Below are 228,628 nucleotides of genomic sequence, written 5' to 3' on the forward strand. Positions count from 1 at the left end.
ACCGCCCCTTCATCGACGAGGTCACCTTCGCGTGCCCCCAGTGCGAGAAGACGGCCACGCGCGTGCCCGAGGTCATCGACGCCTGGTACGACTCGGGCTCGATGCCGTTCGCGCAGTGGGGCTACCCGTACAAGAACAAGGAGCTCTTCGAGAGCCGGTACCCGGCGCAGTTCATCTCGGAGGCCATCGACCAGACCCGCGGGTGGTTCTACACCCTCATGGCGGTCGGCACGCTCGTCTTCGACAAGTCGTCCTACGAGAACGTCGTGTGCCTCGGCCACATCCTCGCCGAGGACGGCCGCAAGATGTCCAAGCACCTGGGGAACACCCTCCAGCCGATCCCGCTGATGGACCAGCACGGCGCTGACGCCGTGCGCTGGTTCATGGCCGCCGGCGGCTCCCCCTGGGCCGCGCGCCGCGTCGGCCACGGCACGATCCAGGAAGTGGTCCGCAAGACCCTCCTGACGTACTGGAACACGGTCGCCTTCCAGGCCCTGTACGCCCGGACGTCGGACTGGTCCCCCAGTGAGGCCGACCCGGCCCCCGCCGACCGCACCGTGCTCGACCGCTGGCTGCTCTCCGAGCTGCACGCGCTCACCGACCAGGTGACGCAGGCCCTGGAGGCGTACGACACCCAGCGCGCCGGCAAGCTGCTCTCCTCGTTCGTCGACGACCTGTCGAACTGGTACGTGCGCCGCTCGCGCCGTCGCTTCTGGCAGGGCGACAAGGGGGCCCTGCGCACCCTGCACGAGGTCATCGAGACGGTCACACATCTGATGGCGCCCCTGACGCCGTTCATCACGGAGCGGGTCTGGCAGGACCTGGTGGTCCCGGTCACGCCGGACGCCCCCGAGTCGGTCCACCTGTCCACCTGGCCGGAGGCGGACCTCTCCGCCATCGACCCGGACCTGTCGCGGCAGATGGTCCTCGTCCGCCGCCTCGTCGAGCTGGGCCGCGCCACGCGCGCGGAGTCGGGCGTCAAGACCCGTCAGCCGCTGTCCCGCGCGCTGGTCGCGGCCGCGGGCTTCGAGACGCTCAACCCGGAGCTGCACGCCCAGATCACCGAGGAGCTCAACGTCTCCTCGCTGGCGTCGCTCTCCGAGGTCGGCGGCTCCCTGGTCGACACGACCGCCAAGGCGAACTTCCGCGCCCTGGGCAAGCGGTTCGGCAAGGGCGTCCAGGCGGTCGCGAAGGCGGTCGCAGAAGCGGACGCCGCCGCGCTCTCGCTCGGCCTGCGCGAAGGCACGACGTCGGTCGAGGTCGACGGCGAGACGATCACGCTGGCCCCCGACGAGGTCATCATCACGGAGACCCCGCGCGAGGGCTGGTCCGTCGCCTCGGACTCCGGCGCGACGGTGGCGCTCGACCTGGAGATCACGGAGGAGCTGCGTCAGGCGGGCCTGGCCCGTGACGCGATCCGCCTGATCCAGGAGGCCCGTAAGAACAGCGGCCTGGACGTCGCGGACCGGATCGCCCTGCGGTGGACGTCCACGGAGCCCGCGGTCGTCTCGGCCCTGTCCGAGCACGCCACGCTGATCGCGGACGAGGTGCTCGCCACGGACTTCGCCCAGGGCGAGGCCGACGACACCTACGGCGAGGCGTTCACGGACGAGCCGCTCGCCCTCACGTTCCGCCTGCGCAAGGCGTAACCCACGACCGAAGGCCCGGTCCCGCCAAAGATCTTGGCGGGACCGGGCCTTCGGCGTTTCGTCCTCACGCACAGATGAACGTCTCTGCACCTCGCCGGCGCACCGTGGATACGGCAAAGGGCCGGGCCCCCGGAAATCCGGGGGCCCGGCCCTTGAACGCTGCCGACGCCTAAGGCGTGGTCACGCCCGTCAGTTGTCGTCCTCGTCGATGAGGAAACCGCGCATCGGCGACGGAGCCTGCTGCATCGGCGCGGGACCCTGCGGCCGCACCGGCGCCATCGGCTGGGTCATCGCCGGCGACATCTGCTGCTGGCCACCGTAGGACGGACCGGCCGGAGGCTGGTTGCCGCCCATGGTCTGGTTGCCGCCGTAGGACGGGGCACCCGCACCGGCCGACGCCATGGAAGGCGCGGGCGACGGCGGCAGCGACGCGGTTGCCGGCGTCCGCGGGGGAGCCAGCGAGTCGTCGGCCTGGGTCTCCAGCTGACGCAGCTGCGACTCGAGGTAGGACTTCAGACGCGTGCGGTACTCGCGCTCGAAGCCACGCAGGTCCTCGACCTTGCGCTCCAGCGTGGCGCGGGCGGACTCCAGGGAGCCCATCGCGACGCGGTGCTTCTCCTGCGCGTCCCGCTCCAGGGCGTCGGCCTTGGCACGGGCGTCACGCTCGAGACCCTCGGCGCGGCTGCGGGCCTCGCCGACGATCTTGTTGGCCTCGGAACGGGCCTCCGCGATCGCCTGGTCGGCGGTCTGCTGCGCAAGGGAGAGGACACGGGCGGCGCTGTCGCCACCGGGGCCCTGACCGGGCTGCGGCATCTGCGGACCGTGACCGCCCATGGGGCCACCCATCGGACCGCCCATGGGACCGCCCATCGGGCCGCCCATCTGCTGCTGCAGCTGGCCCTGGCCCATCTGGCCCTGGCCCATCTGCCCCTGACCGAGCTGGTTCTGGCCGGGGTGACCCTGGCCGGGGTGGCCCTGACCCATCGGGCCGGGACCCTGCGGACCGCCCTGCGGACCGTGTCCACCGGGGCCTGCGGGCAGCTGCGGCGCACCGCTGGGCAGCTGGGGCGGGCCGCCCATGGGGCCACCCATCTGCTGCTGCGGCTGCACCGGCTGCGGACCCGATATTGCGGCGGGCACCGGCGCACCGGGACCGCGCTGGTCCTGCGGTTCCGGAGGCTTGCGCATACCGCCCTGCTGCTGGTTCTGCGCAGCGGCGCGGGTGGCTGCGGCGAGCTTCGCGCGCAGGTCCTCGTTCTCTCGGAGAAGGCGAGTCAGTTCGCCTTCGACCTCGTCGAGGAAGGCATCGACCTCGTCCTCGTCATAGCCTTCTCGGAGGCGGACGGTCGTGAACTGCTTGTTCCGCACGTCCTCGGGGGTCAACGGCATCTCTTCACCTCAACGTAGTCGTCGGCATTCGGCAAGACCGTATCGTTCACAGCCGGCTCACGACGGAGATCAGGATGTAGACGATGATCATCAGTACGAAGAAGGACAGGTCGAGCGCCACGCCCCCGAGACGCAGCGGCGGAATGAACCGCCGCAGAAGCTTGAGCGGTGGATCAGTGACAGTGTAGGTGGCCTCAAGTACGACCACCATCGCCTTGCCGGGTTGCCACGAGCGGGCGAACTGGAAGACGTAGTCCATGACCAGCCGGAAGATCAGCACGATGAGGAAACACATCAGCGCGATGTAGACAACATCCAAAACCACGCTCATGTCTGCGGTTCCCTCTCCCCTGTGTCTCGTGCCTCGTTGCCAGTACTGCACCGGCACTTCACCGGTGCTGCGTCTCAGCTCTGGTTGAAGAACCCGCCCTCTGCGATGCGGGCCTTGTCCTCTGCCGTGACATCGACGTTAGCAGGCGACAACAGGAACACCTTCTGCGTCACCCGCTCAATGCTGCCGTGCAGACCGAAGACAAGGCCGGCGGCAAAGTCGACAAGTCGCTTCGCGTCGGTGTCGTCCATCTCCGTCAGATTCATGATCACAGGAGTGCCCTCACGGAAGTGTTCCCCGATGGTACGGGCCTCGTTGTACGTCCGGGGGTGCAGCGTCGTGATGCGGTAGGGCTCCCGCTCGGACACAACCTTGGGCATGATCACCGGTGCGTTCTTCTCCAGGCTCTGGCGTTCAGGTGTGATGGATGCCACGGGGGCGATTCGCGCCGGACGTCCGGATTCCGCGGGCAGCGGGGCCGGTTCGCGCTGGGCGGGAGGCTGCACCACTCGTACCGATTCGTCCCGTTGGGACTGGTGTGGCTGATGAGTGTTGTGCGACTGATGCGAGGGTTCGTGCCGCCTGCGGTCCCGCTCGGGTTCGGGGTCCAGCTCGGGCTCGAAGTCGTCGTCGGGGTCGAAGCCCCGGCCGTCGTACCCATCGTCCTCCACGAGGCCGAGGTAGACCGCCATCTTGCGCATCGCGCCGGCCATTGCTCTGAGTCCTCCGCTCTGTGGTGGATCGGCTGACGTCAACCGAAGTGCCTGCGATCCACGCGATCTCCCCGCCCATCAGCGAGAATGACCATATTTTCTGCTGTGGTCCGACTTCTTGGCGACGTTACCCGAGCCTGGGTCGGACTCCGAGTACCGCCGTACCGACGCGCACATGTGTCGCTCCGGCCGCCACGGCCTGTTCGAGGTCCGCACTCATCCCTGCTGACACCATGTTCGCAGCCGGATGAGCCCGGCGCAGGTCAGTCGACAAATCCATCAGCCGCTCGAACGCGGCCTGTTGGCGGTCCGCGTACGGGCCGGTCAGCGGTGCGACCGTCATCAGACCGTCGAGGCGCAAACCGGGAGCGTCCGCCACAAGTGCCGCCAACTCCCCGATTCCGCCCGGCCCCACGCCACCGCGCTCACCCCGCCCGTTCTCCCCGGCGTCGAGCGCGACCTGGATCAGGCAGCCGAGTTCGCGCTCCGCACGCACGGCCGCCGTCGACAGCGACGTGACGAGCTTCGAGCGGTCGACGGACTGCACGACATCGGCATAACCGACCACGGAGCGAACCTTGTTGGTCTGCAGCTGACCGACAAAGTGCCACCGGAGCGGCAGGTCCGCGCATTCCGCTGCCTTGGGTGCCGCGTCCTGGTCGCGGTTCTCGGCGACATCGCGCACACCGAGTTCCGACAAGATCCGCACATCGCTCGCGGGGTACGTCTTGGTGACCACGATCAGGGTCACTTCCTCGCGCTTACGGCCTGCGGCGACGCACGCCGAAGCGATGCGCTCCTCCACCTGCGCCAGATTTGCTGCGAGTTGAGCCTTACGGTCCGTCATGTCCCATCAGTCCAGCCAGACATAGCCAGCGAGCCGACCGGTGGTGCGGTCGCGGCGGTACGAGAAGTGGTCGTGCGACTCCAGGGTGCACACCGGCGACTGCTGCCGGTCACGCACCCCGAGCCGCTCCAGCTGGGCATGCACTCCGGCGGTCACATCGACGGCGGGGGTGCCCCAGCTGGTTTCGGCGTACGCCGCGGGTTCCACGGCGGCCACCTCGGCGCGCATCCCGTCCGGGACTTCGTAGCACTTCCCGCAGACGGCGGGGCCGGTGCGGGCCACGATGCGGGCGGGTTCGGCGCCGAGTTCCACCATCGCCGCGACCGCCGCGGGGACGACTCCGGCGACCATGCCGGGGCGTCCGGCGTGGGCGGCGGCGGCGATTCCCGCGACGGGGTCGGCGAGCAGGACCGGGGTGCAGTCCGCGGTGAGCACGGCGAGAGCGAGTCCGCGCCGTGCGGTGACGATCGCGTCGACGGACGGGATGTCGGCGGCCGTACCCCACGGCCCGTCGACCACCGCGACGTCCGGGCCGTGCACCTGGTTCATCCAGACCACGTGCGCCGGGTCGAAGCCGAGCGACTGCGCCGCGCTCTTGCGGTTGGCGTGGACGGCGGCCGGGTCGTCGCCGACCGCGCCGCCGAGGTTGAGCTCCTCGTACGGAGCGGCGCTCACCCCGCCCCACCGGTCGGTGAAGGCGAAGTGGGCGCCGCTCGCGTGGTCGCGCTGTCCTATCACTTCAGGAGATCACTTCTGCAGTTCACGTGTGCCGGTCACTTCAGGAAGTCCGGCACGTCCAGCTCTTCGGCCTGGCTGTCCTGGTAGGGACGGGCCGGCGGAATCTGCGGCGCGACCGGGGCGGACGGCAACTCGTTCGCCGGGGCGGCCTCGACGGGCTCCGGAGCCTTCGGTTCGTCGCGCGGGGTGACGCTGCCGAGGCTGCCGAAGGACGGGCGGGCCTCGGTGGCTCGCGGTGCCGGCTCCTCGCGCTTGGCGGACGCGCCGCCGATCACGTTGTCCCGCTTGGACGGCGGCTGTCCGCCGTCGAAGCCGGCCGCGATGACCGTGACCCGCACCTCGTCGCCCAGGGCGTCGTCGATGACGGCGCCGAAGATGATGTTGGCCTCGGGGTGTGCGGCCTCACTGACCAGCTGCGCCGCCTCGTTGATCTCGAAGAGACCGAGGTCGGAGCCGCCGGAGATGGAGAGCAGCACGCCGCGGGCGCCGTCGATGGACGCTTCGAGGAGCGGCGAGGAGATCGCCATCTCCGCGGCGGCCACCGCGCGGTCGTCGCCGCGGGCGGAGCCGATGCCCATGAGCGCCGAACCGGCCTCGGACATGACCGACTTGACGTCGGCGAAGTCGAGGTTGATCAGGCCGGGCGTGGTGATCAGGTCGGTGATGCCCTGGACACCGGACAGCAGGACCTGGTCGGCCGACTTGAAGGCGTCGAGGACGGAGACCTGCCGGTCCGAGATGGACAGGAGACGGTCGTTGGGGATGACGATGAGGGTGTCGACCTCTTCGCGGAGCTCGGCGATGCCGTCCTCCGCCTGGTTCGCCCGGCGCCGGCCCTCGAAGGTGAACGGCCGGGTGACCACACCGATCGTCAGGGCGCCCAGCGAGCGTGCGATGTTGGCGACGACAGGTGCGCCGCCAGTGCCGGTGCCACCGCCTTCGCCGGCGGTGACGAAGACCATGTCGGCCCCCTTGAGGACCTCCTCGATCTCCTCGCGGTGATCCTCGGCCGCCTTGCGCCCGACGGCCGGATTGGCTCCGGCGCCGAGTCCGCGGGTGAGTTCACGGCCGACGTCGAGCTTGACGTCCGCGTCGCTCATCAACAGGGCTTGCGCGTCGGTGTTGATGGCGATGAACTCGACGCCCTTGAGACCGACCTCGATCATCCGGTTGATGGCATTGACACCACCGCCGCCGACACCGATGACTTTGATGACTGCGAGGTAGTTCTGCGGTGCTGCCACGTCGAAGGCCTCTCGCCTCGAGTTACGTGTCGCCGCCTCGCATTGGTACGTTGCGACGACTGATGCCGAATTGGGGCGGCCCGGACTGCTTGGTCTGCCGACCCGAACCCTAACGCTGAAGTTTAGGGTTACCAGTGTGTCTGTTCCCTGGACTCTTCCGAACAGGACACTAAGTCGACAAGTGGCGCACGTTCAACGAACACGCCGAACCTCCCGTTTTTCTTTTCACCCTATGTGATCAGCCGTAGCAGTGCCCAACCAGGGTGCTGGCCTGCGCTGATGTGCGTCAACTCCCCGATGACGCAGGGGCGGTGGGGACACTTACGTCGAAGTGCCGCGCCTTCGGGGCCGCTTTCATGAGGGCGGTGAGCGTGGTCGCCTTGGTGTCGCCCTTCTCACCACTTCCCCATGCGACGGTGCGGCCGCCGCTCAGTTCCACGGACACATCGTCGTACGAACGGACCCTGACCGCACGGGTGTCACGGGCCACGGCCGGGGGCAGATCGCCCGCGACGCGGACCGCCTCACGCACCAGACGGTCGGGCCCGAAGCGCCGAAGGCTTGCCGCGGCGCCCGACTGATCCGGCGTCAATTCCAGTCGGGGAACGCCCCGGGGTGCCTTCTGTACGGTCGCGAAACGGACACCCTTGGCGTCAATTTCGACGAACTTGCCCGCGTTGGTGCCCCCTTCGCGATTTCCGCCCTTACCGCCGTTTTTACCGTTTTCGGCAATCAGGACCGGCTTGCGCTCGGTCACTTTCAATCCGATTCCGTGCGGCCAGGAACGCGTGACCTCAACCGAGTCGATCCGGGGCAATTTCCGGCGAAGACGGTCCTCAATGGCACCCGTATCGACGGAAATCAGCGGGGCGCCGACCGGAACGGCTGCGGCCGCGCGCACTTGAGCGGACGTCAGGACTTCGGTCCCCGAGGTCGTCACGCGCTCCACCCTCAGCCACTGAGAGCCGTACAGGAGCCAGATGGCGCCGGCGCCGAGCAGGAGAAGCGCGACCCCCGTCACGATCAGGAGGCGCGGGCGCGGCAGACGCAGGCGGCCCCGAGGGGGCCGGGGCGGGCCGGACTTCGGCTTGTGCCGCTCGCCGCGGTCTGCGGTCGTCGGTCCGGCCACGCGCACGCTCCCCTTCTCCTGGCTCCGTTCGCCTCCGGGGCACCTCAGCCGGTGTTGAGAGCCCGACCGTGCTCAGCCCTTCGGGCCTCCGCGCTCCCCCACTCTCGAATTTACTCGAGCGGGGGGACCCCCATGACCTCTCGACACCGGCGCGCCCCTTCGGCTCACTCGCCGATTTGTCACTGGCGGTGGCGTGAGGCGATCGCCTCACGCACCATGCCGACGAGCAGCTCGTCGGCGTCCCGGCGGCCGAACTCGGAGGCGGCGCGGGACATCTCGTACAGCCGGTGCGGGTCGCCGAGCACGGGCAGGACGTTGCCCATGATCCACTCGGGCGTCAGTTCCGCGTCGTCGACAAGCAGTCCGCCGCCGGCCTTGACCACCGGCTGGGCGTTGAGTCGCTGTTCGCCGTTGCCGATGGGCAGCGGGACGTAGGCGGCGGGGAGCCCGACGGCGGAGAGTTCGGCGACGGTCATCGCGCCCGCGCGGCAGAGCATCATGTCGGCCGCGGCGTACGCGAGGTCCATCCGGTCCACGTACGGTACCGGGATGTACGGGGGCATCCCCGGCATCTGCTGGACGTGCGGCAGTTCGTTCTTCGGGCCGACGACGTGCAGGATCTGGATGCCGGACTGCTGGAGCAGCGGAGCGACCCGCTGGACGACCTCGTTGAGGCGACGGGCGCCCTGGGAGCCGCCGGAGACGAGGAGCGTCGGCAGGTTCGGGTCGAGGCCGAAGGCGGCGCGCGCCTCGGGCCGTACGCGCGCCCGGTCGAGCGTGGCGATGGTGCGGCGCAGCGGGATGCCGATGTAGCGGGAGCCGCGCAGCTTGCTGTCGGGCGTCGAGACCGCGACGCCCGCGGCGTAGCGGGAACCGATCTTGTTGGCGAGGCCGGGGCGGGCGTTGGCCTCGTGCACGACGATCGGCACACCGAGGCGCTTGGCCGCGAGGTAGCCGGGCAGGGCGACATAGCCGCCGAAGCCGACGACGCAGTCCGCCTTGGTGCGCTCCAGGATCTGCTCGGCCGCCTTGATCGTGCCGCGCAGCCGGCCCGGGACGGTGATCAGTTCAGGGGTTGGCTTGCGCGGCAGCGGTACGGCGGGGATCAGCGCGAGTTCGTATCCGCGCTCGGGTACGAGCCGCGTCTCGAGCCCCTTCTCCGTACCGAGGGCCGTGATGCCCACGGTCGGGTCCTGCCTGCGCAGGGCGTCCGCGAGGGCGAGCGCGGGCTCGATGTGGCCGGCGGTCCCCCCGCCGGCGAGTACGACATGCACCGAAATTCACCGCTCTCCGGACGTACGCGCCGTGGCGCGCCGTCGCATCGTGTTCCATCTCATCCGAGGCTGCCGCATGGCCAGGGCCGCCCGCGCCGCGGGTTCCTGCCGCGCGAACGCGATCAGAAGTCCTACGGCGAACATGGTCGGCAGCAGAGCTGACCCCCCGTACGAGAACAGCGGGAGCGGGACACCGGCGATCGGCAGGAGACCGAGCACCGCACCGAGGTTGACCACGGCCTGAGCCGTGATCCAGGTGGTCACGCCACCCGCGGCGTACCTCACGAAGGGGTCCTCCGTGCGTCCGGCCACGCGGATACCCGCATAGCCTAGAGCCGCGTACAGGGCGAGCACCGACAGCGTCCCCGCAAGGCCCAGTTCCTCACCGGTGATGGCGAAGATGAAGTCGGTGTGCGCTTCGGGGAGTTGGCCCCATTTTTCCACACTCGCACCGAGCCCGGATCCGAAGAATCCGCCCGAAGCGAGGGCGTAGATGCCGTGCAGTCCCTGCCAGCAGATGTCGTCGGGGCCCGCGTCCGTGGAGCCGAGGCAGGACAGGCGTGCCATGCGGTTCGGGCTGGTCCTGATGAGGAAGACGCCGATGGCGGCCGCGACGGAGAGCACACCGACGAACAGACGGGTGGGCGCCCCGGCCAGCCAGAGCAGTCCGAAGAGGATGGCGGTGAGCAGGATCGCCGTGCCCATGTCGCCGCCGAGCATGATCAGTCCGAGCAGCAGGAAGGCCACCGGGACGAGCGGCACCAGCATGTGTTTCCACTGGCTGAGCAGCCGCTTGTCGTGCTTGCGCGCCATGAGGTCCGCGCCCCACAGGACGAGGGCCAGCTTCCCGAACTCGCTGGGCTGGAGCATGAAGGGGCCGCCCAGCGAGATCCAGTTCTGGTTGCCCCCGATGGAGACTCCTATCCCCGGCACCTGCACGAGGACCATCAGGAAGACGCTGCCGGCGAGCAGCGGGTAGGCCAGCGCGCGGTGCAGCTTCACCGGCATCCGCATGGCGGCGAACAGCAGGGCCCCGCCGATCACCGCCGCGAGGAACTGCTTGCGGAAGTAGTACGAGCTGGGCAGCCCGTTCTGCAGGGCCGTGATCATCGAGGCCGAGTAGACCATCACCAGGCCGAGCACGGTGATCAGGAGGCTGGAGCCTAGGATCAGGTAGTACGCGGTGAGGGGGCGGTCCCAGGCGCGGCGGGCCTGGGTGCAGAGGCGCCGTACGGGGCTGACGCGGGCCGGCCCGGCCGGTTTCTTCGGGGGTCGCGCCGCCGGGGACCGCCGGGCCGCCCGCGCGCTGCTGCCGGGCATCAGCTCACCCCACCGCTGTACGACGATGACGCTGCCACGATCCCCTCCCGAGGGTGCCCGGCGTCACCGGGCACCCGAAGGCCCCGTCAGACGCTCGTGGAGCCGAGTTCGCGGACCGCTTCCGCGAACGCGTCGCCACGCTTGTTGTAGTTGGTGAACATGTCCATCGACGCGCAGGCCGGGGCCATCAGCACGGTGTCCCCCGGCCGGGCGAGCCGCGCGGCCTCCTGGACCGCCTGCGACATCGCACCAGTGTCGGTCCGGTCGAGGTCGACCACCGGGACGTGAGGGGCGTGTCGCGCGAGGGCTTCCCGGATCAGCGCGCGGTCCTGGCCGATCAGGACGACCCCGCGCAGCCGCTTCGCCGACCTGGTGACGAGCTCGTCGAAGGTCGCGCCCTTGGCGAGCCCGCCCGCGATCCACACGATCGACTCGTACGCGGCCAAAGAGGCTTCCGCGGCATGGGTGTTGGTCGCCTTGGAGTCGTCGATGTAGGCGACCGAGTCGACGTCGGCGACGTGCGCGATGCGGTGCGCGTCCGGCGTGAAGGCGCGCAGTCCGTCGCGTACGGCGGCGGGCTCGACGCCGAAGGCGCGTGCGAGGGCGGCTGCCGCGAGGGCGTTCGCGATGTTGTGCGGGGCGGGCGGGTCGACGTCCGCGACCTCGGCGAGCTCCTGGGCGTTCTTGTGCCGGTTGTCGACGAAGGCCCGGTCGACCAGGATGCCGTCCACGACGCCGAGTTGGGAGGGGCCCGGCGTGCCGAGGGTGAAGCCGATCGCGCGACAGCCCTCCTCGACGTCGGCCTCGCGGACCAGGTCCTCGGTCGACGGCTTGTCGGTGGCGTCGACGTTGTAGACGCAGGCGACCTGATTGCCCTCGTAGATACGGCCCTTGTCGGCGGCGTACGCCTCCATGGAGCCGTGCCAGTCGAGGTGGTCGGGCGCGAGGTTGAGGACCACCCCGGAGTGGGCGCGCAGCGAGGGCGCCCAGTGCAGCTGGTACGAGGAGAGCTCGACGGCGAACACGTCGTACGCGTCGTCGCCTTCGAGTACGACGTCGATGATCGGCGTGCCGATGTTGCCGACGGCGGCCGTGCTCAGGCCCGCCGCTTCCAGGATCGACGCGAGCATCTGCGTCGTGGTGGTCTTGCCGTTGGTGCCCGTGACGGCGAGCCAGGGAGCGGCGCCGGGGCCGCGCAGGCGCCAGGCGATCTCCACGTCCCCGACGACGTCCACGCCGGCCTGCGCCGCCGCCGCGAAGAGCGGGGACGAGGGCTTCCAGCCCGGTGACGTGACGACGAGTTCGGTGCCTTCGGGGAGCGTCTCGGCGTCCCCGAGCCGGGCCGCGACGCCGAGCTGCGCGAGCTCGGCCGCCCTGGCGCGGTGCGCCTCGCTGTCGCCGCCGTCCACGACCGTGACCGACGCGCCGAGGCCGGCCAGGGCGCGGGCGGCGCTGATGCCGCTCACGCCGAGACCGGCGACGGTGACTCGCTTGTTCTGCCAGTCGGACCCAGTGGTCACTTGTCGGCTGCCCATCCCGCGTAGAAGAGGCCGAGTCCGACGATCACGCACATGCCCTGGATGATCCAGAAGCGGACCACCACAAGGACTTCGGACCAGCCCTTGAGTTCGAAGTGGTGTTGCAGTGGCGCCATGCGGAAGACGCGCTTGCCGGTGAGCCGGAAGGAGCCGACCTGGATGACCACGGACATGGTGATCAGGACGAACAGGCCGCCGAGCAGAGCGAGCAGGAACTCCGTGCGGGAGCAGATGGCCAGACCCGCGAGGGCGCCGCCGAGCGCGAGGGAGCCGGTGTCACCCATGAAGATCTTCGCGGGCGAGGTGTTCCACCACAGGAAGCCGAAGCAGGCGCCCATCAGGGCGGATGCGACGACGGCCAGGTCGAGTGGGTCTCTGACTTCGAAACAGGCGGCGGGGTTGGTGAGGGTCTGCGCGTTGGCGCAGGACTCCTGGAACTGCCAGACACCGATGAAGGTGTACGCGCCGAAGACCATCACGGAGGCGCCGGTGGCGAGGCCGTCGAGGCCGTCCGTGAGGTTCACGCCGTTCGACATCGCGAGGATCATGAACAGCGCCCAGACCACGAACAGGACCGGGCCGATCGTCCAGCCGAAGTCCTGCACGAAGGAGAGCTTCGTGGAGGCCGGGGTGTTGCCGCGGTTGTCGGCGAACTGGAGCGAGAGCACCGCGAAGGCGATGCCGACGGTCAGCTGTCCGGCCATCTTCGCCTTGGCCCGCAGGCCGAGCGAGCGGCGCTTGACGATCTTGATGTAGTCGTCGAGGAAACCGACCAGGCCCATGCCGCCCATCAGGCCGAGCACCAGCAGGCCCGACAGGGTCGGCGCGGCGCCGGTGATGATCTTGCTCATGAAGTACGCGATGAACGTCGCCAGGATGAAGGCGATACCACCCATCGTCGGCGTACCGCGCTTGGCATGGTGCTCGCGCGGGCCGTCGTCACGGATGTACTGGCCATAGCCCTTGCGCGCAAGGAGCTTGATCAGCAGGGGCGTCCCGATCAGGGTCAGGAAGAGCCCGATCACACCCGCGAAGAGGATCTGCTTCATCATCGGGCAGCAACCTCGCCCACGTTGTCGCCGTCGACGGCGAGCAGCGCCTGCGCGACGCTCTCCAGGCCCACCGACCTGGAGGCCTTCACGAGCACGACGTCACCCGGGCGCAGCTCGCTGCGCAACAGGTCGACAGCCGCCTGTGCGTCGGACACGTGCACCGACTCCTCACCCCACGAACCCTCGTTATAGGCGCCCAGTTGCAGCCAGGACGCTTCCCTGCCCCCGACTGCCACGAGCTTGCTGACGTTGAGCCGGACGGCAAGCCGTCCGACCGCGTCGTGCTCGGCCAGCGCCTCGTCCCCGAGCTCGGCCATATGACCGAGCACCGCCCATGTACGACCCCCCTTTGCCCGCCGGGTCTTGCCCATCGCTGCGAGCGCTCGCAGAGCGGCTCGCATGGACTCGGGGTTCGCGTTGTAGGCGTCGTTGACGACTGTCACGCCGTCCGGGCGCTCGGTGACCTCCATACGCCAGCGGGACAGTGTGCCCGCCTCGGAGAGCGCGAGGGCGATCTCCTCCACGGACATGCCAAGGTCATGGGCGACGGCGGCCGCGGCGAGCGCGTTCGACACGTGGTGCTCACCGTACAGGCGCAAGGTCACGTCGCTGCACCCGGAGGGTGTGCGAAGGCTGAAGGAAGGCTGTCCGTTCTCCGTGAGCCGGACATTCTCGGCGCGTACGTCGGCGTCGGCGCCCTCTCCGAAGAGCAGCACCTTCGCCTTCGTGCGGGAGGCCATCGCGCGGACCAGCGGGTCGTCGGCGTTGAGGATCGCGGTGCCGTCGGCCGGCAGGCTCTCGACGAGCTCGCCCTTGGCCTCGGCGATCTGCTCACGGCCGCCGAACTCGCCGATGTGCGCGGTGCCGACGTTGAGGACGACGCCGATCCTCGGCGGGGTCAGACCGGTGAGGTACCGGATGTGGCCCTTGCCGCGCGCACCCATCTCCAGGACGAGGTAGCGGGTGTCGTCGGTGGCGCTCAGCGCGGTCAGCGGCAGGCCGATCTCGTTGTTGAGCGAGCCCGGCGTGAAGACCGTGGGCGCCTTGCGGCGCAGGACCTGGGCGATCAGGTCCTTGGTGCTGGTCTTGCCGGCGGAACCGGTGAGCGCGACGAGGGTGGCGCCGAGCCGTTCGACGACGGTGCGCGCCAGCGCGCCGAGGGCGGCCTGCACGTCGTCGACAACGATGGCGGGCACCCCGACCGGGCGCGAGGCGAGCACGGCGGCCGCTCCGGCGTCCACCACGGCGGCCGCGTAGTCGTGGCCGTCGACGCGCTCGCCGACGAAGGCGACGAAGAGGCTGCCGGGCTCCACTTCACGGGAGTCCCTGACGACCGGTCCGGTGACCTGGACGGACAGATCCGGTATGTCGTACGTCTGCCCGCCGACGACTGTGGCGATCTCGGCGAGGGAGAGGGCGATCACAACTTCATCCCTGGGTTTGCTGGATAGCTTCGCGAAGCACCAGGCGGTCGTCGAAGGGACGCACCACCCCGGCGATGTCCTGGCCCTGCTCGTGGCCCTTGCCCGCGATCAGGACGGTGTCGCCCGGCTGTGCGCGGGCGACCACGGCGGCGATGGCCGCCGCCCTGTCCTCGAAGACCTGGACCTCGCCGCGCTCGTGGGCCGGCACCTCGGCGGCTCCGGCGAGCATCGTGGCGAGGATCGCGAGGGGGTCCTCGGAGCGGGGGTTGTCCGATGTCAGTACGGCGGTGTCGGCGAGCCGGGCGGCGGCGGCGCCCATCGGCATCCGCTTGGTGATGTCACGGTCGCCGCCGCAGCCGAGCACGATGTGCAGCTTGTTCTCGGTGACCTTGCGCAGCGCGCGCAGCACGGACTCGACGGCGTCGGTCTTGTGCGCGTAGTCGACGACCGCGAGGTAGGCCTGGCCGGCGTCGACGCGCTCCAGGCGGCCGGGGACACCCGGCACGGCGGCGACGCCGTCCGCGGCCTGCTGCGGGTCGATGCCCGCGACGGCGAGCGCGACGATCGCGGCGAGCGCGTTGGCCACGTTGAACGGCCCGGCGAGCGGGGACTTGGCGGTGATCCGCTCGCCCTTGGGGCCGACGGCCACGAAGGCGGAGTCGAACGGGCCGACCTCGACGTCCTCGGCGCGCCAGTCGGCGTCCGGATGGCCCTCGGCGGAAAAGGTCACGACGGGCACTTCGGCCTCGCCGACCAGGCGGCGGCCGTACTCGTCGTCGAAGTTCACGACGCCCTGTTTGCTGCGTGCCCGCGTGAACAGCTGCGCCTTGGCCCGGAAGTAGTCCTCCATGTCGGAGTGGAACTCCATGTGTTCCGGGCTGAGGTTGTTGAAGACCGCCACGTCGAAGACGCAGCCGTCGACGCGGCCGAGCACGAGGGCGTGGCTGGAGACCTCCATGGCGACCGCGTCCACGCCGCGCTCGCGCATCACCGCGAACAGCGCCTGGAGGTCGGTGGCCTCGGGGGTGGTGCGCTCCGACTTGATGCGCTCGTCGCCGATGCGCATCTCGACGGTGCCGATGAGTCCGGTGCTGCGCATCTGGCGCAGGCCGCCCTCGATGAGGTAGGCCGTCGTGGTCTTGCCGGAGGTGCCGGTGATCCCGATCTGGAGCAGATCGCGGCCGGGGTGGCCGTAGATCGTGGCCGCCAGCTCGCCCATCCGCCCGCGCGGGTTCTCCACGACGAGGGCCGGCAGACCGGCCGCCTCGACGCGCTCGGCGCCCGACGGGTCCGTGAGGGCGGCGACGGCGCCGAGGCTCGCGGCCTGGGCGGCGAAGTCGGCGCCGTGGAAGCGGGCGCCGGGCAGGGCCGCGTAGATGTCGCCGGGGCGCACGGCGCGCGAGTCGTGCGTGATGCCGGTGCTCCCCGTCGACGCCGTGGGTTCTTCGGGCGCGGGGACACCCAGCTGATCTGCGAGATCGGCAAGTCGCGTCGCGGTGACCTGCACCGGTCGCGGCGGTCCCGGATATGTCACGGGAGCGCCCTTCTGGGTGGTTTGGGACTGATCAGCGTGTGGCACGGCGGTGAGCGTACCGGGCGCACCGCCCATGGAGCGAAGCGAGGGGCGTGGCGCGGGCTGGTTCCCGGGGTCCGGGGTGATCGTTGTCACGGGCTGTACCTGGTCACTCTCGGGGCTCGGATCAGGGCTGGAAGCTGACGGGCAGCCGGGCGGGCTCGGCGCCGGTGGGCGGGACCTGGAGCGTCTTGAGGGCGAACTCCATGACCTGCTTGTAGATGGGGCCGCAGATCTGGCCACCGAAGTAGCTGCCCTTGGTGGCGTTCTGGATCGCGCAGTAGACGGTGACGCGGGGCTGGTCGGCGGGGGCGAAACCGGCGAAGGACGAGGTGTAGCCCTTGTATCTGCCGGTGGCCGGATCTACTCGGTTGGCGGTGCCGGTCTTTCCGGCGACGCGGTAGCCGGGGATGCGCGCCTTGGCGCCGGTGCCCTCCTCGTCGTCCACGACGGACTCGAGCATCTGCGCGACCGTCTTGGCCGTTTTCGCGCTGACGACCCGGTTCTCCTTGGGCTTCGGGGCCGGAGTGAACCTGCCGTCGGGTCCCTTGGTGCCGCGTACGAGGGTGGGCTCCACGCGTACGCCGCCGTTGGCGATGGTCGAGTAGACGGAGGCCGCCTGCATCGCGTTGATGGAGAAACCCTGGCCGAAAGGGATCGTGTACTGCTGCGAGGTCGACCACTCGTCGGCGGGGGCCAGGATGCCCGGGGTCTCGCCCGGGAAGTCGAGCCCGGTGGGGCGGCCGATGCCGAACTTGCGCAGGTACGACGAGAGGACCTGGTTGGCCTGGTGCTGGGTCTTGCCGAGCTGGCCCGCGGCCAGGATGGTGCCGATGTTGCTGGACTTGGCGAGCACGCCGTTCAGCGTGAGGTGCCAGGTGGGGTGGTCGATGTCGTCCTGGAAGAGCCGGTCGCCGCGGTGCAGCCGGTTGGGCACCGTGACATGTGTGTCCGGGGTGGCCGCTTTCTCCTCGAGCACGGCGGCCATCGACATGACCTTCGCGGTGGAGCCGGGCTCGTACGCGTCCTGGAGCGCGGCGTTGCCCAGGGCGGTGGAGTTGGCCTGCGAGAGGTCGTTGGGGTCAAAGCCGGGCGCGTTGGCCATCGCCAGGACCTCGCCGGTCCGGGTGTCCTGCACCATCACGTAGCCGCGGTCCGCGCCGGACTTCTTCACCTGGTCGGTGATCGCCTCCTGGGCGGCCCACTGGATGTCGCGGTCGATGGTGAGCTCGATCTCCGAACCGGGCACGGCGGGCTGCTCGTTGCTGCCGGCCGTGGGCACCTGGCGGCCGCCGGACTGGGCGTACTTGATCTTGCCGGGCTTGCCCGCAAGATCTTTGTTCAGCTGCTGCTCGACACCGCCGCCGCCCTTGCCGTCGGCGTTGACCCAGCCCAGTATCCCGGCGGCCAGATCGCCGTTCGGGTACACGCGCTTGCTGCTGGGGTCGGCGAAGACTCCGGCGATGACGCTCGCCGACTTCTCCCGGTCCGCCTTCTCCGCGAGCGTGCTCTTGAGGTCCTTGATCTGCTTCCAGACCTGGGGGGTCTGGCGGCGGGCCAGCAGGACGTAGCGCGTCCTGGGGGTCCGCAGCTTCTTCGCGACCACGTCGGCGTCCATGCCGAGGATCGGGGCGAGGAGCGCCGCGGCCTGCTCGGGCGCGTCCTTCGGCACCGCCGGGGGCGGGGTGTTCTTGCCGGCCACGGTGTCCGCCGGCCGGAACATCGTGGGGTCGGCGGTGATGTCGTACGCGTCCACGCTGGTGGCGAGCGCGACGCCACTGCGGTCCGTGATCCCGCCGCGCTCGGCCGCGAGGACGTGCTCGACGTACCGGTGCTGTTCGGCCTTGGCCGCGTACGCGCTGGCGTCGACGGCCTGCACCTGGAGCAGGCGTACGACGAAGGCGATGAGGACGAGGGTCAGGCCGAGGCTGACCATGCGCAGCCGGGGCCGCGGGCTGCCGAGGCGCAGGGCGACGGGCGCCTTGACGGGGGCCGGCCGCGGGCGCCGCGCGCCGGGGCCGGGGCGCCGGGGGGCTGGGCGGCCGTTCCTCGCGGGCGCTGGGACCCGGCGTCGCGGGGGCTCCCTGTCGGTCATTCCGTCACCTGCCGGAGGTCGAGGGCGCGGGTTTCACCTGCGAGGACGTGGGGTTCGGTGTGGCCTTGGGGGTCGCTGACGGGGTTGGCGTGGCCATGGGGGTCGCTGACGGGGTCGGCGAGGAGCTCGGAGTCCTGCCCACGACCTCGGGCGGGGGCGGCGCGGGGCGCCACAGCGCAGAGGGGGCCGCCGCGCCGGGGACGCCGCGCACGGTGCCGTCGGGGTTGAGGAAGGCCGGGTCGCCGCCGGGGACCATACCCAGCTCGCGGGCGCGGCGCTGCAGGGAGTCGGGGGCCGCGTAGGCGTCGACGTCGCGCTGGAGCGCCTGCTCGTCCTCGGTGAGGTCGGTCGTCTGCTTCTTGATGTCGTTCAGCCTGAACGACCCTTCGTTGAGCGCCGAGTTCAGCATCAGGAGCGTGATCAGCCCGCCGCCGAGCAGGAGCACGACGAGGAGCACGAACGGTGTGCGGGCGGCCTGGCTGCCACCCGCGGGCCCCGAGGGCAGCAGCCGCGCGAGTCGCGCGGCCCTCCCCCGCAGTTCGCCCCTCGGACTCATCGACCCCTCCTCGCGCGCCCGGAACTCACCCGGCGACCTCCTCGCGGATGCGCTGCGCACCCCGCAGCCGCGCCGGGGCCGCCCGGCGGTTCTCGGCGACCTCTTCCTCCGTGGGGAGCTCGGCGCCGCGCGTGAGCAGCTTGAGCCGCGGCTGATAGCGCTCGGGGACGACCGGGAGCCCGGGCGGCGCGGTGTTGGCGGCGCCGGCCGCGAACACCTGCTTCACGAGCCGGTCCTCGAGCGAGTGGTACGACAGGACCGCGATACGTCCCCCGACGGCGAGCGCCTGCACGGCGGCCGGAATCGCCCGCTCCAGGACGCTGAGCTCGCCGTTCACCTCGATGCGCAGGGCCTGGAAGGTGCGCTTGGCGGGGTTGCCGCCGGTGCGCTTGGCGGCCTGCGGCAGCGCGTCGCGGATCAGTTCCACGAGCCGGGCGCTGTTGCTGAACGGCTCCTTCTCGCGCTCGCGCACGACCGCCGAGACGATCCGCTTGGCCTGCTTCTCCTCGCCGTACGCGCGCAGGATCCGCACCAGCTCGCCCGGGGGGTACGTGTTGAGGACCTCGGCGGCGCTCATTCCGGTCGTCTGGTCCATGCGCATGTCGAGCGGCGCGTCCTGCGCGTAGGCGAAGCCGCGCTCGGCCTCGTCGAGTTGCATGGAGGAGACGCCCAGGTCGAAGAGGACGCCCTGCACGCGCGGGACGCCGAGCCGGCCGAGGACCTCGGGCAGCTCGTCGTAGACGGCGTGTACGAGGGTGGCGCGGTCGCCGAACGGGGCGAGGCGCTCACCGGAGAGGCGCAGGGCCTCCTTGTCGCGGTCGAGACCGACGAGGCGGCAGGAGGGGAACGTGGAGAGGAGGGCCTCGCTGTGTCCGCCGAGGCCGAGCGTGCAGTCGACGACGACCGCGCCCGGCTCGGCGAGGGCCGGGGCCAACAGGTCCAGGCAGCGCTGGAGCATCACCGGGACATGTCGGGACTGGCTCAAGGGGCCCTCTCAGTTCCGGCGCGGCGCCCACGCACCGCCGGGGTGCCCGTCGCGCACGTGGTGAAGAGTCCGGTGAAGTGCCGGGATCTTCGGTGTTTCCTGGGGTTTCCGCGTCACTTTAGTCCACGGTGTCGCCCGGTCAATCAACCGGCCTGCGCGTCGCGCGCCGCCTCTTCGCGATGCCACGGGTCAGCAGAAATCACCCGTACGGGCGAGTCGGCGCTGCCTCTGTGGGTTACCTCACAACAAGCCGCGAAGGCGTTCTTTGTCCCCTCTCACAGCGGGCTTGTCCCAGCAGTGACCATTACCGTCATAGCTATGACGACTTCCGCATCCCTCCCTGCCGAGTCCGAAGGCGCCATACCCGTCGACGGCACCGTGACCGACCGTCTCGTCGAGGCGAACCAGCGCTACGCGGCGGCGTTCGCCGACCCCGGCATGGACGCCCGGCCCGTCCTGAAGGTGGCCGTCGTGGCGTGCATGGACGCCCGGCTCGACCTGCACGACGCCCTGGGTCTCGAACTGGGCGACTGCCACACCATCCGCAATGCGGGCGGCGTCGTCACCGATGACGTCATCCGGTCGCTCACCATCAGCCAGCGGGCGCTCGGCACCCGCAGTGTGGTCCTCATCCACCACACCGGCTGCGGCCTGGAGAGCCTCACGGAGGAGTTCCGCCACGAGCTGGAGATGGAGGTCGGCCAGCGTCCGGCCTGGGCCGTCGAGGCGTTCCGCGATGTCGACCAGGACGTGCGCCAGTCGATGCAGCGCGTGCGGACGTCCCCGTTCCTGGTGGACACCGGCAATGTGCGCGGATTCGTCTTCGATGTGAAGACGGGTCTCCTCCGGGAGATTGATCCCGCGTAACAAAAGGCCGCAAGCCCCGACATATCGCTGGCAGTTATCCACAGGCGGATGACACGAACCGGTAACGGCAACAAGAATGCGGAGTGGCACCCCGTGCGAGGAGATGGAACTCGTCGCGCGTGGTGTCCGTGTTTCGGGGTGGGCCGGGCCGCAGCCAAGAGCGTCGGCCCGGAAAGTACGGGCCGAGGAGGGCCGGGTGACGACCTATGACGATCGAGCGAGCCTCACTGATCTGACCACCACTGTGGAGCGGGTGCGCAGGTCGGTGGAGGGTGTGATCGAGGGCAAGCCGGAGGTCGTACGGCTTTCGCTGACGGTGCTCCTGGCCGAGGGGCACCTGCTCATCGAGGATGTACCGGGCGTCGGCAAGACCATGCTGGCGAAGGCGCTCGCCAAGTCCATCGACTGCTCGGTGCGTCGCATCCAGTTCACGCCCGACCTGCTGCCGTCGGACATCACCGGTGTGTCCATCTGGGACCAGCAGCGCAGGGACTTCGAGTTCAAGCCCGGTGCGATCTTCGCGCAGATCGTGATCGGCGACGAGATCAACCGCGCGTCCCCGAAGACACAGTCGGCGCTCCTGGAGTCCATGGAGGAGCGCCAGGTCACCATCGACGGGCAGACGTACGAGCTGCCCAGCCCCTTCATGGTGGTGGCCACGCAGAACCCGGTCGAGATGGAGGGCACGTACCCGCTGCCCGAGGCGCAGCGCGACCGTTTCATGGCCCGGGTGTCGATCGGCTATCCGAGCCCGGAGGCCGAGCTGCAGATGCTCGACATCCATGGCGGGGCCTCCCCGCTGGACGACCTCCAGCCGGTGGCGCACGCGCACGACATCGTGAAGCTCGTCGACGCCGTCCGCTCGGTCCACGTGGCCGACTCGGTGCGGCGGTACGCGGTCGACCTGGTCGCTGCCACGCGCAGCCACCCCGACCTCAGACTCGGCGCCTCGCCGCGCGCCACGCTTCATCTGCTGCGGGCGGCGAAGGCATCCGCGGCGCTGAGCGGGCGTGAGTACGCACTGCCCGACGACGTGCAAGCGCTCGCCGTACAGGTCCTCGCGCACCGCCTGCTGCCCACCGCCCAGGCCCAGTTGAACCGGCGCACGTCCGAGCAGGTCGTCCTGGAGATCATCCAGCACACGGCGGTCCCGGCCGCCTCGGGCCACGGATCCCCGATGTACGGCCAGCAGCCGCCCGGCGCCCGGAGGCTGTGATGGCCGACGGGGGAGGCTCCGAGGGTGACGCCGACAAGAGCGGCCTCCGGGTCGCGCTCTCGGGGCTGACCACCAGGGGCCGTTCGTTCCTGGCCGCCGGGATCGCGGCGGCGATCTGCGCGTATGTCCTGGGGCAGGCCGATCTGCTCCGGGTCGGGCTGCTGCTCGCCGTGCTGCCGCTGGTCTGCGCGTTCGTGCTCTACCGCACGCGCTACCGGGTCTCGAGCAGCCGACGCCTGTCCCCCGCGCGCGTGCCCGCAGGCAGCGAGGCCCGCGTCCATCTCCGGATGGACAACGTCTCGCGGCTGCCCACCGGTCTGCTGATGCTCCAGGACCGGGTGCCGTACGTGCTCGGGCCGCGTCCCCGTTTCGTCCTGGACCGGGTGGAGGCGGGCGGCCGCCGCGAGGTGTCGTACCGCGTGCGCTCGGACCTGCGGGGCCGCTATCCGCTCGGCCCGCTCCAGCTGCGCCTGACGGACCCGTTCGGCCTGTGCGAACTGTCCCGTTCCTTCTCCACGTACGACACCCTCACGGTCATCCCGCGCGTGGAGCCGCTGCCCGCGGTGCGGCTGACCGGAGAGGCCAAGGGGTACGGCGACGGGCGCAACCGCTCGCTGGCCCTGGCCGGCGAGGACGACGTGATCCCGCGCGGTTACCGCTACGGAGACGACCTGCGCCGCGTGCACTGGCGCTCGACCGCGCGATACGGCGAGCTGATGGTGCGCCGCGAGGAGCAGCCGCAGCGGGCCCGCTGCACGGTGCTCCTCGACACCCGGCGCCTCGCCTTCCAGGGCGCGGGCCCCGACTCGGCCTTCGAGTGGGCGGTGTCCGGTACGGCGTCGACACTGTTCCACATGCTCGAACGGGGCTTCTCCGTACGCCTGTTGACCGATACGGGCACTTCGGTGCCGAGCGAGGGGTCCGACGGGTTCGCGGGCGCCAGCCAGGAGTCGGCGGACGCTGCCGGACTGATGATGGACACGCTCGCCGTCGTCGACCACTCGGACGGCTCGGGGCTCTCGCGCGCCTACGAGATGCTGCGTGGGGGGAACGAGGGGCTGCTGGTGGCCTTCTTCGGCGATCTCGACGAAGAACAGACGGCGGTCGCCGCCAAGATGCGGCAGCGCAGCGGCGGCGCCGTCGCCTTCGTCCTGGACAGCGGGGCCTGGACGCGCGGCGCCCCTTCGGAGCGCTGCGAGGAGCGGCTGCGGATGCTGCGCGAGGCGGGCTGGTCCGCCCACGCGGTCCCGCCCGGCACGTCCTTGACCGAGCTGTGGCGGGACGCCGACCGGCACCGGGCGGCCACGGGCGCGCAGAGCGGACCGGCGGTGTCCGGGTGGGGTTCTTGATCACGCGTGATGTCTCAGGGGGAAAGGCGCGGTCATGAGTGGAGGCGCTCGGCTGGCGCTGTGTGCGACGACGGCCACGTTCCTGGCGGCGTGCGCGCTGCTGCCGCTGGTCGATCTGGCGACCTGGATCTTCCAGGCCGCGTTCCTGCTGGTCGTCCAGGCCGGGGTGGGGGCACTGACCCGGCGGGTGCCTCTCGCGCGGCCGTTCACGGTGGCCGTGCAGGCGCTCGTGACGCTGCTGCTGCTGACTCTGCTGTTCGCGAACGCCCAGGCGATCGGCGGGGTGCTGCCGGGGCCGGAGGCGTTCCGTCACTTCGGGGAGCTGCTCCAGGCGGGCGGCGACGACGTGGGGCGGTTCGCGATCCCCGCGCCGCTGTCCGACGGGATCCGGCTGATGCTCGTGGGCGGCGTCCTGGTGATCGGCCTCGCGGTGGACGCGCTCGCGGTGACGTTCCGCAGCGCGGCGCCCGCCGGGCTGCCGCTGCTCGCCCTCTACTCGGTCGCCGCGGGCCTCTCCCAGGGCTCCACCGACTGGCTGTGGTTCCTGCTCGCCGCCGGTGGCTATCTGCTGCTGCTCCTCGCCGAGGGCCGGGACCGGCTCTCGCAGTGGGGGCGCGTCTTCGGCGGTACGGCCCGCTCACCGGGCCGCGCGGGCGGCGCGTTGGAGAGCACGGCCGACGCAGTGGCCCCGATTCGTACGGGCCGCCGCATCGGCGCGCTCGCGCTCGGCATCGCCCTGGTGGTGCCTCTCGCGCTGCCCGCGCTCGACGGCGGTCTGCTCGGCCCGTCGGGTAGGGGGACGGGTGTGGGCTCCGGAGGCGGCGGCACCATCTCCGCCGTGAACCCCCTGGTCTCCCTTCAGAACAGCCTGAACCAGCCCGAGGACCGGGAGGTGATGTCGTACCGCACGAACTCGAAGAACACCCAGGACCTGTATCTGCGGATCGTCTCCCTCGACGAGTTCGACGGGACGACCTGGCGGCCCGCCAAGCGCAGCGTCATCGACGTGCCCTCGCCGTTCCCGAGCCCGCGCGGCCTCGGCGCGGACGTCCGCAGGACGGAGATCCGCACGAACATCGCGGCGGCCGGCTGGTACGCCCAGGACTGGCTGCCGCTCCCCTACCCGGCGACGAAGGTCGACATCTCGGGACGCTGGCGGTACGAGCCGGTGGGCCGGACCCTCGTCGGCGATCACAACCAGACCACGCGCGGCAAGAAGTACGGCGTAGAGAGCCTGATCGTGCAGCCGACCGCCGAGCAGCTGGCGAACGCTCCCGCGGCGCCCAGCGAGCTGCGCCGGGAGTTCACCAAGGTGCCGTCCTCGCTGCCGGCGATCGTCGAGGAGACGGCGCTGCGCGTCACCGAGGGCGCGACGAACGACTACCAGCGGGCCGTGAAGCTCCAGGACTACTTCGCCGTGAGCGGCGGCTTCACGTACAACACGGAGGTCCGGGCGGGCAGCGGCTCCTCGGCCATCGCCCGTTTCCTGAAGGACAAGGAAGGCTTCTGCGTCCACTTCTCCTTCTCGATGGCCGCGATGGCCAGAACGCTGGGGATTCCGGCGCGGGTGGCGGTGGGCTTCACGCCGGGCTCTCCGCAGGCGGACGGCCGGATGTCGGTTGGCCTGCGGGACGCTCACGCGTGGCCTGAGCTGTACTTCGAGGGCGTGGGCTGGACCCGCTTCGAGCCGACGCCGAACCGCGGCACGGCGCCCGAGTACACGCGTGACGACACCGCGGCGGGCAGCCCGAGCAACCCGGCGGCGCCCAGCGAGGCCGCTTCGTCGGAGCCGTCGGCGGGGCAGCCCTCCGCGTCGGACAACTGCCCGGCGGCCGAGCGGAAGCTGGGCGGCTGCTCGAACACGGCTCCCGCGGTGATCGGCGTGTCCGGCGGCGACGGCCCGCCTTTCGGCACGATCGCCCTCATCGCGCTCGGCGTACTGCTGGTGGTGCTCGTGCCGCTGCTCCCGATGCTGTGGCGGCGGCGGGTACGGGCGGTGCGGCTCGGCTCGCCCGGCCGCACGGACGGGGACGCGGCGGCACGCGCCCTCGCGGCGTGGCTGGAAGTGACCGATACGGCGTGGGACCACGGCATCGCACCGGACGAGTCGCAGACGCCGCGGAAGGCGGCTGCGCGGATCGTCCGCGTCGGACAGCTCGACCAGGTGGCGGCGGACTCCGTGCATCGGGTGGCGGCCGCGGTGGAGCAGGTCCTCTACGCGCCGAGGCCGCAGCCGACGGCGGGTCTCGGGGACGACGTGCGCCGCCTTGAGCAGGGCCTGCACGCCAAGTCGAGCCGCTCGGCCCGGCTGCGGGCGACGCTCGCACCCCGCTCGACTGTTCGAGTGGCGTGGAGCCTTTCGCAGCGCTGGGCGGCGCTGGGCTCCCGCTGGACGGCGCGGAAGTCGACGCTCCTGCGGCGTCCGCGGCGGCCTTCCGGCCAGGAGAGCTGAGAGGGCGGCCGCTCGTGCGCAAGCGGCCACGCTGAGGCGCCGGCGCGCGGATACGCCTGAGGGGTGACCACCCGTGAGTGGTCACCCCTCAGCTACGTCTGTTCCTGTGAAGCTACGTCTGTTCCTGTGAGGACTGTTGATCCCGTGAGGACTTCGTCCGGCGGGGGCTCAGTGGCCGCCCTGTTCGTCTCGGCGGCGCTGCCAGCGCTGCTCGATCCGGTTCATCATCGAGCGGCGCTGCTTGCCCTGACGCCGCGCGGCCGGCGGCGCTCCTGGCGCTGCTCCGGCAGCCGGCTGTTCACCGGGCTTGGGCGCTTTGCGCCATCCGGTCACGGCAAGCACCGCGCAGCCCAGCATGACGAGGAACCCCACCACGCTGATCCAGATCTGCTGTGCGACCATTCCGGCCATGAGGAGCGCGATACCCACCAGGAAGCCGGCGACTGCCTGGTAGACCCGACGTCGGGTGTACGTACGCAGCCCGCTTCCCTCAAGCGCTGTCGCGAACTTGGGATCTTCGGCGTACAGCGCTCGCTCCATCTGCTCGAGCATTCGCTGCTCGTGCTCCGAGAGCGGCACGGAGTCCTCCTCATCGTGCAGTCGCCGGGGCGACCGGGGGTCCCCTTCAGGATAGGCAGGGAATCGCCCCCGTGAAACCCGCCCCTCTACGCCAACTTCGCCAACCAGGACCACCACTCCGCTCCGGCTCGCTGAGGCCTTAATGCCCCGGCGGCCGTCCCGTCATGCCGGACCGGCTCCCTCGATCATACGGCGCCCGGCGCCGAAGCGGGGGGCCTGTGGCGTACTCCATCCGCCGCTGCGCCGCTGATCAGCGGCGCGTCACCGGGGGCAGTCAGGCCTCCGGGGTCCCCTGCTTCTCGCCGAGGACGTGCAGTTGCGTGGCGACGGAGTGGAAGGCGGGCACCTCGGCGGCGGCGGCCTCCAGCTTGAGGAGCTCCTGGAGGGCTCCCGGTTCGGTGTCCACGAGGACGCCCGGCACGAGGTCGGCGAAGACCCGTACGCCGTGCACCGCGCCGACCTCGACGCCCGCGGATCCGACGAGCTGGGTGAGCTGCTCGGCGCTGAAGCGGCGCGGCACGGGGTCGCCGTCGCCCCAGCGGCCCGCCGGGTCGCCGAGGGCCTGCCTGGCCTCCTTGAAGTGCCCGGCGAGTGCCCGGGCGAGCACGGCGCCGCCGAGTCCCGCGGCGAGCAGGCTGAGGACGCCGGAGGAGCGGAGGGCGCCCACCGCGTTGCGTACGCCCTCGGCCGGGTCGTCGACGTACTCCAGGACGCCGTGGCACAGGACCACGTCGTATCCGTCGCGCTCGACGACGTCGAAGAGACCGGAGACGTCGCCCTGCACCCCGCGTACGCGGTCGGCCACGCCGGCCTCGGCCGCGCGGCGCTCGAGTGCGAAGAGCGCGTTCGGGCTGGGGTCGACGACGGTGACGCGGTGACCGAGGCCGGCTACGGGCACCGCGAAGTTGCCGCTGCCGCCTCCGGTGTCGAGCACGTCGAGCGACTCGCGCCCCGTGGCCTTGACGCGACGGTCGAGGGCGTCCTTGAGAACGTCCCAGACCACGGCGGTACGGAGAGAAGCGCGGGGGCGCATCGGGTCCGACACGACAGGTGACTCCTCGGCGCGGCTCCGGCTCATGGGCTGCGGAGCGATGGGGATTCCTCCCCCACCGGCACGGCGATGGGTGGAGGCTTCGGGCGCCTCCACCCTATTGCCTCGTGAGTACTGTCCGGTCACCCCACGTCGGGCACCTCCCGGCCCGCCGCCGGGCCCTCGTCCTGCGCCCTGGGCTGGGGCAGTAACGGCTGGAGGACCAGCATCCGCTCGACGAGGCGCAGGAACATCGCGACGTCGCGGAGCAGGTCGTCCGCGTCGCGGATGCTGGCCGCTCCCTGGATGCCCGCTTCGGCGCGTGCCCTGCGGGTGGCGCCGGAGGCGAACAGGGCGCTCCACTCGGTCAGTTCGGGTGCGATCTCGGGGAGCACTTCCCAGGCGCTCCGTATCCGGGCGCGGCGTCGGGGTGTGGGTTCGGGGCGGCCGCGGGCGGCGAGTACGGCGGCCGCGGTGCGCAGCGCGGCGAGATGGGCCGTGGCGTACCGCTCGTTGGGCGTTTCGAGGAGGGCCGCCTCGTCGAGGCCCGTGCGCGCCTGGGCGAGCAGGTCAAGAGCGGCGGGAGGGGCAGTTGTCCGGCGGAGTACGGGGTGGACGTCGGCGGCGGGTCCGGTCAGCGAGGGTGCAGGGCCTGTGGCGCGGGGCCGGCGTGCGGCTGCTGCTGAATGTCCAGCCATGACGAACCTCCTGTCGTCTGCGTGACGGCTCAGTGGCCGTATGTGCCCATCGTGGAGTACGCCACTGACAATCGGCCCTGACCTGCACTTTTGCTTCGAGCGACAGTTCGGGCTAGCTTTTGCACTGACCAGTCAGTTCAAACAAATGGGGGCCTGACCATGGACGGTCCGAACGCGGTCGCCGTCAGCGCCGAGGGGTTCGGGCTCAAGGGCCCGCGCGGCTGGGCGTTCCGCGGGGTGGACATCGACGCGGAGCCCGGGGCGCTCGTCGCCGTCGAAGGGCCGTCCGGGTCGGGCCGCACCTGCCTGCTGCTCGCCCTCACCGGACGTATGCGGCCCACCGAGGGCGCCGCGTCCGTCGGCCCCTTCCGGCTGCCGAAGCAGTTGTCCGCGGTCCGGCGGATCAGCGCTCTCGCCCATGTGCCCGGGGTCACCGACCTCGATCCCGCGCTGACGGTCGAGGAGCATCTGTGCGAACGGGCGCTGCTGCAGCGGCGGTTCGACGGTTCCCTGCGGACGCTGCTGCGGCCAAGGGCCGAGCGTGCGGCCGCCTCGCGGCTGCGGATCGACACCGCGCTGGCCGCCGCGGGCCTCGACCGCGAGGCGCTGCCGAAGGGCACCCGCACCGCCGTGCGCGACCTCGAGCGGATCGAGGCGCTCCGGCTGTCGGTGGCCCTCGCACTGATCGGGCGGCCGCCGCTGCTCGGCGTCGACGACACAGACCTGAAGCTCTCCGACGCCGAACGGGCGCAGGTCTGGGACCTGTTGAGGTCCGTCGCCGAGTCCGGCACGACGGTCGTGGCGGTGTGCAGCGAGGCGCCGAAGGGCGCGGTCGTCGTATCGACGGCGCCCCGCGACGAAGCGGACGAGCAGAGCCCCGATAATCCCGGGACCGACAAGAAGGAGACGGCGGATGCGCTCGCCGAAGCTGGCCGCGCTTGAGCTCAGGCGCTTCGGCAGGGGGAAGCTGCCGCGCGCCGCGCTCGCCGCGCTCCTGCTGCTGCCCCTGCTGTACGGCGCCCTGTACCTGTGGTCGTTCTGGGACCCGTACGGGCGTCTCGACAGGATTCCCGTAGCGCTCGTCAACGACGACAGGGGGGCGCGGGCCGCCGGCCAGAAGATCGTGGCCGGCGACGACATCACCGAGGGGCTGCGCGACAGCAAGACCTTCGAGTGGCATGAGGTGAGCGCGGCGCAGGCCCGCAAGGGCGTCGAGGACGGGACGTACTACCTGTCGCTGACGATGCCCGCGGACTTCAGCGAGCGCATCGCGTCCAGCTCCGGGGACACCCCGGAGACGGGCGCTCTTCAGGTGCGGACGAACGACGCCAACAACTACATCGTCGGGCAGATCTCGCGGACGGTGTTCTCCGAGGTGCGTTCGGCGGCGTCCACCAACGCGTCGCGCTCGTTCCTCGACCGGATCTTCATCTCGTTCTCCGACATCCACGACGCGACCAAGAAGGCCGCGAAGGGGGCCGACCAGCTCAAGGGCGGCATCGGCAAGGCGAAGAAGGGGTCCAAGGACCTGGCGGACGGTCTGAAGGACGCCAAGAAGGGCAGCGGTGAGCTGGCCGGCGGGATCAAGAAGCTGAACAAGGGCGCGGGGGATCTGGAGTCCGGCTCGCAGCAGGTCTCCGACGGCACCCAGCTCCTCGCCGACAAGGTCAACGGCGTCGCGGGGCAGGTGCGCCCGTTCCTGAAGGACAACAAGAAGGCGATCGGCGACACCGCCCGGCTCGTCGCCGACTCCGCGAAGGGCATCCGGCACAACCTCGACGTCCTGGTGAAATCGGCGCCGACGGCCGCCAAGGGCGCGCACGCCGGGTCCGACGCCCTGGACGCGGTCTACAAGGCGCGCTGCGAGACCCTGCCCCTGCCCGACCCGGCCTGCCCCGACCTGAAGAAGGCCAAGGTGGCGGCGGCCGATGTGGCGAAGGTCGCCGACGACCTGAACGTCCTGATCGAGGACGACCACGGCGACCTGGACACCCTCGACCGCCATCTCGCCACGCTCCAGCGGCAGTCCGAGGCACTGGCCAAGCACGCCCCGACGCTTGACCAGGACGTGGCCACCGCCGTCTCGAAGATCAATGCTCTCAACAAGGGCGCGGGCCAGGTCGCCAAGGGTGCCGAGCAGCTGCATACCGGGCTCGGCACGGCGAAGACGGGCTCGGCGGACCTCGACACGGGCGTCGGCAAGCTGAAGACGGGCGCCGGCGATCTCAACGGCGGCATGTTCAAGCTGGCCGACGGCTCCGGAGAGCTGGCCGGCGGGCTCCACGACGGGGTGAAGCGGATCCCCGACTACGACAAGAAGGACCGCGACCAGCGCACCGGCGTCATGTCCGACCCGGTCCAGCTCGCCTCGCAGTCCCTGCACAAGGCGCCCAACTACGGCACCGGATTCGCCCCCTACTTCATCCCGCTGTCCCTGTGGGTCGGCGCGATGGTGGCCTACATGCTGATCCAGCCGCTCAACCGGCGCGCACTCGCCGCGGGCGCCTCCGCCTGGCGGATCGCGCTGGCCGGCTGGCTGCCCGTGGCCGCGCTCGGGGTGCTCCAGGTGGCCGCCCTGATGTCCGTGCTGCACTGGGCGCTGGGGCTCCAGATGGTCAGGGCGGCCGCAACGGTCGGCTTCCTGTTCCTCGTCACGGCGTGCTTCGCGGCGATCGTGCAGTGGCTGAACGCCTGCTTCGGAGCGGCGGGCCGGATCCTCGTACTCGCCGTCCTGATGCTCCAGTTGACGTCGGCGGGCGGCACCTATCCCGTGCAGACGAGCCCCGGCTTCTTCAACGCGATCCACCCCTTCCTGCCGATGACGTACGTCGTCGAGGCGCTGCGGAGACTGATCTCGGGCGGCGGCCTCGGACCCGTGTGGCAGGCGTGTGCCGTGCTCGCCGCGTTCACGGCCGGCGCGCTGGCCCTGACCGCGCTGAGCGCCCGCGGCAAGCAGGTGTGGACACTGGACCGGCTGCACCCCGAGCTCAGCCTGTGAGCGCACCCGCACCGCCGCCTGTGAGAATCAGGGGTATGGAAAGCAGCACACGGCGCCAGGCCACCCGGCAGAAGCTGTACGAGGCCGCGGTCACGCTCATCGCGGAGCAGGGGTTCTCGGCCACCACGGTCGACGAGATCGCCGAACGCGCCGGGGTCGCGAAAGGCACGGTCTACTACAACTTCGCCAGCAAGTCGGTGCTCTTCGAAGAGCTGCTCCGGCACGGCGTCGGGCTTCTCACCGCCTCGTTGCGGGAGGCGTCGGAGAAGACGGCCGCGAGCGGCGGCAGCAAGATCGACGCCCTGGACGCGATGATCCGGGCCGGCCTCGTCTTCATCGACCGCTATCCGGCCTTCACCCAGCTGTACGTGGCCGAGCTGTGGCGCACGAACCGCGCCTGGCAGTCCACCCTCGCCGTGGTCAGGCAGGAGGCCGTCGCCGTAGTGGAGGGCGTGCTGCGGGACGCTGTCGAGGGCGGTGAGCTGAGCGAGGAGATCGACATCCCGCTGACGGCGGCGGCGCTGGTCGGCATGGTCCTGGTGGCCGCGCTCGACTGGCAGGCCTTCCAGTCGGAGCGCTCCCTGGACGACGTCCACGCGGCGCTGTCGCGGCTGCTTCAGGGACGCGTGACGGGCGGCCGCTGACCGCTCCCGCACGCGAAGGGGAGACAAAACAGAGCGCCGGTCCGGCGTGGCCCGCATTCTCAGGCCTCACCGGACCGGCGCGTCCCCCGTGTTCCCCGTATCCCCCGTGTTCCCCCGTGGGCCCGTCGGTCGTGCGGGCCCCCGTACCTCGCCCCGCCGTGGCGGGAGGAGCGGCCAAGGGGGCGAAGCGCTGTTCCGCCGCCCCGTGTCGGCGGTACCGGCGCCGCGCCCCCTTCCGTGCCTCCACTCTCCCGTCCGCGCAGGTCGGACCCCATCCGCGCAGCTACTCATCTCACGTACTGGGTACGGATACTCAGGCCTGGGTGCTCATGCCCAGGACGCACAGTTCGCGACTGGTTACGATCACGTCCGTGTCCGTACTCCCCCTGGTCTTCACCAGCGGCTGGGCGAGCGGGATCAACGCGTACGCGGTGGTCCTCCTCCTCGGTGTCTTCGGCGCGACCGGGCTGACCGACGAAGTCCCCGAGTCGCTCCAGCGCACCGACGTGCTCATCGCCGCCGGGGTGCTGTTCCTGTGCGAGGCCGTTGCCGACAAGATCCCTTACGTGGACTCGCTCTGGGACACCGCGCACACGGTGATCCGGCCGGTATCGGGTGCAGTTGTGGGCGCGCTGCTCGCCGGCCAGAGCGGGTCGCTGTCCGACCTCGCGGCGGGTGCGGTCGGCGGGTCGACGGCGCTGGCCAGCCACGCTGTGAAGGCCGGGACGCGGATGGCGATCAACACCTCGCCCGAGCCGTTCAGCAACGTCGCGGTGAGCTCGGCCGAGGACCTCGGGGTCGCCGGGATCATCACATTCGCCATATTCCATCCCGAGGCGGCCGCGATCATCGCCGCCGTCCTGCTCTTCCTCGGTCTGTTCATGCTGTACTTCCTGATCTCGCGGATCCGGCGGTTCCTGCGGCGCCGGGCGCAACGGCGCGAGGAGCGGCGGATCGCGGACCGTACCGGGGCGCCGCCGGGCTGATCCGGCCCCCGGACGGGCTGTCGGCGAGAGTGTCAGTGGGGGCCGATAAAGTCGCTGACATGGCACGGATTGCGGTGATCGGCGCCGGGATGGGCGCGATGGCGGCCGCTGCCCGGCTGGCCGTGGCAGGCCACCGGGTGGCGGTGTACGAGCGCGCGTCGACGTACGGCGGGGCGCTCGGCGGCTTCGCTCGGGACGGCTTCTCGTTCGACACGGGCCCGGGGCTGCTCCAACTGCCCGCGGTCTACCGGGACTTGTTCATCAAGACGGGCAAGGAACCCCTGGAGGACGCGGTCGGGCTGACCCAGGTGGAGCCCGCCGTGCGGCATGTCTTCGCGGACGGCACGGCGGTGGACCTGCCGAACGCGCGGCGCGCGGGCATCGCCGACGCCCTGGACGCGGCGCTCGGCGAGGGCTCGGGGGCGCGCTGGTCGGCGTTCATGAACCGGGCGCGCGAGGCATGGGACCGCACCCGGCGCCCGCTCCTCGAAGAGCCCCTGTGGCCGAACTGGCGGATCCTCGCGGACCGCGAGCCGTACCCCGTGGTGGTCCGCCGCCGGATGCTGCGCAAGGACCTGTCGGCGACGACGCTCTCCGAGGTGGCCGCTCTTGAGCTGGGCGGGGACCCGCGGCTCGTGGCGCTCCTCGAGCAGTACGCGCTCGCGTCCGGCCTCGATCCGCGTACGGCTCCGGCGAGCGCGGCCGTGCTGCCGTACATGGAGCAGACGTTCGGCACCTGGGCGGTGCGCGGCGGGATGCGGGAGCTGGCGCGGGCCGTGTACGAGCGGTGTCTTCGGCGGAAGGTCGAGTTCGAGTTCGACGCGCCGGTGGCGCGGATCGTGGAGAAGGACGGCCGGGTGGCAGGCGTCGAGCTGGCCGGGGGCAGGGTCATGGAGGCCGACTTCGTGGTCGCCGGTGTGGCGCCCGGCGTCCTCGAAGCACTGCTGCCCGGGCGGGCGCTCAGGGGCGAGGACGACGTGGCGCCGCAGTCGGCGCTGCCGAGCCGGCTGACGGTGTTCCTGGCGCTGCGCGGCGCGCGTCCCGGCGACGCCCCGCACCGGACGGTCGTGCACGCGGCGGACCGGGAGGCCGAGCTGGCCTCGCTGTTCGGCGGGGGGACGGCGGTGGCGGAGCGGCCGACGGTCACGGTCCTGCGTCCCGACGACGCCTCCGTGGTGCCGGACCCGGACCATGAGGCGGTCACACTGGTGGTCACGGTGGCGCGCGGCGCGCGCGTGACGGACGCGGACGTGGAGCGCGTCATCGACGTCGCCGGGCAGGCGGTCCCCGGGCTGCGCGACCGCCTGCTGTGGCACGAGGTCCGCACGCCGTCGGATGTCGCCGAGGCGACCGGAGCCGACGGCGGTTCGGTGCCCGCACCTGCCCTGGCAGCGGCCTCCGGCCGGCTTCTGCACCCGTCCAACAGCACGCTCGTTCCGGGCCTGCTCGCCGTCGGCGGCTGGTCGCACCCGGGCGGCGGGCTGCCGCACGCGGGGATGTCGGGCGCGCTGGCGGCCGGGCTGATCGTGGAGGGCCCGGACTTCCGCGGCTCGCAGTGACGGGCGACGCCCGCCGGGTTCAGTAGCGGTACTGCTGCTGCTCGTTGTAGCCGGAGCCGCCGTCGTAGCCGCCCTGGCCGTTCTGCTCGTACGGGTAGGGCTGCTCCGGGGGCAGTTCGCCGCCGTATTGCTGGTGCTGGTCGTCGCCGGTGCGCTGCTGGGGTACCCAGACCCCGCCGGGCGGCGTCTCCATGCCGTAGCCGCCGTTCGCGTACGGGTCGCCGTACTGCTGTCCCGTGCCGTAGGCGTCGTCGTACTGGGGCTGCGCCGGGTAGGTCTGCGTCCCGATGTACGGGTCGGAGTAGGCGGCGTACTGCTGCTGGCCGTTGTCGTAGCCGTACTGCTGCTGGTCGTAGCCCGCGTACGCGTCGTAGGCGTAGCCCTGTGCGGCCGCGTCCGTGTGGGCGGCGGCCGGGGTGTAGACGCCGTACTGGCCGGTGTCGTCGGGCATCGGCTGCGGCGCGTAGACCGACGTCACCTCGGCCGCGGACTCGGGCTCGGGGGCGGCCGGGTCGGCCGACTCGTACTCCAGGTCGGAGACCTCGAGGACCGGGTCCTGGTGGACCGGCTCCCTGAGCTTGCGCCGCTTGCTGACGCCGGGGTTCCCGCCGAGCGCCCAGCCCGTGGAGAAGCCCCTGCGGAACGACAGCGTCACATACGTCTGGCCGACCGCGAACGTGATGGCGCCGATCCCGATGACGATCACCGACGGGATCAGCACACCGAGGACGACGCCGACAAAGCCGACGAAGGCGAGCAGCCGGAAGCGCAGCCTCGCCTTGTACTGGAGCAGTACCTCACCGAGCAGCCACAACGCGACGATTCCGAACGCGATGTAGAGGACCGTCCAGCCCATGTACGCCCCTCTCGTACGGCCGCCGCCCCTGGTGGAATACGGCCGGGTCAGGCCCGCTGGTCGTGCAGGCCCAGATTCTCGTAGATCTCCAGTGTCGCCGTGGAGTTGTTGAGCGTGATGAAGTGCAGACCCGGAACGCCCTCGTCCAGCAGCTTCGCGCAGAACTCCGTCGCGAACTCGATGCCAATGGAGCGTACAGCCGCCGGATCGTCTTTGGCTGTGAGGATGCGCTCTTTCAGGGCGGGCGGGAACGTGGCGTTGCTGAGCTGCGGCAGCCGCTCCAGCATGCGCACGCTCGTGACCGGCATGATCTCCGGGATGACGGGGGTGTCGCAACCCGCTGCCTCGACCCGGTCGCGCAGCCGCAGGTATTCCTCGGGGTAGAAGAACATCTGGGTGATCGCGTAGTCGGCGCCCGCCCGGCACTTGTCCACGAAGTGGCGGACGTCGGAGTCCCAGTCCTCGGAGCGCGGGTGCATCGCAGGGAAGGCCGCGACGCCTACGCAGAAGTCGCCCGACTCCTTGATGAGCCGGACCAGTTCGGCGGCGTAGGTCAGGCCCTCGGGGTGCGCGAGCCAGTCGGCCATGGGGTCGCCGGGCGGGTCTCCGCGCACGGCGAGGATGTTCCTGATGCCCGCGTCCGCGTACTGCCCGATGATGTTGCGCAGCTCGGCCACGGAGTGGTCGACGGCCGTGAGGTGGGCGACCGGGGTCAGGGTCGTGTCGGCGACGATCTGCTCGGTCTCGCGGACGGTGCCCGCGCGGGTGGAGCCACCGGCGCCGTACGTCACGGAGACGAAGTCGGGCGCGACGGCCTCGACTCGTCGCAGCGCGTTCCAGAGGTTCCGCTCACCCTTCGGGGTCTTCGGCGCCGAGAACTCGAACGAGAAGGTCGTCTTGCCGGTCGCGAGCATGTCGCGCACGGTGCGTGCGCGATCAGTCCTGGTGGAAGCGGTGCCAAGGGCCATATGGGCAGGTTAGCCACGGGAGGGCCCTGCCCCTAATCCCCGTCCACCCTGCGGACACACGTCTTGGCGGGGCCCGGCCGAACGGGTCAGGCCGTACGCAGCCGCTTCGCGAAGCCGGCCGCCGCCGCGCCCGGGTCGTCCGCCTCGGTGATGGCGCGGACCACGACGACGCGGCTTGCGCCCGCTTCCAGTACCTCGTCCAGATTGCCCGCGTCGATGCCGCCGATCGCGAACCAGGGGCGGTCCGGGCCGAGCGAGGCCGTGTGGCGCACCAGGTCGAGGCCGGGCGCGTACCGGCCGGGCTTGGTGGGGGTCGGCCAGCAGGGGCCGGTGCAGAAATAGTCCACGCCGTCCTGGACGGCGGCCGCGGCGGCCTCCGTGTCGGCGTGCGTGGAGCGGCCGATCAGGACGTCCTCGCCGAGGATGGCGCGGGCGGCCGCGACCGGCAGGTCGCCCTGGCCCAGGTGCAGGACGTCGGCGCCGGCGGCGTGGGCGACGTCCGCCCGGTCGTTGACCGCGAACAGCTTGCCGTGGCGCGCGGCGGCGTCGGCGAAGACGGCCAGGTGCTCCAGCTCCTCGCCCGCCTCCATGCCCTTGTCACGCAGCTGCACGATGTCCACGCCGTTCGCCAGGACGGCGTCGAGGAACTCGGGGAGGTCGCCCTGGCGCTTGCGGGCGTCCGTGCACAGGTACAGCCGGGCGTCGGCGAGCTGGGCGCGCTGCGTTGCGGCCATGGCCATGGGTGAGTCCCCCCTGGTCGGTGGCGTGCGGGCAGCGGTGAGCGCGGCCCGCACGCCGGACGGTTGTCAGGTCAGACGGCGAGCGCCTGGGCGCGGCGCTTCACCTCCGTGCCGCGATTCTCGCTCAGCGCCTGCGCGGGGGTGCCCGGCAGGGTCGGGTCGGGGGTGAAGAGCCACTCGAGCATCTCTTCGTCGTTGTAGCCGTCGTCCCTGAGCAGGGTCAGAGTCCCGGTGAGGCCCTTGACGACCTTGTCGCCGTCGATGAAGGCGGCGGGCACGTGCAGCGCCCTGTTCTCCCCACGGCGTACGGCGATCACCTGGCCTTCCTTCACCAGCTGCCGCACGCGCGTCACCTCCACGCCGAACTGCTCGGCGATGTCGGGGAGGGTGAGCCACTCGGGGACGAGAGCATCGATCTTTGCGTCAATCTCGGTCACAGGACAAGCCTGCCATCTTGGACTGACAGTGGGAAACGCGGCCACGCAAAAGGCCCGGTCGCCCCGGCGGGGCGGTCAGACGACAGCGGCCTTCAGCGGGCGGGCCGGGTCGCTGATGACCTGCGGGTCCAGAGGGGCGCCCGACTCGATGAGCTTGCGCCCCTGGGCCAGGTCGCGCGGGCGGCCCACGGCGAGGACGCCGACGAGCCGGCTCTGGCGCAGCCAGCACACGCTCCAGGACGCGCCCTGCGGGTCGCCGCGCCACACGGTGGTGTCGGCGGCCGCGTGATGTCCGGCGTACTGCACGAAGCGGCCGAACTGCTCCGACCAGAAGTACGGCACGGGGTCGTACGTCGCCGGGTTCTCGCCGATGATGTTGGCGGCGACCGTGCGGGGGCCCTGGAGCGCGTTGTCCCAGTGGTGGACCATCAGGCGCTCGCCGTACCGGCCCGAAGGGAAGGACGAGCAGTCGCCGACGGCGTACACATCGGGCTCGGAGGTGCGCAGGCGGTTGTCCGCCACGACCTCGCGGTGGGCGCCGAGCGTGATGCCGGAGCCGGTGAGCCAGCCGGTGGCGGGGCGGGCCCCGATGCCGACGACCACGGCACCTGCGGGCACCCGGGTGCCGTCGTCGAGGACCACGGATCCCGGCTCGATGTGCTCCACGCGCGCGTGGGTGCGCAGTTCCGCCCCGGCGTCCGCGTACCAGGCGGCCATGGGGGCGGCGACCTCCTCGGGCAGCGCTCCGGCGAGCGGCCGCTCGGCCGCCTCGACGACGGTGACCTCGCATCCGGCCTCACGGGCCGCGGTGGCGAACTCGGCGCCGATCCAGCCCGCGCCGACGACGACGATGTGGCGCTGCGCGGCGAGGACGGGGCGCAGGCGTTCGGCGTCGTCGAGCGTGCGCAGCAGATGGACGCCGGGGATGTCCTCCGTGCCGGGCAGCCGGATGGGCTCGGCGCCGGTCGCGAGGACGAGGACGTCGTAGGGGGCGGGTCCGGTGGCGGTGTCGAGGGTGTGCTCGGCGGGGCGTACGCCGGTGACCTCGCGGCCCAGTTCGAGCGTGATGTCGAGGGCTTCGAAGTCCACGTCGAAGGCAGACCCCTCGGCCTTGCCGAGCAGGACGGCCTTGGACAGCGGAGGCCGGTCGTACGGCTGGTGGGGTTCCGCGCCGATCAGCGTGACGGCGCCGGTGAAGCCCTGTTCGCGCAGGGCCACGGCGGTCTGGACCCCCGCCATCCCGGCGCCGACGATGACGACGTGCCGCCCTGCCTGGGGCACCGGGGCCTGGTTCTGGGTCTGCTCGCTCACCGGATCACCATATGCACCTGACGTTCAGTCAGTCAGCGGGCCGCGTCACTCCGGTCCCGTGACGTCTTCCACACCGGCCGCCGGTTCGACCGCTTCGGCCGTCCGCGCCCCCGCCGTCAGGCGCCCGGGACCTCTTCGACGACGCTCGTCCCGCTGCCCGCCTGCGACTCCCACTCCCACGTCTCGTCCAGCCGCACCCGCCCGTCGGGAAGGTCCGCGACGAGCGAGACGCAGTGTCCGGAGGAGGTCGTCGCGTCCGTCTTCAGCTGTACGTACCTGAAGTCGATCCGGTCGCCCTCACGGATGCCCACGAGGTGGCCGCGCACGACGTCCCCGCCCGCGTACTCGGCCCAGATCCGGCCGTCCTCCTCGTGGTACGTGAACCGCGTCCGCGTACCCACCTGACCGGGGGCCTGGTCGGCGACCGGGGCGAGGACGAGTCCGTCGAGCGAGCGGGCCATGCGGGCGGGCTCCCTTACTGGGGGTCGGGGGGACGGTTTAGGGTGACCACCGTAAAGCACTCGCGGGAGCCCGGACGCACCGGGCTGAGAGGGAGGCTGTGACGGCCTCCGACCGTACGAACCTGATCCGGGTCATGCCGGCGAAGGGAGGGGCTGGACGCCCATGTCGCGTACTTCAGAAGGCTCGGAAGGCTCCGACGTCCTGGTCGTGGGCGGCGGGATCATCGGTCTCGTCACCGCGTGGCGGGCCGCGCAGCGCGGGCTGCGCACCGCGGTCGTGGACCCCGAACCGGGCGGCGGGGCCGCGCAGGTGGCGGCCGGGATGCTCGCCGCCGTCACCGAACTGCACTACGGAGAGGCCGAACAGACCCTCCTCGGGCTCAACGTGGAGTCCGCGCGCCGCTATCCGGCGTTCGCGGCCGAGCTCTCCGAGGCCACCGGGCTCGACCTCGGCTACCGCGCGTGCGGCACCCTCGCCGTCGCGCTCGACGCGGACGACCGCGCGCACCTTCGGGAACTGCACGCCCTCCAGCGCAAGTCGGGCCTGGAGTCGGAGTGGCTGACGGGCCGTGAGTGCCGGCGCCTCGAACCGATGCTTGCCCCGTCCGTGCGGGGCGGCCTGCGCGTCGACGGTGACCACCAGATCGACCCGAGGCGCCTCGCGAAGGCCCTTGTCGCGGCCTGTGAGCGGGCCGGGGTGCGGTTCCACCGGCAGTGGGCCGAGCGGCTGACAGTCGTCCGCGAGGGCGCGCGCGGCGTGGTCCTCGCCGACGGCACCGGGCTCGACGCGGACCAGGTCGTCCTCGCCGGCGGCAGCCTCAGCGGCCGCCTCGCCGGAGTCCCGGACGACGTGCTGCCGCCGGTACGCCCGGTGAAGGGACAGGTCCTGCGCCTGACCGTGCCGAAGGTGTACGCACCGTTCCTGAGCCGCACCGTGCGCGCCGTCGTGCGCGGCGGCAACCTCTATCTGGTGCCCCGGGTCAACGGCGAACTCGTCGTCGGGGCCACCAGCGAGGAGCTCGGCTGGGACACGACGGTCACCGCGGGCGGCGTCTACGAGCTGCTGCGCGACGCCCACGAGCTGGTTCCCGGCATCACGGAGCTGCCGCTCACGGAGACCCGCGCGGGCCTGCGCCCCGCCTCTCCCGACAACGCCCCGATCCTCGGCCCGACCGCTCTGCCGGGCCTGCTGCTCGCCACCGGCCACTACCGCAACGGCGTGCTGCTCACGCCGGTCACCGGCGACTCCATGGCCCACGTCCTCGCCACGGGCGAACTCCCCGAAGTGGCCCGCCCCTTCACTCCGCGGCGCTTCGGCGCCGTCCCCGCACCCGTCTCTGTGGAGCAGTCCGTATGACCGTGTCCGTCACCCACGTATCCGTGAACGGCGAGGGCCGCCAGGTCGCCCCGGGCACCACGCTCGACGCTCTCGTCTCGGCGCTGACCACCGCGCCGTCCGGGGTCGCCGCCGCACTCAACGAAACCGTCGTCCCGCGCGCGCAGTGGGCCGTCACCGCACTCTCGGACGGGGACCGAGTCGAGGTCCTCACCGCGGTCCAGGGAGGCTGAACCCATGGCTGACGACTCCTTGGTCATCGGCGGTACGTCCTTCTCGTCCCGCCTGATCATGGGCACGGGCGGGGCGCCCAGCCTCGACGTCCTGGAACGCTCCCTCGTCGCGTCCGGCACGGAGCTGACGACCGTCGCGATGCGGCGCGTGGACGCGAGCGTGCAGGGCTCCGTGCTCTCCGTCCTGGAGAAACTGGGGATCCAGGTGCTGCCCAACACGGCGGGCTGTTTCACCGCCGGTGAGGCCGTCCTGACCGCCCGCCTCGCGCGCGAGGCCCTCGGCACCGACCTGGTCAAGCTGGAGGTCATCGCGGACGAGCGCACCCTGCTGCCCGACCCGATCGAGCTCCTGGACGCGGCCGAGATCCTCGTCGACGACGGCTTCACCGTTCTGCCTTACACGAACGACGACCCGGTGCTCGCGCGGAAGCTGGAGGACGTGGGCTGCGCCGCTGTCATGCCGCTCGGCTCCCCCATCGGCTCCGGGCTCGGCATCCGCAACCCGCACAACTTCCAGCTGATCACCGAGCACGCGCGCGTGCCGGTGATCCTGGACGCGGGCGCCGGGACCGCGTCCGACGCGGCGCTCGCGATGGAGCTGGGGTGCGCCGGTGTGATGCTCGCCTCAGCCGTGACCCGCGCGCAGGAGCCGATCCTGATGGCGGAGGGCATGCGGCACGCGGTCGAGGCGGGGCGGCTGGCGTTCCGGGCGGGCCGGATCCCCCGCAGGCACTTCGCCGAGGCCTCGTCGCCCGTGTCCGGGATGGCCAGGCTCGACCCGGAGCGGCCCGCGTTCTGAGGGCCGTACAGCGCGGTCACAGCTCTGCTGCAGTACGGCCGTCCGTGGACGACTGCGGAGCCGGGTGTCGGCGGCGGCTCGTACACTCGCCTGCGTGGACACGACCCTTCAGGACCCTCTCGTCGGGCAGGTGCTCGACGGCCGGTACCGCGTCGACGCACGCATCGCGGTCGGCGGGATGGCCACGGTCTACAGGGCCGTGGACACCCGCCTCGACCGCGTGCTCGCGCTCAAGGTGATGCACCCGGCCCTCGCCGCCGACGTCTCGTTCGTCGAGCGCTTCATCCGCGAGGCCAAGTCCGTCGCCCGGCTCTCCCACCCGAATGTGGTCGGGGTCTTCGACCAGGGCGCGGACGGCCAGTACGTCTATCTGGCGATGGAGTACGTCGCGGGCTGCACCCTGCGGGACGTCCTGAGGGACCGCGGGGCACTGCGGCCGCGTGCCGCGCTCGACATCCTGGAGCCGGTCCTCGCCGCGCTCGGCGCCGCGCACCGCGCGGGCTTCGTGCACCGCGACATGAAGCCGGAGAACGTCCTGATAGGGGACGACGGCCGCGTGAAGGTGGCGGACTTCGGCCTCGTACGGGCCGTGGACACCGTCACGAACACCACGGGCGCCGTCCTCGGCACCGTCTCCTACCTCGCCCCCGAGCAGATCGAGTCGGGCACCGCCGACCCCCGCGTCGACGTGTACGCGTGCGGGGTGGTGCTCTACGAGATGCTCACGGGCGCCAAGCCGCACTCGGGCGACTCCCCCGCCCAGGTCCTCTACCAGCACCTGAACGAGGACGTGCCGCCCCCGTCCGCGTCCGTGCCCGGCCTGCCCGCGGAGCTGGACCAGCTCGTCGCGTCCGCGACCGCGCGCACGCCCGGACCCAGGCCGTACGACGCGGTGGCGCTGCTCGCCCAGGTCAGGGGGGCCAGGGCCGCCCTCACGGACGCACAGCTCGACGCGGTGCCGCCGGCCGCACGGCCCGAGGACCTCGGGGACCGTGACATCTCGGACGACCGTACGAGCGTGATCCCGCGGGCGCTGCGGACCAGGGGCATACAGCTCCCGCTGCCCGCCGACGACCAGGACCCGCAGGCGGAGCTGAACCGCACGAGCCGCTTCGAGACACCTCCCCCGCCGCCCGCACCTTCCCGGAGGCGTCGTCCGCGGCGCGGTGTGCTCGCCGCCGTCGCGGCCGTGCTGCTCGCCCTCGGCCTCGGCGCGGGCGTCTGGTACATCAACTCGGGCCAGTTCACGAAGGTCCCGCCGCTGCTCGCCAAGACGCAGACGCAGGCGAAGGAGCGGCTCTCCGACGCGGGCCTCGACCTCGGGCACGTCAAGCGCGCGTACAGCGACACCGTGAAGCGCGGCACCGTCATCGCCAGTGACCCCGGGGCGGGTGCCCGCATCCGGGACAACGGGGCGGTGGATCTGACGGTGTCCCTGGGCCCGGAGACCGTGCAGGTTCCCGATCTCGAGGGCACGCCCCTCGCCAGGGCCGAGCGCCGGCTGAAGGACGCGGGCCTGGAGCCCGGCATGGTCACCAGGGAGTTCGGCGAGGACGTCCCCAAGGGGTCGGTGATCGCCACGGACCCGGCGTCCGGCACGACCCGCAAGGCCGGTTCGGCTGTCGCGCTCAAGGTCAGCAGGGGCAGTGCGGTGGACGTCCCGGACGTGACGGGCGAGGCCGAGGAGGACGCCATCGCCGACCTTCAGGACGCGGGTCTGAAGGCCGAGATCGCCACGGAGCGGGTGCACTCGGACGCGGACAAGGGCAGCGTCGCCGCGCAGTCCCCCGTCGAGGGCAAGCAGCTCGGCGAGGGTGACACGGTCACGCTGAAGATCTCCAAGGGCCCGGTCATGGTCGAGGTCCCCGACGTCGTGGGCATGAGCGTCGACGACGCCGAGCACAAGCTCCAGGACAGCGGGTTCGACGTCGAGAAGGACCGCGGTCTGCTCGGCCTGTTCGGCGACACCGTGAAGAAGCAGTCCGTGGCGGGCGGTGACGAGGCCCCGAAGGGGTCGACGATCACCATCCAGATCCGCTGACGGAGCGCCCACGCGCGCGTGCCACCCTTGACCGGTGAGCAGCACCGATTCCCTCCCCCGTAACCCGGTCGGCAGCCATGTCCCCGTCGCCGGCGGCCTGGCCTCCGTAGGGCTCTCGTACGCGCGCGAGCTGGAGGCCGAGACCGTCCAGGTCTTCGTCGCCAACCCGCGGGGCTGGGCGACGCCTCCCGGCAACCCGAAGCAGGACGAGGAGTTCCGCGCGGCCTGCGCCGCCGAGGGGATTCCGGCGTACGTCCACGCGCCCTATCTGATCAATTTCGGCTCGCACACCGAGGCGACCGTGGAGAAGTCCGTTCAGTCGCTGCGGCACTCGCTGCGCCGGGCCCGGGAGATAGGCGCGCTCGGCGTCGTCGTGCACACGGGTTCGGCGACCGGCGGCCGTGGGCGTGAGGTGGCGCTCGCGCAGGTGCGGGAGCGCATGCTGCCGCTGCTCGACGAGCTGACCCATGACGACGACCCGTACCTCCTGCTCGAGTCGACCGCGGGCCAGGGCTCCTCGCTGTGCTCGCGGACCTGGGACTTCGGGCCGTACTTCGACGCGCTGGACGCGCACCCGAAGCTGGGTGTCTGCCTGGACACGTGCCACATCTTCGCGGCGGGCCACGACCTGACCGGCCCCGACGGCATGCGGCAGACCCTGGACCTGCTCGTGGACACCGTGGGCGAGGGCCGCCTCAAGCTGATCCACGCCAACGACTCGAAGGACGTCGTCGGGGCGCACAAGGACCGACACGAGAACATCGGCTCCGGCCACATCGGCGCCGAGCCGTTCCGCGCCCTGATGGCCCACCCCGCGACCGAGAACGTGCCGCTGATCCTCGAGACGCCCGGCGGCAAGGAGGGTTACGCGGCGGACGTGGCCCGCCTGAAGGAGCTCCGTAAGCGCTAGGAGATCGCCTCGGAGATCGCCTGAGGAATACCCCTAGGGGGTATACGGTTCTTGTCAGCGACAGGAACCGCTCTCTGACGTCGGGGGAACTCATGAAGCACGAGACGCACGCCGGACACGAGCACCACGCAGATCACGACCAGCACGAGCACGCCCACGCCGGTCACGGCGGCCTCGGCAAGGTCAGCTGGTCCATGGCCGCGCAGGCGACCCTCCACTGCCTCACGGGGTGCGCCATCGGCGAGGTCCTCGGCATGGTCATCGGCACGGCGTTCGGCTGGGGCAACCTGCCGACGATGATTCTGGCGATCGTGCTCGCGTTCTTCTTCGGCTATGCGCTCACGCTGCGCGGCATCCTGAAGGCCGGCGTCGACTTCAGGACCGCGTTCCGGGTCGCGCTCGCCGCGGACACCCTGTCCATCGCCGTCATGGAGCTGATCGACAACGGCGTGATCGCGCTGTGGCCGGACGCGATGGACGCCCATCTGGCGGACGGCCTCTTCTGGGGCGCGCTCGCGGCCTCACTGGCGATCGCCTTCGTGGTGACCACTCCGGTCAACAAGTGGATGATCGGCCGCGGCAAGGGCCACGCGGTGGTGCACCAGTACCACCACTGAACCACCACTGACGGACCGTACGACCACTGGCAGACCGTACGAGAAGCGCCAGGACTCAGAGCTCGGGGCCGTCCCCGGGCTCTTCCTGGTACGAGTAGCGCTGCTCCCGCCAGGGGTCGCCGACGTTGTGATAGCCGCGCTCCTCCCAGAAGCCGCGGCGGTCGGCCGTCATGTACTCGATGCCGCGGACCCACTTCGGGCCCTTCCAGGCGTACAGATGGGGCACGACGAGACGGAGCGGGAAGCCGTGTTCGGCGGTGAGGAGTTCACCGTCCTTGTGGGTGGCGAAAATCGTGCGGTCGGCGGCGAAGTCCTCAAGGCGGAGATTGGCGCTGAAGCCGTACTCGGCCCAGACCATCACATGGGTGACGGCGGGCGCGGGCGGTGCCAGTTCGAGAATCGTCGCGGCGGGCACGCCGCCCCACTCGGCTCCGAGCATGCTGAACTTCGTGACGCAGTGCAGATCGGCCACGACCGTGCCGTACGGCAGGGCGGAGAACTCCTCGTGCGTCCAGCAGCGCTTGTCCCCGTCGGCGGTGGCGCCGAAGACCCTGAACTCCCAGCGCTCGGGGCGGAACTTGGGCACCGGGCCGTAGTGCGTGACCGGCCAGCCCCGCTGGAGACGCTGTCCCGGTGGAAGCTCCGACTGCACTGCTCCCCCAGACTCGCGACCCACCGGCTGACCCATGCCTCCATCCTGACAGACCCCGGGCAGTGGACGTGACCAGCGAGAGTCTGACCGCCTTCGAAACGGGCAACTCATACTAAGCGTGCACTTACTGGACGGTTTTCGGTGCCGGTGCGAGGATGCGCGAAACCTGCCGAGTCCACCGCGTGGAAGGAGCCTCTGCGATGCAGGGCGACCCCGAGGTCATCGAATTCCTCAACGAGCAGCTCACGGGCGAGCTGACGGCCATCAACCAGTACTGGCTCCACTACCGGATCCAGGACAACAACGGCTGGACCAAGCTCGCGAAGTCCACCCGTGCAGAGTCCATCGACGAGATGAAGCACGCGGACCGGCTGACGGAACGGATTCTCTTCCTCGATGCCCTGCCGAACTACCAGCGGCTCTTCCACGTACGGGTCGGGCAGACTGTCACGGAGATGTTCCAGGCCGACCGGCAGGTCGAGGTCGAGGCGATCGACCGCCTCAAGCGCGGCATCGACGTCATGCGGGCCAAGGGCGATGTGACGTCGGCGCGGATCTTCGAGGACATCCTGGAGGACGAGGAGCACCACATCGACTACCTCGACACCCAGCTGGAGCTGCTCGAGAGTCTCGGTGAGGCGCTGTACCTGGCCCAGCAGATCGAGCAGCCGGACAGCTAGAGCCGGACAGCCAGAGACGGACAAGTAGCTAGCTAGCAGCCGCAAACTCTCGGGCGGAGCCTCGGGCGGAGCCTCAGGCGGCGTCCGGAAGGTCCACGAGGGCGTTCGGGTCGGCCGTCAGGGCGGGCCTTCCCTGGTCGACCAGCTCGCGACGCTGGCAGGATCCGCGGCCGAGCAGCGCCTGAATGCGGCGTACGCACGAACCGCAGTCCGTGCCGGCCTTGCAGGCCGACGCTATCTGGCGGGGGGTGCACGCACCGTCATCCGCGTGCTTCTTGACCTGGTTCTCGGTCACACCGAAGCAGTTGCAGACGTACACGCGGTTCACCTCCCAGCGATCAGGACCGGTTCGTTGCTCCCGCCCTAATGAACGGTGAGGCTAACCTAACCTTACCCGCCGGGCGCGGAGCACAAAAGTGCCGTGGGGCGCGGATCAATGTGATCCGCGCCCCACGGCATTCACTGCAAGATCACTGGTCGCGGTACATCTCCGCCACCAGGAACGCCAGGTCGAGGGACTGGCTGCGGTTCAGACGCGGGTCGCAGGCCGTCTCGTAGCGCTGGTGCAGATCGTCGACGAAGATCTCGTCGCCGCCGCCCACGCACTCCGTGACGTCGTCACCGGTGAGCTCGACGTGGATGCCGCCCGGGTGCGTGCCGAGCGCCTTGTGAACCTCGAAGAAGCCCTTGACCTCGTCGAGCACGTCGTCGAAGCGGCGGGTCTTGTGGCCCGAGGCCGCCTCGTACGTGTTGCCGTGCATCGGGTCGGTGATCCAGCCGACGGTGGCGCCGGATGCGGTGACCTTCTCGACCAGCTCCGGGAGCTTGTCCCGGACCTTGTCGGCGCCCATGCGGACGATGAAGGTCAGGCGGCCGGGCTCACCGTCCGGGTCGAGGCGCTCGATGTACTGCAGCGCTTCCTCGGGCGTCGTCGTCGGGCCGAGCTTGATGCCGATCGGGTTGCGGATCTTCGAGGCGAACTCGATGTGCGCGCCGTCCAGCTGGCGGGTGCGCTCACCGATCCACACCATGTGGCCCGACACGTCGTACAGGGTGCCCGTACGCGAGTCCACGCGGGTCAGCGCCGACTCGTAGTCGAGGAGCAGCGCCTCGTGGGAGGAGTAGAACTCGACCGTCTGGAACTCGGCCGGGTCGGTGCCGCAGGCGCGCATGAAGTTCAGCGCGTTGTCGATCTCGCGGGCGAGCTGCTCGTAGCGCTGGCCGGACGGGGACGACTTCACGAAGTCCTGGTTCCAGGCGTGCACCTGGCGCAGGTCGGCATAGCCGCCGGTGGTGAAGGCGCGCACCAGGTTGAGCGTGGAGGCGGACGCGTTGTACATCCGCTTCAGGCGCTCGGGGTCCGGGATGCGGGCCTTCTCGTTGAACTCGAAGCCGTTGACCGAGTCGCCGCGGTACGTCGGCAGGGTCACGCCGTCACGGGTCTCGGTGCCCTTGGAGCGCGGCTTGGAGTACTGGCCGGCGATGCGGCCGACCTTCACGACCGGCACCGAGGCGGCGTAGGTGAGGACGGCACCCATCTGGAGCAGCGTCTTGAGCTTGTTACGGATGTGGTCGGCCGACACCGCGTCGAAGGCTTCGGCGCAGTCGCCGCCCTGGAGGAGGAACGCCTCTCCCTTGGCGACGGCCGCCAGTCGGGCGCGCAGCTGGTCGCACTCGCCCGCGAAGACGAGCGGCGGATACGACTCGAGGTCCGCGATCACATCGCGCAGAGCCTCGGCATCGGGGTACTCGGGCTGCTGCGCCGCGGGCAGGTCTCGCCAGGTGTTGCCAGCGCTTGCGCTGGTCTTAGCGTTCACGGTCACATCCTCAACATTACGGGGTCATGTCGGTGGTCCATCCGACCGCTCACCCTTTGAGACGCGTCGCCCACAGATGAGCTGCCCATCGGGTAGGGTTCCGCCCATGTTCGCGCACACGACCCGTAACTGGTGGTGGACCGCTCACCCGGCGGCCCACTGACTGCGCGTACAGCGAAGCGAAGGCCGCCCGAGGGCGGCCTTCAGTGTTTTCCGGGACCTGGCCGTTCCTCTCCGTCACCGGAGTCTGGAAGAGGAATCACCTGCCATGGACCTGTCCGAGCTGCTGCACGACGACCGACCCTTCGCCCTGCTGCGCCGCCGCGCGCCGGGCCGTGCCGCCGGGAACACCGACACCGTGGAACTCCTGGTCGGCCCGGTGAACACGTACGAGCGACTCGCCGACATCCCCGAGGGCCTCGCCCTCGTGCCGTTCCGGCAGATCAGGGAGCGCGGCTTCGACGTCCGCGACGACGGCACCCCGCTCGCGGTGCTCACCCCCGAGGAGACGTACGAGCTGCCGCTGGCCGAGGTCCTTGCACAGCTCCCGGCCCATGACGTCCGCGTGTCGGACGGCGGCTTCGACGTTGACGACGCCGAGTACGCGGACATCGTGGAACGGGTCCTGCGCGAGGAGATCGGACAGGGCGAAGGCGCCAACTTCGTGATCCGGCGGACGTACGAGGGTGAGATCCGGGAGTTCGGGCGGGCCGATGCGCTCGCGCTGTTCCGGCGGTTGCTCGCCGGGGAGCGAGGCGCGTACTGGACGTTCGTCGTGCACACCGGCGAGAGGGTACTGGTCGGGGCGAGCCCTGAGGTGCATGTGCGGATGTCCGGCGGCACGGTCGTCATGAACCCGATCAGCGGCACGTACCGCTACCCGGCCGACGGCCCGACGCCCGAGCACCTGCTGGACTTCCTCGCCGACGGGAAGGAGATCGAGGAGCTGTCGATGGTCGTCGACGAGGAGCTCAAGATGATGTGCACCGTCGGCGACATGGGCGGGGTCGTGATCGGCCCGCGCCTGAAGGAGATGGCCCATCTCGCGCACACGGAGTACGAGTTGAGGGGCCGGTCCTCGCTGGATGTGCGCGACGTGCTGAAGGAGACGATGTTCGCGGCGACCGTCACGGGGTCGCCGGTGCAGAACGCGTGCCGGGTCATCGAGCGGCACGAAGTCGGCGGGCGCGGCTACTACGCGGGGGCGCTCGCGCTGGTCGGGCGGGACGCGGGCGGGGCGCAGACCCTGGACTCGCCGATCCTGATCCGTACGGCCGACATCGACGCGGGCGGGAGGCTGCGGGTGCCGGTCGGGGCGACGCTGGTGCGCGGCTCCGACCCGGCGAGCGAGGTCCAGGAGACGCACGCGAAGGCGGCCGGGGTCCTTGCCGCGCTGGGGGTGCGGCCCGGGCGGCCGCGCGGCGAGGGCGTGCGGCCCGCGCTCGCCGACGATCCGCGGGTGCAGGCGGCGCTCGACGGGCGGCGGGCGGCGCTGGCGCCGTTCTGGCTGCGGATGCAGGAGAAGGCGGCGGATCTGGAGGGGCACGCGCTGGTGGTGGACGCCGAGGACACGTTCACGGCGATGCTGGCGCATCTGCTGCGGTCGTCGGGGCTCACGGTCTCCGTGCGGCGCTATGACGAGCCGGGGCTGCGGGAGGCCGTGCTCGCCCACGAGGGACCCGTCGTCCTGGGCCCCGGACCGGGCAACCCCTCTGACGCGGCGGACCCGAAGATGCGTTTCTTGCGCGCGCTGACCGCCGAGGTGCTGCGTGATCACCGGCACGGCGTGCTCGGCGTGTGCCTCGGCCATGAGCTTCTCGCGGCCGAGCTGGGCCTGGAGATCGTCCGCAAGGAGGTGCCGTACCAGGGCGCGCAGACGGACATCGATCTGTTCGGGCGGAGCGAGACCGTCGGGTTCTACAACAGCTTCGTGGCGCGCTGCGACGACGACGCGGCGGTGGAGCTGGCCGCGCACGGCGTCGAGGTGAGCCGGGACGCGGCGAGCGGCGAGGTGCATGCGCTGCGCGGGCCGGGTCGTGCCGGAGGCGCGCCAAAAAATGCAGTGGCGGGGGTTCAGTTCCACCCGGAGTCGGTGCTGTCGCTGCGCGGGGCCGATGTCGTGCGGGAGCTGCTGGCTCAGCTCTTGGGCGCTGAGGGCACGAGGACGTTCTCGGAGCGCCGGCCCGCCCGGTAGTCGAGGACGTTGGCCACCGTGGTCTCGATGATCTGGTTCACCGCGTCCACGGTGTAGTACGCCTGGTGGGACGTGACCAGGACGTTCGGGAAGGTGACGAGGCGGGCCAGGGTGTCGTCCTCGACGACGTCGAGCGACTTGTCGAGGAAGAAGAGCCCGGCCTCGGCCTCGTACACATCGAGGCCGACGCCCGTGAAGCGGCCCTCGCGCAGCTCGGAGACGAGCGCCTTGGTGTCGATGAGGCCGCCGCGGCTGGAGTTCACCAGGATCGCGTCGTCCTTCATGGTGCGCAGGGCGGCGCTGCCGACGAGGTGCTCGGTGGCGGGGAGCAGGGGTACGTGCAGGCTGATCAGGTCGGCCTCGGTGAAGAGGCGCTCCTTGTCGACGTACTTCATGCCGAGTTCGACGCAGGCGGGGTTCTCGGCGATGTCCCAGCCGAGGAGGTTCATGCCGAAGCCGTGGGCGATCCGGGTGAACGCCTCGCCGATCTTGCCGGTGCCGAGGACGCCTACGGTGCGGCCGCGCAGGTCGCGGCCCATCAGCCCGTCGAGCCTGAAGTCGAAGTCGCGGGTGCGGTTGGAGGCGCGGACGACACGGCGGTTGACGGCCATCGCGAGGGTCCAGGCGAACTCGGCGACGGAGTACGGCGAGTAGTACGAGACGCGGGCGACGGTCAGGCCGAGGCGCTCGGCCACCTCCAGGTCGATGTTGTTGAAGCCCGTGGAGCGCTGGGCGATCATCTGCGTGCCGCCGGCGGCGAGGGTCTGCAGGACGCGGTTGTTGAGGCTGGCGTTGACGCTGGTGGAGATGATCTCGTAGCCGGCCGCGATGGGGGCCGTGTCCTCGTTGAGGAAGACGCCCAGGCAGCGGACCTCGTGATGCCCCTCGAACGCCTTCTCCATGAGGGGCTTCTCGTCGGACTGCACGCCGAATGCGAGGATCTCCACGACTGCTCCCGTTTCTTCCGTATCGCGTCGCGTGTGCCGGTTATGACGCGTGTGCCGGTTATGGCGAATATACGGGCCGGGCAACCCCCCGACACCCGGGAGTGGGAGGACCTCGCCCCGCCCACCCCCGGCGTCACTCCGGGCGTCGACCGCGGCCTCGCGCCTCAGCCGAAGAAGACCCCGACCTCCTCGTACAGCGCCGGATCGACCGTCTTCAGCCGGGCGGTCGCCTCCGCGATCGGCACCCGGACGATGTCCGTGCCGCGCAGCGCGACCATCTTCCCGAAGTCGCGGTCGCGCACGGCCTCGATGGCGTGCAGCCCGAAGCGGGTGGCGAGCCAGCGGTCGAAGGCGCTCGGGGTGCCACCGCGCTGGATGTGGCCGAGGACCGTGGTCCTCGCCTCCTTGCCGGTGCGCCGCTCTACCTCCTTGGCCAGCCATTCGCCGACTCCGGAGAGGCGGACGTGCCCGAAGGAGTCGAGCGTCCCGTCCTTCAGGACCATCTGCCCGTCCTTGGGCATGGCGCCCTCGGCGACGACGACGATCGGGGCGTACGAGGCCTTGAAGCGGGAGGTCACCCAGGCGCAGACCTGATCGACGTCGAAGCGCTGCTCGGGGATGAGGATGACGTTGGCGCCGCCCGCGAGGCCCGAGTGGAGCGCGATCCAGCCCGCGTGGCGGCCCATGACCTCGCAGACCAGGACCCGCATATGGGACTCGGCGGTGGTGTGCAGCCGGTCGATGGCCTCGGTCGCGATGCCGACGGCGGTGTCGAAGCCGAAGGTGTAGTCGGTGGCGGACAGGTCGTTGTCGATGGTCTTCGGCACGCCGACGACGGGCACGCCGTACTCGTCGGTGAGGCGCGCGGCGACGCCGAGGGTGTCCTCGCCGCCGATCGCGATGAGTGCCTCGACCTCCTCCTTGGCGAGGGTCTCCTTGATGCGGCGGATGCCGTTCTCGACCTTGAGGGGGTTGGTGCGCGAGGAGCCGAGGATGGTGCCGCCGCGGGGCAGGATGCCGCGGACGGCCGGGATGTCGAGCCTTACGGTGTCGCCTTCGACCGGCCCGCGCCAGCCGTCCCGGAAGCCGACGAAGTCATAGCCGTACTCCTGCACGCCCTTGCGGACGATGCCCCGGATGACGGCGTTGAGTCCGGGGCAGTCGCCGCCTCCGGTCAGTACTCCGACCCGCATGGAAATGTCCCTTCGCCACAGCACTGTGAGCTGACACGGGTCACGCTAATAGTCATCCATGTCACTTCGGCAGCACGCGAAGGGTGAATTCCATTGAAGAGTGAGGGAGTTGACCTTTGTGTGGTGATCCTTCAGGAGACCGAGAGGGCGCTCACGCCTCGTCGAGACCGCGCTCGATGGCGTATCGGACCAGCTCGACGCGGTTGTGCAGCTGGAGCTTGCCCAGGGTGTTCTGCACATGGTTCTGCACGGTGCGGTGCGAGATGACGAGCCGCTCGGCGATCTGCTTGTAGCTCAGGCCCTTGGCGACCAGGCGCAGGACCTCGGTCTCGCGCTCGGTGAGCTGCGGGGCCTTGGGCTCGCCGGCGCCCGCGGCGGGCGCGGGCTCGGAGGCGAGGCGCCGGTACTCGCCGAGGACGAGGCCCGCGAGCCCCGGGGTGAAGACGGGGTCGCCCGCCGCCGTGCGGCGCACCGCGTCGGTCAGCTCCTCGGTGGACGCCGACTTCAGCAGATAGCCGGTGGCGCCGGACTTCACCGCCTCCAGGACATCGGCGTGTTCCCCGCTCGCCGACAGGACGAGGACACGCAGGGCGGGGTTGGCGCCTACGAGTTCCTTGCAGACCTGGACGCCGGGCTTCTTCGGCAGATTCAGGTCGAGCACGAGGACGTCGGGTGCGGCGGCGCCGGCCCGGCGCACCGCCTGCTCGCCGTCGCCCGCGGTGGCCACCACGTCGAAGCCCGCCTCGGCGAGGTCCCTCGCGACGGCGTCGCGCCACATCGGATGGTCGTCGACCACCATGACCCTGATCGCGCCTGCGGCGGCGCCTTCCTGCTGCTGCCCGGTCATCTTCCCGATCCCGCCTTCCCCCGTGAAACCTTCGGAACTCTCAGTTCGACCTCGGTGCCCTGTCCCGGGACCGAGATCAGCTCGGCGGTGCCGCCGATGTCCCGCAGCCGGCCGCGGATGGACTGGGCGACGCCGAGCCGCCCCTCCCCCTCGGCCTGCGCGAGACGCCCTTCCGGGATGCCGGGTCCGTCGTCCCGCACCGTCACGATCACCGCGTCGGGCTCGTCCTCGACGAGGATCCAGGCCCGGGCGTCCGTCCCCGCGTGCCTGCGCACATTGTCCAGGGCGGCGCTGACAGCCGCCGCGAGTTCCTTGGCCGCGACCGGCGCGAGGAACACCGGGGCGCCCGGCTCGGCGAAGCTCACCCGCGCCCCGGCGTGCAGCGCGAGCAGCGACCTCAGATCGCTGGGCGCCGAGGTGTCGGGCAGCTCGTCCGGCTCCTCCACGGCCCGTACGAGCGCGCCCTGCGAGGCGTCCTCACAGGCGCGCGAGGCGGGCACGAGACCGCCGGCGACCAGGGTCCTCAGGGCCACCTCCTGCTCGCCGGCCATCCTGCCGAGCTCGGCGGCCTCGCCGCCCAGGGCGGTGCCGCGGCGCTGCACCATGGCGAGGACCTGGAGCACTCCGTCGTGGATGTCGCGGGCGAGCCGCTCCCGCTCGCGGGTGGCCGCCTCGATCTCCAGGGCCCGGGCGAGGGTGCGCTCGGAGGCGCGGGCCACCTCGACGACGTAGCCGATGGCGATCGACGCGATGCACACGAGCAGGACGTTGTGGAGGGTGTCGCGGCTGAAGGCGCCGCGCTGCAGCACGTTCGCGACGCCGACGAGCAGCGAGGCGAATGCCGCCCACCGCCAGCCGCCCTTGACCGCGTACGCGAGGACCGCGCCGGCCGTCCAGATCGACGGCAGGGTGGGGCCGCCCGCCACGATCCGGCTGTGCTCGACGGCGACCGGTGTGAGCAGGATGCCGGCGAGCGCGACGATCAGGTCGGCGGTCAGGAAGCGCTTGGTGCAGCTCGCGGCGTTCGCGACCCTCGGCAGGGTGGCCAGGGTCCACACGACGAGGACCGCGAAGTACCCGATCGCCACCCAGGGACGTACGAACCTGTCCTGAGCGGTGACGAACAGGCCGATCGCGTACAGCATCGTCAGCAGCCGGTACGCCGTCAGCGCGCGCCACAGCGGCTGCTCGACGGACATCCTCATCACGCGCTCACGCCTGGCCACGCACCCACCCCCCGAACCACCGCTCCCGAAACGACCGCTCTCAGAACGACGACGCTGCTAGGGGGCCGGCCGTTCCGTGCCGCCGCTCTTGTTCTCCCTGGCTTCCTTCTCCGCGGCCTCTTTCTCGGCCCTGGCTTCCTTCTCCGCCTTGGCCTCGGCCTTCGCCGCGTCCAAGATCTGCCGTTTGGCGGCGGTCGCGTACATGTCGACGTACTCCTGGCCGGAGAGTTTCATGATCTCGTACATGACCTCGTCGGTCAGGGCCCGCAGCACGAACCGGTCGTGCTCCATGCCCTGGTAGCGGCCGAAGTCGAGGGGCTTGCCGATGCGGATGCCGGGACGCATCAGCTTGGGCATGACCTTGCCGGGGGGCTGGATCTTCTCGGTGTCGATCATCGCGACCGGGATGACGGGCGCGCCGGTGGCGAGCGCCACGCGCGCGAGGCCGCCGGGCTTGCCGCGGTACAGGCGGCCGTCGGGCGAGCGGGTGCCCTCCGGGTAGATACCGAACAGCTCACCTCGCTCCAGGACCTCGATGCCGCTCTTGATGGCGGCCTCTCCCGCGCCGCGCGAACCGGAGCGGTCCACGGGGAGCTGGCCGACGCCCTTGAAGAACGCGGCCGTGAGCTTGCCCTTCACACCGGGTGTCGTGAAGTACTCGGCCTTCGCGATGAAGGTGACCTTGCGGTCGAGCACCGCCGGCAGGAAGAAGGAGTCCGAGAAGGACAGGTGGTTGCTGGCCAGGATGGCGGGACCCTCGGCGGGAATGTTCTCGAGACCCTCCACCCAGGGCCTGAAACCGAGCTTCAGCGGCCCTCCGATGGCCACCTTCATTGCGCCGTAGATCAACCCACTGCCTTCCCTCGTGCGTGGATCAGACCTTAACCCGCGCCGCAGGTCCGGGTGCCCGACGGCCCTGGTCGGTGTCAGCGCGGTCGCGTACGGTGAAGTACGGCCCGCAGTCCTGGGCGATTCCCCTCTCACGAACAGGAGACCGAAGGTGCCGGTCATTCCTGGAGCCGAGCCGTACCGCCACGAGGGCGGCGAGGTCGGCGTCCTCCTCTGTCACGGTTTCACCGGTTCCCCCCAGTCGCTGCGCCCCTGGGCGGAGTACCTCGCCGGGCGCGGCCTCACCGTCTCGCTCCCCCTGCTGCCCGGTCATGGCACGCGCTGGGAGGACATGCAGGTCACCGGCTGGCAGGACTGGTACGCGGAGGTGGACCGCGCCCTGCGCGAGCTGCGGGACCGGTGCTCCCAGGTCTTCGTCTTCGGTCTGTCGATGGGCGCCGCCCTCGCGCTGCGGCTCGCGGCCAAGCACGGGGACGAGGTGGCGGGCCTGGTCCTGGTGAACCCGGGGAACAAGGTGCACGGCCTCGCCGCGCACGCCCTCCCGGTGGCCCGGCACCTCGTGCGCACGACGAAGGGGATCGCCAGCGACATCGCGAAGGAGGGCTCGGCGGAGATCGGGTACGACCGGGTGCCGCTGCACGCCGCACACTCCCTGCGGAACTTCTTCCGCATCGTCGACCGTGACCTGCCGCAGGTGACACAGCCGTTGGTGGTCCTGCACAGCACCCAGGACCATGTCGTGCCGCCCGTCGACTCGGCGCGCGTCCTCAGCAGGATCTCGTCCACGGACGTCGAGGAGATCCTGCTGGAACAGAGCTACCACGTCGCGACGTTGGACCATGACGCGGACCGGATCTTCGACGAGAGCTTTGCGTTCATCGGCCGGCTCGCGCCCAGTGTCGGTAAGGAAGGGACGGCCACCGGTGGCTGAGCAGGACCGACGTGAGCCCGCCGGCGACGAGAGCCGCGAGCCGGAGGACGCGTCCGCCGAGACGGCGGCGTCGGGCGCGGCGCTGCCCGGTCCGGCGCAGCTCGGCAAGGAACAGCAGCCCCCCGCGGAAGCAGCCGCGGCTGCCGGGGACGCCGGCGAGCCCGTGGACGAGGACGCCGTCTGGGCCGCCATCGTCGCCGGGTACGGCACGGAGCCGCCGGACCCGCCGGGCGCCAGGCCGTTCAAGCCGATCGAGGACCTGGCCCTGCCCGACCTGGATACGGACGGCTCCGAGACGAACGGTCCGGAGACGAACAGCTCGGAGCCGGGCGCCGGCAAGACCGGCAGGCCCGCGACGCCGCTCGGCTCCTCTGTCTCCTTCGCACCCGGCGTCGGCGGCCCCCGCGACTACTCACCGTCGGAGCCGTCGGACAACGACGCCGACGAAGAGGGCCACTTCGTGCCCCCGGAGCCCCCGCCACTGCCCGAGGCAGACGTCACCGCCAAGTTCGCCTGGCTCGCCGTGATCGGCGGCCCGGTCCTGATGCTGCTGGCCGTGCTGCTCGGATGGCAGATGACGTGGTGGCTCACGACGGTCTGCGTCGGTGGCTTCCTCGGCGGCTTCGGCACGCTCGTGATGCGTATGCAGGGCGACGATGACGACGACGATCCGGGGCGCGGCGCGGTCGTCTGACCCGCGTCAGCCCCGGGCGGCGGGAACCCTGAGGGCGGCCAGGACCGGGAGATGGTCCGTGGCCGCCCTCAGGTCGTCCTCGCGCACCCCCGGCATGCCCACCGGGACCCCGCAGCCGAGGACCTCGACGCCCTGTGTCGCGAGGATCGCGTCGATGCGCTGATGCGGGTCGGACGGCGTCGAGGTGTACTCGCCGAGCCACGGCTTCGTGGCCCAGGCGTCCTGGAGTGCCTCGGCGAGACGTCGGAACGTGCGGCCGCCGGGGCGTTCGTTGAGGTCACCGCCCGCGACGGCGTGCTCGACACCGAGCGCCGCGAGCCGGTCGAGGAGCATCCCGCCCTGCGCGTACCTCTCGTCCTTCTGCAGGCTCAGATGGCAGCTCAGTACGCCGATCCTGGCGCCGCCGAAGCGGACGACGGCGGTCGCGAAGCCACGCCGGTGCAGTCCGGGGGTGAGGGGCAGCAGGACGTCCTCGGTGCGTTCGACGGTGGCGCGCAGGGAGCAGAGCAGCGCCGGGCCCGCCGCACTCGCGCCGCCCGAGAGGACCACCAGGTCCGAGGCGGCCGCGAGCCGGGCGAGCTTCTTGCGCCAGCGGAAGAACCGGGGCGCCTCCTGGATCAGGACCAGGTCGGGGGCGCAGGCCGCGATGACGCGGGCGAGCGCGGCGGTGTCGTCGCGCATCGAGCGGATGTTGTAGCTGAGCACCCGGACGACGGCCGAACCGTCGGGTTCGGTGCGGGAGTTGGGGAGCGATCCGGTGACCATGACGATCAAGATACGACGAACGCCCGCCGTTTCTCCGGGGAAACGGCGGGCGCTCGGTGGCTGAAGCAGCCGGTCTCACATGATCGGGTCGGGCTCCCGTGCCAGGTCCGCCGCTCCGACCATGCCCGCCTTGTTGCCGAGCTGGGCCGCGATGACGTCCGCCACGGGGCGCCAGTTGCCGCCGACCAGCCAGCGCTTGTAGGACTTGCGGATCGGGTCGAGGACGAGCTCGCCCTCGTCCGAGAGTCCGCCGCCGACGATGAACGCCGACGGGTCGAAGAGCGAGGCCAGGTCGGCGAGGCCGGCTCCGGCCCAGCGGGCCAGCTCGCGGTAGGAGTCCACCGCCACCGGGTCGCCCTGGCGCGCGGCGACCGAGATGTGCTTGCCCTCGATGCCGTCCGGGGTGCCGTTGCCCAGCGCGAGCAGGATCTCCGCGTTCTCCGGGGTCGCGTTGGCGCGCTGCTTGGCGTAGCGGACGAGCGCGCGGCCGGAGGCGTACTGCTCCCAGCAGCCCTGGCTGCCGCAGCCGCACAGGAGGCCGTCCGGCACCATCCGGATGTGGCCGAACTCGGCGGCCACGCCGAAGTGGCCGCGGCGCAGCTTGTTGCCGATGATGATGCCGCCGCCGAGGCCGGTGCCGAGCGTGATGCAGATGACGTTCCGGTGGCCCTTGCCCGCGCCGAACTTGTATTCGCCCCAGGCCGCCGCGTTCGCGTCGTTCTCGACGACGACCGGCAGGCCGACCCGCTTCTCGACCTCTTCCTTCAGCGGTTCCTGGCGCCAGTCGATGTTGGGCGCGAAGTAGACCGTGGAGCGCTGGCGGTTGACGTATCCGGCGGCGCCGATGCCCACGCCGACGATCTCGTGTCCTGCCCGTGCGCCCTCGACGGCCGAGGCGATCGCGTCAACGATGGCCTCGGACGTGCTGGGAGTCGGCACCTTGAACGTCGAGAGGATGTTGCCTTCCTCGTCGACCACGCCGGCCGCGATCTTTGTGCCGCCGATGTCGACGCCGATGGTGAGTCCCATGAATCCCTCAGTTCGGTCGAGCCCCGCTACGGCCCACCGTACCCGAGCGGCTCTCAGTCGAGGTCGATGTGTTCACCTTTTGAAGGCCCCTCGGGGCCCTCGTCACGGGGGTCCGTGTCGTCCGCGGCGGCCCGTCCGGCCTGGGCGCCCGATGATCGCTGGGTCCAGCGCTGCTCCTGGCGCTCCACGGCGGAGCGGTAGGCGGCGAGCAGTTCGTTGCCCGCGGCGGCGAGGTGGTCGAAGACCTCGGGGTTGCGTTCGACGACCGGCTCGACGGCCGCCTTCGCCTGCTTGACGACCTCGCTGACGACCAGCTGCGCGGTGCCCTGGGCGACCGCGCCGAGAAGCGGCGACTGGAGCCCTGACAGCTTTTCGGCGACGGCGTCGACGAGCTTGCGCAGCTCCTCGGCGGCCGAGCCGGGCGGGGGCCCGTGCTGGGCACGGCGGCGGGCCTTCTCCTCAGCGAGGTCCTCGGCGCACGCCTTCTCCCAGGCGTCGGCGTCGGCCTCGGGTGCGGGCTGCTCGGTGGCGTCGCTCATGACGGCTGACTCCTGCGAGAACGTATATGGGTGAGTGCGTACCAGGTGGGTGCGTACCTTCGACGTTACCCGAACGGCGGTAGTCGGTTCACCGTCCCCGCGGCCACAGGCCGGGGTCGGGAGTGAACCGGATGCGCAGGACGCCGTCGCGCAGGCCTGCACCGGCGACGGTGCAGCGGCGCAGCGCCGACGGCAGGGCGACGATGCGTCGCAGCGGTCCGGCGGTGACGACGAGTTCGTCGCCGCGCCGCACCAGACCGAGGTCCTCCCGGACGGCGCCCGGCAGCGGCAGGTGCCACACGAGGACGCCCTCGTCGGCGATGCGGTCCTCGACGGGCCAGGCGAGGGCGGGCGGCGCGGGCGGGACCGGCGGTGCGCCGAGCGCGGCCAGGTCGTCGGCGCCGCGCGGGTCACGGCCCAGATGCGGCAGTTCATGCACGTCGTACGTGCCCTGCCAGGCGGCGACGACCTTGCGCTGGCGGGCGGCGGCGTCGGTGAGCCACGGGTCGGTGGAGCCGTCGGGGAGCAGGCGGGAGGCGAGCAGCGCGTCGGCGCGCAGGCCGTGCAGCGCAAGGGCGGTGGTCGTGGTGAGCAGGACGTCGGCCGCGGTGGGCGTGGGTTCGGCGACGAGGCGCACGGTGGTGTGCGGGTCCTCGATCACGGCCTGGACGGCGGCGAGTTCGGTGTCCCAGCGGTCCGCTGTCTCGTACAGCCACTCCGCGGGCATGGGGACGCCGGCGAGGCGGCCGAGGAGGGGGCGCAGGGCGCGGGCGGCCTGCCGTTCCGGGGGGAGCAGCCGGCGCAGATAGCGGCGCAGCTGTTCCGGCAGGGCGAGCAGGGCGAGGGCCTGCGGCGCCGGGGGGAGGTCGACGACGACGAGGTCGTAGGGACCGTGGGCGCTGTCGCGCAGGGCGCGGAGCAGGGCCAGTTCGTGGCTGCCGGGCAGCGGGGTGAGTTCCTCGGCGTCGAGCCGGGTGGCGCCCAGGAGGTCGAGGGCGGACGCGGCCTTTTCCTGGAGGCCGGCGAGGTCCTCGCGGAAGCGGTCCGCCGGGGCGAGACGTATCGCGGTGAGACCGGGTTCGACGGACGTCGGCGCCGCGCTCGTGGGGGTGGCGAGGGCGGCCCCGAGCGTGTCCGTAGGGTCCGCCGAGAGCACGAGGGTGCGGGCTCCGCGGCGGGCGGCGGAGAGGGCCGTGGCCGCGGCGGCGGTGGTCCGGCCGGAGCCGCCGGGGCCGGTTACCAGAACGGTGCGCATGGGGTGTGAGGCTACCTGGGGCGCAGGTCGCCCCCGGCAGGCCGCCGGACCAAGTCGGCGGGCCGCCGGACGCGGGTACGGGAAGCTACTTCGTCTCCACGCGCTTCTTCAGGCCGGCGAGGGCGCGGTCGATGATGACCTTCTCGGCCTTGCGCTTGATCATGCCGAGCATGGGGATCTTGACATCGACCGTGAGGCGGTAGGTGACCTCGGTGCCCGTGCCGGCCGGCTTGAGGAGGTACGTGCCGTCGAGGGAGCGCAGCATCTGGGACTTGACCAGGGTCCAGGAGACCTCGTTGTCCCCGGTCCAGGTGTAGGCCAGGGTCTGGTCGTCCTTGATCGCTCCGGCGTCCATGACGAGTCGCACCTGCTCGGCGCGGCCCGCGCCGTCCTTGGCGAGGACCTCGGCCTCCTTCACCTCTCCCGTCCAGTCGGGGTAGCGGGCGAAGTCGGCGATCACCCCCATGACATCGGCCGGTGCCGCCTCGATCGTGATGCTCGAGCTGGTGTGTTCCGCCATCGCGGTGGCTCCTCCAGATGCGGTCCGCTGAGGGGTGGTGTGTATCGCGTGAAGGCTACCGCGCACCGGCGGCGGCCCTGTCACCACTCCAGGGCCCAGGGCCTGCCCGACCCCGCGAAGTGGCCGACATTGACGCACTCCGTCGCCCCGATCCGCATACGGCGGGCGAGCGGCTGGTGAACGTGGCCGAACAGGGAGTACCGGGGGCGGGTACGCAGGATCGCCTCCCGGAGGGCACGGCTGCCGCGCTCGAAGCGGCGGGCGACGGTGTCGTAGACGAGTTCGGGGACGTCCGGCGGGATGTGCGTGCACAGCACGTCGACCTCCCCGACGGCCTCGAGCTTGGCGGCGTACTCCTCGTCGCTGATCTCGTACGGGGTACGCATGGCGCTGCGCAGTCCGCCGCCGACGAAGCCGAAGACGAGGCCGCCGATCTCGACGCGCTCGCCGTCGAGGACGGTCGTGCCTGGTCCGGCGTACTCGGACCACAGGTGCGGGATGTCGACGTTGCCGTAGGTGGCGTACGTCGGCGTGGGGAACACCGAGAAGAGCTCGGCGTACTGCTTGCGGACCGCCGTCTCGATGGCGGTCCCGCGATCGATCCCGGCCCACAGCCCGGCTCCGAACGTACGTGCCTCCTCGAAGCGGCGGGCGGTGCGCAGTTCGACGATGCGGTGCGCGTTCTCCACACCGAACAGTTCGGGGAAGATGCCGCGCGAATGATCTGCGTAGTCGAGGAAGAGCACCAGGTCACCGAGGCAGACGACAGCATCCGCCCCGTCTCCCGCCCGGGCGAGGTCTGTGGAGTTTCCGTGCACATCGCTGACCACATGTACGCGCATGCGATCACCCTAGAACTGTGTGGGAATCGTGGGTAGAGGGGGCCGGACCTGCGGTTACTTCCTATTGGCCGATTCGGTGGACTAGGGTCGGCGGAGCAGTTACACGGCGTGTGACGCAGCGAACATCTGGCCTGGACCCCCTACCGGAAAAGCAGTACCGGTGGGTAACGTCCGGGCAGTCCAGTAGTGCTCAGCATTTCAACCACTGGGGCTACCACTGCTTCAGCAGCTGAGCACCTGCCCGATCTTGGACCGCATCGTCGACTCACACAATGCCGTGGCGCCGGTGCCCTATGAGGAGCAGCAGTCTTGCGCGAGTTCAGCCTTCCGGCCCTGTACGAGGTCCCCGCGGACGGCAATCTGACCGACATCGTCCGCAGAAACGCCGCGCAGCACCCCGACGTCGCCGTCATCGCCCGCAAGGTGAACGGCACCTGGCAGGACGTCACTGCCACCACCTTCCTCGCGGAGGTGCGGTCCGCCGCCAAGGGCCTGATCGCCTCCGGCGTGCAGCCGGGCGACCGGGTCGGCCTGATGTCCCGTACCCGTTACGAGTGGACGCTCCTCGACTTCGCGATCTGGAGCGCCGGCGCGATCACCGTCCCGGTGTACGAGACCAGCTCCGCCGAGCAGATCCAGTGGATCCTCGGCGACTCCGGCGCCGTGGCCTGCGTGGTCGAGAGCGCCGCGCACGAGGCCACCGTCGAGTCCGTGCGCGACGGCCTCCCCGGCCTCACCCACGTCTGGCAGATCGACGCCGGCGGTGTCCAGGAGCTGGACCGCGCGGGCGCCGAGGTCTCCGACGTGACCGTCGACGAGCGCAGCGCGGTCGCTAAAGCCGACGACCCGGCGACGATCGTCTACACCTCGGGCACCACGGGCCGCCCCAAGGGCTGTGTCCTCACGCACCGCAGCTTCTTCGCCGAGTGCGGGAACGTGGTCGAGCGCCTCAAGCCCCTGTTCCGTACGGGCGAGTGCTCAGTGCTGCTCTTCCTGCCCGTCGCGCACGTCTTCGGCCGCCTGGTCGAGGTCGCCTCGCTGATGGCCCCGATCAAGCTGGGCCACGCCCCCGACATCAAGCACCTCACCGATGAACTGGCCGCGTTCCGGCCGACGTTGATCCTGGGTGTGCCGCGCGTCTTCGAGAAGGTCTACAACTCGGCGCGCGCCAAGGCGCAGGCCGACGGCAAGGGCAAGATCTTCGACAAGGCGGCCGACACGGCCATCGAGTACAGCCGCGCCCTGGACACCCCCAAGGGCCCGTCCATCGGTCTGAAGCTGAAGTACAAGACGTTCGACAAGCTCGTCTACTCGAAGCTGCGCGCCGTCCTCGGCGGCCGCGGCGAGTACGCGATCTCCGGCGGCGCCCCGCTCGGCGAGCGCCTCGGCCACTTCTTCCGCGGTATCGGCTTCACGGTCCTGGAGGGCTACGGCCTGACCGAGTCCTGCGCCGCCACCGCCTTCAACCCGTGGGACCGGCAGAAGATCGGCACGGTCGGCCAGCCGCTGCCCGGTTCCGTGGTCCGGATCGCCGACGACGGCGAGGTGCTGCTGCATGGCGAGCACCTGTTCTCGGGCTACTGGAACAACGAGGCCGCGACCGAGGAGGCGCTGGCCGACGGCTGGTTCCACACGGGCGACATCGGCACGCTCGACGAGGACGGCTACCTCCGGATCACCGGCCGCAAGAAGGAGATCATCGTGACGGCGGGCGGCAAGAACGTCGCCCCGGCCGTCATCGAGGACCGCATCCGTGCGCACGCCCTGGTCGCCGAGTGCATGGTCGTCGGCGACGGGCGCCCCTTCGTCGGCGCGCTCGTCACGGTCGACGACGAGTTCCTCGGCCGCTGGGCCGCCGAGCACGGCAAGCCGGCCGACTCGACGGCGGTGTCGCTGCGGGACGACGCGGATCTCCTCGCGGCGATCCAGGCGGCCGTGGACGACGGCAACGCGGCGGTCTCCAAGGCGGAGTCGGTCCGCAAGTTCCGTATCCTGCCGATCCAGTTCACGGAGGAGTCGGGTCACCTGACGCCGTCCCTCAAGCTGAAGCGCAACGTAGTGGCGAAGGACTACGCGGACGAAATCGAGGCGCTTTACCAGGGCTGAGCCTTGCGGGGCCGAGCTTGCGGGGCTGAGCCCCCGCACCCCGCGCCCCTTGTCCTCGAACGCCGGACGGGCTGGATGGATCATCCAGCCCGTCCGGCGTTCGGCGTCACAGCAGTCCGCGCAGCTTCTCCGCCAGCAGATCCCACCGCCACCGCTCCTCGACCCACTCACGCCCCCGCTCCCCCATGCGCCGCCGCAACTCCGCGTCGCCGAGCAGCGCCACGATCCGGTCCGCGGCCTCCTCCGCCGAACCTCCCCTGACGACCCAGCCCGTCTCCCCGTCGAGCACCGCGTCCGGCGCCCCGCCGGAGTCGCCCGCCACGACCGGCAGGCCCGTTGCCGACGCCTCCAGGTAGACGATGCCGAGGCCCTCGACGTCGAGGCCGCCGCGCCGGGTCCGGCACGGCATGGCGAACACGTCGCCCGCCCCGTAGTGCGCGGGCAGCTCCGACCACGGCACGGCCCCCGTGAAGCGCACCGAGTCGGTGACACCCGTCTCCGCGGCGAGCCCCCGCAGCTCCTTCTCGTACGGGCCACCGCCCACGACGAGCAGTACCGCGTCCGGGACGGCCGCCAGGATCCGCGGCATCGCGAGGATCAGCGTGTCCTGCCCCTTGCGCGGCACGAGACGCGAGACGCACACGACGACGGGCCGGTCCGTCAGTCCGAGCCGCGCCCGCACGAGGTCGCCGCCGGAGCCGGGGTGGAACGTCTTCTCGTCCACACCCGGCGGCAGCTGCACCATCCGCCCCGCCGCGGCGGGCGTCAGCGCGGCGGCTATCCGCGACCGCGTGTACTCGCCGAGATACGTGAGCGTGTCCGTCGACTCACCGATGCGGCGCAGGAGCCCGCGCGAAGCGGGCAGTTGCGCCCAGCCGGCCTCGTGCCCGTGGGTGGTGGCCACCAGGCGCCGGGCGCCGGCCTTGCGCAGCGCCGGTGCCATCAGGCCGAGCGGGGCGGCCGCGCCGAACCACACGGACGTACAGCCGTGCTCCTTGAGCAGGCCCACCGCGCGCCGGGTGACGCGGGGCGTCGGCAGCAGCATCGTCGTACGGTCGCGGACGACGGTGAAGGGCTGCTCGGCGTCGAAGGCGGCGGTCGCCTCGACGCCCTCGCGGGTGCGCTTCCAGGTGGAGGCGTAGACGACGAGCTGCTCGGGGTCCAGGCGGAGCGCCATGTTGTGCAGGAACGCCTGGATGCCACCGGGCCTGGGCGGGAAGTCGTTGGTCACGATCAGGGTCTTGTGCATCGTCGCCGACAGTACCTAACGCGCCGGTGGGCCGTGCTTCATGGCCCCTGCACAGCTCTGCCCGGCATCATGGCCCGAATGATGCCGAGAATCCCGGTTCCTGCGGTGCTGGTGTGGGCCGCGACCCGGGCGCTGCTCCTCCTGTGTGTCCTGAAGGTGATCACGGTCCCGGGGCCGGAGGTGACGACCGACGTCTCCGTCATCTACCGCAGCTGGTACGGGATCCTGCGCACGGGCACGTTCCCGCTGGACGACGTCACCTGGCAGTACCCGCCCGCCGCCGCGGGCGCGATCCTCTCCCCCGCCCTCCTGCCGTTCCTGTCCTACGCCACCGCGTTCTTCGTGCTCGCCCTCGTCGCCGATGCGCTCACCTTCGGACTCCTCGTGTGCGCGGGCGGGCGGCCCGGCAGGTCGTGGCGCGGGGCGTGGGTGTGGGTGGCGGGCGTGCCGCTGCTCGGTCCGACCGCGTATGCCCGCTACGACGTCATGGTCACTGCGGTCGCGGTGGCGGCGCTGCTGGCCGGGGCCCGGCATCCGCGCATCATGGGGGTGCTCACGGGGCTCGGCGCGCTGCTGAAGGTGTGGCCCGTGCTCCTGCTGCTCGGGACCCGCCGCGGGCGCGTCACGCGGGTCTCCTGGGGCAGCGCGGCCCTCACGGCCGGCGCCCTGTTCGTCGCCTTCGCGGCGGCGATGCCGGGTGCGCTCGACTTCGTCACCTCCCAGCGCGACCGCGGCACGGAGGTCGAGTCGCTCGGCGCGCTGGTGTTCCATGTGGCGCGGCAGTTCGGCTGGCCGGGCTCCGTCGGGCTGCACTACGGCTCGATGGAGTTCCTCGGCCCCTACGTGGACGTCGTGAGCGTGGTCGCGCAGGGGCTGACGCTGCTCGCGTTCGGCTGGCTCCTGATGTGGCGGCTGCGGGCGCGGGCCTGGGCGCCGGGCACGCTCGCGGACGCGGCGTTCGTGGCGGTGCTGCTGTTCACGACGACGAGCCGGATGATCAGCCCCCAGTACATGCTGTGGCTGACCGGCCTGGCCGCGGTGTCGACGCTGTTCTCCGCGAGCCGCATGACGCCGCCCGCCTGCCTGGTCCTGGCGGCGTCCCTCGTGACGTTCCTGGAGTTCCCGCTCGGGTTCGCCCACGTCGTGGGCGGCGACGGACTCGGCCTCGCCCTGATCCTCGTACGCAACGGCCTGCTGGTCACCGCGTCACTGACCGCCGCACAGCGCCTGTGGAGCCGGACGGTCACGGAGCCGCACCTGAGCCAGCAGCCGCCGTCGCCACAGCCGACCCGCGACGAGACCCTGCTGGCCTCGTGAATCCTCTCGTCGGTCAGCCCAGCTGTGCCCTCAGATAGTCCCGCCACTGCGCCGTGAACTTCTCCTCCGTCGTGCCGAGCACGCTCGCCATCGCCTCCTCGACCGCCCCGGTCCGCCGCTTGTGCTTCCCCACCGCGCGATAGAAGTCGTTCAGCTTCGCCTCGCCCCAGCGGTCGGCGATCATCCGGCAGGCCAGCCACCCGCCCTCGTACGCCTGCGCGAGCCGCCCCGCGTCGCCGGTGAACCCGAAGTCGGGGTCGGTGGGGAGCGCGGCCGGCAGCCGGCCGAGCCGCACCGCGCGCTCCAGTTCCGGCGCGGCCTGCCCCGCGGAGCGCCCGGTGCCGCGGTAGCCGACCCAGTCCGCGTACCCCTCGGACAGCCACAGCGGAGTGGCCCCCGACGTCGCCGCGCGGCTGGCGACATGGGTCGTCTCGTGCGTGAGGACGACCTGCTTGCCGAAGGAGCCGAGCACGCCGTAGGCGTCGGGGTTCACGATGATCCGGTCGGCCGGCGTCCGCCCCGGCGCGCCCGCCTCGCCGGTGGTCACCGCGGCGATCCCCCGGTACCCGGCGGCGGGGGTCCCGAGCAGCGCGCCCATGCCGTCCAGGGACTTCGGGACGAGGACGACGACCCGCTGGGCCCAGCCGGTCCCCCAGGCGTCGCTCACGGCGGGCACGGCCCCGTCGGCGAGGTCCGCGTAGTCGCGCAGCGCGCCGTGGGACCTGCCGACACCGAGGACGAGACTGTGCGCGCCCTTCTCGACGACGACCCTGCCCTGTTCCCAGAGCTGCTCGCCGGCCTTCGGGGCGGGCCGGTCGGAGGTCACGTACCAGCGTCCCTCGCGCAGTTCGAGCTCGAGGGAGCGCGCGGAGACGACGGGGGCGCTGTCGTAGCCCTCGATCCGGTAGCGCAGTTCCGCGCCGGCGGTGGCGTGGCTGCCCGAGCGTTTCAGGCGGGTGAGCCGGTACGTCCAGGAGGTCAGCGGGACGTCGGCGAGGTTCGTCAGAACCGCGGCGTCCGCGCTGCCGGTGGCCCGGTACGCGGCCGAATCCCGGACGAGGACGGCATCGGCCCTGCGGTCGAGCGTGTGCTGCACATCGCCCCGAAACGTGTCCCGCGCCGCGCCCCCGCCACAGCCGACGAGCCCGGCGAGCAGGGCGGCCACGGACAGCAGGACGACGCACGCACCCGCTCCACCCGCACCACGCCGACGACCAGACATCCTCCCGATCGTACGGCGCCTCCCGCGCCGGGCCCCACCGGCCGCAACCGCTCAGACCCGTGTCACGGACGACACGGGCATCATGCCCACCGGGTCGTAACGCACGGGCGCACCGGGATAGGGGGCGTGGATGACCTGGCCGTTGCCCACATAAATCCCGATGTGACTGGCGTCCGAGCGGTAGGCGACGAGGTCGCCGGGCCGCGCCTCGGAGAGGGGGACCTGCCGTCCCGCGTACCGCTGGGCCTGCGAGGTGCGCGGCAGGCCCACGCCCGCGCGCGCGTACGACCACTGCATGAGGCCCGAACAGTCGAACCCGGAGGGCCCGTTGGCGCCCCATACATACGGCTTGCCGACCGCGGACATCGCGGCGGCGACCGCCGCGGCGGCCCGGCCGGACGCCGGGACGCCCGCGCCCGACAGGCCGGGGACGCCGTCGCGTTCGCCACCGCGCGAGGCGCGCTCGTAGGCCTCACGCTGCGAGGCGGGCAGGGAGTCGAGCAGGCGGCCGGCCTTGGCGAGCTTGTCCTCGACGGTCCGCTTGTGCCGGGCGACGGCCTTGCGGGAACGCTCCAGGTCGACGAGCTTGCGGGTGGCCTCGGCGCGTTCCTGGGACAGGTCGCGCTGCGCCCGCTGCAGTTCGGTGAGTTCGCCGGCCTGGCGGGCGGTGACGCGGTTGAGGACGGACGCCTTGTCGAGATAGCCGTCGGGGTCCGACGACAGGAACAGGGCGAGGGCGGGGTCGATGCCGCCCGAGCGGTACTGGGCGCCGGCGAGCGAGCCGAGGTCGCCGCGCATGGTGTTGATGCGCTCCTGCCCGCGGGCGACGCTGTCCTGAAGGTCCCCCAGTTCGTCGCGGAGCTTGTCGGCGCGCTCGTCGGCCTTGTTGAACGCCTCGGTGGCCTGCTCGGCCTGCTCGAGGAGGCGGTCGACCTCGGCCCGGGTGCCGGACGGGCGGTCCTGCGGGGCCGCGCCCGCGGGGGCGGCGGTGAGCCCGGCGGCGGCGGTGGCCGCCACGGCCGACAGGACGTACACAGTGGAGCCGCGCGCGCTCCGGTCGAGGCCGGACTGTGCGGGACGGCGATGGGACCCCACGAGTAGCCTCTCCCCCTTCCGCTGACGAACGACCCCCAGCCGGAGAACCCGTCCGGGGGAATGCGGGGCGACAGTAGTCGTGAGGGGCGGGCGCGGCCAACGACCGCTGTGGGCGGAAAACGCGACGCCCCGCCTATGACGCAGGTCATGGGCGGGGCGTGGGGTCAGCGGGTGCTGCCGGAATTCGCCCGAACGGGCGCGTTTTCGGGCGCCGCTGTCAGCCTCCGATGCGGACGCCGAACTGGAACGAACCGACGGTGCTCATCGACTCGTAACGGACGACGGCGCCGGGGTGCGGGGCGTGCAGCACCTGGCCGTTGCCGGCGTAGAGGCCCACGTGCGCGAGGTTGTTGAAGAAGACCAGGTCGCCGGGCTTGAGCTGGCTCATGCCGATCTTCGGGCCGTCGTTCTGCTGCGTGTACGTGGTCCGGGTTATGCCCGTCCCGGCCTGTGCGTAGGACCACTGGGTGAGCCCGGAGCAGTCGTAGGAGTTGGGGCCGGTGCCGCCGGAGACGTACGGCTTGCCGAGCTGGGTGGCGGCGGCGTTCAGGGCGGCAGCGCCGCGCTTGGAGGCCGGGACCTCGTTGCCCAGGTCGACGCGGGAGGCGGCGGAGCGGCTCGCGCGGGCGTCCTCGGCGGCCATCTTCTGGCGCTCGGCGGCGGTGAGGGTGTTGAGGAGCTTCTGCGCGGCGCCGAGCTTGCTCTGGACCTGCTGCTTCTTCTTGCCGAGTTCCGTGCGGGTGTCGGCGAGGTCCTTGAGCTTGTCGGCGGCCTCCTGGCGCTCCTGCGCCAGCGCACGCTGCTTCTCCTGGATCTTCTTCAGGGCCTCGACCTGCTGACCGCTGAGCTGGTCGAGCGTGGAGGCCTTGTCCAGGAAGTCGTCCGGGTCGGCGGAGAGGAAGAGCTGGACGGAGGGGTCGATGCCGCCGGAGCGGTACTGGGCGCTGGCCATCGAACCGAGGCCGGAGCGCAGCTCGTTGAGGTCCTCCTGGCCGCGGGCGACCTTGTCCTGGAGGTCGCCGATCTCCTTCTCGAGCTTCTTCTGCTTCTCCTTGGCCCCGTTGTACCTGTCGGTGGCCTTCTCCGCCTCTTCGTAGAGCTTGTCGACCTTGGCCTTGACCTCGCTCTTGCTCGGCTTCGGCGCGGCCTGCGCGGCCTGCGACGTGAGGGCCACGGCTGCGGCGGCGGTTGCGGTGAGCACGGTCACGCGGGTGCGGCTCGGCTGCTTGGGTCGACGGTGGGACGCCACGAAGGCGAGCTCCTTCTTCCTCCAGCCGCCTACCGACACGCCGGTGGGCGGTGACCCTCTGCCGTCACTCCCGATGAGCGATCACCCGAGCGGAGGTTCGAGGCCAGACCTTAGTGACCTTCTTGTGATCAGTTCAAATCCTGACGAGAAAAAAGTCGGTCACCGAGCGCATTCTTTGCACTCAACTCACGTGCGGTAATGCTCGCTTGACACTACGTTGCGTAAACGATCCGCCAATTCGGGCATCAGGCCCAGAGGTTACGTATGAGACCTACGTTGCCTATGTGGCGAAGGGCCGGAACTGCGCGGCGATCGGTCAGCCGCGCGAGAGACGCTTCAGAAGCATCACGGAGGCGACGGGACGCGCACCCGACTTGGCGACCCCGTCGGCCACCTCGCGGTCCGTGGAGACGACCACGACGGGCCGTCCGGAGGGCTCGGCGCGCACCAGCTGGCGGATCAGCTCGTCGGCGGTGACACCCGCCTTCGAGAAGAGCACGCGCACCCCGCGCGGCGGCGCGAGCAGTACGGGCGCGGCGAGTTCGGCCCCGTCGAAGACACAGGTGACCTCGGCGCCGGTCTGCGCGGCGAGCTGGGAGAGCGAGCCGAGCAGCCTCAGGCGCTGCTTCTCCAGCGGCATCGTCGGATAGCCGGTCTTGGTGACGTTGTAGCCGTCGACCACGAGATGGGCCTGCGGCAGGGCGAGCAGCTGGTCCAGGATGGCGGGGTCGTGCTCGGACAGGGCGCGGGCCGCGATGTCCTTGGGCGACATCCGCCCGGGCTCGACGGCGTCCACGGTCTCGGCGGGGCGCACGGACACGGGCGGCAGCGCCAGTTCGCGGCGCAGCCCCTGCGCGGACTCCAGGACGGTGTCCAGCAGCAGCCGTACGCGCATGTCCTCGACGCTGCGGCCCTCGCGCGCCGCTTTACGGGAGGCCTCGAGCGCCGCCTCCGTCTCGCCGAGCCGGGCCTTGAGCCGCCGCGTCTCGCTGTCGGCGGCGGAGAGCTGTGCCTGCATCTCGGCCCGTACGGCCTCGGTCTCGCCGTGGATCTTGCGCACGGCCGCCTCGCCGCGCTTGACATCACTGAGCGCGCTGCGCAGCTTGCGGTGGAGGGATTCGGCCTCCTTCTTCGCCGACTCCAGCTCCGTGCGCAGCCGTTCGGTCTCGGACCTGGCCTGGTCGCGGGCGGCTCCGACCTCGGCGCGCAGCCGCTCCAGCTCGGCCCGCGCCTCCTCGTCGGCGCGCTCGGCGTCGGCCCGCACGGCCTCCTCGCCGGCGGCCGCGACGAGCTTCACCCAGCCGGTGGGCCGCAGCACATAGGCCGCGGCGGCCACGTCGAGGGGGTCGGCGGCGGGCGGCGGCGCCCCGGAGTCCAGGGCGCCGGCGAGCTCCGGCTGGGCCTCTCTGAGGCTTTCGCCGATGCGCTGGCGGAAGAGGGTGTCGCCCTCGAGCGCGGCGGCCATCGCATTGCCGGCGAACTTGGCGCGCCGGGTCGGGGTGAAGCGCGCGTACTGCCGCAACTGGGGCGGCAGTTCGGCGACCGTCAGCCCGCCGAAGCCGTCCGAGACGATCTGCACGACCCGGCGCCGCACGCCTTCGGGCAACGGCCGGTCGAGCACCTCAGCGGCGCCGTCCCCGGCCTCCCCGCCTGCGCTCTCCACCATCCGTCACCCCAATGTCCGTATTTTCTGGGGGTTCGGCTCCCTCTCAGGAGCCGGCACCCGGCCTGTCCACGAGTTCGACCTGGTCCACGGCGTTGCACCAGCGGCAGCGGACCGACTCGATGGTCTCACTGACCACCTCGCGCTCCTCGACCTTCGGGTCACCAGCGAGGTCGAGGTGCACGTATTCGACAACCTTCGACGAACGGGTCACGTCGAAACGCGTGAGGTTGCCGCAGAGTGTGCAGCGCCAACGGGTCTCGGCGGTCGGCAGGGGAACCGTCATCGGGGCTGTCGCCTTCTTTCGGGGTCGTACGTTTTCCGTGGTGCGTGGTGCCCGTAACCCTACGGCCTGGCGGGTACCCCCCGCGCGGGCGTCCACAGTGGGGAATCCCGGCAGGCCGTCTGGGCAGGTGTGCACCGTTACGTCATGATCTGTTGCGTGATCGACAATCGGGGTGTGACGGCGGGCAGGACGGTCAGATCGGCTGTCAGGAACCACCCGGCACCGGTGACGTACGGGCTGATCGCTCTGTGCTGCGTGGCGTTCGTGCTGTCCCCGGCCTCCGGGTTCAACCCCGTCTACGGCACGGGCGACCGGCTGCTCGCGGCTCAGAGCGACTACTTCGAGCGCTGGGGCGTGATCCCCGCCCAGCTGCTCACCGGCTCCCCACGCGCCGCGCTCACCACCGTCACGGCCCTCTTCGTCCACGGCAGCTGGCTGCACCTGCTGGGCAACATGCTCTTCCTGTACGTCTTCGGCGCGATGGTCGAAGAAGGAATGGGCCACCTCCAGTTCGCGCTCTTCTACGTGCTCTCCGGCTGCGCGGCACTGCTCGGGTACGCCCTTGCGTACGCGAGCTCGGAGCAGACCCTGGTGGGCGCCTCGGGGGCGATCTCCGCGGTGCTCGGGGCGTTCCTGTATCTCTTCCCCCGGGCGCGCGTGACGAGTCTGTTCCCGTTCCTGTTCTTCTTGCCGCTGCGGTTTCCCGCGTGGGTGGTGCTGCCGTTCTGGGTGGCGCTCCAGGGGGCGGCGGCCCGGCAGAGCAGCCAGGGGCCGGGCGTGGCCTACCTGGCGCACCTGGTCGGGTTCTCCGTCGGGTTCCTCTACGCGTGGGTGCGCTACAGAGGGAGAAAGGGGGGTGCGCGCAGCGCTTCCGGGCACGGGCGGAGGCGGGAGACGGGAGGGCTAAAGTGAAAGCAGCCCCAGCCACGGCCACCGAGGGAGACAGCCAGCCGTGATCACCGCGATCGTGCTCATCAAGACCAGCGTGGACCGGATCCCCGAGATCGCCGAGTCGATCGCCGCCCTCGACAGCGTCAGCGAGGTCTTCTCCGTGACCGGTACGTACGACCTGATCGCCATGGTGCGCGTCGCGCGCCACGACGACCTGGCGGACGTCATCCCCGGGAAGATCAGCAAGATCCCCGGCGTGGAGGCGACGGACACGCACGTCGCGTTCCGCACGTACTCACAGCACGACCTGGAGGCGGCGTTCGCGATCGGGCTCGACTCCTGATCCGGCCCGCCTGACGACCGAAGGCCGCCCCGAGGGGCGGCCTTCGTCATGTCCGGTGAGGCCGGCGGATCACACCGCCGGAACGCAACGCCCGTCCTCCGTGCGGTAGTTCCAGCGAGCGCCGTCGCGGACCAGCTCGGTGACGGCGCGGACGAAGCGCTCGACGTGCTCGTCCGGGGTGCCGGCGCCGAAGCTGACGCGGATCGCGTTGAGGGACTTCTCGCCGGGCGCGGCCTCGGGCGCCCCGCACTCCCCCTGCGACTGCGGGTCGCTGCCCAGCAGGGTGCGCACGAGGGGGTGGGCGCAGAAGAGGCCGTCGCGCACGCCGATGCCGTACTCGGCGGAGAGCGCGGCCGCGAAGTGCGAGCTGTTCCAGCCGTCGACGACGAACGAGATGACGCCGACGCGCGGGGCGTCGTCGCCGAACAGCGAGAGCACCTTCACCTCGGGCACGGCGGCGAGACCGTCGCGGACCTTGCCGATCAGGTGCTGCTCGCGGGCGACGAGCGAGTCGAAGCCCGCCTCGGTGAGCGCCTTGCAGGCGGAGGCGATGGAGTAGACGCCGATGACGTTCGGCGAACCGGCCTCGTGGCGGGCGGCGCTGTCGTGCCACTCGACGTCCACACCGCCGTCGGCACGCCGCGCGACCTTGCGGGAGGCGCCGCCGCCGGCGAGGTAGGGCTCGGAGCCCTGGAGCCAGTCGGCGCGGCCCGCGAGGACGCCGGAGCCGAAGGGGGCGTACAGCTTGTGCCCGGAGAAGGCGACCCAGTCGACGTCGAGATCCTGGATGTCGACGGGGTGGTGCGGGGCGAGCTGCGCGGCGTCGAGGACGATGCGGGCGCCGTGCGCGTGGGCCGCGGCGGCGAGCTCACGGACGGGCCACAGCTCGCCGGTGACGTTCGAGGCACCCGTGACGCACACCAGGGCGGGGCCGTAGGGGTCGCGGTCGGCGAGGGCGCGCTCCAGGGTCTGGACGGCCTCGCCGGGCGTGCGCGGCGCGTTCAGGTACGTCACCCGGGCGTCGCGCCACGGCAGGAGCGAGGCGTGGTGCTCGGTCTCGAAGACGAAGACCTCGCAGTCGGCGGGGAGCACGGCGGCGAGCAGGTTGAGCGAGTCGGTGGTCGACCGGGTGAAGATCACCTGGTCGTCCGCGCGGCAGCCGAGGAACTCGGCGACGGTCACGCGGGAGTTCTCGAAGAGGTCGGTCGACAGCTGCGACAGGTACCCGGCGCCGCGGTGCACGCTGCCGTAGTACGGCGCGTAGGCCGCCACGTCGTCCCAGACCCGCTGGAGCGCCGGGGCGCTGGCCGCGTAGTCGAGGGCTGCGTAGCTGACATCGCCCCCGGTGACGAGCGGAACGGTGACATCCCGGCCCAGAACCGGCAGGGGCCCGGAAATGTCACAGCAAAGCGACTGGTCGGCGGCAGCGGTGGAGACAGACATGGCGAACTCCCGTGAGAGACAAGCGAATTGACCGCGCCGGAGCCGATGGCTCGACGGAGCGGCAGAAAGGAAAAGAGGGTGCGAAGGTGGGGCGGAGATGCCCTATCGCATTCGCTTGCTCACGAGACTGCTCCCTTGAGGACCAGGACCCCAGGGTGTGCAGGGGTCCGCGCTTGCAGAGCACCTTGCTGTGCACTGCCTGGTCTTCACCCGGGGCACCCCGCCACGGACGGAGGGTTGCCGGACAGCGAGCCGGGGCCTAATCGCTGTCACTCATGACCTGCCGAGAAGTATGCCAGCTGATCGCTTCATCGCAACAGCGTGTCCGCATCCCGGACGGAGCGTGGTGGGCAGGCACCGGCCGGCACCTCCCCACCACTTCTGTCCTGCACGTTTACGCGTTGCTGGCCGCCACCCAGCGCTCCAGCGTCCGCTTCGCCGAGCCCGAGTCGATCGACTCCGCGGCGCGGGCCATGCCGGCCCGGAGCTGGTCGGCCAGGGAGCCTTCGCCGGGCGTGAGAGCCACGAGCGCCGCCGCCGAGTTGAGGAGGACCGCGTCCCGTACCGGGCCCCTCTCACCGTCCAGCAGGCGGCGGGCCACCTCCGCGTTGTACGACGCGTCGGCGCCCTGCAGCGCGGACACCGGCACCAGGTCGATGCCGACGTCCCGCGGGTCGAAGGCCTCCTCGCGCACCGTGCCGTCCCGGACCACCCAGATCCGCGAGGTCGCCGTCGTCGTCAGCTCGTCAAGGCCGTCGTCGCCGCGGAAGACGAGGGACGAGTGGCCGCGCTCGGCGAAGACACCGGCCACGATGGGCGCCATCCGTGCGTCGGCGACACCGACGGCCTGGGCCCGTACCTTGGCAGGGTTGGTCAGCGGACCGAGGAAGTTGAACGTCGTGCGGATGCCCAGCTGGCCGCGCGCCGCCGCCACGTGCCGCAGCGCCGGGTGGAACTTCACGGCGAAGCAGAACGTGATCCCGGCCTCCTCCGCGACCTCGGCCACGCGCTTCGGCGTCAGCTCCAGGTTCACGCCGAGCTTCTCCAGGACGTCCGAGGCGCCGGACGCCGACGAGGCGGCGCGGTTGCCGTGCTTGACGACCTTGGCGCCCGTGCCCGCGATGACGATCGCCGACATCGTGGAGATGTTGACCGTCTTGGCGCCGTCGCCACCCGTGCCGACGATGTCGACCGTGTCGCCCGGGACCTCGATCACGTTGGCGTGGTCGTACATGGACCGTACGAGGCCGGAGATCTCCTCCACGGTCTCGCCCTTGGCGCGCATGGCCACCGCGAACCCGGCGATCTGCACGTCCGTGGCCTCGCCCCGCATGATGCGGTCCATGGCCCAGGCGGTGTCGTCGGCGCTCTGGTCGCGCCCTTCGAGGAGGCCGTTCAGGAGCTGGGGCCAGGAACGGCCCGCCGCGGTATTGCCTCCTGCGGGGGTCACAGCATTCATCTGCCGCTCCTGGTTTTCCGTGTGTAAGGGAACAAGGCCACCCTATCCAGCCCGGAGAGCGGCAAAGAGCCCCGTCCAGTGCCTGGACGGGGCTCTCACCGTGGCGACCGTGGGGTCCCCCCGCTCGAGCGGAGCCGAGAGTGGGGGAGGTCAGGTCAGGTGATCAGTGGTGGCCGTGGCCGCTGGTGATCTCCTTGTACTCCTCGACAGTCGGCTTGGGGATCTGGCTCTCCTCGCCGTACATCCCGTCGGAGAGCTTGGCCCGCAGCTTCTGCGTACCGGACACCTTGCGCTCCACACCGTTCTCGTCGACCGTCGGGCCGATCTCGAGCGGCGCGTACTGCTCGTGCGCGGTGAGGGTGTGCAGGGCGTCGGGCCCGAGCGGCTCGTGGACCTCGATGAACTCACCGTGCGGCAGGCGCTTGATGAGGCCGGACTCGCGTCCGTGCAGCACCTTGTCCTTGTCGCGGCGCTGGAGGCCGAGGCAGATCCGCTTGGTGATGAGGAAGGTCAGCACGGGCACGATGAAGAACCCGATACGCACGAACCAGGTGATCGCGTTGATCGACAGGTGGAAGTGCGTGGCCCAGAGGTCGTTACCACCGCCGAGGAGCAGGACGAAGTACCAGCTGATCCAGGCGGCACCGAACGCGGTCCGGGTCGGGACGTTGCGCGGGCGGTCCAGGATGTGGTGCTCGCGCTTGTCGCCGGTGATCCAGGACTCGATGAACGGGTAGACCGCGATCACCACCAGGACCAGCGGGAAGATCATCAGCGGGACGAACACACCCAGGACGAGCGTGTGACCCCAGAGGTTGATCTCCCAGCCCGGCATGAAGCGGATCAGGCCCTCGGAGAAGCCCATGTACCAGTCGGGCTGCGCGCCGGTGGAGACCTGGTCGACCCGGTACGGGCCCATGGCCCAGATCGGGTTGACCGACGCGATCGCGGCGACGGCCGCGATGACACCGAAGACCAGGAAGAAGAAGCCACCCGCCTTGGCCATGTAGACCGGGAGCAGCGGCATGCCGACGACGTTCTTGTTCGTCTTTCCGGGGCCCGCGAACTGCGTGTGCTTGTGGTAGAAGACCAGGATCAGGTGAGCGACCACGAGACCGAGCATGATGCCCGGCAGCAGCAGGATGTGGACCGAGTAGAACCGCGCGACGAAGTCGCCGCCCGGGAACTCGCCGCCGAAGAGGAAGAACGACAGGTACGTGCCCACGATCGGCACGGACAGGACCGCGCCCTCCATGAAGCGGACACCGGTGCCGGAGAGCAGGTCGTCCGGGAGCGAGTAACCGGTGAAGCCGGTGAACATGCCGAGGACGAACAGCAGGAAGCCGAACAGCCAGTTGACCTCACGCGGCTTGCGGAACGCACCCGTGAAGAACACGCGCATCATGTGCACGAACATGCCGGCGAGGAAGATCAGCGCCGCCCAGTGGTGGATCTGCCGGATCAGCAGACCACCGCGCACCTCGAAGGAGATGTGCATGGTCGAGTTGAACGCCTCGGACATCAGCTGTCCCTGCAGCGGGACGTAGCTGCCGTGGTACTCCACCTCGTTCATCGACGGGTGGAAGAACAGCGTCAGGTACACACCCGTGAGGATGATGATGATGAAGCTGTAGAGGCAGATCTCACCGAGCATGAAGGACCAGTGGTCCGGGAAGATCTTGCGCATGTTGGCCTTGGCCAGGGAGTAGATCCCCAGGCGGCCGTCTGCCCAGTCGGCCACCCGCTCACCGGCGGGCGCCTTCTCGCGCGAGGACGCGTCGTTGGTCGGCGTAGTACTCATCCGCGCTCCCAGAAAGCAGGACCGACGGGCTCTGCGAAGTCGCCGAGCGCCTGCAGGTAGCCCTCGCCGTTCACGCCGATACGCAGCTGCGGGAGCGCGTGACCGGCGGGACCGAAGATGACGCGGGCGCCGTCGGAGAGGTCGAAGGTGGACTGGTGACAGGGGCAGAGCACGTGGTGCGTCTGCTGCTCGTACAGGGAGATCGGGCAGCCCACGTGGGTGCAGACCTTCGAGTACGCGACCACGCCCTCGTGACCCCACTCGAGCTCTTGCTTGTCCTTGATGTTCTCCGGCTGGATCCGGACCAGCATCAGGGCGGCCTTGCCCATGACCTGCTGGAAGTCCTCGTCGTGCTCCTCCACGCCCTCGGGCTTGGCGAAGGTGAGCGAGCCGACCACGATGTCCGAAGGACGCAGCGGCTCGTTCGTGTTCATGTTGACGAGGAGCTTGCCCTTCTTCCACGCGGTGTGCCGGAGCTTGTCCTCCGGCAGCGGACCGAGGTCACGGAGAAGGACGATGCCGGAGAGCGGGACCATCGCGACCGCGCCGAAGAGTGTGTTGCGGATCAGCTTGCGCCGGCCGAACTGCGACTCCTTGGCGCCCTGCTTGAAGTCCGCCAGGACCTTCGCCTTGACCTCGGGCTCGGCCGAGATCGCGTGACGGTCGTCGGCGACCTCCACGTCGGACATCAGGGTGCGGGCCCAGTGGACCGCGCCCGCGCCGATGCAGAACAGCGCCAGGCCGAGTGTCATGCCGAGCGCGAAGTTCAGCGCGCTGATGTGCCCGATCGGCCAGATGTAGACGCTCTTGTCGGCCTTGATCGTCACGAACGCGGCGATGAAGGCGACCGTGGAGAGCATCGAGAGCGTGAACAGGAAGGCGACCACGCGCTCGGAGCGCCTGGCGGCCCGCTCGTCGATGTCCTGGACCCGGTGCTCGTGGGGCGGCAGCCCGGGATCGGCGAAGGGGTCTTCCTTCACCGCGACCGAGCCGTGCGGCTGGTCGGCGTCCTGCGCGCTGGGCAGGTTCTCTTCTGGAATCTCTTGGCTACTCATGACTTCTTGGCCTTTGCGGTCCGAGCGGCGACCCAGACGGCGACGGCGACCAGCGCGCCGAGACCGAAGATCCAGGCGAACAGGCCTTCAGTGAACGGGCCGAGCCCGCCCAGCGTCAGCCCGCCGGGGCTCACGGTCTTGCCGCTGTTGACCGCATCGATGTACGCGATGATGTCCTTCTTGCTCTTCTCCGGCATCGTGGTGTCGGGGAAGGACGGCATGTTCTGCGGGCCCGTCTGCATGGCCTCGTAGATGTGCTTCGGGCTCACGCCCTCCAGCTTCGGCGCGAACTTGCCGTGTGTCAGCGCGCCGCCCTCGCCGGTGAAGTTGTGGCACTGCGCGCAGTTGGTACGGAACAGCTCGCCACCGTTGGCGATGTCCGCACCCTCCGGGCTCACCTGGTTCTTCGTCGGGACGGTCGGACCTGCACCGAGCGAGGCGACGTACGCCGCGAGCTGGTCGATCTCGGCCTGCGAGTAGATGACCTTCTTCTTCGGGATCTGCGCGCCGGGCTGCTGCGCGGGCATGCGCCCGGTGCCGACCTGGAAGTCGACGGCCGCGGCGCCCACGCCCGTCAGCGGCGGACCGTCACTGGATCCCTGACCGCCGGTGCCGTGGCAGCTGGCGCAGCCAACGGCGTAGAGCTTCTTGCCCTCGTCGATGGCGAGGGACTGGGCGGTTTCGTCGGCCTGCGCCTTGCTCGCGGGTGCGAACGCGGCGTACAGCCCCCCGGTGGCCGCCAGCGCGAGGAGTAGGACGACGACCGCCGCCAGCGGATGGCGTCGTCGTGCGGAGAGCTTTTTCACGGATTACCCCGGTGTCAGGATCTTCTGCGTCGGTGCTTACTGGACGAGTCGGTACGTCGGGACGACGTGCCGGCTACTTGATCAAGTAGATCGTGGCGAAAAGGCCGATCCAGACGACATCGACGAAGTGCCAGTAATAGGACACGACGATGGCTGCGGTCGCCTGCTCATGGGTGAACTTCCTGGCCGCGTAGGTGCGGCCGAGGACGAACAGGAAGGCGATGAGGCCACCTGTCACGTGCAGTCCATGGAAGCCAGTCGTCAGGTAGAACACCGAGCCGTACGGGTCGGAGGACAGCGAGAGACCGTCCTTCTTGACCAGCTCGGTGTACTCGAAGATCTGACCGCCGATGAAGATCGCACCCATGATGAAGGTGACGATGAACCATGTCCTGAGCTTCTTCACATCCCCGCGCTCGGCGGCGAACACGCCGAGCTGACAGGTCAGTGAGGAGAGCACCAGGATCGTGGTGTTCGTCGCTGAGAACGGAACGTTCAGCGACTCGGCCATTTCCTTCCAGTGATCTGGCCCGGTCACCGATCGCAGGGTGAAGTACATCGCGAAGAGGGCCGCGAAGAACATCAGCTCGGAACTCAGCCAGATGATGGTTCCGACGCTGGTGAGGTTCGGCCGATTGACCGACGGGTGCGCGTGCCCGGTTTCTACTGTCGTTGCTGTCGCCACGACCGACATTATGTCGGTCGCTTATCTCGCGCTCACCCCGGGGGGTGCCGTTCGGAGTGTCTGTGGGGTGTGTCCAGCCCGTATGGCCCATCAGGGCGGCGTCCGAACCGGTGTTGACGGGGTGTCGGGAGGAGTAGGCTCCGCGCAACGCTTCCCCACCTTGATGAGTCAAAGACGCCGAAGTCTCGGAGGAACGATGCAGTCGACCGCGACGGTCCTGGTCTACAGCGACAACGCAAGCACCCGCGAACAGGTCCGCCTCGCGACCGGGCGCCGGCCCGCCGCCGACGCCCCCGAGATCGAGTTCGTCGAGTGCGCCACGCTCCCGGCCGTCCTCAAGGAGCTGGAGCACGGCGGCATCGACGTCTGCGTCCTGGACGGCGAGGCCGTTCCCGCGGGCGGCATGGGCGTCTGCCGGCAGATCAAGGACGAGATCTTCCACTGCCCGCCGGTGCTGCTCCTGATGGGCCGCCCGCAGGACGCCTGGCTGGCGACCTGGAGCCGCGCCGAGGCCGCCGTGACGCTGCCGGTCGACCCGGTGGAGTTCGCGGGCGCACTGGCCTCCCTGCTGCGCTCCCGGCGCGCCGTGGAGGCGTAGGGCGCTTCGGTACGCCGACGGGGCGGCCCGCAGCGCTGCTGCGGGCCGCCCCGTCCGTGTGCGTTCCGGAGTCAGAAGTCTCACACCTCGGGGCTCAGCCGGGCCGCCTGGACCGTGCTGTGGCCGCCGTCCGCCGCGACCGCCTGGACGGCGCTGCCCTTCTCCCAGTTCTTCCAGCTGAGGTTCCAGTCGCCGAAGCCGTTGCCGAACGGGTCCATTTGCGCGCCGTTGCTGTTGACGACCTTCACAATGTCGCCGGTGCGGACGGTGTTGAAGAACCACTCGGCGTTGCTGGTGCTCATGCCGGTGCAGCCGTGGCTGACGTTGGCGTACCCCTGCGAGCCCGCGGACCAGGGCGCGGCGTGCACGTATTCGCCGCTCCAGGTCACCCGGGTGGCGAAGTACACGGGCATGTCGTACGAGTCCGACGAGCCCTCGGCGATGCCGATGCTGGTGCTGCGCATCCGTACGAAGCGTTCCTTGCCGAGTACGACCTTGACCCCGTTGCGGGTCTCGAAGCCGGGCTTGCCGGTGGTGACGGGGATGGTGTTGATCACTCGGCCGTTGCGGTAGACCGTCATCGAGTGAGAGCCGGCGTCGGTCACGGCCTCTATTCGGTCGCCGATGGTGAGGCGAAGCGGCTTGGAGGCGCCGCCCCAGAGGCGGTCGCCGACCTTGATGCCGTCGAGGGTGCTGTGCGCCTCCACAGTGGCCCCTGCGGGCCAGTACTCCTCGGGGCGGAAGTGCAGCGTCTTGTCGTCCACCCACGTCCAGGAGCCCGCCACGGCGGGCTGCGAGTCGACCTTCAGGGCCCGCTCGACGACTGCCCGTGCGGCCTTGTCCTTGACGGCGGCGCTGAGTTCGGCGGTGACGGGCTGTCCGACGCCGTACTTGCCGGCCTCGGGGCCGAAGGTGACCTTCAGGGACTTCTTCTTGTCCGGGTGGCCCGTGTCGAAGGTGAGGACCTTGCGGCCGGGCGAGCCCTCGTCGTCCTCGGTGCTCACGTGCACCGTGTAGTGGGCGTCGGCGGCGAGCGGGGCGGTGCTGTGCCACCTGCTGCCGTCGGCCGACAGTTCGCCGACGACATAGCGGCCTATCTCATCCGTGGCCGTGACATCGGTTATGCGTGTTTCGTCGTCCTCCGAGGTGATCTCTATGGGTTTGTCCGGGTCGGTCTTCTTGCTCCCGGACTCCCCGCTGAAGCTGATCTCGCCCGCCGCGTCGTACGGCTTGGCGGAGAGCGGGTGACTGGAGCCGCTGCAGCTCGTGACGCTCGCACCGAGTGCGGTCACCAGCAGAGTGCAGCCCATTACCGTGCGAATTCTCGGTGAGTTGTTCATGAGCAATACGGTATGAACCCTCACCGCTCGCGGCGCGTCGATTGGGCCGTCCGAGGCACGGCCGGGACGGGGCACGGGAAAGGGCCCGGACACTCCGTCAGGAGTGTCCGGGCCCTTTCGGCGTCGGCCGGGCCCTACTGGGTCCGGTTCTCGCCGCGGTAGTACTCGAAGACCCAGCCCCACAGGCCGATGCCGATGATCGGGGCCGAGAAGTACATCAGCCACCAGCCGAAGACGACGCCCATGAAGCCGAGCGCACCTCCGATGGCCAGCGCGAGCGGCTGCCAGCTGTGCGGGCTGAAGAAGCCCACGTCACCGGCGTCGTCCGCGACATCGGCCTCCTTGTTGTCCTGCGCACCCGTGTCGAGCCGCCGGGCCGTGAAGGCCAGGTAGTAGCCGACCATGATGCACAGGCCGAAGGACAGGAAGAGCGCCGTGGTTCCGGCGGGCTCCTTCGACCACACGCCGTAGACGATCGCCATGGCGAGCACGAAGACGCTCAGCCAGATGAACATCTTGCCTTGGACCTTCACTTGCCGGCCTCCTTGCCACCAGAGAGAGCCTTGCCCCCGTGGCCGCCGTTCTGGAGCTGGTCCATCGCGGCGATCTCCGGGTGGTGCAGGTCGAACGCCGGCGACTCACTGCGAATGCGCGGCAGCGTGAGGAAGTTGTGCCGCGGCGGCGGGCAGGACGTCGCCCATTCGAGCGAACGGCCGTAGCCCCACGGGTCGTCGACCTCGACCTTCTTGCCGTACTTGGCGGTCTTCCACACGTTGTAGAAGAACGGCAGGATCGACAGACCGAGCAGGAACGAGGAGATCGTCGAGATCGTGTTCAGCGCGGTGAAGCCGTCGGCCGCGAGGTAGTCCGCATAACGACGCGGCATGCCCTCGACGCCCAGCCAGTGCTGCACCAGGAACGTGCCGTGGAAGCCGATGAACAGCGTCCAGAACGTGATCTTGCCGAGCCGCTCGTCGAGCATCTTGCCCGTGAACTTCGGCCACCAGAAGTGGAATCCGGCGAACATCGCGAAGACCACGGTGCCGAAGACGACGTAGTGGAAGTGCGCGACGACGAAGTACGAGTCCGAGACGTGGAAGTCCAGCGGCGGGGCCGCCAGGATGACGCCGGTCAGACCACCGAAGACGAAGGTGATCAGGAAGCCGATCGTCCAGAGCATCGGTGTCTCGAAGGACAGTGAGCCCTTCCACATCGTTCCGATCCAGTTGAAGAACTTCACGCCTGTCGGTACGGCGATGAGGAACGTCATGAAGGAGAAGAACGGCAACAGCACGCCGCCGGTGACGTACATGTGGTGCGCCCACACGGTCACGGAGAGACCCGCGATCGCGATGGTCGCGCCGATCAGGCCCGAGTAGCCGAACATCGGCTTCCTCGAGAACACCGGGATCACTTCGGAAATGATTCCGAAGAATGGCAACGCGATGATGTACACCTCTGGGTGTCCGAAGAACCAGAAGAGGTGTTGCCACAGCAAGGCGCCGCCATTACTGGCGTCGAACACATGGGCACCGAACTTACGGTCCGCCTCCAGGGCGAACAGCGCGGCGGCCAGGACCGGGAAGGCGAGCAGGACCAGGACGGCGGTCAGCAGCACGTTCCACACGAAGATCGGCATGCGGAACATCGTCATGCCGGGAGCGCGCATGCAGATGATCGTGGTGATGAAGTTGACCGCGCCGAGGATGGTGCCGAAGCCGGAGAAGGCCAGACCCATGATCCACATGTCGGCGCCGATGCCCGGGCTGCGGACCGCGTCCGACAGCGGGGAGTAAGCGAACCAGCCGAAGTCGGCCGCACCCTGCGGGGTGAGGAAACCGCCGACGGCGATGGTCGAGCCGAACAGGTAGAGCCAGTAGGCGAACATGTTCAGCCGCGGGAACGCCACGTCGGGCGCGCCGATCTGCAGCGGCATGATCCAGTTCGTGAAACCGGCGAACAGCGGCGTCGCGAACATCAGCAGCATGATCGTGCCGTGCATCGTGAACGCCTGGTTGAACTGCTCGTTCGACATGATCTGGTTGCCGGGACGAGCGAGTTCGGCGCGCATGAAGAGCGCCATGAGTCCGCCGATGCAGAAGAACGCGAACGACGTGACCAGGTAGAGCGTGCCGATCGTCTTGTGGTCAGTGGTGGTCAGCCACTTGACGACGACATTCCCCGGCTGCTTGCGCCTGACCGGCAGCTCGTTCTCGTACGAGTCGTCAGCTGCGGCGGCACCCTGAGGTTCGTTGAGGATGCTCACAGGTTGTTCGTCTCCCGGTTCTTCTCGTGGCTCGTCTGCGCGATGCCGGACGGGATGTAACCGGTCTGCCCCTTCTTCACGAGGTCCTTGAGGTGCTGCTGGTAGCGCTCAGGAGAGACGACCTTCACGTTGAACAGCATCCGCGAGTGGTCGACGCCGCAGAGCTCGGCGCACTTGCCCAGGAAGGTGCCTTCCCGGTTGGGAGTCACCTCGAAGGCGTTGGTGTGGCCCGGAATGACGTCCTGCTTCATCAGGAACGGCACCACCCAGAAGTCATGGATGACGTCGCGCGAGGTGAGGACGAACCGGACCTTCTCGCCCTTGGGGAGCCAGAGGGTGGGGCCGGGGTTCTTCGTCTGCGGGTTCTCCGACGCCGGAGTACCGGCCTCGTAGACGCCGCCGGCGTTCGCCGGGAAGTCCTCGATGAAGCGGTCCGGAATGCCGGCCAGTTCCTTCGAGGTCTTCGCGTCACCCGTGGAGCCGGGCACGTTCTCGACGTAGTTGAAGCCCCAGCTCCACTGATAGCCGACCACGTTGATGGTGTGGGCCGGCTTGTCGTCGAGGTTGAGGAGCTTCGTCTCGTCTCGCGCCGTGAAGTAGAAGAGGACCGAGACGATGATGAGCGGTACCACCGTGTACAGCGCCTCGAGAGGCATGTTGTACCGCGTCTGCGTTGGTACCTCGATCTTGGTGCGGCTGCGCCGGTGGAAGATGATGCTCCACAGGATCAGGCCCCAGACAAGGACACCCGTGGCGAGCGCTGCCGCCCACGAGCCCTGCCAGAGGGAGAGGATCCTGGGGCCTTCTTCCGTAACCGGGGTCGGCATACCAAGACGAGGGAAGTCTTTGTATGTGCAACCAGTAGCGGTTACCAGGATCAGGCCCGCAGTCAGCACCTGCGGCAGCTTCCGCCGCATCGGGCGCCGCGACGAGCGGTCGGAGCCGTTGGGACTCACGTAGCGCCTTCCCGAGAGTCTCGCCCGCGCTGGTTGGCTACGGCCGTCTCGCTGGTCGCTCGCCGCCCTGGCACACGGGCAGGGGTTTGGATGTTTATGCGGACCAAACCCTACTGGACGCTATTTGGGGTCGCGCGGGGAGGGTGCCTAACGCGCCGCGGGTCACTCAGAAGGGGTGGAACTTGCTGTTCCGGGGGCATCTGACGGGGGATCGGGGGGATGTCCGGCGGGTGACGGACGTGGGTGGTCCGGCGGGTGCGCGCTTCGGGCAGCCGGTCGCCCCCTCCCCTCACCCCTTGCGGGAGGCCACGCTCACCCGGGGCTTTACCGTTGCAGTGTGTCCTACTTCGACGCTGCCTCCTCCGCTCCCCTGCACCCCGTGGCCCGGCAGGCGCTGCTCGCCTCGCTCGACGAGGGGTGGGCCGACCCCGCCCGGCTCTACCGCGAGGGGAGGCGGGCCCGGCTGCTGCTCGACGCCGCCCGTGAGGCCGCCGCGGATGCCGTGGGCTGCCGCCCGGACGAGCTTGTTTTCACCCCTTCGGGGACGCGTGCGGTGCACTCCGGGATCTCCGGCGCGCTCGCGGGACGCCGGCGTGCCGGCCGGCACCTGGTGGTTTCCGCGGTCGAGCACTCCTCCGTACTCCATTCGGCTGCCGCGCTGGAGGCCGACGGCGGTTCGGTGACCGAGGTGGGCGTGGACCGGGCCGGTTCCGTCTCCCCCGCCGCGTACGCCGACGCGCTCAGGCAGGACACGGCGCTCGCCTGTCTCCAGTCCGCCAACCACGAGGTGGGGACGGTGCAGCCGGTGGCCGAGGTCGCCGCGGCGTGCCGGGCCGCCGGGGTGCCGCTGCTCGTGGACGCGGCGCAGTCGCTGGCATGGGGTCCGGTCGAGGGCGACTGGTCGCTGCTCGCGGGCAGCGCGCACAAGTGGGGCGGCCCGGCGGGCGTCGGTCTGCTCGTCGTGCGCAAGGGGGTGCGGTTCGCGCCCCAAGGCCCGGCGGACGAGCGGGAGTCGGGGCGGGCCGCCGGCTTCGAGAACATTCCGGCCGTCGTGGCGGCGGCGGCCTCACTGCGGGCGGTGCGGGCCGAGGCGGCGGAGGAGGACGCGCGGCTGCGGGAGTTGACGGAGCGGATCCGGGCGCGCGTCCCGGGGCTCGTGCCCGATGTCGAGGTGGTGGGCGACCCGGTGCGGCGGCTGCCTCACGTAGTCACCTTCTCCTGTCTCTATGTCGACGGAGAGACTCTGCTGCACGAGCTGGACCGGGCCGGTTTTTCTGTTTCGTCCGGATCGTCGTGCACGAGCAGCACGCTGACGCCGAGCCATGTGCTCAAGGCGATGGGGGTGCTGAGCGGGGGGAACGTACGAGTGTCGCTGCCGCTCGGGACGGGCGAGGGCGACGTCGAGCGGTTCCTCGAGGTGCTGCCGGGGACGGTCGCTTCGGTACGGGAGCGGCTCGGGGCAACGGCCGTGACCGCGCCCGCCCCCGCGCCGGCGAGTGCGCCCTCGCTCGTGGTCGACGCGCTCGGGAAGCGGTGCCCGATCCCCGTCATCGAACTGGCGAAGGTGATCGGGGATGTCCCGGTGGGCGCGACGGTGACCGTGCTCGCCGACGACGAGGCGGCGCGGCTCGACATCCCGGCGTGGTGCGAGATGCGGAGCCAGCAGTACGTCGGGGAGGAGCCGGCGGAGCGCGGTGCCGCCTATGTGGTCCGCCGGCTCTCCTGACGGGACTACTTCAGGTACTCCTTGACCTCGGCCGCGGCCTCGTGGCCGTACGCCTTGGTGAAGCGGTCCATGAAGTGGCCGCGGCGCAGCTGGTACTCCTGCGTGCCGAGGGTCTCGATGACCAGCGTGGCGAGCATGCAGCCGACCTGGGCGGCGCGCTCATGGCCGACGCCCCAGGCCAGGCCGGACAGGAAGCCCGCGCGGAACGCGTCGCCGACGCCGGTCGGGTCGACCTTGGCCTCCTCCTCGGCGCAGCCGACCTCGATCGGGTCCTCGCCGACGCCCTCGATGCGGACGCCGCGCGAGCCGAGGGTCGTGACGCGGTGGCCGACCTTGCCGAGGATCTCCTCGTCGGTCCAGCCGGTCTTGCTCTCGATGAGGCCCTTCTCGTACTCGTTCGAGAAGAGGTACGTGGCGCCGTCCAGGAGCGTGCGGATCTCGTCGCCGCTCATCCGGGCGATCTGCTGCGAGAAGTCCGCGGCGAACGGGATGGAGCGCGAGCGGCACTCCTCCGTGTGACGGAGCATGCCCTCCGGGTCGTCCGCGCCGATCAGGACCAGGTCGAGGCCGCCGACGCGCTCGGCGACGGACTGCAGCTCGATGAGGCGGGCCTCGCTCATGGCGCCCGTGTAGAAGGAGCCGATCTGGTTGTGGTCGGCGTCCGTGGTGCAGACGAAGCGGGCCGTGTGCAGGACCTCGGAGATGCGCACGGAGGCGGTGTCCACGCCGTGCCGGTCGAGCCAGGCGCGGTACTCGTCGAAGTCGGAGCCCGCGGCGCCGACCAGGATCGGGTCCGTGCCGAGCTGCCCCATGCCGAACGCGATGTTCGCGCCGACACCGCCCCGGCGGACGTCGAGGTTGTCGACGAGGAAGGAGAGGGAGACCGTGTGCAGCTGATCCGCGACCAGCTGGTCGGCGAAGCGGCCGGGGAAGGTCATGAGGTGGTCGGTGGCGATGGAACCGGTGACTGCGATACGCACGGCGTGGTCACGTCTTCCTGAGCGGAGGGGGTTGACGCTTTACGCTACCGGGTCGCGTCCGTCCGACTGAAGCGGCAAAATTACCCGATAGTAGGGCTTTCTTCGCAGGGACGGACCTGCATAGCGTTCCTTTATGACGAACCTCAAGGTCCGCACCGCGTCCGCGCCGCTCGACCTCGAAGGCGGTCTCGCGTCCCTGCGCGGCGACTGCGCCCGAATGGCCCCCCACTGGACGGCCCCCGCCAAGGACAAGCAGACGCCCGTCACCCCCTCCCTCCCCCACGGCGTCGTCGTGCCCTCCAGGTCCGCGCGGCTCATCGACTCGATGTCCGAATACGGGGACTGCTAGAGGCGCGCCCGTGCGGTCTCCGGGGAGCGAGGAGGGAACCGCACGCTCCCCCGCTGCGTCCCATCGCTGTCCCCCGTAAAGGGGATACGGCGTACGACCGGCAGTTGAAGGAGCGATGCGGTGAGCACCGAGCAGACGCAGGATCGACACCGGGGGCGGTCGCGGCTGGCCGTCGCCTCGGTCGCGGCAGCGGTACTCCTCGTCGGTGGCGGTGGCGCGTATGTCGCGGCGACCTCGGCCGACAGCGGCGGCGGCACCCCGGCGGCGGGCGACGACTCCACTCCCCCGCCGCTGCCCCTGGACGGCTACCGGGAGGGCGGTACGGGCTCCACCTCGGGGATCGCGCCGGGTGAGCCCGACCCGAACGGCACCCGCTACCGGGCCGACGGCAAGCTCCCCACGGGCCCCCGCGACGCCCCGGTCTACCGGACCGAGGGCAAGGTGACCGCGGCCGATGTCGCCGCGCTCGCCAGGACACTGGACGCGCAGGGCACCCCGCGCCTGGAGAACGGCGCCTGGAAGGTGGGCCCGGCCAAGGACGGCTCGGGCCCCTCGCTCCAGGTGACCGAGCGAGCCCCCGGCGCATGGACGTATGCGCGCTACGCACCGTCCGCGGGCCACAAGTGCGCGAGCCCCGCCAAGTGCACCGAGGCGCCGGGGAACGGCGGCGCCAAGGACGCCGTGAGCGAGGACGCCGCGAAGAAGGCGGCCGCTCCGGTCCTCAAGGCGCTCGGCCAGGACGACGCGAAGCTCGACGCGCGCCAACTGATGGGCGCGATACGGGTGGTGAACGCGGAGCCTCGCGTGGGCGACCTGCCCACGTACGGCTGGACCACGGGCGTCCAGGTCGGCTCGGACGGTCAAGTGGTGGGCGGCAGCGGCCAGTTGAAGAAGCCGGCCAAGGGTGACACGTATCCCGTGATCAGCGCGCAGAAGACGCTCGATCTGCTCAACTCCACGGCTGTCGGGGCCGGTCGCGTCGGTATCGGCGGCTGCGCGAGCCCGGCGCCGGTGAAGGAGCGGGACGAGGCGCCGTGCAAGGCGCCGGCGAAGCTGCCCGCGGTGGAGCCCGTCCATGTCACGGGCGCGACGTTCGGGCTCGCGGCGCAGTTCACGCAGGGGCGGCAGATCCTCGTACCGTCGTGGCTGTTCCAGGTGAAGCCGCAGGGCGGGCAGGCGGCCTTCACGGTGACGCATCCCGCGGTGGACCCGAAGTTCCTGACGTCGCCGCAAGCGCAGGGGCCGACCGGCAAGCCGAGCCCGCGGCCTAGCGTGAAGCCCGGTGATCCGGGGACCGACACCCGCGATGTGCGCCCCGACGGCTACACCGGGGACGGGCGGACGCTGACGGCGCACTTCACGGGTGGCGTGTGCAGCACCTACACGGCCTCGGCGACGGAGCAGGACGGCAAGGTCGCCCTGAAGGTCACGGAGACGCGGAAGAAGGGCACGGTCTGCATCGCGATGGCGAAGTTCTACACGCTGCCGGTGACGCTGGGCGAGCCGCTCGACGGCCGGAAGGTCGTGGACTCGCACGACAAGGCGGTGCCGCACGCGGACGGCGGGCGGGGGCACGAGCCGGCGCCGCAGGGCTGACGTCGCGGCGAAACGCGAAGCGGCGGTTCCCCCTCGAGCAGGGAACCGCCGCTTCGTGTGTGTACGGGTTCAGGCTCAGCTGAACGAGTCGCCGCAGGCGCAGGAGCCCGTGGCGTTCGGGTTGTCGATCGTGAAGCCCTGCTTCTCGATGGTGTCGACGAAGTCGACGGAGGCGCCGCCCAGGTACGGGGCGCTCATGCGGTCGGTGACGACCTTGACGCCACCGAAGTCCTTCACGACGTCCCCGTCGAGGGAGCGCTCGTCGAAGAAGAGCTGGTAACGCAGGCCGGAGCAGCCTCCGGGCTGTACGGCGACGCGCAGCGCCAGGTCGTCGCGCCCTTCCTGGTCAAGGAGGGCCTTGACCTTGGCCGCGGCGGCGTCGGACAGGAGGATGCCGTCGCTCACGGTGGTGGTCTCGTCCGATACGGACATCTGCTTCTCTCCAGGGTTGTACGGAGACTGCTTGCCGACGTTCCAACCGGCGGGGCCGCGGTTTCATTCCGGCCCTGGCGCTCGTGTTTCGCCTCTCGGCGAGTTCGGCTTCCTTGCTCTTTCATGCTCGCACACCCGGCGCGCGGGGGGCACGGGCCGGTCCACGCGGATTGCGTCACATCGACACGATGGCCATCGTCATTCTGACGTGAAGCAGTTATCATAGATAGCGTCATTTCGACGAGAAGCCTCGCCGCACGAATGTCATAACAAGAAAGGGTGCGTGACGTGACCACGGCCCAGACCCCCGTTGACCTGGACGTTCAGCCGACTCCGCTGGCTCTCCTGCTGCTCGGCCGCGAGGCCGACCCGCGCAGCGAGCGCGGTGTGGAGTGCCCTGGAGACCTGCCCTCCCCGTCCGACCCGGACCTGGTGGAGCGCGCCCGCGCGGCCAAGGAGAAGCTCGGGGACAAGGTCTTCGTGCTCGGCCACCACTACCAGCGCGACGAGGTCATCCAGTTCGCGGACGTCACCGGGGACTCCTTCAAGCTCGCCCGCGACGCGGCCGCCCGGCCGGAGGCCGAGTACATCGTCTTCTGCGGTGTGCACTTCATGGCCGAGTCCGCCGACATCCTCACCGGCGACGACCAGATGGTGGTCCTGCCCGACCTGGCCGCCGGGTGCTCCATGGCCGACATGGCCACCGCCGAGCAGGTCGCCGAGTGCTGGGACGTGCTGACCGAGGCCGGCATCGCCGAGCAGGTCGTGCCGGTCTCGTACATGAACTCCTCGGCGGACATCAAGGCGTTCACCGGCAAGCACGGCGGCACCATCTGCACCTCCTCGAACGCGAAGAGGGCGCTGGACTGGGCCTTCGAGCAGGGGGAGCCCAATTCGACAAAGGTGCTGTTCCTGCCGGACCAGCACCTGGGCCGCAACACCGCCGTGCGGGACATGGGCATGTCCCTGGAGGACTGCGTCCTGTACAACCCGCACAAGCCGAACGGCGGCCTGACCGCCGAGGAGCTGCGGAACGCGAAGATGATCCTGTGGCGCGGGCACTGCTCGGTGCACGGGCGCTTCTCGATCGACTCGGTCAACGACGTCCGCGAGCGGATCCCCGGTGTACGGGTCCTGGTGCACCCCGAGTGCAAGCACGAGGTCGTCGCCGCGGCGGACGAGGTCGGCTCGACGGAGTACATCATCAAGGCGCTCGACGCGGCCCCGGCCGGGTCGAAGTGGGCGATCGGCACCGAGCTCAACCTGGTGCGGCGCCTCGCCAACGCGCACCCCGACAAGGAGATCGTCTTCCTCGACAAGACGGTCTGCTTCTGCTCGACGATGAACCGCATCGACCTGCCGCACCTGGTGTGGACCCTGGAGTCGCTCGCCGAGGGCAACCTGGTCAACCGGATCGAGGTCGACCGCGAGACGGAGCAGTTCGCCAAGCAGGCGCTGGAGCGGATGCTGGCGCTGCCGTAGGCACCACAAGCGCGAGCAAGCCCGGAGCCCGGGTCCCACGTGACGGTGGGACCCGGGCTCCGGGCGTTGTGCCGGTGCGTCAGACCTGGGCCGGCTCCGGCTCGCCGGACTCGGCGTCCGAGGCCTGCGAGGCCTGCGCGGCCTCCTGCTCGGCCGGCACGCCGGCCTTCTTCGCCCGCTTCGCCGCGCGCTTCTTGCGGCGCCGCTCCTTGCGGAGCTCCAGCATCGCGTAGAGCGTCGGGACGAGGAGGAGCGTCAGGAGCGTCGACGTGATCAGGCCGCCGATCACCACGACCGCGAGCGGCTGGGCGATGAAGCCGCCCTCGCCGGTGACGCCGAGCGCCATCGGGAGCAGGGCGAAGATCGTCGCCAGGGCCGTCATGAGGATCGGGCGCAGACGGTGGCGGCCGCCCTCGATGACCGCCTCGATCGTGCCGTAGCCCTCCTTGCGGTACTGGTTGATCAGGTCGATCAGGACGATCGCGTTGGTGACCACGATGCCGATGAGCATCAGCATGCCGATCATCGCCGGGACGCCCATCGGGGTGCCGGTGGCGATGAGCAGGCCGATCGCGCCGGTCGCCGCGAACGGGATCGAGACCAGCAGGATCAGCGGCTGGGCCAGCGAGCGGAACGTGGCGACCAGGAGCATGAACACGATCGCGATCGCGGCCAGCATGGCGAGGCCGAGGTTCTTGAACGCGTCGTCCTGGTCGGACGTGACGCCGCCGATCGTGGCCGTCGCGCCCGCGGGCAGCTTCAGTGCCTTGATCTTCGTCTGCAGGTCGGCGCTGACCGCGCCCGTGTTGTCACCGGTCGGCCTGGCCGTGATCGTCGCGGCACGCGCGCCGTCGATCCGGGTCATGGAGACCGGTCCGTCGACCTGCTTCACCGTGGCGATGTCGCCGAGCTTCAGACCGCGGGGGCCCATCGGGAGCTTCTTGAGCTCGGCCATGGTGGTGGCGGGCTTCGCCGACTTCACGACGATGTCGCGCTCGGTGTCGTCGAGGACCGCCTTGCCGCTGGTGGTGCCGCGCACGGCCTGGCCGACGGCCGCGCCGAGCGTGGTGTCGTTGAACCCGGCCGCCGCGGCCTTGGAGTTGGCCCTGACCGAGATGCGCGGGACCGACTGCGACAGGTCGCTGGTGACGTCCGTGACGCCGTCGAGCTCGGCGACCTCGCCCTGGACCTCGTCGGCCGCCTTGCGCAGGACCTGGCCGTCGGCCGCCTTCACCACGACGCTGAGGTCCTGGCTGCCGAAGCCGTCACCGGCCGCGATGGTGGTCCGGCCGATCCCGGAGAGCCCACCGAGACCCTTCTCGATGCGGTCCTGGGTCTTCTCGTACGACGCCTTGTCCTTCAGCGTCACCTGGTACGACGCCTGGTTGGTGTCGGTACCGCCGCCGAAGGCCGCCATGAAGCCGGACGAGCCGATGGTGACCTGGTAGTCCTTGACCGAGTCGACGCCGTCGAGCAGCTTCTCGACCTTCTTCGCCGCGGCGTCGGTCGCCGCCAGGCTGGTGCCCGGCTTCAGCTCCTGCTTGATGGACAGGACTTCCTGCTCTCCCTGGTCGAAGAAGTTCGTCTTCAGCATGGGGGCCATGCCGAACGTGCCGACCAGGACCACGACCGCGATGAGGACGCTGGTGAGGCGGCGACGGGTCGCGAAGCGCAGGACGGGGACGTAGATCCGCTGGAGCCAGGAACGCGCCTCCTTCTCCTCCGCCTTGCGGCGCGCCTCCTCCGGGTCGACGCCCTTGATCGCCTTGGGCGGGCGCAGGAACCAGTACGACAGAACCGGCACGACCGTGAGCGAGACGATCAGCGAGGCCAGCAGGGCCGCCGTGACCGTCAGGGAGAACGAGCCGAACAGCTCGCCGACCATGCCGCCCACCAGGCCGATGGGCAGGAAGACGGCGACGGTGGTCAGGGTGGAAGACGTGACGGCGCCCGCGACCTCGCGGACCGCCTTGAGGATCGCCTCCTGGCGCTCCTCGCCGTAGCCGAGGTGCCGCTTGATGTTCTCCAGGACGACGATGGAGTCGTCCACGACGCGGCCGATCGCGATGGTCAGCGCGCCGAGCGTGAGCATGTTGAGCGAGAGGTCGCGGGTCCACAGCACGATCAGGGCCAGGACGACCGAGAGCGGGATCGAGACCGCGGTGACCAGGGTCGAGCGGATCGACGCCAGGAAGACGAGGATGACGAGGACCGCGAAGAGCAGGCCGAGCGCGCCCTCCGTGGTCAGCCCGTCGATGGACTTGGAGACGGCCGGGCCCTGGTCGCTGACGACCGTGAGCTTCGCGCCGGTGCCGAGGTCCCCCCGCAGGCCGGGAAGCTTGTCCTCGACCGCGTCGGAGATGGCGACCGCGCTGCCGTCGTGGTCCATGGTGACCACGACCGCGAGGCTGGGCTCGCCGTCGGTGCGGGTGATCGAGTCGGCCTTGGCGGGCTGTTGCGCGACCTTGGCGACGTCACCGAGGCGTACGGGCTTCCTGACGCCCTCGCCGGTGACCATCAGGTCCTGGATCTGCTTCAGGGAGGTGAAGCCGCCGCCGACCTGGACGGTGCGGTTGCTGCCGCCCTCGTCGAAGGAGCCGGCGGGCAGGGTCGCGCCGCCCGCCTGGAGGGACTGGCCGAGCGCGGCCTGGCTGACGCCGGCCGCGGCGAGCTTCTTGTCGTCGGGGGTGACGGTGACCTGGAGGTCGCGCACACCGTCGACGGTGACCTGGCCGACGCCGTCGATGTCCTTGAGGGACGGGACGACGGTCTTGTCGAGCTGGTCGGCGAGCGCCTGCTGGTCCTTGTCGGACGTGACGGCGAGGACCACGGTCGGTATGTCGTCCGTGGAACCCGCGACGACCTGCGGGTCGACGTCGTCGGGGAGCTGGGCGCGGGCCCGGTTCACGGCCTGCTGGACGTCGGCGACGAGCTGCTTGGAGCCGTTGCCGTAGTCGAACTGGGCCAGGATCACGGCGTTGCCCTCGCTCGCCGTGGAGGTGATGCCGGTGATGCCGTCGACCGCGTCGATGGTCGACTCGAGCGGCTCGATGACCTGCTTCTCGACCACGTCGGGAGACGCGCCCTGGTACGGGGCCAGGACGGACACCATGGGCAGTTCGATGGAAGGCAGCAGCTGCTGCTTGAGCTGAGGGATCGCGATGGCGCCGAAGACGATCGCGATGATCGACATCAGCCCGATCAGGGCCCGTTGAGCGAGGCTGAATCTCGACAGCCAGGACATGGTGTGGGTCTCTCTCTGTGGCGAGCGCGGCAGGAGGGGCCCCGGGCGTCCGGGGGACGCTTGCGCATCTGAGAACGCGGTGCGTCGGCAGACATCCGCGGGGCCCCCTACACCCTCGGTCATGCCGGAGGGCGGTTCCGTCGCTCCCAGGTCCCGTTCTTATGCGCCGCATACTGCGCCCGTAGTACGCGGAGCCCCGGCTCACTCCACCCTTGGACGGACCAGGCCCGATTCGTACGCGATGACGACGAGTTGGGCACGGTCCCGGGCGCCGAGCTTGGCCATGGCGCGGTTCACATGGGTTTTGACCGTGAGGGGGCTGACCTGGAGGCGCTCCGCGATCTCGTCGTTCGAGTGGCCGCCGCCGACCTGGACGAGGACCTCGCGCTCGCGGGTGGTGAGCGCGGCGAGGCGTTCGCCATGGGCGCCGCCGGGGCGCGCGCCGTCCTCCCAGTCGCCATACCCCTCGCCCTGCGCGAGGAACTTGGCGATCAGGCCCTTGGTCGCGACGGGCGACAGGAGCGCCTCGCCCGCGGCGGCGATCCGCACCGCCCCGAGCAGTTCCTCGGGTTCGGCGCCCTTGCCGAGGAAGCCGGAGGCGCCCGCGCGCAGCGACTGGACGACGTACTCGTCCACCTCGAAGGTCGTGAGCATCACGACGCGTACGTGCGCCAGTTCGGGGTCGGCGCTGATCAGTCGGGTCGCGGCGAGTCCGTCGGTGCCGGGCATCCGGATGTCCATCAGGACGACGTCGGCCTTCTCGGACTTGGCGAGGCGGACGGCCTCCGCGCCGTCGGAGGCCTCGCCGACGACGAGCATGTCGGGTTCGGAGTCCACGAGGACGCGGAAGGCGCTGCGCAGCAGGGCCTGGTCGTCGGCGAGCAGTACCCGAATGGTCATCCAGCGTCCCTCGTGTCCGTGGCGCGGCCCGCGGTGGCGTGGGCCTGGACGGGCAGGATCGCATGGACGCGGAACCCGCCCCCGTACCGCGGTCCCACCGACAGACTGCCGCCGACCGCGGCGACGCGCTCGCGCATGCCGAGCAGGCCGTGGCCGCCGCTGTCGGGCGAGGGCTGCGCGGTGCCGGGGCCGTTGTCGAGGATCGTGACCTCGATGTTCGGGCCTACGCGCACGACGCTGACCTCGGCCTTGGCCTCGGCGCCCGCGTGCTTCTGCACATTGGTGAGGGCCTCTTGGACGATGCGGTAGGCGGCCAGGTCGACGGCGGCCGGCAGGCCGGTGGCGCGGTCGGAGCAGGCGACCTCGACGGGCAGGCCCGCGTTGCGGAACGTGCCGACGAGGTCTTCGAGGCGGTCGAGTCCCGGCGCCGGTTCGGTCGGGGCCTCGGGGTCGCCCGACTGCCTCAGCAGGCCGACGGTGGCGCGGAGTTCGTTGAGCGCGGAGCGGCTCGCCTCGCGCACGTGCGAGAGGGCCTCCTTGGCCTGGTCGGGGCGCTTGTCCATGACGTGCGAGGCGACGCCCGCCTGGACGTTGACCAGGGCGATGTGGTGCGCGACGACGTCGTGCAGGTCGCGGGCGATGCGCAGCCGCTCCTCGGCGACGCGGCGCCGGGCCTCCTCCTCCCGTGTGCGCTCGGCCCGCTCGGCCCGCTCGCGGATCGCGTCGACGAACGCGCGCCGGCTGCGCACGGCGTCCCCGGCCGCGGCGGCCATGCCGGTCCAGGCGAAGACGCCGATGTTCTCCTGCGCGTACCAGGGCAGGGGGCCCGCCAGCATGGCGGCGCCGGTGAGGACGGTCATCGTGGCGAGGCCGACGCGCCAGGTGGTGGGGCGGTCGGTGGTGGCGGCGACGGTGTAGAGCGCGACAACGGCGCTCATCGCGACGGGCGCGCGGGGGTCGCCGGTGACGAGTTCGGCGAGGGTGACGGCGGAGGTGGCCGCGAGGACCGCCATGGGGGCGCGGCGCCGAAGGACGAGTGCGGCCGCGCCCAGGACCATGAAGACGACGCTGAGGAGCTGGGGACTGCGGGTGCCCCAGGTGGGGGTGCCGTCGCGGCCGCCGTGCGGATCCGCGAAGGAAGCGGCGATCATGCAGAACAGCACCGCTGCCGCGAGGGCCGCGTCCGTGGCCCGGGGGTGAGTCCTGGCCCAGCGTACGAAGGGGGTCACCGGCGTCACGCTATCGCCCCTTCGTCCGTGCGCGGCACGCCCGTCCACATGCGGTACGCGCGGCAGGCCGCGTACCGCCCGCGACGGCTCAGCCGAATCAGCCAGGGATCAGACCGTCGTCGCTCAGCATCTCCCGGACCTCTTCAAGGGTCGCGTCCGGCGACGGAAGGATGAGTTCCGAGGGTTCCAGGGACGCGTCGGGCAGAGGGGTGCCGAGGGAGCGGACCGTTTCGAGCAGGGCGTGGAGCGTGCGGCGGAAAGCGGGACCGTCCCCGTTCTCCATCTCGGCCAGGAGCTCGTTGTCGAGCTTGTTGAGCTCGGTGAAGTGGCTGTCGGCCAGCTCCACCTGCCCCTCCCCCATGATCCGTACGATCATGACGCCCTCCTCGGCGTGGGACTACTGCTTGTCGAAGCGCGGGGTGTCCTGCGGCGTCTGGGTCGGCGACTGCTGGCCCTGCCCGCCCTCGATGGCCTGCTGCGAGGAGGAGGAACCGCCCGACAGCTCGGCCTTCATCCGCTGGAGTTCCAGCTCTACATCCGTACCACCGGAGAGGCGGTCCAGCTCGCTCTGGATGTCGTCCTTGGCGAGGCCGGACTGGTCGTCGAGGGCGCCGGAGGCAAGCAGCTCGTCGATCGCGCCGGCCCGGGCCTGGAGCTGTGCCGTCTTGTCCTCGGCACGCTGGATGGCCATGCCCACGTCGCCCATCTCCTCGGAGATGCCGGAGAAGGCCTCGCCGATCCGGGTCTGCGCCTGGGCCGCCGTGTAGGTCGCCTTGATCGTCTCCTTCTTCGTACGGAAGGCGTCGACCTTGGCCTGGAGGCGCTGCGCCGCGAGGGTGAGCTTCTCCTCCTCGCCCTGGAGGGTCTGGTGCTGCGTCTCCAGGTCGGTGACCTGCTGCTGGAGGGCGGCCCGGCGCGAGAGCGCCTCGCGGGCCAGGTCCTCGCGGCCGAGCGCGAGCGCCTTGCGGCCCTGGTCCTCCAGCTTGGACGACTGGTTCTGGAGCTGGTTGAGCTGCAGCTCAAGGCGCTTGCGCGACGTCGCCACGTCGGCGACTCCGCGGCGCACCTTCTGGAGCAGCTCCAGCTGCTTCTGGTACGAGTAATCGAGGGTCTCGCGCGGGTCCTCGGCCCGGTCAAGGGCCTTGTTCGCCTTCGCGCGGAAGATCATCCCCATACGCTTCATGACACCGCTCATGGGCTTCGCGCGCCCCCTTCTGACAGATCCAGCAGACGTCCAGCACCAGCACTGCGACAGAACCCACAGTACGGGTCCTGCCTCTATTACCGCACTGTTCAGGTGCGGATGCGCTCATCCCCAAGGACGACTGCGTACGGTGCCGCTCCGGCGCAGGGAGTAGGTGTCTCCCTGGGGTGGCCGGTTCGACGAGCACGCGGTGCAGCTGCCGGGAACGCTCAGCAACACTGACGCAGGGTGTTGCCGGATCGTTCCCCACTCGCCCGACGTCCATGCGCCCGCACCACGTACCCTTGGCTTTTGTGTTCCGTAGCCGATCCAAGGACGAGAAGGCCCCGGGCGCCAAGGCGCCGGTGACCGACTCCACGCAGCCCCGTGACCCGCAGGCCCCCAAGGGCCGCCCCACGCCCAAGCGCAGCCAGGCCCAGACCCAGCGCCGCAGCGTGGCCAATACGCCGACGACCCGCAAGGAGGCGTCGAAGCGGCAGCGCGACGAGCGCCGCACCGCGATGGAGAGGCAGCGCCAGGCGCTCGCCAGCGGTGACGAGCGTTACCTTCCCGCCCGCGACAAGGGTCCGGTGCGAAAGTTCGCGCGCGACTTCGTCGACTCGCGCTTCTGCATCGCCGAGTTCTTCCTGCCCCTGGCGGTGGTCATCCTCGTGATGACCATGGTCCGGATCCCCAGCCTGCAGAACATCGCGCTGCTGCTCTGGCTCATCGTGATCGTGCTGATCGTGCTCGACTCGGTCGTCACCGCGTTCCGCCTGAAGAAGCGCCTGGCCGAGAAGTTCCCGAACGAGCCGAAGAAGGGCGCCGTCGCGTACGCCCTGATGCGCACGCTCCAGATGCGCCGGCTCCGTCTGCCCAAGCCCCAGGTCAAGCGCGGGGAGCGGCCCTGAGCACGGAGTCTTTCTCCGGCGACGCCGCGGCGTCCTGGCTCGGCAGGCTCGACGGTCTGCGCAACGCCGTACGCCAGGAGCTCGTGGCGCGGCAGCTCGACGAGCAGCTCGCCGCGCGTTTCCCCGTGGGGCAGCGGCTGCGGGTGCTCGACGTCGGTATGGGCCAGGGCACGCAGGCCCTGCGCCTCGCCCGTGCCGGACATCAGGTGACCGGGGTCGAGCAGGATCCCGGGATGGTCGCCGCGGCACGGGCCGCGCTGGCCGGGGAGCCCGAGGGCATCCGCGGCCGGGTGCGCCTCGTGGAGGGCGACGGCCGGGAGACCGGGGTGCACTTCCTGCCCGGCAGCTTCGACGTGGTTCTGTGCCACGGGGTCCTGATGTACGTGGAGGACACCGACGCGCTGCTCGCGGGCCTGGCGCGGATGCTGGCCCCCGGCGGCCTGCTCTCGCTCCTCGTGCGCAACGGTGACGCGCTAGCCATGCGGCCCGGCCTCGCCGGGGACTGGCAGGCGGCGCTCGGCTCCTTCGACACGCTCTCGTACCGCAACCGCCTCGGGCTCGACGTGCGGGCCGACCGGCTCGGCGCGCTGACCGCCACGCTGGCCGGCATCGGGGCTCCGCTGCACGCCTGGTACGGGGTGCGGGTCTTCACGGACACGGCGGGGGACGACGTGCCCGTGCCGCCGCCCGGCGAGTTCCACACGCTGCTCGCGGCGGAGGAGCGGGCGGGCCGCACGGAGCCGTACCGCCGGGTGGCGGCTCTGCTGCACCTGTGCGGCGTCCGCGGCTGACGGCCCCGGCGCGCCCCCTGTTCGGCGGCCCACCGCAGGCAGGAACAACGGGATGACGGTGACAATCCGGGCATGGATCTTTTCCGTGCCCGTTCTCGTGCCCGCTCTCTTTCCGGTTCCCGTACGCGTACCCGTGCCCGCTTTCCTTCCGGTTCCCGTACGCGTATCAGTGCCACTCGCAGCGGGCGTGGCCGCGTTCCGCGGTTCGCGCTGCCGCTGACCGCCGTCGTCTGCTCGGTGGCCCTGGTCGGCGGCTGCTCCGGCTCCGACTCCTCCGGCCCGTCCGGCCCGTCGACGAAGCCGTCCGGCACCACGGAGCAGGCCGCGGCCGTCTCCGGCAACGCTCTGCAGGCCGACTACCAGAAGGTGATCAGGGACGTCCTGCCGTCGGTCGTCCAGATCCAGGGCTCGGCCGAGCAAGGCTCCGGGATCGTCTACGACGACAAGGGGCACATCGTCACCAACGCGCACGTGGTCGGCAACGAGAAGACGTTCAAGGTGACCACGTCCAACAGCGAGATCGAGCTGACCGCGACGCTCGTCTACGCCTACCCCGACCAGGACCTCGCCGTCGTCAAGCTGGACAAGGTGCCCGAGGGGCTCAAGCCCGCGAAGTTCGCGAACTCGTCCAAGGTCGAGGTCGGCCAGATCACCCTGGCCATGGGCTCGCCGCTCGGCCTGTCCTCCAGCGTCACGCAGGGCATCGTCTCGGCGACCGGGCGGACCGTCAGCGAGAACCCCGCGGGCGGCGGGAGCGGCGCCACCATCGGGAACATGGTGCAGACGTCCGCGGCGATCAACCCGGGCAACAGCGGCGGCGCCCTCGTCAATCTCGACGGGCAGGTCGTCGGCATCCCGACGCTCGCCGCGACAGACCCCAACATGGGCGGCGGCCAGGCGCCCGGCATCGGGTTCGCGATCCCCTCGTCCATGGTCACGACGGTCGCCGGCCAGGTCGTCAAGAAGGGCAAGGTCACGGACTCGGGGCGGGCCGCGCTCGGCATCACGGGCCGTACGGTGCTCGGCAGCTCCTACCAGCCGGACGGGGTCGCCGTCGTGGACGTCAACGACGGCGGGGCCGCGCAGAAGGCCGGGATCCAGTCCGAGGACATCATCACCCAGATCAACGGCACAGACGTCAACACGATGGTGGCGCTCGCGGAGCAACTCGCCGCCCTCAAGCCCGGCGACAAGGTCTCGGTCGCGTTCACGAGAAACGGGGCCGAGAACACGGTCGAGGTCACACTCGGCGAGATCTAGGACGGACGTATCGGGAGACAGCGGACGACAGAAGGGCGGCGACCCGTGCGGGTCGCCGCCCTTCTCGGCGTTCCGGAAGGAGCCAGGGCCCAGGGACCTACGCCGGCGCGTCCTCCGCGTGCAGGCCCATCGGGCCGTAGATCACCGCGTCGTCCTCGAAGAGGGTGACCTGGTCGGCGCCGCCTTCCGCGAGGGCTTTCCAGTACTCGCCGATCCACGACTCCGCGTCGCCCTGGGTCGTGAACTCCTCGGGCTGCACCGCCGGCTGGACCTCCGTCCCGTCCGACTTCTCGAACCTCCACGTCCACGCCGCCATGTCAGCCTCCAGGGAGTCAACGGACCAGCTCACCGTCTCACTACTGCCCGGAAGCCTAGCCGGGCGAGCGCCACTCGCGGTGGCGCGGGAGGATCTTCCCGTGGAACTCACTCTGCTCGGCACCGGCGCCCCCACCGGACTGCCCCGCCCTGACTGCCCCTGCGCGGCCTGCGCCACCGCCCTCGGGCCGGGTGGCGCGCGTGCCGCGACCGCGCTCCTGATCGACGGCACGCTGCTGCTCGACCTCACGCCGGGAGCGGCGTTCGCCGCCGCCCGCTCGGGGCACAGCCTCAGCGGCGTACGGCAGGTACTGCTCTCGCATCCGCACGACGGGCCGCCCGTCGAGGTGCCGGCGGGGCTCGTGTCGCCGGTCCGGGTGCCGGACGGGAGCGAGCTGGCGCTGCTGACAGGGCACCGGGTGCGGGCGCTGCCGATGGACACGCCGGGGACGGGCTACGAGGTGACGGGGCCGGACGGCGAACGGCTGCTGTATCTGCCGCCGGGCGCGGCGCCCGCGGGCTTCGAGGAGGCCGAGCGGCCGTACGAGATGGTGCTCGCCGACATCGTGGACCGCCCCGACGCGGCGGCGCGGCTGCGGGCCGTGGGCGCGATCGGCGCGACGACCGATGTGCTCGCGGTCCACATCGACCACGACGTGCCGCCGGGGCCCGAGCTGACGCGCCGTCTCGCGGCGGCGGGCGCGCGGGCCGTGCCGGACGGGACGACGCTCGTCGTGGGGGCGTACGAGGACGTGCCGGACGTGCCGCGCAGGACGCTGGTCCTCGGCGGGGCCAGGTCGGGGAAGTCGGTCGAGGCCGAGCGGCGCCTGGAGGCGTTCCCGGGCGTGCTGTACGTGGCGACGGGCGGCACGCGGGGCGGGGACACCGAGTGGTCGCAGCGGGTGGCGCTGCACCGTGAGCGGCGCCCGGGCTCCTGGAACACGACGGAGACCTGCGACCTCGTGCCGCTCCTCGCGCAGGACGGACCTCCGCTGCTCATCGACTGCCTGTCGCTGTGGCTGACGTACGCCATGGACGAGGTGCAGGCCTGGGACGACGCGGAGTGGGCGGGCGGCGGGGAGCGGGCGCTGCGGGAGAAGGTCGCGGCGCTGACGGAGGCCGTGCGCAGCACCCCGCGCACGGTGGTCGCCGTGTCGAACGAGGTGGGTTCCGGGATCGTCCCGGCCACGGCGTCGGGCCGCCGCTACCGGGACGAACTGGGGCGCCTGAACACGGCGTTCGCGGCCGAGTGCGAACAGGTACTGCTCGTGGTGGCCGGGCAGGTGCTGGTGCTGCGCGGCTGACGCTGACGCTGACGCGGGGCGATCGGTCGGAGTTCGGGCAGGGCTCGGTCAGCCAGGGTTCGGTCAGCCAGGGTTCGGTCAGGGCCGCGGGGCTCTGCCGGGCCCTGCGGCGTTCTTGCGGGCGACGATCCGGTAGGCGTTGGAGAAGCGGGTGCGGCCCGCCAGCGGGGCGAGCAGCTGGTCCGCCGCGTAGGCCGCGGCGACGAGGGGCACGACGGCGTACGTCAGGGCCGTGCGGAGCCCGCGCTGGAGCGGGGTCGGGGCCTTGCTGCGCCAGGGGGCGTCGGCGCTCGGCAGCCAGTGGCCGAGGAACAGGGCGAGCCCGGCGGTGAGGTCCAGCGGGACGTGCGCCTCGCGGCGGTCGGTCGCGACGACGGTGTAGCCGAGGCGCTCCAGCTCGCGGCGGAGGTTGTCCATCGGGATGAGGTGCAGGTGCTGGGGCTGGAAGTACGACACCCACCACTTGCCGAGCAGCTTCGCGTAGCGGCTCTCGGGGTCGGGGACCTCGATGAGGAGGTGGCCGCCGGGGCGCAGGACGGTGCGGGCGGCCTTGAGTTCGTCGCGCGGGTCTGTGGCGTGCTCCAGGTAGTGGAACATGCTCAGCGCGTCGTAGCGTCCCGCGAGCGCGGGGGCGAGTTCGGTGAGGGTGCCGCGGTGGGCCTCCTCTACGCGGCCGGCCCTGCGGCCCTCCTCGACGGCGGCCGAGGCGTCGAGCCCGTCGAAGGCGGTGTACGGGTGGACCTCCTTGGCGGCCGCCGGGAAGTGGCCCTGCCCGGTGGCGACGTCCAGCCAGCTCTCCGGCTCGATGAGGGCCAGCAGGGTGCGGGCGGCGGCGCGGTGGCGGCGGGCCGAACGCCGCGCCGAGTGCTGGGCCTTGAGGAGTCCGGCGGAGTGGCCGGCCTCGAGCCCGTCGTAGAAGTCCCGGTAGTAGAAGGCCAGTCCCTCGGGGGTCAGTCGCGGGTTCTGGAAGGAGTGCGAGCAGGCGCGGCACTGGTCGACGACGAAGCTGCCGGGCTTGTGCTGGAGGAGGTCGGTGGTCCGCAGCCGGGTGCGCAGCCGGCTGGATCCGCACCAGGGACAGTCGGTCCTGCGCGGCTCGTGGAACCGGTCGGTGCCCTGGGCGAGTTCGGTGAGATAGGCGGGCCGCCGCTCGGCGACGGCCTCGGTCGTGGGGGTCATCACGAACTCCTGTGGGACGGTCCGAGGGGCCACACCACCCTGGGGCGATACGACAATCCGGGGCATCCTGGAACGTAAAGGATCACGGAGAGACCCGCAATGACGCTGCGGATCCGATGCATCGCATGGCGTAACACCACGTCATGCGCCGCGTCGGGGAACGGCCGGTACTGTTCGGCGAATGAGCTCGCTGAATCTCGACGACTTCACCGATCTGATCGAGCGCCCCGACGGCGGGACACGCCGCGACGCCGAGGAACGCCGCGCCCGCTTCGCGGTGCCGCCCGGCGCGCTCGGCCGCCTCGACGAGCTGGGCGAGTGGCTGTCCGCCGCTCAGGCCGCGGTGCCGGTCAAGCCGCTGGAGCGCCCGCGCGTGGTGCTGTTCGCGGGTGACCACGGGATCGCGGAACTCGGGGTGTCGGCGCGGCCCGCGGGCGGTGCCGCCGCGCTGGTGCGTCAGGCGGTCGAGGGCGGGAGCGCGTCGGCGATCCTCGCGCGGCGCCTGGGCGTTCCGGTGCGGATCGTCGACATGTCGCTGGACTGCGAGCCCGGCGAGCTGCCCGCCGAGGTCGTACGGCACCGGGTGCGCAGGTCGTCCGGGCGCATCGACATCGAGGACGCGCTGACGCCCGAGGAGGCGGAGGCCGCGTTCCGCGCGGGCATGGCCGTCGCCGACGAGGAGGCGGACTCCGGCACGGATCTGGTGGTGCTCGGCGATCTCAGCGTGGGCGGGACGACGGCGGCCGCGACGCTGATCGCGGCACTGTGCGGGACGGACGCGTCCGTGGTGACGGGGCGCGGCGGCTCGCCGATCCACGACCTGGCGTGGATGCGCAAGTGCGCGGCCGTGCGGGACGCCCTGCGGCGGGCCAGGCCCGTACTCGGCGACCAGCTGGCGCTGCTCGGCGCGGTGGGCGGCGCGGACCTCGCCGCCGCGACCGGGTTCCTGCTGCAGAGCGCGGTGCGGCGCACGCCGGTGATCCTGGACGGTGTCGTGTCGGCGGCGTGCGCGCTCGTCGGGCAGCGGATCGCGTTCCGGGCGCCGGACTGGTGGCTGGCCGGCCAGGCGAGCGGGGAGCCCGCGCAGGCGAAGGCGCTGGACCGGATGGCGATGGAGCCGCTGCTCGACCAGGGCGTGACGGTGGGCGAGGGAGCGGGGGCGCTGCTCGCGCTGCCGCTGGTGCAGGCCGCCGCGGCGCTGGCCGCGGAGCTGCCGGAGGCCCCGCAGGCCGCCGACGAGCCGCAGGTCACCGAGGAGCCGGAGACGGCCGACGCGACCGAGTAGGGCACACGGCACGCTGCTTGACGGCGGGTCACGGCAGGCTTCGGCCCCGCCGCGACCCGCCGTTTCACGTCCCGGCGATGCTCGACCCAGATAGCCAGAAATGCCCCATATGCTCCCTGCTTATGGCAGCTGAACAGACGACCTCACCACCCGCGCGCCGCGCCCCCGCCTCCACCCCCACCACGAGACGAGCGGCCGCCTTCACCGTCTGGTACCTGCGCGTCGTCACGTTCATCAACTTCCTGAGCGCGGTCTGGGTCTCCCTCGGCCAGGACCTGCAACGGCACAACACCGACGACTACTTCACCCCGTACCTGCTGACGGCCGGCTTCGCGTCCGGGGTCTTCACCTGGTTCCTGGCGATCACGATGCGCCGCCGCAAGCGCGCCGCGTGGATCCTCAACCTCGTACTCAGCGGGCTGTTCCTGCTCCTGTTCGTCCTCGTGATGTTCTTCCCCGAGGTGCGCCGCTACGCGCAGAACTGGATCTCGGTCGTCCTGACCGCCGCGTTCGTCGCCGCGCTGCTGCTCGGGCGGCGGGAGTTCTACGCGAAGGGGGACCGCTCGAACCCGAAGCTCGCGGCCGTGGTCGGGGTCGGCGGACTCCTCGTGACGTCCCTGTTCGCGACGTTCCTCGTGACCGTCACCAACCAGGCGCACGACGGGCACCACTCGACGTTCCTGGAGCGCTGGCGCTACGGCACCCTGCGCCTCGTCTCGGTCGCCACCGACGAGTCCCGCTACCCCGGCATCACGTCGCCGAACTGGGTCAACGTCGTCATCAACATCCTGAGCACCCTCCTCCTGCTCGCCGTCGCGTACGCCGCGTTCCGCTCCCGCAAGGCCGTCGACCCGATCACCCCCGACGACGAGGCGAAGCTGCGCACGCTGCTCGACAAGGACGGCGACCGCGACTCGCTCGGCTACTTCGCACTGCGCCGGGAGAAGAGCGTCGTGTGGTCGCCGACCGGCAAGGCGGCCGTCGCGTACCGCGTCGTCGGCGGGGTCTCGCTCGCGTCGGGCGATCCGATCGGCGACCCCGAGGCCTGGCCCGGCGCGATCGGCCCCTGGCTCATGGAGGCGCGCGAACACGGCTGGATCCCGGCCGTGATGGGCGCGAGCGAGGAGGCGGGCACCATCTACGCGCGGCACGGCCTCGACGCCCTCGAACTCGGCGACGAAGCCATCGTCGAGACCGGCGCCCGGGGCGGAGCCCCTGATCAGGGCTTCACGCTGGAGGGGCGGGCCATGCGCACCGTCCGGCAGGCCTACAACCGGGTCGGGCGCGCGGGTTACGAGGTGCGGATCCGGCGCCACGAGGACATCCCCGCCGATGAGATGACGTACCTGCTCCAGCGCGCCGACGACTGGCGCGACGGAGCGACCGAGCGCGGCTTCTCGATGGCGCTCGGCCGGCTCGGCGAACCGGGCGACGGGCGCTGCGTGATGCTCGAATGCACCGACGGCAACGGCGAGTTGAAGGCCGTGCTCTCCTTCGTGCCGTGGGGACCGAAAGGCCTGTCGCTCGATCTGATGCGGCGCGACAAGGACTCCGAGAACGGGCTGATGGAGTTCATGGTCATCGAACTGCTCCAGCGGGCCGGGGAGATCGGGATCACGCAGGTGTCGCTCAACTTCGCGATGTTCCGGTCCGTCTTCGAACGTGGCTCGCGGCTCGGCGCGGGCCCGGTGCTGCGCCTGTGGCGCTCGCTGCTCAGCTTCTTCTCACGGTGGTGGCAGATCGAATCCCTCTACCGGGCCAACGCGAAGTACCGGCCCATCTGGGAGCCCCGCTTCCTGCTCTTCGAGAAGAGCGCCGACCTGCCGCGGATCGGCCTCGCCTCCGCGCGCGCCGAGGGCTTTCTGGAGGCGCCGGGCCTGCCGAACTGGATGCACCGCAGACATCTGGAGCCACGTCCGTGAGATCCCCGGCCGTCCTGGCCCGCGCCGAGTGGGGCCCGCTGTGGTCGACGGTGCGCCAAAGGCTCGCCGCCGAGAAGTGGCGGGCGGCGCCGATGACGCTCGGCGCGGTCTGCCTCACGTCCCTGTTCCAGTACGTCCAGAACCAGTCCTGGGGTTACCGATTCGTGCAGGACATCGGCTCCGTGCGGGCCGAGGACCCGCTGTGGCTGTCCCTGCTGCGCACCCCGCTGTCCCTCTTCGTGCCGGCGCTCGACCTGCCCGTGTGGGGCGCCCTGGCACAAATCCTGATCGTGTGCGGCATCGCGGAGATCTGCCTCGGCCGGTGGGTCACGCTCGCCATCGGATACGTCGCCACACTCGCCGGCACCCTCTACGCCCGCCTCGCCATCGCCGTCGGCCCCGGCGGACCGCTCGGCCTGCCCGCCTCCGACGCGCGGATCGTCGACAACGGCCCGTCGGCGGCGGTCGTCGGCCTCGCCGTCTACGTGTGCTGGCACTATCGCGCCCGGCGCACGGCCGTCGTGGTGGCCGCCCTCATGGTGATCGAGGCGGCCGTGAAGCCGAACCTCGCGGGCAAGGAACATCTGGCGGCGATCAGCGCGGTCGTCCTGGTCGTCGTGGCGCGGTGGGCGCTGGGCGCCGTGCGTCACCGGGGCGCCGAGCGCTCCGGGTCGGGTGTGCCGCCGATCAGGTCCTGAAAGCCCCGGCTCATCCTCGACCAGCGCCGGTCGTGCCGGTAGGCGCGCAGCCGCGATCTCGCCCTGGCCTTCGGGCGCCGCCGGTACCAGCGCTTCGCCCACGCCGATCCGGGCCGCGCGAGCCTGACGGCCCCGAACAGCGCGACGAACGGCACGAGTACGCCCACGACCGCGAGCCGGGGCTTCCCCTTGAACATGGCCAGCACGACGAACAAGAGGTTCACCAGGACCGTGAGGATCGCGGTGCCGCGCCCCTGCTCCTCCTGTCCCGTCACGTCGTTCACGCCGAGCGGCGAGAAGCCGCTGAGGACGAGCAGCCCGAGTGCCGCCGCGAGGACCACCACCTCGACGCTCTGCCGGCCCTGCTCGGTCCAGTAGACGTCGGCGAGGTGCAGGATCAGGGCGAACTCGTCGAGGACCAGGCCCGCGCCGATCCCGAAGATCACCGCGCAGACCGACGCGCCTACGCCGTGCCGCCCGCTGCCGACCGCGCCGAAGCCGCCGATGACGGTGAGGATCACGCCGGGCACCACGTGGTGGATGTGCATGCCGCCCGGGGCGACGTTGCAGAACGGCCCGCGCCCGGCACGGATGAGGCGCGTGATCGTACGGATCACGGCGAAGGTCAGCAGGAACGCGGCGAGGGCGAGCAGCAGTGGCAGCTTCCCCGGCTCGCCGATGTTCCGGTACCACCAGTGACCCATGCGGCCATCCTGCCGCCGGGGCCCGGGCGCCGCCCGCTGTGCTGGGCCCCCCGGGTAGCCTGCCGGGATGTCCGCAACCCCGGCCGACGGCCTCCGCTTCGCCTTCGGCACCCTCACCGTGCTCCCGGTCGAGGTCACCCGCTGGGACCGCGAGGCGGCCCGCGCCGGAATGCTCTGCGCCCCCGTCGCCGGACTCGTCGTGGGCCTGGCCGCCGCCGGCCTCGGCGGGCTCCTGACGCTGCTCGGCGCCGGTCCGCTGCTCGCGGCCGTGGCGAGCGTGAGCGTCCCGGCCGCGCTGACCCGGGGACTGCACCTGGACGGGCTCGCCGACACCGCCGACGGCCTCGGCAGCGGCAAGCCGGCTGAGGACGCGCTGCGCATCATGAAGCAGTCGGACATCGGCCCGTTCGGTGTCATCACGCTCGTGCTCGCGCTCCTCGCCCAGGTCGCCGCGCTCGCCGAGCTGTACGCGGATGCGTGGGCCCGCGGCGCGCTCGCCGCCGTCGTCTCGGCACTCACCGCCCGGCTCGCGCTCACGCTGGCCTCGCGCACCGGTGTCCCGCCGGCCCGGCCCGAGGGCCTGGGCGCGGCCGTCGCCGGAACGGTGCCCGTGCGCGGGGCGCTGCTCGCCGCCGCCGTCACCGTGTGCGCCGCCGGGGCCGCGGGCGCCGTCACCGGCTCGGCGTACGGCGCCGTGCGCGGCGCAGCGGCCGCCGTCCTCGCCTGCTGCGCGGCCGAACTCCTGCTGCGCCACTGCGTGCGCCGCTTCGGCGGGGTGACCGGCGACGTCTTCGGCGGCGTCGCCGAGACCGCCGCCACCGCCGCCCTCGTCGTCCTCACTTTCGGCTGACACGGCCGCGGTCACCTACCGCGAAGCGCACCCTCGCGCCCACGGGCGTAGGCTCCCCAAGGGGGCCATACACCCCACGGCCCGTCAGAACTCGTTCAGACACCATGAAAGTAGGGACCTCACCACCGTGACTGCTCTGACTCTCAGCACCGCCGCCGCGTCCGGCCTGCGTGCCGACGCGATCGTCGTCGGTGTGGCGAAGGGTGCTGCATCCAAGTCCGGAGCGCTCGTCGTCGCCCCCGGCGCGGAGGCCGTGGACAAGGCCTACGGCGGCAAGCTCGCCGCCGTCCTGGAGACCCTCGGCGCCTCTGGCGGTGAGGGTGAGGTGACGAAGCTCCCCGCCCCCTCCGGCTTCAAGGCCCCGGTCGTCCTTGCCGTCGGTCTCGGCCCGGTGCCGGAGAAGGACGAGTCGTACGACGCGGAGGCCCTGCGCCGCGCCGCCGGGTCCGCCGCCCGCGCGCTGGCAGGTGCGAAGAAGGCCGCGTTCGCGCTGCCCGTCGGGGACTCGGGTGACGCGGGAGCGATCGCCGAGGGCGCGCTGCTCGGCGCGTACTCCTTCGACGCCTACAAGGAGTCGGCCCAGGAGGGCAAGAAGAACGGCAAGGCGCCGCTCGGCGAGATCGCCCTGCTGGGTGCCAAGCCCCGCGACAAGGCGTTCAAGGCTGCCGTGGAGCGCGCCCTCGCCGTGACCGAGGAGCTCAACCGCGCCCGCGACCTGGTCAACACCCCGCCGAACGACCTGAACCCCGAGGCCTTCGCCGCCGTCGCCTCGGCTGCGGCCAAGGAGCACGGCATCAAGGTGCAGGTTCTCGACGAGAAGGCGCTCGTCAAGGGCGGCTTCGGCGGCATCCTCGGCGTCGGCGCCGGCTCGGAGGCCCCGCCGCGCCTGGTGAAGCTCTCCTACACGTCGTCGAAGGCGGACAAGCACCTCGCCTTCGTCGGCAAGGGCATCACATACGACTCGGGCGGCATCTCCCTCAAGCCGGCCGGTCACAACGAGACGATGAAGTGCGACATGGCCGGCGCCGCCGCCGTGTTCGCCGCCGTCGTCGCCGTGGCCCGTCTCGGTCTTGACGTGAACGTCACCGGATGGCTGGCGCTCGCCGAGAACATGCCGTCGGGCTCGGCCACCCGCCCGGGCGACGTCCTTCGCATGTACTCCGGCAAGACCGTCGAGGTCCTGAACACGGACGCCGAGGGCCGCCTGGTCCTGGCCGACGCCATCGCCAAGGCCTCCGAGGAGACCCCGGACGCGATCGTCGACGTCGCCACGCTGACCGGGGCGATGATGCTGGCGCTCGGCAACCGCACGTTCGGCATCATGGCGAACGACGACGCGTTCCGTACGTCGGTCCACGAGGTCGCCGAGGAGGTCGGCGAGCCGTCCTGGCCCATGCCGCTCCCCTCCGACCTGCGCAAGGGCATGGACTCCGCCACCGCCGACATCGCCAACATGGGCGAGCGCATGGGCGGCGGCCTGGTGGCCGGCCTCTTCCTCCAGGAGTTCGTCGGCGAGGGCATCACGTGGGCCCACCTCGACATCGCGGGCCCGGCCTTCAACGAGGCCGGCGCGTCCGGCTACACGCCCAAGGGCGGCACCGGTTCCGCGGTCCGTACGCTGGTGCGCCTCGCGGAGCGCACGGCCGCCGGTGACCTCGGCTGACGCGGAGCGGCACGGTTGACGGCCCCCGGGTGCGAAGGCACCCGGGGGCCGTTCGCTTTCGACGAAATCCGCAGCCTCCCGGACCCCCTCACCCGGGTTTCAGGTGTAACCGCCGTCTCACCCCCGGGCCCGGCGTCCCGTCCGCCGTCGACAAGTGCGAGGATGGGTCCTTGGCAGGACAGGGCCCCCACCACAGGGCCGAAGCATAAAAAGCGGCCGGACACCAGCCGCCGCCCGGTCACCGCAGACCGGCGTACGGCGCACATGCATGGAGGACGTGACGTGGCGAACGACGCCAGCACTGTTTTCGACCTAGTGATCCTCGGCGGTGGCAGTGGCGGTTACGCCGCGGCCCTGCGCGGAGCGCAGCTGGGCCTGGACGTCGCCCTGATCGAGAAGAACAAGCTCGGGGGCACCTGCCTGCACAACGGCTGCATCCCGACGAAGGCCCTGCTGCACGCCGGCGAGATCGCCGACCAGGCGCGCGAGGCTGACCAGTTCGGTGTCAAGGCCTCCTTCGAGGGCATCGACATCGCGGGCGTCCACAAGTACAAGGACGACGTGATCTCCGGCCTGTACAAGGGCCTGCAGGGTCTCGTCGCCTCCCGCAAGGTGACGTACATCGAGGGCGAGGGCCGCCTGTCGTCCCCGACCTCCGTGGACGTGAACGGCCAGCGCGTCCAGGGCCGTCACGTGCTCCTCGCGACCGGCTCCGTGCCGAAGTCGCTGCCGGGCCTGGAGATCGACGGCAACCGCATCATCTCCTCGGACCACGCGCTGACGCTGAACCGCGTCCCGCAGTCCGCGATCATCCTCGGCGGCGGCGTCATCGGCGTCGAGTTCGCCTCCGCGTGGAAGTCCTTCGGCACCGACGTCACCGTCGTCGAGGGCCTCAAGCACCTCGTCCCGGTCGAGGACGAGAACAGCTCCAAGCTTCTTGAGCGCGCGTTCCGCAAGCGCGGCATCAAGTTCAACCTCGGCACCTTCTTCGAGAAGGCCGAGTACACGCAGGACGGCGTCCGCGTGACCCTCGCCGACGGCAAGACCTTCGAGGCCGAGGTCCTCCTGGTCGCCATCGGCCGCGGCCCGGTCTCGGCCGGTCTCGGTTACGAGGAGCAGGGCGTCGCGATGGACCGCGGCTACGTCCTGGTCGACGAGTACATGCAGACCAACGTGCCGACCGTCTCGGCCGTCGGTGACCTCGTCCCGACGCTCCAGCTCGCGCACGTCGGCTTCGCCGAGGGCATCCTGGTGGCGGAGCGTCTGGCCGGTCTCAAGACCGTCCCGATCGACTACGACGGTGTGCCGAAGGTGACGTACTGCCACCCCGAGGTCGCCTCCGTCGGTATCACCGAGGCCAAGGCCAAGGAGATCTACGGTGCGGACAAGGTCGTCGCTCTGAAGTACAACCTCGCGGGCAACGGCAAGTCCAAGATCCTCAAGACCGCGGGCGAGATCAAGCTCGTCCAGGTCAAGGACGGTGCCGTGGTCGGCGTCCACATGGTCGGTGACCGTATGGGCGAGCAGGTCGGCGAAGCCCAGCTGATCTACAACTGGGAAGCGCTGCCCGCCGAGGTCGCCCAGCTCATCCACGCCCACCCGACGCAGAACGAGGCACTCGGAGAGGCCCACCTGGCCCTCGCGGGCAAGCCGCTGCACTCGCACGACTAGGTCAGGCCGCAGGCTGGACCCAGTCGTCCCTGTCGTCCCTGGGCGCGACGACCGACCACAGACTTCCGCACTTCCCCAAGCTCTCAACACGCTCGAGCAGGGGAGACCCCACTAAGGAGCAACAGAAACCATGTCGGTTTCCGTATCCCTTCCGGCGCTCGGTGAGAGTGTCACCGAGGGCACCGTCACCCGCTGGCTGAAGGCCGAGGGCGAGCGCGTCGAGGTCGACGAGCCGCTGCTTGAGGTCTCGACCGACAAGGTCGACACCGAGATCCCCTCGCCCGCCGCCGGCATCCTGGCCTCCATCAAGGTCGCCGAGGACGAGACCGTCGAGGTCGGCGCCGAGCTGGCCGTCATCGACGACGGCACGGGCGCGCCCGCCGCCGCCCCGGCTCCGGCCGCTGCCGAGGCCCCGGCCGCCGCCCCGGCCCCCGTCGCCGAGGCCCCCGTCGCCGAGGCCCCCGCGGCCCCGGCCGCCGCCCCGGCTGCTCCGGCCGCCCCCGCCAGTGCCGCTTCCGGCACCGACGTCGTCCTGCCCGCTCTCGGCGAGTCCGTCACCGAGGGCACCGTCACCCGCTGGCTGAAGGAGGTCGGCGAGGAGGTCGCGGAGGACGAGCCCCTGCTCGAGGTCTCCACGGACAAGGTCGACACCGAGATCCCCTCCCCCGTCGCCGGCGTTCTCCTGGAGATCTCCGTCGCCGAGGACGAGACCGCCGAGGTCGGCGCCAAGCTGGCCGTCATCGGTGCTCCCGGTGCCGCTCCGGCCGCCGCGCCCGCTCCGGCTGCTCCGGCCCCGGCCGCCGCTCCGGCCCCGGCCGCCCCCGCAGCTCCCGCCCCGGCCCCGGCCCCGGCTGCTCCGGCTCCGGCTGCTGCCCCGGCCCCGGCTGCCGCTCCGGCCCCGGTCGCCCCGGCTGCTCCGGCCCCCGCTCCGGTCGCCGCTCCCGCTCCGGTCACCCCCGCTGCCCCGGCTCCCGCCGCGGTCTCCGGTGACGAAGGCGCGTACGTGACCCCGCTGGTGCGCAAGCTCGCGTCGGAGAACGGCGTGGACCTGAGCACCGTCAAGGGCACCGGCGTCGGCGGCCGTATCCGCAAGCAGGACGTCATCGCGGCCGCCGAGGCCGCGAAGGCCGCCCCGGCCCCCGCCGCTGCCGCTGCTCCGGCCGCCGCGAAGGCCCCGGCCCTGGAGACCTCTCCCCTCCGCGGCCAGACGGTCAAGATGACCCGCATGCGCAAGGTCATCGGCGACAACATGATGAAGGCGCTGCACTCGCAGGCCCAGCTGACCTCGGTCCTCGAGGTCGACGTCACCAAGCTGATGAAGCTGCGTGCCAAGGCGAAGGACGCGTTCGCGGCGCGCGAGGGCGTCAAGCTCTCCCCGATGCCGTTCTTCGTCAAGGCCGCTGCCCAGGCGCTGAAGGCCCACCCGGTCGTCAACGCCCGGATCAACGACGACGAAGGCACCATCACGTACTTCGACTCGGAGAACATCGGCATCGCCGTTGACGCCGAGAAGGGTCTGATGACGCCGGTCATCAAGGGCGCGGGCGACCTGAACATCGCCGGTATCTCGAAGAAGACGGCCGAGCTGGCCGGCAAGGCCCGCGGTGGCGGCCTCACGCCGGACGACATGTCCGGCGCGACCTTCACGATCTCCAACACGGGCTCGCGCGGTGCGCTCTTCGACACCGTCATCGTGCCGCCGAACCAGGCCGCGATCCTGGGCATCGGCGCCACGGTGAAGCGCCCGGTCGTCATCGACCACCCGGACCTCGGCGAGACCATCGCCGTCCGGGACATGACGTACCTGTCGCTCTCCTACGACCACCGTCTGGTGGACGGCGCGGACGCCGCCCGCTACCTGACCACGGTCAAGGCGATCCTGGAGGCCGGCGAGTTCGAGGTCGAGCTCGGCCTGTAACTCTCGTCTCATCAGCGCGTACGCCCCCGTCCGGAGGTCTTCCGGACGGGGGCGCCGCCGTATTGTCTAGAGGTCAACGCACCTTGGGGTCTCTGCCCCCTCTGGAGGAGCCATCATGACCGCGCCCGTCGTCCACTCGCTGCGCGAACAGATCCGCGAGCACATCGTCGAGGGGATCGTCAGCGGACGCTGGAAGCCGGGCGAGCGCATCGTGGAGCGTCGCATCGCGACGGAGCTCGAGGTCAGCCAGACGCCCGTGCGGGAGGCCCTGCGGGAGCTGGAGAGCCTGCGCCTGATCGAGTCCGCCCCCAACAAGGGCGTACGGGTGCGGAATCTGACGGCCGCCGACCTGGAGGAGAGCTACCCGGTCAGGGCCGGTCTCGAGGCCATCGCGGCGGAGCTCGCGGCCGGGAAGCTGGCCGAGGACTGCTCGGCCCTCGAACCCCATGTGGCGGCCCTCTACCGCGCCGACCAGGAGGCCGACTCGGCCGCGCAGGTGCGGCACACCGTCGGGTTCCACCGCGAGCTGGTGCGGGCCGCGGGCAACTCCGTACTGCTGCACACCTGGGAGGGCCTGGGCATCGAGGTGTTCACGGCCCTGTCCATCCGCTGGCTCGGCACCGTCCAGCAGTCGTACGCCGAGGAGCACGAGGAGCTCGTCGCCGCGTTCCGGCGCCAGGACCCGGCCATCGCCGAGCTGGTGAAGGCGCACGTGCTCGGCTGCGCCCCGCGCGCCTGAGCCACACCCCGCTCAGACGTCGTCGTGCCACCCCTCCCACCTGCGAGAATTCGCCGAACCGCCTTCGAAAACAAGGCACCCGGTGCCCCCTTCAATGGCACCGGATGCCCACTTTCTCCGTCTGAGGAAGTTTTACCCTTGAACCCTTTGATCGATCATCGATCAGGGGGTTAGAGTCGCCGACGGGTCTCCACCAATGACCCACGCCCTGTCCTGCCAAAGACCTAGGGCACCCCCACCCTTTCCCTAAGGGAACCCCCCTCCGACTCAGGAAGGCGGCGCAATGACCGACCCCTCCGCAATCCAGCCGAGCGAGCTCGACCAGCTCCCGGACCGCGACCCCGAGGAGACCGCCGAATGGCAGGCCTCCCTGGACGCCGTTACCAAGGCGGCCGGGCCGCACCGTGCCGCGTACCTGATGCGCCGCACGCTGGAGCGCGCCGAGGGCTCAGGCCTGGCGCTGCCGAAGCTCCTCGAGACCGACTACGTCAACACCATCCCGACCGCCGCGGAGCCGGCGATCGAGGGTGACGAGGCGCTGGAACTGAAAATCGCCGCGTGGAACCGCTGGAACGCGGCCGCGATGGTGACCCGTGGCTCCAAGTACGGCGTCGGCGGCCACATCGCCACGTTCGCCTCGGCGGCCTGGCTCTACGAGACCGGCTTCAACCACTTCTTCAAGGGGAAGGAGGGCGACGGCTCCGGTGACCAGCTGTACATCCAGGGCCACGCCTCCCCCGGCATCTACGCCCGCGCCTTCCTCGACGGCCGCCTGAGCGAGCAGCAGCTCGACCACTTCCGCCAGGAGTCCGGCGGCGACGGCCTGCCGTCGTATCCGCACCCGCGGCGCCTGCCCTGGCTGTGGGAGTTCCCGACCGTCTCCATGGGCCTCGGCCCGCTGTCGGCGATCTACCAGGCGCGGTTCAACCGCTACCTCACCAACCGCAAGATCAAGGACGTCTCCGCCTCGCACGTGTGGGCGTTCCTCGGTGACGGCGAGATGGACGAGCCCGAGGCCACCGCGGCCCTGGCGCTCGCCTCGCGTGAGGGTCTGGACAACCTGACCTTCGTCATCAACTGCAACCTGCAGCGCCTCGACGGCCCGGTCCGCGCCAACTTCCGCGTGGTCCAGGAGCTGGAGGCGCAGTTCCGCGGCGCCGGCTGGAACGTCATCAAGACGCTCTGGGGCTCCGCCTGGGACGAGCTGTTCCAGCTCGACACGACCGGCGCGCTCGTGCGCCGGCTGCGCGAGGTGCCGGACGCCCAGTTCCAGACGTACGCGACGCGCGATGCCGCGTACATCCGCGAGCACTTCTTCGGCTCCGAGCCCGCGCTCGTCGAGCTGGGCAGGCTGCTCACGGACGACAAGATCGCCGAGTGCTTCAAGGTCTCGCGCGGCGGCCACGAGCCCCGCAAGGTGTACGCGGCCTACCGTGCGGCCCTGTCGCACGAGGGCGCGCCGACCGTGATCCTGGTCCAGACGGTCAAGGGCTTCACGCTCGGCAAGGGCTTCGAGTCCAAGAACGCCAACCACCAGATGAAGAAGCTGACGGTGGACGAGTTCAAGGACATGCGTGACCTCCTTGAACTGCCCATCTCCGACAGCCAGTTCGTCGACGGCCAGGTCCCCTACGGCCACCCGGGCCCCGACTCCCCCGAGGTCCGCTACCTCCAGGAGCGCCGCGCGGCCCTCGGCGGCCCCGCCCCGGCCCGCCGCACGCACGCGATCGCCCCGCTGCCGGCCCCGGCCGACAAGGCGTTCGCGTCCTTCGACAAGGGCTCAGGATCGCAGTCGGTGGCCACGACCATGGCGTTCGTACGCCTGGTCAAGGACCTCGTACGCGACAAGGAGACCGGCAAGCGCTGGGTGCCGATCGTCCCGGACGAGGCGCGCACCTTCGGCATGGAGTCGCTGTTCCCGTCGCTCGGCATCTACTCCCCCAAGGGGCAGACGTACGAGCCGGTCGACCGCGACCAGCTGATGTACTACAAGGAAGCCACGGACGGCCAGATCCTCAACGAGGGCATCACCGAGGCCGGCTCCATGGCGGACTTCATCGCCGCCGCCAGCGCGTACTCCACGCACGGCGAGGCGATGATCCCCTTCTACATCTTCTACTCGATGTTCGGCTGGCAGCGCACGGCCGACCAGATGTGGCAGCTCGGCGACCAGCTGGGCCGCGGCTTCCTGGTGGGTGCCACCGCGGGCCGTACGACGCTGACGGGTGAGGGTCTGCAGCACGCGGACGGTCACTCGCCGGTCATCGCGGCGACCAACCCGGCCGCGCTGTCCTACGACCCGGCGTTCGCGTACGAGATCGGCGCGATCGTCAAGGACGGTCTGCGCCGCATGTACGGCGAGGCGGCCCCGGGCGAGGACCGGGACGTCTTCTACTACCTGACGGTCTACAACGAGCCGATGCCGCAGCCGGCCAAGCCCGCGGGCGTGGACGAGGGCATCCTCAAGGGCCTGTACCGCTTCAACACCGCCGAGTCGGCCGGGGTGAACGTCGCGGCCGCCAACGCCCCGCGCATCCAGCTGCTCGGTTCGGGCACGGCGATCCACTGGACCCTCGAGGCGCAGAAGCTGCTCGCCGAGGAGTGGGGCGTTGCCGCCGACGTGTGGTCCGCGACCTCCTGGACCGAGCTGCGCCGCGACGCCCTGGAGGCGGACGAGGCGATCCTGCGCGGCGAGGAGCGCACTCCGTACATCCGTACGGCGCTCGACGGCGCCCAGGGCCCGGTCCTCGCGGTCTCCGACTACATGCGCCAGGTCCCCGACCAGATCGCGCAGTGGGTCGAGCAGGACTACTCCTCGCTCGGTGCGGACGGCTTCGGTCTCTCCGACACCCGTGAGGCGGCCCGCCGCCACTTCGGCATCGACGCGCAGTCGATCGTCGTCGCGGCCCTGGCCCAGCTCGCCCGCCGCGGCGAGATCAACGCCTCGGCCGTGAAGGAGGCGCGCGAGCGCTACGGCCTGTAGTCCCTTGTCATACGTGCCCCGTCCCGATTGCCGGGGCGGGGCACGCGTGCGTGAATGAGGAGGAGTCCGCAGGAGTTCCAGGGGGGCGCCGTTCAGGGGTGATGTACGCATGAAGATCTCCAAAACCCCGTCAGCCCCCTGCTGGGCGGACCTCTCCACGCCCGACACCGACGCGGCCCGGCTCTTCTACGAGGGTCTCCTCGGCTGGCACAGCGAAGTGGCGCAGGGCTACGGCATCTTCAGGTCCGGCGGCGAGCCGGTCGCCGGCGTCGCCCCGGCCACGAACCCGAAGGAACCGTCGGCGTGGCTGCCGTATTACCAGTCGGCCGGGGTCGACGCCGTCATCGCGCGCGTGAAGGGCAACGGCGGCACGGTGGTCACGGGTCCGCAGACCGTCGAGGAGGACGGCGTCTTCGCGGTCTGCCACGACCCCGCGGGAGCCGCGTTCGGCCTGTGGCAGCCGATCACGAACACGGGCTTCGGCGTGGTGAACGAGCCGGGGAGTTTCTGCTGGTTCGAGCTCCTGACCCGCGATCCGGACGGGTCCAAGGACTTCTATCAGTCCGTACTGGGCTGGGGCGCGAAGCGGCACCCCTACGGGGGCGGCGGCAGTTACACCGAATGGAGCGTCGACGCCGAGCCCTTCGGCGGGATGCTCGACACGGCGTCGAGCTCGTTCCCCAAGGAACTGCCGGCGCACTGGATGGTGTACATCGCCGTCGGGGACACCGACGCGACGGCGGCCCGCTGCAAGCAACTCGGCGGGCAGATCCTGGTGCACCCGACGTCCATCGAGCCGGGCCGGTTCGCGGTGCTCGCCGATCCGCAGGGAGCCTCGTTCGCGGTCATCACGTACACCTCGCGCTGAAGGGCCCGCATCATGGGCGTATGCGCGCTGCCCGCCTGATCAAGATGGTGTTGTTGCTCCAGTCCCGGCCGTCGATGACGGCGGGTGAGCTGGCGCGCGAGCTGGAGGTCTCGGAGCGGACCGTGACGCGGGACGCGCAGGCGCTGTCCGAGGCGGGTGTGCCGGTGTACGCGGACCGGGGCAGGGCGGGCGGGTACCGGCTGATCGGCGGGTACCGGACGCGCCTGACGGGTCTGGCACGCGGTGAGGCGGAGGCCCTGTTCCTGTCCGGAGTGCCGGGCGCGCTGCGGGAGATGGGCCTTCAGGACGCGGCGTCGGCCGCGCGGCTGAAGGTGTCGGCGGCGCTGCTCCCCTCGCTGCGGGACGCCTCGCGCACGGCGGCGCAGCGGTTCCATCTGGACGCGCCGGGCTGGTTCAGGGAGCCGCGGACGCCCGAGCTGCTGCCGGCGGTGGCGGACGCGGTGTGGAACGACCGGGTGGTGCGCGCCCGCTACCGGCGTGAGGAGGCGGAGAGCGCGCGGGAGGTGGTGCGGGAGCTGGAGCCGTACGGGCTCGTCCTGAAAGCCGGTGTCTGGTATCTGTGCGCCCGGGTCGCCGGCGGCGGGACCCACCGGGTGTACCGGATCGACCGGTTCACCGGCGTCGAGGCGGGCGAGGAGCGCTTCGTACGGGACGAGGAGTTCGATCTGCCGGGGTTCTGGGAGGAGCGGGCGGAGGAGTTCGCGCGGTCCATCCTGCGCGCGGAGGTCGTCCTGCGGCTGTCCCCCGCGGGGCTGCGGCAGCTTCCGTACGCGACCGAACCCGCGTCCGTGCGTGCGGCGCGGCAGTCGGCGGGCGAGCCCGACGGGGAGGGGTGGGTGACGGTGACTGTGCCGGTCGAGTCGGAGGACGTCGCGTACGGGCAGCTGTTCGGGCTCGGGCCCGAGGCGGAGGTCGTCGCTCCCGCCGCGCTGCGTGATCGCTTCGCAGCAGCGGCACGGCGGATGGCGGACCGCTACCGGTGAGCCGCCGGGCGCCGTGCCCTCGGCCATGTGCGCACATAACGAAACGGCGCAGCTCCGGCACCTCGGCGTGCGTGCCCGACCCCCAAGGCAGATGCTTGTCCCGTGATGGACGAGACGGAGTTCTGGGAGATCGTGGACAGCACCCGCGAGGCCGCCGAGGGCGACCCCGAGGACCATGCCGAGCTGCTCGTCGACCGGCTGCTCCAGGCCGACCCCGACGCGGTGCTCGACTTCGCCCGTCACTTCGAGTCCCGCTACCACCGCGCCTACCGCTGGGATCTGTGGGGCGCCGCGTGGGTACTGCTCGGCGGTGCGAGCGACGACGCGTTCGACTACTTCCGCTGCTGGCTGATCGGCCAGGGCCGGGAGGTCTTCGAGGGCGCGCTGCACGAGCCGGACTCGCTCGCCGATCTGCTGGGGGACTTCGACGAGGAGATCGACGGGGACGGCGAGGAGCTCGGCTACGCGGCTGACGAGGCGTACGAGGAGCTGACCGGGACGGTGGCACCCGATCTCGGCATCCCGGCCGGGCCCGCGGAGCCGGAGGGCACGCCGTTCGACTTCGAGAACACGGCGGAGCTGCAGCGGAGGTATCCGAAGCTCTCGGAGCGCTTCGGGTCCTCGGGGGCGTAGGGGTCGTAGGGGTCGTATGTCTTCGGCCGGTTCACTTCCTGGCCGCCCGGATCGTCTCCTCGATGCCGGGGAACGCGAACGTGAAGCCGGACTCCAGGAGTCGGGTCGGCACGGCCCGTGTGCTGCCGAGGACGTCGCCCGCCATCTCGCCGAGGACCAGACGCAGGACGGGGGCGGGCGCCGTGAACAGCGTGGGGCGGTGCAGCACGCGCCCCATCGCGGCGGACACCTCGCGGTTCGTGACGGGGTGCGGGGCGGTGAGGTTCACCGGGCCGGACAGCTCCTCCGTGTCGATGATGTGGCGCAGGGCCGCGATCTCGTCGTGGAGCGCGATGTACGACCAGTACTGGCGGCCGTCGCCGAGGCGTCCGCCGAGACCGGCCAGGTACAGCGGGAAGAGCCGCGCCCAGGCCCCGCCCGCGCGGGACACGACGAGCCCGGACCGCGCGAACACCGTGCGGATTCCGGCCTCTTGCGCGGGCGCCGCGGCGTCCTCCCACTCCACGCACAGCTGCGGCAGGAACCCGTCCCCGGGCGGCGCGCCCTCGTCGACGGCGCGCGTGCCGGTGTCGCCGTAGTAGCCGACGGCGCTGCCGTTGACGAAGACGCGGGGAGGCTGTTCGAGCGTGGCGACGGCCTCGGCGAGCGTCGCGGTGCCGAGGACCCGGCTGTCGCGGATCTTCCGCTTGTACGCGGCGGTCCAGCGGTGGTCGCCCACGCCCGCGGCGGCGAAGTTGAGGACGGCGTCGCACCCGGAGAGCCCGGCCGCGTCGACGGACCCCCGCTCCGGGTCCCAGCGGACCTCGTCCGCGGCAGCCGGTTCCCTGCGGACCAGGCGGACGACGTCGTGCCCGTCGGCGCGCAGGGACCGGGTCAGTGCCGAACCGATGAGTCCGGAGGCGCCGGCGACAGCGAACCGGGAGCGTCGTACGGGTGCGGAATCGCTCTGCGTCATGGGTCCATCCTGCCGCGTAAAACGCGAGGCGGCCGGTCGTGGGCCGGTCGTACAGTGGCCCCCATGTCACAGCCGCACATACGTTTCGCCCGGCTCGACGACGAGGACGGGCTCGCCCGGCTCGACCGCGCCGCCTGGTCGACGCTGCACGCCGTCCAGCCGGAGCCGCTGCCGCCGTACGACCCGTTCTTCTCGGAGCGGTTCGGGCCGCGGGACCATCTGGTCGCGGAGCTCGACGGGCGGCTCGCGGGTTACGTACGCATCGCTTATCCCACCTCGCTCGCCGCCAACACCCATGTCCGGCAGATCCAGGGCCTCGCGGTCGCCGCACAGGCGCGGGGCGCCGGGGTCGGCCGGGCGCTGGTCCGCGCGGCGGTGGAGCACGCCCGCAAGGCCGGCGCGCGCCGCATGACGCTGCGGGTGCTCGGGCACAACGCTCCGGCGCGGGCGCTGTACGAGTCCGAGGGGTTCACGGTCGAGGGCATCCTGCCGGAGGAGTTCCTGATCGACGGGAAGTACGTGGACGACGTCCTCATGGGCCAGGCCCTGTGAGCGGGGCGCAGCGGTTCTGACGGACCCGCCCGGGGTGCGGTGACGGCGCTCCCGTAGGAGCGTGAAGGGGTCCATGGGAAGGAGCCCGCCGATGACCGGGGCGTTGTCGCGTCGCCGGGACGGCGAGGAGCGGGCCTGGCTGCGCGGGGCACCGCCGCCGCTCTGGGTGCGATGGCTACCGATCGTGCTGCTCGTCGGCCTGTGCGTGGCCCAACTGGCCACCAACAGGAAGCTGGACCTCGGCTTCATACTCGGGGCGGTCCCGCCGCTGGTCGCCCTGACATACGGCCCCGCCGCCACGGCGCTGCTCGGCGGCATCGTGATCGTCCTGCTGAACGTGCCCTTCATGGACTTCGGGCGCCCCGGCAACAGCGACGTGCTCACGGTCTCCTTCGTGGCGCTGCTCAGCGTGCTGATCGGCTGGGTCCGCAGCCGGCGTGACGCCCAGCTCGTCACCGTGCGCACGGTCGCCGAGGCAGCGCAGTTCGCCGTGCTTCCGCCGCTGCGCGAACGGGTCGGCACGGTGCGCTGCGCGGGCCTGTACCGGGCGGCCGAGCGCGGGACGCTGGTCGGCGGTGACCTCTTCGACGTGCGCAGGGGGCCGTCCGGGGTGCGGGCCGTGATCGGCGACGTGCAGGGCCACGGCCTGTCCGCGGTGGGTACGGTCGCGGGGCTGCTCGGCGCGTTTCGTGAGGCCGTGCTCGACCAGGCGGACCTGGAGGGGGTCGCGGCACGCCTCGACCGCAGGCTCGTGGTCGACTCCGCCGAGGACGAGCACGCCGAGCTGTTCGCGACCGCGCTGCTCCTCGAGTTCCCCGACGACTCCCCGGTGGTACGGGCCGTGTCGTGCGGCCATCCGCGGCCGCTGCTCCTGCGCGGGCAGGAGGTCATCGAGCTGCCGGTGCCGGCCGGGGCACCGCTCGGGCTCGGGATCGCGGGCCTCTCGCCGCCCGAGCAGCTCACGGTGCGGCTGCGGCCCGGTGACCGGCTGCTCGGCCTGACGGACGGGCTGATCGAGGCGCGGGACTCGTCCGGTGCGTTCTATCCGCTGGCCGAGCGTCTGGTCCGGTTCAGCGCGGACGGCCCGGCGGAGCTGACGGACGCGCTGTGGCGGGACGTGCTGCGGTTCGCGGGGACGGTACGGGACGACCTGACGATGCTCGTGTTCGCACCGGAGATCGACCCGGACGAGGACTGACGGCCCCTTTAATCCGAGCGTGGCGTCCGTCTTCGCGATGCTCGGCTCGCAGGACGGCAGTTTCATCACCGGTACTGAGGTCAGGGTCGACGGCGGCACGCACTTCTGATCTGCGGCGAAGGCGGATCTGCCTGCGTCGGGGCCCGCGATCACTCGTATGACCTCGCGTCGTGCGGAGCGGGCCCCGGGCGCGCGGCGGAGAGTGTCACGTATGCGCGTCTTCCGTATGACGTTGTGCTGCGCGCCGGCGGCCACGGCCTTCGGCCTGCTGCTGTTGTGTGCCGTGACCGCCGGGCCCGGGGACGGCGGTTCGGCGGCGAAGTCGGGCCGGGCGGCGGCCCTCCCCCCCGCCCACCGGGCCGCGCCGGTGCTGCCATCGGCCGGCGCACCGGTGCGCCGGCCGCCGGTACTGTCGTCGGCGGCCCTGACGGCGCGCCGGCCGGGCAACCGTCCGTATACCGCCGCACTGCCCCGGATCGTGCCGCGAGCCGACTGGGTGGCGGATGCCGCCTACCGCAGGCCGCCCGCCCGGTACGCCGACCGCGTCACGGCGATCTTCATCCACCACACGGACTCGCCGAACGACTACGACTGCGCCGATGCGCCCCGCATCATCCGCTTTCTGTACGCGGGCCAGGCGGGCGGCCGGAACTGGGACGACATCGGCTACAACTTCCTCGTCGACAGGTGCGGCACGATCTACGAGGGCCGGGCGGGCGGCGTCGACAAGGCGGTCGTGGGGGCGCACGCCCAGGGCTTCAACCAGGGCACGGCGGGCATCGCCGCCATCGGCACCTTCATCGCGGGCACCCCGGTGCCGTCTGCCATGGTGAAGTCCATCGCGGCGATCTCCGCCTGGAAGCTGGGCCTCGCGAACATCGACCCGCGCTCCCGCGTCCGCCTCACCTCGACGAACAGCCTCAGCCGCTTCCACAAGGGCAGGACGGCCGAGTTCAACGCCATCGCCGCGCACCGGGACGAGTACGAGACGTTCTGCCCGGGCCAGTCCCTGATTGCCGCACTCCCGGAGATCAGGCAGCGGGCGGCGGCGCTCCAGGGGCGGTAGGGCCTGTCTTCACCTTTCCAGGGCTTCGTTCGGATCAGGCCGGGCTCGCGTCCGGCGGCCCGGGCGCCCCCCGTGCGACCGTGCCCGGGCTACGCGCGACTCCCCCGGCCGGGGCCCGGACCTACCCTCGACGGACTCGGGTACAGCCCGGGTCTTCGGAGCCGTACGCGGGTTCGCCGGGGGGTAGGACGCCTTCGGAGCCCGCCTGCGTGCGCCGGCCTGACGGCCCGGGGTACGTGCGACGGCTCCCACCAGCCGCACAACCGCCAGGGAGGCGCACGTGCCTGAGCCCGCACAGCACGCGGACGTCGTCATCGTGGGAGCCGGGGTCGCGGGACTCCTGGCCGCCCACCACCTGACCAGGGCGGGCGTGCCTACCCTGGTCCTGGAGGCCGGCCCCTGTGTGGGCGGCCGCATGTCCACCGAGAAGGTCGACGGGTTCCGGCTCGACCGGATCGGCCGACTCCTGTGCACCTCGTACCCCGAACTGCGCCGCACCCCGGGCCTGGACGCCCTCGTCCTGCGCCCCTTCTCGCCCGGGGTCCTGGTGCACAGCGACGGCCGCCGCCATCGCGCCGGGGAGCTCCCGGCCGCACGGCGCGCAAGGGGCGCACTCACGACGGCGCGCGCCCTCGCGAGCGCCCCCCGGGTGCCCCGTCCCCGCGCCGCCGCCAGGAGCCCGCGCCCGGCCGCCCCGCTCGGCAGCCCCCTCGACCACGCCCGGCTCGCCAGGTCCCTGGCCCGCCTCGCCGGGACACCGGTCCCCCGTCTCCTCGCGCGCCCCGAACTCCCCGCCGCCGACGCCCTGATGGGCCGCGGACTGCCGGCCCGCACCCTCGACGGGTTTGTGCGCCCCCTCCTGTCGGCGCTCCTGTGCGACCCGGACCTGACCTCGTCGAGCCGGTGCGCCGACCTCGCCCTGCTCGCCTACGCGCGCGGCCGCCTCTGCGTCCCCGAGGGCGGCGCCGACGCGCTGCCCGAGCTGCTCGCCGCCGGGCTCCCGCCGGGCACGGTCCGCACCGGCGTGCGCGTCAAGGCCATCTCCGCGAATTCGGTGACGACCGAGGAACATGGTGAACTCCGGTGCCGGGCAACACTGTTGGCGACCGGGGCACGCGCCGCGGCCGGGCTGCTCCCGGGGCTGCGGGTGCCGGACTTCCACCCCGTCACGGTCGTCCACCACGCGGTCCCCGAGCCGCCGCTCACCGACCCGGCACTGCTCCTCGACGCCGACCGGCTCGGCCCCGTCGCGTACTCCGCCGTGATCAGCCAGGTCGACCCGACGCGCGCCCCGGCCGGCCGCGCGCTGGTCTCCTCCACGGTCCTCGGCCCACCGCCGCCCGAGCGCGAGCTGCGGGCCCAACTGGCGGCCCTCTACGGCACGTCGACCTCGGACTGGGAGACCCTCGCGGTCCACCACGACCCGGAGGCGGTGCCCGCGATGCCGGCCCCGCACGACCTGCGCCGCCCGGTGCGGCTCCTTCACGGACTCTATGTGTGCGGCGACCACCGCGGGACGAGCACGGTGCAGGGCGCACTCCACTCGGGCCGCCGCGCCGCGCACGCGATCCTCACGGACCTGGGCGTCCAACTGGCCCCGACGGCGGGCATGGTGCCGGCCGCGGCCTGACCGACCCGCACGACCGACCCGTACGGCCGACGCGCTCGCCCCGACGGCAGCCTCGCCCGATGTGTCGACGCTCGGCGACCTCCTCAACCGGTACATCAAACGAACTCACCACCTGGGACGAGCCGCTGACGGCCGACCCCGTCGCCGGTCTGTCCGGGCGGGACACCCCGTAGTACGCGCCGGACCCCACCCCCGTCCCGTCAGTGGCTGAGGGCGGCGATGCGGTCCCGGTATCCGCGTACCGGGGCCGCGTCGCGGTAGGGCTCCAGGCGGCGCTCGAACTCCCGCACGTACTCGTGCGCCCGCACGGAGCGCATCTCGGAGGCGGCCTGTGCGGCCTCGGCGCCGAGGGTGCACGCCTGGTCCAGCTCGCCGAGCCCAAGCCGCGCGGAGGCGAGCACCACCCGGCAGAACAGCCTGCTGCGCGCGAAGCCGGGCGCCCGCAGCTGGAGCGAGCGCTCCGCGTGCTGGGCGGCCGCGCGGTACTGCTGGAGATCCCGGTGGCAGTGCCCGAACTCGTCGGCCAGCTGCGCCTCGTCGAAGAACCGCGCCCAGTGCGGCACGTCGTCCCCGGCCCGCACCGCCTCCAGGGTCCGCTCGGCCCGCACCAGCGACGCCGTGCACGCGCGCACCTCGCCGAGCACACCGTGCCCGCGCGCCTCGGCCGCGTGCAGCAGCGCCTGCACGGCGGGCGGCGCAGAAGACCCCACGCCCTGCTGCGCGACCCGCGCCAGCTGGACGGCCTCGCGCCCGTGCCCGAGATACACGGCCTGGCGGCTCATCGTGACCAGGACGTACGACCCGTACATCCTGTCCCCCGCCGCCTGCGAGAGCCGCAGCGCCTGCACGAAGTACCGCTGCGCGAGCCCGTGCGCCGCGATGTCGTACGAGGTCCAGCCGGCGAGCCGGGTCAGATCGGCGGTGGCCCCGAAGAGCCGCCGGCCGGTCTGCTCCCCGTAGCTGCCCCGCAGCATCGGCTCGGCCTCGTGCTCCAGGTAGCGCACGAGCGCCTGGCGGGCGTGGCCTCCGCCGTACGCCTGGTCGAGAGAGCGGAAGAGTTCGCCGACGGAGCGCAGGGCCGCGATGTCTCCGGCGGTGACGCGCTGGCCGGGCCCGCGCTCGGCGTGGCCGCGCTGCCGGGGCAAGGGAGGCGGCCCCGGCTCGAGCCCGGCCGTGAGCTTGGCGGAAGCCCGTCCCTGGGCGGGGATCCGTACGCCGCCGGGACCGCCGTGGTCCCCGTGGGCGACGCGGTCGTCGGCCCGCCCGATCAGCCAGTCCCGGCTCGGCACGACGAGCCCCGCCGGGGTGAAAGCGATCTTGCGGAGCTCGGCATGGCTGCCCGAGTCCTTGCGCCACAGGCCGCTGACGATGTCGACGGCCTCCTCGGGCGAGGCGGCGAACTCCAGGCCCGCGTAGACCGGGGAGCAGGCGTCGAGCCCCAGGTCCTGGGCGGAGAGCCGGCGTCCCAGGCGCCGGGTGAACACCTCGGCGATCAGTGCGGGTGTGGTGCCGCGGGGCTGCTGGCCGCGCAGCCAGCGCGTCACGGATGTCTTGTCGTAGCGCAGGTCGAGACCGTGCTCCAGGCCGAGCTGGTCCACTCGGCGGGCCAGTCCGGCGTTGGAGAACCCCGCCTCCGCGATGAGCGCGGCTAGCTGGCGGTTGGGCGTGCGCTGCGGAGGTCGTTCCGTCATGCTGTGCGATTGCCTTCCGGGCCTAGGAAGCCGTAGAGGGGGGCCGTGGTGCGCCCCCCTCTGCACTGCTCCCTTATGGAACGGCGCGAATTTTGACGTCCTCCCCCACGTACGGGGAATTCCTGCCGCCCCGCTCTCGCGAGACCTCGGTGGGTTCCTGTTTCACCGGCCCTGCCGGACCGGAGTCCGGCCTTACACAGCCTCCACAAGCCTTACTTCCCGCCCGCCCGGCGGTAGGTCCACCAGCGGCTCCCCGCTCACGGACGGCGCCGAAGTTATCACGCAGCGCGCACGACAGCCCCTGATCAGTCCAGCCGGGACCCCCTTTCATCCGATCGTGTGAGGATTCCCCGAACGGCTGGCGCGGAAGCCCTGCCCGTACAGTGGCTGGGGGCGCGATATGTGCACGCTGAAGGTTCTAGGGAGGCACTGGCCGTGAATGAGTTGCGGTTCGTCCGCTTGGGTTTCGGAGCGGACTCGGTCGACTACCAGGAGGCCTGGGACGAGCAGCGCCGTGTGCACGCCGCCCGTTTCGCCGACGAGGCCCCTGACACCTGCCTGCTTCTCGAACACCCGCCGGTCTACACCGCGGGCCGCCGCACCGCGCCCGAGGAGCGCCCCCTGGACGGCACCCCCGTCGTGGACGTGGACCGGGGCGGCAAGATCACCTGGCATGGCCCGGGCCAGCTCGTCGGCTACCCGATCCAGAAGCTGCCGCGCCCCGTGGACGTGGTCGCGCACCTGCGCCGCCTCGAAGACGCGATGATCGCGGTCTGCGCCGAGTTCGGCGTGGAGACGTCCCGCGTGGAGGGCCGGGCCGGCGTGTGGGTGCTCGGAGACCCGATCGGGGAGCGCCCCAAGCTCGGCGGCCTGTCCCTGGACTTCGACCCCCGGGTGAACGACTCCGAGTTCGACCCCCGTCTCAACGGCCCGGAGTACGCACCCTCGAACGCGGGCCAGCGCCGCGAGGACCGCAAGATCTGCGCCATGGGCATCCGCGTCGCCAAGGGCGTCACGATGCACGGCTTCGCGCTGAACGTGAATCCGGACACCTCGAACTTCGACAAGATCATCCCCTGCGGCATCCGCGACGCGGGCGTCACCTCGCTCTCGTACGAGCTGGGCCGCGAGGTCACGATCGACGAGGCGCTGCCGGTCGTCGAGCGCCACCTGCGCGACGTCCTGGAGAACGCGGCCCTCGCCCCGCGCGTCATCGAGAAGGCGCCCGAGCGGGAGCCGGACAAGGCCACCGCCTGAGCGGGAATGCACCCGGAAGGCCAGAGGTTGGCCACCCGTAAGGCCCATCAAGACCACGGGCGTACCCTGAGGTACGCCGAAGAATCAAAGCTGTAGGGAGCCGGTCGTGTCCGCAGTCGCACCCGACGGACGCAAGATGCTGCGCCTGGAGGTCCGCAACAGCCAGACCCCCATCGAGCGCAAGCCCGAGTGGATCAAGACCCGGGCGAAAATGGGTCCCGAATACACGAAGATGCAGGGCCTCGTGAAGAGCGAGGGTCTGCACACGGTCTGCCAGGAGGCGGGCTGTCCGAACATCTACGAGTGCTGGGAAGACCGCGAGGCCACCTTCCTCATCGGCGGCGACCAGTGCACGCGGCGCTGCGACTTCTGCCAGATCGACACGGGAAAGCCCGAGGCGCTGGACCGTGACGAGCCCCGCCGCGTCGGCGAGTCCGTCGTCACGATGGACCTGAACTACGCCACGATCACCGGCGTCGCGCGCGACGACCTGGAGGACGGCGGCGCCTGGCTGTACGCGGAGACCGTGCGCCAGATCCACGCCATGACGGCGGAGCGCGCCGAGGGCTACACCAAGGTCGAGCTGCTCATCCCCGACTTCAACGCCGACCCGGACCAGCTGGCCGAGGTCTTCTCGTCCCGCCCCGAGGTTCTCGGGCACAACGTCGAGACGGTGCCGCGCATCTTCAAGCGGATCCGCCCCGGCTTCCGGTACGAGCGCTCCCTCGAGGTCATCACGAAGGCCCGCGAGGCCGGCCTGGTCACCAAGTCCAACCTGATCCTGGGCATGGGCGAGGAGCGCGCCGAGGTCAGCGAGGCGCTGCGCCAGCTGCACGAGGCGGGCACCGAGCTCATCACCATCACCCAGTACCTGCGTCCGACGCCGCGGCACCACCCCGTCGAGCGCTGGGTGAAGCCGGCCGAGTTCGTGGAGCTGAAGGAGGAGGCCGAGCAGATCGGCTTCTCCGGCGTCATGTCGGGCCCGCTGGTCCGCTCCTCGTACCGCGCCGGACGCCTCTACCAGATGGCCGTCGAGAAGCGCGGCGCGTACGTGGCCTCGCAGGCGGTCTGATGCACTCGCACCCGCACGGCCCGCCAGCCGTGTGAAATCACGCACAAGCAGCTACCGGCCAGTAATGGCCGAGAGGACGCGGCCCTGACAGTCCCCGCAGATGGGGGGCACCGTCAGGGCCGCGTCCTCGTTCGGCCCTCCCCCATCAAGGCTTCATGGGCGTTTGACCCTTCGGTCATGCCCTGGTAACACCAAACAGTGACGCTGTACTCACGCCACGTACCCACCGTCAGAGTCGCTCCCGAGGGGGACCTCCCAATGCAGGCCGCGCCCGTACGCGCCACCGCCATCCCGACCTTCACCGACGCCCTGCGCGCGGTCGAGTCGCTGCTCATGAGCAGCGGACAGCGCACCGCACGCCGCAACGCCTGGACCTCCGTGCTCGAGGACCGCCGCCGCGCCAAGGACCGGGTGGAGGCGCAGCGGGTGCTCGAGAAGGCTGTGGCCGCCCGCACGTCGTAGGCACTTGCCCGGACACGTAGACTTCAAGGCATGGCGAGGAAGGAAACCGCAGCGGACGCTGCGAACCCCGGGCGACTCAAGCAGATCGCTCTGACCTTTAAGATGACCCGCAAGGCCGATCCGATGATCGCTCTTGTACTCGCGGCTGTGGGAATCGTCACCTTTGGTGTGTTCCTCGCGATCGGATTCTTGATCGGTCACCCGGTATATCTCGGAATTCTCGGCTTCCTGCTCGCCTTCCTCGCGATGGCGATCGTCTTCGGACGCCGTGCCGAGCGAGCAGCCTTCGGGCAGATGGAGGGTCAGCCCGGCGCGGCTGCCGCGGTACTCGACAACATCGGCAAGGGCTGGACCACGACCCCGGCCGTGGCGATGAACCGCAGCCAGGACGTCGTCCACCGGGCGGTCGGCAAGGCAGGCATCGTCCTGGTCGCCGAGGGCAACCCGAACCGGGTGAAGACGCTGGTGGCGGCCGAGAAGCGGAAGATGGCCCGCATCGTCTCCGACGTGCCGGTCAACGACATCCTCGTCGGTAACGGCGAGGGCCAGGTGCCGCTCAAGAAGCTCCGCACGACGATGCTCAAGCTCCCCCGCGTTCTCACGGGCCCGCAGGTCACGACGACCAACGACCGCCTCCGGGCGATGGGCGACCTGATGAGCAACATGCCGCTCCCCAAGGGCCCGATGCCCAAGGGCATGCGGATGCCGCGCGGTGGCGGCGGCCCCAAGGCCCGCTGACCCTTCCTACTACGACGATGAGGCCCCGGAACCGATCGGTTCCGGGGCCTCATCGTCGTATAAGTGGGCGTCCGTAAGTGGGCGTCGGGGCGAGGGGCTGGTGTCAGGCGCGGACCTGGACCGCGCGGGCGAGGCGGTCGTGCAGGCCGCGGCCGTCACGGTCCCAGATCAGGGCGGGGACGGCGACGCACAGGAGCAGCGTGCGGACCAGGACGCGGCCGAGGCCGAGGCGACCGGTGCCGTCCTGCGCGACGACGCGCAGCCCCATGATCCGCTTGCCCGGCGTGAAGCCGACCGTGCCGACGGTGAGCAGGCCGAGGACGAAGAAGATCCCGAGGGCCCAGTTCCCCGTCGCCTGGTTGTAGCCGTGCGTGAGGAGCCCGTATGCGATCAGCATGCACAGGGCCCAGTCGATGGCGAGGGCGGCGATGCGCCTGCCGGGGCGGGCGATGGAGCCCGGCCCCTGCTCGGGCAGCCCCAGCTGCTCACCGCGGTACCCGAACTCGACACCCGCGTCCTCCGCGGCCGCGCGCGGCCCGGAGAGCCACGATCCGATTGCTTGCCTGTTGTCCACCCGTCCACGGTACTGCGCTCGGCCACCCGGCCCGCTCCGGCCCCCGCCCCGGTTAACTTCGGCGAAACAAATGGGTCACGCTTGAGAAATCCCCCGTCCCTATGGTCAGGTCCCAGCGTGTGCCACCGCACTGGCCGCACCACCGAGCTGCAACCCCGCCCCTCCCGGGTGGGAGTAGGAGGAGTTGGATGTTCCAGAACGCCGATGACGCCAAGAAGTTCATCGCGGACGAGGACGTCAAGTTCGTCGACGTCCGGTTCTGCGACCTGCCGGGTGTGATGCAGCACTTCACGGTGCCGGCCGCGGCGTTCGACCCCACCGAGGAGCTGGCCTTCGACGGATCCTCGATCCGGGGTTTCCAGGCCATCCACGAGTCCGACATGGCGCTCCGCGCCGACCTGACCACCGCGCGCGTCGACCCCTTCCGCCGCGACAAGACGGTCAACATCAACTTCTTCATCCACGACCCGATCACGGGCGAGCAGTACTCCCGTGACCCGCGTAACGTCGCGAAGAAGGCCGAGGCGTACCTGGCCTCCACCGGCATCGCCGACACCGCGTACTTCGGCCCCGAGGCCGAGTTCTACGTCTTCGACTCGGTCCGCTTCGAGACCTCCGCGAACCGCTCGGTCTACGAGATCGACTCCGAGGCCGGCGCCTGGAACACCGGTTCGGAGGAGAACAACCGCGGCTACAAGGTCCGCTACAAGGGCGGTTACTTCCCGACCCCGCCGGTCGACCACTTCGCCGACCTGCGCGCGGAGATCTCCCTTGAGCTGGACAAGAACGGCCTCCAGGTCGAGCGCCAGCACCACGAAGTCGGCACGGCCGGCCAGGCGGAGATCAACTACAAGTTCAACACGCTGCTCGCCGCGGCCGACGACCTGATGCTCTTCAAGTACATCGTGAAGAACGTCGCGTGGCGCAACAACAAGACCGCGACCTTCATGCCGAAGCCGATCTTCGGTGACAACGGCTCGGGCATGCACGTCCACCAGTCCCTGTGGGCGAACGGCGACCCGCTCTTCTACGACGAGCAGGGCTACGCGGGCCTCTCGGACATCGCGCGCTACTACATCGGCGGCATCCTGAAGCACGCCCCGTCGCTGCTCGCCTTCACCAACCCGACGGTGAACTCGTACCACCGCCTGGTCCCGGGCTTCGAGGCGCCGGTCAACATGGTCTACTCGCAGCGCAACCGCTCCGCCGCGATGCGCATCCCGATCACGGGCTCGAACCCGAAGGCCAAGCGCGTCGAGTTCCGCGCGCCGGACCCGTCCTCGAACCCGTACCTCGCCTTCTCGGCCCTCCTGATGGCCGGCCTCGACGGCGTGAAGAACAAGATCGAGCCGGCCGAGCCGATCGACAAGGACCTGTACGAGCTGGCTCCCGAGGAGCACGCGAACGTCCAGCAGGTCCCGACCTCGCTCCCCGCGGTCCTCGACGCCCTCGAGGCGGACCACGAGTACCTTCTGGCCGGCGGTGTCTTCACCCCCGACCTGATCGAGACGTGGATCGACTACAAGCGCACGAACGAGATCGCCCCGATCCAGCTCCGCCCGCACCCGCACGAGTTCGAGCTTTACTTCGACATCTAAAGATCAGGTTCGGGCGACCTGAGCGGAAATCCTGAACGCATGTGTTGACCTGCGAAAACACTGCTCAGCAGTACTCGCTGTTCCCGCTTGCTTTCCGCCCCCTTGTGCACCGCGTGTGCACCGCCCGGCCGATCCTCTGACGTAGCGTCAGTAGCAGTGAGGCCGCCACTCCCCGTCGGGGTGGCGGCCTCACTCGTTTTTTCGCATGGCCCCACCCGAGCCTTACTCATTGCGAGGGCCTGCAAGATCGTGACGGGTGGTGCCGTGGTTGCGTGCCACGTCTTGTCTTGCCTGGTCAGGATCATGGCGCTGCTTTTGACCGTGCCGCGTGATCCAACGTGTGCTTCCTCGTCCGCTCACGCATCGCTCACGCACGGCGTGGGCCGGGCGAGCTTGGAAACCCGGTGGTGAGGCGGGCAAGCTGCCGTCCACACTGCACTGATGAGCAGTCCCTACCCATGTCCGTGCTGTGGACATCGTGTCCTTGACCGTATGCCCGGCTTCTACGAGATCTGTCCCGTCTGCTTCTGGGAAGACGACGGCGTTCAGTTCCGCTGGCCGACCATGGCTGGCGGAGCCAACAAGACCTCACTCATCGACGCCCAGCGCAACTATCAGGACTTCGGTGCCTGCGACCAGCAGGGCTTGGCCCATGTTCGTCCGCCGGCCGCGGACGAACCGCTCGATCCATCCTGGCGCCCCATTGATCAGTCCCGCGATTCCTTCGAGGACTGGGACGCAGAGGAGCGGGCCCCATGGCCCGAGGACCGCTCGGTGCTGTGCTGGTGGCTGCCGACCTTCTGGCGCAGGAACGTCTCGTCCGACGCAGACTGAAGCCAACGCCCGCCCGAGAGGAACCCCGCATGGCATCCCGCATCGAAGCCCTCGTCCAGCAGATGGACGGCGCTGCTGACGAGTCCATGGATGCCCGCGCCGAGCTGATCCACATCGGAAATCCCGCCATCCCGGTCATCATCGACAGCCTGCCATCCCTCAGCGTCTTCGGGCAGCTGACTGCCATCGAGGTCTTCGAAGAGGTCCGAGACGTCCGCTGCGGACCTGCGCTGATCGCTCTGTTGGCCAGCGTGAACAGCACGGTCCGGGAGTGGGCGGCGCTCGCGATCGGGGACTTGCGGGTTAGCGACGCGGTCGAGCCGCTGTGGCGCGCGTACCGCGCCTGTGTGGAGCGAGCAACGCCGCCGGACTGGAGCGAGCCGGGTGGTTTCCGCTGGGCTCTGACAGAACTCGGCGCCCGCAGTCCGGTCGTCCCCCCGTTTACGGCCGGGCTGCGCACCACGATGGTCGGCAGCGTGCCTGGATGGCCATCGGTCCACTGCAGCGAGATCGTGAATGACCTCGCCGACCATGAACAGGTCACCGTCTGCTGTCAGTTCTGGAAAGTCGACGGCGACAGCATCTACTTGATCTCCGGTCCCAAGATGGACTGGGAACTCGACTGGACGGCACCTTGGTCGCAGCTGGTCGAGTCCGCCCGCGAATGGGCACTGCTCGAAGCCACCGAAGCCCCCGCTGCCAACGACGTCGTCGTCACCATCGAATGGATCGACCACACCGACCTCCGTCTGTGAGCGCACAGATGCTGTGGCGACGCGGCAAGCATGCCGCGCAGGCGCAGGCGCAGGCGCAGGCGCAGGCGCAGGCGCCAGCAGGATCAGCCTCGGTTCTGGAGGTACTCGACAGGGGGCACGGAGAACTCGCTCACTCGTGCGAGATCACCTCCTACTGCTATCCCTCACAGCTGTGTCCTGCAGCGATCCACAGCACCTGCGAACCAAGGCGATGCAGATCGTCTCTGTGCCTTTCGCTCTCATCCTCATCGGCTGGCTCCAAATCGGGCAGTTCCTGCCGGATGATGGCCGCGACCTCTGCCGTGGGAAACCAATTTGGTAGCTCGGCGATCTGACAGGAAACCCCGGAATGCTCCCAGGTCCTTGAGTCGCGCTTCTCGCTCCATTGCGCTATGCCACCAAGCATCAGGGGCAGCAACTCCGCATCGCCTTCGATCGCATCAGCCAAGACCCGTCGCACTGACGCTGCGCTGCTGAATTCGGCTGAAGCAGCGAGTAGTAGGCGTGCGTGGAACCTGTTGTCTACCCATGCGGCAGGCGTCTGCCAGGTCTCGGACCGAAGAACCTGCGCTGCCTCCGCCATCGCCTCGGCCTGCAAGTTGTCGCGTGAGGAATCCTTTGCGGTGAACATGAGATGGCGAAGAAGAGCTACGGCGCAGGAAAGGGGTCGTTGCTCCGCGGCCTGATGAATCAGTGCCCGATACGCTTCATCGTCGGCGTTGCGGGCTACCTTTGCAGCACGTCGAGCCGTCGCGTCCAGTCCAACTGTGAGTGTCGATGGGACATGAGGCAGATCCGCTACGCACTGCATTGCTTCCACTAGCTGGCCGTACAACTCGGCGTCATAAGGCCGATGAGTCACTCTCGCCCATGGTCCTGCCGCATCCAGCAGCTCACAGTGTTCCCTCACGGCCCGTTGCTGTTCCGTCTCCGCGGGCTCAGACACAGGCGCCTCCGGCTCCGGAGGGTTGGACACGTCATCGCCCCGCCACGCTGCGCTGAGCTGCCGTGATGCGTGCTGCAGCTTGGCGACTGCCTCGGGCCATACATCGTCATCCTCGAATGGTGGTCTTCCAGGCCAACGGCCAGCGGCAGAGAGCAGTTTCCCGGCCTGCGTCTCGACCCAGTCACACCAAGGCGCCAGCCGTTCGTCAGCCGCAGAAACCGCGTGAAGTTCCGCTACGAGATTGATGACCAGTGGCTCCAGGACGGCCACGCTCTCAGCGAGGGCTGATTCCAGTGCGTCATGGTATGGCCTTGCCTCCATCTTGGATGGCTCCACCGGAAGGCGCTCACCATTGGCGTCATAGACGGGTATCGACCTGGTTGTACGCTCACGCAACGCCTGCCATGCCTGAGCTGCATCACGTGGGAAACGCCGCTGTTGACGAGCCGTAGACGCCAACTGTCCGACACATCGGGCTGCCGCCAAGATCGTCGCCGCACCAGCCGTCGCAATGCCCAACTGCCGTGGGTCGAAGGAAGCGGCGGCCACTTCCTCCGCCTCAACATCGCTTAGCGGCCAAGACCGATCCATCTCGGCGTACTCGTCAAGTTGTGCCCTTTTCCACCGCCGCAGCAGGTCCGCGGGAAAGTGATCCGGTGTGTCATCTACCTCGGTGGCATGATCGATGCACAGCAACAGCAAGTTACCCGCATCACGGTTCCGCTCTTCAACCATGTTCGGGTCCCAGCGCGGCCCACCCTCACTGCGCGCATGGATGTGTGCCACACGGCTGTTGAGGAGAAGTTCACCCGTCTCATTGTTCTGGCGGTACAGGGGTCGCGTGCATGCAGGCTCAGCACATCGAAATGCCGTTCCGTAGAGCTGCCTTACTGTTCCCGCGGTTGGCGTGCGGTGCACGATCGGGCTGCGCTGCCCGGAGCCAGTGCTTGTCACCCGAAACATTGTCCCCGACGAGCGGACTCCGCGTATCAGTAAAGGTGGGACAGGTCTGATCGGGGGCGGGGCAACCGGCCCGGTTCGACACGTCAGTGGTCAGGACACGTGCAGATTGGTCGGTGGTGGCCAGCCTGCAGCGAGACGCCCTTGTTCACTCACGCGGTATGCATGCCCGATGGGTGTCATCAGCCGTGCACTAGCCGCAGTCCTGGACGTGGTGAGTCAGAGATCTGTCCTCCACCTTGAACACCGATCGGCACGAGACCAAAGACATAGTCATTGAGGTCCTCGGGGTGGATTCCCATCTGCCCGGCGATCTCGGCAGGATTCATGCCTCTGTCCCGCAGGGCGTCGAAGACCTTGGCTAGGAGCTGGCTGCTCTCACGGGCCATGAGGGACTGGGGTTCACCGTTGCGGTAGCCCATCTGCGCGAGCTTCTTGACCGTCTGACCGTGCTTCCACTCAGAGAGAAGCCCCAAGTCGCGCAGCCGGTAGGCAAGCGCCATGGCCGACACTCCCCAGCGTCTTTTGGCACTCAGGATCCGGTCCACCGAAGCATCGGCCAGACACTGAGCGACGATGCCTGCTTTGGGCATGAGGAAGGCGGAAGCGAAGGCGTTGGCCTCTGGTTCGGCCGCACGACCTCCAGGGAGCCGGTACTCGGAATGCAGCACGAGGTGACCCAGCTCGTGCGCAGCGTCAAACCGTCCTCGCTCGCCCGTCTTGCGGGTGTTCAGAAAGATGTAGGGGGTGCCGGCATGCGTAGTCGAGAAGGCGTCAGCGTCCAGGCAGTCCGGTGCCAGAGAGAACACTCGTACGCCGTTGGCCTCCAGGAGGTGGACGAGGTTGGGCACGGGCGCTTCGCCCAGCCCCCATGCAGCTCGGACCTGCTCCGCAGCTTGTTCAGTCGGCAGGTGGGGATAGGTAGGCACGTTTGCGGCGGGTAGACGGAACCGCTCTTGCAGCCATGCGTTGAGGGTGGCAGCAACGGCACCTGAACTGAGCGTGGCATCCCGCTCCAGGGCACTCATCTTCGTAGGCGCCCTGAAGCTGACGGCGTCCAACTGCATCTCCGGTGCCGGCGGTGCTTGAAAGAACGCGATAGGAAGATCGAGGACGTCCGCCAGGATGGACAGCGTCTCCGGGGATGGCGTCTTCCGATGCTTCTCAAAGGCGTTGATGCTCTGCGCGGAGAGCCCAGAGGCTGCGGCCAAGGCTGCCTGGGTCATGCGCCGCCGCTTGCGCGCGAGGACCAGCCGCTCTGGCGTGAACACGTGCCTCAACTCCCATATCTTGTTCCGACCAGCTAATTCTCTCCCAAGAACTCCACCACGACCTCCGGGCCCTCGTCGTCGCCAGGATCATCGAGCGAGATGTCGAAGCCTGGGTCATCCAGGGGCGGCAGACTGATCGGTATGCGCGTGAGCCACTCGTCGACGTACTTGCCTTTCATCTTCACTGGCAACGACAGCTCGGCCAGGATCTCTCGCTCGACACGCTTGTAGAGGAGACACCAGGTCGGGATCTGGTCCAGCTCCACCCCGTACAGCAGCTCGTCTCGCGACACGAACGAGAGCTGTACGTTCTTCTCCACCATGCGCGCCATCGCAGGGCCCTTGGGGTTCTTGGACCTCACAGGCTTCTCCAGGTTCGCGACACCGCCTTCGGCGCTGATCGCCGTGATGGCGTGACTGCGCTCGGGGTGGATCACCCGCAAGATGCTGTCCCGAGACGTGCGCCCCCAACTGTCGGGCACCAGCATCTCGGCCAGGTAGCGGTTCACCCGGCTCCAGAAGATGAACCCTCGCGCAGCGGGGGCGTCGAAGTCCGTGCAGCCACGCACGTCCTCGACAGCCATACCTAAGGCCACGGTGAACAAATCGACTGACACGCCGAGTTCGGCAAGTTGCCGGGCGTGCTGTTCGAGCTGCGCCAAGGTCCGTTCCCTCCAAGCGACTTGAGTTTCAGAAATCGTACCTCAATCGAGGTTGGATTTCTGAAACCTCAGCGATCGTATGCACGTTCGCCCCGCCGCAGCAGGGGTGCGCACTCCGGCTACTTCCAGCTATCGAGCGAGACTTGAGCGCCTTCGGACAGGTAGCAGTGCAGCGCACTGGCGGTGGTGTCGACGAACTCCTCGGGGATCGAGTCGGCCTCGATCCAACGGACTTGGGCGTGCTTGCCCGGCTCGCGATTCATTGGCTCGCCCGTCCACTCGTGAGCAGCAAAGACGACGGTGAGGAAGCCGTTGGGTGCTTCAACTCCCCATGCGCCGTGGATGATGTGGGCGACCTTGAGGGACTCTGGCTTCACAGTCAGACCGGTCTCCTCGTACAGCTCACGGACCGCGGTCTCTGTGATCGGCTCACCCGGCTCGCTCTTGCCGACCGGCAGGTCCCACATCCCTTGGGCGAACTTGGCGTTCTCGCTGCGTTGGAGGAGGACGACGCGGTTGGTGGCCTTGTCGTGAACGATGACGGCGGCGACCAGCAGGGTCATGGATTCGAGGGCGGGCTTGAGGGCTTTCGGCTGCTGAGCGTCGATTGTCGGCTGAGCCACGATGGTCCCTTCGTCGGCCGGGTTGTTGGGCATGTTAGGCGAGTGCTTCGCGTGCGCGGCGGGCGAGTTCGGCCGCTCCGGGCACTCTGCGTCGCTGATAGACCACGAGGGTCGAGCGGAGTGACGTGATGGCCTTGCGGGTGCGGTCGGAGGTCATGCCCTCCATGAGCCACATGGCCTGGGACCAGGCAGCTACCGCCTCGTCGGCACGGGCCTGCGCCGCGAGGCTGTCGCCGAGGTCGGCGTACGTGAGGGCGTGGACGCGCTTGTACTTCTCGGGATCCCAACGGGTGAGGGCGTCGCGGTGCTGCTGTTCGGTGCCGACGTGGTCAGCGAGGTCAGTCAGGGTGCGGGCGGTGTGGCTGGCCACGGTGCCGGCGGCTGGGCCGCTGACGCGGGAGTAGCTGGGCTGAGGTCCGTCTTCGCGAAGCAGGGCATCTTCGGCGGCGAGGAGGGCTCGGGCAGCCGCGGGCCTCTCGCCAGTGGCCGCGTAAGCACGGGCATGGGTGATGTGGAGCAGGGCCTCGGTCTGTCCGTCGACATACCCGATTCCATTGGCGAGGGCCGCCTCGGCGAGGTCGATGCAGTGGTCTGGCTGCTTGAGGCTGAGCGCCTGGTGGGCGAGAGCGCGCATCATCCAGGCGGCGTGGCCACGTGGGTCGGCTTCGCAGGCGAGCTGGTATCCAACCTGGTAGTACCGCTGAGCGGCACCTTCCTGACCGAGGTCGTGGTGCTTCCAGCCTGCCAGGTAGGCGAGTTCGGCCACCGCGCCGAAGGCAGCTTGGCGTAAGACTTCGGTCGGGAAACGGGCGCGGAGCATGGGCGCTGCTGTGTCGGCGAGGTAGGCGGTCACGGTGGTCAGGCCGTGGCCTCCGCCCAGGCGTTCGTCGGCTGCGCTGAAGGCGGCGGTGATCTGGCGTACCACGTCCACGTCCTCCGCTCCGACGAGCATGCGGCCGGTGCGGGCGCGCAGCATGCGGGCGGTTGCCTCGTGGTCGTACGCGAGGGGCATGGCGACACCGGCGGTGGTGAAGGCGGCGATGGCGAGGAAGCGGCGGCGTTCGACGTCGGCGCGACCGAGGTCGGTTGCGGCGAGGACCGGATCCTGGTCCGGTTCGACGGCCGCGGATTCCGAGGTGGCCAGGCCGATCTCGACCTGAGTGATGTTCCTGTGCGACCGGCGGGAGAGGGCTTCGGCAAGGTACTGGCCGGTCCTTCCGGTGGGCTGGCGGGCTCCGCTTACCCAGTGCGAGATGGCCGACTTGTTGGTCTGCAGCATCTCGCCGTTCTCCGCGGCGACGCGGCGGACGTCTTTGGCCAGGGCCTCGAAGGTGCAGCCGATGGCCTCGATGGTGTCGCGCAGACGGGAGTTGGGCTCTCTGGGCGCTGCCACGATCCCTCCGCTCCCGGGGCTGTAAACCGCGTATACCGCTTGGCCTGCCCTTCACCGTACCCACTGAGCGTGACGAACGGTTCACTAATCATCAGCCGCCCGGAACGGTTCCAGGTCCGACCGTGAATCCAGGCTCCCCACTTGGCCGGGCGGCTCCCAAGTTCCGTACGCCCGCTCCGGGTTCGGCATTCCTGTGCCCGAACCCGGCCGATCAGAGACGGAGAACCCGGTGACCACGATCGACACGGCAACCGCTACGGCCATCACGGTCGAGCTGCCTGAGGCATTCGACGAGCGCTGGAGCCGCCTGCCCGGCATCCAGGTCGAAGGCCGGCGCATCACCATCGACCCGGCCGAGTACTTCTTCCGCTTCGAGTCCAACACCTGGCTCGTCGCCGACTGGGAGCTGGTCAAGTCCCAGCTCCTGGACGTGGGCGAGACCACGCAGTGCGCGGTCGAGCAGCTCGCCCTCGACTTCGTGAGGGCCAACGCCATCTCCACGTCGAACGCAGCCCAGGTCCTGGCCACCGCGTACGAGGTGTACGCGTATCTCTTCCGCAACGAGCACCTCGCGGGTCTCGGGCTGCCGCAGGTCACGGCTGCCCACCTGCGGATGCTGCGCGAGGCGGCCACGCTGATGGCGCTGAACAAGGTCGAGCTGGACGGGCACATCTCGAACGTCGGCCCGTGCTGGTTCTTCCCCGCCGCCACCTCCGTCGTATTCGACCTGGACGACGAGACCGGCGGGATGCTCGACGAGGTCTACCACGGCGGCTGGTTCAACGAGCACCGCCGCATCGAGTCCGTCAAGGCCCACGCCGCCCTCGGCGGAAGGCTCGTGCACGGCTGCCAGTCCGTGCCGGACCAGTCCGGTGGCGTCGTCGCGCCCTACGGTGCCTCGATGGCCAACTTCCGTAACGACCTTGCCCAGTTCAAGGCCGGATGGATCGAGCAGGTCTACGCCCACCGCGTGACCGGGCCCGCCGCGTAACACCCGACCAGGCTCCGGGGCGGGCCGACCATGTTCGCCCGCCCCGGACGCCACCAACCCACGGAGCCCTCTCATGGACGAGAAGCTGACCGCCGAACTCCTCACCCACTTGTGCGCGGTCAAGGGCCTGCCCCTGCCCGAGCGCGCCGAGGTGCGGGTGTGGTCGATGTCCGGCGTCGAACGCGTCACCTTCCCCGACCGGACCACCGCCATCTTCAAGTACGCCATGCAGCCCTTCGACAGCGAAGCCCAAGCCCTGCGCCTGGCCCACACCCTCGGCGTCCCCGTCCCCGAACTGCGCGCGACGGCGATCCTGGACGGCTGCCTCGGCATGCTCCTCGAAGACCTCGGTGCCCCCTCACGCGAGGCGGACGACCTCGACGGCGTCGCTGCGGCCGTGGTCCTCCATGGCACCCGCACCGCGCCGGCCCTGCCTCTTCTCGACGAGGGACGCCTGAGCAGCCTGCCCGCCCGTGCAACTCAGCACCTCGACCAGCTCCACGCGGCCGGCCGCTGGTCGGACACCGCCGACATCGCAGATGCCCTCGACCAGATCGTCAAGGCCGCCGGTCCCCGCGCCACCGGCACCACGCTCGCCCCATTCGGCTGGGTGCACTCCGAGTTCCACCCCACCAGCCTCCACATCGGCGATCACGGCTGGCGTCTGCTCGACTTCGCCCGCGCTTTCACCGGCCCCGGCCTGCTCGACCTCGCCAGTTGGCACGGCACCCTCGACACTCCCGCCCCGGTACGGATGCGGGTCTTCCTCGACCAGTACGTCACCGCCGGCGGCACCCCTGATGCCCTCGCCGAGCGCGGCGGCCTGCCCGCAGAACAGTGGGCGCTCGGGTGGCACCGCATGTGGGCGGTCGAGTGGTTCATGGAGCAATCGATCCGCTGGATCAACGACCCGGCCACCGACCCCGCGTACATCAAGGTCGTACGCCGCCACCTCACCGACGTCCTCCAACTCCTGGAGGTCTGATGTCCCTCGCCCAGGCATCGCCTTGGTACACCCACGCCCTCCAACGCACGGTGCAGGGCCCCGCCGAACCTCTGGCTGTACCCGCGCGGATGGAGTGGACAACGCGCCCCTGTATAGGGCCAGGCGCCGAAATCTTGGGTACGAACCTGCGCGGCACACAGCTGCTCGAACTCGGCTGCGGCCCCGGCCACAACGCCGCCCACCTCGCCACCCGGCATGGCGCCCGAGTCACCGGCCTGGACCTCGTAGGACTCCAGATCCGCCGAGCACGCTCGCACTACGGAAGGCTGAACAACCTCGCCTTCGTCGCCGGCCACGCACTGCACTACCTGCAGGGCTGCGACGAGCAGTTCGACGCCATCTACTCCGTGTTCGGCGCCGTCGGCCTCGTAGCCCCTGAACTGCTGCTGCCCGCCATCGTTCAGCGCCTCAAGCCCGGTCGCACCCTCGCCTTCTCCACCCCGCACCCTCAGCGAGGAGGACGTCACCCGGCCACGGGCGACCGCCCCCGCCGGGAGTACGTCGTTCTGCCCGACCGCACCCGACTGCCCGTCGCCCGCTGGGACTTCAGCGCCGAGCAGTGGCAGCGGCACCTTGCCGACGCTGGCCTATGGCTCACCGCAGCCCACGAGTTCCACGACGCCCGGCTCGGCCACTGGCCCACGACCTTGCTGATCACGGCCCGCAAGCTCTGACGCTGCCGACCGCCACACCTTACGGAGGCACCTATGAACGTGCCCTACCTGCTGCTGGACATCGACGGTGTCCTCATACCTTTCCCCCAAGGCGACGGCAGCGTCCCCGCCACGCACGTCTGCCACGCGGTCGTACCGGACGGCCGGACCTCGGAGGAACCGGTCACCATCTGGCTCAACCCGGAGCACGGGCCCCTGCTCACCACCATGTTCCGGAGCGTTCCCCTCGCCCCGGTCTGGTGCACGAGTTGGCGCCGGGACGCCACCACGCTGATCGGCCCGCTCCTCGGCCTCCCGGCCCTCGCGTACGTCGACCTCCCGCGCCCTAAGATCACGACGCCCCATCCCAACGGCTACCTCTGGAAGCGCGACTACGTCGACGCGTGGCTCGGCGGCGAACCCGCGGTCTGGATCGATGACGACTTCACCGCGCTCGACCACGAGTGGGCCGTGCAGCGCACCGCCGCGGGCTTCCCCACCCTCCTCGTGCAGCCGGATGCGCATCTGGGGCTGCAAGCCGAGCACCTCACTCAGGTGACAGCGTGGGCGAGAGGGCTGAGCGGAGGCATCGCATCGCCTGTGCCAGCGGCCTCGCCTGGGCGCGAAGTCCCGTAGGCATGGCGCAGAAGTTGCCGGGGACTCTCGACGCTCAGGCATGGTGGCGCGTGCAACTATCGGTGCCGACGGCGCTCCTCGTGCGTCGGGCTCATGGCCGGAGAAGAAGGCTGGACAGCCGGAGGCGCCGCTGCCGCGCCCAAGACAGGGCTGGGCTGCCGCGCTGCCCTCGCTCGCTTGTTGGGTTGCGTGGTGATGCGCCAGTTCAGGACCTCGGCTGGACGTTCGGCTGTGTCGAGTTCCCGGCTGGCGGCCACTTCGGCGAGGAGGACGCAGGGTGTATGGCCGGCGGTTTCGGCGCGGGCGAGGGTGGTTGCCAGGGCGGGCCAGGCGGGGTCGGTGAAGATGCGGTCGGCGTGGTCGGGCATGGCCTCGCGTACGGCGGTCTCGAAGCGCTGGATGGTCTGGCGGCGTGGTGCGCGCTGGGCGAGGCCGGCCAGATGGGGTGCGGCGGCCTGCTGGTAGCCGGTCTGGAGATGGCGGAAGGCTTCCTCGGCCGCTGCCGCTTGCTGTTCGTGGCCGCGCTGGGCGTGCCAGTGAGCAGCGGCGCGTGCCAGGTGCAGGGCGGTGAAGACGAGCGCGATGGCGAGGCCGCCGGGGAGGTTGGGTGCGTAGGCGAGTTCCCTGGCGGCCTGGCCGAGCTCGGTTGCGGCTTGTTGGTCGGCGCGGATCGCCGAGCGGCGGGCGCGGTTGAACGCCTTGGCTGCCGCTTGGAGTTCGGCTTGGTGCGGGCCTGGGGTGGCGCGGGCGAGGTTGTGCAGGGCGTCGGCGAAGGCAACCAGCTGTCCCTGGGCGGTGGCGTCGTCGCCCGAATCGAGCGCGGTGAGAACCCCACGTGCAGCGGAGTCCGTGCGACGCCACGGCTCGGCCGGGTCCGCCACCACCTTCGGCCTGTCCGTCACGTCCTGGACGGGGAGGCGTTCGGTCAAGCGGTTGTAGGACAGGTCAGGTGCGAGTTTGGCACCGCCGAAGAAGATGCTGTCGCCAGGGGCAGCCAGGCTGTAGCCGGTCACCTCGCCGCTCTCGGGGCCGATGCGGGTCTTGACCTGGATCCCGAGTGAGGCGAGCACGGTGAAGTAATCGTCGATGCTGTGGACGGCGGCGGCGACCGCGTAGGCGCGTTCGCGCAGCCACTCCCTGGCGGTCACCTCCTGGCCTTGGCGGTCGGCCCTAGCGCGTTCCGCCCCGGTCGGGGTCTTCGCGGCGGTCAGGTCACCGGACTTGAGACGGCGCAACCCGAACTCGGCCTCGATCTTCCGGCATTCCGCCTGCGCGCGCTGCCCGTCGCGGTTCGTTCGCGGGCGGCGGCCGTCGGCGCGGACGGTGGTGGCCACGATGTGGATGTGGTCGTCCGCATGCCGCACCGCGATCCACCGGCAGGCGGTGTCGTCGCCCACCGGGGCGATCCCGGTCGCCGCGACGACCCGGCGGGCGACCTCAGCCCACTCCGTATCGGTCAGGTAGCGGTCACCTGGCGCGGTACGCACCGGACAGTGCCACACGTGCTTCGGCGGCCTCATACCGAGTTCGCGGGTACGCAGGTCGACATGGTGGTCAAGACGCTTGGCCAGCTGGCCGTAGGTGACCGTGGGGTCGCGGCCGGGGTCGGGAGCGCCGGCCATGTCCCAGGCCCCCACGATGTGCGCATCAGTGTGCTCGTCCCGACGTCCGGGGCCGAAGAGGTAGACGAGCAGCCCTTGGGTATCGGAGCCGGTGGAGACATCAGGCACCATGCCAGGCTCCGTCCGCCAGGAGCCGGTCCATCAGCTGATAACTGGCCTGCGCGGCCAGCTCGATGTGGTCGAGTACGGTCTCGGCGCGTTCGGGAATGGCGCCGGAGTGGATGGCCATGGTGATCTGGTTGAGGTTGGTGCCGATCCGGTTCAACGCCCTGGTGTGCGCCTCGACGGCTTCCACGAGCGGGCGGATCGGATCGTCTTCCGGGCTGCCGGCCATATTCGCCTTGCCGAGCGCGACCGCCAGGGCGGCATCGCCGACGAAACCGGCGAACGTCAGGTAGCGCTGCTTGGCTGCCTCGTCGATGAGGCGGACCGCGGTGGGGGTGAAGCGGATCTTCTTCTCTTGGTCGCGCTTCTCGACCGTGCGCTTCCGGTTTAGCCTCGCGGGCAACGCGGGGGCATCTGGCTCACGCCACGACGGCTGCTCAACTGGCCTCGGGGTCTCGGCAGATGACTCGAGCTGCGGGGCGGCGGTGTTCGCGGGCTGCTCGTCGTGTGGGGCCTTGGCGACGGGATCGGTATCGAGTTCGGTCACCCCTTCCTCTGTCTCGGGCGCCCGCTGGCGCCCGGCCGTCGCCCCCTCCTCCGCCTCCCCAGGGGCGGGGGCAAGCGCGGACGAAGCCCCGTTAGGGGCTCGAACGCTCCAGCTTGCTGCTGTTCGTCGGCCCAGGCCGAGCCATCCCCTGCGGCGGGCGGGATGGAGGTCGCTGCTGTCGTTGTCGGGCATCGTGGTGCTCCCATGGCAGGGGTTGGTGCGGTGTCGCATCCGTTGCATGCGTCGCGTGCTTGGTCAGCACAGGTACGGACAGACGGGCAGGTACGGATGCGTCCGTCCCGGTGAGAGAGTCCGTCCCCGCGCTGACCTGCGCGGGGACGGATGCGACGCAGTGATACGGACTACGGCCCAAGTGCGTTACGCGGGTGGGGTCAGAGAGTTCGCTTCCGCCCGGCGGGGCCGCCGGGCGGACCGACAGGCAGCGAGCCCGCCGGCGCGGAGGGCGGATTGCCCTGCGTCGGGCGGGCAGGTGCCGTGCCAGGTGAGGGCTCGGGCTTGACGTCCGTGTCCGCAAGGTCGGGGCAGTGGCGGGCCCAGGCATCCAGGAATCGGTTGCGCAGGTATGCCTTCGCCTGTCGGCCTTGGTCGAAGCGGTAGTTGGCGGGGCGGATGTCGAAGTCCCGCAGCAGGTTGCCCAGGTGGTAGGCGTTCAGCCCCTTGGCGCCGTGCTCCGCCCACGGGGCGTCCGCGTCCTGGATCAGGGCGGCGACCAGGTCTTGGGTGGCAAGGGCCTCGGGGTTGCTCGCCCGCTCGAAGACGCGGTGGATATCGCGCAGCAGCCGTGTCTTGAGGCTGGTCTGCTCGTCCTGGGCCGCCTCGTGCCGGGTCATGGTGAGGCAGGCGGCACGTGACTGGGCGGGCCAGTGCTCGCCGGCCAGGTCGGCGATGATGACCAGCGGCTCCCAGGTGTCCGCTGCCCGGTCCTCCACCGGCATCTGCGGAACCATGCGCGCAGCCGTGCCACGCAGCGGCCCCAGCCAAGCGGCCAGCCGGTCGCGCAGCGCGTTGAGTTCAGGCGCCGCGTACCGCGTGCGGAACGGGGCGACCTTCTCGCCGGGCTTGCGCTTCTGCATCCGCAGCACGACCGACCGGTCTGTGATCGTGTCCGGCAGGTCGCCGATCCCCGCGATCGCGGCCATCGCGAAGGTGGGGAACGGGGTGGGCTTGTGTTCCGGGCCGGAGATCCGCCAGGCGGGCCGGTTGCGCTGGTGGCCGGCGTTCAGCAGGCCGCGCAGGATCTCGCTGTCGCCGCTGGCCTTGGGGCTGAAGATGGTGTCCGCCTCGTCGACCAGCAAGGTGGGCGGGATCTTGCCGATGGTGCGGAAGATGACCGCAGGAGAGGTGTTCACCGTCATCATCGGGTCGTGGACGGTCTCGTAGAGCACGTCCAGAACACGGGACTTGCCGCAACCCTTGGTCGGGCTCATCACCGCCAGGCGGGGCGCGTGCTGCAGGGCGGTCTGGATATGCGTGGCCGCCACCCACAGGGTGACCGCGGTCAGCGCCTCCTCGTTCGGCAGCACCACGTACTTGCCGATCGTCGTCCGCAACTCATCCAGGAGCACCGCTCCCTCACCGGTCAGCGCGCCCGCGTCGTCCTCGGTCCCCGAAGCGCCACCGGAATCAGCAGTGCCGCCCGTCCCGGACCCCGTCCCCGTCCCCGTCCCCGTCCCCGTCCCTGTCCCCGTCCCCGTCCCCGTCCCCGACGGACCATCGGTCCCCATCGCTTCGCCGGTCCCCAGAGACCGTTGGGGACCGGAACCCCCGTCCCCAAACGGTGGCGGTACGTCCCCGCCACCGTCCCCAAGTTCGGTCCCCGCCGCGCTGACCTGCAGATCAGCAGCGAGCGCGGGGACCCGGTCATCGGTTGGGGACCGGTCCCCAATCGCGGCTGCGGATATCCGGTCCCCGACTTCCCGTCCCCTCACGTCGGCTTCGCTTCGGGGACCGTGCTGGTCCCCGTCGGCCGCAATGACCATCTGGCCGGGGACAGCTTGCGCAGTCTGTGCGTCCCCGTGGTCCCCACGGAGCCAGGGGATTCCCTCACCGGGGACGGCGGCCGTGGGCCAGACTGCCCGGTGGGATGCGTCGGCGGCAGAGGCGGACGTAGAGTCCTCCATAGACGTTCCTCTCCGGTGAGGGCAGGTCCGGCAAGACCCGCCCTCACCCGTTCGTTCCTTCAGATATGGGCGATCAGTTGGGGAATCCTCGGCCCTCGGCGGTGGCTCGCCGGGGGCCGCTTCGTTGTCCCCGCCAGGTGCGGAGTCAGACCGTGAGGTCGTACGAGGTCTGCGCGTCCAGCCACGTGTCCACCTCCCGCCACCGGTAGCGCAGGTGCCGACCGACCTTGTGCACGGTCGGACCGGTACGGCGATGACGCCACTGATAGAGCGTCTTCACCGGCACGCCCAGGTAGATCGCAACCTCCTCCGGCGTGGCCAGCGGGACAGGACCCGCACCGCTGGCGGCTGCGGGGCGAGGGGTTCGGGGCATAGGGGCTCCTTCACGGAAGTGGTGGGGTGGACAAGACAGCCACAGGTTTATCGGCGGCGTCCAGCGGCATTGTGCGGAAATTCCACGGCCGCCCCAAACGGCCTGTAGCCGAGTGGAACCAAAACCGTAGACCCGAATCCCCGGTTGCCGAAATCACTCCAAAACCCAGGGGGATCTGTCCGCTTTCCCACCCGAGCACCACCAGTCGCCCGATTCGATCCCACCCTGTGGGACGAAGCCATCACCACCCAGGTCACCAGCCACCCGAAGCACCCTCAGGGAACAGCGGCGCGGGACCATAGCACGAGAATCCGGCTTCACCGAACCGCCGAATTCCCTAACGCCGCCGACTTTTCACAAGTTCTTGAGCAACCCCTTGCCATGGCCGCTGAATTCGAGTTACAGCTATCTGTCATGGCAACCCGACCCATTGAAATAGGCCCCGCCGGAATTCAGGCCGCGCACAATATCGAGCGCCTGCGTCTGCTGCGCGGGCTCTCCCAGCAGGACCTCGCCGAGCGCTGCACCGCCCTCGGCCGCCCCATGACCAACACCGCCCTCAGTCGCACCGAACGCGCTCGACGCCGTTGCGACGTCGACGACCTCGTCACCATCGCCACCGCCCTCGACATCTCGCCGAGCGCTCTGCTCGCGGACTCCTTGGCGGCGCCGCGTGGCTGAGCCGTACGACCGCTGGCACAAGAAGCGGCCGCAGGCCGGCGAGGAGAAGTGCACAGCCCACAACAAGGTCCCTTCCCGCGAACACGGTCGCGGCAAGCGGTGGTTGGCCCGGTGGCGAGACCCCGACGGGCAGCAGCAGAGCGAGAGCTTCGACCGGTACGAGGATGCCCGGCAGCACCTCACCAAGATGCAGGGCAGCGTCGACGACGGCACGTACATCGACCCGAGGAAGGGCGAGGCCCAGCTCAAGGCAGTGGCCGAGCAATGGTTGGAGAACCAGACCTTCGACAACCCTCGGACCTACGCCCAGTACGAATCCCGCGTCCGCAACCACATCATCGGGCCGCTGGGCTCGCTCAAGCTCCGCCAGATCAAGGCGTCCACCGTGCAGACCTGGATCAAGCGACGGCTGCAGGTGCTGGACGAGACGACGGTCGGGCTGGTCTTCACGCACCTGTCGTCGATATTGGCCATGGCCGTGGACGACGACCTGATCGCCAAGAACCCTTGCGAGACGGGGTCGGTGAAGCGCGTGAAGCCGAGGCGGTCAAAGAAGGCAGCGAAGGACGTGCCGCTGTCCTGGGAACAGACGAACGCGGTGCGCCAGCACCTGCCCGACCGCTACCAAGCCACGGTCGACTGCGGCCGGGGGCTCGGCATGCGGCAGGGCGAGATCTTCGGCTTCAGCCCCGAGGATGTCAACTGGCTGCAGAAGGACAAGGTCGTCCACATCCGCCGTCAGATCACACACGACCGCGGCACGCTGGTCTTCGCCCCGCCGAAGGGCGGCACGGAAGACGACCCCAAGGACCGCTTCGTACCGGTCGGCGATGCGCTGGCCGCACTGCTCACCGAGCACATGCGCAAGCACCCGCCGGTCGAGGTCACCTTGCCGTGGATGACCAAGGACGGTGAGCCGATGACCGTGCGTCTGGTGTTTACCACGCGGGAGCACAATCCGCTGAACAAGAACTACTTCAACTACCTCTGGAAGGCCGCCCTAGAGGCGATCGGCACGATAAAGGCCCTCAACGACAAGCCCGTTGGCAAGGGCCGCAAGTGGGAGGAGTGCCGCGACAAGATGATGCATGCTCTGCGGCACCTCTTCGCTTCCGAGGCGATCAACGAGGGTGTGGATGTCTACACCCTCGCCGACCTGCTCGGCCACGAAGATCCCGCGTTCACCCTGCGTCGGTACGTCCACCGCGTGACGGGCGCCGTCGAGAAGGCCCGCAAGGCGATCGGCCAGCGCTACCGGCCAGCCGCCTGACAAAGGCTCGCACCCATCACTCGCCTTCGAACAGCTCAGGCCGCCACTGCTCGATGTCCGCGTCCAGCTTCCCTTCGCGCATGTCCTGGAGGGCCGCCGCGTAGCCGATCTCGATGGCGCGTGAAAACGCCTCAAGGACCGCCGTCGGTGCGTAGAGGTAGCCGCTGCCCGAGTGGAGGTTGGCGGCAGCTTCGGATCCCGCACGGACGTCCTCGTCACGCACGGTGGCTAAGTGAAGGTCGTTGATGGCCTGCACGAAGCCGTCGAGCTGTTCCTGCGGTGTGTCGGTCATGAGGGACTAGATGCGCCGCCAGGGTGCGATCGAAACCCCGCTCCGCCGCCCCTCCCTCGCAATGCGCACTGTCTATACACCGCCCACTCGCAGACCATACGTCGCCGCAGTTCAGAGCCGTTGCACACCTCCAATTCGACCTCTGGCGGACCCGGCCGGTCACGTGACCGGTCGCCCGGAGACAGCGAGCTGCAGTCCGCGTGCGGATATATCAGGCGACCGGCCGGAGTGGGGCGGCGTAGCATCACCGCAGATCAGACAGGTCGAATACACATATTGCGGGGCACGCATGGGCGGGGACGACGGAACCGGGGTGGCGGCCGCCGTACGGCTGGGTGAAGGGGTGGCGTTGGGCGAGGTACTCGATGTCCGTGATCCTGACTCGTGGCTCAGCCTCGATCTCGGCGTGCGGGATCTCGGCTGGTCGCAGCGCGAGTTGTTGCCCACACGGACCGAGGTCATCGACGGGCAGACGAGTTGGGGTCTCAAGGGATTCGCCGTTCGACGGCAGGGCCGGGAGCTCGACGACGCCCGGCTCGCCTTGGCGCTGTGCCACCCTGACGGGCGGGTTCGAGAGGCGGCCGTGGGCAAGGCAGCGGGACGGCCCGCGCTGTTGCCGCTCGTCGTCGTCCGATGTGCCGACTGGGCGGCTCCGGTGCGCGAGCGAGCCCGCAAGGTGCTGCGGGCCGGGCTCGACGGCGCGGATGCCACAGGGCTCGCGACGCTGGTGCTGAAGGCTGGGCGCCGGGACCGCGGGGAGTTCGCGGTCGGACTGCTGCGCGAGCTACTGTGCCAGGCGCCGCACGGGCGGCTCGTGCCTCTGCTCACCGACCGGGACCGTGACGTGCGCAGGTTCGCCCATCGCATCGCCGTGGCCGAACGCCGACTGTCCCCCGCCGAGATGGCCCGTACCGCCGCCCGCGACAACGACACGGTCGTCCAGAAACTGTGCGCCGACGTCGCGCTCGCAGGAGCATCGGAAGCCGACTACGACGAAGTGCTCGTGCCGCTGCTCGGCTCCCGTAATCCATGAGTGCGGTCGGCCAGTGTGACCGGGCTGCGGCGGGCTGGGCAGGCAGGCCGAGCACAGGAGTTCCTGGTCGACCGCTCGTCGCTGGTGCGAGCCTGCGCGCGCTATGTCGTACGACAGAAAGAAATCGATCCGCTTCCGCTGTACCGGGACTGGTGCATGCGCGCCGGCGAGGTGCCGCCGGGGGCGCCGGCTGGGCTCGGCGAGTGCGGAGTACGCGCCGATGCCGAGCTGCTGTGGCCGCTGGTCACGCACCCTGTGGGTGCGGTCCGGGTGGGCGCGGTGGTGGGGCTGCGCGCCCTGGACGCGGTGGAGGCAGAACGTCTGCGCGCGCTCCTCGACGATCCGGCACCGGCCGTCGCACGCGAGGCTGCGACTGCGCTCGCCCCGTCAGCAGGCAACCTGGATACCGACTGGCTGCTCGATCGGCTCGCACCGGACCGGCCCCGTCACACCCGGCTCGCCGCGTTCCGGCTGCTCGACGTACAGGGCGGAGTGATCCAACTGCGTTCTGCAGTCGCCCTGTTGAACGACTCGGACGACAAGCTGCGCCGCTGGTCCGAGCAGTCCGTCCAGCGCTGGCAGCCGTCGGCGAACGTGCCGCTCGGGGACGCAGAGGTGGCCGATCTCCTCGGCCGGTGCGATCACCTTTTCAGCACGTACGTGATGAACCGTCTCAAGCGAGAGGCAGGAATCAGGAGTTGACCGTACGACAGGTCCTCGGCAACCAGCCCTTCGACGGGACGGGGGGCGATCACCTGTCCGAACAAGCCGCCGATCAGCAGCGTGCACCCGGTGTGCACCCAGGCCCCATCGGAGGCTGGTCTATGCAGGTCAGAGCATTCCTCTAGCTCTACTTCGACATCTAAGAACGCCGCAGGTCTGAGCGGGTTTCCGCTCTCCTGGGACGTCTGTGGGCCGTCGGCCGTGTTCTTCCGGGTTCGGAAGGCGCGGCCGACGGCCTTTTCCGTGGGTGTCAGCCGGCGGGAGCGGTGATCAGCTTGCGGATGGTCATCGGCCTGGCGAGGACGCTCTCCAGTACTTGTTCCACGTGACGGAAGTGAGCGGTGGTGAAGTGCTCGGCGAGGGCCTGCGGGCCCGTCCATTCCTCGACGATCACCATGCGGGCGCAGTTGTTGGGATCGGTATAGGGGCAGTAGGCGAGGCAGCCGGGTTCTTCCAGGGACGGCTCGATCATCGCCTCCAGGGCGGTGCGGAGCCGGTCCTCCTGGCCGGGAGCGGCCAGGCACTCGGCGACGACGGTGAGGGACATGCCGACGTGATCTCCTTACGCGGCGGCGGACGGCGGACGGCGGACGGCGGACTGTTACGGGCGGGCGGGACCCGTGCCCGCGCCGGACAGCGTGATGGCGGTGGCGATCTCCTCCAGGTCGGCGGGTGTCAGTTCCACCGACCCCGCTCCGATCCAGCCGTCGACCTGACCGGACTTGCGGGCACCGACGATGGCTCCGGTGATGCCGGGCCAGGCAAGGGCCCACGCGAGGGCCACTTCGGCGACGGTGGCACCGTGCCGCTCGGCTACCGGACGCAGTGCGTCCGCCAGGTGGAGGTTGGCGGCCAGGCCGGTGGTGAAGTCCTGGTGGGCGGCTCGCCAGTCGTCCGCGGGCAGGTTCGCGACGCGCTCGGCGGAGAAGGCGCCGGTGAGCAGCCCGGACTGCAGCGGGGAGTAGACGATCACGCCCGTGTCGTGGGCGTGCGCCCAGGCGATCTCGGCCGAGGCGGAGCGGTTGATCGCGGAGAACGGCGGCTGGATGACGTCGACATGGGCGATCTGTTCAGCGGCCTCCAGCTGCTCCGCCGAGTGGTTGGACAAGCCGATCGCCCGGACCTTGCCCTCGGCCTTCAGATCAGCCATGACCTGCCAGTACTCCTCCAGCGGGGTGGCGTTCGGGGAGACGGCGCCGTGGCCGTCGCCCGCGTACTCCAGCGATTCACCGGTGTCGGGGTAGTGCACCTGGTACAGGTCGATGTGCTCGACGCCGAGCCGGCGCAGCGAGTCCTCGAGCTCGCGGCGGACGCTGGCGGGCTTCATGATCCGGCGGGGCGCCGCCTGCGGGTTGTCCGGGTCCCAGACCAGGCCGGCCTTCGTGAAGAGGTACGGGCGGTCGGCCTCGGAAAGGTGAGCGACGGCCTTGCCGACCAGCTCCTCGGAGTGGCCGAGACCGTAGACGGCCGCGGTGTCGATCCAGTTGACGCCCGAGTCGATCGCGTGGCGGATCGCGGCGACCGACTCGGCGTCGTCGGTGTCGCCCCAGCTGAAGCGCCAGCCGGATCCGGACACCGCCCAGGAGCCGAACCCGAGACGGGTGATGTGCATGCCGGTGCTGCCGAGGCTGCGGGTCGGGAGGTGAGTGGCGGTCATGGCGAAGTGCTCCCGTAGGTAGGGGTGTCGGGGCTTGGGGCGCCAGGGGCGCCTTGCGGGCCGGAGCCGTTCGAACCGTTCCGGTGCACATCACTCTGGTCGCCTGTCGGCGGCCCACCCAGTGGCAGCCCGTGCCTGGGCACGGCATGACCAGGCTGGAACGGCGACACGGGGAGCGGGGTGGGGATACTTGCCGCATGGCACTGGACAGACGCGCAGAACTGGGCGAGTTCCTCCGATCCCGCCGGGCCCGGTTGCGGCCCGAGGAGCTGGGGCTTGTGGACTACGGCGGCCAGCGGCGCGTTCCCGGTCTGCGCAGGGAGGAGCTGGCCCGGCTGGCCGGGGTGAGCGTGGACCACTACGTCCGCCTGGAGCAGGGACGCACCCTGCACTTCTCCGAGGCGGTGCTGGACGCGGTCGCCCGGGCACTGCGCCTGAACACGGTGGAGCACGAGCATCTGTACCGGCTGGCGCGGCCGTGGTCGGACCCGGACCGCCCGGAGGGGGCGCCGAAATCGCAGGAGGTGCGGCCTGGGCTGCGCCGGCTCCTCGACTCGGCGGCCGACGTGCCGGCGTACGTCGTCGGGCGGAACACCGACGTCCTGGCCTGGAACCGGCTGGCGGCCGCGCTCATCACGGACTTCGGCGCGCTGCCGCCGCGTCAGCGGAACCTGGCCCGCCTGGTGTTTCTGGACGAGGGGATACGCAACCTGTACGCCGACTGGCGCGGCAAGGCGAGCGACGTGGCCGCCTACCTCCGGCTCGACGCGGGACGCCACCCGGACGACCCGCACACGGCTGCGCTGCTCGACGAACTCTCCGCCGCCAGCCCGGAGTTCCGGGAAGCATGGGCGGAGCACGGGCTCAAGGACAAGACCCACGGACGGTACGTCTACCGGCACCCGGTGGTCGGCGAGCTGGACCTCGGGTTCGAAACGCTGCGGCTCCCCGACGACGCGGACCAGGCACTGGTCGCCCACACGGTGGAGGAAGGATCACCGTCTCAGACCGCGCTGACCTTGCTGGCATCGTGGGCCCAGGAGAGTCTGCCGGCGAGGTAGGGCCTGTCCTCGCGCGCCGGTCTGCCTTCGCTGCCCTCCCGGTCTCCCTTTCCTATTCCTGTCGATCGTCGACCGCGTGGCTGACGACGCGACGGACGAGATATTCGCCCACCCCCGTCTCGCCGCGAACTACGATCCGCTCAATCCCTTCCTTGTGCCGCTGCTCGGCGCGGCCGTCGGTGAGACCGCCCCCTCCTGACAGACCTGACACATCCGTCTCCGGATCCACACGGTCACTTCGGTCACTTCGGTCACTTCGGTACGGCTGCCCTCTCCGTGGGCGGCCGTACCGGCTCTCAGACGCCCGGGGCGATCGTGATCAGGCCCTCCGACGCCGCCTTGCGCAGGGCCGTGTGGTCGGCGGCGTTCTGGTCCGCGTAGCACAGCGCGAAGTCGGCCACAGCGCGGTCGAAGATGTCGGCGCGGCCGAGGTAGCCGGAGATGGCGATGCGGTCGCCCGAGCGGGCGTGGGCGCGGGCCAGTGCGGTGCCGCACAGTTCGGCGTAGGCGCGCAGTTCGTCCGGACAGAGGCCTGCGACGTCGGCGGAGCCCTTCATGTCGCGCAGTTGGCGCCAGTAGAAGGCGCGGCCCTGGGGGCCGGTCATCCAGCCGAGGAAGATGTCACCGGAGGCCTGGAGCAGGCGCTGGCCCGCGACGACGCGGTGGCCCGGGTGCACGTACGGGCCGTGCGGCTGGTATTCCTCGATGACGGACCGGGTGGCCTCCTTGATCTGGAGGAACAGCGGGTCGTCGGCGTCGCGCCCTTCGAGCAGCACGACGAAGCAGCGGGTGCCGACGCTGCCGACGCCGACGACCTTGCGGGCGGCCTCGACGAAGCGGTAGCGGTCGAGGAGGCGGCGGCGTTCCTCGGCGAGGGTGGAGCGGTAGTCGCCGAACAGTTTGCGCACCGTGGCCGTGTCGGGGGTGCTCGCCGGTTCGAGGAGCGGCGGGTCCCGGATGATGCGGCGGCGCCCGTCGACGACCTCGGTGAGCTTGCCCAGCGCGTGGAGGCTGGTGCGGCGGGTGGCGTGGGCGAGGGTCGCCTGGACGCGGCGTCGGCTGCGGCCGGAGCGGATGAGGGGCAGCAACTGGTGCGCATTGATGTGCTCGTACCAGACGGCGAGTTCGCCCATCCCGGAGAGCCGGCGCATCGCGGTGCGGTACGCGGCGGCGGCCGCGCCGGCCGATCTGAGGGCCTGGGTGTCGGTGTGCCCGTTGTCGCGGGCGGCGACGGCCACGCTCGCGGCCAGCCGCTTCACGTCCCATTCGAAGGGGCCCGGGCTGGTCTCGTCGAAGTCGTTGACGTCGAAGAGCAGGGACCGTTCCGGCGACGCGAAGAGGCCGAAGTTCAACAGGTGGGCGTCGCCGCAGAGTTGGACGGTGAGGCCGGTGGCGCGCTGGGTGGCCAGGTCGCCGGTCATGACGGCGGCGGCGCCGCGCAGGAAGGCGAACGGGGAGTCCGCCATCCGCCCGTACCGGATGGGCAGCAGTTCGGCGACGCGGTCGGCCGCCTGCCGTTCCAGTACGACGACGGGGTCGGGGCGGTCGGCGGAGGGGATCCACGCCCCGTGCGAGGAGCGTGACGCGCGCTTGCGGGCCTCCTTGCCCAGGGCGGCCCGGGCTTCGGGGGTGGTCATGCGGCACCGTCCGCGTGGCCTGCGGGGGCGGTCACGGCTAGTGCCGTAGCGCTCTGCCGACGTCCGCTTTTACGTCGCCGGTGAGGGTGCGGTTGCTGCGGGCCGTCGCCTCCTTGGATTTGCCCTTGTCCACGTCGTCGACCGTGACCACGACCGCGTCGAGGAGGTTGCCGCCGCTGTCGCGGAAGTTGACCTGTACCGCGTACGACGCCTTGGAGTCGGAGCTGTTGGTGGCGGTGACAGGGACCGTGATCCGGTCGCCGGCCTTCGCGACGTCGCCGAGGCGGATGTCGCCCTTGGCGTTCACGCCGCCCTTGACGCGGTCCAGTTCCTCCTGCGCCTTCGCGGTGGCGGAGGCGACCACGTCACCGCCCCGGGACGCCGCGGACGACGCGGCGGACGCGGCCTTGGACACCGCGTCGGAGGGGCTGGTGTCGTTGTCCGAGCAGCCGGCCGCCGCGAGCAGCACCGCCGCCACGAGCAGCCCGGCCCCCGCGCCCCGTATGCCATGTCCCGACATCACGCCTCCCGCTGCCCGTTCCGCTGCCGTCACCTCAGTGAAGGCGGCCGGGGCCCGGGCGGCATGCCGGGTACGGCAAACAGGTGAACGGGCCCGGGGGCCCGGGCAGGATGGGGGCACGGTCGGACGAACAGCCCTGGGAGGTCCTTGTGAGTGGTCGGCGGCGGCACATCGGGGCGCCGGAGCGGCGGGCCAGGCTCGCGGCCGGGCAGCGGCTCGCGCCGGCCGCGCGGGCCGGCTCCGCCGAGGAGGTCGCCGGGTCGCTCGTGGCGCTGCACGGCACGGACCCGGCCACCGTGTATCTGGCGGTGGGCGCGCGCCTGCGGGACCCGTCGAAGACGGTCGCCGACGTGGAGCGCGCCCTGTATACGGACCGCTCCCTGGTGCGGATGCACGGCATGCGGCACACGGTGTTCGTGTTCCCCGCCGCGCTCACGGCCGTGGTGCACGCGTCGACGGGTGTGGCGGTCGCCGCGCGGGAGCGCGCCTCCTTCGTCAAGCATCTGGAGGCGGGCAGCGAGCATGACGCGGCGTGGCTCGCGGACGTCGAGGCGGGAACGCTGGCGGCGATCGGGGCGCGCGGCGAGGCGACCGCGGCGGAACTCGCCGAGGACGAGCCGCGGTTGCGTACGCAGCTGCTGTACGCGCCGGGCAAGAAGTACGAGGCGTGGCAGTCGATCTCGACGCGGCTGCTGCGGGTCCTCGGCATGGAGGGGCGCGTCGTGCGCGGGCGGCCCCGCGGGTCGTGGACGTCCAGCCAGTTCAGATGGGCGCTCATGCCCGCGCACCCCGAACTCCCTGTGGCCGAAGCCCAGTCGGAGCTGCTCCGGCACTGGCTCGGCTCGTGCGGTCCGGCCACGGAGGCCGACCTGAAGTGGTGGACGGGATGGAAGGTCACCGACGTACGCAGGGCGCTCGCGGCCGTCGGCGCGGTCGAGGTGGAGCTGGACGAGGGAGCCGGGTTCGTGCTCCCCGACGCCGTCGAGCCGGTCACCGCCGGCACCGAGCCGTGGGCGGCCCTGCTCCCCGGTCTCGACCCGAGCCCGATGGGCTGGCAGCAGCGCGACTGGTATCTGGCGCCGGAGCTGCGCGCGCCGCTCTTCGACGGGGCGGGCAACATCGGGCCCACCGTGTGGTGGGACGGGCGGATCGCCGGCGGGTGGGCGCAGGGCAAGGACGGCACCGTCCGGTGGCGGCTGCTCACGGACGTGGGCCGGGAAGGCGCGGCCGCCGTCGAGGCGCAGGCCGCGAGGCTCCAGGAGTGGGTGGGCGAGGCGCGGATCACCCCCCGCTTCCGTACGCCTCTGGAGAAGGAGCTGGCGGGACCGGCCCCGGCCGGGAAGTGAGTGAACTGCCGTGCGCCTCCCGCCCGTTGAGCAAGACAACGAGCGGGCGGCGCACCCTGGTCGTCAGCGGCTGTAGCGCATCAGCGCGCGCACCATGTGGCAGGTGGTGTCCGACGGCGGATGGATACCGACGCGCTCCGCCGTGCTCCGTATCGTCCGGTTGTGGGCCTGGTTCGGGAGGTAGACGCCCGAGTCGAGCAGGGCGATCGCGAGGCGCATCGCCTTGAGGCGGCGATTGTGCGTGATGTACCAGTCACGCGGCCGTCCCGCGGGCAGGGCCTTCTTCGCGAGTGGCTTGCAGGGCAGGTCGATCAGCATCGGTGCGGCAGCGGGCACAGACATCCTCCTGTCGCGGGAGGGAGACCTTCCGAGGCCCTCCGCGGCCCCGGGCGCTCCCTCGAACACTGCCTCAATTCTACTGCCGGGCACTGACAATAGCCGCTGGCCACAAGGCCTTTCCCGTACCTTTGGCCCCATGGAGATCTGGATCAACCCCGCCTGTTCGAAGTGCCGCAGCGCGCTCTCCCTGCTCGACGCGGAGGGCGCCGACTACACGGTGCGGCGCTACCTGGAGGACGTGCCGTCCGAGGACGACATCCGCGCCGTTCTGGAGCGGCTCGGGCTGGAGCCGTGGGACATCACGCGGACGCAGGAGGCCGACGCGAAGGAGCTCGGCCTGAAGGACTGGGCGCGGGACGCGGGTTCGCGCGACCGGTGGATCGCGGCCCTCTCCGCGCACCCGAAGCTCATCCAGCGGCCGATCATCACGGCGCAGGACGGTACGGCCGTGGTGGCGCGCAGCGAGGACGCGGTCCGGGACGTGCTCGGACGCCACTGAGACGCGACGACCTCACCCCCGCGGATCCAACTCTCGTGTGACGTACGTTACTTGAGCTTCCCCTGGGTCAGTTGAGTTCCGCCCTCCGGTTACCCGTACGTAACGGTGCGCGCACCGACGTTCGTAACGACGACAGGAGGCGGACATGTCCCGCAGGAGAAGGATGGGCCCCCGGAAGAAGGCCGCGCTCGCGGTGAGCGCGGCCCTCGTCGCCGGTGGTGCGGCGTTCGCGCTCGCGAGTACGGGCAATGCGGCGCCGGTCGCGCAGAACGCCCAGGTCTGCCAGGGCCTGGAGACCGCGATCGCCAACAACCAGAAGTTCATCGACGGGCAGCGGGCCGCCCCGGACGCGCAGTCCGAGGCCCGCATCGCCAACCGGGAAGCCGTCATCGCGGAGATCCGGCGCAAGGAGGCGGCGTCCGGCTGCGAGTCCGGGGACGGGGCGCAGGCCGGGGACGGGGCGCAGGCCGGGGACGGGGACGGGGCCGGTTCCGATGATGCGGCCGGAGCCGGAGCCGGTTCCGATGATGCGGCCGGCGGCATGGAGACGGTGACCGCCGCGCCCCCGGACACCGTCACCGCCGAACCCGATCCCACGGACGCGGCCGGCGGCGCCGGTGACGCAGGAGGGGACGCCGCCGGTGAGCAGGTCTGTGCCGGGTCGACCGTGACGCTGTCCGGTGAGGGCGGCGCGCCCGCCGCGTCCAGCGGGCAGTTCCCCGCCGGGACGAAGCTCAAGGTCACCAACCTGGACAACGGCAAGTCCACGTCCGTCGAGGTCACATCCGTCTCCGGGAACTGCGTCCTGCTGAACAACTCGGCGTTCGAACAGGTCCGCGAACCGGGCAAATTCCTCATCCGCAACGCACGTATAGAGAAGGTGGGCTGACCTCACAGGCGTCCACCAGGCCTACGGCCCCGGCCCGCGCGCGTGCCCCCATGACGTGCGCGGGCCGGGGCCGTCCGGCGAAACGTGACTCCGGCCACAGAGGGACCCGAGTAACACGGGGTTCACATACGGGCAACGGACGGGAAATCGCCTGTTGACAGTCTGCGGAGCAGCACACCGAGGCGCCGCACCCGCACATGACTGCGCCGTACAGACCCACCCGAAGGATGTGGCCCCGTGACGTTCAAGGCTGAGTACATCTGGATCGACGGCACCCAGCCGACGGCCAAGCTCCGTTCGAAGACGAAGATAATCGCGGGTTCCGCGCCGGCGCTCGAAGAGCTGCCGATCTGGGGCTTCGACGGTTCGAGTACCAGCCAGGCCAAGGGCCACGCCTCCGACCGCGTGCTGCGTCCCGTCGCCTCCTACCCGGACCCGATCCGCGGCGGCGACGACATCCTCGTCATGTGCGAGGTCCTGAACATCGACATGACGCCGCACGAGTCCAACACCCGTGCCGCGCTCGCCGAGGTCGCGGAGCAGTTCGCCGCGCAGGAGTCGGTCTTCGGCATCGAGCAGGAGTACACGTTCTTCGAGGGTGAGCGCCCGCTCGGCTTCCCCGTGGGCGGCTTCCCGGCCGCGCAGGGCGGCTACTACTGCGGTGTCGGCGCGGACGAGATCTTCGGCCGTGACGTCGTCGAGGCGCACCTGGACAACTGCCTCAAGGCGGGCCTCGGGATCTCCGGCATCAACGCCGAGGTCATGCCCGGCCAGTGGGAGTTCCAGGTCGGCCCGCTCGCCCCGCTCGAGGTCTCCGACCAGCTGTGGGTGGCCCGCTGGCTGCTGTACCGCACCGCCGAGGACTTCAACGTCTCCGCGACCCTCGACCCGAAGCCGGTCAAGGGCGACTGGAACGGCGCCGGCGCGCACACCAACTTCTCCACGAAGGCGATGCGTGAGGGTTACGAGGCGATCATCACCGCGTGCGAGTCGCTCGGCGAGGGCTCGAAGCCGATGGACCACGTCAAGAACTACGGCGCGGGCATCGACGACCGTCTGACGGGTCTGCACGAGACCGCCCCGTGGAACGAGTACAGCTACGGCGTCTCCGACCGCGGTGCCTCGGTCCGCATCCCGTGGCAGGTCGAGAAGGACGGCAAGGGCTACATCGAGGACCGCCGTCCGAACGCGAACGTCGACCCGTACGTCGTGACGCGCCTGATCGTCGACACCTGCTGCACCGCTCTGGAGAAGGCCGGCCAGGTCTGATCCGCGGCATCTGATTCCCGAAGGGCGCCCACCGGTCCGGTGGGCGCCCTTTGCGTCGCCAGGCACCTCGGACAGCGTCAAGTTCACGCCAAGGCGCCGTCCGACCGGTGAGAGGGGGGTCCTGCCCCGCGACCCCGTCTGCTTCAATGGAGCCATGGCCAGCTTCCATGACACCGCGACGGGTCGCCACGACCTCGAGCCCTTCTGGCCTTCCCGTCAGCACCACGACTTCGACCGGGTGTGTTGCCGCGCGGAGAACGCGCAGGCCCTCTAAAGCCGGTTCACCCCGGCGTTCGGCCCGCGCGCACGACGTAGGTCCTTCTGCGACCTCGCAGTTCTCGACGATCTCGATGACTCCTCGCGCGAAAGAGTTGACCACTCATGGCGAACACCCGTTCCTTCACCACCGCTTCCTCTGTGACCTCCGCCCCCTCCCCCGTCGTCTCCGGCCGCCACCGGCTGCGCGCCGTCGACCGGGACGAGGTGGTTGATGTCGCCGACTTCCTGCCGCCGGGCGCGACCTGGCTGCCGGCTCCCCCGCACACCCTGCCCACGCTGCCGGGCCGGCCCCCGATGGTCGGCTACCTGGTCCTCGTACCGGCGGACCAGCAGCTGCTCCCGGTGCCCGACGAGCCCGGGCGGCGGCCCGAAGCCGCGCCGCAGGACAGCGACACCGCCACCGACGCGCTCGTCCGCATCGACAGCACACAGCGCACCGCTCAGGTCGACGGGCGCCGACTCGACCTGACCTACCTGGAGTTCGAGCTGCTCGCGCACCTCGTCGCGCATCCGCACCGGGTGCACACCCGCGACCAGCTCGTGACCACGGTGTGGGGCTACGGGCACGTGGGCGACGGACGGACGGTCGACGTCCATGTCGCGCGGTTGCGGCGCAAGCTCGGGGCCGAGCACCGTCAGGTGATCCAGACGGTGCGACGGGTCGGCTACAAGTACGCCCCGCCGGCCGCGCGTTGACCGTCGAGCGGAGCGCCGTCCGTCGGCCGTCCCCGGCCGAATGGTTCTCCCAGGGGCAGAAACGGATTCCCTGACGCGTCCCGAGCGGGCAGAGTCACCGGCATGAAACTTCTGGTGCTCGGCGGTACGGAATTCGTGGGGCGCGCGGTGGTGGAGGCCGCGGTCGCCCGGTCCTGGGACGTGACGGTCTTCCACCGCGGGCAGCACGAGGCGCCCGAAGGGGTGCGGTCCCTGCACGGGGACCGCACCCTGGCAGACACGGACGGCGGGCTCGCCGCGCTCGCGGAGAGCGAGGGCGAGTGGGACGTCGTCGTGGACACCTGGGGGGCGGCGCCCCGCGCGGTCCGCGACTCCGCCCGGCTGCTCGCAGGGCGCGCGGGCCGCTACGTATACGTGTCGACCTCGTCCGTGTACACGTGGGCGCCGCCGCCCGGCTACACCGAGGACGCCCCGGTCGTCGACGGTGCCTCGCCCGACGCGGAGCGGACGGACTACCCGCGGGACAAGCGGGGCGGTGAGCTCGCGGCGGTCGACGCATTCGGCGCGGACCGCTCCCTGCTGGTGCGGTGCGGGCTGATCCTCGGCCCGTACGAGAACATCGGCCGGCTCCCCTGGTGGCTGGGGCGGATCGCGCGGGGCGGCCCCGTGCTCGCACCCGGCCCCCGCGAACTGCCGCTCCAGTACATCGACGTACGCGACCTCGCCACCTGGGTCCTCGACGCGGCACAGGCCGGACTGAGCGGCCCGTACACCGTGATCAGCCCCTCCGGGCACACGACCATGGGCGGGCTGCTCGACGCCTGCGTCCGGGCCACCGGGGGCGATGCCGACCTGCGCTGGACCGCTCCCGAGGTGATCGCCGCGGCGGGTATCGAGCCGTGGATGCAGCTGCCGGTGTGGGTGCCGCCGGGCGGTGACATGCATGCCGCGCTGCACAGCGGTGACGTGACGAAGGCGGTCGCGGCCGGGCTGCGCTGCCGGCCCGTCGAGGAGACCGTCGCCGACACCTGGGCCTGGCTGGAGTCCATCGGCGGGAAGGCCCCGCAGCGCCCGGACCGGCCGGTGCTGGGCCTCGACCCGGCGACGGAGGCGAAGGTCCTGGAGGGCTGACGCGGACGGGAAGGGGTCGTGCGGGAGTTGGAAACCGCTCGCGCTGGACTGCGTTCGAGTGGGTGGGAATGAGTGCGTCCTTCTCAAGCTGGGACTTCCGGTGCCGGACGACGACAACCGGCGGGTTCTCGCCGTCATCGCCTATCTGGATCAGGGCCGTTGAGATTCCGCCGGGAAATCACCGGTGCTCTCTTTGAACAAGGGGCCCGTGTGTTGCGTACGTAGCTCCATGGGACGCACATCACGAAAACGGCGCTCGTCACTCGCGACGCGCATGACGGTCGCGTCGGCCGCACTGCTCCTGGGTGGAGGAGGGCTGGTCGCGGTGAACGTCTACGCGTCCGCCCACGAGGAGAACCCGGCGCAGCGCGGCGACGGCGCGCAGCAGCAACAGCAGCAGGTCGCCACCATCGACTGCCCCGACGTGGGCAACGGGCTCTCCGACGTGCCGGACGCCGCGCGGTCGGAGGTCGACGGCGAACTGGCCACGATGGACAGCCAGATCACCGAGTCGTACCAGCGCCTCGCGGCCTCGCGGGACGCGGCGGCGCGGGATCCCGACTTCGTGCAGAACAGCATTCTGCAGCCGTTGAAGGACCGGCGCTCGGCCCTCATCGACCGGATCGGCCTGGAGATCAACCGGGCGGGCGGGACGGCCCCCGAGGGCATGAAGGACCTCGCGGCCTGCACGGCCAGGTCGGCCGGCACCGACGGCAGCCCCCCGGCCGGCTCCGCCGCACCGTCCGCCCCCGCGGACGGCGGCCAGGGAGACGGCGGCCAGCAGGACGGCGGTCAGCAAGGGGACGGCGGTCAGCAGGGCGACGGCCAACAAGGGGGCGGCGGTCAGCAGAACGGCAACGGCCCCGACGCCTCCGACTTCGTCGACATCAACTCCGTCCAGCCCAACGTGAAGACGCCGGCCAACCAGCAGGCCGCCTCCCGCGGCACGTTCACCACGAAATGCGGGCGGAACGAGAACGGCAAATTCAATCCGGACAACGTCATCGTGGCGCCCGGTGTGAGCAATGGCGCGCACCATATGCACGACTACGTGGGAAATCAGGCGAACGACGCTTTCGCCAGTGACGACGATCTCGCGCAGGGCGACACGAGCTGTCGCAATCAGGGCGACAAGTCGACCTATTACTGGCCTGTTCTGCGCCTCCAGAACGGAAAGGACGAGAACGACGCGCAGGCCGACGGCGGCGGCAAGGACCAGAATGTCGGCGAGATCCAGACACCTGCCTCGGTCACGCTGAAGTTCGTCGGAAATCCGGCCGGCAAGGTCGTCGCCATGCCGCGGTTCCTGCGCATCATCACCGGTGACGCCAAGGCCTTCACCAACGGCGACGCGAACGCGAACGCGTCCTGGAGCTGCACCGGCTTCGAGGACCGCCAGCTCAAGGACAAGTACCCGATCTGCCCTGAGGGCAGCAAGGTCGTGCGGTCGTTCAAGTTCCAGAGCTGCTGGGACGGGCGCAACACCGACAGCGCCAACCACCGTACGCACGTCGCCTTCGCCGACCCCGACAGCGGGGCCTGCCCGCAGGGCTTCCAGGCGATCCCGCAGCTGCAGCAGCGCATCGTGTACGACGTACCGCCCGGCCCCGGCTTCGCCGTCGACTCGTTCCCCGAGCAGCTGCACAAGCCCGTGACCGACCACGGCGACTTCATCAACGTCTTCGACGACGGCCTGATGAAGCGCGTCGCGAGCTGCATCAACCAGGGTCAGCGCTGTACCTGACGGCCTGACCCCCCGTCGACTGCTGCGCGGTCAGCTCGCGCGGTGACCGTCAGTGCCCGGAGTGCCCGTCCTCCTCGTGACCCCCGCCACCACTACTCCCCGAGTGGTGCGAGGAGGACTTCTCCACGGTCCCGCCGAGCCGGCCGCGCAGCGCTGTGACCGCCTTGCCGGCGCCGACGGCGATCCAGCGGCGGCCGATCAGATACGTGCCGCCGTAGTCGTCGGCCTGGTCGAGCCACTCGGCCTGGCCGCGGTCGGTGGCGAAGGTCGCGAGGATGTAGCGGTCGGCGCCGTCGCCGCAGGTGGCCTGGCGCAGTTCGTCGGCGTCCGTCTGGATGTCGGGCCTGCATTTCGCCTTGGCCGCGAGCTGTTCCAGGCTGCCGGTCGCGGTCTTCGGCACGGTGTCGCCGTGCGATCCGCAGCCGGTCAGGACCGCCAGCGAGACCATCGCCCCGGTCACCCATATGCGCCGCATGCGTCGCGTCATTCCCATCGTTTCCTTCCGTCCTGTGCGGCGACACGAACTCGCCAGCTCCGTACACAGCGTTGAGCGAGGGGGGCCACAGGGTTACCGTGCGCCGCACCATCCGACGCAGGGGGCACACCTATGACCGCACCGTCGCGACGTTCCGTCCTCGGCACCGCCGGCGCCATCGGCCTGGGAGCCGCCGCGGGGTTCCCCGTCACGGCTCATGCCGCCGAGGGCCCTGCCTTCGATACGGCTCCCGTACGCTCCGCACTCAACAGACTGCTCCCGGGTCACGCGGACCAGTTCCGTCTCAGGTTCCTCTCCCCGCAGGGCGGCGGCGACCGGTTCCGGGTGACGGGCACGCGGGGGAGCGTCGAGGTGGCCGGCACGACACCGGCCGTGCTGCTCACGGGAGTTCACTGGTATCTCAAGTACGTCTGCGGGGCGCACATCGCGTGGAACGGCAGCCAGCTCGACCTGCCGAAGACCCTGCCGGCGCCCCCGCGCCCGCTGGAGAGATCCACCGCGCTCCCCCACCGGTTCGCCCTCAACGACACGAACGACGGCTACACCGCGCCGTACGCGGACTGGCCGTACTGGGAGCGGATGATCGACGTCCTCGCGCTGCACGGGTGCAACGAGGTCCTCGTCATCGCGGGCGCGGAGGGCGTGTACGAGCGCGTCCTGAAGGACTTCGGGTACAGCGACGCGGAGTCGCGCGCCTGGCTGCCGGCGCCCACGCACCAGCCGTGGTGGCTCCTGCAGAACCTGTCGGGGTACGGCGGACCGCTCTCGCCCGAACTCATCGCGAAGCGCGTCGAACTGGGCCGCAGGATCACGGACCGGCTGCGCGAGCTCGGCATGTCGCCCGTGTTCCCCGGCTACTACGGGCACGTCCCCCACGGCTTCGTGGAGCGCAACGGCGGCGACGCGCACGTCGTTGCGCAGGGCACCTGGCACGGCTTCGACCGGCCCGACTGGCTCGACCCGCGCACGCAGTCCTTCGCCGCCGTCGCCGCCTCCTTCTACGGACACCAGCGGGACCTGTTCGGCGCGGCCGGGCACTTCAAGATGGACCTGCTGCACGAGGGCGGCACAGCCGGTGACGTGCCCGTGCCGGACGCGGCGCGCGGCGTCGAGAAGGCCCTGCAGAAGGCGCACCCGGGAGCCACGTGGGTGATTCTCGGCTGGGAGGCCAACCCGCTGCCCGCGCTCATCGACGCGATCGACAAGAAGCGCATGCTGATCGTCGACGGCGTCTGTGACCGCTTCACGACCGTCACCGACCGCGAGAAGGACTGGGGCGGCACGCCCTACGCCTTCGGCACGATCCCGAACTTCGGCGGGCGGACCACCATCGGCGCCCGCGCGCACATCTGGAACGAGAAGTTCTTCACGTGGCGCGACAAGCCGGGCAGCGCGCTCGCCGGCACGGCCTTCATGCCGGAGGGCACCGACCGCGACCCGGCCGCCTTCGAGCTGTTCTGCGAACTCGCCTGGACCGAGGGCAAGGTGGACCGGGCGGCCTGGTTCTCCGGGTACGCCGATTTCCGTTACGGAGGCCGGGACGCGGACGCGCGGGCCGCCTGGCGCGCCCTGCACGACACCGCGTACCAGCACACGGCGGTGGAGCGCAGCGACGCGCACGACTCGCTGTTCTGTGCCCGTCCCGACCTGGCCGCGAACCGGGCCGCCGAGTACGCGCCCCGCGCCCTGGCCTACGACCCGGGCCGCTTCGACGCGGCCCTGAGCGGGCTGCTCGGCGTGGCCGGCGGGCGGCGGAGCTCCGCCGCGTACAAGTACGACCTGGTGGACGTGGCGCGGCAGGCGCTCGCGCACCGCTCGCGTCAGCTCCTGCCGCAGCTGCGGGCCGCGTACGCGAGGAAGGACCGGGACGCCTTCCGGAGCCTTGCGACGCTGTGGCTGAAGCTGATGCGGCTGTCCGACGACGTGACGGGGACGCATCCGGCGTTCCTGCTCGGGCCGTGGATCGACGACGCGCGGCGGCTCGCGACGAGCGACGCCGAGCGCGCCGAGTTCGAGCGCACGGCGAAGGTGCTCATCACGGTGTGGGGCGACCGCGCCACGTCCGACCCGGGGAACCTGCACGAGTACGCCAACCGCGAGTGGCACGGCCTGATGTCCGACTTCTACGTGCCGCGCTGGCAGAAGTGGCTGGACGCCCTGGAGGACGCGCTGGCCACGGGGTCGGCGCCCGCGGCCGTCGACTGGTTCGCGTTCGAGGAGCCGTGGACCAGGGAGCGCAAGGACTATCCGCTGCGGCCCGTCGGGGACGCGTACAAGACGGCCGCGCGCGTACGTGACGTGCTCGCGCGGGCGCCCTACCAGGGCTCGCTGACCGTCACCGCCAAGCCGGCCGCGTTCCCTCCCGGCGGGCACGCGCGCGTGGAGGCCGCTTTCCGCAACGTCAACGGGCTGCAGGCGACCGGGCGCGTGGACTTCACGCTGTCCGGCATCGATGCCGCGCCCGAGGGCTCCACGTCCCTGGCGAGCGTCGCGCCCGCGGGCTCGGGCACGGTCCGCTGGCAGGCGAGCGCCCCGAGCGCGCCCCTGGACCGGCCGCTGCGTCCGCTGCCGTACGAGCTCACCGTGCGGTACGGGCCGCGGGGCGAGAGCCGGGTGACGTCGGTCCACGCGGGGACGCTCTTCGAGGCCGGGCCGCTCGACGGCGCCTGGCGGACCGTCACCGACAATGCCGCCGTCTTCGGGCAGTTGGGCGACCGGTACGCGATCGACGGGGCGGGCGCCGACCTGTGGAAGGGAACCGCGGAGTTCGGCTCGGCGTACCGCGAGGGCGCCTTCACGGACGGGTCGTCGGTTGAGGTCTCGGTGACCGCGCAGGCCGCCACGGGCCCGTGGGCGCGGGCCGGCCTCATCGTCCGCAACTCCCTGGCGACGCCCGGCTCCCCGGGCTTCCTGAACCTCTCCGTGACGCCGTCCAACGGGGTCGTGCTGTCGTACGACACGAACGGGGACGGGACGCTCGACACGTACAAGCGCATCACCGGGATCAAGGCGCCGGTGACGCTGAGGCTGACCCGGTCCGGCGGCTCGTACACGGGTGAGTGCTCGACGGACGACGGGGCGACCTGGCGGACCGTCGCGACCGTGACGGTGCCGGGGGCGGCGACGGTGCAGGACGTGGGGCTGTTCATGACGGCGACGAACGGGGGCGGCGGGGCGCGCGGCACCGTGGAGTTCGGGGGCTGGCAGCTCGGGTAGCGGCGGGCCCTGGGCCAGAATGGGCGGGACAAAAGCCGTGAATACGGTCACGACTGTGACATCTGGAGTCCCGCCCATGCCCGCGATCCCCGCCACCACCGTCGCCAACCTCCGTGACCTCGGCGGGATCCCGCTGCCCGGCGGACGCACCGTACGCCCGGGCCTCGCCCTGCGGGCCGGGCAGCTCGACCGGCTCGACCCCGCAACCGATCCGGCGTTCACCGCGCTCGGCATCCGCACGATCGTCGACTTCCGCACCAACGGCGAGCGCGCCTCGTACCCCGACCACGTCCCCGACGGCGTCCATGTCCTGGTCGCGGACGCGCTCGCCGACAAGATCGCCCAGACCGGGGCCGCGCCCGTCGCCGCGCAGCTCAAGCATGTCCTGTCCGACCCGGCGCTCGCCGACGAGAAGCTCGGCGGCGGGCGCGCCGAGTCGCTCTTCGCCGACACCTACCGCGCCCTCGTCTCCACGAAGTCCGCGCGGGCCGCCTACCGCACGCTCCTGACCGAACTGGCCGACCCCGACGCGGGCCCGCTGCTCTTCCACTGCACCGCGGGCAAGGACCGCACCGGCTGGGCCGCGACGGTCGTTCTGACGCTCCTCGGCGCGGACCAGGCGGCCCTGGAGACGGAGTACCTGTCGGTCAACTCGGCGGTACGGGAGGCCTTCGCGCCGCTCGTCGAGGGGTTCACCGCGCAGGGTGGCGACCCGGAGATCGCGCTCGCGCTGATCGGCGTACGGGCGTCGTACCTGCACGCCGCGCAGGACGAGGTGGCGGCGCAGTACGGGGACTTCGAGACGTACGTGCGCGAGGGGCTCGAGGTGCCGGACGAGGCGGTGGAGCGGATCCGGAAGCGGCTGACCGCCGGGTGACGCGGGGTGCGAGGGTTCGGGGCGCGGGTGGCGTGGGGGCTCGGGAGGTGCGGGGTCCCGGCGAAACCCCTGTGCCGCGTGGGCACATCCGTGCCATGGTGACCCGATGAGCAGCGAAGACTGGGAAGCACGCCTGACCGCGGTGTGGGCGGGACTCGACGCCTCCGACGGGTCCGCAGCGTCCACCGCGGGCGGCTTCCGCGCCGCCATCGACGACCTCGTCGCCGAGCTGCCGGACGGCAGCCCGGTCGGCCCGTTCGAGCGCGCCAGCGCCTTCGACTCGACCGGCCACTCGGACCGGGCCGTGCCGCTGTACCAGGAGGCCCTGAAGCTCGGCCTGTCCGGCTACCGGGGCCGCCGCGCGAAGATCCAGCTCTCCAGCTCCCTGCGCAACACGGGCAGGCCCGAGGAAGGTGTGGCCCTTCTCACGCCCGAACTCGACGCGCCCTCCGACGAGTTGGACGACGCCGTGCGCGCCACGCTGGCGTTATGCCTGTCCAGCCTGGGCCGGGACCGCGAGGGCTTGTCGCTGGTCCTCGGCGCGCTGGCACCCCATCTGCCCCGATACCAGAGGTCGATGGCGCATTACGCCCGCCTGCTGGTCGAACCGGAGCCGGAGCCGGGGTGACACCGTGAAGTGACCATCCGACGATTCGCTCGTTCAGCTGAACGTGCAGTCGAAGGTGCAGTCACAGGATGTCGTCCCCCGTCCCGGTCCGGTCGTCGACGTGGAGCAGGCCGAGGCCGCTCTCGTCGAGCACTACCCGCGGCTCGTCCGGCTCGCCTATCTGGTGCTCCCGCCCAGCCTCGGCCGCAACCGCCGGGTGCTCACGGCGCACTCCCTGACCCAGCGCGCCCTGCCGCGCGCCCGTACCTCGGCCGACGCGGCGGCCGTCCCGGCGCCCCGCACCGCCGAGGGGCGCAACGGCGATCCGGGCTACGGCTTCGTGCGGCTCAGGGTCCTGCGCACGGCGCTCGACGCGGGCCGCCCGCTGCGGCGCAGGGCCTGGCCCCGGCGCTCCCAGCTGCCTCCGCTGCTTCCCCAGGTGTGGGGCCTGCGGCTCTTCCCGCGCTCGGGCGGTGCCGACGAACTGGCCCTGGACCAGGGGCTGTCCGCGCTCAGTGGCCCCGGCCGCGCCGCGTTCGTCCTGCGCGGCCTCGAACGGCTCGACGACAGGGCCGTACGGAACATGCTGGAAGCGGCGGGCGCCGAGGACCCGGACGCGGCGCTCGCCGAGGCGGACGGCGTGACCATGCCGGCGGGGAAGGACGCGCTCGCCCTCCTGGAGTCGACGGAGTTCGATCCGTGCTCGCTCCAGGCCAGGCCGCCCGATCTGATGCGGCGCAGGCAGCATGTGAAGGCCGTGATCGCGGCCGCCGCGGCGACGCTGGCGTGCGGGGCGCTGCTCGGCCTGCCGGGCGGCGGCTGGGGCCCTGAGGGCGCCGCGGCGCCCGCGTACGCGCAGAACCCGGCGGGCCTGGCCGCCCTGGATCCCGGCAGGTTGACGAGGGTCCCGGCCACGGCGTGGCAGACGTCGGCCCGTACGGACTTCTCCGTGTGGCCCGCGCGCGGCTCCCTGACCGGCGACCGGCCGCTGCTGCGGCGCGCCCTCGCGGTCTGGGCGCGGCCGGGGGGCTCCGTCCAGGTCTCCGCGACACCGGGCACGCCGGCCGGCGCCCCGCCCGGACCCCCTCAGCTGCTGTACGCGGGCGAGGTCGACCAGGCGCGGATCGTGCTGTTCTACGACGGTCTTCGCATCGTGCGGTACGCGGAGCCGAAGGACGGCACGAGCGGCGCCGCGCTCGACTTCGCACGGGCGGACGGCGCCACGGGCCCGGAGGCCGGCGCCCTGGTCGTGGACCGGGCCGACGGCAACGTCCGCTATCTGACCGCGCCCTGGGTGCGGAGCGCCGCCGTGCGGAACCTGCTGAGTCCGTCGGCGGCGCCGATGCCGCTCGACCGCGCCCCCGACGGCGTGACGGCCCCGTTCGCCAGCCCCGCGCTCGCCCGCGACTGCACGTCGTGGAACACGCTCGCCCTGCGGGACGACGCGGGCACCCGCCTCTCCACCGACCTCGGCGAGCTCGTGCCCGCGCATCTCACGGCGGGCCGTCCCGGCGCGCCGCGCGAGGCGGTCGCGGCCGACTGGCAGCACTCGGCGTGCTTCCTCACCTCCGTACGCTCGCACGGTGTGCGCACCGTCAACTCCTGGGCGTACGCGCGCCAGCAGCTCCCGGAGGGCAGCGGCGCGGCGGACTGGGCGTGCGCGCGGGCCGACACCTGGCGGGGCGGCGGAGCGCGGACGCTGGCCCTGTTCACGGCGCCCGGCGGGACGACGGCGGCGGTCGCAGCGAAGTCGGAGGGGACCCCGGCCTGCGGCAGCCGGGACCCGCTGGTCCTCGCGGGCGTGCTGTGGAAGTCGCGGGGCGGCACCTGGTACGTGGTGGCCGCCGCAAGCAAGCAGGTCACGTCGATCGCGTCGTCGGGCGGCGCCCGCGCCACGGACAACGTCCTGGCCGCGCCCACCCGGCAGGGGGCCAGGACCAAGCTGACCGGCCGCACGGCGACGGGCCGCGAGGTGGGCGCCCTGCGCTGAACTCCCGGCGCCCCGGCGGACACCCCTTGCTGACACCTCCGTAAAGAAATCGGCGCACGAGGGGTGTACCCGCCCCCTACCCGTCAGTACATTGACGCCATGTCTCATAAGCAGAGCCGGGCACCGCGGCCCGTCGCTGACGAGCGCGTCGCGCTCAAGGCACGCAGGGTCTCCTTCTCCTGGGACAGGACCCCGCTGCACTGGATCCCGGACGACCCGTTCACCACGCACACGATCAACGTGCTGCATCTCCTGCTGCCCGCCGGAGAGCGCTGGTTCGTGCACGTCTACAAGCAGGTTCTGCCGTACATCCGCGACGACCGCCTCCGCGAGGACGTGATCGGGTTCATCGGCCAGGAGGCCATGCACTCGCAGGCCCACGACGAGGTGCTGCCGCACCTCAAGGAGCAGGGGCTCGACCCGACCCCGTACACCGCGCAGGTCGACTGGTTCTTCGAGAAGCTGCTCGGTGACCGGACGCTGCCGCCGGGGCGGGCGCGCGAGTGGTGGCTGATGGAGCGGGTCGCGCTCATCGCCGCGATCGAGCACTACACGGCGTTCCTCGGCGACTGGGTGCTCAACGCGGACGAGCTGGACCGCAAGGGCGCGGACCCCACGATGCTCGACCTGCTGCGCTGGCACGGCGCGGAGGAGGTCGAGCACCGCTCGGTCGCCTTCGAGCTGTTCGAGCACGTCGACGGCGGCTACCGGCGCCGGGTGCGGACCTGGGCGCTCGCGTTCTCGGCGCTGATGTTCCTGTGGCAGCGCGGGGCGCGCTTCTTCATGGAGAACGACCCGACCGTGCTCGACGGCAAGGCGTCGTTCAAGGAGTTCTACCGGGGCGGGAAGCGGGGCGTCCTGCCCTCCACGGCCGCCATGTTGAAGTCCGTCCCGCGCTATCTCAGCCGCTCCTACCACCCCTCCCAGGAGGGCAGCACCGCGCAGGCGGTCGCCTATCTGGCCACCTCCCCCGCCGCGACGGCGGCGGCGAGCACCAAGCCTTCGAACGGAGCCGTCTGACCATGCCCCGCCTCCGCACCCCACGGCTGCGCACCGTCCTGCTCGTCACCGGCTCCGCCCTGCTCGCGCGCCGCGCCCTGCGCCGCCGCATCCAGGCGTCCCCGCTGTGGCCGATGCCCGCGCTCGACGAGCCGGTCTCGGGCCGTCCGCGCGCGCGTGCCCTGCGGCTCCTCGTCACGCGGCACGAGTCCGTCGCCGACGGTGTCGTCCAACTGCGCCTCGAGGGGCAGGACCTGCCCGCCTGGGAGCCGGGCGCGCATCTCGACCTCGTCCTGCCGTCGGGGCTGATCCGGCAGTACTCGCTGTGCGGTGACCCCGAGGACACCTCGTCGTACACCGTGGCGACGCGGCTCATCGAGGACGGCAGGGGCGGCTCGCGCGAGGTGCACGAGCAGCTCCAGGAGGGGTCGGAGGTCGAGATTCGCGGCCCGCGCAACCGCTTCCCCCTCACCGCCGGCGCCCCGTCGTACGTGTTCGTCGCGGGCGGCATCGGCATCACGCCCGTCCTGCCGATGCTGCGGGCCCTCGAAGCCCGGGGCGCGGACTGGCGGCTGCTGTACGCGGGCCGCACGCGCGCGTCGATGCCGTTCCTGGAGGAGGCGGAGAAGCTCGGCGGTGAGCGGGGCAGGGTGCGTGTCGTCGCCGAGGACGAGGAGGGCCGCCCCGATCTGGCGGGCCTGCTCGCACAGGCGGCGCCGGACACCGCGGTCTACTGCTGCGGGCCACAGGGGCTGATGGAGGCCGTGGCCGCGGCGCTTCCCGGCCACTGCGAGCTGCATCTCGAACGGTTCGCCCCGCACACATCGGCCGACGGCAACGGGCCGTTCGAGGTCGAACTGCGGCGCACCGGCCGCACCGTCCCCGTACCGGCGGGCACTTCGGTGCTCGCGGCGGTGCGCGCCGAGGTGCCGAGTGTGTCGTACTCCTGCGAGCAGGGGTTCTGCGGGACGTGCCAACAGCGGGTCCTGGAGGGCGAGATCGACCACAGGGACGAGCTGCTCACGGACTCGGAGCGTGACGACTCGATGCTGATCTGTGTCTCCCGGGCGCGCGGGGAGCGGCTCGTGCTCGACCTGTGACCGGCTCGCGCGGACCGGCCCCGCACGAGGCCGGAATTGCTCGGTAGGGTGTTCGTATGACAACCGGGGTGCGCCGCAGGATGGGAGTCGAGGAGCGCCGGCAGCAGTTGATCGGGGTCGCACTCGAACTGTTCAGCCACCGCTCCCCCGACGACGTCTCCATCGATGAGATAGCCGCGGCTGCGGGCATTTCCCGGCCGCTGGTCTACCACTACTTCCCGGGCAAACTCAGCCTGTACGAGGCGGCGTTGAGGCGCGCGGCGGACGATCTCGGGCAGCGCTTCGTGGAGCCGCGGGAGGGTCCGCTCGGGGCCCGGCTCATCCGGGTCATGGGGCGGTTCTTCGACTTCGTGGACGAGCACGGGCCCGGCTTCTCGGCGCTGATGCGGGGCGGCCCCGCCGTCTCCGCAGGCGGAGCCTGCTCAATCAGCACAGCGTCGACGACGAACGCGCTCATCGACTCGGTCCGGCAGGCCGCGTACGTCCAGATCCTCACGCACCTCGGCGTCACCGACCCGCCGCCCCGCCTCGAGCTGGTGGTGCGCTCATGGATCTCGCTCGCCGAGTCCACGGCGCTGATCTGGCTGGACGGGCGGCGCATCCCGCGCCGTGAGCTGGAGGCGCAGCTCGTGCGCGACTTCGCGGCGCTCGCCGCGGTGAGCGCCGCGTACGACGGGGAGATGGCGGGGCTGCTGCGCCACATCCTGGCGGACGAGCCCGCCGACGGGACGTTCGGCGACCTCATCGGGCGCCTGGCCGCACTCGCGCCCGCTCCCGCCCCCTAGGGATCATGACTCCATGACGCCACGACTCACGTTCCGCAGGGCAGCCGACGGACCCGACGACCTCGCCGCGCTCGTCGCCCTGTACGACGGGGCGGCGCGCTGGATGGTGGAGCAGGGCATCGACCAGTGGCAGCCCGGCGAGAAGACCGAGGACCACTTCCGCCTCCGGATCAAGGAGGGCGAGGTCTGGTTCGCCGGCGACGCGCTGTGTGAAGGGAGCGGCGCGTACGAGCTGTGGTGGGACGACGAGCCCGCGTGGGGTGCCCGGCCGCCCGAGGCCGGCTATGTGCACCGCCTCATGGTGCGGCGCGGCGCTCCGGCCGGTACGGGCCGCGCGCTGCTCGCGCACGCCGAGGAGCGGGTCGCCGCCGCGGGCCGTGACCTGTGCCGCCTGGACTGTGTGTCGACGAATCCCCGGCTGCGGGCCTACTACGAGCGCGCGGGCTACGCGGCGGTGGGCGAGCAGCCGTTCAAGTCGGGTGCGGGCGGCAGCAAGTACGCGGTGACGCTCATGGAGAAGCGGGTCGGCTGACGCGGGCGCCCGGCACGGCAGGGCTCGTCACCCCTGCCGTGCCGGGCGTCCGGCCTTCCTTCCGGTCAGCGCGTGAACACCGCCACCGTGCGCGCCGGGACCGTGAACGTTCCCGAACCGGCTTCGTACGAGGCCGACTTCACCGCGGAGTCGGCGCCCGCCGCCTGCACCGGATGCAGCCGGTACGAGGTGCCCGCCACCGCGCCGACGCGCTGCTCCTGCGTGCGCGGCGTGGCGTTGAAGACGACGACGAGGTCGCCGAGGTGCATGGTGATCACCCCGGGCGTCTCGTCCTTGCCGGAGAGCGGGAAGGACAGCTTCTCCTGCACCTGCCCGGCGGTGGCGAGGCCGAACGCCGGCTCCGTGGTGCGGATCTTCAGCAGGTCCCGGTACGCCGCCGATGTCCCTTCGATGTCCGCGCACTTCGCGGCGGGCACCGAGGTCAGCAGGGGTGTGGCGTAAGGCCACTTGTCCTTGTTGTCGGCGGCCGGGGGCAGTCCGCGCCCGAAGCCGTTGCCGTCGCGGCAGTCCCAGTGGATGGCGTTGAACCAGTCGCCGCTGTCGAAGGAGTTGCGGTCGAGGGACTTGGACCGCAGCAGGTCGGTGCCGGCCTGGGAGAGCGCGGGGCCCTGGGAGAGCGCGGCCGTCGCGAGGGCGAGGACCTGCATGCGCGAGCGGTCCGCGGGGGCGGTGGAGGCGGGCAGTTTGTAGGTGAGCGCGTCGTAGAGGGACTCGTTGTCGTGGGCGTCGGCGTAGGCGAGTGCGTCGCCCGGCGCGTCGGCGTATCCGGCGGGTGCGCCGTTGTAGTCGACGTCCGCGCCCTTGACGGTGCGGCCGTCGCTGACGGTGAAGGTGTAGGCGGCGAGGTTCCCCGTGAGGCCGACCTTGATCAGGTCCTGGTAGTGCAGGAGGCGGGCCTTCTGCTCGGCCTCGGTGCCGTTCGCCTTCGAGGAGTTGGGGTCGGTGTAGAGGCCGGAGGCGAAGCCCTGGACTCCGGGGTCGGCGTCGAAGGGGCTGCCGCCGCGCACGGCGTCACGGGCGCGGTCGGAGAAGGTGGCGATGCCGGTGCCCGCCATGTTCTTCTGCGTGGCCTGTACGAAGCGGGCGTCGTCGGCGACCTCGCCGAAGTTCCAGCCCTCCCCGTAGAGGATGATCTTCTTGCCGTCGACGCCGTCCTTCTCGACGGTGAGCGCGTCGAGGGCCTTCCTGACGGCGAGGATGTTGGCCTTGGGGTGGTGTCCCATCAGGTCGAAGCGGAAGCCGTCGACCTTGTACTCCTTGGCCCAGGTGACGATCGAGTCGACGACGAGCTTGCCCATCATCGCGTTCTCCGGGGCGGTGTTCGCGCAGCACGTGGAGGTGGCGACGGAGCCGTCGGCCATGAGGCGCTGGTAGTAGCCGGGCACGATGCGGTCGAGCACGGACGTCTTCGCCTGGCCGCTCGCGGCGGTGTGGTTGTAGACGACGTCCATGACGACACGCAGCCCGTCCCCGTTCAGGGACTTGACCATGTCGCGGAACTCGACGGTGCGTGCGGTGCCGTCCGGGTCACTGGCGTAGGAGCCTTCGGGGACGGTGTAGTGGTACGGGTCGTAGCCCCAGTTGTAGGCGTCCTTGGCGGCGCTCTTGCCGACGCACTCCTGCTGCCGCTCGGAGGCGGCGCCGTACGAGGTCAAGTCGCAGTCAGGAACGGCCTGTTCGGACTTCTTCTCGGGGATCGTGGCGATGTCGAACGCGGGCAGGAGATGCACGTACGAGGTGCCGGCCTTCGCCAGTTCGCGCAGGTGCTCGCTGCCCTTGCTGTCCTTGTCGGTGAAGGCGAGGTAGGTGCCGGGGTGCTTCGCCGTGCGGTCCTCGACGGAGAAGTCGCGGATGTGGAGCTCCTGGATCTGTGCGTCGCGCAGCGGCACGGCCTTCGGCTTCTTCAGGGCCGACCAGCCGGACGGGGCAAGGGACTTCGCGTCGAGGTCGACGACGAGGCTGCGCTCCGAGTCGGCGGTGAGGGCGGTGGAGTACGGGTCGGTGACCTTGTTCGTGACGGTCTTCTGGACGCTGGGCGCCCATACCTTCACGGCGTAGCGGTACTGCTTGCCCTGCCAGGAGCGCGGACCCTTCACGGACCAGACGCCGGTCGCGCCGTCGCGGCGCATGGCGACGGTGCTCCCGTCGAGGTCGAGGGCGACGGACTGGGCGGTGGGCGCCCAGACCGACAGGGTGACTCCGTCCTTGGTGAAGACGGGTCCGAGTGACGCCTTGGCGGCCTTCTGCGCGTACAGGTCGTCGAGAACTCCCGCTGTCTGTACTCCTGTTGCGGTGACGAGCGCGCCGTTGGCGATGCGACGGGTGAGGATCAGCTGGCTCTTCAGGGCGTCGCCGACCCGGTCGCGGTCGCGGGGGTCGACGGTGTAGGCGTCGTACTTCTTCAGGTGGGGGAAGCGGGCGAGCTGGGCGTCGGTGAGCCCGCCGGCGGCCTTGTTCAGCCGCAGCCACTGCCCCTCGCTGCTGAGAGCTCCGTCCTTGACGGTGATGCCGCCGTCGCGGTCGTACACGAGCTGGGCGGACAGGGCCGCCGTGCCGTCCGACGGCAGGGCGACCGTGTCGCGGTCGATCCACTGCGCCTCGGACTTGGCGAGGTCGAGGTCGGGCGCTCCGCCGGTCTGCGGGAGGACGGGGCGGGGCGTTCCGGCGAGCAGCCAGACCTCGTTGCCCATGGCGGCGAGGTCGAGGGACTGGTCGGTGGGCAGGTCCTTCTCGTCGCCCTTGTGGAGGATGTAACTCAGTGAGGTCGCGCCGTCGGCGAGCGGCACCTCGAAGGTGACGCCGTACGCATCCTTCTTCACGGGCGCGAGCGGCTTGGACCAGTCGGTGGGGTTCTTGGCGCCGGTCCAGGTGTGCAGCCCCCAGCCGTCGTAGTCGCCGTCGGCGCGCTGGTAGTGCAGGACGGCCTTGGTCTTGTCCTGCGGCGGGTAGACGCCGTCAGGGGCGGTCGTGGTCTGGCCGTCCTTGCCCTGCTCGACCCAGACCTCACCGGTCGTGCCGAGGTCGATGGTGCGCTGCGGCCCGTCGGCGGTGCCGTTCTTCTCGACGGTGTACGTGAGACTGCCGGAGCCGGCGTCGTTGTCGGGCTTCACCCAGGCGAAGGCGCCGTACGCGTCCCGTCCGGTGAACTCCCCTGTCCCCGAAGGGGACTTGAGCTGCCAGCCGTCGTAGTCGCCGTCCGTCCGCTTGTAGTGGACGACGGCGTAGGCGCGGTCGACGGCGCTGGGCTTCGCGGGCGCGGGTGCCTGCCCCGCCGTCGACACGGCGAGGTCGCCGGCGGTGCGTCCGGCGCGGTCGACCACAACTGCCTTGTACCGCAGGGGCGTTCCGGCGGCCACCGTGGCGGGGATGTGCTGGGTGATCCGGTACGGCGCGTGGTCGACGGAACCGAGGGTGTGCCAGGCGCCGTTGCCGGTCTGGGCGGCGAAGACGACGCGGTTCAGCTGTCCGCCGTCGGTGTCGGCCTGGAGGGTCACCGTGCCGGTGGCCCCGGCGGCGGGGGCGTGGAGGGTGACCGAGGGCTTGGCGGCGGGGGCGGGCAGCGTCTTCACGGCCTTGTAGACGACGGCGGAACCGGCGGGGACGGTGACGGTGACGTCCTTGCCGGAGCCGCTGGTCACGGGCTTGTCCGTGCCGTAGATGCCGTCGAAGCGGGTGCCGGCCGAGCCGGTCGCGAAGGTGGCGGTCTTGCTCTCGGCGGCGTTGTTCAGGGCGACGACGTATTCGGCGCCGGTCTTCGGGTCCGTGCGCGAGAAGGCGTACACGGAGCCCTTGGCGTAGCGCTCGGTCTGGACGCCGTCGGCCAGGGCCGGGTTGTCCCTGCGGAGCTTTCCGAGAGCGGCGATCTCCTTGTAGAGCGGTGCGCTCGTGTCGTAGGAGTCCTCGGCGTGGGTGCGGTTCGTGCCCAGTTCGTCGTCGTCGAGGTAGTCGTCGACCTTGGAGGCGAACATGGTCTGCCGGGCGTCCTTGTCACCGCCGGAGCCGGTGAAGCCCTGCTCGTCGCCGTAGTAGACGACGGGGTTGCCGCGCGACAGGAACATCACGGCGCCTGCGAGCTTGTCGCGGCGCACGAGGTCGGCGTCGGACGCCTTCGGGTCGTCGGCCTTGAGGAAGGAGCCGATGCGGCCCATGTCGTGGTTGCCGAGGAACGTCACCTGTTCATAGGCGTTGGCCTTGTCGGTGGCGTACTTGTAGTCGTCGGCGAAGACCTTGGCGAGCCGGTCGGCAAAGGCGCCCTGGGAGGCGTAGGCGCGGGCCGCGTCCTGGAAGGGGAAGTCGAGGGTCGCGTCGAGGCGGCCGCGGGTGACGTACGGGGACGTGACGTCGGTGTCGGCGGAGTACACCTCGCCGAACATGAAGAAGTCGGGCCGGCCGTGCTTCTTCGCGTACGCGTCGAGGGCGGTGGCCCACTGCGTCCAGAAGTCCAGGTCGACGTGTTTGACGGTGTCGATGCGGAACCCGTCGATATCGAAGTCCCGCACCCACCGCTCGTAGATCTTCTCCATGCCGGAGACGACCCCGGGCCGCTCGGTCCACAGGTCGTCGAGCCCGCCGAAGTCGCCGTACTCGGCGCTCTCCCCGGCGAAGGTGGAGTCGCCCCGGTTGTGGTACATCGCCGGGTCGTTGAGCCACGCGGGCACCTTCTGCCCGGTGTTCTTCGGGGTGTACGGGAACGAGTCGGCGTCGACCTTGCGCACGCCGTCCCGGTCGTCGAAGGGGCGGCCCTGCGTGTCGAGGTAGGGGTAGGCGCCCTTGGGGCGGTAGCCGTACTCCTTCTCGGCGTAGTCGACGGTGTCGGCGGTGTGGTTGGTGATGACGTCGAAGAAGACCTTCATGCCCTTGGCGTGCGCGCGGGCGATCAGCTTCGTGAGGTCGGCGTTGGTGCCGAAGTGCGGGTCGACCTGTGTGAAGTCGGTGATCCAGTAGCCGTGGTACCCGGCGGATGCGTCCTTGCCCTCGCCCTGGACGGGCCGGTTCTTGAAGATCGGGGCGAGCCAGATGGAGGTGGTGCCGAGGCCCTTGATGTAGTCGAGCCGCTCGGTCAGGCCCTTGAGGTCGCCGCCCTGGTAGAAGCCCTTGTCCGTGGGGTCGTAGCCGGTGGCCGAGCGTGAACCGGTGAGCCCGCCGCGGTCGTTGGAGGTGTCGCCGTTCGCGAAGCGGTCCGGCATGACGAAGTAGAACTGCTCGCGGGTGAGGTCGTGCCGCGCGGGCGCGGCGGCGAGCCGGGCGTCGGACGGGGGCGCGGGCGGCCTCTCGGCGGCCGCCGCCAGGGGCAGGGCCGGGGCCAGGGCCGCGCACAGGGCGACGGCGAGGACGGCCGCTGTTCTTCGTGGCAGGGCGGGGCGTATCACGGGAACTCCTCGACGGGAGGGCTGCGGGAGGGACACGGGGGTGCGCGGGGTGCGCGGACAGGGCCGCCCGGCGCGAGCGGGGAGGACGCGCCGGGCGGCCGGAACGGGGTTACTGAGGAGGGGAAGGGATCCGCGTCAGCAGCCGGACTTGCCGGCGTACAGGGCGAGAGCCGCGTTCGACCCGAGCGTCGCCGTGAACTGGCCCGAACTGTTCACGCTCACCGCCTTGTTGCTCTGCACATCGCAGTACGTGCCCGCGGCGAGCGACGTCTGGTACGTGCGGGTGAGCGCGGCGGACTCGTGGTTGATCGCGACGTAGCCCTTGCTGCCGCGGCCGAAGGCGATCGCGTCGGCGCCGTCGTCCCACCAGTCGGTGACGGACTGGCCGCGGGTGGCGTTGCGGAAGGCGACCATGGACTGGATCTCGGGCCAGGCGTGCTGGCACTTCCAGCCGTCCTGCCAGCAGGCGTTCACCGTACCGCCGTTGGGCGGTCCGGCGTCCTTGTCGGTCCATTCGTAGCCGGAGTTGATGTCCGGCGATCCGTAGGGCCAGGCCAGCATGAAGACGTTCGCCAGCGTGTAGTTGGCGCCGTCCTTGTAGTTGAGGGTGTCGCCGCCTCGCTCGGTGTCGTGGTTGTCGACGAAGACGGCGGACTGGCCGGAGGCCATATAGCCCCAGCCCTCGCCGTAGTTCTTCAGGTAGGCGAGGTTCTCGCTGTTGAAGACGCGCTTGAGGTCGCGCGCGTACCGGAACTCCTGGACGTCGCCGGTGCCGGTGTACTCACTGGGCGAGACGGCTTCACCGGCGCCGTAGATCGCCTCCTGTTTCCAGTAGGCGTTCGGGTTGCTGAGCCGCGACTTGATGTTGGCGAGGTCTGCGGCGGCGATGTGCTTGGCGGCGTCGATCCGGAACCCGTCGACGCCGAGCGAGAGGAGGTCGTTCATGTACGCGGCGATCCGGCCGCGCACGTACTCCTCGCCGGTGTCGAGGTCGGCGAGTCCGACGAGCTCACACTCCTGGACATTGAAGCGGTCCTGGTAGTTGCTGATCTGCGCCGTGCAGTTGTCCATGTCGGCGGCCGAGTAGGTGCCGGGGTAGTCGTACTTGGAGTACGCGGAGCCGCCGGTGCCGGTGCCCGATCCCGCCGCCATGTGGTTGATCACGGTGTCCGTGACTACCTTGACGCCGGCCGCGTGGCAGGTGTCGACCATGTTCTTGAAGGCCGTACGGTCCCCGAGCCTGCCCGCGATCTTGTAACTGACGGGCTGGTACGAGGTCCACCACTGGGAGCCCTGGATGTGCTCCTGGGGCGGCGAGACCTGGACGTATCCGTAGCCCGCGGGGCCGAGCCGGGCGGTGCACTCCTTCGCCACCGAGTCGAACCGCCACTCGAAGAGGACGGCGGTGACGTCCTTGGCGCCGGGCGGGGCCGCCTGGGCCGTCCCGGCGGATCCGGCGGCCCCTATGAGGGTGCCGGCCGCGAGGGCGAGAGCGGCCGCCCGCGATCTGATAGCCATGTTTCCTCCTGCACGTCGGTGTGCTGATGAGGTGTCCCTGCCAATTCGCAGGGGGCTGTGGGGGGATGCTCTCCCCGGCCGCGCGGGGGCCGGGGAGAGCGGTTAAGAACGTCAGACCGTCCACCACACGGTCGTGTCGGCGGGGACCAGTGTGTGACCGTCACCGTTCTCGATGTCGTCGTCGGCCGAGCTGGTGAGCAGGACCCGGCCCGAAACGGTCATGCGCACCGCGGCGCCCGTCGTGTTCGCGACGCACACGAACGCCTCGCCGTCACCGCGCGGCTCCCGCCGGAAGGCGAGCACGCCCTCGGGCGCCTTCAGCCACTCGACACGGTCACCCGCGCCGAGCGCCGGGTGCGCGCGCCGCACGGCCAGCGCCGAGCGGTACATCTCCAGGGTCGAACCGGGCACCCCGGTCTGCGCCTCCACGCTCAGCGCGCCCCAGCCCGCGGGCTGCGGCAGCCATGAGCCGCCCGCCCCGAAGCCGTACGAGGGCCCGTCGACGGTCCACGGGATCGGCACCCGGCATCCGTCGCGGAAGCCGTCCTGCCCGGCCGCGCGGAAGAACGAGGGGTCCTGGCGCACCTCGTCCGGCAGGTCGACGACGTCGGGCAGGCCGAGCTCCTCGCCCTGGTAGACGTACGCGGAGCCGGGCAGCGCCAGCATGAGCAGGGTCGCGGCGCGGGCGCGGCGCAGGCCGAGCGCCGGCTCCGCGGCGACGCGCTGCTGGGTACCGAGGCCGGGCGGGTTGGCGTAGCGCGTGGTGTGCCGGGTGACGTCGTGGTTGGACAGGACCCAGGTGGCGGGGGCGCCGACCGGGCGCATCGAGTCCAGGGAGCGGTCGATGATGTCGCGCAGCTCGACCGCGTCCCAATACGAGGACAGGTACTGGAAGTTGAAGGCCTGGTGCAGCTCGTCGGGGCGTACGTAGTTCGCGGTGCGCTCGACGGTGGGGGTCCACGCCTCAGCGACGAAAATGCGCCCGCCCGTCTCCCGCCCCCGCCCTTCTGCGGAAGGCCCTGCGGGCCCCAGTTCAATTCCCGCGTACTCGTCGAGGATCAGGCGCCACGCGCGGTAGATGTCGTGCACGCCGTCCTGGTCGAAGAACGGCATGACGTCATTGCCGAGCAGCTTCAGCTGTTCGTGCGCGCCGAGGTCGGGCAGGCCCTGGGCCTTGACGAGGCCGTGCGCGACGTCGATGCGGAAGCCGTCGACGCCCATGTCGAGCCAGAACCGCAGGATGGAGCGGAACTCGTCGCCGACGGCGGGGTGTTCCCAGTTGAGGTCGGGCTGCTCGGGCGCGAAGAGGTGGAGGTACCACTCGCCGTCGGCGACGCGAGTCCAGGCGGGGCCGCCGAAGATGGACTCCCAGTCGTTGGGCGGCAGTTCACCGCTCGCGCCCTTGCCCGCCCGGAAGTGGTAGCGCTCACGCAGCGGCGATCCGGGTCCTTCGGCGAGGGCCCGCTTGAACCACTCGTGCTGGTCGGACGAGTGGTTGGGCACCAGGTCGACGATGACGCGCAGGCCAAGGCCGTGCGCGTCGCGGATCACGGCGTCCGCGTCGAGGAGGGAGCCGAACATGGGGTCCACGGCACGGTAGTCGGCGACGTCGTAACCGGCGTCCGCCTGCGGGGACGCGTAGAACGGGCTGAGCCACACCGCGTCCACGCCGAGGTCTCTGAGGTGCGGGAGCCGGGCACGGATACCTTCGAGGTCGCCCATGCCGTCGGCGTTGCTGTCGGCGAAGCTGCGCGGATAGACCTGGTAGATCACCGCGTCGCGCCACCAGCCGGTGGACGCCTGCGCGGGAACGGAGGTCGAGGCGGAGGCCGTGGGGGCCTGCGCCGTGTCGGCAGTGTGCTGACTCATGGTGTCCTTGCTGCGTCAGGGGTTTGCGGGCGGGGCGGGGCGGCGGGGCTCAGCCCTTGGTGCCGCCCGCCGTGAGGCCGGTGACCAGGTTCCTCTGGACAAGGTAGAAGAACGCGGACACCGGAATGGCGATCAACACCGCAGTCGCCGCCATGTAGTTCCACTGCGCGTCGTGCTCGCTGACGAAGCTGCGCAGGCCCACGGCGAAGGTGTACTTCTCGTCGTCGAGCATGAACGTGGAGGCGAAGGCGACCTCGCCGAACGCGGTGATGAAGCTGTAGAACGCGGCGACCGCGAGGCCCGGCTTGGCCAGCGGGACGATCAGCCGGGCGAAGGTGCCGAACGGCGAGAGCCCGTCGATGCGGCCGGCCTCGTCGATCTCGTACGGGATGGTGTCGAAGTAGCCCTTGAGGAGCCACGCGCAGTACGGCACCGCGGTCGAGCAGTACACGAGGATGAGGCCGCCGTACGTGTCGATCAGGCCGAGGTTGCCGAGGATCTCGTACATCGGCACGATCAGGACGGCGATCGGGAACGCCTGCGTGAGCAGCAGGACCCACATCAGCTTGCGGTGGCCGGGGAAGCGCATGCGCGAGACGGCGTAGCCGGTGGTGGCGGCGAACAGGACGCCGACGACCGTCGTGCCCAGGGACACGATCAGCGTGGACTGGAGCCACTTGAAGAAGTTGGTGTGCTCCAGGACGAACGAGTAGTTCGAGAAGGTCGCCTTGTCGAGGATGCGCCCGGGGTGGAGGTAGTCGTCCTTGTCCGGGCCGAGCGACAGATAGACCAGCCAGGCGATCGGGAACAGGGCTGTCAGGCTCGCGACGCTCAGCACGCCGTGCGACAGGAACGTCGCGAGACGGCTGCGCTCGCCGCGCCGGCGCACGCGGCGCGGGCGGACGGTGTCGGTGACCGGCTGCGCGCCGGTCGCCGGGGTGTCGACGGTCGTGGTGCTCATGGGGGCGGCTCCTGCGGCGTCAGGCGAGCTGCTCATTGCGGTTCAGCCAGCGGTAGTAGAAGGACGTGAAGACGGCGAGGAGCGACAGGAGCAGCACGCCGTACGCGGCGGACTGGGCGTAGTCGCGCGGCTGCTGGCCGAAGCCCAGGTAGTAGGCCCAGGTGACGAGGATCTGGGCGTCGGGCGCGGTGTTGCCGAACAGCAGGAAGATGACGTTGAACTGGTTGAACGTCCAGATGACGCCGAGCAGTACGACGGTGGAGCTGACCGACCTGAGGCCGGGCAGTGTGACGTTCCAGAAGCGCTGCCAGGGGCTCGCGCCGTCCATCTCGGCGGCCTCGTAGAGCACCGGGTCGATCGACTGGAGGCCGCCGAGCAGCGACACCATCATGAACGGCACACCGCACCAGGTGTTGACCAGGATGGCGGCCGAGCGCTGGAAGAAGGTGTCCTCCAGCCACTGCGGCTGCGGCAGATGGAGCGAGCCGAGCACGGAGTTGATGATCCCGGAGTCGGACAGCATGATCCGCCACGAGAACACGGTGACGAACGTCGGTACGGCCCACGGCAGGATGAGCAGCAGCCGGTAGAAGGTGCGCCCGCGCATCTTCTGGTTGAGCAGCATCGCGAGGCCGAGCCCGATGACGTAGTGCAGGGCGACGCAGAGCGCCGTCCACACGATCGTCCAGATGAAGTGCGACCAGAAGCGGTCGTAGGAGGTCGGGCCCCACAGGATGTCGGCGTAGTTGTCGAGCCCGATGAACTGGTACGTGGCGTCGATGTGGTTGACGCCGATCGTGCGCGCCGAGTTGAGGCTGTCGGCGTCGGTGAGCGTCAGGTAGAAGCCGCGTACCAGGGGATAGATCACGAGGACCCCGAGCACGACGACGACCGGCGCGATCATCGCGTACGCGTACCAGTGCTTCTGGTACGAGCGCCGCAGGCGCTCGAGCGGGCCGGGGCGCGGCGCGCGGCCGCCGCGCGTCTTGGCGGCCGTGCTGTCGACGGCGACTGTCATGGCTTGGCACCTTCTGGGGATCGGCTGCTCAGTGCGTGCGGCGCGGCGCCGCCGGTTCCGCCCGCCCCCTCGCGGGCGGAACCGGCGGCAGCCGTCAAAGAGGGGTCACTTGCTGAAGTCGGGGACCAGCTTCACGTACGCGTTCTGCGCGTTGCCGATGCCCTTGTTCAGGGACTCCTTGCCGGTGGCGACCTTGGGCCACTCGGTGTCGAGCGGGGCCCACAGCGAGCTGTACTCGGGCAGTTCGGGGCGCGGCTGGGCGGAGGTGAGAACCTTCTGGAAGCCGGCGATGCCCGGGTCGGTGACGACCTTCGTGGTGTACGCGTCCTGGCGCGTGGGCAGCGTCGAGTTCTTGAGGGCGATCTGCTCCTGCGTGGCCGCAGAGGTCATCCACTTCACGAACGTGAGCGAGGCCTCCTGGTGGGCCTTGTCCGAGCCGGCGTAGACCGAGAGGTTGTGGCCGCCGGTGGGGGCGCCCGCCTTGCCGGCGGAGCCGGCCGGGACGGTCGCGATGCCCAGGTTCTCCTTGTCCTTGAACGCGGAGCCCTTGTAGAAGTTGGTGATCTCCCACGGGCCCTGGATGATCGCGGCGACCTTGCCGTTCACGAACGCGTCCTGGATGTGGGCGTACGCGTCGGCGGTGGCGTCGGCCTTGTGCAGGCCCTTGCCGTCGAAGAGGCCCTGCCAGGTGGTGAGGCCCTTCTTGGCCTCGGGCGAACCGATGGTGATCTTCTTCGCGGTGGCGTCGACGGTGTCGCTGCCCTCGCCGTACAGGAACGGCATCGAGTAGTAGCCCTGCGTGGAGCCCCAGTAGCCGTCGACGCCCGTCTTCGACTTGATCTTGGCCGCGTCGGCCTTCAGGTCGGCCCAGTCGGCGGGCGGCAGGTCGATGCCGGCCTTCTTGAAGAGGTCCTTGTTGTAGACGAGGGCCAGGGTGTCGGTGACCAGGGGCGTGCCGTAGGTCTTGCCGTCGAACTGGGCCTGCTTGATCAGGCTCGGCTGGAACTTGTCCTTCTCGGCGAGGGCCTCGGTGCCGTCGAGCGGCAGGAGGTAGCTCTTCTTCGCGAAGGCCGGCGTCCAGCCGACCTCGGCGCGCAGCACATCGGGGGCGCCCTTGGAGCCCGCGGCGGTGTCGAACTTGTTCTGCGCCTGGTCGAAGGGGACGTTGACGTAGTTGACCTTGATGCCGGAGTTCGCCTTCTCGAACTCCTTGACCAGGGCCTTGTACGTCGGTGCCTCGTTGGTGGCGTTGGACGTGTCCCACCACGTGATGGTGACGGGCCCGGAGGCCTTGTCACTGCCGCTGTCGCTGCCGCCGCAGGCCGTCGCCGCGAGGGCGAGGGACGCCACCAGAGCGGTGGCCGCTATGCCACGCCGCATGAGATCTCCTAGAGGGTGAAAGCCCGAAGTGGTGGGAGACGGTCCCGTCCGTACCCCTTGCCGACTCGCCGACCGCACCTTTGCCGCCGCCGGGCGACGTGAACGTAACAGCGTTGCAAGCACGGCGAAAGACCTTGCAGAAAAATATTGCAAGGAGATCCAGTCGGTTATGAGTCCGTGACCTGCACTCCGGTGTGTGCGGGCACGTTGCCGGGCCCTGACAGGCCACGGATGCCTTGTGCAAGAATCTGCAAGCTCTTGCTACACCGGGCCGGCGCGGGGATGATCGGAACCCCATGGGCCCCCCACGCGAGCCACATGCCAGTCACACGAGGGAGCGCCATGACGCAGCAGTCCGCCGCGGGCCGTTCAACTGCCCGCACGCGGCGACCGGTTGACGGTGGGCAGTCCGGCACGCGACCGGTACAGTCCCATCCCGTGACCGCGCGACTGGCCGACATCGCAGCGCAGGCGGGGGTCAGCGAGGCGACGGTCAGCCGGGTACTCAACGGCAAGCCGGGGGTGGCCGCGGCCACCCGCCAGTCCGTGCTCGCCGCGCTCGACGTCCTCGGCTACGAGCGGCCCGTGCGGCTGCGCCAGCGCTCCGCCGGACTGGTCGGCCTGATCACGCCGGAGCTGGAGAACCCCATATTCCCGGCGCTCGCCCAGGTCATCGGCCAGGCCCTGACCCGCCAGGGCTACACGCCGGTCCTCGCCACACAGACCCCCGGCGGCTCCACCGAGGACGAGCTCACGGAGATGCTCGTCGACCGGGGCGTCTCCGGCATCATCTTCGTCTCCGGGCTGCACGCCGACACCTCGGCGGACATGCAGCGCTACGAGCAACTGCGCGCGCAGGGCGTGCCGTTCGTGCTGGTGGACGGCTTCTCGCCGAAAGTGCAGGCACCTTTCATCTCCCCGGACGACCGGGCCGCGATGAAGCTCGCCGTCACCCACCTCGTCTCGCTGGGTCATACGCGGATCGGACTCGCCCTGGGCCCGAAGCGGTTCGTGCCGGTCCAGCGGAAGATCGAGGGCTTCGTACGCACGATGCAGGACCTCCTGCCCCTGTCCCCCGAGGAGATCGAGCGGGATCTGGTGCAGCATTCGCTGTACACGCTGGAGGGCGGGCAGGCGGCGGCCACGGCGCTCATCGACCGGGACTGCACGGCGGTCGTGTGCGCCAGCGACATGATGGCTCTCGGTGCCATAAGGGCGGCGCGGCAGCGAGGCCTCGACGTCCCGTCCGACGTCTCGGTGGTCGGCTTCGACGACTCCCCGCTGATCGCCTTCACGGACCCGCCCCTGACCACGGTGCGCAAGCCGGTCCCGGCGATGGGCCAGGCCGCGGTCCGCACGCTCCTGGAGGAGATCGGCGGGACGCCGGCGCCGCACAGCGAATTCGTCTTCATGCCCGAACTGGTAGTCCGCGGTTCAACCGCTTCGGCCCCAGGGGACCGTCTGGCGCGCTCCTAGGAGGACACCCCCTAGGGAGCCAGTCCTTCGCAGGGCGTAGAGCATGCGTGGATGACCCATCCGGGGGATGATCGAGCGATGGGTCGTAATCTGGCAGACTCTGTCCCTATGGGTGAATCGACCGTGACGACACTGGAAGGCCGGCAGGGGCCCACCACATCACCCATGGCGGATGACCGCCGCGATGGGCGGGAACTCCTCGGCCGTATACGCGCACCGCGTCGCCCCAGGCTCTGGTTCGAGATCCTGCTGATCGCGGTGAGCTACTGGACGTACTCCCTGATCCGCAACGCCGTTCCGGAGCAGCGTTCGCAGGCTCTGAGCAACGCCGACTGGATCTGGCGGATGGAGCACCACCTCTCCATCGCCGTCGAGGAGAACGTCAACCACGCCGTGAATTCGGTGACATGGCTCATCGTCGGCATGAACTACTACTACGCGACACTGCACTTCATCGTCACGCTCAGTGTGCTCGTCTGGCTCTTCCGCTACCATCCCGGCCGCTACGCGGCGGCCCGGCTCGCGCTCTTCGCGACGACGGCGGTCGCCCTGGTCGGCTACTACCTGTACCCGCTCGCCCCGCCCCGCCTGATGAGCGGCGGCCACTTCGTCGACACGGTCGCGGTCCACCACACCTGGGGCTCGATGGCGTCCGGCGACCTGAAACACATGTCGAACCAGTACGCGGCGATGCCGTCCATGCACATCGGCTGGTCCCTGTGGTGCGGCCTGACGATCTTCGCCCTGGCCTCGGCGCCGTGGGTGCGGATCCTCGGACTCCTGTACCCGGCACTGACCCTGGTCGTCATCGTCTCGACCGCGAACCACTTCTGGCTGGACGCGGTGGGCGGCATGGTGTGCCTCGGGTTCGGCTTCACGATGGCGCGGATCTGGTACGGGGCGCTCCCCTACACAATGCCGCGCCTCGTGCCCGTGCCCGTGCCCGTGCCCGCGCCCGCCACGTCCGGTCTCACGCCCCCCGGTACGTGAGGTGACCGCCGACGGCCGTCAGTCGGACCGGCGCCTGCGCCACCTCGTCGGCCGGGGCCTCGACCGGGTCGAGGCCGAACGCCGTGAGGTCGGCCCGCAGACCGGGGGCGATACGCCCGGCGTCCTCACCGGCGGCGAGCGCCGCGTGTGACGTGCAGCCCTCCAGCGCCATGAGCCCTGTCAGCCCCTGCGCGGGCCCGGCGGCGCCCTCGGGGACGCGGGCCATGGACAGGACCCGGCGTACGTCGTAGTGCGCGATCGGCCAGTCCGAGCCCAGTGCGAGAACCGCGCCCGCGTCCCGCAGGTCCCGGATGCGCCAGGCGCGCGAGGCCCGCTCCGCGCCGAGCCGCTTCGACCACTCGTCGCCGTGGTCGCCGCGGGTGTACGCGGTGTGCGGCGGCTGCATCGACGCGGCGACGCCGAGCGCGGCGAACCGCGGGACCGTGTCGTCGGGCACCGTCTCGATGTGCTCGATCCGGTGCACGCCCCGGCCGCTCCCGCCCAGGGACTCGACGGTGTCCAGGACGTGCCGCACGGCCGCGTCCCCGATCGCGTGGGTCGCGGTGCCGACGCCCGCCGCGTGCAGGTGGCGCACCGCGTCCGCGTACGCCCTCGGGTCCGGCCAGAACGCGTCGGTGCCCTGGCCGTGGCAGTCCGCGTGCTCCAGCCACGCGGTGCCGCCCTCGACGGTGCCGTCCATGAAGAACTTGACCCCGCCGACCCGCCAGTGACGCCCGGCCTCGCGCTGGACGGCGATCAGCTCGTCCAGGCCGGCCCTGTCGACGCCCGGCATGCACCAGGGCGCGAGCCGCAGCCGCAGCGGCAGCACGGCCTCCTCCTCGACCGAGGCCAGCAGCTGCGGCACGTCGCCCTGGCCGAGGTCCATGACGTGGGCGCCGGTCAGGCCCGTAGCGGCCATGTCGGACAGCAGGGCGAGCAGCCCGGCGCGGCGCTCGGCGAACGAGGGCCTCGGCATGACGGCGAGCATCAGGTCCATCGCGGCGTGCTCGACGAGGTGCCCGGTCGGGCGGCCGTCCGCGTCGCAGACGATCTCCGCGCGCTGGACGAACTCGCGCGGCCCGGTGATCCCGGCCGCCGCGAGCGCGGCGCCGCTGGCCAGCGCGGAGTGCCCGTCGTAGAGGCGGACGAAGGCGGGCGAGCCGTCGAGGACGTCCTCGATCAGGGTGCGGTCGACGGGACGGCCGCCGAACGCGTTGTGGTCGAGCCCCCAGGCGATGACCCAGCCGTCGACGCGGGGCGCCGAGCGCAGGGCCGCGCGCAGCTCGTCCGGGTTCCGTACGCCGGACAGGTCGGTGCCGGTCGCCATCTCCAGGCCCCACACCGGGTGGCTGTGCGCGTCGACCAGGCCGGGCACGAGGGTCGCGCCGGTGAGGTCGACGCGTTCCGTGCCCGGTCCGCTCCAGTCGCGTACGACGTCCTCGGTGGCGCCGACGGCGGCGATCAGACCGTCGCGGACGGCCACGGCACTCGCCTCGGGGCGCGCGGGGTCGAGGGTGCGGACGCGGGCGCCGGTGAGGAGGAGGTCGGCTGCGGGCATGGGGGTGGACTCCGTTCGGGGTGGGGCTGTGTTCCGTAGGGGCGGGCTCTGCGGCCTACGAGTCGGCGGACGGTTCCGCCGCGAAGCGCTCGTACACGTCGGGCTTGGTGCGGCGCAGGCGGCGGGCGAGGGCGATGCCGAGGACGAAGACGGCGGGGGCCACGGCCACCAGGACCGTGTTGACCAGGGAGGACGCGCCCGTGAACAGGTCGATGTGGGTGCAGACCAGCACGATCGCGATGCTGAGGAGCACCGTCGCCGCGATCGGCGCGACGACCGTGCGCAGTACGCCCTCCTCGTGGGTGATGCGGCGGAAGTAGAACGGCACGGCGATCGCGGCGAGCAGCTGGAGCGCCATCAGGCCGATCATGCCGGGGGTGTTCACCCACAGGAGCAGTTGCGCGTACGGGTCGGCGCCCGCGGCCCAGAAGGCGAGGACGACGGCCGCGCCGAGCACGGTCTGCGCGACGCCCGCGACGTACGGGGAGCGGTGCCGCGCGTGGACCGTGCCGAAGGCCTTCGGCAGGACGCCCTCCTCGGCGAGCGCGAGCCCGTAGCGGTTGATCGCGTTGTGGAAGGCGAGGAGCGAGGCGAGGACGCTGGTGACGATGAGGATGTGCATCAGGTCGGCCGCCCAGCCGCCCACGAAGGTGGTGATGGCGGAGAAGAACAGGCCGGCCGGGTCGCTGCCGGCCGCCTCGACGACGTGGGCGTCGCCGAAGGCCTGGATGACGGTCCAGACGACGAACGCGTAGAACAGGCCGAGGAAGGCGACCGCGATGTAGGTGGCGCGGCGCACCGTGCGGCCGGGGTCGCGGGCCTCGCGGCGGTAGATGACGGTCGACTCGAAGCCGGTGAACGCGGCGAAGGCGAAGGCGAGTACGGCGGCGGTGCCGGGGACGAGCACGTTGCCCGGCGCGAAGGACGCGGCGGACAGGCCGTGCGCGCCGCCCTTGAGGAGCACGCCGCCCGCGAGCAGGACGAGGATGCCGGTCTCGGCGCAGAGCAGGACGCCGAGGAGTTTGGCTCCGAAGTCGATGGACCGGAAGCCGCCGTACCAGATGAGCACGAGCCCCGCGAGGGACACGGGCAGCCAGGGGATGTCGATGCCGAAGAGGGCGTGCAGGGTGTCCTGCGTGGCGGTGCCCAGCAGGCCGTAGACGCCGATCTCCATGCCGTTGTAGCCGACCATGGCCAGCAGGGCGGCGCCGATGCCGACGGAGCGGCCGAGGCCGCGCGTGATGTACGCGTAGAAGGCGCCCGCGCTGCGGACGTGGCGGCTCATCGTGGTGAAGCCGACGGCGAAGACGGCGAGCGTCAGGCCGGCGAGGAGGTAGCCGACGGGGGCGCCGATGCCGCCGAGCGCGATGGCGAACGGGGCGACGCCCGCCATGACGGTGAGCGGGGCGGCGGCGGAGACGACGAAGAAGGCGATGTCGGCGGTGCCGAGGGTGCCGGCGCGCAGGGTGGGTTCCGCGGCGGTGGCGCTCGCGCTGTCCTGCGTCTGCGGTGAGGTTACGGGCATGGGGAAGGAAGCCCTTCTGGCGGCGGGGGACGGGGGTCCCGGAGGCGTCGTCCCGGTGACCGGGAAACGAAACCTAAAGGCTTTCGGTTTCGGCAATGTAGCCTCCCGTTGAGCATTCGGGAAGACCTCAGATTCGGGGAGCGCGCGATGGGACGGCCGAGCAAGCCGCTGCTGGACAGGGAGCGGATCACCACGACCGCGCTCGAACTCGTCGACGAGCAGGGCGACTTCAGCGTGCCGCGGATCGCCAAGCGGCTCGGGGTCCAGACAGGATCCGTGTATCACCATGTGGACGGCCGGGACGGGATCGTGGAGCTGCTGCGCGAGCGGGTCGCCGCCGCGATCGACCCCGCGACGCTCACCGGCGGCGAGCGGCCGTGGGCCGAGGCCCTCGCGGACTGGGCCCGCTCCTACCGGGCCGCCTTCGCCGCCCACCCCAAGGCGATCCCGCTGCTCACCACGTCACCCGTGCGGGCCCAGCGGGTCCTCGACCAGTACGAGCTCGCGGCCGGGCTCCTGCTCGACGCCGGATTCGCCCTGCCGGACGTGATGCCGGTGATCACCGGCCTGGAGAACGTCGTACTGGGCTCCGCCCTGGACATGGCGGCGCCGGAGACGATGTGGGAACTGGCCGACGAGACGGCGACGCCGCGCCTGGCGGCGGCCCTGGCCACGATGGGCGCGGGCCGCGCCGACGCGGCGTTCGAACTGGCCTTGGCCGGGTTCCTCGCCCACGTGTCCGCGATGGCCGGGTGAGTCTCCGGGCCTACGCCCCGTAGAAGCGCTCCTCCATCACCGCGCGCGCCCGGCGCGTCATGCGGCGGTAGTCCTCCAGCATGTCGCCGACGTGGCCGGGGTCGTAACCCAAGTACCGTCCCACCGCCGCCAGTTCGCGCCCGTCGGACGGGAACGTGTCGCCCGGGCGGCCGCGGACCAGCATGACCGCGCCGCGCACGCGGGACGCGAGGACCCACGCCTCGTCGAGGATCGCGGCCTCCTCGCCCGGGATCAGCTCCGCCGCGCATGCCGCGGCGAGCGCCTCCCGCGTACGGTTCGTGCGCAGCCCCGGCTCCGCCCACCCGTGCTGGAGCTGGAGGAGCTGGACGGTCCACTCGACGTCGGACAGACCGCCGCGGCCCAGCTTCGTGTGCAGCGTCGGATCGGCGCCGCGCGGCAGCCGCTCGGACTCCATGCGCGCCTTGAGCCGCCGGATCTCGCGCACGGCGTCCTCTCCGAGGCCCTCCGCGGGGAACCGCAGCGGGTCGATGAGATCGATGAAGCGCCGCCCCAGGTCCAGGTCGCCCGCGACCGGTTCGGCCCGCAGGAGTGCCTGCGACTCCCACACCAGGGACCAGCGGCGGTAGTACGCGTCATAGGACTTGAGGGTGCGCACGAGCGGCCCCGACTTGCCCTCGGGCCGCAGGTCCGCGTCGATGAGGAGCGGCGGATCCGCACTCGGCAGGGCGAGCAGCCGCCGCATCTCGGACACGACGCGGTTCGCGGCCTTCGCCGCCTCCTGGTCGCCGACGCCCTCGCGCGGCTCGTGCACGAACAGCACGTCGGCGTCCGACCCGTAGCCGAGCTCGTGCCCGCCGAACCGCCCCATGGCGATGACGGCGAACCGGGTGGGCAGCTCGTCGCCCCACCCCTCGCGCACGACGGCCCGCAGCGTCCCGGCGAGGGTCGCGGCCGTGATGTCGGAGACCGCCCCGCCGACGCGGTCCACGAGCGCGCCCTGGTCGGCCTCGGCGGGCGTGTCCTCGGTGCCGTACGAGGCGATGATGTCGGCGGCCGATGTACGGAACAGTTCGCGCCGCCGTACGCCACGGGCCGCGGCGACGGCCTGCTCGGCGCCGTTCGCGCGGCCGACCGCGGCGAGCACCTCCTGCTCCAACTGGGCGTGCCCGCGCGGTTCGAGGCCCCGTTGGTCGCCGAGCAGGGCGACGGCCTCCGGTGCGCGCATCAGCAGATCGGGGGCGAGCCGGCCGGCCGAGAGCACCCGGGCGAGGTTCTCCGCCGCCGCGCCCTCGTCCCGCAGCAGCCGCAGATACCAGGGCGTCTTGCCGAGCGCGTCGGACACCTTGCGGAAGTTGAGCAGTCCGGCGTCCGGGTCGGCGGAGTCGGCGAACCAACCGAGGAGCACCGGGAGCAGCGTCCGCTGGATCGCCGCCTTGCGGGTCACGCCGGAGGCCAGCGCCTCCAGATGGCGCAGCGCGGCCGTCGGGTCGTGGTAGCCGAGGGCGACGAGCCGTTCGCGCGCGGCCTCGGTGCTCAACCTGGTCTCGCCGGAGGCGAGTTGGGCCACGGCGTCGAGCAGCGGCCGGTAGAAGAGCTTCTCGTGCAGGCGGCGCACCACCGAGGTGTGGCGGCGCCAGGCGCGGTGGAGTTCGGTGATCGGCTCGGTCCGCATGCCCATGGAGCGCCCCGTGCGCCGCAGGTCCCGGTCACCCTCGGGGACGAGGTGCGTACGCCTCAACCTGTAGAGCTGGATGCGGTGTTCGAGGGTGCGCAGGAACCGGTAGGCGTCGTCGAGCTGGACGGCGTCGACCCGCCCCACGTATCCGCCGTCGGCGAGTGCGGCCAGCGCGTCCAGGGTGGTGCCGCTGCGCAGCGAGAGGTCTGCCCTGCCGTGCACCAACTGCAGGAGCTGTACGGCGAATTCGACGTCCCTGAGCCCGCCGGGCCCCAGCTTCAGCTCCCGGTCGACCTCGCCGGCGGGAATGTTCTCGACGACGCGCTTGCGCATCTTCTGCACGTCGGGCACGAAGTTCTCGCGCTCGGCGGCCTGCCAGACGAGGGGCGAGAGCGTCCTGACGTACGCGTCGCCGAGTTCGAGGTCACCGGCGACGGGCCGCGCCTTGAGCAGCGCCTGGAACTCCCAGGTCTTGGCCCACCGCTGGTAGTAGGCGAGATGCGAGGAGAGGGTCCGCACGAGGGGGCCGTTGCGTCCCTCGGGGCGCAGGTTGGCGTCGACGGGCCAGATCGTGCCCTCGACGGTCGTGTCGGAGCAGATCCGCATCATGTGCGAGGCGAGCCGGGTGGCGGCCTGGATCGCCTTGCCCTCGTCGGCGCCCTCGACGGCCTCGCCGACGAAGATGACGTCCACGTCGGATACGTAGTTGAGTTCGTGTCCGCCGCACTTGCCCATCGCGATGACGGCGAGCCGGCACACCGCGGCGTCCCCGGGCGCGTCCGCCCGGGCCATGGCGAGGGCCGCGCGCAGGGTGGCCGTGGCCAGGTCGGCGAGTTCGGCGGCGGTCTGCGCGATGTCGGTCGTCCCGCACACGTCACGGGCGGCGATCGACAGGAGGCAGCGCCGGTAGCCGACCCGCAGGGCGTTCGGGTCGACAGCGTCCGCGAGGCCCCGCTGGAACTCCTCCACACCGGGGTGCAGGTCGTGCGGCTCGTAGGTGACGAGGGCCTGCCAGTCCAGCGGATGCCGGGCCAGATGGTCGGCGAGCGCCTCGGACGCGCCGAGGACACCGAGGAGCCGGTCGCGCAGCGGCTTGGCCGTGATGAGCGTGTCGAGGAGCTCCCGGCGCTCGGGGTCACCGGCCTGCGCCTCGACGAGCCGGACCAGACCGAGGAGGGCCAGATCGGGGTCGGCGGTGGCGCCGAGGGCGTCGAGAAGCATCGGATCGGAGCGCACGGCGGACAGGCCCGGCACGTCCAGGAGCCGCTCGGCGGCGGAGGGATCCGTGAAGCCGTGCCGCAGCAGCCGCGTGAACGTACTGCTCCTGCGCCCTTGCGGCACCGACATCGCACGGCCTCCTGTCCGATCACGCACTGGTCCAGAGCCTAAGGCTTCACCGGTGAGTTCCGCCCGCGTGCGGGGTCTGCCCTTTGACGGGAGCATCGGGAGACACGGGACGGCCGGACGGCCGGACGGGCGCCGGCGCTTCGCGCAGCCGGCGCACGCTCACGTCTGAGAACGCAGTCGAAAACCGCAGCCGAATAGGGAGCACCCATGGACTGGACCCTCGAAGTGATCGTCGTGCCCGTCGCGGACGTCGACCGGGCGAAGGACTTCTACGAGAACCGGGTCGGCTTCAAGGTCGACGTCGACCAGGTCGTCACGGACGGCGTCCGCATCGTCCAGATGACGCCGCCCGGGTCGCGCTGTTCGATCGCCCTGGAGCAGGGCCTGCCGGGCGCGCCGGGGCAGCGGGCGATGCCGCCGGGGTCGCTGACCGGTATCCAGATGTGCGTGACGGACATCCACGCGGCGCGGGTCGAGCTGCTCGAGCGGGGCGTGGACGTGAGCCCGGTGCAGCACGTGGGGGCCAAGGGCTGGGAGGACGGGCCCGGCGACGTCTGGAACTCGTTCATGTTCTTCGCCGACCCGGACGGCAACGGCTGGACGGTGCAGCAGGCGCCGGCCCCGCTGTCGGAGCGCTGAGGGTTCACCGCCCCTTCACATGTACGTGAGACGGGGGCATCTTGGCGTGTGCATGCTCTAGCCGCACCGCCGCCGTCTCTCCCCCCACCGGAGGTCTCACGTGCTTGGCAGATCATTGTTCCGACGCGGCCGCACCGCGGCGCTCGCTTCGGCCTTCGCCCTGACCGCCACCGCGGTCGCGCTCTGGTCCGGCGTGGGCGGCTCGTCCGCGCAGGCCGCGGCGGGCGTCCCCACCCCGGACCACACCGTGGTCGTGGTCTTCGAGAACCACGCCTACAACCAGGTGATCGGCTCCTCCAGCGCCCCGTACATCAACAGCCTCAAGACGAACGGCGCGAGCCTCTCGGCGTCGTACGCGCTGACGCACCCGAGCCAGCCGAACTACTTCGCGCTGTTCTCGGGCGCCACGCAGGGCATCACGGACGACAGCTGCTACACGCCCGGCTTCTCCTCGCAGCCCAACCTGGCCTCCGAGCTGATCGCCGCCGGCAAGTCCTGGGGCAGCTACAACGAGGGCCTGCCGAGCCAGGGTTCGACCACCTGCTCGTCCGGCGACTACGCCCGCAAGCACAACCCGTGGTTCGGGTTCGGCAACGTCCCCACCTCCACGGCGAAGACGTTCGCGCAGTTCCCCTCGGACTACTCGACGCTCCCCCAGGTCTCCTTCGTGGTCCCCGACCTGTGCAGCGACATGCACGACTGCTCGGTGTCGACCGGTGACACCTGGCTGAAGAACAACCTGTCCGCCTACGCGACCTGGGCGAAGGCGCACAACAGCCTCCTCGTCGTCACCTTCGACGAGGACAACCGTCTGGCCGGCAACAAGATCCCGACGGTCCTCTACGGCCGGCAGGTCACCCCGGGTGCCACCTCGGCGACCACCTACAACCACTACGACGTCCTGCGCACCATCGAGGACATGCACGGCCTCCCGCACGCGGGCAACGCGGCGTCCGGCAAGGACATCACGGGCATCTGGACGTCCTGACATGTACGTAGCGGACAGCCGCCCCCAAGCTCACGACTCCGCTCGAGCAGGGGGAACCTCCATCACGGCGTCCGCGGAACCCGCCGCCCGGCCACCGGCCGGGCGGCGGGGCACCGCGATCGCCCCCACGGTCCTGGCCCTCGGCTCGGTCAGCCTCATCACCGACGTCTCGTCCGAGATGGTCACGGCGGTCCTGCCGCTCTACCTCGTCGCGGGACTCGGCCTCTCCCCCCTCGGCTTCGGCCTCCTGGACGGCGTCTACAACGGCTTCTCGGCGCTGGTCCGTCTCGTCGGCGGCCACTTCGCGGACCGGGGAGGCGGCCGCCACAAGACGGTCGCCCTGTTCGGCTACGGACTCTCGGCGCTCTGCAAACCCCTGCTCCTGCTGGCCGCCACCCTCCCCACGATCGGCATGGTCCTGGCGGCCGACCGCACGGGCAAGGGCCTGCGCACGGCGCCGCGGGACGCCCTGATCTCCCTGAGCAGCACCCCGGCCACCCGCGGCAGAGCCTTCGGCGTGCACCGGGCGATGGACACGACGGGCGCCCTCCTCGGCCCGCTCGCGGCCTTCCTGATCCTGCGCGCGACGACGGACGGCTACGACGCGGTCTTCACCGTCAGCTTCTGCGTCGCGGCACTGGGCGTACTGGTCCTGCTCCTGTTCGTCCCCCGCCGGCACGAAGCCAAGCAGGTGACCGCCGAGGACAGCCGCCCCGCACCCGCGCAGGAGACCACCAAGGACAGCCACCCCGCACCCCCGCAGGAGACCACCAAGGACAGCCGCCCCGCACCCGCGCGCCCCACCTTCCGGTCCGCGCTCGCGCTCCTGCGCCGCCGCGAGGTCCGCCGCACCACGGTCTGCGCCCTGCTCCTCGGCCTGGCCACGGTCAGCGACTCCTTCATCTACCTGCTCCTCCAGCGCCGCCTGGGCGTCCCCGACCAGTGGTTCGCGCTGCTCCCCCTCGGCACGGCGGCCGCTTTCCTGCTCCTGGCCGCGCCCCTGGGCCGGCTCGCGGACCGCGTCGGCAGCTGGCGCGTGTTCCTCGCCGGCCACGCCGCGCTCCTCGCCGCGTACGGCCTGCTGCTCTCGTCGTGGCACGGCTCCGCCCTGCCGTACGCGGTCCTGGCGCTGCACGGCTGCTTCTACGCGGCGACGGACGGCGTCCTGATGGCCGCTGCCTCCACCGCCATCCCCCAGGAGCTGCGCTCGTCGGGGCTCGCCGTCGTCCAGACGGGCCAGGCGCTGGCGCGCTTCGTCTGCTCGATCGGCTTCGGCGCCGCCTGGACGGCGTGGGGCGACCGCACGGCTCTGGGCGCGGCCACGGTGGCGCTGGCGGCGGGCGCGGCGGTGGCGTATGCCTTCCGGCCCAAAGCCCCCACCCCCGCGGAGGTAGTACCCGCATGACGACACGTAACAGGCTGCTCGTCCTCGTCGCCGCGGTCGTCGCTCTGGCGGCCGTCGCGACGGCCTCGGTCCTGCACGCGGCGGCGCGCGCCGACCGCAGGAACGAGGCGCACGCGGGCGGCCCGAGGGTCACTGCGGGCCGGGTGACCCTGCCGGCCGAGGCCACCGACGCTCCCCGCCGCCTCGTCTTCCGCAACATGGCGTGGGGCCCCCACCGCGACGAGCTCACCACGGTCCCGGCCGGCCGCCCGGACGCGCCCCGCACCGCGTCGGGCGTCAAGTGCCTTCGTTTCTACGCCTCTTCGGGCACGGCCATCTGTCTGCGGGCCGAGCGGGGCGCGATGCAGGACACCTATACGGCGCGCGTCCTGGACTCGCGGCTCAAGGAGAAGGCCCACTACGCGCTGCCGGGCATCCCGTCCCGCGCCCGCGTCTCGCCGAGCGGGCGGTACGCGGCGTGGACGGTGTTCGTGGGCGGCGACAGCTATGCGGGCACGAACTTCTCGACGCGGGCGGCGATCGTGGACACCCGCACGGGTCACCTCACGCCGACGCTCGAGGACTTCCGGGTCGTCAAGGACGGCCGGACCTACCGCGCGGCGGACATCAACTTCTGGGGCATCACGTTCGCGGCGGACGACCGTCACTTCTACGCGACGCTCGCGACGCACGGGAAGACCTACCTGGTACGGGGTGATCTGCGCACCCGCACGCTGACCACCGTCCACCAGAACGTCGAGTGCCCGTCCCTCTCCCCCGACGGCACCCGCGTCGCGTACAAGAAGCGCGTGAAGGGCCTTTCGGCGGACGCACCTTGGCGGCTGTACGTACTCGACCTGCGCACGCTCCGCGAAACGCCCCTGGCGGAGACCCGCAGCGTGGACGACCAGGCGGTCTGGAGCGACGCGCACACCCTGACGTACGCGCTGCCGGGCGACTACGGCGCAGACCTGTACACGGTCCCCGCGGACGGCAAGGGGGCCCCGCACCGCCTCACCAAGGCGGCGGTGTCTCCGGCGTACCTGTGACGGGCCCCGATCCGGAGTCACACATACAGGTGGCAGACGGGCCCGCCACCCACGAGGCTGGGGCGATGGACATGACCCTGGAAGTGATTCAGCTGCCCGTCTCGGACCTGGACCGGGCGAAGGACTTCTACACGAACAAGGTCGGTTTCAGCGTGGACGTGGACCGCGAGGTGATGCCCGGCGTCCGGATCGTCCAGCTCACCCCGCCCGGTTCCGGCTGTTCGGTGACGCTCGCCGAGGGCGTCCCGAACCCCACAGGCACCCCGCAGCCGGGCACGTACCACGGCCTGCAGCTCGTGGTCGCGGACATCAAGGCGGCCCGCGCGGAGCTGACGGCGCGCGGCCTCGACGTCTCGGAGCCCCAGCAGTACGCCCCGGACGACGGCGGCACGTTCATGTACTTCACCGATCCTGACGGCAACGGCTGGGCGATCCAGGAGTACCGCAAGCGCGCCACGCAGCCGCTGCACGAGCTGCTGCGCGAACAGCACCAGAGCTGACCCGGCTCACGGCTCCGGGATCAGCCGCACCACCGTCACGACCAGGATCGACCCGGACACGTAGTACCGGACGATGACGCCGCGCACGGTCGCCTCCCTGCGGTCCGCCCACCGGCCGATGGGGAGGGACCCGTGCCCGTACGGGTCGACGCCGAGGGTGCGTTCCAGCTCCGCCCGGAACGGCACGGGTTCCGCCATTTTCGCGAGGGTGTCGTCAGCGGGCGGCGCGTACGAGATGCGGTGGCGGCGGCGATGACGGTGGCTCACTCGGCTCCGGCCCTCTCCGCTTCCTCGCGGGCGAGCCGGTCCATGATGGCGTCGGCGGCCGGGTCGGGCACGGCCTCCAGCATCCAGTGCCTCATCACGGCGTGGATCTCGTGCACCCCGGCCGCGTTGATCTCCCGGTCGAACTCCTCGCGCCGGTGCTCCGGCAGGGCGTCGCGAATGGCGGGGATGCTGTTGGGCACCTCGACCTCGACCCCGTCGACGAGGGTCTTGAGCGGCTCGGCCATGATGCGCTCCCTTCTCGCTCCCCGACCACGGTAACGATCGGGAGCGACGCAGGGGGAGGGACGGCATAGGGGGGCGGGACGCGTCACGCGCCCCGCCCCCGGCTCACGCAGCTGGGGGCCGCCGGTCGCAGACCGACGGCCCCGGAGGCTCGACGCGGCGTAAAACCGCCCTGACCTGCCCCTACAGCACCGGCAGGTTCTTCCGCAGTTCGAACGCGGTGACCTCGGAGCGGTACTCCTCCCATTCCTGCTTCTTGTTGCGCAGGAAGAAGTCGTACACGTGCTCGCCCAGCGTCTCGGCGACGAGTTCGCTTCGCTCCATGAGGGCGATCGCCTCGCCGAGGTTCTGCGGGAGCGGCTCGATGCCCATGGCGCGGCGCTCGGCGTCGGACAGGGCCCACACGTCGTCGTCGGCGCCCGGCGGGAGCTCGTAGCCCTCCTCGATGCCCTTGAGTCCGGCGGCGAGCAGCACGGCGTACGTCAGGTACGGGTTCGCGCCCGAGTCGATCGAGCGGACCTCGACGCGGGCGGAGCCGGTCTTGCCGGGCTTGTACATCGGGACGCGGATCAGGGCCGAGCGGTTGTTGTGGCCCCAGCAGATGTACGAGGGCGCCTCGCCGCCGGCGCCGGCGGTGCGGCCGCCGCCGCCCCAGATGCGCTTGTAGGAGTTGACCCACTGGTTGGTGACGGCGGAGATCTCGGCGGCGTGCTTGAGCAGGCCCGCGATGAAGGAGCGGCCGACCTTGGACAGCTGGTACTCGGAGCCGGACTCGTAGAACGCGTTGCGGTCGCCCTCGAAGAGGGACAGGTGCGTGTGCATCCCGGAGCCGGGGTGGTCGGAGAACGGCTTCGGCATGAAGGTCGCCTGCACGCCCTGCTCCAGCGCCACCTGCTTCATGACGAGGCGGAACGTCATGATGTTGTCGGCCGTGGACAGCGCGTCGGCGTACCGCAGGTCGATCTCCTGCTGGCCGGGGGCGCCCTCGTGGTGGCTGAACTCGACCGAGATGCCCATGGATTCGAGCATGGTGATCGCCTGGCGGCGGAAGTCCATGCCGACGTTCTGCGGGGTGTGGTCGAAGTAGCCGGAGTTGTCGGCCGGGGTGGGGCGGGACCCGTCGAGCGGCTTGTTCTTGAGGAGGAAGAACTCGATCTCGGGGTGCGTGTAGAACGTGAAGCCCAGGTCGGAGGTCTTGGCCAGGGCCCGCTTCAGCACGTAGCGCGGGTCGGCGAACGACGGGGAGCCGTCGGGCATCAGGATGTCGCAGAACATCCGCGCGGTGCCGGGGGCCTCGGCGCGCCAGGGCAGCACCTGGAAGGTCGACGGGTCGGGCTTGGCGATCATGTCGGACTCGTACACGCGGGCGAAGCCCTCGATCGCGGAGCCGTCGAAGCCGATGCCCTCGTCGAAGGCCTGCTCCAGCTCCGCCGGGGCCACGGCCACCGACTTAAGGAAGCCGAGGACATCCGTGAACCACAGGCGGACGAACCGGATATCCCGCTCCTCGAGCGTCCGGAGCACGAATTCCTGCTGCTTGTCCATCTTCCGCTTCCACCCATCCTTGCTGGTCAGGCCGCCTGCGTCCGCGCCCTGCGGGACACCGTCGGCAGGCTCCTGAGCATCCCACCACATCACCGTTTCGTGCGCGTTGCCGACCTTGATCGACTGGGCGACCCGGGCCCGAACATCGTGCGAACGGCAGATGTATACGACTCAGTGCCCATAGTGCCTGCTGGAGCCCCTGGTCCCATAGTCCCTGCCGTCCGCAGCACCGGCTACACGGCATGGCAACGGCCCCCCGCTCCCCACTACGATCAGCGGACCCGTTCAGCCGTCCCGTCCCTTTCCCAGAAGGACTCACCATGGGTTCCGCCAAGAACACCGGCTCCGCGACGCGCAAGGCCCGAATAGAGGAGATGCGCCGCGCCGAGCGCTCCCGCGAGCGTCTGCGCCGCGTCCTCGTCGTCGTAGTGAGCGCCGTCGTGGTCGTGTGCCTCGCCGGATTCGGGGCGTGGGCCCTCATGAAGGGTGACGACTCGAAGGACACGGCGGACGCGAAGCCGGCGGCCGGGTCGTTCAAGACCGGCTCGGACGGTGTGAAGACCTGGACGGGGAAGCTGGACCGCAACCACGTCGCGAAGAAGGTGACGTACCCGATGACGCCGCCGGTGGGCGGGGACCACAACCAGGTCTGGATGAACTGCAACGGCGACGTCTACAAGAAGGCGATCCCCAACGAGAACGCGGTGCACGCCCTGGAGCACGGCGCGGTCTGGGTGACGTACACGGACAAGGCCGACCCGGGTGACGTGCGCAAGCTCGCGGCGAAGGTCCGCCAGACGCCGTACTCGCTGATGAGCCCGGACCAGGACCAGAAGGACCCGATCATGCTGAGCGCCTGGGGTCACCAGCGGACCGTGAAGAGCGCCACCGATCCGGACGTGGCCTCGTTCTTCTCGACGTTCGTCCAGGGCAAGCAGACCCCTGAGCCGGGTGCCGCCTGCACCAACGGCCTGCCCCAGTGAGGCGCGCGGCCTGGATCGCGCCGGCCGTGGCGGCGGTGCTCGTCGCGGGCGGGGCGGTCACGTACGCGGTCGCCGACGGGGACGACGGCGGTTCGCCGGCCGTGCGGGTGCCGGGCGCCGAGTCCGCCGACGCCGGGTTCGCGCGGGACATGGCGGTCCATCATCAGCAGGCCGTCGAGATGTCGTACATCGTGCGCGACCGCACGGATGACGAGGAGGTGCGCCGCCTCGCCTACGACATCGCGCAGACGCAGGCCAACCAGCGGGGCATGCTGCTCGGCTGGCTCGACCTGTGGGGGCTGCCGAAGGTGTCCGCGAAGCCGCCGATGTCCTGGATGGACATGGGCGACATGCCGCCGGGGCAGGACGGCGCGCTGATGCCGGGCATGGCCACGAACACACAGCTCGACGAGCTCCGCAAGGCGAACGGCAAGCGGGCCGAGGTGCTCTACCTCCAGCTGATGACCGCGCACCACAAGGGCGGCGTCCATATGGCCGAGGGGTGCGTCGAGCGCTGCGGAGTCGGGGTGGAGAAGCGGCTCGCGGCGGGCATGGTCGCCTCGCAGAAGTCGGAACTCGACCTGATGGCCGGGATGTTGAAGGACAGGTCGTAGGAAGGGAAACCCCAGGAACATCTGAGGGAACCCCCGCCCCGATCACGTACCACCCCAAATCGCCCTCGGATGGCGTTCCTTGGGCTCTTCTTGGCGCTTCCATTCCCCCTGCATGAACGGTTCGGCGCAACAGTGATCAGTTGCGTGCGCAGCTCGACCGGCGCACGCGCATCACCGTCGCCACACGCGACGAACCACATCGCAGGGGGTTGTATGAGATCCACCCGTGCCGCGGCCCGCGCCGGGCTCAGCCTGGCAGCGACACTGCCACTGCTCGCCGGCGCGCTCGCCATCGCAAGCCCCGTCGCCCAGGCCGACCCGAACCCGGGTGCCCGCGACGCACTGACCGGCACCAAGCCGCTGTGGGCCACGACCAAGGCCGATCAGGGTGCCGCGTCGAACAGCTCCACCGTGCACGCCCGCGTCTACCTCGCGGGGCGCGACGCGGCGGGCCTCGCCGCGTACGCGAAGGCCGTGTCCGACCCGCAGTCGGCGTCGTACGGCAAGTACCTCAGCGCCAAGCAGGCGCAGGCCCGCTTCGGCGCGACCAAGGCCCAGATAGCCGAGGTCACGAACTGGCTCGAGTCCTCGGGCCTCACCGTGACCGACGTCAGCAAGCACTACATCTCCGTGTCGGGCGAAGTCGCCGCCGCCGAGAAGGCGTTCGGGGCCCAGCTGCACAACTACGCCAAGGGCAAGCACACCTACCGCGCGCCCACGGCCGCCGCGACGGTGCCCGCGTCCCTGAACGGCGCGGTCCTCACCGTGACCGGCCTGGACAGCGCGCCGCACAAGGCGAACCACGACGAGACGCTGCCGCCGCCGGACGCCGTGTTCCACAACGCCGGTCCCTTCTCGTCGTACTACGGCTCGAAGACGGCGAGCACCCTGCCGTCCGCGTACGGCCAGAAGGCCCCGTACGCGGTGAAGGGCTACACCGGCAAGCAGCTGCGTGCCGCCTACGGCGCCGGCAAGAAGACCGGCAAGGGGGTCCGCGTCGCCATCACCGACGCCTACGCCTCGCCGACCATCGCGAAGGACGCGGCCACCTACGCCAAGCGCAACGGTGACGCGGCCTACCGCAGCGGCCAGCTGAAGCAGGTCCTGCCCGCGGACTACACGAAGACCGAGGAGTGCGGAGCGTCCGGCTGGTACGGCGAGGAGACCCTCGACGTCGAGGCCGTGCACGCCGTGGCTCCGGCGGCCGACATCACCTACGTCGGCGCCGCGTCCTGCTACGACGACGCACTGCTCGACTCGCTCGGCAAGATCGTCGACGGCCACCTCGCCGACATCGTGTCGAACTCGTGGGGCGACATCGAGGCCAACCAGACCCCCGACCTCGCCGCCGCGTACGACCAGATCTTCCAGTACGGCGCGATCGAGGGCATCGGCTTCTACTTCTCGTCCGGCGACAACGGCGACGAGGTGGCGCACACCGGCACGAAGCAGGTCGACGTGCCCGCCAACTCGGCGTGGGTGACGTCCGTGGGCGGTACGTCGCTGGCCGTCGGCAAGGGCGACACGTACCAGTTCGAGACCGGCTGGGGCACGCTCAAGGCCGGCCTGTCGGCCGACGGCAAGCGCTGGGACGCCTTCCCCGGGGCGTACACCTCGGGCGCGGGCGGCGGCACCAGCAAGACGGTGAAGCAGCCGTTCTACCAGAGCGGTGTCGTCCCGAACTCGCTGGCGCGTGCGGGCGGCGGCTCGCAGAAGATGCGTACCGTGCCGGACATCTCCGCGGTGGCCGACCCGAACACCGGCTTCCTCGTCGGCCAGTCGCAGACGTTCCCCGACGGCTCGCTCAAGTACGACGAGTACCGCATCGGCGGCACGTCGCTGGCGGCGCCCGTCATCGCGGGTGTGCAGGCGCTGGTCCAGGAGGCCCGCGGCGGGCACGCGCTCGGCTTCGCCAACCCGGCGATCTACGACCGCTCCGGCTCGAAGATCTACCACGACGTGACGGACAAGCCGACCGGCCGTGACCTCGCGGTGGTCCGCGTCGACTACGCGAACGGGTTCGACGCGGCCGACGGCCTGCTGACCTCCGTGCGCAGCCTCGGCAAGGACAGCTCGCTCAAGGCGGTCCGCGGCTACGACGACGTGACGGGTGTCGGCTCGCCGGCGCCGGGCTATGTGACGTCCTTCGGCCGTCGCTGACCCACGAAAGAGCGGCGCCCGCCCCGGACATCACCGGGACGGGCGCCGCCCCCACCCCGCTCCCGGCACCCCAGCCGCTCCTCAGACGAGCCCCCTCAGGCGAGCCGCGAAAGATCCTCCCGCGAAAGCCGCCCGAGCAGCGCCTCACCGCGCGCGAACCGCTCGGCCTCCTCCACCGCGTACAACCCCAGTCGGCGCACCTCGCTGCCCTGCGCGCCCGCCATGTGCGGGGTGACCAGGACGTTGGGAAGGGCGAGCAAGGGGTGCCCGGCGGGCAGCGGTTCGGGGTCGGTGACATCGAGAAATGCGTCAAGCCGGCCCGAGGCGCACTCACGAGCGAGCGCCTCGGTGTCGACGAGAGACCCCCGAGCGGTGTTCACAATGACACCGCCATCAGCCACAAGCTTCAGCATCTCCTCGCCCAACAGCCCACGCGTCTCGGGCAGTTGAGGTGCGTGCACGCTCACGATGGAGCTGCGCCGGCAGAGCTCGGACAGCTCGACGAGCTCAACGCCGAGCGCGGCGGCATCGCCTTCACCGACGTACGGATCGGTGAGCAGGATCCGGTACCCCGCATCCGAGGCGCGCAGCCCGGCCATCACGCGCCGGCCGATGCGGGAGGCGCCGATGATCCCGACGACGCGACCGTCGGCGCCCTCGCGCGCGGTGAAGCCGGGCCAGCCGGCGGCGTAGCGGGCGGCGACGGGCAGCGCCTTCTTCGCGGCGAAGGTGATCGCGGCGAGCGTGAAGGCGACGACGGGACCCGCGTTGGCGTCGGCGGCGGAGGACACGGTGATGCCGGGCCGCTCCCACAGGGCATCCGAGACGACGGGCTTGACCGATCCGGCGGCGTGCACGACGGCGCGGAGCCGGGGCGCGTGCGCCAGAACGTCCGAGGTGAGCTGCGGGCAGCCCCAGCCGGTGATCAGCACCTCGACTCCGGAGAGGACCGCGCGGGCCTCGGGGGTGCCGAGCGGCCCGGTCAGCGCAACGGGCGCGAGGTCGGCGCACCGCACGAGCCGTTGCCGCAGGTCCCACGGGATGACCCGGTCGAGCACCTCGGCGTCCATGGCCAGTGCCGCGATCGGTCGGTGTGCTGCCACGCGCTACCACCCTCCAGCTGCAGATCTCTAGTAACCGGTTACCTCAAGATGTCAGGAGGCTAGGCCCAACTCTGAAGGATGGTCAATAGATCGCGGAGACAAGGGGGTTGACCCGGCGTAGTAACCGTTTTAGATTCCCGCTCACCTTGTTCCAACAACGGAGGGGTTTCCGTGCCCACGGTGGCGAAGGACAGGCCCGAGACCGAGGCGGTGAAGCCCCCCGGCACCCCGGGCAACGGGCCAAAGACGCACGAACCCAGGCAGGACGGCTTCTGGAAACGGTTTCGGAGCAGTCGCACCTTCCTGCTGCTCATGGTCCCGGGCCTGGCCTACTTCCTGCTGTTCCACTACGGCGCCTTCGTCGGCAACGTCGTGGCGTTCAAGGAGTACGTCCCGTTCGACGGCCTCTGGGCGAGCCCATGGGTGGGCGTCGAGAACTTCACTCGGATGTTCGGCGACGCCGACTTCTGGCACGCGACGTGGAACACCTTCTACATCGCGGTGCTCCAGCTGACGTTCTTCTTCCCGATCCCCCTGGCCGTCGCCCTGCTCCTGCACAGCCTGACGTCGGATTTCCTGCGCCGCTTCGTGCAGTCGGTGGTCTATCTGCCGCACTTCCTGTCCTGGGTGATCGTGGTGGCGCTGTTCCAGCAAGTCCTTTCCGACACAGGCTTGTTGAACTCGTTCCTGGGCGACACGGGGATCCACACGGTCGACATCATCGGCAACCCGGACGCGTACCGTCCGCTGGTGGTGGCCGAAGTGGTCTGGAAGGACGCCGGCTGGGGCACGATCATCTTCCTCGCGGCGCTGATGCAGGTCGACGAGCAGCAGTACGAGGCGGCGGCGATCGACGGCGCGGGCCCCTGGCGCCGCTTCTGGCACGTCACGCTGCCGTCCATCCGCCCGATCATCGTGCTGCTCCTGATCATGCGGCTCGGCGACATCCTGTCGGTCGGCTTCGAACAGATGCTGCTCCAGCGCCAGTCGGTGGGACCCGAGGTGGGCGAGGTCCTGGACACGTTCGTGTTCTGGCAGGGAATTGTCGGCGGGGACACCGGATACGCGGCAGCGGCGGGCCTGTTCAAGGGTGTGGTGGGCGCGGTGCTCGTCTTCACGGCGAACCGGGTGGCGCACAAGCTGGGCGAACAAGGGATCTACAAATGACCACAACCACGCACGCCAAAACCCCCACGCGCCCGGCGTGGAAGGAAAGTCCCAAACCCGCCACCCAGGCAGCCAAAGCGGTCGCAATAACGGTCGTCCTGGCCCTGGTCCTGATCCCGTTCCTGGTGATCATCTCCACGTCACTGGCCTCGAACAAGGAGGTAGTGGCCAACGGCGGCTGGGTCCTGTGGCCCACGGACCCGACCCTGAGGGCGTATCGCAACATCCTCAGCGGCGGGATAGTCACCAAGGCGCTGGGCGTAAGCATCGGCGTCACGCTGGCCGGCACCCTGGCGTCCCTGGCATGCACATCATTCCTGGCCTACGCACTCAGCCGCCCAGGAGTCCTGGGAGGCAAACCGGTCCTCCTCGTCATCCTCTTCACGTTCCTCTTCCCCCCGGGCATGATCCCGGCGTTCCTCCTGGTCAAGGGCCTGGGTCTGCAGAACATGTACGCGGCCCTGATAGCCCCCGTCCTGATCAACGTCTTCAACCTGGTGGTCCTGCGGGGCTTCTTCCAGGGAATACCGGAGGAGCTGTACGAGGCGGCGCGCCTGGACGGGGCGGGCGACTGGACAGTGTTCTGGCGGATCGTGCTCCCGCTGTCCAAGGCGGCCCTGGCGGTGGTCGGCCTGTTCTACGCGGTGAGCTACTGGAACGCCTGGTTCAACGCCTCGATCTACCTGGAGTCCGACCACTGGCCGCTCTCGCAGGTCCTGCGCACCTATGTGATCGGCGGCGCGCAGATCAGCGACACGGGCCTCAGTGAAGCCGGCATGGTCTCGGCCCCGCAGACGACACAGATGGCGGTCCTGGTGATCGCCACCGTCCCGATCCTCGTCGTCTACCCGTTCCTCCAGAAGTACTTCACCAAGGGCGTGCTCACCGGCGCCGTCAAAAGCTAGCCACCTGCCCACCTTTCCCGAAGGGTCCACTCACGTGTCCGGTTCCTCGATGTCGCGTCGCACCCTGCTGCGTTCCATAGCCGTCGGCGGCGCCGCTCTGGCCGCCCCGTCCTTCCTGACCGCCTGTTCCACCGACTCGGGTGGCGGCGGTTCGGTCTCCAACGCGGGCAAGAAGGCGGCCGCGTGGCCGACGTTCACCCCCGCCACCGGCGCGAAGCCGGACCTGGCGGCCACCGCGGAGGGCGTCCAGGCGGGCTACACCTCGTACCCCGCGAAGCTGGTCAAGGCCGTCGCGGAGAAGCCCGGCACGGACAAGGAGAAGATCAAGGTCCTCTCCATCACCTACGGCACGCCCCCGAAGCCGGCGGCGCGGAACAAGCTGTGGGCGGCGATCAACGAAGCGCTGGGCGTGGACGTCGAGTTCACCGTGGTCCCGGACGCGGACTTCCGCACGAAGATGGCGACGCTGTTCGCGGGCGACGACCTGCCGGACATCATCAACATCGGCGGCGGCTACGTACTGCCACGCGAGGCGCAGTTCGTGAAGTCCCGCTGCGCGGACCTCACCGAGTACCTGTCGGGCGACGCGGTGAAGGACTACCCGAACCTGGCGGGCATCCCGACGTACGCGTGGCAGGGCATGGGCCGGATCTCGGGACGGATCTTCGGAGTCCCGGTGGAGCGCCCGAAACCGCAGGACACGCTGTACTTCAACGGCCAGGCGTTCGCAGAGGCGGGCTACAAGCCGGGCATGTCGGCCACAGACTTCGCCACGATGGCGAAGGAGGCGACAACCGCCAAGAAGTGGGCGCTGGGAGCGTCCATGACCAGCTTCTTCGGCTTCAAGTCGCACGCCACGTGGCACGGCGCTCCCAACGAGTGGCGCATCAAGGACGGCAAGACGACGCACTTCGCCGGCACCGACGAGTTCAAGGCGTCGCTCGAATTCATGTCGAAGCTCCGCCGGCAGGGCTCGTACTGCCCGGAGGCCACTTCGGTCTCGCAGGTCGACCTGAAGACGCAGTTCTGGAACGGCTCGGTCCTGTCCATGACGGACGGCTTCCTCGCGTACCCGGGTTCGGCGGCGGGCATCAAGGGCACCTTCGACCTGGACGCCCTCATCCCGTACACCCCCGAGGGCGGGACGCCGGGCTACCAGCAGAGCCGCGGCGCGTTCGGCTACACCGTCATCAAGAAGGCGTCCAAGGGCCGCGTCAAGCTGATGCTGCGCATCCTCGACTACCTGGCCTCGCCGTTCGGCACCGAGGAGTACGAACTGGTCCACTTCGGCCTGGAGGGCACGCACTTCAAGCGGGACAAGGACAACAACCCGATAGCGACACGGCTCGGCCTCGTCGAGTCGAGGGTGAACATCCCCTTCGTATTCCTCAGCGACGCCCCCCAGGTGCTCTACGCCCCCGGCTACGGCGACACCATCAAGCGCCTGCACGCATGGCAGCAGAAGGTCGTCCCGATGATGGTGCCGAACGACCGCTGGGGCCTGCAGTCGGACACGTACAACAAGCAGGGCGCGACGCTCGACCAGATCATCAACGACGGCGTGACGGCCACGGTCTCGGGCCGCCGGAAGGTCTCCGACTGGGACGCCGTATACAAGAAGTGGCTCAACCAGGGCGGACAGCAGGCGCTGGAGGAATTCGCCGAGGAGTACGAGGCGGCGCACTGAACGTATGGCATCGTCCATGATGGTCCGGGGCGGCATCGCCCGCCCCGGACAGGCAAGTTGAGGAGACACAACAGTGGGTGAGCGGGTCACCATCCGTGATGTGGCCGCGCGCGCGGGCGTCTCGGTCGCGACTGTTTCGCGGGTCCTGGCGGGCAACTACCCGACATCGGCGGCCTCGCGCGCCAAGGTCCAAAGAGCGGTCAAGGACCTGGACTACGTGGTCAACGCGCACGCCCGAGCCCTCGCGGGCGCCGGACGCAAGACGATCGCGGTCCTGATGTTCGACGTGGTCAGCTCGTTCTACGCGGCCGTGGCGCAGGGCGTGGAGATGGAAGCGGCCCAGCACAACAGGCTCACCCTGGTCTGCTCGACGGGCGGCGACCCGGCCCGCGAACTGGCGCTGGTCCAGATGATGCGGGAACAGGCGGCGGAGGCCGTGGTCCTGGTGGGCGGGGTCATCGAGGACGACGAGTACCGCGAGCGGATGGCGCACTACGCGGAGGCACTCGCGGCGGCGGGCTCGCGCCTGGTCCTGTGCGGCAGACCGGCACCGGCACCCGACGTCCCCGCACTCGTGGTGGAGTACGACAACGGCGCGGGCGCACACGCGATAACGAGCCACCTCCTGGGCGCCGGCCACCGGAAGATCGCGATGATCGGCTACCAGCCGGGCAACACCACGGGCGAGGCCCGGGTAACGGGCTACCTCAGAGCCCTGAGCGACCACGGCGTCCCCCGCTCGGACGCGATCTTGCACGGCATCGGCTTCGGCCAGCACCACGGCTACGAGGCCATGCGCGACCTGCTGGACAAGTGCAACGGCAAGCCGGACTTCACGGCGGTCTTCGCGGGCGACGACCGCGTGGCGGCAGCGGCGATCCGCGCACTGGCGGAGGCGGGCCTGCGGGTCCCCGAGGACATCTCGGTGGTCGGCTACAACGACGACCCGGTGGCAGCGGACATCACCCCCGGCCTCACCACGGTGCACATCCCGGCAGCGGAAATGGGCCGCACGGCCGTAAGACTGGCCCTGACTGGCACGGCCCGCCCGGGCCAGCAACGCCACCTCCTGGGCACACACATAGTGATCAGAAACAGCGTCCGCCCCCACCGCCGCTGAGCGCCGTACGAGACCTGACCGAAGACAGGTAGTCCCACCGAAGGATCGGCCGCGTACGAGACATGGCCAGAGACAGCGAAGTCCCACCGGCGGCCAGGCGCCGACGAGACAGGAGGGGACCGTGGGGGCATGTGCGCGCGGAGCCACCAGCACCACGTACAGGCAATCAGCTCGCCGACGTGCACCCATAGAACAGCGAGCACGTACATGCCCCCGCGGCCCCGCACCCAAAAACGTACCTGGCGATCCCGCACCGAGCCCGCACCCGACAACGAGGCAGCCCGCACCCGACCACACAACGGCCGACGACAGCCGGCGCCGGAAGACCGAGCGAGGCCCACCCCCTCCATTCCCCGGTCCGAGAGGACATCCCATTCCCCGGTCCGAGAGGACATCGCGTCAGTCAGACGATTAAACTGACCGAGTGCCTCAACTACGTCTCGCCCTGAATCAGATCGACTCGACCGTCGGAGATCTCGCCGGGAACGCCGAGGCGGTCATCCGCTGGACCAAGCACTCCGCCGAACAGGGAGCGCACCTGGCCGCCTTCCCCGAGATGGTCCTGACCGGCTACCCGGTGGAGGACCTCGCCCTGCGCGAGTCCTTCGTCGAGGCATCCCGCCAGGCACTGACCGCCCTGGCCAGGCGCCTCGCCGACGAGGGCCACGGCGACCTCCCCGTGGTCGTCGGCTATCTGGACCGCTCGGAGAAGGCCCAGCCCAGGTACGGCCAGCCCGCAGGCGCCCCCCAGAACGCCGCCGCGGTCCTGCACAACGGCCGGGTCGCCCTGACGTTCGCCAAGCACCACCTCCCGAACTACGGCGTCTTCGACGAGTTCCGCTACTTCGTGCCGGGCGACACGATGCCCGTGATCCGCGTACGCGGAATCGACGTGGCGCTCGCCATCTGCGAGGACCTCTGGCAGGACGGCGGCCGCGTCCCGGCCACCCGAAGCGCCGGCGCCGGCCTCCTGATCTCGATCAACGCCTCGCCGTACGAGCAGAACAAGGACGACACGCGCCTGGATCTGGTGCGCAAGCGCGCCCAGGAGGCGGGCTGCACGCTGGCGTACGTCGCCACTGTCGGCGGCCAGGACGAGCTCGTCTTCGACGGCGACTCGATCGTGGTGGACGCGGCGGGCGAAGTAATGGCCAGGGCACCCCAGTTCGCTGAGGGTTGCGTGGTCCTGGACCTGGACCTCCCGGCGGCGAAACCGGAGGCCCCGACGGGGACGGTCGACGACGGCCTGCGCATCGACCACCTGACGCTCTCCGAGGACCACGTCCCGGCGTACGAGCCGGAGCTGACGGGCGGCTACGCGGACCGCCTGGACGACGACGAGGAGGTCTACTCGGCGCTGGTCGTGGGTCTGCGCGCCTACGCCGCGAAGAACGGCTTCCGCTCGGTACTGATCGGCCTGTCGGGCGGCATCGACTCGGCGCTGACGGCGGCGATCGCGTGCGACGCGCTGGGCGCGCAGAACGTGTACGGCATCGCGATGCCGTCGAAGTACTCCTCGGACCACTCGAAGGGCGACGCGGCGGAGCTCGCGGACCGCACGGGCCTCAACTTCCGTACGGTGCCCATCGAGCCGATGTTCGACGCGTACATGGGGTCGCTGGGCCTGACGGGCCTCGCGGAGGAGAACCTCCAGTCGAGGCTGCGCGGCACGATGCTGATGGCGGTGTCCAACCAGGAGGGCCACATCGTGCTCGCGCCGGGCAACAAGTCCGAGCTGGCGGTGGGCTATTCGACGCTGTACGGCGACTCGGCCGGCGCGTACGGCCCGATCAAGGACGTGTACAAGACGTCGGTCTTCCGGCTGGCCGAGTGGCGCAACCGGGCGGCGGCGGAGCGCGGCCTGACTCCCCCGATCCCGGAGAACTCGATCACGAAGCCGCCGAGCGCGGAGCTGCGCCCGGACCAGGTGGACACGGACTCGCTGCCGGACTACCCGGTGCTGGACGCGATCCTGGCGATGTACGTGGACCGCGACCAGGGCGCGGACGCGATCGTGGCGGCCGGGTTCGACGCGGACCTGGTGACGAAGACGCTGCGGATGGTGGACACGGCGGAGTACAAGAGGCGCCAGTACCCGCCGGGCACGAAGATCTCGGCAAAGGGCTTCGGCAAGGACCGCCGCCTGCCGATCACGAACAGGTGGCGGGAGTCGGCGTAGCAGTCACCGCCCCCAGCCCCCGAACCCCAAGCCCAAGCCCAAGTCCAAGTCGCGGAGCCCGCCCGTCACCTCACCGACGACGCGTGGGCTCCCCCGCGTCCGGAGCCGAAGAAACGGCATCGGGCAGATGCGAGGCCACGAGGCGCCCGTGCCCCGCCGTGGCGGAAGGGGCAACGGCCCGGGACCGACGCAGGTCGACCCCATAGGCAACGCCGGCCACCCCGATCCCGAGGACGGCGAGCGCGGCCCCGGCGACCGCGGGGGACGTAAGCCCGAACCCGGCGGCGAGGGCGAGCCCGCCGATCCAGGCGCCGCCGGCGTTGGCGAGGTTGAAGGCGGCCTGGTTGGCGGAGGAGGCGAGGGAGGGTGCGGCCGAGGCCTTCTCCATGACCATGAGCTGAAGCGGGGACCCGGTGGTGAAGGCAGCCATACCGAGCAGCACGACGGCGACCCCGGCACTCCACTCGGCCCGCATCAGTACAGGGAAGAGCGCAAGCACCACAACAAGCGAGACGAGCCCCCCGAACAGAGTCCCGCGCAGGGAGCGATCGGCAAGCCGCCCGCCGAGCAGATTGCCGGCGGTGGCGCCGACGCCGAACAGGGCGAGGAGCAGCGTGACGCTCGCCTCGGCGAACCCGGCGGTGCCGGTGAGCATCGGCGTGACATAGCTGTACGCGGCGAAGAGCGCGCCGAACCCGGCGACGGTGGTGCCGAGGGAGAGCCACACGGGCAGGGAGCCGAGCGCCTTGAGCTCACCGCGCAGCCCGCCGCTCTCGCCGTGACTGTGGTCGGCGGGGACGAGGAGCAGGAGTGCGGTGATCGCGGCGAGCCCGATGGCGCTGACGGCGAGGAACGTGGCGCGCCAGCCGAGCTGCTGGCCCATGAGCGTGGCGATGGGGACGCCGATAACGTTCGCGACGGTGAGGCCGAGGAACATCAGGGACACCGAGCGGGCCTTGCGCTCGGGCGCGGCGAGCGAGGTGGCGACGACGGCGCCGACGCCGAAGAAGGCGCCGTGCGGCAGCCCGCTGACGAAGCGCGCGGCCATGAGCAGGTGGTAGTCGGGCGCGGCGGCGGACACGGCGTTACCGGCGACGAAGAGCACCATGAGCCCGACGAGGACGCGTCGGCGGGGCATGCGCGCGGTGAGGGCGGCGAGGAGCGGGGCGCCGATGACGACGCCGAGGGCGTACGCGGAGACGAGGTGGCCGGCGGAGGGGATGGAGATGTGCAGATCGTCGGCGACGTTGGGCAGGAGGCCCATCATCACGAACTCGGTGGTGCCGATGCCGAAGGCGCCCACGGCGAGGGCGAGCAGGGCCAGGGGCATGAAAAAGGGACCTTCCACGGGAAGACGGGCGGGAGACGCGGGAAACGTTAAGTTTACGTCCGGAACAAACTCTCCCGCGCCAACTGTTCCGCGAGGTGTGCCCCCGGTTTCCACCGAGTCAACAACGGGTGTGGGGAGCGAACGCCGATGTCAGGACCGGGTGAGATCGACCTTCGCCGCGATCGGCAGATGATCGCTGCCGGTCCCGGGCAGCGTCCACGATGTGACCGGCTCGACACCCTTGACCATGATCTGGTCGATACGGGCCATGGGGAACGAGGCCGGCCAGCTGAACCCGAACCCGCTGCCGGCGGCACCCTGCGTGGACCGCATCTGGGACGTCACGCCGTTCAGCGCACGGTCGTTCATCGTGCCGTTGAGGTCGCCCAGCAGGATGACCTTGCCCAGCGTCTCGTCGGAAATGGCCTCGCCGAGCGCGTCGGCGGAGGTGTCGCGCTGGCTGGCGGTGAATCCGGCGTGCATCTTGACCCGGACCGACGGCAGGTGCGCGACGAACACGGCGACCTCGCCCTGGGGCGTGGCGACGGTGGTGCGCATGGCGCGCGTCCAGCCGAGCTGGATGTCGACGGGCCGTGTCCCGCTCAGCGGGTACTTGCTCCACAGCCCGACGGTGCCGGCGACGGAGTGGTACGGATACGTCTTCGCGAGCGCCTTCTCGTAGACGGGAACGGCGTCGGCCGTCAGCTCCTCCAGGGCGACGACCTGCGCCCCGGAGGCGGCAATGGCGTCGGCGGTGCCGGTCGGGTCGGGGTTCTCCGCGTTGACGTTGTGCGTGGCGACGGTCAGGTCGCCGCCGCCGGCGGTCTTGTCGGTGAGGAGCCCGCCGAAGAGGTTGAGCCAGACGATGGCCGGGACCAGGACCGCGATCAGGGCCGTCGCGGATTTCCGTACGACGGCCAGGACGAGCAGGACGGGCACGAACACGCCGAGCCAGGGAAGGAAGGTCTCGGTGAGGGAGCCCAGGTTGCCGAGGGTGTTGGGGATCTGCGCGTGGAAGAGCATGACGAGCGCGACCAGAACGGCCAGTACCGCGAGGACCACCCCGCGACGCCAGATCCCCCGGTCACCGCGCCACCCGCCGGTCAGGCGGCGCAGCGGGTCTCTGGAAGGCCGGTGCCCCGAGTCGCCGCCACCCGTTTGCGTCCTGAACCCCTGCGCCATACCGTCGTCGCCTCACTGCCCTGCCGTGCACACCGACCTCGCCCTGAAACCCTAGGGGATGATCGGCGCCCTCCTCGCCGTCCACGACGGCCGTACGGGCACGAGGACGAGCACAGCGGCGCCCGGGGTTCCGGAACGGCGGCACGCATGGGGCCTCTGTGACGAAACGCGCATATTCAGTCCGGTGGCCCCGCGGCTTCAGCCCTGTGGCCGCAGCCCGGCGAGTGCGCAGTCGACGATCTGCTCGGAGAGGTCGTCGGCGAGCGGCGCGTCGGGCCGGATGATCGTGCGCAGCAGCATCGGCCCGACGATGAAGTCGTTGATGAGCTCTATGTCGACGTCGGCGCGCAGCTCACCGTTCTCGACGCCCCGGCGCAGCACGTCGAACATGACGCGGCGGCGCGGCTCGATCACGGTGTCGTGGTACGCGTCCCAGAGCTTCGGCAGGCTCTTCATCTGCGCGAAGACGTTGTGCAGCAGGGCCGAGGAGCGCAGGGAGACGCCGCGCCTGCGCAGGTGCTCCAGGAGGGTGATCAGGTCGTCGCGCAGGGAGGTGCCCGGCAGCTCGGGGTCGGGCGCCTCCATGATGCGCAGGACCTCGACGAAGAGCTCCTCCTTGCCGGACCAGCGCCGGTAGATGGTCGCCTTGCCGACGCCGGCGGTGCGGGCGATCCGCTCGATGGACAGGTCGGTGAGCGGGACGCCGTCCTCGATCAGCTTGACGACGCCCTCGACGATGGCCCGCTCGACGGCTTCGCTGCGCGGGCGCCCCCGTACCGCGCGCCCCGCATCCACGTCCACGACCACTCCGCCTCTCCGCCTTTCCGCCTTTCCGCAGCCTTGCGTACCGGCAATTGTCTCAGCCGGTCACTGGCCTGCCACGACGGGTGCAGGTCAGCGACCTGCACCGACGGTCTCCTCCGTGCTCTTTTCGGCCGTGGTCCGCGGCGGGCGCCCCGGCAGGAACAGGACGGTGACGACGGCGCTGACCAGTGCGATACCGGCACCGCACACGGCGGTCACATGCATGGCGTGCAGGAAGGAGTCGTTGGCCGCGCCGACCAGCGCGTCAGCGCGCGGACCGAGCTTCGCCGCGACGCCGAGGGTGGCCTCGATGGACTCGCCCGCCGTGTGCCGCAGTCCGGCGGGCAGCAGGACGAGCTTGTCCTCGATGCCGCTGCGGTACGCGGTGGACAGCACGGAACCGAGTACGGCGATGCCCAGGGCGCCGCCGACCTGCCGGAACGTGTTGCTCAGCGCGGACGCGGAGCCCGCCTTCTCGCGCGGCAGGGCTTGCATGATGACGACGCTGGTAGGGGTCATGACGTGCGCCATGCCGGTACCCATGAGGAAGAAGATGACTTCCAGGATCCAGATGGGCGTGTCCGCGTCGAGGATCGTGAACGCGGCGAGCATCGCCGCGAGGATCACCAGGCCGCCGGTCGTCGTGGCGCGCACCCCGAAGCGGTCGACGACGAGCCGGGCGCGCGGAGCGAAGATGAGCTGGGCGGCGGCGAGCGGCAGCATCAGGAGGCCGGTCTGCAGCGGCGAGTAGCCGCGCACGCTCTGGGTGTAGAAGACCGAGAAGAAGGTGACGCCCATCAGCGCGAAGAAGACGAGCGCGATGGCGGCGATGGCCGCGGAGAACGCCTTGTTCTTGAAGTACTTGATGTCGATGGACGGGTGGTCGCTGCGCTTCTCGTACAGGACGAACCCGATGAGGACGACGAGTCCGGCCGCGATGGTCAGCAGGACCGCGGGGTCCGAGAAGTCGGCGAGCTGGCCGCCCTTGATGATGCCGTAGACGAGCAGCACGAGTCCGACGACGGACAGGGCGACGCCCATCAGGTCGATACGGCCGGGGTTGGGGTCGCGGGAGTCCGGCACGAGGGCCAGCATCAGGACGACCGCGATGATCACGATCGGCACGTTGACCAGGAAGACCGAGCCCCACCAGAAGTGGTCGAGGAGCAGGCCGCCGGTGATGGGGCCGATGGCGATGGCGATGCCGACGCCGCCCGCCCAGATGCCGATGGCCTTGGGCTGCTCGTCGCGCTCGAAGACGTTCATGAGGACCGCGAGCGTCGCGGGCATCACGAAGGCGGCGCCGATGCCCATGATCGCCCGGAAGATGATGAGCTGGACCGGCGAGCCGGACTCGGCGGCGAGGGCGGAGCCGAGGCCGAAGACCACGAGGCCGCCGACGAGCACCTTCTTGCGCCCGAGCCGGTCACCGAGCAGACCCGCGGTGAAGAGCAGTCCCGCGAAGACCAGCGTGTAGGCGTTGATCGCCCACTCCAGCTCGCCCTGCGTGGCTCCGAGACCCACGGGGGGCGGGGTCGAGATCGTCTTGATCGCGACGTTCAGGATGGAGTTGTCGAGCACAACGATCAGCAGGCTGAGCATCAGCACGCCGAGGATCGCCCATCGGCGGCGGTGCACAGCCTCCGGTATGCGCGGCGAAGCGGGAACGGCAGGAGTGGTCATGGGACTCAGACTAGGGCAGTTTCGATACGAGACCGTCTCGTATTGGAAGTCCTTAGGAACACTTTACGAACCCGACGGGCGACCCGCTTGCGCGGTGACCCGACCGGCGCACACCCCCCTAGCCATTCCTCGGCACGCGGTGCCACCATGGAGGGGATCCGGGGACGCCGTAAGGGTGCCTCGAGACAACAGAAGGAGCCGTTGCGATGACGCAGCTTTCGGCTGCCCAGAACAACCCCGACAGCAGCAACAAGGCGCTGTACGGGGGCAAGAGCAACCGGCGCATCACGGTGCGCGACATCACGCTCGCCAAGGAACGCGGCGAGAAGTGGCCCATGCTCACGGCGTACGACGCGATGACCGCGTCCGTCTTCGACGAGGCCGGCATCCCGGTCATGCTCGTCGGCGACTCCGCCGGCAACTGTCACCTCGGGTACGAGACCACCGTGCCCGTCACCCTCGACGAGATGACGATGCTCTCGGCCGCCGTCGTACGGGGCACCAAGCGCGCCCTCATCGTCGGTGACCTCCCCTTCGGCTCGTACCAGGAGGGCCCCGTACAGGCCCTGCGGTCCGCGACGCGCCTGGTCAAGGAGGCCGGGGTCGGCGCCGTGAAGCTGGAGGGCGGCGAGCGCTCGCTGGCCCAGACCGAGCTGCTCGTGCAGTCCGGCATCCCGGTCATGTCCCACCTGGGCCTCACCCCGCAGTCCGTGAACACCATGGGGTACCGCGTCCAGGGCCGCGGCGACGAGGACGCGCACCGCCTGCTGCGTGACGCCAAGGCCGCCCAGGACGCCGGCGCCTTCGCCGTCGTCCTCGAACTGGTCCCGGCCGAGCTGGCCGCCGAGGTCACCCGGTCCCTGCAGATCCCGACCGTCGGCATCGGCGCGGGCCCCGAGTGCGACGCCCAGGTCCTCGTGTGGACCGACATGCTCGGCCTCACCGGCGGCAAGATGCCGCGCTTCGTGAAGCAGTACGCGGATCTGCGCGGCGTCATGGGCGAGGCGGCGAAGGCGTTCGCACAGGACGTGGTCGGCGGAACGTTCCCCCAGGAGGAGCACTCGGTCCACTGACCCGGACCACCACCTGAACCAAAGTGGCACCACAGCGGCTCGCCGATCTTCCCCCGTCGGCGGGCCGCTGCCGTTCCGCCGCCCTTCCGTCCTGCCCGTACTGCCCGTCTGGCGCCGTTCTGTAGGTGCCGTACGCGGGGCTGTCGGCCGCCTGTCGGTGAATTGTCGGTGGCACCTGGCACCTTGTACGTCATGACGCGAATCGACAAGAAGCCCCCACACAGTGACGACGGCGGCCGGACGGCCTCCGTCACCGTGCGGGGGCTGGTCAAGCACTACGGCGAGACCAAGGCGCTGGACGGCGTGGACCTGGACGTGCACGAGGGCACGGTCATGGGCGTGCTCGGTCCGAACGGCGCCGGCAAGACCACGCTCGTCCGCTGCCTGTCCACCCTCGTCACCCCCGACTCGGGCTCGGCCTTCGTCGCCGGGTACGACGTGGCGAAGCAGCCGCGGCAGCTGCGCCGCGTGATAGGCCTCACCGGCCAGTACGCCGCGGTCGACGAGAAGCTCTCCGGCCGCGAGAACCTGTACATGATCGGCCGCCTCCTCGACCTGTCCCGCAAGGAGTCCCGCTCCCGCGCCGACGCGCTCCTGGAGCGGTTCTCCCTCACCGAGGCCGCCACGCGCCCGGCGAAGACGTACTCCGGCGGCATGCGCCGCAGGCTCGACCTCGCCGCGTCGATGATCGGCAGCCCGGCCGTCCTCTACCTGGACGAGCCGACGACCGGCCTCGACCCCCGCACGCGCAACGAGGTGTGGGCCGAGGTCAAGCGCATGGTCAACGACGGCGTCACGGTGCTCCTCACCACCCAGTACATGGAGGAGGCCGAACAGCTCGCGAACGAGCTGACGGTCATCGACCGCGGCAAGGTCATCGCGGGCGGCGCCATCGACGAGCTCAAGGCGAAGGTCGGCGGCCGCACCCTGCGCATCCGCCCGGCCGCCCCGCTGGAGCTGCGCCCGCTGGCCGCCGCCCTCGACGACATGGGCCTCACGGGCCTCGCCACGTCGACGGTGGACACCGAGGCCGGCACCGTCCTGGTCCCGATCCTCAGCGACGAGCAGCTCACCGCCGTGGTCGGCGCGGTCACCGCGCGCGGCATCACGATCGGCTCGATCGCCACCGAACTGCCCAGTCTGGACGAGGTGTTCCTGTCCATCACCGGCCAGAAGGCCAGTGCCCCGCAGGACGACACCCGTACCTCCGAGCTCGAAGGGGCCGCCGTATGAGCGCCACCACGCTGACGCCTCCCCTGAATCTCGAGTCCGACTCGCGCATCTCCCTGCGCTCCCACATCCGTCACACCGGCGCGCTCGTCCGCCGCAATCTGCTGTGGATCCGCCAGGACCCGGAGTCGATGTTCGACGCGGTCCTGATGCCGATCGTCTTCACGCTCCTGTTCGTGTACGTCTTCGGCGGCTCCATCGGCCAGGCGCTCGGCGGCGGCCAGGACCAGTACGTGCAGTACGTGGTCCCGGGCATGATGGCGATGATGAGCATGAACATCGCCATGGCGGTGGGCACGGGGTTCAACCAGGACTTCCAGAACGGCATCATGGACCGTTTCCGGACCCTGCCGATCGGTCAGGGCTCGGTCCTCTTCGCCAAGATCGTGGTGGAGCTGATGCGGCTCCTCATCGCGACGACGATCATGATGATCGTCGGCCTCCTGGTGGGCTTCGACATCACGAACTGGCCGGGCCTGTTCGCCGCCGTGGGCCTCACCGCCCTCTTCGGCACGTCCATCATGTGGATCTTCCTGGTACTCGGCGTCGTGATGAAGAGCGCCCAGGCCGTGCAGGGCATGGGCTTCCTGGTCCTGATGCCGCTGCAGTTCGGTTCGTCGATCTTCGCGCCGACGCAGTCGATGCCGGGCTGGCTCCAGTCCTTCACCGACTACAACCCGCTCTCCTCGCTCGCGGACTCCGCGCGCGGCCTGATGGTGGGCGGCCCGGTGGCGCACGACGTGTGGGTGACGGTGATCTGGTCCGCGGTCCTCACGCTCGTGATGGCTCCGGTCGCGATCCACAAGTTCCGTACCAAGAACTGACGTTCAACTGACGTTCATCCGGACAGGTGGTTCAACCGCGTTCGCGTCCCAGCAGGGCGGCGGCCTCGTCGAGAGACAGGCCGCCGCCTTCGGCGTACGCGGCCTCGTACGCGCGGTCGCCGATGACCTCACGGATCGCCGCCTCGGCGGACCTGTGAGTGTCGCGCTCCAGGTAGGACCGCACATGGCGGGACGGAAGCTGTCCGTCGGCGGCGCCCATGAGGCGGGCGGCGTCGCGGGCGTCGGCCGGGTCTCCGCTCAGGTTCAGGGCGCGGGCGCCGGTCACCAGATGCATGGCGGGCATGTGCGGGGCGATCACCAGGGCCAGCGGGTCCCTCGCCAGCTCCAGGGCCTCGACGGCGCCGGCGAGGGCTTCCTCCGCGAGGCCGTCCTCCGAGTCGAGCCAGGCGTGCATCCCGACGACGAAGCCCCGGAAGACGACGAAGCTCACCGCCTTGAACTCGTCCTGGAGGAGCCGCAGTTGCTCGCGCGCCTCGGCGACGCGACCGGTGGCGCCGTACCGCCCGGACAGGAACATGCGGGCGGCGGGCCAGGCCTCGTTCGTATGGCGCCTGCCGGGGTCGAGGATGCCGCGCAGCAGTTCCTCGCCGCGCTCGCCGTCACCGCCCTCGATGAGGGCCTGCCCGAGCCGCGCGTTCAGGATGGCCACCTGCGCCTGCGCGCCGAGGCGTTCGGCGCCCTCGATGGCGGCGGCGTAGTCCTCGGCAGCCGCCGCGTACGCGCCGCTGCGCTCATGGGCCTCGCCGCGCGCGGACAGCGCCTCGGCGACGCCCCACCGGTCGCCGAGCCGGGTGAACAGTTCGAGGGACTCGTCCGCGTCCCGGACCGCGTCGCCCGCCCAGTCGCTGCGGTTGGCGAGGATGTTGGCCCGCAGCTGGAGGGTGAGGGCGAGCTCCCAGGTGTAGCCGAGTTCGCGGCAGGTCTGCACCGTGACGTCGGCGAGGTCCCACAGCGCCGCCATGTCGCCGCTCATCATCACCGCGTAGAACCAGAGGTTGCCCGGCGGGCGGCAGGTCTGCGGGAGGCCCGGGCGGTACGCCTGCGCGATCGCGCGCAGCTTCGCGCCGCCCTCCTCGGTCTGCCAGGTCTCCATCTCCATGTCCATGTAGGCGAGGCGGAGCAGATGCACCCCGCGCCGTGCCTCCACGAGGAGTTCGGGGCCGAGCGGCGGCGGGGCGTCGGTGCAGCGCTCGTAGAGCGGGGGCGCGGGGTCGGCGGGCGGGGTGAACGGGTCGGGGCCGAGCGCGGTGGCCTCGCGCGACCAGTTCCGGGCGTCGACGCGCAGGCCGCGCATCTGCCAGAACCAGGCCAGCGAGAGCACCAGGAAGAGCGTCTCCTGCTCGTCCCGCGCGGCGACGGCGTGCCGCAGGGCGGTGCGCAGGTTCTCGTATTCGCGTTCCAGGCGGGCGATGGCGGCGCGCTGGCCGTGGCCGCGCAGCTGCGGGTCGGTGGTGCGGGCCAGTTCTCGGTAGTACGTGAGGTGCGCGCGCTCGGCGTCCGCCCGGTCGCCGGCCTCGTCGAGCCGGTCACCCGCGTACTCGGCGACGGTCTCCAGGAGGCGGTAGCGCATGGCGCCGGCCTGGTCGCGGCCCTCACCGTCGGCGCCGTCCCCATAGTCCCCGTAGCCCCCAAAATCTCCGTAGTCTTCGCGCTCAGCCTCCTCGCCGTCCCAAGGGGCCGCCACGACAAGGGACTTGTCCACGAGCGAGCCGATCGCGTCGAGGGCGCCTGGGCCGCACACCGCCTCGGCGGCGGCGAGGTCGCAGCCGCCGCTGAAGACCGACAGCCGGCGCAGGACCGTCCGCTCCTCCTCGTCGAGGAGGTCCCAGGACCAGTCGACGACGGCCCGTAGCGTCTGCTGGCGGGGCAGGACGGTGCGGGCGCCCGAGGTGAGCAGGCGGAAGCGGTCGTCGAGGCGGTCGGCGATCTGGCGCGGCGTGAGCATCCGCAGCCGGGCGGCGGCGAGCTCGATGGCGAGGGGCAGTCCGTCGAGGCGCCGGCAGATCTCGGCCGCGGCCCGCTCGTCGTCCTCGACCCGGAACCCGGGCCGTACGGCGGCGCCCCGCTCGCCGAACAGACGCAGGGCGTAAGGCTCCGGCAGCGGCTCCACCGGATGCAGCAACTCGCCCGGCACGCCCAGGGGTTCGCGGCTCGTGGCGAGAACCGTCACGCCGGGGCACTGGCTGAGCAGCTGCTCGGCGAGGCGGGCGGCGGCCTCGATCACGTGCTCGCAGTTGTCGAGGATCAGCAGCATGCGGCGGTGCGCGCAGTGTTCGGTGAGGCGTACGAGCGGGTCCTCGCCGTGCCGGTCGGACGCGACCCGCAGCTCCTCGGCGCCGGCGCCGCGCAGCACGGTCTCGCGGGCCCCGAGCGCCGTGACGACGGCCTCCGGGACGGCGTCCGGGTCCTCGACGGGCGCGAGCTCGGCCAGCCATACGCCGTCCGGCAGATCCATGCTCTCGGCGGTCTCCTGGGACAGGCGGGTCTTTCCGGCGCCGCCGGGCCCGAGCAGCGTCACGAGCCGCACCCGCCCGAGGTCCTCACGAATCGCCCCGATGTCGCCGGCGCGTCCCACGAAGGAGGTGAGCCGGGCGCGGAGGTTGCCTGTGGGGGCGGGTGCCTTGACCGGGGTGGCGGGTCTTTCGGCGGAGGCGGTGGGGGCGGGGGTGGGAGCGGGGGCGGGGGCGCGCGGCGTCAGCAGGTCGGCGTGCAGTGCGCGCAGTTCCGGGCCCGGGTCCGTTCCCAGCCGCTCCGCGAGCTCGACCCGTACCCGCTCGTAGGCCGCCAGCGCCTCGGCGGTGCGGCCCGCGTCGCGCAGGGCGCGCAGCCGCAGCGCCTGGAGCGGCTCGTCGAGCGGATGCGCGTCGCACAGTGCGGTCAGTTCGGGCAGTACGGACTCGGCCCTGCCCAGCGCGAGCGAAGCGGAGAGCCGCGTGCGCCGGGCGTCGAGGTGGAGCGTCTCCCAGCGGGCG

At 70.7% G+C, this 228,628-nt stretch carries 203 protein-coding genes, 1 pseudogene and 2 riboswitches (2 of these 206 running past the window's edge); of the genes and pseudogenes, 102 read left to right on the forward strand and 102 right to left on the reverse strand.

Annotation, left to right across the window (positions count from 1 at the left end):
- Positions 1-1,649, forward strand: partial view of an isoleucine--tRNA ligase gene (gene ileS, locus ACY0PA_RS13000; RefSeq protein WP_473084768.1) — the 3' portion only. It extends 1,480 nt beyond the left edge of the window; 1,649 of the gene's 3,129 nt are visible here — the last part of the coding sequence; its start codon lies off the left edge, out of view; its stop codon occupies positions 1,647-1,649.
- 189 nt (positions 1,650-1,838) lie between these two features.
- Here ileS and ACY0PA_RS13005 read toward each other — a convergent pair whose 3' ends face one another.
- The 16 genes from ACY0PA_RS13005 to rsmH all read right to left on the reverse strand — a co-directional run bounded on the left by ACY0PA_RS13005 (position 1,839) and on the right by rsmH (position 19,857).
- The gene (locus tag ACY0PA_RS13005) at positions 1,839-3,038 is read right to left on the reverse strand and encodes a DivIVA domain-containing protein (RefSeq protein WP_473084769.1); all 1,200 of its coding nucleotides are present in this window, start codon (positions 3,036-3,038) and stop codon (positions 1,839-1,841) included.
- A 46-nt stretch (positions 3,039-3,084) separates the two neighbouring features.
- Positions 3,085-3,369 (reverse strand): YggT family protein, encoded by a 285-nt coding sequence (locus ACY0PA_RS13010; RefSeq protein ID WP_033318070.1) that lies wholly within the window; start codon positions 3,367-3,369, stop codon positions 3,085-3,087.
- A gap of 74 nt (positions 3,370-3,443) precedes the next feature.
- Complete coding sequence (locus tag ACY0PA_RS13015) at positions 3,444-4,082, reverse strand: cell division protein SepF (RefSeq protein ID WP_384000567.1); 639 nt, start codon at positions 4,080-4,082, stop codon at positions 3,444-3,446.
- Between the two features lie 127 nt (positions 4,083-4,209).
- The gene (locus tag ACY0PA_RS13020; RefSeq protein ID WP_356283406.1) at positions 4,210-4,929 is read right to left on the reverse strand and encodes a YggS family pyridoxal phosphate-dependent enzyme; all 720 of its coding nucleotides are present in this window, start codon (positions 4,927-4,929) and stop codon (positions 4,210-4,212) included.
- Between the two features lie 6 nt (positions 4,930-4,935).
- Positions 4,936-5,667: a peptidoglycan editing factor PgeF gene (pgeF, locus tag ACY0PA_RS13025; RefSeq protein WP_473084770.1), complete on the reverse strand. Its 732-nt coding sequence runs from the start codon at positions 5,665-5,667 to the stop codon at positions 4,936-4,938.
- Positions 5,668-5,702: 35 nt separating this feature from the next.
- The gene (ftsZ, locus tag ACY0PA_RS13030; protein ID WP_473084771.1) at positions 5,703-6,911 is read right to left on the reverse strand and encodes a cell division protein FtsZ; all 1,209 of its coding nucleotides are present in this window, start codon (positions 6,909-6,911) and stop codon (positions 5,703-5,705) included.
- A gap of 286 nt (positions 6,912-7,197) precedes the next feature.
- Positions 7,198-8,040: a cell division protein FtsQ/DivIB gene (locus ACY0PA_RS13035; RefSeq protein WP_473084772.1), complete on the reverse strand. Its 843-nt coding sequence runs from the start codon at positions 8,038-8,040 to the stop codon at positions 7,198-7,200.
- 179 nt (positions 8,041-8,219) lie between these two features.
- Entirely contained in the window at positions 8,220-9,314 is a 1,095-nt protein-coding gene (gene murG, locus ACY0PA_RS13040) for an undecaprenyldiphospho-muramoylpentapeptide beta-N-acetylglucosaminyltransferase (RefSeq protein ID WP_356283418.1), read from the reverse strand.
- Between the two features lie 6 nt (positions 9,315-9,320).
- Positions 9,321-10,634: a putative lipid II flippase FtsW gene (gene ftsW / locus ACY0PA_RS13045; protein ID WP_473084773.1), complete on the reverse strand. Its 1,314-nt coding sequence runs from the start codon at positions 10,632-10,634 to the stop codon at positions 9,321-9,323.
- Between the two features lie 86 nt (positions 10,635-10,720).
- On the reverse strand, positions 10,721-12,154 hold the full coding sequence (gene murD, locus ACY0PA_RS13050) for a UDP-N-acetylmuramoyl-L-alanine--D-glutamate ligase (RefSeq protein WP_473084774.1): 1,434 nt from the start codon (positions 12,152-12,154) through the stop codon (positions 10,721-10,723).
- On the reverse strand, positions 12,151-13,224 hold the full coding sequence (gene mraY, locus ACY0PA_RS13055; protein ID WP_100592220.1) for a phospho-N-acetylmuramoyl-pentapeptide-transferase: 1,074 nt from the start codon (positions 13,222-13,224) through the stop codon (positions 12,151-12,153). Before mraY ends, murD begins: the two co-directional genes overlap by 4 nt.
- Positions 13,221-14,648, reverse strand: a complete 1,428-nt coding sequence (locus ACY0PA_RS13060; protein ID WP_473084775.1) for a UDP-N-acetylmuramoyl-tripeptide--D-alanyl-D-alanine ligase — start codon at positions 14,646-14,648, stop codon at positions 13,221-13,223. The genes mraY and ACY0PA_RS13060 overlap by 4 nt, the downstream gene beginning before the upstream one ends.
- 4 nt (positions 14,649-14,652) lie before the next feature.
- Positions 14,653-16,317: a UDP-N-acetylmuramoyl-L-alanyl-D-glutamate--2,6-diaminopimelate ligase gene (locus ACY0PA_RS13065; protein WP_473084776.1), complete on the reverse strand. Its 1,665-nt coding sequence runs from the start codon at positions 16,315-16,317 to the stop codon at positions 14,653-14,655.
- A 31-nt stretch (positions 16,318-16,348) separates the two neighbouring features.
- Entirely contained in the window at positions 16,349-18,316 is a 1,968-nt protein-coding gene (locus ACY0PA_RS13070; RefSeq protein ID WP_473084777.1) for a peptidoglycan D,D-transpeptidase FtsI family protein, read from the reverse strand.
- A gap of 4 nt (positions 18,317-18,320) precedes the next feature.
- The gene (gene ftsL, locus ACY0PA_RS13075; protein WP_473084778.1) at positions 18,321-18,872 is read right to left on the reverse strand and encodes a cell division protein FtsL; all 552 of its coding nucleotides are present in this window, start codon (positions 18,870-18,872) and stop codon (positions 18,321-18,323) included.
- 25 nt (positions 18,873-18,897) lie between these two features.
- Positions 18,898-19,857 carry a 16S rRNA (cytosine(1402)-N(4))-methyltransferase RsmH gene (rsmH, locus tag ACY0PA_RS13080; RefSeq protein ID WP_473084779.1) on the reverse strand — a complete coding sequence of 320 codons (960 nt, stop codon included), beginning with the start codon at positions 19,855-19,857 and terminating at the stop codon, positions 18,898-18,900.
- A 318-nt stretch (positions 19,858-20,175) separates the two neighbouring features.
- Between rsmH and ACY0PA_RS13085 the strand changes: the two genes are divergently transcribed.
- The 4 genes from ACY0PA_RS13085 to ACY0PA_RS13100 all read left to right on the forward strand — a co-directional run bounded on the left by ACY0PA_RS13085 (position 20,176) and on the right by ACY0PA_RS13100 (position 25,741).
- Positions 20,176-20,724 carry a beta-class carbonic anhydrase gene (locus ACY0PA_RS13085; protein WP_473084780.1) on the forward strand — a complete coding sequence of 183 codons (549 nt, stop codon included), beginning with the start codon at positions 20,176-20,178 and terminating at the stop codon, positions 20,722-20,724.
- 196 nt (positions 20,725-20,920) lie between these two features.
- Positions 20,921-21,940, forward strand: a complete 1,020-nt coding sequence (locus ACY0PA_RS13090) for an AAA family ATPase (protein ID WP_473084781.1) — start codon at positions 20,921-20,923, stop codon at positions 21,938-21,940.
- Complete coding sequence (locus ACY0PA_RS13095; RefSeq protein ID WP_473084782.1) at positions 21,940-23,289, forward strand: DUF58 domain-containing protein; 1,350 nt, start codon at positions 21,940-21,942, stop codon at positions 23,287-23,289. Before ACY0PA_RS13090 ends, ACY0PA_RS13095 begins: the two co-directional genes overlap by 1 nt.
- Positions 23,290-23,323: 34 nt before the next feature.
- Positions 23,324-25,741, forward strand: coding sequence for a transglutaminase TgpA family protein (locus ACY0PA_RS13100; protein ID WP_473084783.1), 2,418 nt, complete (start codon positions 23,324-23,326; stop codon positions 25,739-25,741).
- 168 nt (positions 25,742-25,909) lie between these two features.
- On the opposite strand, the gene ACY0PA_RS13105 is transcribed toward ACY0PA_RS13100, so the two are convergent.
- The 3 genes from ACY0PA_RS13105 to ACY0PA_RS13115 all read right to left on the reverse strand — a co-directional run bounded on the left by ACY0PA_RS13105 (position 25,910) and on the right by ACY0PA_RS13115 (position 28,048).
- The gene (locus ACY0PA_RS13105) at positions 25,910-26,320 is read right to left on the reverse strand and encodes a DUF3040 domain-containing protein (protein WP_100592210.1); all 411 of its coding nucleotides are present in this window, start codon (positions 26,318-26,320) and stop codon (positions 25,910-25,912) included.
- Between the two features lie 274 nt (positions 26,321-26,594).
- A complete protein-coding gene (locus ACY0PA_RS13110; RefSeq protein ID WP_100592209.1) occupies positions 26,595-27,365 on the reverse strand; it encodes a methyltransferase in 771 nt (256 codons plus the stop codon).
- Positions 27,366-27,493: 128 nt separating this feature from the next.
- A complete protein-coding gene (locus tag ACY0PA_RS13115) occupies positions 27,494-28,048 on the reverse strand; it encodes an SAV_6107 family HEPN domain-containing protein (RefSeq protein ID WP_473084784.1) in 555 nt (184 codons plus the stop codon).
- 159 nt (positions 28,049-28,207) lie between these two features.
- Between ACY0PA_RS13115 and ACY0PA_RS13120 the strand changes: the two genes are divergently transcribed.
- The 5 genes from ACY0PA_RS13120 to ACY0PA_RS13140 all read left to right on the forward strand — a co-directional run bounded on the left by ACY0PA_RS13120 (position 28,208) and on the right by ACY0PA_RS13140 (position 34,235).
- Complete coding sequence (locus ACY0PA_RS13120) at positions 28,208-28,990, forward strand: ATP-binding cassette domain-containing protein (protein ID WP_473084785.1); 783 nt, start codon at positions 28,208-28,210, stop codon at positions 28,988-28,990.
- Positions 28,962-31,046 (forward strand): YhgE/Pip family protein, encoded by a 2,085-nt coding sequence (locus ACY0PA_RS13125; RefSeq protein ID WP_473084786.1) that lies wholly within the window; start codon positions 28,962-28,964, stop codon positions 31,044-31,046. Before ACY0PA_RS13120 ends, ACY0PA_RS13125 begins: the two co-directional genes overlap by 29 nt.
- A 35-nt stretch (positions 31,047-31,081) precedes the next feature.
- A complete protein-coding gene (locus ACY0PA_RS13130) occupies positions 31,082-31,690 on the forward strand; it encodes a TetR/AcrR family transcriptional regulator (protein WP_473084787.1) in 609 nt (202 codons plus the stop codon).
- 329 nt (positions 31,691-32,019) lie between these two features.
- On the forward strand, positions 32,020-32,676 hold the full coding sequence (locus ACY0PA_RS13135; RefSeq protein ID WP_473084788.1) for a DUF4126 domain-containing protein: 657 nt from the start codon (positions 32,020-32,022) through the stop codon (positions 32,674-32,676).
- Between the two features lie 59 nt (positions 32,677-32,735).
- The gene (locus ACY0PA_RS13140; protein WP_473084789.1) at positions 32,736-34,235 is read left to right on the forward strand and encodes a phytoene desaturase family protein; all 1,500 of its coding nucleotides are present in this window, start codon (positions 32,736-32,738) and stop codon (positions 34,233-34,235) included.
- A gap of 19 nt (positions 34,236-34,254) precedes the next feature.
- Here the strand turns inward: ACY0PA_RS13140 and ACY0PA_RS13145 are convergent, their stop codons facing one another.
- The 6 genes from ACY0PA_RS13145 to ACY0PA_RS13170 form a co-directional block, all read right to left on the reverse strand.
- Positions 34,255-35,091: a hypothetical protein gene (locus ACY0PA_RS13145; protein ID WP_473084790.1), complete on the reverse strand. Its 837-nt coding sequence runs from the start codon at positions 35,089-35,091 to the stop codon at positions 34,255-34,257.
- A 47-nt stretch (positions 35,092-35,138) separates the two neighbouring features.
- A complete protein-coding gene (gene metF, locus ACY0PA_RS13150; RefSeq protein WP_473084791.1) occupies positions 35,139-36,059 on the reverse strand; it encodes a methylenetetrahydrofolate reductase [NAD(P)H] in 921 nt (306 codons plus the stop codon).
- Positions 36,060-36,145: 86 nt separating this feature from the next.
- Positions 36,146-36,793, reverse strand: coding sequence for a thiamine phosphate synthase (gene thiE, locus ACY0PA_RS13155; RefSeq protein WP_473086307.1), 648 nt, complete (start codon positions 36,791-36,793; stop codon positions 36,146-36,148).
- Between the two features lie 77 nt (positions 36,794-36,870).
- Positions 36,871-37,236, reverse strand: coding sequence for an Rv2175c family DNA-binding protein (locus ACY0PA_RS13160; RefSeq protein WP_100592200.1), 366 nt, complete (start codon positions 37,234-37,236; stop codon positions 36,871-36,873).
- A gap of 75 nt (positions 37,237-37,311) precedes the next feature.
- Positions 37,312-38,547, reverse strand: a complete 1,236-nt coding sequence (locus ACY0PA_RS13165; protein ID WP_473084792.1) for an NAD(P)/FAD-dependent oxidoreductase — start codon at positions 38,545-38,547, stop codon at positions 37,312-37,314.
- A gap of 116 nt (positions 38,548-38,663) precedes the next feature.
- Positions 38,664-39,008 (reverse strand): avidin-fold protein, encoded by a 345-nt coding sequence (locus tag ACY0PA_RS13170; RefSeq protein ID WP_473084793.1) that lies wholly within the window; start codon positions 39,006-39,008, stop codon positions 38,664-38,666.
- A gap of 52 nt (positions 39,009-39,060) precedes the next feature.
- Positions 39,061-39,174: riboswitch (TPP riboswitch) on the forward strand.
- Between ACY0PA_RS13170 and thiO the strand changes: the two genes are divergently transcribed.
- The 6 genes from thiO to ACY0PA_RS13200 all read left to right on the forward strand — a co-directional run bounded on the left by thiO (position 39,172) and on the right by ACY0PA_RS13200 (position 44,944).
- A complete protein-coding gene (thiO, locus tag ACY0PA_RS13175) occupies positions 39,172-40,365 on the forward strand; it encodes a glycine oxidase ThiO (RefSeq protein ID WP_473084794.1) in 1,194 nt (397 codons plus the stop codon). It overlaps the preceding riboswitch by 3 nt.
- On the forward strand, positions 40,362-40,577 hold the full coding sequence (gene thiS, locus ACY0PA_RS13180; protein ID WP_473084795.1) for a sulfur carrier protein ThiS: 216 nt from the start codon (positions 40,362-40,364) through the stop codon (positions 40,575-40,577). Before thiO ends, thiS begins: the two co-directional genes overlap by 4 nt.
- Positions 40,578-40,581: 4 nt before the next feature.
- Positions 40,582-41,376: a thiazole synthase gene (locus ACY0PA_RS13185; protein WP_372565145.1), complete on the forward strand. Its 795-nt coding sequence runs from the start codon at positions 40,582-40,584 to the stop codon at positions 41,374-41,376.
- A 94-nt stretch (positions 41,377-41,470) separates the two neighbouring features.
- A complete protein-coding gene (gene pknB / locus ACY0PA_RS13190; protein ID WP_473084796.1) occupies positions 41,471-43,417 on the forward strand; it encodes a Stk1 family PASTA domain-containing Ser/Thr kinase in 1,947 nt (648 codons plus the stop codon).
- A 34-nt stretch (positions 43,418-43,451) separates the two neighbouring features.
- Positions 43,452-44,327, forward strand: coding sequence for a deoxyribonuclease IV (locus ACY0PA_RS13195; RefSeq protein WP_473084797.1), 876 nt, complete (start codon positions 43,452-43,454; stop codon positions 44,325-44,327).
- 92 nt (positions 44,328-44,419) lie between these two features.
- A complete protein-coding gene (locus tag ACY0PA_RS13200; protein WP_473084798.1) occupies positions 44,420-44,944 on the forward strand; it encodes a DUF4396 domain-containing protein in 525 nt (174 codons plus the stop codon).
- Positions 44,945-44,999: 55 nt separating this feature from the next.
- On the opposite strand, the gene ACY0PA_RS13205 is transcribed toward ACY0PA_RS13200, so the two are convergent.
- Positions 45,000-45,632 carry a sulfite oxidase-like oxidoreductase gene (locus tag ACY0PA_RS13205; protein WP_227294259.1) on the reverse strand — a complete coding sequence of 211 codons (633 nt, stop codon included), beginning with the start codon at positions 45,630-45,632 and terminating at the stop codon, positions 45,000-45,002.
- A gap of 164 nt (positions 45,633-45,796) precedes the next feature.
- On the opposite strand from ACY0PA_RS13205, the gene bfr reads away from it, so the two are divergent.
- Positions 45,797-46,276 carry a bacterioferritin gene (bfr, locus tag ACY0PA_RS13210; protein WP_473084799.1) on the forward strand — a complete coding sequence of 160 codons (480 nt, stop codon included), beginning with the start codon at positions 45,797-45,799 and terminating at the stop codon, positions 46,274-46,276.
- 73 nt (positions 46,277-46,349) lie between these two features.
- On the opposite strand, the gene ACY0PA_RS13215 is transcribed toward bfr, so the two are convergent.
- Both ACY0PA_RS13215 and ACY0PA_RS13220 read right to left on the reverse strand, forming a co-directional pair.
- Positions 46,350-46,604: a (2Fe-2S)-binding protein gene (locus ACY0PA_RS13215; RefSeq protein ID WP_473084800.1), complete on the reverse strand. Its 255-nt coding sequence runs from the start codon at positions 46,602-46,604 to the stop codon at positions 46,350-46,352.
- Positions 46,605-46,746: 142 nt separating this feature from the next.
- Entirely contained in the window at positions 46,747-48,099 is a 1,353-nt protein-coding gene (locus tag ACY0PA_RS13220) for a class II 3-deoxy-7-phosphoheptulonate synthase (protein WP_406107290.1), read from the reverse strand.
- A 100-nt stretch (positions 48,100-48,199) separates the two neighbouring features.
- On the opposite strand from ACY0PA_RS13220, the gene ACY0PA_RS13225 reads away from it, so the two are divergent.
- Positions 48,200-48,256, forward strand: a complete 57-nt coding sequence (locus ACY0PA_RS13225) for a trp operon leader peptide (RefSeq protein WP_351255831.1) — start codon at positions 48,200-48,202, stop codon at positions 48,254-48,256.
- Between the two features lie 105 nt (positions 48,257-48,361).
- Positions 48,362-50,287 carry an anthranilate synthase family protein gene (locus ACY0PA_RS13230; RefSeq protein ID WP_473084801.1) on the forward strand — a complete coding sequence of 642 codons (1,926 nt, stop codon included), beginning with the start codon at positions 48,362-48,364 and terminating at the stop codon, positions 50,285-50,287.
- On the opposite strand, the gene ACY0PA_RS13235 is transcribed toward ACY0PA_RS13230, so the two are convergent.
- The 5 genes from ACY0PA_RS13235 to ACY0PA_RS13255 all read right to left on the reverse strand — a co-directional run bounded on the left by ACY0PA_RS13235 (position 50,230) and on the right by ACY0PA_RS13255 (position 55,346).
- Positions 50,230-51,234 carry a 2-hydroxyacid dehydrogenase gene (locus tag ACY0PA_RS13235; protein ID WP_473084802.1) on the reverse strand — a complete coding sequence of 335 codons (1,005 nt, stop codon included), beginning with the start codon at positions 51,232-51,234 and terminating at the stop codon, positions 50,230-50,232. The two genes, ACY0PA_RS13230 and ACY0PA_RS13235, sit on opposite strands and share 58 nt — an antisense overlap.
- A 164-nt stretch (positions 51,235-51,398) precedes the next feature.
- Complete coding sequence (locus ACY0PA_RS13240) at positions 51,399-52,427, reverse strand: 6-phosphofructokinase (protein ID WP_356283516.1); 1,029 nt, start codon at positions 52,425-52,427, stop codon at positions 51,399-51,401.
- A gap of 151 nt (positions 52,428-52,578) precedes the next feature.
- Positions 52,579-53,274 (reverse strand): response regulator, encoded by a 696-nt coding sequence (locus tag ACY0PA_RS13245; RefSeq protein WP_454403030.1) that lies wholly within the window; start codon positions 53,272-53,274, stop codon positions 52,579-52,581.
- Complete coding sequence (gene macS, locus ACY0PA_RS13250) at positions 53,271-54,500, reverse strand: MacS family sensor histidine kinase (protein ID WP_473084803.1); 1,230 nt, start codon at positions 54,498-54,500, stop codon at positions 53,271-53,273. Before macS ends, ACY0PA_RS13245 begins: the two co-directional genes overlap by 4 nt.
- A 57-nt stretch (positions 54,501-54,557) precedes the next feature.
- On the reverse strand, positions 54,558-55,346 hold the full coding sequence (locus ACY0PA_RS13255; RefSeq protein ID WP_473086308.1) for a lysophospholipid acyltransferase family protein: 789 nt from the start codon (positions 55,344-55,346) through the stop codon (positions 54,558-54,560).
- Positions 55,347-55,500: 154 nt separating this feature from the next.
- Here ACY0PA_RS13255 and ACY0PA_RS13260 point away from each other — a divergent pair, with 154 nt between their 5' ends.
- Together ACY0PA_RS13260 and ACY0PA_RS13265 are read left to right on the forward strand one after the other, a co-directional pair.
- A complete protein-coding gene (locus tag ACY0PA_RS13260; RefSeq protein WP_473084804.1) occupies positions 55,501-56,280 on the forward strand; it encodes an alpha/beta hydrolase in 780 nt (259 codons plus the stop codon).
- A complete protein-coding gene (locus tag ACY0PA_RS13265; RefSeq protein WP_473084805.1) occupies positions 56,273-56,974 on the forward strand; it encodes a hypothetical protein in 702 nt (233 codons plus the stop codon). Before ACY0PA_RS13260 ends, ACY0PA_RS13265 begins: the two co-directional genes overlap by 8 nt.
- A gap of 6 nt (positions 56,975-56,980) precedes the next feature.
- On the opposite strand, the gene ACY0PA_RS13270 is transcribed toward ACY0PA_RS13265, so the two are convergent.
- The 6 genes from ACY0PA_RS13270 to ACY0PA_RS13295 form a co-directional block, all read right to left on the reverse strand.
- Positions 56,981-57,739: an endonuclease/exonuclease/phosphatase family protein gene (locus ACY0PA_RS13270; RefSeq protein WP_473084806.1), complete on the reverse strand. Its 759-nt coding sequence runs from the start codon at positions 57,737-57,739 to the stop codon at positions 56,981-56,983.
- A gap of 75 nt (positions 57,740-57,814) precedes the next feature.
- Positions 57,815-58,768 (reverse strand): ROK family glucokinase, encoded by a 954-nt coding sequence (locus tag ACY0PA_RS13275; protein ID WP_473084807.1) that lies wholly within the window; start codon positions 58,766-58,768, stop codon positions 57,815-57,817.
- 53 nt (positions 58,769-58,821) lie between these two features.
- Positions 58,822-59,307: a DUF5304 domain-containing protein gene (locus tag ACY0PA_RS13280; protein ID WP_473084808.1), complete on the reverse strand. Its 486-nt coding sequence runs from the start codon at positions 59,305-59,307 to the stop codon at positions 58,822-58,824.
- Between the two features lie 88 nt (positions 59,308-59,395).
- Positions 59,396-60,562 carry an ArsA family ATPase gene (locus ACY0PA_RS13285; protein ID WP_473084809.1) on the reverse strand — a complete coding sequence of 389 codons (1,167 nt, stop codon included), beginning with the start codon at positions 60,560-60,562 and terminating at the stop codon, positions 59,396-59,398.
- An 85-nt stretch (positions 60,563-60,647) separates the two neighbouring features.
- Positions 60,648-61,082 carry an SRPBCC family protein gene (locus tag ACY0PA_RS13290; protein WP_100592176.1) on the reverse strand — a complete coding sequence of 145 codons (435 nt, stop codon included), beginning with the start codon at positions 61,080-61,082 and terminating at the stop codon, positions 60,648-60,650.
- Between the two features lie 80 nt (positions 61,083-61,162).
- Positions 61,163-61,924, reverse strand: coding sequence for a metallophosphoesterase family protein (locus ACY0PA_RS13295; RefSeq protein WP_473084810.1), 762 nt, complete (start codon positions 61,922-61,924; stop codon positions 61,163-61,165).
- 309 nt (positions 61,925-62,233) lie between these two features.
- Between ACY0PA_RS13295 and ACY0PA_RS13300 the strand changes: the two genes are divergently transcribed.
- A complete protein-coding gene (locus ACY0PA_RS13300) occupies positions 62,234-64,030 on the forward strand; it encodes an AMP-dependent synthetase/ligase (protein ID WP_473084811.1) in 1,797 nt (598 codons plus the stop codon).
- 106 nt (positions 64,031-64,136) lie between these two features.
- On the opposite strand, the gene ACY0PA_RS13305 is transcribed toward ACY0PA_RS13300, so the two are convergent.
- Positions 64,137-65,279 (reverse strand): glycosyltransferase family 4 protein, encoded by a 1,143-nt coding sequence (locus tag ACY0PA_RS13305; protein ID WP_473084812.1) that lies wholly within the window; start codon positions 65,277-65,279, stop codon positions 64,137-64,139.
- Between the two features lie 78 nt (positions 65,280-65,357).
- Between ACY0PA_RS13305 and ACY0PA_RS13310 the strand changes: the two genes are divergently transcribed.
- Positions 65,358-66,596 (forward strand): glycosyltransferase 87 family protein, encoded by a 1,239-nt coding sequence (locus ACY0PA_RS13310; protein WP_473084813.1) that lies wholly within the window; start codon positions 65,358-65,360, stop codon positions 66,594-66,596.
- Between the two features lie 13 nt (positions 66,597-66,609).
- Here the strand turns inward: ACY0PA_RS13310 and ACY0PA_RS13315 are convergent, their stop codons facing one another.
- From ACY0PA_RS13315 to ACY0PA_RS13335, 5 genes are all read right to left on the reverse strand, one after another.
- Positions 66,610-67,818: a hypothetical protein gene (locus ACY0PA_RS13315; RefSeq protein WP_473084814.1), complete on the reverse strand. Its 1,209-nt coding sequence runs from the start codon at positions 67,816-67,818 to the stop codon at positions 66,610-66,612.
- Between the two features lie 51 nt (positions 67,819-67,869).
- A complete protein-coding gene (locus tag ACY0PA_RS13320) occupies positions 67,870-68,913 on the reverse strand; it encodes a C40 family peptidase (protein ID WP_473084815.1) in 1,044 nt (347 codons plus the stop codon).
- A 217-nt stretch (positions 68,914-69,130) separates the two neighbouring features.
- On the reverse strand, positions 69,131-70,162 hold the full coding sequence (locus tag ACY0PA_RS13325; protein WP_473084816.1) for a C40 family peptidase: 1,032 nt from the start codon (positions 70,160-70,162) through the stop codon (positions 69,131-69,133).
- A 316-nt stretch (positions 70,163-70,478) separates the two neighbouring features.
- Complete coding sequence (locus ACY0PA_RS13330) at positions 70,479-71,828, reverse strand: NYN domain-containing protein (protein WP_473084817.1); 1,350 nt, start codon at positions 71,826-71,828, stop codon at positions 70,479-70,481.
- Between the two features lie 43 nt (positions 71,829-71,871).
- Positions 71,872-72,111 carry a hypothetical protein gene (locus ACY0PA_RS13335; RefSeq protein WP_100592168.1) on the reverse strand — a complete coding sequence of 80 codons (240 nt, stop codon included), beginning with the start codon at positions 72,109-72,111 and terminating at the stop codon, positions 71,872-71,874.
- Positions 72,112-72,267: 156 nt separating this feature from the next.
- Here ACY0PA_RS13335 and ACY0PA_RS13340 point away from each other — a divergent pair, with 156 nt between their 5' ends.
- The gene (locus ACY0PA_RS13340; RefSeq protein WP_473084818.1) at positions 72,268-73,023 is read left to right on the forward strand and encodes a rhomboid family intramembrane serine protease; all 756 of its coding nucleotides are present in this window, start codon (positions 72,268-72,270) and stop codon (positions 73,021-73,023) included.
- 40 nt (positions 73,024-73,063) lie between these two features.
- The gene (locus tag ACY0PA_RS13345) at positions 73,064-73,345 is read left to right on the forward strand and encodes an Lrp/AsnC family transcriptional regulator (RefSeq protein WP_100592167.1); all 282 of its coding nucleotides are present in this window, start codon (positions 73,064-73,066) and stop codon (positions 73,343-73,345) included.
- Between the two features lie 69 nt (positions 73,346-73,414).
- Here the strand turns inward: ACY0PA_RS13345 and ACY0PA_RS13350 are convergent, their stop codons facing one another.
- The 6 genes from ACY0PA_RS13350 to ctaE all read right to left on the reverse strand — a co-directional run bounded on the left by ACY0PA_RS13350 (position 73,415) and on the right by ctaE (position 80,603).
- A complete protein-coding gene (locus ACY0PA_RS13350) occupies positions 73,415-74,788 on the reverse strand; it encodes an aminotransferase class V-fold PLP-dependent enzyme (RefSeq protein WP_473084819.1) in 1,374 nt (457 codons plus the stop codon).
- A gap of 164 nt (positions 74,789-74,952) precedes the next feature.
- Positions 74,953-75,069: riboswitch (SAM riboswitch) on the reverse strand.
- A gap of 113 nt (positions 75,070-75,182) precedes the next feature.
- On the reverse strand, positions 75,183-76,247 hold the full coding sequence (gene trpD / locus ACY0PA_RS13355; protein WP_473084820.1) for an anthranilate phosphoribosyltransferase: 1,065 nt from the start codon (positions 76,245-76,247) through the stop codon (positions 75,183-75,185).
- Positions 76,248-76,410: 163 nt separating this feature from the next.
- Positions 76,411-78,048: a cytochrome bc1 complex cytochrome b subunit gene (gene qcrB / locus ACY0PA_RS13360; protein ID WP_473084821.1), complete on the reverse strand. Its 1,638-nt coding sequence runs from the start codon at positions 78,046-78,048 to the stop codon at positions 76,411-76,413.
- Positions 78,045-79,103: a cytochrome bc1 complex Rieske iron-sulfur subunit gene (gene qcrA, locus ACY0PA_RS13365; RefSeq protein ID WP_473084822.1), complete on the reverse strand. Its 1,059-nt coding sequence runs from the start codon at positions 79,101-79,103 to the stop codon at positions 78,045-78,047. Before qcrA ends, qcrB begins: the two co-directional genes overlap by 4 nt.
- Complete coding sequence (gene qcrC, locus ACY0PA_RS13370) at positions 79,100-79,909, reverse strand: cytochrome bc1 complex diheme cytochrome c subunit (protein ID WP_473084823.1); 810 nt, start codon at positions 79,907-79,909, stop codon at positions 79,100-79,102. The genes qcrA and qcrC overlap by 4 nt, the downstream gene beginning before the upstream one ends.
- Positions 79,910-79,982: 73 nt before the next feature.
- Positions 79,983-80,603 (reverse strand): aa3-type cytochrome oxidase subunit III, encoded by a 621-nt coding sequence (gene ctaE, locus ACY0PA_RS13375; RefSeq protein ID WP_100592161.1) that lies wholly within the window; start codon positions 80,601-80,603, stop codon positions 79,983-79,985.
- A gap of 187 nt (positions 80,604-80,790) precedes the next feature.
- Between ctaE and ACY0PA_RS13380 the strand changes: the two genes are divergently transcribed.
- Positions 80,791-81,192 carry a hypothetical protein gene (locus ACY0PA_RS13380; protein ID WP_473084824.1) on the forward strand — a complete coding sequence of 134 codons (402 nt, stop codon included), beginning with the start codon at positions 80,791-80,793 and terminating at the stop codon, positions 81,190-81,192.
- Between the two features lie 80 nt (positions 81,193-81,272).
- On the opposite strand, the gene ACY0PA_RS13385 is transcribed toward ACY0PA_RS13380, so the two are convergent.
- The 4 genes from ACY0PA_RS13385 to ctaC all read right to left on the reverse strand — a co-directional run bounded on the left by ACY0PA_RS13385 (position 81,273) and on the right by ctaC (position 85,754).
- A complete protein-coding gene (locus ACY0PA_RS13385; protein ID WP_473084825.1) occupies positions 81,273-82,532 on the reverse strand; it encodes a L,D-transpeptidase in 1,260 nt (419 codons plus the stop codon).
- Between the two features lie 134 nt (positions 82,533-82,666).
- On the reverse strand, positions 82,667-83,065 hold the full coding sequence (locus ACY0PA_RS13390; RefSeq protein ID WP_326776135.1) for a cytochrome c oxidase subunit 4: 399 nt from the start codon (positions 83,063-83,065) through the stop codon (positions 82,667-82,669).
- Positions 83,062-84,798: an aa3-type cytochrome oxidase subunit I gene (gene ctaD, locus ACY0PA_RS13395; protein WP_383092530.1), complete on the reverse strand. Its 1,737-nt coding sequence runs from the start codon at positions 84,796-84,798 to the stop codon at positions 83,062-83,064. Before ctaD ends, ACY0PA_RS13390 begins: the two co-directional genes overlap by 4 nt.
- The gene (ctaC, locus tag ACY0PA_RS13400; protein WP_473084826.1) at positions 84,795-85,754 is read right to left on the reverse strand and encodes an aa3-type cytochrome oxidase subunit II; all 960 of its coding nucleotides are present in this window, start codon (positions 85,752-85,754) and stop codon (positions 84,795-84,797) included. The genes ctaD and ctaC overlap by 4 nt, the downstream gene beginning before the upstream one ends.
- Before the next feature lie 337 nt (positions 85,755-86,091).
- Between ctaC and ACY0PA_RS13405 the strand changes: the two genes are divergently transcribed.
- Positions 86,092-87,480, forward strand: a complete 1,389-nt coding sequence (locus ACY0PA_RS13405) for an aminotransferase class V-fold PLP-dependent enzyme (protein WP_473084827.1) — start codon at positions 86,092-86,094, stop codon at positions 87,478-87,480.
- A gap of 5 nt (positions 87,481-87,485) precedes the next feature.
- On the opposite strand, the gene ACY0PA_RS13410 is transcribed toward ACY0PA_RS13405, so the two are convergent.
- A complete protein-coding gene (locus tag ACY0PA_RS13410; RefSeq protein ID WP_473084828.1) occupies positions 87,486-88,460 on the reverse strand; it encodes a carbohydrate kinase family protein in 975 nt (324 codons plus the stop codon).
- A gap of 133 nt (positions 88,461-88,593) precedes the next feature.
- On the opposite strand from ACY0PA_RS13410, the gene ACY0PA_RS13415 reads away from it, so the two are divergent.
- Positions 88,594-88,809, forward strand: a complete 216-nt coding sequence (locus ACY0PA_RS13415; protein ID WP_473084829.1) for a hypothetical protein — start codon at positions 88,594-88,596, stop codon at positions 88,807-88,809.
- A gap of 120 nt (positions 88,810-88,929) precedes the next feature.
- Positions 88,930-90,405 (forward strand): hypothetical protein, encoded by a 1,476-nt coding sequence (locus tag ACY0PA_RS13420; RefSeq protein WP_473084830.1) that lies wholly within the window; start codon positions 88,930-88,932, stop codon positions 90,403-90,405.
- Between the two features lie 75 nt (positions 90,406-90,480).
- On the opposite strand, the gene ACY0PA_RS13425 is transcribed toward ACY0PA_RS13420, so the two are convergent.
- Complete coding sequence (locus tag ACY0PA_RS13425; RefSeq protein WP_100592151.1) at positions 90,481-90,837, reverse strand: iron-sulfur cluster assembly accessory protein; 357 nt, start codon at positions 90,835-90,837, stop codon at positions 90,481-90,483.
- Between the two features lie 279 nt (positions 90,838-91,116).
- Here ACY0PA_RS13425 and nadA point away from each other — a divergent pair, with 279 nt between their 5' ends.
- A complete protein-coding gene (gene nadA / locus ACY0PA_RS13430; protein WP_473084831.1) occupies positions 91,117-92,319 on the forward strand; it encodes a quinolinate synthase NadA in 1,203 nt (400 codons plus the stop codon).
- Positions 92,320-92,398: 79 nt separating this feature from the next.
- On the opposite strand, the gene ACY0PA_RS13435 is transcribed toward nadA, so the two are convergent.
- From ACY0PA_RS13435 to ACY0PA_RS13455, 5 genes are all read right to left on the reverse strand, one after another.
- Positions 92,399-95,563, reverse strand: a complete 3,165-nt coding sequence (locus ACY0PA_RS13435) for an efflux RND transporter permease subunit (protein ID WP_473084832.1) — start codon at positions 95,561-95,563, stop codon at positions 92,399-92,401.
- Between the two features lie 201 nt (positions 95,564-95,764).
- Positions 95,765-96,463: a response regulator transcription factor gene (locus ACY0PA_RS13440; protein ID WP_473084833.1), complete on the reverse strand. Its 699-nt coding sequence runs from the start codon at positions 96,461-96,463 to the stop codon at positions 95,765-95,767.
- Complete coding sequence (locus tag ACY0PA_RS13445; RefSeq protein WP_473084834.1) at positions 96,460-97,692, reverse strand: sensor histidine kinase; 1,233 nt, start codon at positions 97,690-97,692, stop codon at positions 96,460-96,462. Before ACY0PA_RS13445 ends, ACY0PA_RS13440 begins: the two co-directional genes overlap by 4 nt.
- Before the next feature lie 97 nt (positions 97,693-97,789).
- Positions 97,790-98,068, reverse strand: a complete 279-nt coding sequence (pspAA, locus tag ACY0PA_RS13450) for a PspA-associated protein PspAA (protein WP_356284566.1) — start codon at positions 98,066-98,068, stop codon at positions 97,790-97,792.
- A 21-nt stretch (positions 98,069-98,089) separates the two neighbouring features.
- Positions 98,090-98,887 (reverse strand): PspA/IM30 family protein, encoded by a 798-nt coding sequence (locus ACY0PA_RS13455; RefSeq protein ID WP_266669760.1) that lies wholly within the window; start codon positions 98,885-98,887, stop codon positions 98,090-98,092.
- Positions 98,888-99,159: 272 nt separating this feature from the next.
- Here ACY0PA_RS13455 and ACY0PA_RS13460 point away from each other — a divergent pair, with 272 nt between their 5' ends.
- The 3 genes from ACY0PA_RS13460 to ACY0PA_RS13470 all read left to right on the forward strand — a co-directional run bounded on the left by ACY0PA_RS13460 (position 99,160) and on the right by ACY0PA_RS13470 (position 101,837).
- The gene (locus ACY0PA_RS13460; protein ID WP_473084835.1) at positions 99,160-99,786 is read left to right on the forward strand and encodes a DUF3043 domain-containing protein; all 627 of its coding nucleotides are present in this window, start codon (positions 99,160-99,162) and stop codon (positions 99,784-99,786) included.
- Positions 99,787-99,869: 83 nt separating this feature from the next.
- Positions 99,870-100,577, forward strand: coding sequence for a class I SAM-dependent methyltransferase (locus ACY0PA_RS13465; RefSeq protein WP_473084836.1), 708 nt, complete (start codon positions 99,870-99,872; stop codon positions 100,575-100,577).
- A 216-nt stretch (positions 100,578-100,793) separates the two neighbouring features.
- On the forward strand, positions 100,794-101,837 hold the full coding sequence (locus tag ACY0PA_RS13470; RefSeq protein WP_473086309.1) for a S1C family serine protease: 1,044 nt from the start codon (positions 100,794-100,796) through the stop codon (positions 101,835-101,837).
- Between the two features lie 97 nt (positions 101,838-101,934).
- Here ACY0PA_RS13470 and ACY0PA_RS13475 read toward each other — a convergent pair whose 3' ends face one another.
- The gene (locus ACY0PA_RS13475) at positions 101,935-102,153 is read right to left on the reverse strand and encodes a hypothetical protein (protein ID WP_100592141.1); all 219 of its coding nucleotides are present in this window, start codon (positions 102,151-102,153) and stop codon (positions 101,935-101,937) included.
- 100 nt (positions 102,154-102,253) lie between these two features.
- On the opposite strand from ACY0PA_RS13475, the gene ACY0PA_RS13480 reads away from it, so the two are divergent.
- Complete coding sequence (locus ACY0PA_RS13480; protein ID WP_473084837.1) at positions 102,254-103,456, forward strand: bifunctional adenosylcobinamide kinase/adenosylcobinamide-phosphate guanylyltransferase; 1,203 nt, start codon at positions 102,254-102,256, stop codon at positions 103,454-103,456.
- A 78-nt stretch (positions 103,457-103,534) separates the two neighbouring features.
- On the opposite strand, the gene ACY0PA_RS13485 is transcribed toward ACY0PA_RS13480, so the two are convergent.
- Entirely contained in the window at positions 103,535-104,635 is a 1,101-nt protein-coding gene (locus ACY0PA_RS13485; protein WP_473084838.1) for a class I SAM-dependent methyltransferase, read from the reverse strand.
- A gap of 181 nt (positions 104,636-104,816) precedes the next feature.
- Here ACY0PA_RS13485 and cobT point away from each other — a divergent pair, with 181 nt between their 5' ends.
- The 3 genes from cobT (at position 104,817) to ACY0PA_RS13500 (ending at position 108,540) form a co-directional block, all read left to right on the forward strand.
- On the forward strand, positions 104,817-105,920 hold the full coding sequence (gene cobT, locus ACY0PA_RS13490; protein ID WP_473084839.1) for a nicotinate-nucleotide--dimethylbenzimidazole phosphoribosyltransferase: 1,104 nt from the start codon (positions 104,817-104,819) through the stop codon (positions 105,918-105,920).
- 122 nt (positions 105,921-106,042) lie between these two features.
- On the forward strand, positions 106,043-107,842 hold the full coding sequence (locus ACY0PA_RS13495; protein WP_473084840.1) for a phosphatidylglycerol lysyltransferase domain-containing protein: 1,800 nt from the start codon (positions 106,043-106,045) through the stop codon (positions 107,840-107,842).
- Positions 107,839-108,540, forward strand: coding sequence for a hypothetical protein (locus tag ACY0PA_RS13500; protein ID WP_473084841.1), 702 nt, complete (start codon positions 107,839-107,841; stop codon positions 108,538-108,540). Before ACY0PA_RS13495 ends, ACY0PA_RS13500 begins: the two co-directional genes overlap by 4 nt.
- On the opposite strand, the gene ACY0PA_RS13505 is transcribed toward ACY0PA_RS13500, so the two are convergent.
- Positions 108,489-109,244 carry a hypothetical protein gene (locus ACY0PA_RS13505; protein ID WP_473084842.1) on the reverse strand — a complete coding sequence of 252 codons (756 nt, stop codon included), beginning with the start codon at positions 109,242-109,244 and terminating at the stop codon, positions 108,489-108,491. The genes ACY0PA_RS13500 and ACY0PA_RS13505 overlap by 52 nt on opposite strands.
- 67 nt (positions 109,245-109,311) lie before the next feature.
- Between ACY0PA_RS13505 and ACY0PA_RS13510 the strand changes: the two genes are divergently transcribed.
- From ACY0PA_RS13510 to ACY0PA_RS13550, 9 genes are all read left to right on the forward strand, one after another.
- Positions 109,312-110,094: an adenosylcobinamide-GDP ribazoletransferase gene (locus ACY0PA_RS13510; RefSeq protein ID WP_473084843.1), complete on the forward strand. Its 783-nt coding sequence runs from the start codon at positions 109,312-109,314 to the stop codon at positions 110,092-110,094.
- A 127-nt stretch (positions 110,095-110,221) separates the two neighbouring features.
- A complete protein-coding gene (locus tag ACY0PA_RS13515; RefSeq protein ID WP_473084844.1) occupies positions 110,222-111,757 on the forward strand; it encodes a leucyl aminopeptidase in 1,536 nt (511 codons plus the stop codon).
- Between the two features lie 282 nt (positions 111,758-112,039).
- Entirely contained in the window at positions 112,040-113,428 is a 1,389-nt protein-coding gene (gene lpdA, locus ACY0PA_RS13520; RefSeq protein ID WP_266565057.1) for a dihydrolipoyl dehydrogenase, read from the forward strand.
- 130 nt (positions 113,429-113,558) lie between these two features.
- Positions 113,559-115,346, forward strand: coding sequence for a 2-oxoglutarate dehydrogenase, E2 component, dihydrolipoamide succinyltransferase (sucB, locus tag ACY0PA_RS13525; RefSeq protein ID WP_473084845.1), 1,788 nt, complete (start codon positions 113,559-113,561; stop codon positions 115,344-115,346).
- A 115-nt stretch (positions 115,347-115,461) separates the two neighbouring features.
- Positions 115,462-116,085, forward strand: a complete 624-nt coding sequence (locus tag ACY0PA_RS13530) for a GntR family transcriptional regulator (protein ID WP_454404048.1) — start codon at positions 115,462-115,464, stop codon at positions 116,083-116,085.
- Positions 116,086-116,368: 283 nt separating this feature from the next.
- A complete protein-coding gene (aceE, locus tag ACY0PA_RS13535) occupies positions 116,369-119,068 on the forward strand; it encodes a pyruvate dehydrogenase (acetyl-transferring), homodimeric type (RefSeq protein ID WP_473084846.1) in 2,700 nt (899 codons plus the stop codon).
- Between the two features lie 109 nt (positions 119,069-119,177).
- A complete protein-coding gene (locus ACY0PA_RS13540) occupies positions 119,178-119,936 on the forward strand; it encodes a VOC family protein (RefSeq protein ID WP_473084847.1) in 759 nt (252 codons plus the stop codon).
- 20 nt (positions 119,937-119,956) lie between these two features.
- Positions 119,957-120,940 carry a helix-turn-helix transcriptional regulator gene (locus tag ACY0PA_RS13545; RefSeq protein WP_473084848.1) on the forward strand — a complete coding sequence of 328 codons (984 nt, stop codon included), beginning with the start codon at positions 119,957-119,959 and terminating at the stop codon, positions 120,938-120,940.
- Between the two features lie 105 nt (positions 120,941-121,045).
- Positions 121,046-121,573, forward strand: a complete 528-nt coding sequence (locus ACY0PA_RS13550) for a DUF4240 domain-containing protein (RefSeq protein WP_473086310.1) — start codon at positions 121,046-121,048, stop codon at positions 121,571-121,573.
- A gap of 31 nt (positions 121,574-121,604) precedes the next feature.
- Here the strand turns inward: ACY0PA_RS13550 and ACY0PA_RS13555 are convergent, their stop codons facing one another.
- Positions 121,605-122,528 (reverse strand): TIGR01777 family oxidoreductase, encoded by a 924-nt coding sequence (locus tag ACY0PA_RS13555; RefSeq protein WP_473084849.1) that lies wholly within the window; start codon positions 122,526-122,528, stop codon positions 121,605-121,607.
- A gap of 63 nt (positions 122,529-122,591) precedes the next feature.
- On the opposite strand from ACY0PA_RS13555, the gene ACY0PA_RS13560 reads away from it, so the two are divergent.
- The 4 genes from ACY0PA_RS13560 (at position 122,592) to ACY0PA_RS13575 (ending at position 126,974) form a co-directional block, all read left to right on the forward strand.
- Positions 122,592-123,080, forward strand: coding sequence for a GNAT family N-acetyltransferase (locus ACY0PA_RS13560; RefSeq protein WP_473084850.1), 489 nt, complete (start codon positions 122,592-122,594; stop codon positions 123,078-123,080).
- A 91-nt stretch (positions 123,081-123,171) separates the two neighbouring features.
- Positions 123,172-124,278, forward strand: a complete 1,107-nt coding sequence (locus tag ACY0PA_RS13565; RefSeq protein ID WP_473084851.1) for a PP2C family protein-serine/threonine phosphatase — start codon at positions 123,172-123,174, stop codon at positions 124,276-124,278.
- A gap of 211 nt (positions 124,279-124,489) precedes the next feature.
- Complete coding sequence (locus tag ACY0PA_RS13570; RefSeq protein WP_473084852.1) at positions 124,490-125,344, forward strand: peptidoglycan recognition protein family protein; 855 nt, start codon at positions 124,490-124,492, stop codon at positions 125,342-125,344.
- Positions 125,345-125,624: 280 nt separating this feature from the next.
- A complete protein-coding gene (locus tag ACY0PA_RS13575) occupies positions 125,625-126,974 on the forward strand; it encodes an NAD(P)/FAD-dependent oxidoreductase (RefSeq protein WP_473084853.1) in 1,350 nt (449 codons plus the stop codon).
- A 200-nt stretch (positions 126,975-127,174) separates the two neighbouring features.
- On the opposite strand, the gene ACY0PA_RS13580 is transcribed toward ACY0PA_RS13575, so the two are convergent.
- Positions 127,175-128,665 (reverse strand): regulator, encoded by a 1,491-nt coding sequence (locus tag ACY0PA_RS13580; protein ID WP_473084854.1) that lies wholly within the window; start codon positions 128,663-128,665, stop codon positions 127,175-127,177.
- Between the two features lie 435 nt (positions 128,666-129,100).
- On the opposite strand from ACY0PA_RS13580, the gene lipB reads away from it, so the two are divergent.
- From lipB to ACY0PA_RS13600, 4 genes are all read left to right on the forward strand, one after another.
- The gene (lipB, locus tag ACY0PA_RS13585) at positions 129,101-129,922 is read left to right on the forward strand and encodes a lipoyl(octanoyl) transferase LipB (protein WP_473084855.1); all 822 of its coding nucleotides are present in this window, start codon (positions 129,101-129,103) and stop codon (positions 129,920-129,922) included.
- 106 nt (positions 129,923-130,028) lie between these two features.
- A complete protein-coding gene (locus ACY0PA_RS13590; protein ID WP_100592116.1) occupies positions 130,029-130,994 on the forward strand; it encodes a lipoyl synthase in 966 nt (321 codons plus the stop codon).
- A gap of 258 nt (positions 130,995-131,252) precedes the next feature.
- Positions 131,253-131,456 carry an SCO2195 family GlnR-regulated protein gene (locus ACY0PA_RS13595; protein WP_326713343.1) on the forward strand — a complete coding sequence of 68 codons (204 nt, stop codon included), beginning with the start codon at positions 131,253-131,255 and terminating at the stop codon, positions 131,454-131,456.
- Between the two features lie 30 nt (positions 131,457-131,486).
- Positions 131,487-132,194: a DUF4191 domain-containing protein gene (locus ACY0PA_RS13600; RefSeq protein ID WP_473084856.1), complete on the forward strand. Its 708-nt coding sequence runs from the start codon at positions 131,487-131,489 to the stop codon at positions 132,192-132,194.
- A gap of 103 nt (positions 132,195-132,297) precedes the next feature.
- On the opposite strand, the gene ACY0PA_RS13605 is transcribed toward ACY0PA_RS13600, so the two are convergent.
- Positions 132,298-132,768 (reverse strand): RDD family protein, encoded by a 471-nt coding sequence (locus ACY0PA_RS13605; protein ID WP_473084857.1) that lies wholly within the window; start codon positions 132,766-132,768, stop codon positions 132,298-132,300.
- A 188-nt stretch (positions 132,769-132,956) separates the two neighbouring features.
- Between ACY0PA_RS13605 and glnA (ACY0PA_RS13610) the strand changes: the two genes are divergently transcribed.
- The 3 genes from glnA (ACY0PA_RS13610) to ACY0PA_RS13620 all read left to right on the forward strand — a co-directional run bounded on the left by glnA (ACY0PA_RS13610) (position 132,957) and on the right by ACY0PA_RS13620 (position 135,955).
- Positions 132,957-134,366: a type I glutamate--ammonia ligase gene (glnA, locus tag ACY0PA_RS13610; protein WP_356284484.1), complete on the forward strand. Its 1,410-nt coding sequence runs from the start codon at positions 132,957-132,959 to the stop codon at positions 134,364-134,366.
- 441 nt (positions 134,367-134,807) lie between these two features.
- On the forward strand, positions 134,808-135,200 hold the full coding sequence (locus tag ACY0PA_RS13615) for a CPCC family cysteine-rich protein (protein ID WP_473084858.1): 393 nt from the start codon (positions 134,808-134,810) through the stop codon (positions 135,198-135,200).
- 29 nt (positions 135,201-135,229) lie between these two features.
- Positions 135,230-135,955, forward strand: coding sequence for a HEAT repeat domain-containing protein (locus ACY0PA_RS13620; protein WP_473084859.1), 726 nt, complete (start codon positions 135,230-135,232; stop codon positions 135,953-135,955).
- A 157-nt stretch (positions 135,956-136,112) separates the two neighbouring features.
- On the opposite strand, the gene ACY0PA_RS13625 is transcribed toward ACY0PA_RS13620, so the two are convergent.
- From ACY0PA_RS13625 to ACY0PA_RS13645, 5 genes are all read right to left on the reverse strand, one after another.
- A complete protein-coding gene (locus ACY0PA_RS13625; RefSeq protein ID WP_473084860.1) occupies positions 136,113-137,636 on the reverse strand; it encodes a hypothetical protein in 1,524 nt (507 codons plus the stop codon).
- A gap of 407 nt (positions 137,637-138,043) precedes the next feature.
- Entirely contained in the window at positions 138,044-139,132 is a 1,089-nt protein-coding gene (locus tag ACY0PA_RS13630) for a helix-turn-helix domain-containing protein (protein WP_473084861.1), read from the reverse strand.
- Positions 139,133-139,164: 32 nt separating this feature from the next.
- The gene (locus tag ACY0PA_RS13635) at positions 139,165-139,794 is read right to left on the reverse strand and encodes a hypothetical protein (RefSeq protein ID WP_473084862.1); all 630 of its coding nucleotides are present in this window, start codon (positions 139,792-139,794) and stop codon (positions 139,165-139,167) included.
- 119 nt (positions 139,795-139,913) lie between these two features.
- On the reverse strand, positions 139,914-140,450 hold the full coding sequence (locus tag ACY0PA_RS13640; protein ID WP_473084863.1) for an NUDIX domain-containing protein: 537 nt from the start codon (positions 140,448-140,450) through the stop codon (positions 139,914-139,916).
- Position 140,451: 1 nt separating this feature from the next.
- Positions 140,452-141,810: a tetratricopeptide repeat protein gene (locus tag ACY0PA_RS13645; protein WP_473084864.1), complete on the reverse strand. Its 1,359-nt coding sequence runs from the start codon at positions 141,808-141,810 to the stop codon at positions 140,452-140,454.
- A 229-nt stretch (positions 141,811-142,039) separates the two neighbouring features.
- Here ACY0PA_RS13645 and ACY0PA_RS13650 point away from each other — a divergent pair, with 229 nt between their 5' ends.
- The 4 genes from ACY0PA_RS13650 (at position 142,040) to ACY0PA_RS13665 (ending at position 145,096) form a co-directional block, all read left to right on the forward strand.
- Positions 142,040-142,801: a hypothetical protein gene (locus ACY0PA_RS13650; protein ID WP_473084865.1), complete on the forward strand. Its 762-nt coding sequence runs from the start codon at positions 142,040-142,042 to the stop codon at positions 142,799-142,801.
- A gap of 73 nt (positions 142,802-142,874) precedes the next feature.
- Entirely contained in the window at positions 142,875-143,786 is a 912-nt protein-coding gene (locus ACY0PA_RS13655; RefSeq protein WP_473084866.1) for a phosphotransferase family protein, read from the forward strand.
- Positions 143,786-144,481, forward strand: coding sequence for a class I SAM-dependent methyltransferase (locus ACY0PA_RS13660; protein ID WP_473084867.1), 696 nt, complete (start codon positions 143,786-143,788; stop codon positions 144,479-144,481). The genes ACY0PA_RS13655 and ACY0PA_RS13660 overlap by 1 nt, the downstream gene beginning before the upstream one ends.
- Positions 144,482-144,514: 33 nt before the next feature.
- Positions 144,515-145,096, forward strand: coding sequence for an HAD domain-containing protein (locus ACY0PA_RS13665; protein ID WP_473084868.1), 582 nt, complete (start codon positions 144,515-144,517; stop codon positions 145,094-145,096).
- Between the two features lie 56 nt (positions 145,097-145,152).
- Here ACY0PA_RS13665 and ACY0PA_RS13670 read toward each other — a convergent pair whose 3' ends face one another.
- The 4 genes from ACY0PA_RS13670 to ACY0PA_RS13685 form a co-directional block, all read right to left on the reverse strand.
- Positions 145,153-146,829 (reverse strand): relaxase/mobilization nuclease domain-containing protein, encoded by a 1,677-nt coding sequence (locus tag ACY0PA_RS13670; RefSeq protein ID WP_473084869.1) that lies wholly within the window; start codon positions 146,827-146,829, stop codon positions 145,153-145,155.
- Positions 146,819-147,370 carry a MobC domain-containing protein gene (locus ACY0PA_RS13675; protein ID WP_473084870.1) on the reverse strand — a complete coding sequence of 184 codons (552 nt, stop codon included), beginning with the start codon at positions 147,368-147,370 and terminating at the stop codon, positions 146,819-146,821. The genes ACY0PA_RS13670 and ACY0PA_RS13675 overlap by 11 nt, the downstream gene beginning before the upstream one ends.
- 392 nt (positions 147,371-147,762) lie before the next feature.
- Positions 147,763-148,941, reverse strand: coding sequence for a DUF3631 domain-containing protein (locus tag ACY0PA_RS13680; protein ID WP_473086311.1), 1,179 nt, complete (start codon positions 148,939-148,941; stop codon positions 147,763-147,765).
- A 715-nt stretch (positions 148,942-149,656) separates the two neighbouring features.
- Positions 149,657-149,884: a helix-turn-helix transcriptional regulator gene (locus ACY0PA_RS13685; protein WP_473084871.1), complete on the reverse strand. Its 228-nt coding sequence runs from the start codon at positions 149,882-149,884 to the stop codon at positions 149,657-149,659.
- A gap of 414 nt (positions 149,885-150,298) precedes the next feature.
- Between ACY0PA_RS13685 and ACY0PA_RS13690 the strand changes: the two genes are divergently transcribed.
- Entirely contained in the window at positions 150,299-150,565 is a 267-nt protein-coding gene (locus ACY0PA_RS13690) for a helix-turn-helix domain-containing protein (RefSeq protein ID WP_473084872.1), read from the forward strand.
- On the forward strand, positions 150,558-151,835 hold the full coding sequence (locus ACY0PA_RS13695) for a tyrosine-type recombinase/integrase (RefSeq protein ID WP_473084873.1): 1,278 nt from the start codon (positions 150,558-150,560) through the stop codon (positions 151,833-151,835). Before ACY0PA_RS13690 ends, ACY0PA_RS13695 begins: the two co-directional genes overlap by 8 nt.
- Positions 151,836-151,851: 16 nt before the next feature.
- Here the strand turns inward: ACY0PA_RS13695 and ACY0PA_RS13700 are convergent, their stop codons facing one another.
- Positions 151,852-152,127, reverse strand: coding sequence for a hypothetical protein (locus ACY0PA_RS13700; protein ID WP_473084874.1), 276 nt, complete (start codon positions 152,125-152,127; stop codon positions 151,852-151,854).
- Positions 152,128-152,416: 289 nt separating this feature from the next.
- Here ACY0PA_RS13700 and ACY0PA_RS13705 point away from each other — a divergent pair, with 289 nt between their 5' ends.
- Both ACY0PA_RS13705 and ACY0PA_RS13710 read left to right on the forward strand, forming a co-directional pair.
- Positions 152,417-153,160 carry a hypothetical protein gene (locus ACY0PA_RS13705; RefSeq protein WP_473084875.1) on the forward strand — a complete coding sequence of 248 codons (744 nt, stop codon included), beginning with the start codon at positions 152,417-152,419 and terminating at the stop codon, positions 153,158-153,160.
- On the forward strand, positions 153,161-153,862 hold the full coding sequence (locus ACY0PA_RS13710; RefSeq protein ID WP_473084876.1) for a hypothetical protein: 702 nt from the start codon (positions 153,161-153,163) through the stop codon (positions 153,860-153,862).
- A gap of 271 nt (positions 153,863-154,133) precedes the next feature.
- Here the strand turns inward: ACY0PA_RS13710 and ACY0PA_RS13715 are convergent, their stop codons facing one another.
- Both ACY0PA_RS13715 and ACY0PA_RS13720 read right to left on the reverse strand, forming a co-directional pair.
- Entirely contained in the window at positions 154,134-154,430 is a 297-nt protein-coding gene (locus ACY0PA_RS13715; protein ID WP_473084877.1) for a putative quinol monooxygenase, read from the reverse strand.
- A gap of 54 nt (positions 154,431-154,484) precedes the next feature.
- A complete protein-coding gene (locus ACY0PA_RS13720) occupies positions 154,485-155,540 on the reverse strand; it encodes an aldo/keto reductase (protein ID WP_473084878.1) in 1,056 nt (351 codons plus the stop codon).
- Between the two features lie 197 nt (positions 155,541-155,737).
- Between ACY0PA_RS13720 and ACY0PA_RS13725 the strand changes: the two genes are divergently transcribed.
- Both ACY0PA_RS13725 and ACY0PA_RS13730 read left to right on the forward strand, forming a co-directional pair.
- The gene (locus ACY0PA_RS13725) at positions 155,738-156,601 is read left to right on the forward strand and encodes a helix-turn-helix transcriptional regulator (RefSeq protein ID WP_473084879.1); all 864 of its coding nucleotides are present in this window, start codon (positions 155,738-155,740) and stop codon (positions 156,599-156,601) included.
- Between the two features lie 76 nt (positions 156,602-156,677).
- Positions 156,678-156,800 carry a hypothetical protein gene (locus ACY0PA_RS13730; RefSeq protein WP_473084880.1) on the forward strand — a complete coding sequence of 41 codons (123 nt, stop codon included), beginning with the start codon at positions 156,678-156,680 and terminating at the stop codon, positions 156,798-156,800.
- 97 nt (positions 156,801-156,897) lie between these two features.
- Here ACY0PA_RS13730 and ACY0PA_RS13735 read toward each other — a convergent pair whose 3' ends face one another.
- Both ACY0PA_RS13735 and ACY0PA_RS13740 read right to left on the reverse strand, forming a co-directional pair.
- The gene (locus ACY0PA_RS13735; protein WP_473084881.1) at positions 156,898-158,238 is read right to left on the reverse strand and encodes a DUF2252 domain-containing protein; all 1,341 of its coding nucleotides are present in this window, start codon (positions 158,236-158,238) and stop codon (positions 156,898-156,900) included.
- 37 nt (positions 158,239-158,275) lie between these two features.
- On the reverse strand, positions 158,276-158,758 hold the full coding sequence (locus ACY0PA_RS13740; RefSeq protein ID WP_473084882.1) for a hypothetical protein: 483 nt from the start codon (positions 158,756-158,758) through the stop codon (positions 158,276-158,278).
- A gap of 110 nt (positions 158,759-158,868) precedes the next feature.
- Between ACY0PA_RS13740 and ACY0PA_RS13745 the strand changes: the two genes are divergently transcribed.
- On the forward strand, positions 158,869-160,104 hold the full coding sequence (locus ACY0PA_RS13745) for a winged helix DNA-binding domain-containing protein (protein ID WP_473084883.1): 1,236 nt from the start codon (positions 158,869-158,871) through the stop codon (positions 160,102-160,104).
- A 63-nt stretch (positions 160,105-160,167) separates the two neighbouring features.
- Here ACY0PA_RS13745 and ACY0PA_RS13750 read toward each other — a convergent pair whose 3' ends face one another.
- A complete protein-coding gene (locus ACY0PA_RS13750) occupies positions 160,168-160,446 on the reverse strand; it encodes a hypothetical protein (RefSeq protein ID WP_100592108.1) in 279 nt (92 codons plus the stop codon).
- 133 nt (positions 160,447-160,579) lie between these two features.
- Between ACY0PA_RS13750 and ACY0PA_RS13755 the strand changes: the two genes are divergently transcribed.
- From ACY0PA_RS13755 to ACY0PA_RS13785, 7 genes and pseudogenes are all read left to right on the forward strand, one after another.
- A complete protein-coding gene (locus ACY0PA_RS13755) occupies positions 160,580-160,942 on the forward strand; it encodes an arsenate reductase family protein (RefSeq protein WP_473084884.1) in 363 nt (120 codons plus the stop codon).
- Positions 160,943-161,087: 145 nt separating this feature from the next.
- Positions 161,088-161,831, forward strand: coding sequence for a hypothetical protein (locus ACY0PA_RS13760; protein WP_473084885.1), 744 nt, complete (start codon positions 161,088-161,090; stop codon positions 161,829-161,831).
- A 237-nt stretch (positions 161,832-162,068) separates the two neighbouring features.
- The gene (gene glnII, locus ACY0PA_RS13765; protein ID WP_473084886.1) at positions 162,069-163,100 is read left to right on the forward strand and encodes a glutamine synthetase; all 1,032 of its coding nucleotides are present in this window, start codon (positions 162,069-162,071) and stop codon (positions 163,098-163,100) included.
- 381 nt (positions 163,101-163,481) lie between these two features.
- Positions 163,482-164,075 (forward strand): winged helix-turn-helix domain-containing protein, encoded by a 594-nt coding sequence (locus tag ACY0PA_RS13770; RefSeq protein ID WP_473084887.1) that lies wholly within the window; start codon positions 163,482-163,484, stop codon positions 164,073-164,075.
- A 102-nt stretch (positions 164,076-164,177) separates the two neighbouring features.
- A complete protein-coding gene (locus ACY0PA_RS13775) occupies positions 164,178-165,185 on the forward strand; it encodes an NAD-dependent epimerase/dehydratase family protein (protein WP_473084888.1) in 1,008 nt (335 codons plus the stop codon).
- A gap of 76 nt (positions 165,186-165,261) precedes the next feature.
- Positions 165,262-165,348, forward strand: a pseudogene (locus ACY0PA_RS13780) (DNA-binding response regulator); the annotation flags it as partial.
- A gap of 66 nt (positions 165,349-165,414) precedes the next feature.
- Complete coding sequence (locus ACY0PA_RS13785) at positions 165,415-166,929, forward strand: DUF1996 domain-containing protein (RefSeq protein WP_473084889.1); 1,515 nt, start codon at positions 165,415-165,417, stop codon at positions 166,927-166,929.
- A gap of 49 nt (positions 166,930-166,978) precedes the next feature.
- On the opposite strand, the gene ACY0PA_RS13790 is transcribed toward ACY0PA_RS13785, so the two are convergent.
- Positions 166,979-167,422, reverse strand: coding sequence for a hypothetical protein (locus ACY0PA_RS13790; protein ID WP_473084890.1), 444 nt, complete (start codon positions 167,420-167,422; stop codon positions 166,979-166,981).
- A gap of 114 nt (positions 167,423-167,536) precedes the next feature.
- Here ACY0PA_RS13790 and ACY0PA_RS13795 point away from each other — a divergent pair, with 114 nt between their 5' ends.
- The 8 genes from ACY0PA_RS13795 (at position 167,537) to ACY0PA_RS13830 (ending at position 177,531) form a co-directional block, all read left to right on the forward strand.
- Complete coding sequence (locus ACY0PA_RS13795; RefSeq protein ID WP_473084891.1) at positions 167,537-170,641, forward strand: alpha-N-acetylglucosaminidase; 3,105 nt, start codon at positions 167,537-167,539, stop codon at positions 170,639-170,641.
- A gap of 76 nt (positions 170,642-170,717) precedes the next feature.
- Complete coding sequence (locus ACY0PA_RS13800) at positions 170,718-171,518, forward strand: tyrosine-protein phosphatase (RefSeq protein WP_473084892.1); 801 nt, start codon at positions 170,718-170,720, stop codon at positions 171,516-171,518.
- Between the two features lie 106 nt (positions 171,519-171,624).
- Positions 171,625-172,146, forward strand: coding sequence for a tetratricopeptide repeat protein (locus tag ACY0PA_RS13805; protein ID WP_473084893.1), 522 nt, complete (start codon positions 171,625-171,627; stop codon positions 172,144-172,146).
- 55 nt (positions 172,147-172,201) lie between these two features.
- On the forward strand, positions 172,202-174,115 hold the full coding sequence (locus ACY0PA_RS13810; protein ID WP_473084894.1) for a hypothetical protein: 1,914 nt from the start codon (positions 172,202-172,204) through the stop codon (positions 174,113-174,115).
- Positions 174,116-174,214: 99 nt separating this feature from the next.
- Positions 174,215-175,135, forward strand: coding sequence for a metal-dependent hydrolase (locus tag ACY0PA_RS13815; protein ID WP_473084895.1), 921 nt, complete (start codon positions 174,215-174,217; stop codon positions 175,133-175,135).
- Positions 175,136-175,137: 2 nt separating this feature from the next.
- A complete protein-coding gene (locus tag ACY0PA_RS13820) occupies positions 175,138-176,214 on the forward strand; it encodes a PDR/VanB family oxidoreductase (RefSeq protein ID WP_473084896.1) in 1,077 nt (358 codons plus the stop codon).
- Positions 176,215-176,270: 56 nt separating this feature from the next.
- Positions 176,271-176,999: a TetR/AcrR family transcriptional regulator gene (locus ACY0PA_RS13825; RefSeq protein WP_473084897.1), complete on the forward strand. Its 729-nt coding sequence runs from the start codon at positions 176,271-176,273 to the stop codon at positions 176,997-176,999.
- Between the two features lie 13 nt (positions 177,000-177,012).
- A complete protein-coding gene (locus tag ACY0PA_RS13830) occupies positions 177,013-177,531 on the forward strand; it encodes a GNAT family N-acetyltransferase (RefSeq protein WP_473084898.1) in 519 nt (172 codons plus the stop codon).
- A 65-nt stretch (positions 177,532-177,596) separates the two neighbouring features.
- On the opposite strand, the gene pulA is transcribed toward ACY0PA_RS13830, so the two are convergent.
- The 6 genes from pulA to ACY0PA_RS13860 all read right to left on the reverse strand — a co-directional run bounded on the left by pulA (position 177,597) and on the right by ACY0PA_RS13860 (position 189,667).
- Complete coding sequence (gene pulA / locus ACY0PA_RS13835) at positions 177,597-182,921, reverse strand: pullulanase-type alpha-1,6-glucosidase (RefSeq protein WP_473084899.1); 5,325 nt, start codon at positions 182,919-182,921, stop codon at positions 177,597-177,599.
- A 135-nt stretch (positions 182,922-183,056) separates the two neighbouring features.
- Positions 183,057-184,439: an alpha-amylase gene (locus tag ACY0PA_RS13840; protein ID WP_473084900.1), complete on the reverse strand. Its 1,383-nt coding sequence runs from the start codon at positions 184,437-184,439 to the stop codon at positions 183,057-183,059.
- Between the two features lie 111 nt (positions 184,440-184,550).
- Positions 184,551-186,308 carry a glycoside hydrolase family 13 protein gene (locus tag ACY0PA_RS13845; RefSeq protein WP_473084901.1) on the reverse strand — a complete coding sequence of 586 codons (1,758 nt, stop codon included), beginning with the start codon at positions 186,306-186,308 and terminating at the stop codon, positions 184,551-184,553.
- Between the two features lie 49 nt (positions 186,309-186,357).
- Positions 186,358-187,269, reverse strand: a complete 912-nt coding sequence (locus ACY0PA_RS13850; RefSeq protein WP_473084902.1) for a sugar ABC transporter permease — start codon at positions 187,267-187,269, stop codon at positions 186,358-186,360.
- 19 nt (positions 187,270-187,288) lie between these two features.
- Positions 187,289-188,287: a carbohydrate ABC transporter permease gene (locus tag ACY0PA_RS13855; protein ID WP_473084903.1), complete on the reverse strand. Its 999-nt coding sequence runs from the start codon at positions 188,285-188,287 to the stop codon at positions 187,289-187,291.
- Between the two features lie 105 nt (positions 188,288-188,392).
- Positions 188,393-189,667, reverse strand: coding sequence for an extracellular solute-binding protein (locus ACY0PA_RS13860; protein WP_473084904.1), 1,275 nt, complete (start codon positions 189,665-189,667; stop codon positions 188,393-188,395).
- Between the two features lie 438 nt (positions 189,668-190,105).
- Between ACY0PA_RS13860 and ACY0PA_RS13865 the strand changes: the two genes are divergently transcribed.
- Complete coding sequence (locus tag ACY0PA_RS13865) at positions 190,106-191,143, forward strand: LacI family DNA-binding transcriptional regulator (protein WP_473084905.1); 1,038 nt, start codon at positions 190,106-190,108, stop codon at positions 191,141-191,143.
- Positions 191,144-191,251: 108 nt separating this feature from the next.
- Positions 191,252-192,133 (forward strand): phosphatase PAP2 family protein, encoded by an 882-nt coding sequence (locus ACY0PA_RS13870; RefSeq protein ID WP_473084906.1) that lies wholly within the window; start codon positions 191,252-191,254, stop codon positions 192,131-192,133.
- Here the strand turns inward: ACY0PA_RS13870 and ACY0PA_RS13875 are convergent.
- Both ACY0PA_RS13875 and ACY0PA_RS13880 read right to left on the reverse strand, forming a co-directional pair.
- Entirely contained in the window at positions 192,114-193,691 is a 1,578-nt protein-coding gene (locus ACY0PA_RS13875) for an amidohydrolase (protein WP_473084907.1), read from the reverse strand. The genes ACY0PA_RS13870 and ACY0PA_RS13875 overlap by 20 nt on opposite strands.
- Positions 193,692-193,746: 55 nt before the next feature.
- On the reverse strand, positions 193,747-195,216 hold the full coding sequence (locus tag ACY0PA_RS13880) for an APC family permease (RefSeq protein WP_473084908.1): 1,470 nt from the start codon (positions 195,214-195,216) through the stop codon (positions 193,747-193,749).
- Between the two features lie 147 nt (positions 195,217-195,363).
- On the opposite strand from ACY0PA_RS13880, the gene ACY0PA_RS13885 reads away from it, so the two are divergent.
- Positions 195,364-195,972: a TetR/AcrR family transcriptional regulator C-terminal domain-containing protein gene (locus tag ACY0PA_RS13885; RefSeq protein ID WP_473084909.1), complete on the forward strand. Its 609-nt coding sequence runs from the start codon at positions 195,364-195,366 to the stop codon at positions 195,970-195,972.
- Between the two features lie 10 nt (positions 195,973-195,982).
- On the opposite strand, the gene ACY0PA_RS13890 is transcribed toward ACY0PA_RS13885, so the two are convergent.
- Positions 195,983-198,976 (reverse strand): bifunctional [glutamine synthetase] adenylyltransferase/[glutamine synthetase]-adenylyl-L-tyrosine phosphorylase, encoded by a 2,994-nt coding sequence (locus tag ACY0PA_RS13890; RefSeq protein ID WP_473084910.1) that lies wholly within the window; start codon positions 198,974-198,976, stop codon positions 195,983-195,985.
- Between the two features lie 207 nt (positions 198,977-199,183).
- On the opposite strand from ACY0PA_RS13890, the gene ACY0PA_RS13895 reads away from it, so the two are divergent.
- The 5 genes from ACY0PA_RS13895 to ACY0PA_RS13915 all read left to right on the forward strand — a co-directional run bounded on the left by ACY0PA_RS13895 (position 199,184) and on the right by ACY0PA_RS13915 (position 203,536).
- Positions 199,184-199,615: a VOC family protein gene (locus ACY0PA_RS13895; protein ID WP_473084911.1), complete on the forward strand. Its 432-nt coding sequence runs from the start codon at positions 199,184-199,186 to the stop codon at positions 199,613-199,615.
- Positions 199,616-199,715: 100 nt separating this feature from the next.
- A complete protein-coding gene (locus ACY0PA_RS13900) occupies positions 199,716-200,603 on the forward strand; it encodes an alkaline phosphatase family protein (protein WP_473084912.1) in 888 nt (295 codons plus the stop codon).
- A 1-nt stretch (position 200,604) separates the two neighbouring features.
- Positions 200,605-202,008, forward strand: a complete 1,404-nt coding sequence (locus ACY0PA_RS13905) for an MFS transporter (protein WP_473084913.1) — start codon at positions 200,605-200,607, stop codon at positions 202,006-202,008.
- Positions 202,005-203,036: a TolB family protein gene (locus tag ACY0PA_RS13910; RefSeq protein WP_473084914.1), complete on the forward strand. Its 1,032-nt coding sequence runs from the start codon at positions 202,005-202,007 to the stop codon at positions 203,034-203,036. The genes ACY0PA_RS13905 and ACY0PA_RS13910 overlap by 4 nt, the downstream gene beginning before the upstream one ends.
- Before the next feature lie 65 nt (positions 203,037-203,101).
- Positions 203,102-203,536 (forward strand): VOC family protein, encoded by a 435-nt coding sequence (locus ACY0PA_RS13915; protein ID WP_473084915.1) that lies wholly within the window; start codon positions 203,102-203,104, stop codon positions 203,534-203,536.
- Positions 203,537-203,542: 6 nt separating this feature from the next.
- Here ACY0PA_RS13915 and ACY0PA_RS13920 read toward each other — a convergent pair whose 3' ends face one another.
- The 3 genes from ACY0PA_RS13920 to glnA (ACY0PA_RS13930) all read right to left on the reverse strand — a co-directional run bounded on the left by ACY0PA_RS13920 (position 203,543) and on the right by glnA (ACY0PA_RS13930) (position 205,591).
- On the reverse strand, positions 203,543-203,734 hold the full coding sequence (locus ACY0PA_RS13920; RefSeq protein WP_356273091.1) for a hypothetical protein: 192 nt from the start codon (positions 203,732-203,734) through the stop codon (positions 203,543-203,545).
- A 65-nt stretch (positions 203,735-203,799) separates the two neighbouring features.
- Complete coding sequence (locus ACY0PA_RS13925; RefSeq protein WP_473084916.1) at positions 203,800-204,048, reverse strand: hypothetical protein; 249 nt, start codon at positions 204,046-204,048, stop codon at positions 203,800-203,802.
- 181 nt (positions 204,049-204,229) lie between these two features.
- Entirely contained in the window at positions 204,230-205,591 is a 1,362-nt protein-coding gene (gene glnA, locus ACY0PA_RS13930; RefSeq protein WP_100592577.1) for a type I glutamate--ammonia ligase, read from the reverse strand.
- Between the two features lie 320 nt (positions 205,592-205,911).
- Here glnA (ACY0PA_RS13930) and ACY0PA_RS13935 point away from each other — a divergent pair, with 320 nt between their 5' ends.
- From ACY0PA_RS13935 to ACY0PA_RS13945, 3 genes are all read left to right on the forward strand, one after another.
- A complete protein-coding gene (locus ACY0PA_RS13935) occupies positions 205,912-206,574 on the forward strand; it encodes a DUF3105 domain-containing protein (protein ID WP_473084917.1) in 663 nt (220 codons plus the stop codon).
- A complete protein-coding gene (locus ACY0PA_RS13940; RefSeq protein ID WP_473084918.1) occupies positions 206,571-207,188 on the forward strand; it encodes a DUF305 domain-containing protein in 618 nt (205 codons plus the stop codon). Before ACY0PA_RS13935 ends, ACY0PA_RS13940 begins: the two co-directional genes overlap by 4 nt.
- Before the next feature lie 213 nt (positions 207,189-207,401).
- Positions 207,402-209,348: a S53 family peptidase gene (locus ACY0PA_RS13945; protein WP_473084919.1), complete on the forward strand. Its 1,947-nt coding sequence runs from the start codon at positions 207,402-207,404 to the stop codon at positions 209,346-209,348.
- A gap of 95 nt (positions 209,349-209,443) precedes the next feature.
- Here ACY0PA_RS13945 and ACY0PA_RS13950 read toward each other — a convergent pair whose 3' ends face one another.
- On the reverse strand, positions 209,444-210,418 hold the full coding sequence (locus ACY0PA_RS13950; protein ID WP_473086312.1) for a hydroxyacid dehydrogenase: 975 nt from the start codon (positions 210,416-210,418) through the stop codon (positions 209,444-209,446).
- Positions 210,419-210,763: 345 nt separating this feature from the next.
- Between ACY0PA_RS13950 and ACY0PA_RS13955 the strand changes: the two genes are divergently transcribed.
- From ACY0PA_RS13955 to ACY0PA_RS13975, 5 genes are all read left to right on the forward strand, one after another.
- Positions 210,764-211,618, forward strand: coding sequence for an ABC transporter permease (locus ACY0PA_RS13955; protein WP_473086313.1), 855 nt, complete (start codon positions 210,764-210,766; stop codon positions 211,616-211,618).
- Positions 211,615-212,523, forward strand: coding sequence for a carbohydrate ABC transporter permease (locus ACY0PA_RS13960; protein WP_473084920.1), 909 nt, complete (start codon positions 211,615-211,617; stop codon positions 212,521-212,523). The genes ACY0PA_RS13955 and ACY0PA_RS13960 overlap by 4 nt, the downstream gene beginning before the upstream one ends.
- Positions 212,524-212,572: 49 nt before the next feature.
- Positions 212,573-214,210, forward strand: coding sequence for a type 2 periplasmic-binding domain-containing protein (locus ACY0PA_RS13965; protein ID WP_473084921.1), 1,638 nt, complete (start codon positions 212,573-212,575; stop codon positions 214,208-214,210).
- Between the two features lie 73 nt (positions 214,211-214,283).
- Positions 214,284-215,330, forward strand: coding sequence for a LacI family DNA-binding transcriptional regulator (locus ACY0PA_RS13970; RefSeq protein ID WP_473084922.1), 1,047 nt, complete (start codon positions 214,284-214,286; stop codon positions 215,328-215,330).
- A 424-nt stretch (positions 215,331-215,754) separates the two neighbouring features.
- Entirely contained in the window at positions 215,755-217,509 is a 1,755-nt protein-coding gene (locus ACY0PA_RS13975; protein WP_473084923.1) for an NAD+ synthase, read from the forward strand.
- Between the two features lie 70 nt (positions 217,510-217,579).
- Here the strand turns inward: ACY0PA_RS13975 and ACY0PA_RS13980 are convergent, their stop codons facing one another.
- The 4 genes from ACY0PA_RS13980 to ACY0PA_RS13995 all read right to left on the reverse strand — a co-directional run bounded on the left by ACY0PA_RS13980 (position 217,580) and on the right by ACY0PA_RS13995 (position 222,508).
- Positions 217,580-218,839, reverse strand: coding sequence for an MFS transporter (locus ACY0PA_RS13980; RefSeq protein ID WP_473084924.1), 1,260 nt, complete (start codon positions 218,837-218,839; stop codon positions 217,580-217,582).
- A gap of 150 nt (positions 218,840-218,989) precedes the next feature.
- The gene (locus ACY0PA_RS13985) at positions 218,990-220,021 is read right to left on the reverse strand and encodes an endonuclease/exonuclease/phosphatase family protein (protein ID WP_473084925.1); all 1,032 of its coding nucleotides are present in this window, start codon (positions 220,019-220,021) and stop codon (positions 218,990-218,992) included.
- 198 nt (positions 220,022-220,219) lie between these two features.
- Positions 220,220-220,822, reverse strand: a complete 603-nt coding sequence (locus ACY0PA_RS13990; RefSeq protein ID WP_473084926.1) for a TetR/AcrR family transcriptional regulator — start codon at positions 220,820-220,822, stop codon at positions 220,220-220,222.
- 93 nt (positions 220,823-220,915) lie between these two features.
- Complete coding sequence (locus tag ACY0PA_RS13995) at positions 220,916-222,508, reverse strand: MFS transporter (RefSeq protein ID WP_473084927.1); 1,593 nt, start codon at positions 222,506-222,508, stop codon at positions 220,916-220,918.
- A 206-nt stretch (positions 222,509-222,714) separates the two neighbouring features.
- Between ACY0PA_RS13995 and panB the strand changes: the two genes are divergently transcribed.
- From panB to ACY0PA_RS14010, 3 genes are all read left to right on the forward strand, one after another.
- Positions 222,715-223,581 (forward strand): 3-methyl-2-oxobutanoate hydroxymethyltransferase, encoded by an 867-nt coding sequence (gene panB, locus ACY0PA_RS14000; RefSeq protein ID WP_473084928.1) that lies wholly within the window; start codon positions 222,715-222,717, stop codon positions 223,579-223,581.
- A 192-nt stretch (positions 223,582-223,773) separates the two neighbouring features.
- The gene (locus ACY0PA_RS14005; protein WP_473084929.1) at positions 223,774-224,814 is read left to right on the forward strand and encodes an ATP-binding cassette domain-containing protein; all 1,041 of its coding nucleotides are present in this window, start codon (positions 223,774-223,776) and stop codon (positions 224,812-224,814) included.
- Positions 224,811-225,635 (forward strand): ABC transporter permease, encoded by an 825-nt coding sequence (locus ACY0PA_RS14010; protein WP_473084930.1) that lies wholly within the window; start codon positions 224,811-224,813, stop codon positions 225,633-225,635. Before ACY0PA_RS14005 ends, ACY0PA_RS14010 begins: the two co-directional genes overlap by 4 nt.
- Positions 225,636-225,666: 31 nt before the next feature.
- Here ACY0PA_RS14010 and ACY0PA_RS14015 read toward each other — a convergent pair whose 3' ends face one another.
- A protein-coding gene (locus ACY0PA_RS14015; protein ID WP_473084931.1) for an AfsR/SARP family transcriptional regulator crosses the window boundary here: on the reverse strand, positions 225,667-228,628 show its 3' portion. Its footprint extends 434 nt past the window's final position; 2,962 of the gene's 3,396 nt are visible here — the last part of the coding sequence; its start codon lies beyond the right edge, outside the window — the gene reads right to left on this strand; the stop codon is at positions 225,667-225,669.

The organism is Streptomyces sp. DS1-CR2 (assembly GCF_055760475.1).

Bases quoted from the DNA above. Each gene is read 5' to 3' on its own strand.
- ACY0PA_RS13350 (WP_473084819.1), bottom strand. From the start codon at position 74,788: ATGTCTGTCTCCACCGCTGCCGCCGACCAGTCGCTTTGCTGTGACATT.
- ACY0PA_RS13205 (WP_227294259.1), bottom strand. From the start codon at position 45,632: ATGGGTCAGCCGGTGGGTCGCGAGTCTGGGGGAGCAGTGCAGTCGGAG.
- ACY0PA_RS13945 (WP_473084919.1), top strand. From the start codon at position 207,402: ATGAGATCCACCCGTGCCGCGGCCCGCGCCGGGCTCAGCCTGGCAGCG.
- ACY0PA_RS13715 (WP_473084877.1), bottom strand. From the start codon at position 154,430: ATGTCCCTCACCGTCGTCGCCGAGTGCCTGGCCGCTCCCGGCCAGGAG.
- ACY0PA_RS13880 (WP_473084908.1), bottom strand. From the start codon at position 195,216: ATGCCCGTAACCTCACCGCAGACGCAGGACAGCGCGAGCGCCACCGCC.
- ACY0PA_RS13555 (WP_473084849.1), bottom strand. From the start codon at position 122,528: ATGACGCAGAGCGATTCCGCACCCGTACGACGCTCCCGGTTCGCTGTC.
- ACY0PA_RS13955 (WP_473086313.1), top strand. From the start codon at position 210,764: ATGGTCCCGGGCCTGGCCTACTTCCTGCTGTTCCACTACGGCGCCTTC.
- ACY0PA_RS13570 (WP_473084852.1), top strand. From the start codon at position 124,490: ATGCGCGTCTTCCGTATGACGTTGTGCTGCGCGCCGGCGGCCACGGCC.
- ACY0PA_RS13170 (WP_473084793.1), bottom strand. From the start codon at position 39,008: ATGGCCCGCTCGCTCGACGGACTCGTCCTCGCCCCGGTCGCCGACCAG.
- ACY0PA_RS13070 (WP_473084777.1), bottom strand. From the start codon at position 18,316: ATGACCGACAGGGAGCCCCCGCGACGCCGGGTCCCAGCGCCCGCGAGG.
- ACY0PA_RS13830 (WP_473084898.1), top strand. From the start codon at position 177,013: ATGACGCCACGACTCACGTTCCGCAGGGCAGCCGACGGACCCGACGAC.
- ACY0PA_RS13440 (WP_473084833.1), bottom strand. From the start codon at position 96,463: ATGACCATTCGGGTACTGCTCGCCGACGACCAGGCCCTGCTGCGCAGC.
- ACY0PA_RS13685 (WP_473084871.1), bottom strand. From the start codon at position 149,884: ATGCCCCGAACCCCTCGCCCCGCAGCCGCCAGCGGTGCGGGTCCTGTC.
- ACY0PA_RS13415 (WP_473084829.1), top strand. From the start codon at position 88,594: ATGACGAACCTCAAGGTCCGCACCGCGTCCGCGCCGCTCGACCTCGAA.
- ACY0PA_RS13010 (WP_033318070.1), bottom strand. From the start codon at position 3,369: ATGAGCGTGGTTTTGGATGTTGTCTACATCGCGCTGATGTGTTTCCTC.
- ACY0PA_RS13385 (WP_473084825.1), bottom strand. From the start codon at position 82,532: ATGAACAACTCACCGAGAATTCGCACGGTAATGGGCTGCACTCTGCTG.
- ACY0PA_RS13720 (WP_473084878.1), bottom strand. From the start codon at position 155,540: ATGACCGCCACTCACCTCCCGACCCGCAGCCTCGGCAGCACCGGCATG.
- ACY0PA_RS13275 (WP_473084807.1), bottom strand. From the start codon at position 58,768: ATGGGACTCACCATCGGCGTCGACATCGGCGGCACAAAGATCGCGGCC.
- thiS (WP_473084795.1), top strand. From the start codon at position 40,362: ATGACCGTGTCCGTCACCCACGTATCCGTGAACGGCGAGGGCCGCCAG.
- ACY0PA_RS13475 (WP_100592141.1), bottom strand. From the start codon at position 102,153: ATGGCGGCGTGGACGTGGAGGTTCGAGAAGTCGGACGGGACGGAGGTC.
- thiE (WP_473086307.1), bottom strand. From the start codon at position 36,793: ATGGCCGCAACGCAGCGCGCCCAGCTCGCCGACGCCCGGCTGTACCTG.
- ACY0PA_RS13760 (WP_473084885.1), top strand. From the start codon at position 161,088: ATGTCCCGCAGGAGAAGGATGGGCCCCCGGAAGAAGGCCGCGCTCGCG.
- ACY0PA_RS13485 (WP_473084838.1), bottom strand. From the start codon at position 104,635: ATGACCCCCACGACCGAGGCCGTCGCCGAGCGGCGGCCCGCCTATCTC.
- ACY0PA_RS13640 (WP_473084863.1), bottom strand. From the start codon at position 140,450: ATGCCCAACAACCCGGCCGACGAAGGGACCATCGTGGCTCAGCCGACA.
- ACY0PA_RS13460 (WP_473084835.1), top strand. From the start codon at position 99,160: ATGCGCCCGCACCACGTACCCTTGGCTTTTGTGTTCCGTAGCCGATCC.
- ACY0PA_RS13875 (WP_473084907.1), bottom strand. From the start codon at position 193,691: ATGCCCGCAGCCGACCTCCTCCTCACCGGCGCCCGCGTCCGCACCCTC.
- ACY0PA_RS13335 (WP_100592168.1), bottom strand. From the start codon at position 72,111: ATGACGGTTCCCCTGCCGACCGCCGAGACCCGTTGGCGCTGCACACTC.
- ACY0PA_RS13095 (WP_473084782.1), top strand. From the start codon at position 21,940: ATGGCCGACGGGGGAGGCTCCGAGGGTGACGCCGACAAGAGCGGCCTC.
- ACY0PA_RS13700 (WP_473084874.1), bottom strand. From the start codon at position 152,127: ATGACCGACACACCGCAGGAACAGCTCGACGGCTTCGTGCAGGCCATC.
- ACY0PA_RS14005 (WP_473084929.1), top strand. From the start codon at position 223,774: ATGACGCGAATCGACAAGAAGCCCCCACACAGTGACGACGGCGGCCGG.
- ACY0PA_RS13785 (WP_473084889.1), top strand. From the start codon at position 165,415: ATGGGACGCACATCACGAAAACGGCGCTCGTCACTCGCGACGCGCATG.
- ACY0PA_RS13935 (WP_473084917.1), top strand. From the start codon at position 205,912: ATGGGTTCCGCCAAGAACACCGGCTCCGCGACGCGCAAGGCCCGAATA.
- ACY0PA_RS13705 (WP_473084875.1), top strand. From the start codon at position 152,417: ATGGGCGGGGACGACGGAACCGGGGTGGCGGCCGCCGTACGGCTGGGT.
- ACY0PA_RS13890 (WP_473084910.1), bottom strand. From the start codon at position 198,976: ATGTCGGTGCCGCAAGGGCGCAGGAGCAGTACGTTCACGCGGCTGCTG.
- ACY0PA_RS13290 (WP_100592176.1), bottom strand. From the start codon at position 61,082: ATGGCGGAACACACCAGCTCGAGCATCACGATCGAGGCGGCACCGGCC.
- ACY0PA_RS13815 (WP_473084895.1), top strand. From the start codon at position 174,215: ATGTCTCATAAGCAGAGCCGGGCACCGCGGCCCGTCGCTGACGAGCGC.
- bfr (WP_473084799.1), top strand. From the start codon at position 45,797: ATGCAGGGCGACCCCGAGGTCATCGAATTCCTCAACGAGCAGCTCACG.
- ACY0PA_RS13725 (WP_473084879.1), top strand. From the start codon at position 155,738: ATGGCACTGGACAGACGCGCAGAACTGGGCGAGTTCCTCCGATCCCGC.
- ACY0PA_RS13310 (WP_473084813.1), top strand. From the start codon at position 65,358: ATGATGCCGAGAATCCCGGTTCCTGCGGTGCTGGTGTGGGCCGCGACC.
- metF (WP_473084791.1), bottom strand. From the start codon at position 36,059: ATGGCCCTTGGCACCGCTTCCACCAGGACTGATCGCGCACGCACCGTG.
- ACY0PA_RS13800 (WP_473084892.1), top strand. From the start codon at position 170,718: ATGCCCGCGATCCCCGCCACCACCGTCGCCAACCTCCGTGACCTCGGC.
- ACY0PA_RS13845 (WP_473084901.1), bottom strand. From the start codon at position 186,308: ATGAGTCAGCACACTGCCGACACGGCGCAGGCCCCCACGGCCTCCGCC.
- ACY0PA_RS13855 (WP_473084903.1), bottom strand. From the start codon at position 188,287: ATGACAGTCGCCGTCGACAGCACGGCCGCCAAGACGCGCGGCGGCCGC.
- ACY0PA_RS13085 (WP_473084780.1), top strand. From the start codon at position 20,176: ATGACGACTTCCGCATCCCTCCCTGCCGAGTCCGAAGGCGCCATACCC.
- ACY0PA_RS13510 (WP_473084843.1), top strand. From the start codon at position 109,312: ATGTCCGCAACCCCGGCCGACGGCCTCCGCTTCGCCTTCGGCACCCTC.
- ACY0PA_RS13125 (WP_473084786.1), top strand. From the start codon at position 28,962: ATGCGCTCGCCGAAGCTGGCCGCGCTTGAGCTCAGGCGCTTCGGCAGG.
- ACY0PA_RS13795 (WP_473084891.1), top strand. From the start codon at position 167,537: ATGACCGCACCGTCGCGACGTTCCGTCCTCGGCACCGCCGGCGCCATC.
- ACY0PA_RS13960 (WP_473084920.1), top strand. From the start codon at position 211,615: ATGACCACAACCACGCACGCCAAAACCCCCACGCGCCCGGCGTGGAAG.
- ACY0PA_RS13690 (WP_473084872.1), top strand. From the start codon at position 150,299: ATGGCAACCCGACCCATTGAAATAGGCCCCGCCGGAATTCAGGCCGCG.
- ACY0PA_RS13545 (WP_473084848.1), top strand. From the start codon at position 119,957: ATGCGCGCTGCCCGCCTGATCAAGATGGTGTTGTTGCTCCAGTCCCGG.
- ACY0PA_RS13560 (WP_473084850.1), top strand. From the start codon at position 122,592: ATGTCACAGCCGCACATACGTTTCGCCCGGCTCGACGACGAGGACGGG.
- ACY0PA_RS13745 (WP_473084883.1), top strand. From the start codon at position 158,869: ATGGGGGCACGGTCGGACGAACAGCCCTGGGAGGTCCTTGTGAGTGGT.
- ACY0PA_RS13750 (WP_100592108.1), bottom strand. From the start codon at position 160,446: ATGTCTGTGCCCGCTGCCGCACCGATGCTGATCGACCTGCCCTGCAAG.
- ACY0PA_RS13135 (WP_473084788.1), top strand. From the start codon at position 32,020: ATGCCCAGGACGCACAGTTCGCGACTGGTTACGATCACGTCCGTGTCC.
- ACY0PA_RS13330 (WP_473084817.1), bottom strand. From the start codon at position 71,828: ATGGTGGAGAGCGCAGGCGGGGAGGCCGGGGACGGCGCCGCTGAGGTG.
- panB (WP_473084928.1), top strand. From the start codon at position 222,715: ATGACGCAGCTTTCGGCTGCCCAGAACAACCCCGACAGCAGCAACAAG.
- ACY0PA_RS13115 (WP_473084784.1), bottom strand. From the start codon at position 28,048: ATGGCTGGACATTCAGCAGCAGCCGCACGCCGGCCCCGCGCCACAGGC.
- ACY0PA_RS13550 (WP_473086310.1), top strand. From the start codon at position 121,046: ATGGACGAGACGGAGTTCTGGGAGATCGTGGACAGCACCCGCGAGGCC.
- thiO (WP_473084794.1), top strand. From the start codon at position 39,172: ATGTCGCGTACTTCAGAAGGCTCGGAAGGCTCCGACGTCCTGGTCGTG.
- qcrA (WP_473084822.1), bottom strand. From the start codon at position 79,103: ATGAGTAGCCAAGAGATTCCAGAAGAGAACCTGCCCAGCGCGCAGGAC.
- ACY0PA_RS13620 (WP_473084859.1), top strand. From the start codon at position 135,230: ATGGCATCCCGCATCGAAGCCCTCGTCCAGCAGATGGACGGCGCTGCT.
- ACY0PA_RS13985 (WP_473084925.1), bottom strand. From the start codon at position 220,021: ATGGCGCAGGGGTTCAGGACGCAAACGGGTGGCGGCGACTCGGGGCAC.
- ACY0PA_RS13965 (WP_473084921.1), top strand. From the start codon at position 212,573: ATGTCGCGTCGCACCCTGCTGCGTTCCATAGCCGTCGGCGGCGCCGCT.
- ACY0PA_RS13660 (WP_473084867.1), top strand. From the start codon at position 143,786: ATGTCCCTCGCCCAGGCATCGCCTTGGTACACCCACGCCCTCCAACGC.
- ACY0PA_RS13495 (WP_473084840.1), top strand. From the start codon at position 106,043: ATGGCAGCTGAACAGACGACCTCACCACCCGCGCGCCGCGCCCCCGCC.
- ACY0PA_RS13425 (WP_100592151.1), bottom strand. From the start codon at position 90,837: ATGTCCGTATCGGACGAGACCACCACCGTGAGCGACGGCATCCTCCTG.
- ACY0PA_RS13770 (WP_473084887.1), top strand. From the start codon at position 163,482: ATGGCGAACACCCGTTCCTTCACCACCGCTTCCTCTGTGACCTCCGCC.
- cobT (WP_473084839.1), top strand. From the start codon at position 104,817: ATGAGCTCGCTGAATCTCGACGACTTCACCGATCTGATCGAGCGCCCC.
- ACY0PA_RS13530 (WP_454404048.1), top strand. From the start codon at position 115,462: ATGACCGCGCCCGTCGTCCACTCGCTGCGCGAACAGATCCGCGAGCAC.
- ACY0PA_RS13230 (WP_473084801.1), top strand. From the start codon at position 48,362: ATGGACCTGTCCGAGCTGCTGCACGACGACCGACCCTTCGCCCTGCTG.
- ACY0PA_RS13655 (WP_473084866.1), top strand. From the start codon at position 142,875: ATGGACGAGAAGCTGACCGCCGAACTCCTCACCCACTTGTGCGCGGTC.
- ACY0PA_RS13820 (WP_473084896.1), top strand. From the start codon at position 175,138: ATGCCCCGCCTCCGCACCCCACGGCTGCGCACCGTCCTGCTCGTCACC.
- ACY0PA_RS13925 (WP_473084916.1), bottom strand. From the start codon at position 204,048: ATGGCCGAGCCGCTCAAGACCCTCGTCGACGGGGTCGAGGTCGAGGTG.
- ACY0PA_RS13870 (WP_473084906.1), top strand. From the start codon at position 191,252: ATGGGTGAATCGACCGTGACGACACTGGAAGGCCGGCAGGGGCCCACC.
- ACY0PA_RS13280 (WP_473084808.1), bottom strand. From the start codon at position 59,307: ATGAGCGACGCCACCGAGCAGCCCGCACCCGAGGCCGACGCCGACGCC.
- ftsL (WP_473084778.1), bottom strand. From the start codon at position 18,872: ATGAGTCCGAGGGGCGAACTGCGGGGGAGGGCCGCGCGACTCGCGCGG.
- ACY0PA_RS13995 (WP_473084927.1), bottom strand. From the start codon at position 222,508: ATGACCACTCCTGCCGTTCCCGCTTCGCCGCGCATACCGGAGGCTGTG.
- ACY0PA_RS13015 (WP_384000567.1), bottom strand. From the start codon at position 4,082: ATGGCCGGCGCGATGCGCAAGATGGCGGTCTACCTCGGCCTCGTGGAG.
- glnA (WP_356284484.1), top strand. From the start codon at position 132,957: ATGTTCCAGAACGCCGATGACGCCAAGAAGTTCATCGCGGACGAGGAC.
- ACY0PA_RS13980 (WP_473084924.1), bottom strand. From the start codon at position 218,839: ATGCCCCTGGCCCTGCTCGCCCTCGCCGTGGGCGCCTTCGGCATCGGC.
- ACY0PA_RS13920 (WP_356273091.1), bottom strand. From the start codon at position 203,734: ATGGCGGAACCCGTGCCGTTCCGGGCGGAGCTGGAACGCACCCTCGGC.
- ACY0PA_RS13200 (WP_473084798.1), top strand. From the start codon at position 44,420: ATGAAGCACGAGACGCACGCCGGACACGAGCACCACGCAGATCACGAC.
- ACY0PA_RS13540 (WP_473084847.1), top strand. From the start codon at position 119,178: ATGAAGATCTCCAAAACCCCGTCAGCCCCCTGCTGGGCGGACCTCTCC.
- ACY0PA_RS13245 (WP_454403030.1), bottom strand. From the start codon at position 53,274: ATGACCGGGCAGCAGCAGGAAGGCGCCGCCGCAGGCGCGATCAGGGTC.
- ACY0PA_RS13580 (WP_473084854.1), bottom strand. From the start codon at position 128,665: ATGACGGAACGACCTCCGCAGCGCACGCCCAACCGCCAGCTAGCCGCG.
- ACY0PA_RS13285 (WP_473084809.1), bottom strand. From the start codon at position 60,562: ATGCGCACCGTTCTGGTAACCGGCCCCGGCGGCTCCGGCCGGACCACC.
- ACY0PA_RS13005 (WP_473084769.1), bottom strand. From the start codon at position 3,038: ATGCCGTTGACCCCCGAGGACGTGCGGAACAAGCAGTTCACGACCGTC.
- ACY0PA_RS13775 (WP_473084888.1), top strand. From the start codon at position 164,178: ATGAAACTTCTGGTGCTCGGCGGTACGGAATTCGTGGGGCGCGCGGTG.
- ACY0PA_RS13670 (WP_473084869.1), bottom strand. From the start codon at position 146,829: ATGGTGCCTGATGTCTCCACCGGCTCCGATACCCAAGGGCTGCTCGTC.
- ACY0PA_RS13665 (WP_473084868.1), top strand. From the start codon at position 144,515: ATGAACGTGCCCTACCTGCTGCTGGACATCGACGGTGTCCTCATACCT.
- ACY0PA_RS14010 (WP_473084930.1), top strand. From the start codon at position 224,811: ATGAGCGCCACCACGCTGACGCCTCCCCTGAATCTCGAGTCCGACTCG.
- ACY0PA_RS13790 (WP_473084890.1), bottom strand. From the start codon at position 167,422: ATGGGAATGACGCGACGCATGCGGCGCATATGGGTGACCGGGGCGATG.
- ACY0PA_RS13850 (WP_473084902.1), bottom strand. From the start codon at position 187,269: ATGAGCACCACGACCGTCGACACCCCGGCGACCGGCGCGCAGCCGGTC.
- mraY (WP_100592220.1), bottom strand. From the start codon at position 13,224: ATGATGAAGCAGATCCTCTTCGCGGGTGTGATCGGGCTCTTCCTGACC.
- ACY0PA_RS13455 (WP_266669760.1), bottom strand. From the start codon at position 98,887: ATGAGCGGTGTCATGAAGCGTATGGGGATGATCTTCCGCGCGAAGGCG.
- ACY0PA_RS13185 (WP_372565145.1), top strand. From the start codon at position 40,582: ATGGCTGACGACTCCTTGGTCATCGGCGGTACGTCCTTCTCGTCCCGC.
- ACY0PA_RS13020 (WP_356283406.1), bottom strand. From the start codon at position 4,929: ATGACGGACCGTAAGGCTCAACTCGCAGCAAATCTGGCGCAGGTGGAG.
- ACY0PA_RS13735 (WP_473084881.1), bottom strand. From the start codon at position 158,238: ATGACCACCCCCGAAGCCCGGGCCGCCCTGGGCAAGGAGGCCCGCAAG.
- ACY0PA_RS13305 (WP_473084812.1), bottom strand. From the start codon at position 65,279: ATGCACAAGACCCTGATCGTGACCAACGACTTCCCGCCCAGGCCCGGT.
- pspAA (WP_356284566.1), bottom strand. From the start codon at position 98,068: ATGATCGTACGGATCATGGGGGAGGGGCAGGTGGAGCTGGCCGACAGC.
- ACY0PA_RS13565 (WP_473084851.1), top strand. From the start codon at position 123,172: ATGACCGGGGCGTTGTCGCGTCGCCGGGACGGCGAGGAGCGGGCCTGG.
- qcrB (WP_473084821.1), bottom strand. From the start codon at position 78,048: ATGAGTACTACGCCGACCAACGACGCGTCCTCGCGCGAGAAGGCGCCC.
- ACY0PA_RS13120 (WP_473084785.1), top strand. From the start codon at position 28,208: ATGGACGGTCCGAACGCGGTCGCCGTCAGCGCCGAGGGGTTCGGGCTC.
- ACY0PA_RS13625 (WP_473084860.1), bottom strand. From the start codon at position 137,636: ATGGTTGAAGAGCGGAACCGTGATGCGGGTAACTTGCTGTTGCTGTGC.
- ACY0PA_RS13140 (WP_473084789.1), top strand. From the start codon at position 32,736: ATGGCACGGATTGCGGTGATCGGCGCCGGGATGGGCGCGATGGCGGCC.
- ACY0PA_RS13600 (WP_473084856.1), top strand. From the start codon at position 131,487: ATGGCGAGGAAGGAAACCGCAGCGGACGCTGCGAACCCCGGGCGACTC.
- ACY0PA_RS13860 (WP_473084904.1), bottom strand. From the start codon at position 189,667: ATGCGGCGTGGCATAGCGGCCACCGCTCTGGTGGCGTCCCTCGCCCTC.
- ACY0PA_RS13895 (WP_473084911.1), top strand. From the start codon at position 199,184: ATGGACTGGACCCTCGAAGTGATCGTCGTGCCCGTCGCGGACGTCGAC.
- ACY0PA_RS13615 (WP_473084858.1), top strand. From the start codon at position 134,808: ATGAGCAGTCCCTACCCATGTCCGTGCTGTGGACATCGTGTCCTTGAC.
- ACY0PA_RS13905 (WP_473084913.1), top strand. From the start codon at position 200,605: ATGTACGTAGCGGACAGCCGCCCCCAAGCTCACGACTCCGCTCGAGCA.
- ACY0PA_RS13805 (WP_473084893.1), top strand. From the start codon at position 171,625: ATGAGCAGCGAAGACTGGGAAGCACGCCTGACCGCGGTGTGGGCGGGA.
- ACY0PA_RS13910 (WP_473084914.1), top strand. From the start codon at position 202,005: ATGACGACACGTAACAGGCTGCTCGTCCTCGTCGCCGCGGTCGTCGCT.
- sucB (WP_473084845.1), top strand. From the start codon at position 113,559: ATGTCGGTTTCCGTATCCCTTCCGGCGCTCGGTGAGAGTGTCACCGAG.
- ftsW (WP_473084773.1), bottom strand. From the start codon at position 10,634: ATGCCCGGCAGCAGCGCGCGGGCGGCCCGGCGGTCCCCGGCGGCGCGA.
- ACY0PA_RS13885 (WP_473084909.1), top strand. From the start codon at position 195,364: ATGGGACGGCCGAGCAAGCCGCTGCTGGACAGGGAGCGGATCACCACG.
- ACY0PA_RS13755 (WP_473084884.1), top strand. From the start codon at position 160,580: ATGGAGATCTGGATCAACCCCGCCTGTTCGAAGTGCCGCAGCGCGCTC.
- ACY0PA_RS13595 (WP_326713343.1), top strand. From the start codon at position 131,253: ATGCAGGCCGCGCCCGTACGCGCCACCGCCATCCCGACCTTCACCGAC.
- ACY0PA_RS13505 (WP_473084842.1), bottom strand. From the start codon at position 109,244: ATGGGTCACTGGTGGTACCGGAACATCGGCGAGCCGGGGAAGCTGCCA.
- glnA (WP_100592577.1), bottom strand. From the start codon at position 205,591: ATGGACAAGCAGCAGGAATTCGTGCTCCGGACGCTCGAGGAGCGGGAT.
- ACY0PA_RS13950 (WP_473086312.1), bottom strand. From the start codon at position 210,418: ATGGACGCCGAGGTGCTCGACCGGGTCATCCCGTGGGACCTGCGGCAA.
- ACY0PA_RS13435 (WP_473084832.1), bottom strand. From the start codon at position 95,563: ATGTCCTGGCTGTCGAGATTCAGCCTCGCTCAACGGGCCCTGATCGGG.
- ACY0PA_RS13130 (WP_473084787.1), top strand. From the start codon at position 31,082: ATGGAAAGCAGCACACGGCGCCAGGCCACCCGGCAGAAGCTGTACGAG.
- ACY0PA_RS13315 (WP_473084814.1), bottom strand. From the start codon at position 67,818: ATGTCTGGTCGTCGGCGTGGTGCGGGTGGAGCGGGTGCGTGCGTCGTC.
- ACY0PA_RS13915 (WP_473084915.1), top strand. From the start codon at position 203,102: ATGGACATGACCCTGGAAGTGATTCAGCTGCCCGTCTCGGACCTGGAC.
- ACY0PA_RS13240 (WP_356283516.1), bottom strand. From the start codon at position 52,427: ATGCGGGTCGGAGTACTGACCGGAGGCGGCGACTGCCCCGGACTCAAC.
- ACY0PA_RS13380 (WP_473084824.1), top strand. From the start codon at position 80,791: ATGCAGTCGACCGCGACGGTCCTGGTCTACAGCGACAACGCAAGCACC.
- ACY0PA_RS13100 (WP_473084783.1), top strand. From the start codon at position 23,324: ATGAGTGGAGGCGCTCGGCTGGCGCTGTGTGCGACGACGGCCACGTTC.
- ACY0PA_RS13270 (WP_473084806.1), bottom strand. From the start codon at position 57,739: ATGGTCACCGGATCGCTCCCCAACTCCCGCACCGAACCCGACGGTTCG.
- trpD (WP_473084820.1), bottom strand. From the start codon at position 76,247: ATGAATGCTGTGACCCCCGCAGGAGGCAATACCGCGGCGGGCCGTTCC.
- ACY0PA_RS13145 (WP_473084790.1), bottom strand. From the start codon at position 35,091: ATGGGCTGGACGGTCCTCTACATCGCGTTCGGAATCGTCGCGTTGTGG.
- ACY0PA_RS13825 (WP_473084897.1), top strand. From the start codon at position 176,271: ATGACAACCGGGGTGCGCCGCAGGATGGGAGTCGAGGAGCGCCGGCAG.
- ACY0PA_RS13840 (WP_473084900.1), bottom strand. From the start codon at position 184,439: ATGGCTATCAGATCGCGGGCGGCCGCTCTCGCCCTCGCGGCCGGCACC.
- aceE (WP_473084846.1), top strand. From the start codon at position 116,369: ATGACCGACCCCTCCGCAATCCAGCCGAGCGAGCTCGACCAGCTCCCG.
- ACY0PA_RS13295 (WP_473084810.1), bottom strand. From the start codon at position 61,924: ATGCGCGTACATGTGGTCAGCGATGTGCACGGAAACTCCACAGACCTC.
- ACY0PA_RS13740 (WP_473084882.1), bottom strand. From the start codon at position 158,758: ATGTCGGGACATGGCATACGGGGCGCGGGGGCCGGGCTGCTCGTGGCG.
- ctaE (WP_100592161.1), bottom strand. From the start codon at position 80,603: ATGTCGGTCGTGGCGACAGCAACGACAGTAGAAACCGGGCACGCGCAC.